This is a genomic window from Rhodococcus sp. 15-725-2-2b (assembly GCF_002259075.1).
In the GTDB taxonomy this organism is placed as follows: domain Bacteria; phylum Actinomycetota; class Actinomycetes; order Mycobacteriales; family Mycobacteriaceae; genus Rhodococcoides.
This window is the reverse complement of sequence record NZ_NPFL01000010.1, coordinates 56,630-284,089: the sequence shown is the minus strand read 5'-3', so window position 1 is coordinate 284,089 and position 227,460 is coordinate 56,630. Positions and strand designations below refer to the sequence as shown.

The window sequence follows — 227,460 nt, the reverse complement described above, 5'->3', positions numbered from 1 at the left end:
ATCGGGAAAGGGACTGCGGAAGCTCATGGCTCTCCTTCGAAAAACTGCGGCAACAATGATCGAACCCTACAGTGAAAGCGGTCACAACGGACGTACGACCCTACCGCCGAGTCAGGTAGTGGAGGGCTAACTTCGCGACGCGTACGGTTTGCCCGCTGCGGCCGGTCCCCGGACGTGGCCCACCAGGCCCGCGACGGCGAAAATGGTCACCACGTAGGGCAGCATCAGCATGAACTCACTGGGTACCGGCGAGCCGATGATGCCCAGTACGTTCTGCAGGTTCGACGCGAATCCGAACAGCAGTGCAGCCAGCGTCGCGCGTACCGGATCCCAGCGCCCGAAGATCACGGCGGCGAGAGCGATGTAGCCGGCACCGGCCGTCATCTCCTTGCCGAACGCTCCGACCGAACCCAGGGTGAAGTACGCACCACCGAGGCCGGCGATGGCACCGGCGAGGCAGACGTTCCAGAATCGGGTGCGGGCGACGTTGATTCCGACGGTGTCGGCAGCTTGCGGGTGTTCACCCACGGCGCGCAGTCGCAGGCCCCACTTGGTGTGGAACAACCCGACGAAAACCAGAGCTACCGCGACGTACATCAGGTACACGATGAGCGTCTGCCGGAACAGCACCGGGCCGAGGATCGGAATCTGCGAGAGCACCGGAATGTCGATGCGCGCGAAGCGCGGTGGTGAGTTGAGTGTCTCGGCGTTCTTGGTGAGCACCACCGAGTACAGGAAGCTGGTCAGTCCGACCACCAGCACGTTGAGCACCACACCCACGATGACCTGGTTCACGAAGTAGCGAATGGAGAACACGGCCAACAGGGACGCGGTCAACGCTCCGGCGATCAGTGCAGCGAGTAGCGCGACGTACGTGGAGCCGGTGATCGACGCGACGACGGCGCTGACGAACGCACCTGCCAGAAGCTGTCCTTCGATGGCGATGTTGATGACGCCGACGCGTTCGGAGATCACGCCGCCCATGGCACCGAAGATCAGCGGGGTACTCAGAGCGACCGCGCCGATGAGCAATCCGGGAACGGGAATGGTCTCACCGTCCGCGGCCCACGCCAGGAACCCGAAGACGAACAGCACGGCGAACACTGCGAGCAGCCACAGCGGTGCCGAGCGGTACTGCGAGGCCAGGAACGCCGCGTATGCGGTGATGACGGCCAGCGCCACGACCACCACGAGACCGGTGCCGAACGACGGCACGCCCACGGCGGGCAACGCGAAGAAGTCGCCCTCCGACGCCAACGCGAATGTGCTTGTGCCCGAACCCTTCTTGACGACGAACAGCACCAGAGCGAGCAGGGTCACGACCCCGAGGATCGTGGGCACCTTCCAGCTGCGACCCAGCACCGCCTCGGCGGGGGCACCGACGGCGTCGGTAGTTGTGGTCACAGTGCACTCACCTTCGCGGTCTCGGCTTTCGCGAGTTTCTCTTCACCTGGTTTGGGCAATCGGAACACCGCTCGCACCAGTGGCGGCGCGGCGATGAACAACACGATCACCGACTGCACGACCAGCACGATGTCGATCGGTACGCCCTCGGCTGCCTGCATGGCGAACCCGCCGGCCTTGAACGCGCCGAACAGGATTCCCGCGAAGAACACGCCCCAGGGTTTCGATCGGCCGAGCAGTGCGACGGTGATGGCGTCGAACCCGATTCCGGCGTCGATGTCGGCGCTGAAGCCGGTGGTGACGGTGCCGAGCACCTGCGCCACTCCGGCCAAGCCGACCAGGGCGCCCGACAGGATCATCGCGTACAGGTAGATCCGATTGACGTTCATGCCCGCGACGCGCGACGCGTGCGGATTCTCGCCGACGGCGCGGAAGCGGAATCCGAGACTGGACCGTTCGAGCAGCCACCACACCGCGACGGTCACGACGATCACCAGCACGAATCCGAGGTGCAGACTGTAGCGGTCGCCGAAGAGCTTGGGGAACACCGCAGTCGACGCGATGGGCGGGGTCTTGGGGTTGTTCGATCCCGGTGCCTGCAGAGCACCGGGGGTACGCAGCAGATACGCGACGAGGTAGAACGCGATGTAGTTGAGCATGATGGTGACGATCACTTCGTGAGCGCCGGTGCGTGCCTTGAGGAATCCGGCGATACCGCCCCACACTGCGCCGCCCAGGACTCCGGCGACGACGGCCACCAGGAGGTGGATCCCGGCCGGCAGGTTCACTCCGAAGCCGACCCAGCCTGCGCACGCCGATGCGATGAGCATCTGGCCGCGGCCACCGATGTTGAACATTCCGACGCGGAAGGCCAGTGCCACACCGAGTCCCGCGACGATCAGCGGAGTGGCGAAGGTCAGCGTCTCGGTCAGCGGACGGATGCCGTTCTCGAATCCCGGACGCCGGAAGTTGTACACCGAGCCCTGGAACAACGACGAGTACGCTCCGGCAACGGAATCCCAGACCGCCTCGAGCATGTCCGAGGGACGGGAGAAGAAGTACCCGGCCGATTCCTGCACGGCCGAGTTGGTGGCGGCGATGAGCACGGCCCCGACGATCAACGCGAGCAACACCGCGAGAACCGAGATGATCGCGCTGCCGGTGAAGATCTGCCGCAACACGACATGCGACTTCGACGGCTCCTGAGATACCGACGGCCGCTCGGCCTCACTCACCGCGTTCACCGCCCATCATCAATCCGAGTGTTTCGCGGGACGTATCCCCGGGGACGATTCCCACGATTGCTCCTCGATACATGACGGCGATGCGGTCGGCCAGTGCGGCAACCTCGTCCAGTTCGCTCGACACCACGATGACCGGGATCCCCGAATCCCGGGTGGCGACAATGCGTTTGTGCACGAATTCGATGGATCCGACGTCGATTCCGCGAGTCGGCTGCGCAGCGACGAACAGTCGCAGATCGCGGCTCAGTTCTCGCGCGAGCACCACCTTCTGCTGGTTGCCACCGGAGAGGCGTCCGACGGCGGTGCCGATTCCCGGTGCGCGAACGTCGAATTCGCTGAGCTTGTCCGATGCGAACTTCTCCAGATAGTCGCGTTGCACCGCGCCGCGTCGCACGAACGGCATGCTGTTTGAGCGATCGAGCATCAGGTTCTCGGCGATGGAGAATTCGCCCACCAGTCCGTCGACGGTGCGGTCCTCGGGGACGAAGCCGACGCCTGCGTCGAGCACGTCCTGCACCGTCGACCCGACGAGCGAGTTGCCGTCGAGGCTGATCTTGCCGGATACGTTGTCCTGCAACCCGAGTAGGGCTTCGACGAATTCGGTCTGACCGTTGCCCTGCACGCCGGCGATCGCGAGGATCTCTCCCGCCGCGACTTCGAGGCTGACGTCGTCGACGGTCTTGTTGCCCTGGGCGTCGAACACGGACAGGTTCTCGATCACCAGTGCCGCGTCCCCGGGCGTGGCCGGGTCCTTCGAGACGGTCAGCTGCACATCGCGTCCCACCATCAGTGCCGCGAGCTCGGTGTTGCTGGCGGTCGGCTTCGCTTCGCCGACGACCTTGCCGAGCCGGATGACGGTGATCTTGTCGGCCACTTCGCGTACTTCGCGCAGCTTGTGGGTGATGAAGACGATCGTGGTGCCCGACGCCGCGAGTTCGCGCATGATCCGCATCAGATCGTCGGTCTCCTGCGGCGTCAGGACGGCTGTCGGCTCGTCGAACACGAGCACCTTGGCCTCACGAGAGAGTGCTTTGACGATCTCGACCCGCTGCTGCACGCCGACGGGAAGGTCGTCGACGAGAGCATCGGGATCGAGGTCGAAGCCGAACCTCGCGGATATCTCCCGCACCAGCTTCCGAGCTGCCACGAGGTCGAGTCGTCCACCGAGCGAGGTGGTTTCGTTGCCGAGCACGATGTTCTCGGCGACGGTGAACACCGGAATCAACATGAAGTGCTGATGCACCATGCCGATTCCGGCGGTCATCGCCTCGCCCGGTCCGGCGAAGTTCTGCTCGACGTCGTCGAGCAGAATCTGGCCCTCCTCGGCGCGATACAGGCCACTGAGCACGTTCATCAACGTGGACTTGCCTGCACCGTTCTCGCCGAGGAGACAGTGGATCTCGCCGGATTCGACGCTCAGATCGATGTGTTCGTTGGCGATCAACGAGCCGAATCGTTTGGTGATACCGCGAAGTTCGAGCTTCATATCCCTTTACGACCGCTTGTTGCTACTTGGGTGCCGACGGCGACTCGACGGTGATGGACCCGTCGATGATGCCGGCCTTGATCGTGTCCAGCTCGCCCTGCAGCGCGGGGTCGACCTTGGACTCGAAGTCGTGGAACGGTGCGATACCGACTCCGTCGTTCTCGAGAGTGCCCACGTACGGGGTGTTGTCGAACGCATCGGCACCGGAGTTGGCGACGACCTCGTCGACGCTGGTCTTGAGTCCCTTGGTCACCGAGGTGAGCAGCAGGTCACCGACCGAGGGGTCGGACTCGAACACGTCGGCGTCGGCACCGATGAGGGCGACCGGGCGCGAGGAGTCGCGAATGGCCTGTGCCGCACTCTGATAGATGGGACCGCCGACCGGGAAGATGACGTCCGCGTTCTGGTCGATCAGACCCTGGGCGGTGTTCTTCGCGACCTCGTTGGCGGTGAATCCGCCGGTGAACGAGCCGTTCTGCGAGGGTACGTCCCAGCCGATGACGCGGACCGCTTCGCCCTTCTGCTCGTTGAAGTAGTTCACGCCGTCTGCGAAGCCGTCCATGAAGATGGTGACGGTCGGCAGCTGGGAGCCACCGAACGTACCGACCACGCCGGTGGTGCTGTAGCTCGCGGCCGCGTAGCCGGCGAGGAATGCGGACTGCGACGCGTCGTAGGTCAGCGGCTTGACGTTCGGCAGATCGATCGTGGAGTCGTCGATGATCGCGAAGTCGATGTCGGAGTTGGCCTCGGCGGCCACCTTGGTGGCGTCGGCCAGATCGAATCCGACGGTGACGATGAGGTTGCAGCCCTGATCGACGAGGTTGTTGATGTTGGGGCCGTAGTCGGTGGGCGATGCGGACTCGACGGTGCGTGGCTCGACGCCGAGTTCTTCGGAGGCTTCGGTCAAGCCCTCGAACCCGAGCTGGTTGAACGACTTGTCGTCGAATCCGCCACTGTCGGAGACCATGCAGGGCAGGAAGTCACTCGATCCGCCTCCGCCCGATCCTTCGTCTTCGGGGGCGGATCCACAGCCTGCGATCAGGGCGATGGCACCGAGCGACGCGACGCCGCCGAGTGCTGCCTTCCGCGTACTCGTGCGGGTAACGAATGACAAGATGTCCTCCAATTTAGGTGTACTTCGTCTGGGTCGGGACGCTACTCGCGCGGGCGAGGGTGCGCAGGATTTCGGTCAGGCATCCCTGTCGGGCTCGGCCTTGTGCGGCTCGGCCTTCGCGGTGGAGACATCGTCGGGCAAGCTGCCGCCTTCACGGAGTATTCGTGCTTCGTCCTCACGCACCATCACTGCCGGCCCCGCTGCCACCACCGAGGGGTTCGGCGGAGTTCCGGGCTTGAACACGTTGAAGAATACGTTGAGTACCACCGCGACGATGCTGGCGGCACTGATTCCGGAGTGGAAGATCGTGACGAACCAGTCCGGGAACTCGTCCCAGAAGTCGCTCGCGACAACAGGTATGAGGCCGAACGCCAAGGTCACCGCCACGATGACGACGTTGGAGTTGTTGTCGTAGTTCACCTTGCCGAGGGTGCGGATACCGCTCGCGGCGACGGTTCCGAACAGCGCGATGCCTGCGCCGCCGAGAACCGGAAGCGGGACGACCCCGACGACGGCTGCGAGAATCGGCGAAAGGCCCAGCAGTGCAAGCACGCCACCGCCCGTCGCCACGACGAAGCGGCTCTTGATGCCGGTCATCGCCACCAGGCCGACGTTCTGCGCGAAGGCCGTGGCCGGGAAGGTGTTGAAGATCGGGGCGACGGCTGAGGAGACCATGTCGGCGCGCAGGCCGTCGCCGACACGCTTGGAGTCGACGTCGGTTCCGACCACTTCGCCGACGGCGAGGATGTCGGCGGTGGTCTCGACCATGATCACCAGGATCACGATGGTCATCGACACGATCGCGCCGATTGCGAAGATCGGGGAGCCGAAGGCGAAGGGTGTCGGGACGGCCACGACGGACGCGTCGGCGACGCCGTCGAAGTCGGTCTTGCCGACGATCAGTGCCGCGATGGTGCCGACGACGAGTCCGAGCAGGATCGACAGCCGCGACAGTCCGGGGATCTTGGTCATCACCAGTACGGCGAGGAGGGTGAACATCGCCAGCCCGATGTTGCCGGGGTCCAGGTAGTTCGGGTTCGGGGCACCGCCCACCAGTTCCTGGCCGGTGATCCAGCGGGCGGCCACCGGCATCAGCGACAGTCCGATGACGGTGATGATGCTGCCGGTCACCAGCGGCGGGAAGAACCGAACGATCTTGGAGAAGAACGGGGCGATCGCCAATCCGATCAGCGCGGCCACGAGAACGGCTCCGAGCACGGTGCGCAGTCCGGTTCGCCCGTCGTCCGCGCCGGCGATGATCGTCAGAACCGTCGAGACCGATGCGAACGAAATGCCCTGTACCAGCGGCAGTTGCGAGCCGAAGAACGGGATGCCGATCGTTTGCAGCACGGTGGCCACGCCACTGACGAACAGCGCGCAGGAGATCAGCAGGGCCTGATCGGCCCCGGAGAGTCCGGCCGCTCCACCGACGATGATCGGGACGGCGATGACGCCGCCGAACATCGAGAGGATGTGTTGCAGACCGTAACCGAACATCTGCAGCACCGGTGGGCGAGCGTCCTCGGGCCTGGTCATGAATGTCAGGCTAGGAACCGGACGTTACGGGCAGCGGCACCCACCCATTTCCGGCGAGTTACGCTTGCTCGGCCTTACCGGCCTCCACCAGATGCTCGAACGCCTTCAGGTTCGCCAACGATTCGCCGCGCGATACCCGCCACGCCCATTCCCGTTTGATGGATTCGGCGAAGCCCAGCTCGAGCAGCACGTTGAAGTCACCGTCGGCGGCCTCGAGGGTCTGGCCGAGAATGCGGTCGAGTTCGTCACCGTTGACGGCGTGCAACGACATTCGGCCGACGAGGTAGATGTCGCCGACCTTGTCGATCGTGTAGTGAACCCCGTACAGGCGACGGTTGCGTCGGAGCAGGTATTTGTAGACGCCCTCGAAGTTCTCGTCGGGTTTGCGGCAGACGAACGCCTCGATCCGCACCCCGTGATGCCCGACGGTCAGCATCGTCGTGGTCTTGAGTTTGCGTTCCCCGGGCAGTTCCACGGTGAACACCTCGCCCCGCCGGGTGTAGTCCAGCTCGCGGTCCTTCAGTGCCCGGTCGATCAGTTCGGCGGTCTCGCTCATGCAGTCACAGCTCCTGATCTGCGTAGTTTCGACAATCCTCGGACGCGTCGCGGAGAGAACTCGCTCGGTCCCTCGCCTCGGTCGAAGTGGAACTTGGCCTTGCGGTAGCTCTCGATGAGTCCGTCGGCGGTGTGCTCCCACGAGAAGTTGCGGGCGTGCTGCGGTGCCGCGGTCGCCATGTCTGCCAAGGCAACTGGATCCGCCAGCATCGACGAGAGCGCATCGGCCCAGTCCTCGGTGCGGTGGCCCTGAACCAGGCGTCCGGTCTCGCCCGATCGCACCGCCACGCCGAGTCCGCCGACGTCCGCGGCCAGGACCGGAGTGCCGCAGGCCTGGGCTTCGATCGCGACAAGGCCGAACGATTCGTTGTAGCTCGGCACGGCGACGATGTCCGCGGCGCGGTAGACCTGGGCCAGGCGCGCCGACGGTTGCGGCGGCATGAACGTCACTCGGGCAGTTATCCCCAGGTTCTCGGCCAGATCGATGAGGGCGTCCGGTCGATCCAGTCCGCTGCCGGACGGGCCGCCGACGATGAGGACGCGCAGCGGTGTCGTCGGATTGCGTTGCAGCACTTCGGCAGCCGCGGCGATCAGCACGTCGGGGGCCTTGAGCGGTTGGATGCGTCCGACGAATGCGACGATCGACTCGTCGGGATTCAATCCGAGCTCGGCGCGCGCCGCACGCTTGTCACCTGGATTGTATTGCGCCAGATCGGCTCCCGGCGCAACGACGTCGATCGAACCCTGCGACGCCCCGTAGATCTCGACGAGAGACTTCGCTTCCTCGGTGGTGTTGGCGATCAGCCGGTCCGCCTCGGCCACCACCTGCTGCTCACCGATCTGACGCGCGGCGGGTTCGGGCGAGTCGCCCTGCGCCAGAGACGCGTTCTTGACGGCGGCGAGAGTGTGCGCGGTGTGTACCAGCGGCACTCCCCAGCGATCGCGCGCGAGCCAGCCGACCTGACCCGAGAGCCAGTAGTGCGAGTGCACCAGATCGTAGTAACCGGGTTCGTGGCGAGCTTCTTCTCGCAGCACCCCGGCTGCGAATGCGCACAGCTGAGTGGGTAGATCGTGCTTGTCCAACCCCTCGAACGGACCGGCGACGATGTTGCGCACCAGCACTCCGGGAGCTGCCTCGACGACGGGCGCGTCGGTCGACGCCGTCGCACGGGTGAAGATCTCGACCTCCACGCCGCGCTTGGCCAGCTCTTTCGCGCTCTGCAGCACGTAGACGTTCATGCCGCCCGCATCGCCCGTTCCCGGCTGCGCCAGCGGGGAGGTATGCAAGGACAACACAGCGACCCTGTTCAGCTGGCGTCCAGTCACTTCTTCAGTGTGCACGCCTCCACATTACGTCTCGATAACTACCCCTTCCGACGACCGGGCAGACTCGGACCATCCACGAACTCGGTCACCTCGGTGAAGAAGCGCTGCGGATCGGCGACGAACGGCCCGTGGTCCACACCCTCCCAGTACGACGCGACCGCCGTGGGAATCAGCTCCGCAGCGTGCCGTCCGGCGGAGACGTCGACGACGGTGTCCTCGGTCCCGTGCAGCACCAACGCCGGGATGTCGAGGCTGCGCAGCAGGTCGTCGTGGCCGACCGCTCGATCGAACAGGGCTGCGCGAACCCGTGGCCTCGTGGACAGCGTCAACCCGAACAACGCCTGCGCCTCCGTGCCCTTGCCTTCTGTCGGCCCGGTCAGCGCGTGCCCGAAACTCCCGAGCGCTTTGATCGCGACGCGGGGCTCCTCGGCCATCGCACCGGGGATCGCAGCGCGCATGGCCGTTCCGACGCGGCCGCCTGCCTCTCCCCTGCCGATGCTGGTGATCGCACCGACGAGCACGATGCCCGCCACCGCGCCCGTGCCGTGTTCGGCGAGGTAGTCGCAGATCACCAGTCCGCCGTACGACCAACCCAGCAGCACCGCGTCGGATGTGATGCCCTCGGCGGCGAGTACCGCGTCGACATCGCCTGCCCATGTCCTGGGATCGTCGTAACCGGCAGGCGGGGCGTCGGAATAGCCGTGTCCGCGCAGATCGACGGCGACGACGCGGTAACGCTCCGCCAGGTCGGCCAGCAGTCCCTCGCCCCAGCAGGCCGAGCTCTGCGCCCACCCGTGCAGCAGGATCAGTGGCCGCGCCGCTGGGTCACCGCTGACGCGGTAGACGATGTTGGCTCCGTCGATGCCGGTGGCCTGGCGAATCGGTCCTGCTGCACGGGTGCTCGTATCGGGCTGGCTCATAGTGGGTCAACCTACGCGGCAGCCTTGCGCATCGAGGCGAGCGGATCGGAGTACAGGGCGCTCAGAGAGACCACGGTTGCGGCGTACTCCTGCACTTTGTCGCCGAAACCGCTCACCCGAATATCCCTGCGCTCCAACGTCGAATGCGTCGCGAAGGCCTCCCCCACGTGCGGAATTCCGGCCGGGTACGCGGTGAACGCCTGGCCTCCGAGTACCACGCGGTCCGGATTGAACATGTCGCGCAGCAGCGCCACCGTCCGCCCCAGAATCTGCGCTCGCTCGACGAGCAACTCCCGCGCGGCCTCGGAGCCTGCATGCGCCGCCTGATACACCGCGCCGATACTCGGGTGAGGCTGCGGTCCGACTATTTTGCGATCGACGGCGGCGGCGACCACGGCTCGATCGCTGACGGAGGCCTCGAGGCATCCCCGATTGCCGCAGCTGCACAGCGCCGACGATCCGGTGGGTAGGTGCGCGATGGAGCCCGGACCACTCGTGGGAGTGTGCACTCGGCCGTCGATGGTCAGCGCCATGCCCGTGGTCTCGCGTGCGTAGAAGTACAGCGACGTCCCGCTGTTGCTCTGCGCCGCAACACTGTCCGACAGACGCGGGGCGAGGAGCAGCTCCGAGGCCGCCATGGCCTCGACGTGCCCGGAGACCGAGATCGGCAGTCCGAGTCCGCCGCCGATGATGCCGGCGACGCGGCCGTTCTCCCATCCCAGCCGCGGATGGTCGACGGTGCCGCTCGCGGTGTCCACGCGTCCACCGATCGCCACCCCGACCCACAGCGGGGTGCGACGGTGCCAGCGTCCGGCGAAGGCACCGGCGCTGCGGGTGACGGAGGCCAGCGCTGCCTCCGAAGAGCCGGCGGGCGTGGGTATTTCGACGGCACCGAGGATGCGTCCCCGCAGATCGCTGACGGTGATGCCGGTGACGACGGCTCCGATGTGGATGCCGATGGTCGAGAACGGTTCGTGGTTGACCTCGAACGGCACCCGCGGGCGTCCGATCGCCCCCGGAGCCGTCAGGTCTGCGCGCTCACGGAGCATCCCGACGGCGAGCAGGGCCGACACCTGACGGTTGACGGTGGCGATGCTCGAACCGGTTGCGCGAGCAGCACGCTCGCGCGAGATGGGACCTTCGACGCAGACCACCCGAAGTACCGACGCGGCGGGACTGTCGGCGATCCGCAGATCGGGTGCGACGAGTTGGACGCGCGATCGAGGCCTCGCGAGAGACCGAAGAGAGGTGGGGCCGGTGTGGTGGTGCAGCGTTGAAACAGACATCCGTTGTGGTCCTCAGCAATGGCAGACCTCCGTCGTGGATGGACAACGACGAAAGAGCGAAGTGATGCAGGTCAAGGAAGGGTGCGGTGGTCGCGAAGAACCACGACACGCGAATCGACTGTCTGCAGCTCGAAACAGGGAGCTAGAGACGGATTCCTTGGCCGGGACAACACAGTTCCCGAGGAAGCGGCAAGCGAGAACCGAGGGATGCGGTCACATAGGTGACCCGCATCGCGGTGGTCTCACTGGCGGACATGAGTCCAAAATTAGCACCCTCGCGTCCGAAGTCCAATCGGGCATCGGAAAGCACGGGGTACGCCGGGCATAGAATTTCACCATGACCTCGTCCGAACACATTTCCCCCGATGCCCGAATCGCCGTCGTCACCGGAGCGAGCTCCGGCATCGGCGCGGCCACCGCCCGCCAACTCGCCGCCGACGGATTCCACGTCGTGATCGGAGCCCGCCGCCTCGACCGGCTGGAGGAGTTGGCGTCGGAGATCGGCGGCACTGCCCTGGAACTCGATGTGACGGACGAGGATTCGGTCGCTGCCTTCACCGCGGTCATTCCCCGCGTCGACGTGTTGATCAACAACGCCGGTGGCGCGAAGGGCTTGGCCCCGGTGATCGACGCCGACCTCGACGACTGGCGCTGGATGTGGGAGACCAACGTGCTCGGTACATTGCGGGTGACGAAGTCGTTGCTGCCCAAGCTGATCGACTCCGGCGACGGCCTGATCGTCACCATCACGTCGGTTGCGGCATTCGAGGCGTACGACAACGGTTCGGGCTACACCTCGGCCAAGCACGCTCAGGCAGTGCTGCATCGGACGTTGCGCGGCGAGCTGCTGGGCAAGCCGGTGCGATTGACCGAGGTCGCGCCGGGTGCCGTGGAAACCGAGTTCTCACTCGTCCGGTTCGACGGCGACGCAGACAAGGCCGACGCGGTCTACCAGGGCATCACACCGCTCGTGGCAAGCGATATCGCCGAGGTGATCGGCTTCGTCGCATCTCGCCCGTCGCACGTCAACCTGGATCAGATCATCATCAAGCCACGTGATCAGGCCGGTCCGGGGCGCTTCTCCCGTAAGTAGCGGCTTCGCCGCAGGTGAGCGGAACTTCGTAGTGGGCTACGAAGTTCCGCTCACCTGCGCGTAGCGCTCACAGCGCCGACATCGACTCCCACGTCGGCCAGTCGATGGCCCAGTCGTACAGGTCGCCGTCTGCTGCCGAGAGGTCGATGCGCGTGCCGGTGACCTCGACGGGATCGCCGTACATCGCCGTCTGGAAGTACTGCTGAGCGTCGGCGTCGGAGAGATTGATGCACCCGTTGGTGACGTTCGAGGCCCCCTGCACTCCGGTTGTCAGCGGATTGGCGTGGATGAACTCACCGTTGTTGGAGATACGCACAGCCCAGCGTTCGCGGACGTTCTCGTAGAACGGCGGGTTGGACATCAGGAAGTCCTCGTGCTTCTCGGTGACGACGTGGATACCGCTGCGGGTGACGTTGCGGTCCTCGTTGCCCTCGCCGTAGCTGACCGGTATGTCCATGATCGTCGCGCCGTCGCGGACCACCTGCATGCGGTGGCTGGTGGCGTCGGCGACGACGACCTGACTGCGTCCGATGCTGAAGTTCAGGGTGACATCGTCGGCTCCGTATGCACCGTCGCCGTAGTTCACGCCGTACAGGTTGGCTACCACCGAGACGGTCGTGCCGGGAGCCCAGTAGTTGGTGGGACGCCAGTGGATGCGCGAGCCGTTGTCGTCCGGAAACCATGCCCACGCGCCGGGAGTCGGCGGGTTGGTGGTCACCGTCAACGCCTTCTCGACGGCGGCCTTGTCGGCGATCGCCGAATCGAACTGCAGGATGATCGGGGCGGCGATGCCGACCTCCTGGCCGTCGCCGATGTTGGTGCTCACCGACGTGCGGCTGTCGGGTTCGACGGTGGTGAAGGCACCGGTGATCTCGACGGCCTTGTCGTCGCTGCCCACGGCCGAGCCGGACCACGTGTACTGCACGCCGTAGCCGAGAGGCTCGGTGATGGCGTACGAGGTCTTGTCGGGCGAGAGCGCGCCCTGGACGACCTTGCCGTCGGGGTTGGTCAACGCGACCTGGGTGAGCGTTCCGTCGGCAACGGAGACCGAGATCGGCGCGACGGGGCTGACGTCGACGGCACCTGCGACCGGGTTCTCGGTCACCCGTGCGACGGGCGCTGCCTCGGTGGTCGGGGCTGCCGTGCCCGAGCCGGCATCGCCCGATCCGACGGTGCAGCCTGCCACGAGTGCCACCAAGGCGACCAGCACGGCGATCAACCACACCGTGCGAGTCCGTTTTGTCTGTTCTACCTGCTCATGCACGTTATCCAACGTACCTGCGTCGGCGAACTACCCCGATTTTTGGGGGCAGTCTCACAGCTGGCAGGAGTGGAGCCCGCGGAATGACTCACAGCTGCAGGAGTGGAGTTCCGCGGAACGACTCAGAGTTTGCGCGTACGCAGTTCGTGCCCCTTGGACGTCAGACAGCGCCCGGAATCGAGGCTCCAGTCCCACCCGTGCAGATTGCAGGTGAGCTTGTTGCCCTCGACGATGCCGAACTTCGTCAGGTCCGCTTTCAGGTGCGGGCAGCGGCGCTGGATCTCGTAGCCGCCCATCGTGATCGTGGCGGTGTCGTCGTGCGCCTCGGCGAACCAGCCGTCGGCGTAGGCGATGCGCTCGTCGGTGAGGCACTTGAAGAACGTGTAGAGGAATTCGTTGTAGCCGCCGACGCGTCGGGCTCGGAAGCGGGTGGACAGGAAGATCGAGTTGACCCAGTCCGGCTCTCGGTCACGTATCGCGGTGCGCACCAGTTCCGGCGGGATGGTGAAGCTGTAGCGGAACTTCTCGTTCGAGATCGGTTCGCGCACAATCCTTTTCGGAAAGTCCAGCACGACGGTTTCGTCGCCCATGGTGATTCCGACGGGATAGCCGATGCCGTCGCAGATCAGGTCCGTCTGCGCCATGATCGGCTCGAACAGGCCCCTCATCGGCTCGAGCAGTGGCTCGCCCTCGGCCGGAGCCCACGCCGCCTTCTCCGCTGCGATGACCGATGCCTGACGCTGGGCATAGGCCTCGATGTACTCGGCCTTACCGGTGGTGAAGATGGCCTCGGCCTCGGCCGTCGGAATCGGGTGCTCGTGGGAGATCAGCTCGGAGCCGTCGAACGTGGCGGCGGTGCCCGGCATCATCAGCAGGCCCTTGTCGTGCCCGTGCAGTCGCATCTGCTCGAGAAACACCATCTGGTCCGGGAACACGTTCGCCGGGTCGCCGTAGACGTCGTTGAGCGAGCGCAGTTCGTCGTCGAGGAAACACGGCGGGCCTGCCGACGGGACGACCCAGGTGGAGCCGACCTGCTCGATGTACTGGCGCGCCCGATCCATCTGCCGTTGACGCTTCTGGATGCCGAAGTTCTTCTTCGCGCGCGAGACCATGTCGTAGACCATCGGGTACCAGATCGCGCCCGAGTACTGCAGCATGTGCACGTCCACGGGACCGAAATTCTCGGTCATCACGTCCAGGTCCACCGGCCTCGCGTCGTTCATGTTGAACGCGACGGTCTTGCCGTCCGAGACGACCAGACCCGAGTCGCCGATCGGCCCGTCGGCGGGCGCACGCAACGCGATGATCATGATGTCCAGATCGCCCTTGGGACCGGAGATCGTGTGCTTGACCGAGTCCGTCGTCTCGTAGAACTTGTGGAAGCCGAGCTTCTCCAGCTCGTGCTTGAGATCGAGCACCGGGTAGTCCGGCAGCAGGACCGTGGCGTCCTTGTTGACGTGCTCGGCCAGGTTCTTCGGGTCGAAATGGTCCTTGTGCAGGTGCGAGACGTAGAGGTAGTCGCAATCACCGAGGGCGTCCCAGTCCAGACCCGAGTTGTCGGGGAACGGGAACCACGACGCGTAGAACGACGGGTTGACCCACGGGTCGCACAGGATGCTTCCGGCGTCGGTCCGAATATGGAATCCCGCATGTCCCACGCTGGTGACCTGCACTGATTTACCTCCCTGGAGCCTTCACTTGCAAAGCTTCATCGTATGCGCCGTTTCGACCGGCCCTAACCCAGTGCGCAGTTGACGAGGTCACACTCGGGCGTGAGCGTGATGCCGAACTTCTCCTGAACCCCGTCGCGGACGTGCGCGGCCAGCGCCATGATGTCCGACGCGGTCGCCCCACCCCTGTTGGTGATCGCCAGCACGTGTTTCGAGGAGAGCGCCGCGGTGCCGCGCCCGAATTCGGTGCCGTACCCGCGTGGGAAGCCCGCGTTCTGGATCAGCCAGGCGGCCGGGATCTTGGTGCCCGCGGGGTCGGGGAAGTTGGGCGCGTGTGCGGCGGCCTCGGGTACCTCGGGCAGGACCGGGTTGAGGAAGAACGATCCGACGCTCCACGTGTCGTGGTCGCCCGCGTCGAGCACCATGCCGCGTTCGCCGCGCAGTGCCAGCACGGCAGCGCGCACGTCCGGCACCGGTACGACGTCGCCGATCTGCACGTCGAGACGCTCCGACAACGCCGCGTAGCGCACCGGAAGCGACTCGGTCGTCTTCTTCAGTGCGAACGTCACGTCCAGAATCACGTAGCGCGAGGATCGCTTGAACACCGACGACCGATGCGTTCCGAAACCGCACTGCTCCGGCGTCCACACCGCCGTCCGATCGGTCTCGCGGTCGTAGACGGTGAGGCTGTGCAGCAGCTCCGACGTCGACGCGCCGTACGCGCCGACGTTCTGGATGGGCGTCGCGCCGGTGGTTCCGGGGATACCCGAGAGCGCTTCCATGCCCGACAGTCCCGCGTCGATCGTCGCCTGCACGACGGCATCCCACTCGACACCCGCATCGACCGTCACCATCTCGCCGTCGATGTCCAGCCGGGACCCGGTCACCCGAACCACCCGGCCGTCGAAGCCGTCGTCGCCGACGACCAGGTTGGATCCGCCGCCGATGACCAGCACATCCGTCCCCGAGCGGTCCGCGTCACGCACCAGCGAGACCAACTCGTCGGCGTTCGTCGCGACGGTGAATTCACGGGCCGGGCCGCCCACCCGGATGGTGGTGAGCTCCGAAATTGCAGTAGGCACGGACTCTCACGCTACCGGTCGCGCACCGGGTCTTCGGTCACCCGGTAACCTGCGGGGATGCCTCGCCCCATTGAGCACAGCTCGACTGTGCCCGCCTCCGCCGACAAGGTCCACGCCGCGCTGACGTCCGAGCAGTACTGGAAGGACCGCATCGAGCAGATCGGCGGACCGGGTGCCAGCCTGAAGAGCGTCACGGTCGGCAACGGAACCATCGACGTCGTCATGACCCAGTCAGTTCCCGAAGAGGAGCTGCCGTCCGCGGTGACCGCCTTCAAGAAGGGCGACCTCATCATCGAACGCACCGAGAGCTGGGGACCGTTCGACGGCACCCACGCCGACGGCACGTTCGGAGCGACCGTCGAAGGCGCACCGGCCCGCATCACCGGCACCACCACGCTCGACGCCGGCGGCGAGACGACCACCATCGCGTTGGCAGGCACCACCGAGGTCAAGGTTCCGATCTTCGGCGGCAAGATCGAAGCGATGATCAGCGAGCAGGTGCTCTCCCTCATCGACAACGAACAGGACTTCACCGGTAACTGGATCGCCGCGAACCCGAACGGCTAACCTGGCGCACTATGGCTCGCCGAATGAACTACTCCGCCCGGTTCACCCACTCGACGCAGCAGGTCTATGCAGCGCTCTCCAGTCGCGATCACTGGGATGCGCGCATCGAGGAGATGCGTAAGTACTCGGAGAACGAGCTGAAGAGCTTCGAGGTGTCCGACGCCGGAATCGACATCGTGATGCACCACGTCATCCCGCGCACCGAACTGCCCGACATCGCGCAGACGGTGATGAAGAAGGACATGATCATCACCCGCAACGTGCACTTCGATGCCTTCGAGGAAGTCACCGCGGGCCACTACGACGCGTCGATTCCGGCCGGACCGGGCTCACTCAAGGGCACCACCTCGCTCTTCCCCACCAACGGCGGATCGACCCTGCGCACCTCCTCCGAGGCCAAGGTCTTCCTGCCGTTCATCGGCGGCAAGCTCGAACAGCTGATGCTCGTCAACCTCATCGACCTGTGGCGCGGTGAGGGCGAAGTGACCGCCGACTGGCTCGAGAAGAACGCCTAGCCCTGAGCCCGGTCCACAGAGGTCGTTCCGCAGGCTCCACTCCCCATCTGGGTCGTTCCACAGGCTCCACTCCTGCCCCCGAAGGTGTCATCACTCGCGGCACCACCGGCATCAATCGGTTGCGTCGTAGCGACCGGTGGCTGATGCACCACCCCGATGTCCGACGCGTTCTGCAGAGCTCGGCGAATCCCCTCGTCGTGGACCTCGGGTACGGGGCGATGCCGAACACGACGCTCGAGCTGGCCGGTCGATTGCGCACCGTCCGGCCCGACCTCCGAGTCACCGGTCTCGAGATCGACCCCGCTCGCGTCGTCCCCGGCAGTGACGGCGTGCAGTTCGCCCGCGGCGGTTTCGAGCTGGCGGGCCTGCGCCCCGACCTGGTGCGGGCGTTCAACGTACTGCGCCAGTATCCCGAGGATGCGGTACCCGCTGCCTGGCAACGCATTCTGTCGAGCCTGGCACCCGGTGGCCTGCTGATGGACGGCACCTGCGACGAGCTGGGTCGACGGTGCGCCTGGGTGTTGCTCGACGCCGAGGGCCCCCGTTCCCTGACGCTGGCATGGGATCCGTTCGACGTCGAGATGCCGTCGGACATCGCGGAGCGGCTTCCGAAGGTGTTGATACATCGCAACATCGAGGGCGAGCTGATCCACGATCTGCTTCGACGGGCCGACAGAGCGTGGTCGGTCTCGGCCCCGCTGGCCCCGTTCGGGCCTCGAATTCGGTGGCGCGCAGCCATGAAAGTGCTTGCCGAACAGGGTCTTCCGATCGCACTCCCGCGCCGACGGATGCGAGACAACGTACTCACGGTCCCGTGGTCGACGGTCGCACCGGCAACGCGAATCGACTAGGTGCAGGCGGACAGTGCCAGTTCGACGCGTTCGGCCACTCGGTCGGTGCTGTTTCCGGCCTCGGAGTACAGCGCCTGCGGGTCGACGCGACCGATCGCCACGGCGTCGCACACCACCTCGTCGAGGGTGATCTGGGAGATGCCGCCTGCGGCGAGGTCGAGCACGGTCCGCACCGGGGTGGTGAGGTTGAACGTGCCTGCCGATTCGACGTCCCGGGGCTCGAGTCGTAGGCGATGCACCGCCAGTCTGGTGTCGGTCAGTCGTAGGTCGCCGAATGCGCAGACGTGCACGAATTGAGGGTGCAGGTGCCCGAATCCGTGTAGCTCCGCCGCGCTCTGGTGCGAGATCACGGCCTCGCCGCCGAACCAGGCACACCACATGGCGAACACTTCGAGTTCGCTGTGTGGCCACTGGCCGAGTCGGAACAGGTTGCGCTCGACGCGAGTCCACGTGTTGGTGGCCAGATTTACGCGCGCCATCGCAGAATCGAAGCCGAGCTCGCCGGCCTGCTCGGCCGTGAAGTAACCGTCCTGGCGAGTGGCCAGCGAGTGCAATTCGTGCACGCTCGGTCCTGTCGTACTCATGACGCAAGCCTACGTCACAATGTGTTACAGGTCACAAAGTTTCGATCGAGAACGCAGGTTCGGCGAGTTTCACAGAGCTTGCTCAGAATCATCGGGAAGACTGCCAGGAATGTCATCCACAGCCAGGCGCAGCACCGCACCGCTGATCGCAGTCTCCGTCGTCGTCGTCCTCCTCGTCGCCGTCATCGGTGGCGAGTTGTTCGTCCGTCAGCAGATCAAATCCTGCCTCGCCGGCCAGCTCGAGTCCGAGCTCGGCAGCCAGGTCGAGGTCGGTCTCGGCCTGAAGCCGGTCCTGCTGTCACTGGTGGACAAGAAGGTCTCCTCGGTCACCGTCGACAGCGACGACGCGCGCTTCGGTCCCGCCGAGGGCATGGTCGTGCACGCCGAGGCACGTGACCTGAACCTGACGCAGACCGCCGACTCCGGCGGCACCATCGGCAGCTCCAGTGCCGACATCTCGTGGTCGACCGACGGCATCACCCGCACCCTGCAGAGCCAGGGCATCGGCGCGATCGTCTCGGGCGTCACCTCGGACGCGTCGGCGGGCACCCTCGACTTCGCCGTCGGAGCACTGGCGAATCTGACCGTCAAGCCGCAGGTTGCAGACGGCAGGGTCGACTTCCAGACCGTCGACGCATCGATTCTGGGTCTCGGCATCCCCACCGATCTGGTCGACTCCGTCGTCGGTGTGCTGACCGACAGTCTGCAGGCCTACCCGCTGGACATGGCTCCGACGTCGCTGACCGTCACCGACAGCGGCATCGAGCTCACCCTCGAAGGCGGGCAGTACACGATTCCGGTGACTCAGCAGGATCAGAATCAGCCGACACCCGAGGGTTGCTCGCTGGTCGCGTAACCCACGTGAGCGGTAATTCGTAGCAGGCTACGAATTACCGTGCACGTGCGACGCAGTCGCTCTAGCTCAGACCGTCGAGCACCGCGCGCGTTCCCGAAAGACCCAATCGTGTTGCGCCCGCGTCGATCATGGCCAGGGCGGCCTCCGTGGTGCGGATGCCGCCACTGGCTTTGACGCCCAGTCGTCCGCCGACGGTCTCCGCCATCAAGCGCACCGCTTCGACGCTCGCGCCGCCTGCGGGGTGGAATCCGGTGGATGTCTTGACGAAGTCGGCACCGGCTTTCTCGGCGGCGCGGCACACCTCGACGATCGCGTCGTCGGACAGTGCGGCCGATTCGATGATGACCTTCAGGACCGCAGTTCCGGCGATCCCCTCGCGGACGGTGACGATGTCGGCCAGTACCGCGTTGTAGTCCCCCGCGATGGCCGCGCCGACGTCGATCACCATGTCGACCTCGTCGGCGCCTTGCTGCACCGCGAGCCTGGCCTCGGAACCCTTGATCAGCGAGTGATGCTTGCCCGACGGGAATCCGGCGACGACGGCAGTGAGCATTCCCTCGGCCCGAATCGGCAGCATCGACGGCGATACGCACACCGCGAGCACTCCGAGTTCGCGGCCTTCCTCGATAAGAGCGGCCACGTCGGCCGTCGTGGCTTCGGGCTTGAGCAGCGTGTGGTCGACCATTCCGGCGAGGGCGGAGCGGGTGAGTGTCATGCGGTCCAGCTTTTCACAGCACGCCCTTTCGTAGCCCTGTCGGTCTACGATTTTGGTTCATGACCGCAGCCTCGCTCGCCGCCACCTTCAACGCCACCAGCAGGGAGTTCGACGCGGTGACGCCACAGGTCTGGGGGCCGGCCGGGCAGTCGCTCGCCTTCGCGCTCGAGTTGGCGACCGGGGACACCGTTCTGGACGTGTGCTCCGGCACCGGGGCATCGGCGATTCCCGCGGCGGCCGCCGTCGGCCCGGACGGCCTCGTGCACGCCGTCGATCTCGCCGACGACCTGCTCGAGGTCGGGCGGGTGAAAGCCACCGAAAGGGCCCTGCGCAACATCGACTTCGTGCTCGCCGACGCCACCGAATGGGAGCCGCCGTCGACGGTTCCCGATGCCGGATACGACGCGTTGGCCTGTTCGTACGGCATCTTCTTTCTGCCCGATCCCGAGGGGGACTTCGCTCGTCTGGTGTCGTTGGTTCGTCCGGGCGGTCGCGTCGGGGTGACGGTGTGGCGCAAGGGTGCGTTCGAGGCGTTCGCGGGCACGTTCTTCGAGGTGATCGGTGCGCATTCGCCGCCGAGCGAACACGACGGGCCACTCGCGCAGGACGGTTACGACAAGCACCCGATCCGGCGGATGGAGACGGCGGATCTTCTGTCGGCATGGCTCGCCGCGGCCGGCACCACCGATGTCGAGGTCGTGGAGCTGTCCAATCACGTTCCCGCGACGGAGTCGTTCGTGTGGGATCTCGTGCTGGGCAGTGCGATGCGGGGAGCGCTGACACCGTTCGACGATGCGACCCGGACGCAGATCCGTGCCGAGTTCTCGGAGCTGCTCACCGAGCGCGGAATCGATTCGATCGATCTGGGGACACTGGTGGCAACCGGGGTGCGGACGCCCTGAGACAATCGGCGGTATGAGTTCTTCCGTATCCGAGGATCGCCGTTACGTTCTGTCGCTCGGTTGCCCCGACAAGACGGGCATCGTCGCCCGCATCTCGACCTTCCTCGCCGAGGTCGGTGGATGGATCGTCGAGGCCGCCTATCACGCCGATCCCGACACCGGTTGGTTCTTCACCCGGCAGGCGGTGCGCGCGTCGTCGGTGGACATGAGCATCGAGGAGCTGAGGACGCGCTTCGCCGTGGTGGCTGCCGAGCTCGGCCCGGAAACCGAATGGACACTTCACGATTCGGGTGAGCCCAAGCGCGTGGTCCTACTGGTCAGCAAGGAGGCGCACTGCTTGCACGACCTCCTCGGGCGCGCTGCGGGCGGCGAACTGCCCGCTCAGATCTCCGCGGTGATCGGCAACCACAAGTCGCTCGAACCGATCGCCGCAGCGCACGGCACCCCGTTCCATCACGTCGAGTTCGCCAAGGATCCGGCCGAGCGCGGGCCCGCCTTCGAGGAGGTGCGGTCGCTGGTCGATTCCTACGACCCGCACGCGGTTGTGCTGGCACGCTTCATGCAGGTTCTGCCCGAGTCGCTGTGCGCGCACTGGGCGGGCCGAGCGATCAACATCCACCACAGCTTCCTGCCGTCGTTCGTCGGCGCGCGTCCGTACCACCAGGCGTTCGCGCGGGGCGTGAAGCTGATCGGCGCGACATGCCACTACGTGACGGCCGAGCTCGACGCGGGTCCGATCATCGAGCAGGACGTCATCCGCGTCGACCATTCCGACGAGGTGGCCGACATGGTGCGTCAGGGCCGCGACATCGAGAAGCTGGTGCTCTCCCGTGGCCTGCGGTGGCACCTGGAGGATCGTGTCCTGGTGCACGGCCGCAAGACCGTGGTGTTCAGCTAGATCACAAGTTCCGGAGCCGAACCACTTCGGTGTTGAATTCGTCGATTGCCTCGACGGAGCTCATGTGTCCGATGCCGGGGATCACGATCAGTCTGCTCAGGTGGTCGTGATCGTCGAGGGCGCGGGCGAGTTTGCGGGCGTGCACGGGTGGGGTCAGTCGGTCGGCCGATCCGACGAGCACGCTGGTGGGAACGGACATGTTCTCGAGCGCTTCGTGGATGTCGAGGTCGCTGAGCGCGGCACCCCAGATGCCGCGGGTGCGCGGGGCGCATTCGAGCACGATCTTCTCGCAGAACGCCACCTCGGCCGGTGTCGCTCCTGGTGCCATGGAGATGTACTTGATGGCCTGGCGGGTCACCGGCGACGGCCGCAGCGGAAGCGCCGAGCTGAGCACGGCTTTGCCCACGGGGGTCGGGAGGCGCGGGAAGCGCTGCGGCAGTGGGATGACGGTGGTTTCGCGGACGAGTGAGTCGGTCGCGGTGCTGGCGAGCAGGACGGCACTGACCAGGCGATCGACCTGTTCGGGATAGTTTCCGGCCCAGGCCATGATCGACATGCCGCCCATGCTGTGACCCACCAGCACAGCTTTGTTGTCCTCGTCGACGGTGGCGGTGAGGACCGCAGCGAGGTCGTCGGCCAGCACGTCGGGGCTCAGTGGTCGCGTTCCCACGTCGCTGCGGCCGTGGCCGCGCTGGTCGTACGCGATGACGCGGTAGCGGCCGGCGAGGGCGTTGATCTGCGGGTACCAGTAGTCGGCCGAGCAGGTCCAGCCGTGGCTGAAGACGATCGGCGCGGCATCGGAGTCACCGTAGCTACGGACGTGCAGGTGGGCACCGTCGTCGGTGACCACCTCGGTGATGTGCGGTTCGAAGGTGGGGTACTGCAGCAGCTCGTCGGGCTGGACGTCGGTCGTCTTGGTGAACGAGTGCAGGCGCCGCCGCCGAACGACGAACGTACCGATGCCTGCCGCGACGGCCGCACTGCCGACTCCGAACAGCGCGCGTTCGATTACCTTGCGTGAAACCACTGATTCCCCTCCACCTGTATCCCCCGAGCGGGTGCGGTAGAGGCTACGCCCAGAACCGAACGGGCGTCGACGCGGCTGGTTACCAGCGAGGTCCGCGCTGAATGCTGTCGATCTTGGGCCGTACGTCGACGAGGTACACGCACACGGCGACGACGCCGATGATGCCCAGGAATCCGATCACTCCGGAGACGAGGATGAGGAGCAGGCCGACGAACAGGATGGCCAGCCACGCGTTCTTGGTGAGCTTGTCCACGGCAGGAAAGGCGTCGGCGCGCTGACGCAATGCGTGGAAGATCGCGAATCCTGCTCCTACCACTCCGAGGATCTGAAGAAAGGTCAGGATGTAGTAGCTGAAGCTGCCGGCGATGCTCACGCGGCCAGTGTACGAGAAACGACCCCCGCGCCGCTCGGCGCAGGGGTCGTTTTCTTTACGAGTGCTTTAGCGAGTGGTCTTCTTCGCCGGAGCCTTCTTGGCCGGAGCCGGGGTGGACTTCTTGGCTGCCGGTGCCGGTGCGGTCTTCTTGGCCGGTGCCGGAGTCTTTTTGATCGGCGAGTTGGCGTTGCTGCGGGTCTTGGCCTCGACCGTGCCCGCCGCGCCGCTCACCTTGTCGGACGCCTTGATGGCCTTGTCCTTGGCCTCGTCGCCTGCTTCGTCGATGTTCTCGGCGAGCTCGTCGGCGGCGTCGGAGATCTCCTCGGCACCCTCGCGGACCTTGTCCGATGCGAGACCGGCCAGAGCAGCGGCACGCTCACCCACTGCGCGGGTCTGCGAGGCGACGGTTCCGAGGGCCTGCTCGGTGAGGTCGACGACGTCGTTGGCAGCGGCGTTGGCGCGTTCGAGGCGTTCTTCGACGGCGGGCGTGCGGCGGATGCGCTCGACGGTCTCTTCGCCGCGCTCGGCGAGCGAGGTGTAGAGGTCGGATGCCACCTTCAGGTATGCCTCGGCAACCTTGCGCAGCTCTTCGGGGGTGAAGCGCTCGCGCAGCTCGGCGATCTCGTCGGGGAGCTCTGCGGGCAGGTTCGCCAGCCGCTCGCGCAGGCTCTCGACGCCCTCGGTGACATCTTCGGAGATGTCGGCGATGCGGGCGTTGACCTCGCTGGTGCGGCTCTCGGCGCGCGAGCGCACCTGAGCGACGACGTCGGCCACGGCCTGGACGACGGCGTCGCCTGCACCGACGGCTGCGAAGATCGGGGTCTTGACGTTCTCGAAGTTCTTGGAATCAGACATCGGGTGTCTCCTGTTCGTCGGGTTCGGGCTCCTGCGTCGACTCGTTCTCACGACAGAACGAGTCGTAGATCTCGATCAGCACTTGCTTCTGCCGTTCGGTGATGTGCTCATCGCCGAGCAGAGCTTCGCGCACCGGACCGTGGGGACGCGCTTCCAAGATCCCGGCCCGGACGTACAGCACCTCGGAGGAGACGCGCAGACCCTTGGCTATCTGCGCTAGCACTTCTGCGGACGGGTTGCGCAGTCCGCGTTCGATCTGGCTCAGGTAGGGGTTGCTCACTCCGGCCCGGCTGGCGAGTTGCCGCATGGATACCTGCGCGGCTTCCCGTTGGGACCGGATGTAGCTGCCGATGTCCTGGGCCGCAGTGGTGACCACTGCAGCGACCAGATCCCCCGCCTCGGCGACGACCTGCGTCGCCTCGGTCGCTTTGGCGACCAGATCCCCCTCGTTCTCGGCCATATCGGCCTCCTGTTTCGGTGTCCTACTGGACGGTACCGAAGGGTGCTAACTATTGCAAGCACTCTGCTAGCACTAGTGCCCGAAGATCAGATCCGAGATCGTGTAGATGGCGAGACCGGCGATGGAACCGACGACGGTTCCGTTGATGCGAATGAACTGGAGATCGCGTCCGACCTGCAGTTCGATCTTCTTGCTCGCCTCCTCGGCATCCCACCGCGCGACGGTGTCCCCGATGATCGTGGTGATCTCGTCCGCGTAGTTCGCGGCGATGTAACTCGCCCCACCGAGGAGCCAGCCGTCGACCTTGCCGCGCAATTCCTCGTCGTCGCGCAAGCGCACCCCGAGGTTGGCGGTGTTCTCCTTGATCTTGGTGCGCAGCGTGCTCGTCGGATCGTCCACCGACTCGGTGATCAGCCGCTTGGCCACCTTCCACGTCGCCGCGGCGAGGCCGGTGATCTCCTCACGCCCCATGATCTGCGCCTTGAGCTTCTCGGCCTTCTCGATGGTGACCGGGTCGTGCTGCAGGTCGTTGGCGTAATCGACGAGGAACTTGTTGGCGGCCAGGCGTACGTCGTGTTCGGGGTTGGAGCGAATCTTCCAGGTGAACTCGACGAGCTCCTTGTAGACCTTCTCGCCCAACAGCGTGTCGACGAACTTCGGCGACCAGTTCGGGGAGTCCCGCGCGACGACGCGATCGATCATCTCCTGGCTGCCGAGCGCCCACTGGTGAGCGCGCTCGGCGAGCATGTCGATCAACGGCAGCTGGCGATTCTCGCGGAGCAGTTCGTCGAGGATGCGGCCGATCGGCGGTCCCCACTGCGGGTCGGCGAGTCGACGCACGATGGTGCTGTCGATGACGGCGGTGATGTCCTCGTCGTTGAGGACGTCGACGACGCCGTGCAACACGGTCGCCGCCTCGGCCGCGACCCGTTCGGCGTTGTCCGGCTGAGCGAGCCAGGTCCCCAACCGCAGGGGAACCTGCGCGGACGCGACCTTCTCCGACACGACCTCGGGCGCGAGGAAGTTGCTGCCGACGAACGAACTCAGGCTCGCACCCAGCTGGTCCTTCTTCTTCTTGATCAAGGCCGTGTGCGGAATCGGGATGCCGAGCGGGTGCTTGAACAGGGCCGTCACCGCGAACCAGTCCGCGAGTGCGCCCACCATTCCCGCTTCCGATGCCGCGCGCACGTAGCCCACCCAGGCACCTGCGCCCGTCGACTCCTGCCAGCGGCAGAAGATGTAGACGATCGATGCGAAGACGAGAAAGCCCGTCGCGACCGTCTTCATCTTGCGGAGGTCGCGGCGTTTGGTGTCGTCGTCGAAGTTCATCAGCTGCACAACCGACATTGTGCCCAGAAATACCTCGGACCAACCGGACGCACCCTGCGACGGTGTCCGAGCAGGCGCATAGGGTGGTGGTCGTGGCAAGAAATACGACGGAGGCAAAGCTGGACGAGTCCGAGCCGAGCGAGGACAAGCCCAAGGCCGAGAAGCCGGACGGCCGCAAACGTCGGTGGCGTGAGCACAAGATCGCGCGACGCGAGGAGCTGGTCGACGGCACGCTGGCTGCGATCCGGTTGCGGGGCCGCGAGATCGGAATGGACGAGATCGCGTCGGAGATCGGTATCTCCAAGACGGTGCTCTACCGCTACTTCACCGACAAGAACGACCTGACGAGCGCGACCATGTCGCGGTACGTCGAGACGACCCTCGCACCTCGCATCTACGCGGCCATCTCGCACGAGCTCGACGAGTACGAACTCACCCGCGTCGTCGTGACCGCCTATGTCGAGACGGTGGCCACCGATCCCGAGGTGTACCTGTACGTCATGGCGAACAACGCCGGCAACAATCGCGACGTCGTCGCCGAGTCCGAGCGCATGATCGCCGAGTTGCTCTCCACCGTGTTGGGTGAGCGCCTAAGGCAACGCGAGATGGACTCGGGCGGTTCGGTTCCGTGGGCCTTCGCGATCGTCGGCGCGGTTCAGTTGGCCACGCACTGGTGGATCTCCAACAAGTCCATGTCCGCGGACGATCTGATCGACTATCTCTGCATGATGATGTGGGGCGGCATCCACGGAGTCGCCATGGCCGACGGCTCCCCCGCGAAGTTCAAGTCGCAGCCGCACCCTCTCGTCGTCGAACCAGGCACGCCCTAGCGCTCGTCGTACCCGTCGTCGTCGAGCGGGACCTCGGCTCGTTGATCCAGCACGTCCCGGACGTCGGCCTCGACGGGCAGATCACTCGTACTCGGCTCGCCGGACTCGTCGACGATCGGCAGACTCTGCTCGACCCGATCCTCGGTGGGCGTTTCGATGGGTGATTCGCTCATGTCTCCATTCGTACCATCACTTGTCAGTTTGAGATCCGGTCCGGTCGGACATTCGAACAGGTATGACTACCGATACATTGACCGGACGCCGCATCGCCATTCTCGCTACAGACGGCGTCGAGCAGGTCGAACTGGTTCAGCCTCGTGAAGCCGTCGAAAATGCCGGAGCCACAGTCACATTGGTGGCACTCGACCATGGTGACATCCAAGCGATGGAGAGCGACGTCAATGCCGCCGACACCTTCACGGTCGACCGCGTCGTCGCCGATGTCTCCGCGGACGACTTCGATGCGCTGATCCTGCCCGGCGGCACCACCAACCCCGACCAACTTCGCGTCGACGCGGACGCGGTGGCGTTCGTGCGCGCATTCGTACAAGCCCGCAAACCGGTCGGCGTCATCTGCCACGGTGCCTGGACTCTCGTCGAGGCGGACGTCGTGAAGGGCCGGACGTTGACGTCCTACCCGAGTATCCGAACCGACATTCGCAACGCGGGAGGAACCGTCGTCGACGAGGAAGTGGTCGTCGACGGCAACCTGGTGTCGAGCCGCAATCCGGACGACCTGCCGGCCTTCTGCGCGAAGATCGTGCAGCATTTCAGCGCTTGATAGGTTAGCGTGCCCTATGCACATTTCTCGTTCGTTGGCTCTGCCTGCGGCAGCCCTCGCCCTCGCCCTCACTCTGACCGCATGCAGCTCCGACAACGGCGACACCACCGACCCCTCGGAGGCCGGTGGTGTCGTCGTCACCGACATGTTCGGCGACGTCGAGGTCCCGGCGAATCCGCAGCGAGTGGTTGCACTCGGCTGGTCGGACGCCGAGACCGCACTGGCGCTCGGCGTCCAACCCGTCGGAGCGAGTGACTGGCTCGGAGTCGGCGGAAACGGCCTCGGCCCGTGGGTCGACGAAACCTACGACACCGACCCCACGATCGTCGGCACCTTCGACGTCGACATGGAGTCGATCGCGGCGCTGGCACCGGATCTGATCCTGTGGACTCGCAGCACCAACGACAAAGCCGTCTACGACGACCTGTCCGAGATCGCCCCGACTGTCGCCGCGCCGCCGGGAACCGACGTCGCCTACGGCACCACGTGGGACGGCCAGACCGAGATCGTTGCCCAAGCGCTCGGAAAGGTCGACGAGGGCAAGAAGCTCGTCGACGACACCCAGGCACTGGTCGACGACACCATCGCCGCCAACCCCGAATTCGCCGGCAAGACCGTCGCCGTCGGCACGCTCTACAGCGGACAGGTCGGTGCCTACGTCCGCGGCGACACCCGCGTCGACTTCCTCGAGTCGTTGGGCATGGAGAACACCCCGGCCGTCCAGAACCTCGCGCAGCCGGGAGCATTCAGCATCGAACTGTCCGAGGAGAACATCTCCGCGCTCGATGCCGACCTCACCGTCATGTTCCCCATCGGCACCGGACCCGAGGTGATCACCGACAACCCGTCGATCCAGGGCCTGCCGTCGGCACGCGACGGACGCCTCGTGGTGCTCGGAGATCAGAACCTCTCCAACGCATTCTCGGCAGCCTCGGTCGCAGGCACCCGATACGCACTGGAGAACGCAGTGCCGCTCTTCGCGGCACCACTGAAGGGCTAGATCACACCCTCCCCGGCGGGCTTGTCACACTCTCCCCGGGGGCTTGTCACACTCTCCCTGGAGGGAAGCCACCCGCGGCGATCGGTCCCCAGGTGTCGATCACGATGCGTATCAACGACTTTCCCTGCTTCACCATCGCCGCGCGGTACTCGTCCCAGTCCGAGTGCTCGCCGGCGATGCTGCGGAAGTACTCCACCAGAGGCTCGACCGCGTCGGGAAGATCGATGATTTCGGCGGTACCGTCGACCTGGACGTAGTCGCCGTTCCAATCGTCACTGTGCACCAACACCGTGACGGCGGAGTTGCGGCGAATGTTGTGCACCTTCGCGCGCTCGGGGTACGTGGCGATGACGATGCGGCCTTCCGAGTCGACCCCGGCCGAAACCGGGGAGACCTGCAGGCCGTCGTCGCGCTTGCGGGTGATCAGGGTGTGGTGGTGCCGCGGGGAGACGAATTCGAGCAATTCCTCACGCGACACGGTCTCGGCTTTTGCGATGGTAGGGGCCATGATTCCCATGGTAGAGAAGTAGTGTCATCGGTCATGGCCGACAACTCGAAATTGTGGACGCTCTCTCCCGTCGAGGTGCTGCGCGCCGGTGCGTCACCCCGGGTCGAGGACATCGATTTCACCGCAACTCCGGGATTCGACGGCAAGAAGGCACACGGCAACGACGTCCTCGAACAGCGGGGTGAAGTGCTGGCCGCGCTGCAGGAGAAGCTCTACGCCCATGGGCGCGCGGGTGGAACCAGGTCGGTTCTGCTGGTACTCCAGGGCATGGACACCGCAGGCAAGGGCGGAATGGTCAAGCACGTCATCGGCATGGTCGATCCGCAGGGCGTGGACCTGGCGTCGTTCGGGGTGCCGACTCAGGAAGAGAAACAACACCACTACCTGTGGCGAATCCGCAAAGCACTTCCGCGGGCCGGCCGCATCGGGGTGTTCGATCGCTCCCACTACGAGGACGTCCTCGTCGTCGCGGTCCACGACCTGGTGCCACGGCAGGTGTGGGAGAAGCGATTCGACGAGATCAACGCCTTCGAAAAGGAGTTGACCGAACAGGGAACCGTCGTGGTGAAGGTCGCGTTGTTCGTCTCGGCAGACGAGCAGAAGAAGCGGTTGCAGGAGCGGCTCGATCGGCCCGACAAGCATTGGAAGTACAACCCGGGCGACGTCACCGAGCGTGGCTTCCTACCGCAGTACCGGGCGGCGTATCAGCGGGTGCTGGATCGGACCGACGTCGATCATGCACCGTGGTACGTCGTCCCGGCCGATCGGAAATGGTACAGCCGCCTGGCTGTCACGGAGATCCTGATCGACACGTTGGAGAAACTCGATCTCGATTGGCCCGCAGCCGATTTCGACGTCGAACACGAGAAGAAGCGTCTCGCCGAGAGCTGAACGAGAAGGGCCCACGACACTGCGTCGCGGGCCCTTCTCTCATGCTGGGTACAGCTGGGTGAAGATTTACAGCGTGGCTGCGTCGATCACGAAGCGGTAGCGCACGTCGGACTTGACGACGCGGTCGTATGCCTCGTTGATCTTCTCGGCCGGGATGACCTCGATCTCGGCACCGATGTGGTGCTCGGCGCAGAAGTCGAGCATTTCCTGGGTCTCGGCGATGCCACCGACCATCGAACCGGCGAAGGAGCGACGGTTGGCCAGCAGGTTGAACGCGGGCACCTCGAGGGGCTTCTCGGGAACACCGAGCTCGACGAGGGTGCCGTTGCGGGCGAGCAGTCCGAGGTACTTGCCCATCGGCAGGTTCGCGGAGACCGTGTTGAGGATCAGGTCGAACTTGCCCTGCAGATCCTTGAGGGCGGTGGTGTCCTTGGTGGCGTAGTACTCGTCGGCACCGTAGGCCTTGCCGTCGGCTTCCTTGGCGTCGGTCTGGCTCAGCACGGTGACGTGTGCTCCGAGTGCGTGCGCGATCTTGACGCCGATGTGGCCGAGGCCGCCCATGCCGATGATGGCGACCTTCTTGCCCGGTCCTGCGCCCCAGTGCTTGAGCGGCGAGTACAGGGTGATGCCTGCGCACAGCAGAGGTGCGGCGACGTCGAGCTCGACGCCCTCCGGGATTCCGAGAACGAACTTCTCCGTCACGACGATCTGGGTGGAGTAGCCGCCGTGGGTGAACTCGCCCTCGTAGGTCTTCGAGTTGTACGTCTGGACGACGCCCTTGGTGCAGTACTGCTCGTCGCCGTCCTTGCACGCCTCGCACTCGCCACAGGAGTCCACGAAGCAGCCGACGCCGACGCGGTCGCCCACCTTGCGGCTGGTCACCTCGGAGCCGACCTCGGCCACAATGCCTGCGATCTCGTGCCCGGGAACGACGGGGTACGTGGTGCCACCCCACTCGTTACGGGCGGTGTGGATATCGGAGTGACAGATGCCGGCGAACTTGACGTCGATGAGGATGTCGTGCGGTCCGACAGCGCGTCGCTCGATCGTCGCCTTCTCGAGCGGGGCGTCAGGAGCGGTGGCCTGGTAAGCGGTAGCTGAAGTCATAAGTACATTGCTACCTACGCATCGGTGCAAGCGCAAGGCAGCTACCGCCTCGACCAGGCTATTCCTACTCTAAACGAGTCGTTCGCAACAGTAACGTCAGCTGTTCTTGGCGATGTTGCCGCCGAGCCACAGAACGTATGCGCCCAGACCGATCAGTCCGATCTTGCGAGTCTTGGGGTATGCGATCGCGGCACCGACCGCCAGTTCGGTGGCTCCGTTGCGACTGATCCAGGTCCGAGTGTCCTTGGGGAACGGAAGCTTGGTGATTCCCTCGAACGCCTCGGGCACCACGAAGTGGGCGGCGCCGGTGGCCGCCAACCCGATCCCGAATGCCTTGGGAACCACACTGTTCGACTTCGTGGACTTGCTCACTGACATGCTCCTGTGATCGAAGTGACTGCATTCGCAGACCGACAATAGCGGTCCGGTGACCGTCGCGGGGCAACCCGCCCGCGGCGGTGTCTACTTTGCGATTCGGCCGTTCTCGTAGCGGTAGAAACCGGCTCCGGCCTTCTTGCCCATGTGCCCGGATTCGACCATTCGCAGCAGCAGCGGCGGTGCTAGGAAGAGGGGTTCCTCGAACTCCGAGTACATCGAATCTGCAATGGCTTTGACCGTGTCGAGGCCGATCAGATCGGCGAGTGCGAGCGGCCCCATGGGGTGCGCCAGACCCAGCACCGTCGCCTTGTCGACGTCTTCCTTGGTGGCGAACCCGGATTCGACCATGCGAATCGCGGAGAGCAGATACGGCACGAGCAACGCGTTGACGACGAAGCCCGATCGATCTGCCGAGCGCACGACCTGTTTGCCGAGAACATCGCCCGCGAAGCGCTCGGCCCGGTCTGCCACTGCCGGTGACGTCAGGTCGGTGGTAACGAGCTCGACGAGTGGCAGTACCGGGACCGGGTTGAAGAAGTGCAGACCCACGACTCGGCCGGGTGCCGTCGTGGCGGCTCCCAGGCTCACGATGGGAATGGAGGAGGTGTTGGAGGCGATGACGGCATTTGGGTCGGTCACCACCGAGTCGAGTTCGGCGAAGATGTCGGTCTTGATCTTCTCGTCTTCGAGCACTGCTTCGACGACCAGTTGGCGGTCGCCGAAGTCGGCGAGGTCGGCGGTGAATCGCAGCCTGCATGCCGCTTGCTCACGCTCACGTTCGGTGATCTTGCCGCTGCTGACGCCGCGGTCCAGCGATTGCAGAATGCGGCTGCGACCGGCCGTCGCCAGTTCGCGGGTCTGTTCGTGGACCAACACGTCGACGTGCGCACGGGCGCAGACCTCCGCGATTCCTGCACCCATCTGCCCCGCTCCGACGATCCCCACCCTCTCGACCGTCACAGGAGGCTCCTAGTCATTGATGTTGCGGCACAACAGGTTGAAGTGAGATGCGGGTCACTCTTACCGGGTACGCCCAAAACCTTCGTCGTACAGAACAGGCGGCCCGCAACGAATGTTGCGGACCGCCTGACTAGTGCGCTGAAAATCCGGAGAGGCGGAACTGCTTAGTGGAACTGGCCTTCTTCGGTGGAGCCCTTCAGTGCTGCCGTCGAGGTGTTGGGGTCGACGGTGGTGGCGATGCGGTCGAAGTAGCCTGCACCGACCTCACGCTGGTGCTTGATGGCGGTGAAGCCGCGCTCTTCGGCAGCCTTGAACTCGCGCTCCTGCAGGTCGACGAACGCGGTCATGCCTTCGCGGGCGTAGCCGTGTGCCAGGTCGAACATGCCGTAGTTGAGCGAGTGGAAGCCTGCGAGGGTGATGAACTGGAACTTGAAGCCCATGGCACCGAGTTCCTTCTGGAACTTCGCGATGGTCGCGTCGTCCAGGTGCGCCTTCCAGTTGAACGAAGGCGAGCAGTTGTAGGCGAGCAGCTGGTCCGGGAACTCGCTGCGAACCGACTCGGAGAACTTCTTGGCGACCTCGAGATCCGGCACGCCGGTCTCCATCCAGATGAGGTCGGCGTACGGGGCGTAGGCCTTCGCACGGGCGATGCAGGGCTCGATGCCGTTCTTGACGCCGAAGAATCCTTCTGCGGTGCGGGTTCCGTCGAGGAATTCACGGTCACGCTCGTCGACGTCGGAGGTGATCAGCGTGGCTGCCTCGGCGTCGGTGCGGGCGATGATGACCGACGGGACGTCGGCGACGTCGGACGCGAGGCGTGCCGAGGTCAGGGTGCGGATGTGCTGCTGGGTGGGGATGAGCACCTTGCCGCCGAGGTGGCCGCACTTCTTCTCCGATGCGAGCTGGTCCTCCCAGTGCACGCCTGCGGCGCCGGCCACGATCATGGCCTTCTGCAGCTCGTAGGCGTTCAGTGCGCCACCGAAGCCGGCTTCGGCGTCGGCGACGATCGGTGCGACCCAGTTCTTGACGGAGGTATCGCCCTCGATCTTGGCGATCTCGTCGGCGCGCAGGAGTGCGTTGTTGATGCGACGGACGACGGACGGCACCGAGTTGGCCGGGTAGAGGCTCTGGTCCGGGTAGGTGTGGCCCGAGAGGTTGGCGTCGCCTGCGACCTGCCAGCCGGAGAGGTAGATCGCCTGGAGGCCGGCGCGAATCTGCTGCACGGCCTGGTTGCCGGTGAGGGCTCCGAGCGAGTTGATGTAGTCCTCGTTGTTGACGAGATCCCACAGGATCTCGCTGCCGCGGCGAGCGAGGGTCGCTTCTTCGACGACGGTGCCCTGGAGGTCGGAGACCTGCTGTGCGGTGAAGTTACGGGTGACGCCCTTCCAGCGGGGGTTGGTGTCCCAATCCTGCTGGATCTCGGCGGTGGTCTTCGGGGTGCCGGTGGTCGACATCTTCAGCTCCAGTCTCTTCTGCTTCTCGGCCTGCCTCGAGACGAATCTTCACATCGTTGCCAGGCCCTTCTGGTGTACTCCAGAACAATGGCACACCCGAAAACATGCGTCTACCAGTTGTTAGTGCCAATCTTGGCTAGCTTTACGGGCGTCGTTGCTAATGTTGCAAATTTTTGGTCGACACAAACCTCTCCGATCGGACAGCGTGGTTACTCGCCAGTAGCGATGAATCCCCAGTTGATGAACGGAATGAACAAAATTCTTTACCGGACGCTTGTACGGTTTGACGAGGGCGTCTGAATCGAGTCAGAAACCGAGCACTTTGTGATCGACATCACAGTACTCCGATCTCACGATGTGAACATGGCACGGGTTGCTCCCCTCGACACCACTTTCGCGGGGATCCCCCGACCGACGCCACCGAGTGGAGCAGAAGTTGCACTCATCCACAGGCTGGCACCTGTCCACAGGGCTTTCGATTTCCCCAGGTCGAGCATCGAAGACCACCCACGCCATCGCCGACGCTGCACCCATGACAGCCAACTCCACTCCCGCCCAACCCGGTCATTCCGCAGACTCCACTCCCGCCCAACCCGGTCATTCCGCAGACTCCACTCCCGCCCAACCCGGTCATTCCGAAGGCTCCACTCCCGGCCCCTCCACATTCCGACAGCTCGTCTCCTCCGGACTCCATCCCAGCACCGTCTCGCGACGCTTCACCCGCGTTCTGCCGACGGTCCATATGCGCGGGGAGCCGTCGACGATGGATCGGTGTCGGGCCATCGCCCTGTGGCGACCCGATGCCGTACTCAGTCACCGTTCGGCCGCATACCTACGCGGCTGGACGACCGAGCCGTCCACTCTCGATGCAACCGTCCCCCGCTCGGCCCGGTTGCGACCACCGCCATGGCTCCGACTGCACCGTCGCGCACTCGATTCCCGGCTCGTCGACGAGGTCGAGTCACTGCCTTGCACCACTCCTGCGCAGACGATGCTCGATTGCCTGGCGGTACTCCCTCGCGAAGAGGCCGAGTTGCTGATCGACGAGCGTCTGAAGTTCGGACTCGACCCTGCGTCGCTCATCTGCCTACTCGAGCGATTCCCGGGTCGACGCGGCAACGCAGAGTTGGCCCGTCAGGTCCGGTTGGCAGTGACGAGGTTCGCCTCGGAACCGGAGCGGGCCCTCGGCCGGGCATTGCATCGGATCGGCCTGTATCTGGAGATGAATGCGACAGTCGGCTCGTTCGTCTGCGACCTCGTCGACCGTCGCAGCCGAACGATCATCGAGGTGGACGGACGCGAATTCCACAGTGCAGCAGAGGTGTTCAGCAAGGATCGACATAGACAGAACGCCCTGGTACTGGGTGGCTGGTTGGTGCTGCGCTACTCGGCGTTCGATGTGCTTGCCGCGCCGGATGTGGTGGCTGCCGAAATCGCGTCGGTTGTCAGGCGGCGTCGGGAATCGCGGCGATGAGAGCACACAATGCTCCACTCGCCGGTCCGCACGAGGGATTTACCGGATCCACCGCGCCGAGTGGAGCACCCATTGCATCAGGCGCCGCGATGAACCCACAGAGCAGAAAATGCTCCACTCCCGGACCCGCGTATGACATTTTTCGCACGCGGCCCCGGGAGTGGCGCACCGGTTGCCGAGATCAGATGCGAACGCCGGTTCGGTCGTCGCTGTGTGCAATCACCTGCGACGTGATCGGCGTCCGACGCGAGGCCAGCACACCGAGCCCGCCCATCGCGGCGATGACGAGTCCTCCGACGATCGCGAACAGGTCGGCGGCGAGCAATCCGGACGGGAACACCATCAGCGCGGGCGAGACAGCAAGCAGCAACCCGAGGCCGACGTGGGTCCAATGACTCTGTCTCGACGAGGATCCGATGGCCCAGAGTGCAGACGACGCCGCAAGGATGCCGAGCACGAGGATGGCACCGGTGACTTCCTGGTCTCCCTGGACGGGAAGCCAGACGGTCGATGCGACGAGCACGGCTCCGGTGACGAAGACGACGACGTCCCTGACGATTTCCGATGTGCGTTGACGATTGGACATGACCGCTCCTCGTGGTGCGTGGTGAATAGCTCGTACACCGGTATACGCCCTTACTTCGGCTAATGTTCCCGTTGGCTGTCGAATTGTGACCCAGTAGCCGATTGCGAACGGTGTTAACCCGATTCTTCGCAGGCGTAGCCTGGCGATATGTCGAAAACCTTCGTCGGCGTGCGGCTTCGGCAGCTCCGCAGCGAACGCAGCATGAGCCAGGTGTCACTGGCGCAGAAGCTCGGAATCTCCGCCAGTTATCTCAACCAGATCGAGCACGACGTGCGTCCACTGACGGTGCCGGTGTTGCTGCGGATCTCCGAGGTGTTCGGCGTCGACACGTCGTTCTTCTCCTCCGAGGACGACACCAGGCTGGTTGCCGAACTCCGCGAGGTGGCGCTCGATCAGGATATGGGGATCGATGCCGATGCCCACGAGATCGCGCAGATGGTCAGCTCTCACCCGCAGTTGGCGCGGGCGATGGTCAACATGCACCGCCGATACCGCAATACGACGGCTCAGCTGTTGGCCGCTACCGAGGAGCGGTTCTCCGACGGCAGTGGCAGTGGTTCGATCAGCAAGCCGCACGAGGAAGTGCGTGACTACTTCTATCAGCGACAGAACTATCTGCACGAATTGGACACTGCGGCAGAGGCTCTGACCTCGAGAATCCGGTTCCATCGCGCCGACGTCGGTGGCGAGATCGCCAAGCGGCTGCGGACGGTTCACGACGTGCAGATCGTCAATCGCATCGACCTCGGCGAGAACGTGCTGCATCGGTTCGATCCGCAGACGCGAGTGCTGGAGATCTCACCGCATCTGTCCGGCGGGCAGAAGGTGTTCAGGTACGCCGCCGAACTCGCCTATCTCGAATGCGGGGATCTGCTGAAGAAGATGGCCGACGAGGGCAACTTCACCAGTGAGTCGTCGAAGAAGTTGGCGGTGCTCGGTTTCGCGAACTACTTCGCGGCCGCGACGGTGTTGCCGTATCACCAGTTCCACGACGTCGCCGAGGATTTTCGGTACGACATCGAGCGGCTCTCGGCCTTCTTCTCGGTCAGCTACGAGACCATCTGCCATCGCCTGTCCACCTTGCAGAGACCCGAGTTACGGGGTGTTCCGTTCTCGTTCGTGCGCGTCGATCGCGCCGGGAACATGTCGAAGCGCCAGTCCGCCACGGGCTTTCACTTCTCGTCCAGTGGTGGCACGTGCCCGCTGTGGAACGTGTACGAGACCTTCGCCTATCCGGGCAAGATCATGACGCAGATCGCCGAGATGCCCGACGGCCGCAGTTACCTGTGGATCGCACGCACCGTGGAGCGACGTGCCGCGCGATACGGACAGCCCGGCAAGACCTTCGCCATCGGCCTCGGATGCGAACTGCGCCACGCCGGTCGGCTGGTGTACGCCGACGGTCTGGACGTACAGGGCTCGGCGGCGGCGACACCGATCGGAGCGGGCTGCCGGGTGTGCGAGCGTTCCAACTGCCCGCAACGCGCGTTTCCGCCACTGGGTAAGGACCTCGACATCGACGAGCACCGAAGTTCGGTGTCGCCGTATCTCGTTCGCTGAGAAGAAAGGAAGACTGCAATGACACGCATCGGCGTTGTACTGCGACCCGAACTTGCGCCGGAGGATCTCGTCGACGCGGCTCGTGCGGCCGACCGCGCAGGCGTCGACGAGGTGTGGTTGTGGGAGGACTGCTTCTACTCCGGTGGATTGTCGGCTGCTGCACTGGTTCTCGCGAACACCGAACACGTGAGCGTCGGCATCGGGGTGCTACCGACTCCGATGCGGAACGTGGCAGCCACAGCCATGGAGATCGCTACCGTGGCCCGTGTCCATCCGGGGCGGCTCCGCGTGGGGCTCGGACACGGAGTTCAATCGTGGATGGGGCAGATCGGGGCGCGAGTGCAGTCGCCTCTGACGTTGCTGACCGAACAGATGACAGCACTCACCGCACTGTTGGCGGGCGAGAGCGTCAGCGTCCAGGGGCGGTACGTCTCGCTCGACAATGTGCAGCTGAATTGGCCTCCGCTGCAACCGCCGCCGCTGCTCGTCGGTGCGACGGGGCCGAAGACTCTGGCCCTGAGCGGACGCACCGGTGTGGGAACCATCCTCACTAGCGAGACGTCATCGGATCAGGTGCGAGCGGCCATCGAGCACATCGATGGTGGGCCGGACCACGAGATCGTCGTCTACATTGCCGCCGCGACCGATTCCGATGCCGCGCTGAGCAACCTGCAACGCTGGATCGATGCCGGTGCCACCACTGTCGTACTCGAACCCCCTGCGGACCGAACGGATCCGACCACGTTGTTCACCCACGCCGCGGCATTGACGGCACAGGTCAGCTCGCCGTGAATCCCCTGGCACGATCTTTGTCCTCGGTCGTCCACAGTGTGGTCGTCACCTCGGCCCGCACCAATGGAATCACTTCTTCGGCGAACTGTCGTAACGTGTCCTTCTGACGCTCGAAGTCCAGAACGTGGTTGATCGAAACCGATTGCAGATCATGGCCGTACGCGTCGTGGTAGTCGAGTATCTTCGCCGCGACGCGTTCGGACGAGCCCACCAGTGCGGGCCCCCGCGCTACCGCGTCGTCGATGGTCCGAAAGCTCGTCACCTTGCCCTTGGCCGCCGGATCGTGTTTGCGCTTGTCCTGCTGCGCGACGATGCCCTCGTAGATCGGCCGATACTCGGCAACGGCAGCCTCGGTCGTCGTACCGAGGAACAACCCCCCGGAGCCAGAACGCACGTACGCCCTGTCCGGGTCATGACCGTGATTGCGATACTGCTCGCGGTAGCGGTCGATGAGTTCCTTGTAGTTCTCCCTCGACTGCAGTGCGTTGGCTGTCACGATGGGGTCTCCCCACTCGGCCGCCAGATCGACCGCCTCGATCGACGTGGCCGAACCGTGCCAGATTCGAAACGGCCCGTCGAAGGGCCTGGGCAGTGTGGTGGCGTCGGACAACGGATGTCGGTGGCGCCCGGTCCAATCCACGTGCTCCTCACGGATCAGCCTGCGGAGCAGTTCGTAGTTCTCGGTGAGGTACTCGTACTGGCGCGCGATGTCGAGTCCGAACAGTGGGTACTGCAGTACTTCGTTGCCTTTGCCGATGACGACTTCGAGGCGGCCTCGACTCAGTTGATCGACGGTGCCGAGGTCTTCGGCGACGCGAATCGGATCCAACACCGACAGGACGGTGACGCCGGTGGACAACAGAATGCGATGCGTCGCCTGGGCGAGCGCGCCGAGAAGCACCGTGGGAGCGGACGATAGCACGTCTCCCGCGTGCCGTTCTCCGACAGAGAACGAGTCGATGCCCAGTTCTTCTGCAAGAACGGCGAGTTCGATCAACCGGTCGAATCGGTCGGCCGGGTGCACGACTGCACCGGTGACCGGGTGCGGAGGGTTGAAGACGATGTCGAGAACCTGAAAGCGCATAGTTCTACCGGGACTTCCAGCCGAGGGACTCGAACGATTGCCTGAGCGTCACACGCGAACCGATCGCCTCACCGCTGCGCAGGCGCGACAGTACCGACGAGATCCAGGATGACGTACGTCCCTGTGTCACATAGTATTCCGATAATCGTTGCTCGTGGACAGGCACCGCAGCGTCGGCCACCACGGCGTCGTAGTTTTCGTGGTGGAGCACCGAGGAGATGGGCAATCGCGGCTTCACCCCGGCCGTATCCTCGCCCGCTCGGCCCAGCGCCGAGCCCACCACCGGAACCGATTGTTCGGCCAATGCCAGCTCGGCAGCAATCTCGTCGGGTGCGTTGCGCACCGCCCCGACATACACCGTCCCCCATCCCAGCGACTCCGCAGCGACGACGGCGTTCTGCGCGGCCAGCGCTGCATCGATGGCACCGAGAATCGTACTGTCGAAGTAGTCGGCACCGCCGAGTTCGGCGTCGTGCGCTGCGGCGAGCCGTCGGGCCCGCCCGAGATCCGCCACGAACACCAGGAACACCGCAGCCTCGGCGATGAACGCCTGGTTGCCGGCCAGCGCCGCCAGACGCTTCTTGCGCGCCGGGTCTCGTACCGCGATCACGCTCCAGGCCTGCAGGTTCGATGACGTCGGCGCGGATTGGGCTGCGGCGACGATGGTCTCGATCGTCTCGGTGTCGATCGGATCGTCTGTGAACGTCCGCACCGAGTGATGCGACAGCAGAACGTCGATCGTCTCGTTCGTGTACGCCAATGCCTTCAGAGCAGGATCGCGGTAGCGCTGCTGAACCCACGAGGCCGAAAGGGAGGTCACGTGTCCCACGCTCCTCCGAACGACGCCGACGCGCCACAGTTGCGCTCGCCGTGATTCGAAGGCTAGGGCTTTCGGAGCCGATACTGCCGGAGGTAGCGTCCCGCGTCCGCGAACGCGCGTGCTCGACGCGTGAGTGTGGGTGGGGCGGGCTTCTCACCTCGCCACAGGCGGTACAGGGTGCTCATGCTCAGGATGAGTCGTTCCGGTGAGTCCCAGTGTGAGTACTGCCCGAATTCAGGAGATTTCAGCAGGTTGAGGGCGGCTTCGGTTGGACCGAGGCCGGCGTCGAAGCAGCTGCGTCCGGCCTCGGATACCCAGGTCCAATAGTTGTGGAGCGCCCGGATCTCGTCGGTGCCGCACAGAGGTCCGTGGCCGGGAACGTAGACGTCGGCATCGAGATCGAGAAGGTGGTCGAGCGCGTCGATCCAGTTCTGCAGAGGTCCGTGCCAGAGCACCGGGGTGGCGTCGATGAAGAGCAGGTCGCCGGCGAACACGACTCCGACGTCGGAGAGATGGGCGATGAGGTCACCTTCGGTGTGTGCTGGGCCCAGGTACCGCAGGTGGACCGGCCGCCCCGCCACGTCGATGGTCTCGGTGGTGTCGAAGGTGTGGTCGGGCAGTCTCGGCAGACTCGTGGGGAAGGTGGCGTCGCCGCGGACTCGGTCCATGTAGGAGCCCATTGCCCCGACCGGTCCCGGCACCCAACCGATCTTCGCGCCGACAGATGCGAACGCGTCCACCCCTTTCGGCGGTGTTTCCTCTTTCATCGCGTGCAGCGACGCGGTACTGGTGGTGATGCGGGCGGTGGCAGGGACGGTGTCGTTTCCCCACCAGTGATCGCCGTCGGAGTGGGTGTTGAGTACCTCGGTGATCGGTGCGTCGGCGACCAGTTCGGCGGTGTCGGCGACGACTCGCTGCGCCCAGTTCACATCCCAGACGGTGTCGATCAGCATCGACGCCGAACTCGGTGCCACGATCAGTCCGGTGTTGGTCTGTCCCCAGCTGCCGGGCGGCCGCATGAATGCCCAGGTGTCGTCGGCGATCTGTCGATACCCCACCTCTGTGTCTGCCACCGCCACAGGCTAGCCGGTGAGCAGCTCGTTCAGGTGCGAGTCCCGCCATCGTTCCGGGAAGCACCGATTCAACAGTTCGATCATGATGGGGACGGCAGTGGACGCACCGGGCGACGCGCCGAGCACGGCGGCGATCGTACCGTCCTGCGAGGCAACCACTTCGGTGCCGAATTGCAGCCCACCGTCCTTCACAATCTGGGCACGCTGACCGGCACCGGCGATGGACCAGTCCGCAGAATCTGCGCGCGGCAGAAATTCACGCAGCGCAGCGATCTTCTTGCTCCGCGTCGCGGTCAACTCGGAGAGCAGCAATCCGATCAACGGCGTATTGCGGCGGGCCATCGACAGCAACGAACCGATGTTGTCCGTGCCGACCGATCGCGGAAGGTCCATCACGGATCCGTGTTTCAGAAACTTCGGGTTCGCCCCGGCATACGGTCCGAACAGTATGGATCGCCGACCGTCGACGATGCGAGTATCCAGGTGCGGCACCGACATCGGCGGAGCTCCGATGGGCGGAGTCCCGTACACCTTGGCGTCGTGCCGATCGACCAGCTCGGGCCGATCACAACGCAGAAACTGTCCGCTGATCGGCAACAGTCCGTAGCCGCGAGCCTCGGGAATTGCGGCTCGACGCAGTAACTTCAGAGCCCAGCCGCCGGCTCCGACGAACACGAAACGAGCTCGTTCCACCCGCCGGCCGCCGTGCACGTCGAGCTGCCAGGATCCATCTCGATTCTGAACCAATCCGCGCACTTCACGGCCCGTCTCGACGCTCGCACCTGCACCCGACATGGCGTCGAACAGCTGCCGCGTCGCTGCACCGAAGTCGACGTCGGTACCGGTCGCATCTCGCGTCGCCGCCCACTGTCCCGTTCTGCCCTCTGCCACGAGCGGTGCCCATTGCCGAAGCACCGCAGCGTCTTCGGTGTACTCCATGGCCTCGAACAGCGGATGCGCACGCAGCGCACGATGCCGTGCGCGAAGAAACTCGACGTTGTCGGCACCTCGTACGAGCGTCATGTGCGGCACCGGGCGCACGAAGTCGACGTGAGGCAGCGTCGACCAGAAGCGACGGGTTGTCGTGAACTGCTCGGCGATCCTCACGGCTCGCTCGATGTCGACGGACCCGTCGGATCGCAGTGTCGTGTAGTTGGTCTCGCACAGGCCGGCGTGACCGGTTCCTGCGTTGTTCCATCCGTCGGATGCCTCCGCGGCCACGCGAGGCAATCTCTCGAGCACCCGAATCGACCAGCTCGGTTCCAGTCGTTGCAGCAGTGTCCCGAGCGTCGCACTCATGATTCCGCCGCCGACGAGGATGACGTCGTCCACTTTTCGACCCCTTTCTCGTACTAAGTACAAGTCACGCTAGCACCGACTCGTACACCTGTATAGTTCTGCCGATGCCCCGCCTGACCAGGACTGTCGTCGTCGACGCCGCGCTGGACGTCGCATACCGCAACGGACTGGATTCGCTCACCATCCGCAAGATCGCCACCGAACTGGGCGTCTCCCCCATGGCGATCTACTGGCACGTCGAGAACAAGGACGAGCTACTCGACGCCATGGGTGACCGCGTCTGCCAGGACCTCGAGATCACCGTGGATCCCACCGATGCGTGGTGGGACCAATTGCGCACCGTGCACGAGGACTTCATGCGCGCCCTGCGCGCACACCCGGGGGCCGCGACCATCGTGGTCCCGCGAATGCTGTTCTCACCCAACAGCAGAGCCGCGATGGAATTGAGCCTGAAGCTCCTGCGTGAGGCCGGTTTCTCCTTGGCCGATGCCACTCAGCTCGCCCGCCAGGGTGTTCGAGTCGCGATTTCGCTGATCACAGAGCCCTTGTTCACCGGTCTCGATGTCGAGCCGGAGCGGCGGGCACACGTCGAGGACGAGGTGGCGTCCACGATGGCATCCCTCGATCCCCAGGAGTTCCCGAACATTCTCGCTGCCGCCCCGCATCTGGGCGATGCCACGACTCGGGCGGTGTTCGAGAAGCTCGGGCTCGACACCTTCATTGCGGGCGTCCGGGCGCTCGCTCGAGAGACCGACATTCGGTCCTGATCGATGCGGGGGCATTGGACATCTTGTCGGGTGGCGAAGTCTCGTCCGTAGGTGCAGGCTTTGCAGAACCGAAACAGTCGACGCTAGGGGTTCAGTGATGACGGTGCCTGTCCTGCAGAACTACATCGACGGGGCGTTCGTGACGCCGTCGGGCACCGAGATGCTCGATGTGGTGAATCCGGTGGACGAATCGATCGTCGCCCACTCCCCCATCTCCGACGCCGCCGATGTCGATGCCGCGATGTCGGCCGCTGCCAGAGCATTCGAGACCTGGGGCAAGACGACGCCGACCGAACGGCAGAAGGTGCTGTTGAAGCTCGCCGACGCCATCGAAGCGCACAGCGACGAGATCGTCGAGGCGCAGAGCCGCAACACCGGTCAGCCCAAGGCCACCATCGCGGCCGAGGAAGTCACTGTCGGTGCCGATCAGATCCGATTCTTCGCAGGCGCGGCACGGATGCTCGAGGGCAAATCTGCGGGCGAGTACATGGACGGCTTCACCTCGTACGTGCGCCGCGAACCGATCGGCGTCGTCGGGCAGGTGACCCCATGGAACTACCCGTTCATGATGGCGATCTGGAAGATCGGTCCCGCGCTGGCCGCGGGAAACACCATCGTGCTCAAGCCGAGTGACACCACCCCCGAGAGCACGCTGGTGCTCGCGAAGCTCTCGAAGGGCATCGTGCCCGACGGGGTGTTCAACGTCGTGCTCGGGAACGGCGGCACCGGTGCGGCGATCGTGGAACACAAGACTCCCGGCCTGGTCTCGATCACCGGATCCGTTCGCGCCGGCATCGCTGTTGCCGTGGCCGCCGCCAAGCAACTCAAGCGGGCGCACCTCGAACTCGGCGGCAAGGCACCGGCAATCGTGTTCGACGACGTCGACATCGCCAAAGCCGCCGACGGTATCGCCGAGGCCGCGTTCTTCAACGCCGGCCAGGACTGCACCGCTGTCACCCGCGTCCTGGTCCACGAGTCGGCGCACGACGGACTCGTCGATGCCCTTGTCGCCAAGGCGAAGACGCTGAAAGTCGGCCTGCCCGACGACCCCGATACCTTCCTCGGGCCACTGAACAACGTCAACCACTTCGGTCAGGTGAGCGCCAAGGTCGCGGGTATCGGCGAACACGCCACCATCGTCACCGGTGGCAAGCGCATCGGCGATACGGGCTTCTTCTTCGAGCCGACCATCATCACCGGCGTGCAGCAGTCCGATCCCATCGTGCAGGAGGAGACCTTCGGCCCGGTGCTCACGGTGCAGAAATTCGGCGACGAGGCGGAGGCGATCGCGCTGGCCAACGACGTCGACTTCGGTCTCGCATCGAGCGTCTGGACTTCCGATCACGCACGCACACTGCGCATCTCGGCAGCTCTGGACTTCGGAGCCGTATGGGTCAACTGCCACATCCCGTTGGTGGCCGAAATGCCGCACGGAGGATTCAAGTACTCCGGCTACGGCAAGGATCTCTCGGCCTACGGGGTCGAGGACTACACCCGCATCAAGCACGTCATGAGCTCGACGGAGACCATCGCATGACCTTTCACCCCCTCGATCCCCTGTCCAGCGACGAATTCGCCACCGTAGCCGAGGTTCTCGGTCGCGACCACGGAGTCGGCGACGGCTGGCGCTACGCCTCGATCGAGATGATCGAACCGGCCAAGTCCGAGATCGCCGCATTCGACGCGGACGGTACCGTGCCTGCGCGTCGAGCAGTCTCGGTGGTGTTGAACCGCAACGAGAACACGACGTTCAAGGCCGTGGTGTCACTCGACGATCGCACCACCGAATCGTGGACGCACATTCCGGATGTGCAGCCCAACTTCACCGTCGACGAGTGGGAGGAGGCCGACGCGGCCCTGCGTGCCCACCCCGATGTGATTGCCGCCCTTGCCGATCTCGGTATCACCGATCTGGATCTGGTGTTCATGGACACCTGGACCTACGGCGAGGCAGTGACGCCAGAGAAGTACAAGGGTCGACGCCTGGGCTGGTCCGACACGTGGGTCAAGGCCGCGGAGGGTGCCAATCCCTATGCCGGGCCGGTCGGCGGTTTCCACTGCGTCATCGACGTGAACACGATGGAACTGCTCGAGATCGAGGACACGTATCGCGTCGAGCGACCGGAGATCATGGGTGAGTACGTCCCTCGCCACATCCCGGAGCGAATCAGGAACGCGAGCACCCGCCCACCCTTGAAGCCCCTCGAGATCACTCAGACCGACGGGCCGTCGTTCGAGCTCGACGGCAACAAGCTGACTTGGCAGAACTGGTCGCTTCGCGTGGGGTTCAACTATCGCGAGGGCATGACGCTGCATGCCGTCAGCTACAACGACAACGGGAACGTGCGGTCCGTTGCCAATCGAATGTCGTTCGCGGAGATGGTCGTTCCGTATCGCGATCACACCGAGGACCACTACCGACGCACCGCGTTCGACATCGGCGAATGGGGCCTGGGCTTCATGACCACCTCGCTCGAGCTCGGCTGCGATTGCCTCGGCGAGATCCGGTACCTCGATGCAGTGCTGCACAACAGCAAGGGTGAGCCGTACACGATCACCAACGCGATCTGCATTCACGAGGAAGACAACGCCGTGCTGTGGAAGCACGTCGATCACGACGCCGGAGCCGAGGTGCGACGGATGCGTCGGCTCACGGTCAGCTTCCATGCAACGGTTGCCAACTACGAGTACCTCGTCTACTGGCGGTTCTATCAGGACGGCAACATCGAGTGCGAGGTCCGCGCGACGGGCATCATGGTCGTCACCCACTTCGACGAGGGCGGCACCCATCCGTCCGGAACGCTGGTCGACAACCGCACGTACGCGCCCTACCACCAGCACTTCCTGGTCGCCCGGCTGGATCTGGACATCGACGGCACCGAGAACACCGTGTATTCCAGTGAAACCCAACGTGTTCCGATGGGACCGGACAACCCTTACGGTCTCGCGCTGACTCAGGTCAACACTCCGCTGACCACCGAGTCCGAAGGCAAGCAGGATTACGACTGGAACACCCAGAAGGCGTGGAAGGTCGTCAACGACAACGTCACCAACGGCCTCGGCACCCGGCCCGCCTACAAGTTGGTTCCGGGAGCGGCCATCCCGTCGATGTTCGATCCCGCATCGCCGATCTTCCAGCGTGCCCAGGTGATCGGCCACACCGTCTGGGTCACCCCCAACTCACCCGACGAGCGTTGGCCCAGTGGCGAGTTCGTGAACCAGAGCGGCATCGACCACGGGCTACCGGAGTGGACCGAGAAGGATCGCAGCATCGAGAACACCGACGTCGTCGTCTGGTACACCTTCGGCATCCACCACATCACGCGGCCGGAGGACTGGCCGGTGATGCCCGCGGACACGGTCTCGTTCTGGCTCAAGCCCTTCGGGTTCTTCGATCGAAATCCATCGCTCGACGTCACACCGTCGGAACCGAAGTCGTGCCACACCGATCCCGGTAGCACCTGCCATTAGCTCGCCCAACCTCAGGGAAGGTCCGCCCATGCGTCTGATCGTGGGGTACCAGGCAACACCGAGTGGAGCAGACGGAATCGCTCTGGGGGCAACGCTCGCGCGTTCGCTGCAGGCATCGCTGGACATCTGCCTGGTGTTGCCCCAGGAGCGGCCGGTGCCGTCCAAGGCGCCGGTCGAGGCCGCGTACGACGACATACTGATCGATCGGGCCACCGGCTGGCTCGACGAGGCACTGACCCTGGTACCCGAGGACGTACAGGCACGCGCGCACCTGTTGTTCGACGAGTCCTTCGCACAGGGCCTGCTCGACTGTGTGGACGAGTGTGACGCCTACATGATCGTCGTCGGTGCGGCCGGTGACGGTCTGCTCGGACGCCACTCGATCGGCACCGTCACCAGCGATCTTCTGCATGTGTCGCATGTGCCGCTCGCGCTGGCTCCGCGGGGGTATCGGCACTCGCCGCCGCAGCGCATCCGGGAGATCACCTGTGCCATCGGAAATCGGCCGGGGGCAGCCGAACTCGTGCGGGCAGCCACCGACCTGTCCGTCACCGCAGAGTTGCCGCTGCGGCTGCTCTCCCTCGTGTCCGCAGAAGAGCAATCGGCACGGGGTCCGGACGGTCTCGCCAAGGCCGAGGAGGTGCTGCGGACCGTGCAAGCGGAACTGCCCGCAGGATCGGACGTGCAGTTGACGGTGGCGGAGGGCTCCGGCATCGAGAAGGCCGCTTCTTCGCTCGACTGGCACGACGGCGACGTGTTGATGGTGGGGTCGTCTCGACTCGCCCAGCCTCACCGCCTGTTCCTGGGATCAGTTGCCGCCAAGATGCTTCGGGTCGTTCCCGTTCCGATGATCGTTGTTCCGAGAGAGGCCGACGATGAATGAGCACAAGGTAGTCGACGTCGAGTCCAAGGGCCTGTCCGCCGGCCAGCTCGGGTTGCTCGCCAGTGTGGTGCTGGGCATCTCGACCATCGCACCCGCGTACGCACTCACTGCGTCGCTCGGGCCGACGGTCACCGAAGTCGGAGTACATCTGCCCGCGATCTTCATCGTCGGCTTCATCCCGATGTTGCTGGTGGCCTTGGGCTACCGAGAGCTCAACGCGGCGGAGCCCGACAGCGGCACGTCGTTCACGTGGGCGTCGAAGGCCTTCGGCCCGTACGTCGGCTGGATGGGTGGCTGGGGCCTGATCGCCGCAACCATCATCGTGCTCTCGAACCTGGCCGGAGTGGCCGTCGACTTCTTCTATCTCTTTCTCGCCCAGGTCACCAGCAACGACTCCTTGGCCGACCTGACCGGCAACAAGCTCGTCAACATCGTCACGTGCCTGGTGTTCATGGCGTTGGCGGCGTGGCTCTGCTATCGCGGCATGCAGGAGACCAAGCGCGTGCAGTACACGATGCTCGGCTTCCAGCTGCTGGTGATGGCGTGGTTCATCGTTGCCGCATTCGTCAAGGTCGGTGCCGGCGATGGGGCCGAGGACATCTCGTTCAGCCTGGACTGGTTCGACCCGTTCGGCATCCCGAGCTTCTCTGCCTTCACCGCCGGACTGTCGCTGTCGATATTCATGTACTGGGGTTGGGACGTCTGCCTGACGGTCAACGAGGAAACCTCGGGCAGCGCAAAGATTCCCGGGCGTGCAGCGCTGGTCACGGTGTTCTTCATCATCGTGCTGTATTTGCTCACCGCAGTGGCAACCCTGCTCTTCGCAGGCACCGGTGACACCGGAAACGGACTGCAGAATCCCGACACCACCGACAACGTGTTCGCCGCCCTCGCCGGGCCGGTGATGGGCCCCTTCGCGATCCTGCTGTCCCTGGCCGTGTTGAGCAGCTCCGCCAGTTCACTGCAGGCCACCTTCATCTCACCGGCGCGTACTCTGCTCGCGATGGGTCACTACCAGGCCCTACCGAAGCGGTTCGCCTCCATCACACCGCGATTCAGCACTCCGGGCTTCGCGACGCTCGTGGCAGGCGGGGCGTCCGCCGGCTTCTACGCCGTGATGCGGGTGGTGAGCGACAACGTTCTCACCGACACCATTGCCGCTCTGGGACTGATGATCTGCTTCTACTACGGCATCACGGCATTCGCCTGTGTCTGGTACTTCCGCGAGGAGCTGTTCACCAGCACCCGCAACTTCTTCTTCAAGTTCCTGGCCCCGCTACTCGGTGGCGTCGGGATGGCCGTGGTGTTCGTGCAGACCTCGGTCGACGCCTGGGACCCCGAATTCGGCAGCGGCTCATCGCTTTTCGGCATCGGGATGGTGTTCCTCATCGGCGTGGGCATCATCATTCTCGGCATCGTCGTCATGGCAGTGGTGGCACTGCGCAAGCCGGAGTTCTTCAAGGGCAACATTCTCCGCCGCGACACTCCGTCACTGATCGTCGAGGACTGACGACCCACCCGGACTTCGTCGGCGCCCGGGGCCACGATGTCGCTTCCGGCGATCAGCCGTCGAGCATGTTCGCGGGCGCCGGATCGAATCCGGCCAACAGCGCGCGGAGTCCGTACTCGAAGGCCTCGTCGGAGCGGGAGGACTTGGAGGACGCGGTGTCGAGGGCTGCGCGCAGTGCGTGACCGACTTCGACACTCGGTCGCCACGGGGCCTCCGGTGCCGCCAGGTCGAGTGCCGAGCCGAGGACGAAGCTGTCGAGAACAGTGATGATGTTCAGCACGTCGGCGGGTCCGAATTCCGCCGCTGTGAGGGCATCTGCCAGCGCGTTGTACATGCCGAAGGCGTGAGCACTGTTGACGGCATGCTCGGTGAGCAACGGGATCAGACGTGGATAGCGGGCGTAGCTGTCGCGGTACGCGCGGGCGATCTGCGCGACGGTCTCACGCCAATCGAGCCCGTGTCCGGGTAGCGCGACCTCGGACATCGCGCGTTCGCGCAACAACTCTACTATCTCTTCGCGCCCCGACACATGGTTGTACAGCGACGACGGGCTGACGCCGAGTTTCTTGGCGAGGAGCGGGATGGTGAAGCCACCGGTATCGGCCACCAGCGCGAGGGCTGCAGTGGTGATTCGTTCGGTGTCCAACAGTGACACGGACGGTCTCCCCACGGTGCGCACCCTTCTTCCTCTTGCGGTTCCGATCGCAGTCGACAATACTTAACGAATCACATTCGTTTTATCGGAGGTCCCATGCTGACGATCACCGCACTCACCGCGCCCGAGGCCCTGACCCGCACCACACCGACCGATCGGGCACCGCTCCGTGTCGGGTTGGTTCAGCATCGCTGGAACCCCGATGCCGCGGCGTTGAAAGCCGAATTGCTCGAGGCCATCTCCGCCGCCGCGAACCTCGGGGCTAAGGTCGTCTTCCTGCCCGAGATCACCCTGCTGCGCTACCCTGCCGACACCCGCGCCGGAGCCGACCCGGGCAAAGAAGCCGAGGATCTGCTGACCGGGCCCACGTTCACACTCGCTGCCGAGGCCGCAGCCGCGAACGGCATCGTGGTCCATGCTTCGCTGTACGAGAAGTCCGAAGCAGCGGACGGATTGGGCTTCAATTCCGCCATCATGGTCTCCCCGACGGGCGAACTGCTGGCGCGAACCAGAAAGCTGCACATCCCCATCTCGGCCGGGTACTACGAGGACACCTACTTCCGGGCCGGCCCGGCCGAGGACCCGTATCCCGTGTACTCCCCGGCGGAACTCGGCGGTGCCAGAGTGGGCCTGCCCACCTGCTGGGACGAGTGGTTCCCCGAGGTCGCGCGCAGTTACGCACTCGGCGGCGCGGAGATTCTCGCGTATCCGACGGCCATCGGGTCCGAGCCCTCGTTCCCGGCCTTCGACACCCAACCGCTGTGGCAACACGTCATCGTCGGCCACGGCATCTCGAACGGCCTGTTCATGGTGGTACCCAACCGCTGCGGCGACGAAGGCGAGATCACCTTCTACGGTTCGTCGTTCATCTCCGATCCCTACGGCCGCATCCTGGTTCAGGCACCCCGCGACGAATCGGCCGTCCTCGTCGCGGATCTCGACCTCGATCAGCGTCGAGAATGGTTGGAGCTGTTCCCCTTCCTCCTCACACGCAGACCCGACACGTACGGCCGCCTCACCGAGCCGGTGAACGCCGACGCACCGTACGGTGACGGACACGCCGCGACGCCGGTGATCAAATGAACACCGCCGCAACGACGTTCACGATGCCGTCGGAGACCGCGCCGCAGGACAAGGTGTGGATGGCGTTCCCCTGCGAGGGATACTCACTCGGCGACGATCCGGAGGCCAAGCACGAGGCCCGCTCGACGTGGGCTGCCGTCGCCCACGCTGTTGCCGAATTCGAGCCGGTGACCGTCGTCGTCGATCCGGCCGAACGCGCGGTCGCATCGACGTACCTCTCGCGTGACATCGACATCGTCGAAGCACCGTTGAACGACGCCTGGATGCGCGATATCGGTCCGACATTCGTTCATGCACAGGACGGTTCGGTGGCCGCCGTCGACTGGGTCTTCAACGGCTGGGGTTCACAGGACTGGGCGCAGTGGGACAAGGACAGCCGTATCGGCGAGTTCGTGGCGAATCAGGCTGCAGTACAGCGAATCACGTCGCCGATGGTCAACGAGGGCGGCGGCATCGCGGTCGACGGCGTTGGCACGGTGCTGGTGACCGAAACCGTGCAACTCGATCCGGGCCGCAACCCCGGACTGTCGAAAGCCGACGTCGAAGCGGAACTCGCACGAACCATCGGTGCGCGGCACGTCATCTGGCTGCCGCGCGGACTGACGCGCGATTCCATGCGTTTCGGTACTCGCGGGCATGTCGACATCGTCGCGGCCGTCCCGTCGCCGGGAACGGTGCTGGTGCATCGGCAACACGATCGGGCTCACCCCGACTACGAGGTCAGTTCACTGATCGTCGACGCTTTGCGTGCCACCCACGACGGCTCGGGTGAGGATTGGAACATCGTGGAGGTGCCGGCTCCGCGGACACTGCGTGATGCCGACGGCTTCGTCGACTACAGCTACATCAATCATCTGGTGGTCAACGGCGGCGTGATCGCCTGCAGTTACGACGACCCGTCCGACGCCGACGCGGCAGCGATCCTGCGCGAGGCGTACCCGGGCCGGGACGTGGTGACCGTGGACGCGAGGCCACTGTTCGAGCGAGGCGGTGGGATCCACTGCATCACCCAGCACCAGCCTTCGGCGAGGAATCTCGGCTGACAGTCGGGTCCTACGAGCTGCGACGAACTTCGAGCTGCTCGCCGACGGTGACGGTGTGCGCTTCGGTCACGCAATCCAGGCGTCCGTCGAGACGCAGGGAGACGTTGTATTCACCCTGCTTGAGGTTGAACGTGGTGATGGTGATGCCGGTGGCGTTCTCGCCCACGATCACGCGCTGGCTCAGCGACAGCATCCCGTTGTGAAGAACTTCGCACATCTGACCCGGCAGAACGTTCTCGACGTGAACGGTGATGGCCTTCGGTCCGCCGACAACCTCGATGGTGGGCTCCGGCGTGCTCGATCCGACGAGTCTGAGGTAACTCTTGTCTCTGCGCACGGCCTCGACTTCCCTGTTTGTGTACTCCACCCTGAGGTGAACGCCCGACGTGGTCTCAACGGTAGTTCGTGGCGCGGTTGAAGACGGATTGGTTTCACACGCCGTCATCGGCCTCGCCCCGAGCCTCTCTTTACATCGAGGGCCGAACCGTCCGCGTTACGAACCCGCCTCCGACCAGCCCACCCACAGCCGCGCACATCCAGGGAATCTCGATGTCACCGGTCAGAACATACCCCCCGGACCGCGGATCTGCGAGCGGACTGATCGAACCGATATCTTTACGTATCTTTGCACCCTGTAATCCGCGTACGCGCCGTCCGGCTAGTGAGGTCTGTCCGTTTCCTCGAAGCCGAGCAGTTCGGCCTTCTCGGCGGCGAGCTCGGCGTTGTGCTTCCGACGCTGGTGCCCTTTGACACCGAGCGCAGCGGCCGTTGCTCCCAGAGCCGCTCCGGCGGCCACGCCGATCCAGGTCGACACACCGACGTCACCGCCCTGAACGAGCAATCGCACCAGCACACCACCGAAGCCCAAGAGATACAGAACGCCGACGATCGCCATCCGCGGCCGCCGAAGCTTCTGCACCGTGTACATGTCGACCCCCCGAGCCCGGGCATACCCGATGACCACGAAGGCGACAGTGAGGAGCGCGACGATGATCCCGATCGCAATCCACGCCCCGGTGACTCCCGCCGCGTAGGGCAGGATCGCCGCGGCGACGAGTCCGATCCACAGCAGCGATTGGAATCCGACGGCCGAGGCCTCGTTCCAGGCGTCGCGTTGGAGTTCGTCGGTGTAGAACTCGTCGTCGAGGTCGCCGACGAATCGAGCTGCTCTGACGAATGCGCTCATGATTCTTCCTCTCCTTCGTCTCCGAACAGTGTCTCCACTGTCGTATCGAGTGCGCGGGCCAATCGAAGCGCCAGGTAGACGCTCGGCGCATAGTCGCCGCCTTCGACGGAGACGATGCTCTGACGGCTCACGCCGCAGATGCTGCCGAGTTCGGCTTGGGTGATGCGTGCCTGTTTGCGATGTGCGCGAACGTTGTTCGTTCCGGACATACGTGAAAGTCAACTCTGCTTGTCATTTTTTGTCAAGCCTACTTGTCATTTGAAGGCATTTACGTCTGCGTAACGCGGGAAACAGACTCGTCACCGCAGAAAATACCAACGCAATACGCGGCCTTTACTGTTCGCAATCGCGAATACAACTCCGTATACAAAACTTCCGAAAGGGCCGTAGATGCCTGCTGTCTCGAAGCGCATGTCCGTCAAGCGCGTCATGGTCGTTCCCGCAGCGCTGGCTGCATTGAGCCTGGTCGCCACCGCATGCGGGAGCAAGGCCAGCGACACCACCTCTGCCGACGGCGGCGGCGGTTCTGCCACCTCGTGTGTCGACACCTCCGGTGACACCATCAAGGTCGGCTCGCTCAACTCCCTGTCCGGCACCATGGCGATCAGCGAAGTGACTGTTCGCGATTCGATCGCACTGGCCGTCGAACAGATCAACGCGGCCGGCGGAGTCAACGGCAAGCAGATCGAGATCGTCGCCGAGGACGGCGCATCCGAGCCGACGGTGTTCGCCGAGAAGGCCGAGAAGCTGATCAGCAGCGACTGTGTCGCAGCGGTATTCGGCGGCTGGACCTCGTCGAGCCGTAAGGCCATGCTGCCCGTGTTCGAGGACAACGACGCTCTCCTCTACTACCCGGTGCAGTACGAGGGACTCGAGGCGTCGAAGAACATCTTCTACACCGGTGCCACCACCAACCAGCAGATCATTCCGGCGCTGGACTACCTGAAGGAGAAGGGCGTCAAGTCCCTCTACCTGGTGGGCAGCGACTACGTCTTCCCGCAGACCGCCAACCGCGAGATCAAGGCATACGCAGCCGCGAACGGTATCGAGATCAAGGGCGAGGACTACACCCCGCTCGGTTCGACGGATTTCTCCACCATCGTCAACAAGGTTCGCTCGGCCGACGCGGACGCGGTGTTCAACACTCTCAACGGTGATTCCAACGTCGCGTTCTTCCGCGAGTACACCAACGCCGGCCTCAAAGCTGCTGACATGCCGGTCATCTCGGTCTCCATCGCCGAGGAGGAGGTCGCCGGCATCGGTGCGGCCAACATCGAGGGCCAGCTGACCGCCTGGAACTACTACCAGACGGTCGACAGCCCCGAGAACACCAAGTTCGTCGCCGACTACAAGGCGAAGTACGGTGCCGACAAGCCGACCTCGGACCCCATGGAAGCCGCGTACACCTCGGTCTACCTGTGGAAGAACACCGTCGAGAAGGCCGATTCCTTTGCCGTGGCCGACATTCAGGCTGCGGCCGACGGCGTCAGCTTCGCCGCTCCCGAGGGCGAGGTCGTCATCGACGGGGACAACCACCACATCTCCAAGACCGCCCGCATCGGTGAGATCCGCCCCGACGGACTGATCTACACGGTGTGGGAATCCCCCGAAGCGATCGCACCCGACCCGTTCCTGGAGACCTACGACTGGGCCGCCGACCTCAACTGACCACCACCCATGTGAGTGGAACTTCGTAGCCTGCTACGAAGTTCCACTCACATGCTCCGAAGGAGCTCCCCTATGGACGTCGTGATCGGACAGTTGTTCACCGGCCTGTCGATCGGATCCATTCTTCTCCTCGCCGCCCTCGGGCTCTCACTGACATTCGGTCAGATGGGCGTCATCAACATGGCGCACGGCGAGTTCATCATGGCCGGCTCGTACACGGCCTACGTGGTGCAGCAGATCGTCTCCACCGGCGGCGCATCACTGTTCATCTCTCTGATCGTCGGCTTCCTCGTCGGCGGTGCAATGGGAGTCTTGTTGGAGGTCACGCTGATTCAGCGCATGTACCACCGACCACTCGACACCCTGCTCGTCACGTTCGGCGTCGGGCTCATCCTGCAGCAGCTCGCTCGCGACATCTTCGGAGCACCCGCGGTCAACGTCGTCTCCCCGGGATGGCTCAGCGGCGGCGTCGACATTTTCGGTGCCGTGGTTCCCAAGACCAGAATCTTCATCCTCGTGCTCGCGATCGTCGCCGTTCTCGCACTGTCGGTGGCACTGAAGAAGACCGCAATGGGTCGACGCATCCGTGCGGTGGTGCAGAACCGTGATCTCGCGGAGACCTCGGGTATCTCGAGCCGTAGGACGGATATCTCGACGTTCTTCCTCGGTTCCGGTCTCGCCGGTGTCGCGGGCGTCGCGCTCACCCTGATCGGTTCCACCAGTTCCACTGTGGGACAGAGCTATCTGATCGACGCCTTCCTGGTGGTAGTGGTCGGCGGACTCGGCCAGATCAAGGGTGCGGTCATCGCGGCCTTCGCCCTCGGGATTCTCAACTCGTTCATCGAGTACAGCACCACGGCCTCGATCGCCAAGGTCATCGTGTTCGTGCTCATCGTGATCTTCCTGCAGGCCCGCCCGCAAGGTTTGTTCGCCGTCAAGACAAGGAGCCTGGTATGAGCGAGTTCATCGCCAAGCGCGGTGCCCTACTGGGATTCGCGCTCGCCGCGATCCTGCTGTTCGCCGTCGCTCCGGCCGTTCTCAGCGACTTCCGGCTGAACCTGCTGGGCAAGTTCATCTGTTACGCGATCGTGGCCGTCGGTATCGGATTGGCCTGGGGCCGAGGCGGAATGCTCACTCTCGGTCAGGGTGTCTTCTTCGGCATCGGGGCCTACATCATGGCCATGCATCTGAAGATCTCGGACGCCGATCTCCGCGGCGACGACGTACCGGACTTCATGTCGATCGCAGGCATCCGTGAACTGCCGTCGTACTGGGTGCCGTTCACCTCACCGATCACCACGATCCTGGGCATTCTGTTCCTGCCGGCCCTGGTGGCACTGGTACTCGGTCTCGGCGTGTTCAAGCGTCGGGTCAAGGGCGCGTACTTCGCGATCCTCAGCCAGGCACTCGCCGCCGCGTTCGCGATTCTGCTCATCGGTCAGCAGACCACGGGCGGCTCCAACGGCCTCAACAGGTTCCGCACGTTCTTCGGGTTCAATCTCAACGACCCCGCGAACAAGCAGATGCTGTTCTTCATCGCCGCAGGCGTACTGCTCGTGGTCGTCGCCATCACCCGCCAGCTCATGTACTCGCGCTACGGCGAACTGCTGGTCGCGGTGCGGGATCAGGAGGAGCGCGTGCGGTTCCTCGGATACGACCCCGCCAACGTCAAGATCGTGGCCTACGTGGCCGCGGCGTTCTTCGCGGGTCTCGCAGGCGCACTGTTCGTTCCGATCGTCGGCATCATCTCCCCCAACGACGTCGGCATCGTCCCGTCCATCGCGTTCCTCATCGGTGTGGCGATCGGCGGTCGCACCACCCTGCTCGGCCCGGTCCTCGGCGCGCTCGGCGTCGCCTGGGCTCAGACCACACTGTCCGAGCAGTTCCCGTCCGGCTGGACGTACGCGCAGGGTCTGCTGTTCGTGGTGGTCGTCGGGTTCTTCCCCGCCGGTATCGCGGGACTGTTCGCGCTGCGCAAACGAAAGCAGGAATCCGAACCGGTTCCCGAACCGAGCGAAGAGCCAGAGAAGGAACTGACGCGATGATTCATGTCGAAGGTCCGCAACCCACGTTCGGCGGCAACGCCGGCATGTCGAGTCAGTATCTCGAAGTACGAGATCTGACAGTCAGTTTCGACGGTTTCAAAGCCAACACCAACGTCGACCTGACGCTGATGCAGGGCGATCTGCGCTTCCTCATCGGGCCCAACGGTGCAGGCAAGACCACCCTGATCGACGCCATCACCGGCCTCGTCCCGGCCACCGGCTCGGTCACCAAGTCCGGGGTCGAACTGCTCGGCAAGAAGGTGCATCAGATCGCCCGCCTCGGCATCGGCCGAACCTTCCAGACCGCCAGCATCTTCGAGAATCTGACGGTATTGCAGAACCTGGATATCGCCGCCGGATCCGGTCGGTCCGTGCTGACGATGCTGCGTCGTCGAGGATCGGTACTCCCCCAGATCGAGGAGGCCCTCGAGACCACCGGCCTGACGGCCGAGCGCGACAAGCCCGCGGGAATTCTCGCGCACGGGCAGAAGCAGTGGCTCGAGATCGGAATGCTGTTGGTGCAGAACGCAGACGTGCTCCTGCTCGACGAGCCGGTCGCAGGCATGAGCCACGAGGAGCGCGAGGAAACCGGCCAACTGCTGCAGCGCATCGGTGGTGAGCGGACCGTCGTCGTCGTCGAGCACGACATGGACTTCATGCGTATGTTCGCCACCTCGGTGACGGTGTTGGCTGCCGGACGCGTTCTGGCCGAGGGCACGGTGGCCGAGGTACAGGCAGATCCGAAAGTCCAAGAGGTCTATCTCGGCACCGCAGCGGCGGGCGAGGAACTCGACCAGATCGCAGAGGAAGGAGCCGACCATGCTTGAACTGGTCGATGTGCGTACCGGCTACGGACGCAGCGAAGTGATTCACGGTGCGTCGCTGACGGTTCCGGCCGACGGTGTCGCCGCGGTCATGGGACACAACGGCGCAGGCAAGACCACTCTGCTGCGGGCTGCGGTGGGGTTGCTCAAGGTCGACTCCGGCAAGGTCATGTTCGACGGCGAGGACGTGAGCGCGTTGCGCCCCAGCGCCCGCGTCGCCCGCGGACTCGCGTATGTGCCGCAAGGTCAGCAGTCGTTCGGCCAGTTGACGACGGCCGAGAATCTTCAGGTCGTCGCCGACGGTCGCAAGCGTGGCAAGGCACTCGTCGACGAGGCACTCGATCTGTTTCCGGCGTTGAAGGAGTTGCTCGGTCGCAGAGCGGGATTGCTCTCGGGTGGTCAGCGCCAACAGCTCGCGATCGCACGGGCACTGATCACCGAACCGCGGATGTTGATTCTGGACGAGCCGACCGAGGGCATTCAGCCGTCGGTCGTCGCCGAGATCGAACGCACCGTCATCGAACTCACTCGGCGCGGAGGATTGGGAGTGTTGTTGGTGGAGCAGCACATCGGCTTCGCCCTCGAGTCGGCGCAGAACTACTACATCCTCGAGGCCGGCCGCATCACGTCCACCGGCGTGGGCGGGAGCGAGTCCGAGGCGGACGTCCGCGCAGCCATGGCGATCTGACCGGACCCATCGTGCCGCGCAAGGACCTTCGCGAGAAGGTCTATTCGTCACTGCGCCGGGATCTGATCTCCGGTGCCATCAGCTCCACCGAACGGCTCGGCGAGGAGCGTCTCGCCGAGCTGTACGGTGTCTCACGCACACCGGTGCGCGAGGCGCTGGCGCGGCTGCAGGCCGACGGCCTCGTCACCCGCGACGAGGCCGGCCTGCACGCCTATCGCCCCCGGATCGGCGATCTCCCCGATCTCTACGAGCTCCGGTCGACTCTCGAAGCCCGGGGCATCACCCGATCGATGTCGCACCCGGTCGATCGGTCGTCGTTGTCGCACCTGTTGGACACCTGGATCGGTTTGCGGGCCGACCCACCCGACACCACCGACGATCTGGTCTCGCTCGACGAGAACTTCCACGTCACCTTGTTGGCTGCCTCGGGCAACCCTGCTCTGACCGAGGCACTGTGCACCGTGAATGCCAAGGTGCGTCCGGTTCGGATACTCGGCGGACTCACCGCCGCAGCCGTCGTCTCGGCGATCGATCAACACATCGACATCGTCGAACGTGTCCTCGCCGGGACCTTGGACTCGGCACTGGAACTGCTACTGGCACATATCGATTCCTCACGCGACCTGGTGGTCGAGCGGGCCGAGCAAGCTGCGGCGCTGGCGGGTGCAGTCCGGATGTGACTCGGATCAATTCTCCGAGAGAATCCGATCGATGTCGTCGAGCACGGTCTGTCCGCCCTTGGGTCCGACGCCGGTGATCCAGTACGACAGGTCCACCGCGTGTGGATTCGGCAGTACGGCCGCGTTGGCGGTGATCGACTCCGGTATCGCTGCGGGGTCCGACGGGTCCGAGGCGGTGACGACGATCAGATCCGCGGCCGCCTGAGCTGCCAGCTCGGGCGAGAGGTCAACCGAGATCTCGTCGGCCCATTCCGGCCTCGGCGGGGTGGTGAAGCCTGCGCACTCGAGCGTGCTCCCAGCGAACGACGTCGGCCCGTAGAGGGTCAGTTCGCCCGCGCGGGGGCGGATCAACTGTGCCGTTTTCCCAGCGGTGTCGTGTTTCTCGGCGATCTCGGCACACCGATCGTCGTACGCGGTGAGCAGTTGCTCCGCAGTGTCCTCCTTGCCGAGAGTGCGTCCGACGAACCGGACGTTGTCGCGCCACGGATCGGATTGGGAGGCCATGAACACCGTCGGCGCGATGGCGGCGAGTTGGTCGTGGTACTCGGCGTGCCGAGTCTCCGTGCCCAGGATGAGATCCGGTTGCAGAGCCGCGATGTCCTCGATGGTCGGTTCGGCAACGGTGCCGACGGTGGCGATGTTCGCGGCTTCGGTACCGAGGTACGACGGCACGCCGCTCGCCTCGCTGAGCACCGCGGTCCCGACGGGTACGACGCCCAGGGCGACGGTGGTGTCGAGTTCGACCGGCTCGAGCGTGACGATGCGCAGCGGGTTCTCGGGAACCTCGACCGTTCCCCGGACGGTCTCGACCGAGCGCGTCGCGCCGCCGTCGGCGTCGGAGCCGGCCTCGGTGGACGAACACGCCGTCGCAGCCGCACCGAGGGCGACGGCCAGAGCGAGGGTCACGATGCGGTTGTGAGACTTGGTCAAAGGTCCTCCATGGCTGCATTGTCTGGAATCACAAAGAGGCTAGCCTATCCTTTGTCGACCCGGTGACGCCCGGCCGTCCAGTGGGTACGGTGTGGCTGTGACCACTCCACGCATTCCGTCCGGTACCGCCAGAACTCTCGGGCCCGTCAACTGGGTCATCTGCAAGGTGATCGCCAAAGGTGCGGGGGTGCCCAATCCTCATCTGTTCACCACCCTCGGGCGCACCGGCGGACTGTTCCGAGCCTGGCTGTTCTACAGCGGGCACCTGATGCCGGGCGGCAAGATCTCCCGCAAGGAAACCGAGATGGTGATCCTGCGCGTGGCTCACCTACGAGAGTCCGCCTACGAGATGGATCATCACATCCGGCTCGGCAAGCGCGCGGGTATCGACCGCGATCTGCTCGAGCTGATCAAGACCGGACCCAACGCACCAGGCCTGTCGACGCGGTATCGGACCATCCTGACCGCGGTCGACGAACTCATCGCCACCAAGATTCTCTCCGACGCGACCTGGAACGAACTCGCCACCCTGTTCGACGAGCGCAGGCTCATCGAATTCGTCCTGCTGGTCACCCAATACGACGGGCTGGCAACCACTCTCGCGACCCTGCGCGTCGAACGCGACTACACCGAACGGTAGAAGGTGTCCGCCGACCGCCCGATCCCCACCTCGCGTACCGCACGGGGTGCCGCGCTGGGACGCGCAGCGGCCGGCCAGGCGGTCCGCACCGCGGGAGCCCGCATGTCGATGGTCGGACGGTCCGAGGCGGTGCGCGATCGGATCTCGGAGAAAGCCTCGATGCAGGCAGCCGATCAGCTGGTGACTGTGCTCGGCAGCATGAAGGGCGCAGCGATGAAGCTGGGCCAGATGTTCTCGGTACTCGATCCCGCCCTGGTCCCCGAGCACCATCGACAACGGTTCCAGGACAAGCTCGCCGCACTTCGCGACCGAGCCCCGGAAGTCGACTTCGACGCGATGCGCGCCGTCGTCGAAACGGATCTGGGCGACTCCGTCGCCAACCTCTTCGCCGAGTTCGACCGAGATCCGATAGCAGCCGCCTCGATCGGCCAGGTCTACCGCGCTCGCCTGCACGACGGCCGAGTCGTCGCCGTCAAGGTCCAGTACCCAGGAGTCGACGACGCGGTCCGCGCCGACATGAAGAACCTCGCACTGTTTCTAAGGTTCTGGCGCAACGCTCTTCCCGCGGTGGCCGCACCCGAGCTCGTCGAGGAATTGCGTCTGAATTTCGAACGCGAACTCGACTACCTGGAAGAGGCGCGCACCCAATCGATCCTGGCCGATCGATTCCGCAACCACCCGTTTCTCGCTGTGCCCGACGCGATCGAGGGCATGTGTACCCGCCGAGTTCTCGTCACCGAGTTCTTCGACGGCATCGCGTTCGATCGAATTCGGTCACTACCCGCCGCCGAACGCGATCGCATCGGCGAGATCGTCTACCGCTTCTACATCGGTTCGCTGTATCGGTACGACGAATTCTGCGGTGACCCGCATCCGGGAAACATGTTGCTCGGCAACGATGGTCGCGTCGGGTTCATCGACTTCGGCCTCTTCAACCGCATGCGACGAGAGCACGTCGAGTTCGAGCTCGACTGCCTGAGGATGGCGTCGGAAGAACGCGGCGAGGACCTGCTCGCCGCGATGATCGCCCGGGGTATCGTCGACGCCACCGCCGGCGTCACCGCGGACGAATGTCTGGAGTACGTCTTCGCGGCGTCGGAATGGAATCTCGTCGATCGGGTCATGACGGTGACACCGTCGTTGGCGTCGAGTGGGCTGATGCTCGCGATCGACCCACGCGGTGGACAATTCACCGGAATGAAGCGGCAGAACCTTCCTGCCGAGCACCTGTTCTCCCGTCGAGCCGATTTCATGACGTTCGGCGTTCTGGGGCAGCTCGAGGCGACGGCCAACTGGCACGGAATCGCTCGCGAATGGATCTACGGCGACGCCCCGGTCACCGAACTCGGTGTTGCCGAGTTGCGGTGGCGGGGCGAGCAGAACCGCTGACGCTGCGCCGCTACTTCGTCACCCCGGCGCGCTTGTTTCCCGCCGACCGGCCGAGCCGACCGAGCGGGGCCAGGATGTCCTGATAGCGCGGACCCACGAGTCTCGGAATCAGATCGAAAGCGCGGGCGTCGGGGCCGATCAGAACGCGCGGCTTGTTCTTCTCCACTCCCGCGAGGATCACCTTGGCCGCCCTCGTCGGTGTGGTCAGCGCGATCTGTTGGAATCGACGCGAGGCTTCGTCGGGTGTGCCGAGGTCGTCCATTCCGCGGGCGTTGGCCACGATGTTGGTCTTGATGCCGCCCGGATGCACGCACGTCACTCCGACAGGGTGTCGAGCGATCTTCATTTCCTGACGCAATGCTTCGGTGAATCCCCGAACAGCGAATTTCGCGGAATTGTAGGCACTCTGACCTGGAATGCCCATCAGGCCGAACACGCTGGAGACGTTGACGAGGTGACCCTCACCCGACTCGATCAGGGCAGGCAGAAAAGCCTTGGTACCGTTGGCAACTCCCCAGAAGTCGATGTTCATGACCCACTCGAAATCGTCCCAGGTCATGTCGACCACATCGGCACCCAACGCGACGCCGGCATTGTTGGCGACGAAATTGACGCGTCCGAATTCGCTCAGCACTGCATCCGCGTGCGTGTGGACGGCGGACCGGTCCGACACGTCCAGCTCGTACGTCACCGTGCGGGCTCCGACCTTCTCGCACAGAACGAGGGTTTCGCCGAGTCCTTCGCCGTCGATATCGGACAGCGCAAGCTGCGCTCCACGCTCCGCCAGATCGAGCGCGAGGGCGCGACCGATCCCCGAACCGGCACCGGACACGACGGCGACCTTGTTCTCGAAATTCTTCATATACGCGCTTCTTCCACATTCTCGCTGTCGGTTCCTGCTCCGGTCGGGAGCAGGAATTCGTACTGTGCCGGATCGAATTTCTTTGTGCGAAGCCAGTACTGCCAGGTGAATCCGGGCCACACCGTCCGGTTGGCACCGTGCGAATCGAGGTACCAACTGGTGCAGCCGCCCGTGCTCCATACGCCCTTGTTCAGCTTCGCCTGGATCTCGGCGTTGAAGCGGTCCTGTGTCTGCTGCCGAACCGTCACCGCGTCGGCGGCACTGGACCGGACGAAGTCCATCACCGAGAGGGCGTACCGGATCTGTTGTTCGATCATGAACACCACGGAGTTGTGCCCGAGCCCGGTGTTGGGACCGAGCAGGAAGAATGCGTTGGGGTATCCCGCGGCCACGATTCCCAGATGAGTCTCGATTCCGTGTTCTTGCCAGTGCTGCAACAGCTTCCGGCCACCGATACCGGCCACGTTCAGACCGTCGAACCCGTCGGTGACATGAAAACCGGTGGCGTAGATGATGACGTCCACCTCGCGTTCGGTCCCGTCTGCGGCGACGATCGACCGTTCGCGTACCTCTGCGATCGAGTCGGTGATCACGTCCGTGTCGGGCCGAGTCAATGCCCGGTAATACGTGTTGGATCCGAGCAATCGCTTGCACCCGATGCGATAGTTCGGGGTCAATTTCTTGCGCAGCTCCGGATCCGATACCTCTCGCTCGATGAACCTGCGTGCAGCTGCCTCGACCGGACGCAGGAGATTGGAATGCCCGTTGAGGCCTATCGCGAGAGACTCCGCAGACCAGTAGATCGAATTTCGGAACACCTTGCGCGCCAGCGCCGATCGACGAAAGAGTCGTCGGAGACCGGTCGGGATGTCGAAATTCCGCCTCGGGAGTACCCACGCGGGAGATCGTTGATACAGGTGCAGTTCGCCGACGGTCTCTGCGATCTGCGGGACGAACTGCACTGCGCTCGCACCGGTTCCGATGACTGCCACTTTCCTGCCGGTCAGATCCACCTCGTGATCCCACCGCGCCGAGTGAAAGGCCGTGCCCGTGAACGACTCGATGCCCGGCAGCTCCGGAGTGTTGGGAACGTGCAGCGCTCCGATGCCGGAGACGATGAACTGAGCGACGTATTCGTCACCGTTCGTCGTCGTGATGTGCCATCGGTGCTCGTTCTCGTCCCAGAAGCCACCGTCGCACTCGACACCGAACCGAATGTTGTCGTCCAGGCGATACTTGACCGAGAGCTGTTGTAGATAGCTCAGGATCTCCGGTTGGGCAGACCACATCTGCGACCATTCGGGGTTGGGCTCGAACGAGTACGAATACATGTGCGAGGGGACGTCGCACGCGCAACCCGGATAGGTGTTGTCTCGCCAGGTGCCCCCGACGGACTGTGCCTTCTCCAGAACGAGGAAGTCGTCGCGACCGCGGGTGCGGAGCGAGATCGCCATCCCCAACCCGGAGAAGCCACTGCCGATGACCAGAACCCCGGTGTGATGGACCGTCATCGCCGATCCTCCGAGGGCACGACGCCGGTCATCTTCCACAACACAGCGGTGATCGTCCCCTCGAGCAACCCGGCCGAATCGAGAAAGGCGACGGTGTTCGATGCGTCCCGACGCCTGATCGCCGCCCGTCGACGCCGCGAGGCGATCATGCCCCGGACCGGGGACATGCCGACGGATCGATACACCTGGGGCGAGACGCCGAGACGAAGGATCACGTTGGCGAGAACAGCAAGCAGCAATCGGTTGAACGCGCGAGAGAGTCTGTTCGACTTCTCCAGCGCGGCAGCCACTTCCGATCGGGCGAATGCGAAGCGATCGGCGCTTTCGAGTCGATGGATCTTCACCGCCTGCCGAACATGGGGTTCGATTCCTGGTTCTGTCACCGCACCCTGCATCGATCGGGAGAAGGTCTCCTCGACCAGCAGGGTCGACGCATGGGACGCCGCACCGAGGGGCAGGAAACTCAGCAGTTTGACTGCCGTCGTCGTCCCCTTGGGAAGCCTGTACGGCGGGACTTCCGAGGCGCGAACGAGCCGTCCGAAGGTGATCGTGGTCCGCGAGCTACCTGCGACCTCTGCGAGTGCATTGCGGGACGCCGGGCTGTTGAGCCCCTCCTCCGCCGCCCGCCGGAGCTGATTGCCGGTCAGCATCGCGGACAGATAGGACACGGTGCTCCACCTGCTCACTGCCTCGTGCAAGGCGAGCGTGCGCCGGTCCTGCTCGGTCAACTTGGCCCACGAACGAGTTCCGTGCAACGTGATCGATTCACGGGGAAGCGCAAATTCGTCCGGCTGCCAGGGAGATTCCCAATCGATGTCGACGTGCGGATCGTATTCGACCGCCGACGAACGCGGGCTCATGCCAGATCGTCCGGCATCGCCCGGGTCATCTTCCACAGACGACGGGTCACGACACCGTCGCACATACCGGCGTCGGCGAAGAAGCGGATCATGGGTTCGGAGAAGAACTGCATGTTGGTCTTGTAGGTGGGACTCGCCATGGCCGTGACGATTCCGCGGATCGGGTTGATGCCGATCGATCGGTACACCTTCGGGTTGATGAGGGCCAGGTACGTGAAGTTGGCGATCGACGCGAGGATCACGCGATGGATGGCACGGTTCACGCGATTCGTCGCGGCCATCGCGCGCACCATTTCCTCGCGCGCGTAGGTGATGTGGCGCGACTCCTCGATGACGTGGATTCGCATCATCTGGCGCAGGTGCGGCTGCATCTCGGGGTCGTACTGCGCCTCGCGCTGCGCCCGGTCGAGAACCTCCTCGATGAGCAACACTCCGCCGTAGGTGGCGGGTCCGAGCGGCAGAAACTGACCGATCTTCCCGAGGAACACTGCGGGCTTGGGCATCAGGTACGGGGTGAGCCCGGTCTTTTCGATCAGCTTTCCGAACATGATGGAGTGTCGAGATTCCTCGCCGATCTCGGCTATCGAATACATCGAGTGATCGGAGAAGGTGCCTCTGCCGAACACCCGGAGCAAGTTCGCGCTGAGCATGCCTTCGGCGTAGATGCCGAAGGACAGAATGCTGACGATCTCGTGGCGGCCCAGTTCGCGACGCTGTTCTTCGGTCAGTTTGTCCCACAACTTGGTTCGGTACAGCGAGATTCGGTGCTCGGGCATCCAGCGCATACCGTCGACCATCGGAGCATCCCAATCGATGTCGGCCTCGCCGTCGTAGAACTTGTTCGCAGTCGACTTCAGCAGTCTTCGCGCCGTTTTGTCTCTCGGTCCGACTGTCTTCGCACGCGAGGTCGACTGGTCCTCGGTCATCAGCCGACCCGGAGACGATCCGGCATCCCCGCCACCGACTCGCTCATCGACAATTGCACGCTTCACAACCGATCCCCCTTGTGATCGACGGCCCCCCGGCCCTTCCGACTACCCCGAACTCGCGGTAGCCAGTACCGGCGGTAGTAGGTACTGTGTCGAGTGTGGTTCAACTCACCGGACGTGTCAACCCCGAGGATGGGCGGCACTCGACCCCGTGCAAGAAGATCGATGCTCGCACCGAACGCTGGCGCGAACACCGCCTCGAGGTGCGACGGAAGTTCGTCGCGGCGGCACTGGTCGCGATCGACGTGCACGGCCCGAGCGTCAGCATGGGCGATATCGCGAAAGCGGCCGGTACCGCCAAACCCAAGCTCTATCGACACTTCGCCGACCGGTCCGATCTGTACTCGGCCATCGTCGAGCACGTGCAACAGATGCTGTGGGATCGGATAGTCGGCACGGTCAACCTGTTCGAGGATTCGGTGACCGACCTCATCGATCGCAGCGCCGCCGGATACGCGGCAGTCGTGTCGGAACATCCCAACCTGTTCCGATTTCTCGTCCACGGCCACTTCCTGGCCCGCACGAGTGGCCGGCAGACCACGACCGAGTCCGCAACGGACCCAGCGCTGGCCTCTGCGCGTGCCGCATCCGACACGGTTGCTCAGATGCTCGCCGGTGCCATTCACGGACCAGCAGTGGACAATTCGACGGTCGAGATGGTTTCCTATTCTGCATTCGGCGCGGTGGCCACCGCCACGGACTGGTGGCTCGGCAGTTCGGACGACCACGAGCTCGTCATACCGATAGAAGCTTTCACCGCCCATCTGGCAGCCATCGTGCGGGGGATCGTCGAATCCTCGTGTGCGCTCGTCGGCGTCCGCATCGAATCCGATCAACCCATGCATGTCGCGTTCGTACGCGAGGAGGGAAGAGGAAACCCGTGAGTGATCTCTCCGGCAAGCCCGACTACCGCGGTCCTGCCACATTGACGTTCGACGATCCGGCGGCCGAATTCGACGTCCGGATCGATCTGCGCGGGCACTCCCAACCCATCGACGGCATCTTCCGTTGGTACGGACGCGTCCGGCCACACGAAGGACTCCAGGAATTCATGGAGGCCGCGGCCAGTAGCCGCAAGGGCCTGCTGAGCACCGACAGCGGTACCGCACCCGTCACGGTGGGCGACGTGGACTTCTGGGGTCGATACCGGCTGCAGGGCAAAGGAAATCCGCCCTACCCGCTCGAACCCGAGAAAGACTGTGACGACACACCGGCCGCAAGCACACCATCGGCCGAGGACCGAGCGCTCGCGAGAGCGGCGGCACTGCTCGAACCCGAATTCCGCGCGAGCGCGGACACGACCGAGGGCTACGTGGAACTGCTCGGCGGTACGCCTGCGCCGTCACCGACCACCGCGAGCAAGGCGATGAACAACAGCCTGGTTGCCTCGATCTACGAAAAGCTCTGGCGTCCCGCCGGTATCGCCATGATGGGGGTCGGTGGCCTGTCCATGTCCGCCGAACGCGCCAAGGCCGCCTCGGACCTGCGACTGACCGGCGACATGAAGGTGCTGGACGTGGCATCGGGACCGGGAAACTTCACCAGGAACCTGTCGGAGCACCTGAGCGGAGACGGCATCGCCATCGGATTCGACATCTCGGAGCAGATGATTCGCCGGGCCGTTCGAGACAACCGCGGGCCCCACGCCGCGTACATGCGCGGTGATGCTCAGTCACTGCCGTTCGCCGACAACACTTTCGACGCCGTGTGCTGCTTCGCCGCCCTGTACCTGATCCCGAACCCGCTGACCGTGGTCGACGAATTGGTCCGTGTGCTCCGGCCGGGTGGTCGAATCGCGATCATGACGAGCTACGGCCGTGAGACCGCTCCGGTGCGGTCGGTGGTGGGTGCAGCGTCGGGGCGTATCGGGGTCCGCATGTTCGAGAAGGAGCAGTTCACGTCGATCTTCGAGGCATGTGGGATGACCGAAATCGAACAGGAGGTGCGCGGGCTCGCCCAGTTCGTCAGCGCCACGAACGCTTCCTGACCCCGGGTCAGGTCTTGGGGCCGTAGTCGCTGACGATCCACTGACCGTCCTGCTCGGTGACCGTCACGAGCAGGAGGTTGGGCACCTTGCCGGGGTCCGGTTGCTGCACGTTCTGCGTGGTCTGCTGCGCGAACACCGCCACTTTGTACTCGCCTCCGGACTCGGAATCGATTGCGGCAGAGAGTACCTCGCCGTTGGCGACCACCTGGGACTCGTTCATGATGGCAGTGAGGGCCTCACGAACTCCGCTGTAGCGATCCTGCAGGGACTGCGATGCGCCCTGGTCGACGCCGTCGAAGAACGCGTCGAGGTTGCGGTAGTCGTAGGTCAGCGACCGCGCCGTGTAGTCGGTGGCGGTGTTCAACGCCATCTGTCGATCCTGATCGTGCGCACGCTCGTCGGCCAGATCGCCTGCTGCGGAATGCCACAGCACTCCGAACACCGCCGCGAGCGCGATGCCCGGTACCGCGGCAGCGACCACGGACCACCGAATGCGGCGCCGTCGGGGGGTCTCGGCGGACACCGGTGTCTCCTCGGTCCGGGATTCTTCTACTTCGACCATGAGGGGGTCACTCCAATCAGTTCGGAATTTCTACGGAAAGCCTCGCCGGCCCGCCGGGAGGGAAGACGGTCTGCATCACGTCGACGATCGAGCCTGCGTCGATCCGCATCGGCTTGATCGGTGCGGTGTACGGCTTGAGCAGTGTCGCTATCAGTGCGAGGTCGGGCGACAGCGGTGTGAGGTACTGATCGATCTTCGGCCCGATCTTGCCCAGCGGATCGTCCCAGACGTCCGCGCCGACGTACGAGTAGTCGTTGAAGCCCTCGAGCAGGTTTGCCACACCCGAACCCGTCGCGCCGACCCACGGTGCCGCGTCGGTCATCACCGGACCGTATCCGTAGGCGAGGCGCCCACCTTGTTGCGCATTGTCGTACAGGCGACGAATCTCTCCGCTCTTGTCCCGCAACGTCGCTGCGAGGAATCGGAATGCCTCCACGAGACGATCGATATCCGCACCACGGCCTTCGACGGCTGCCGACGCGGTATCGGTCAAACCCCTCAAGGCATTCGTATCGAGTTGCGAGGCGAGCGAATCACCCAGGCTGAGGGCCTCGCTGACGGTGACCGACGGGCGTACGTGATCGCTGCCGAGGACATCTCCGTCCGTGAGATACGGCCCTCCGACGCTTCGAGGCCGAAGGTCGAGGAACTGCTCGCCTGCTGCGGACAGGTTTGCCACCACGACCTCGGAGTCGGCCGGGATCCGGTTCGCGGCGTCGAGCGCGAGTGTGACGTCGAGGCCGCCCGGCACCACCGCGATGGACTCGACCCGGCCCACCTTGATGCCTCTCGAGGTGACCTGCGAGGTATCCATCAGCCCGCCGGAGGATTCCATGTGCACCACGACACGATCGATCGTTCTGGTCGGGTTCACGTCGAGCACGCCAACGACCAGGTACCCGATGCTCGCAACGGTCATGGCCGTCAGTGCCACGAGGGAGACGAGTGTGCCCCGCTTCATCGGACGATACCGATGCCGCGCAGGATCCCGATCATGTCGTCGGCCAATGCGCCGGCCCCCTGATCGGTCGACACCGACCGCACCGCAATGTTCGGAGTGGACTCGAAGTACGGGATGAGGCGCTCGCGCAAGAGGGTGTTCGCTTTCTCCATGTTCATGGGCACCGTGGTGTCTGCGTTCGAGATCGTGATCAATGCAGGCGCGATGATGTCGATGGCACCTCTGAGTTCCGGATACGGGCCGGCGAGAACGTCACCGACGTTCTGCGACATGTATCCCAGCATGAAGATCATGTGTACGACGCTGAACAGGACCTCGGACAACCCGTCCGATCGTCTCGGGCCCAGCTCGAGAACACGCTCGACGCCGTCACGTTGCGTCACAACGGTATTCGACACACTCTCCGCCGCCGCGAGTATCCGATCGATCTCGCCGGTGTTGTCGCCGATGTCGGTCAGCGCAGCCCGAGCGGCGGAATTGATCTTGTCGACCTGGGCCGGGTCCGGAGGAATGGCCGCATTGACGTTGTTCACCGCCTCCTGCAGTTCCAGATAGTGACCGCCGGTCACGATGTTCGACAATCCTCGCAGCACGTCCTCGACGTTGTCTGCCGGTACCGTCCGCTCCACGGGAATGACGTCACCGTCGCGAAGATAAGGCCCGCTCGAACTCGAACTCGAACCCGCACTCGCGTTCGCGTCGGACGGCGGTTGCAGCGAGATGTAGATCTCGCCCAGGATCGACGACTGTCGAAGCTCGGCGACGGTATCGGTCGGCAGCTGAACATCGGCCGACAGATCGACGGTCGCGACAGCGGTCGAACCGACGAGGTCTACTCGGTCGAGAACGCCCGCATCGACACCCTCGACGATGACCTTGGCCTTCTCGGGAAGGTTGAGCACACTGGCGAATTCGATCTTCAGCGAGTATTTCTCACCGGACACGTAGCTGCCGGGAATCGGTAGTTCGGCCGGGTCGACGCTGCACGCCGACAGCAGAGCGACACAGCACAGCCCGATCACCGCGCGCCTCATCGCCATCCCGCCGAACCGAGTACCAGCTGCACCAATCCCACGTCGATGACATCGCCTCGTTGCTGATCGGCCGAACACGTCGGGCGGTACTTGTTGAGCAGAGCGCAGACCTCGTTCGGCGAGTTGGTGTCGATCTCGAACTGTGGCGGGTGGTAGATCAGGCGCCCGCTCTTGGAATCGTTGTCGTACATCGTCATCAGGTTCTGCCCCACGGTCGGCACCTGCTCGAGAATGTCCTTGATATCGCCCACTCGCCCGAGCAGGACGTCGACCACAGGGGCCGCCTGGTCGAGAAATGCGTAGACCTTGTCGTCGTACTTCGCGACGTTGCGCGCGAGTGGCGGCATGAATTCGGTGGTCAAAGCGACCGTGGTCCCGAACGACTGGGTGAACTCCGACAGCGTGATCATTCCCCGCTTCAGGTTGTCGAGTAGTTTCGCCACCTCGGGCCAGCTCACCACGAACGTGTCGATGAGGCCGTCGAGATTGTCGATCAGGCGTCGCACGGTGGTGTCTCGGTCGGCCGGATCGCCGACCAGCTGGGCCAACTGCTGGAGACTCTCGTTCAGCTGGGCACCGGACCCACGGAGCGAACCGTCGACCGAACGAAGTGTGTCGCCCAGGACTTCGTCGTGCTTGCCGTCGGCGTCGGCCGGGCCCAGCAGATCAGCAGTGAGGCCCGATACGGCATCGAGAGTATCGCTGATTCCCAACGGAGTTCTGGTGCGTTCCAAAGGAATGCACTGCGCGCGATCGAATTCGGCGCCGCCGGTGTACGGCTCGGTGAATTCCACGTGCCGGTCGGTGACGATCGAACTGGACAGTGTCACGGCACCGACTTCCGCAGGCAACACGAGGCTGTCGTCGACATCCATCGTGACCATCACGGAGGCGTCGGTGTTCTCGATGTGCGTCACCGTCCCGACGACGACACCCAACATCATGACCGAATTGCCCTCGTACAACCCGACCGTATCGGTGAACTCGGCGCACACCGACGAGCTGCTCGCCCCGGAATCGATGACGGCGGTCGCCGACGCGACGGAACCGACGAGAGTGATCACCACAGCCGCTGCCACAGCGACCTTCACGATTCTGCGCCTCATCAGCACGCCTTCCCCGGCAGCGGAATGCAGACACCGACACCGACGACCGTGTCCTGCGACTGATCGATCACCGGACCTTGACCGCCCCCGATCAGTGCGGCGAGACCGTCCGTACTCTGCTTCATGGTCGTGATCGCCCCGTCGAAATCACCCAACTGCGCGAAGAGCTTCTGTGTGATCTCCTCGAGCTGGACGATCGACGGCTCGAGCCCCTTCTCGAATGCGACCACAGGCCGATGGAAGAGCTTGAACATCCGCCCGAGCAGGTCGAAGGCATTGACCACTTCTGCGCGCTTGTCTCCGAATCCCTTTGTCAAGGTGCCGAGTTCGTGAACCAGCTCCACGAGCATCACTCGATCGGCTGCCAACGCGCCGACGTACTCGTCCGACACCACGAGCCCACGTTCGAGCTGTTCGGAGCGGGTCGCGATGACGTCGGTGAGCGAGGACAGATTGTCCACGATGGCACGGGTCGACTGCGGCTGCGTACTCACTGCCCGGTCCAGTTCGGCCACGGTCTGTCGCAACGTCGGTCCGTCGATATCGCGGACCAACGGAGTTGCCTGCTGGATCGCGTCCGACAGCTCGTACGGAAGCGCGACCCGCTCCGACGGAATCGGTGCCGAGTCGAGCGCGCCGTCGCCATGAGAGCTGAGCATCACGTAATGACCACCGATCGGCGTGAGCAACTTGACCGTCAGCGTCGATGCGTCGCCCACGAAAACGTCCGATCGAACACTGAATTCGACATCGACGTGATCGCCCGCGAGCTCGACCGAGCGCACGGAGCCGACGGGAATTCCGGCGATCCTGATTTCGTCACCGGGCTTCACCCCTGCGGCCGAGCCGAACTCGGCGGTGTAGGTGCGATCGCCGAACGGAACCGTGTACAGAACGGCCGCGACGAGGAGGAGTACCAAGGAGAAGGCGACACCGACTGCACCCCAGAAGAAATGTGTCTTGTTCTCCGACTGCTCGTCACGAACGCCCCGGCGCAGCACGCGTTTCATCGACACACCACCAAATTCTGTCCGCCGAGCACGATCTGCCCGATCCCCGGGATATCTTGTTGGCCCTGACTACACGTGTAGGTCTTGGCACCCGGCGCGGGAATACTCGCGTTGAGGCCGGTCAACAATGCGGGGGCAAGGGCGAGCATCTCGGTCACCTGTTCCGTCTGCGGAAGCATTCGCCGCAGCGCTCCGTCGACCGGCGCATAACTGTTGTCGTACGCGCTTTCCAGTCCCTCCATCAAACCGACCAACGGTGTGAGCCCGTAGTTCGCCTGATCCAACGAGGCCAAGACCCCGTCCATCTGTGTACTGAGCTTGGACACGAGACCGTGTAGTTGTTCGAGCAGGTCGGCTACGGAGGAGGACTGGCCGCCGATCGAATCCGAGATCTGGCCGAGATTGTCGATGAGCAGGCCGATGATCGACTCCCGTTGAACCGCGAACTGGGTGATGCGGTCTACGTCGCGGAGCACCGGACCCAGGCCGGACCCGTCGCCCTGCACCATGCGCAGAATGTTCTCGGTGAACTGATTGAGCTGTGCGGTGTCGAGCGTGTCGAAGATCGGTTTGAATCCGTTGAACAGCGTGGAAATATCGAACGACGGGATCGTGCGATCCACCGGGATCGTCTCACCCGACGCCAGGGGAGCACCGGTAGCCGCATCCTTCTGGATCAACTCGACGTAACGCTGGCCGAGAAGGTTCTGGTAGCGGACAGCTGCCTGAGTGTTCGCGAAAATCGGTCGCCTGTCCTCGATTTCGAATCCGACGCGCGCAATGCCTCCGTCGAGGTCGACCGAGGAGACCTTGCCGATCTGTACCCCGGACATGCGCACATCGTCGCCCACGTACAGACCCGATACGTCGTCGAACTCCGCGCCGTAGGACGACAGCGGACCACCGACCGGGGTACGGAGTGCAGCCACGATGACCACGGCGCACACCGCGGTCACCGTGAAGAAGACGAGCAACTTGAGCACAGGTCCGGTTACCTTCTTCACCCGTTCGCCTCCTCGTGCGCGGCAACGGCTCCGGCCAGATTGGGCATGGTCCGAACTATCAGGTCGAGCTGGAGTTGCGGCTTGCCGTCGACGATGGGGAATGCGTCGGAAATGCCGTCGATCACCTGCGGGACCCTGTTGTAGCTGGGCGCGAACGTGCCGATCGATGCCGTGATCGGCACCAGCAGATCGAGCACGGTCGACAGAAGCGGAGTCAGGTTCGGATTGTTCTTCTTCAGCAGGTCGCCCACCGGAACCATCAGCTGATCGCTCAGACCGTCGTTGGCCGCGATGGTCCTGGCCCTGTCGGCGGGCGCTTCGACGTACGCACTCTTGTCCACCACTCCCACCACCAGATCGAGAAGAGGTGGAATCAAGTTGGCGATACCGTCACCGAGTTCCGCCCCTCGGTGCAGCTTCCAGGCGAGCGGATCGATCTGATTGTTCGCCATCATTTGCGCAGTATCGAAGTACGGCTTCAGGTTTCGACTCACCTCGACGGACGTGTTCGCGATGAGATCGAGAAGGTTCTGCACTTGTTCGGAGTCGAGTACCTCGGTCAGTTCGGCGACTCGCCGGAACACTCCGGTCACCGTTGCACCGCGCAGTTCGCTCGACACTGCCAGGGTCGAATTCGAGGCGAGTGGATTGCCGGTACCGTCGGAGACCAATTCGATTGCAGTGGAACCGAATACGTTGGACGAGGAGAACTGGGCCTGCATGGTGTCGGTCAGCTCGCCCGCCTGGCTCGGGTCGATCTCCAGTTCCAGCCTCTGATGGCCGAAGCCGACGGTCTCGATGTGGTCCACCGTGCCGATCGACAGGCCCCGGAACTTCACCTCCGAGCCGGGGGTGAGCCCGTCGCCGACCGACGCCGCGTCCAGCGTGAGTTCGAAGGGCGACTCGAAGGTACCCCGCGCGTACGCGGTGAGGCCGCAGGCGAGAACGGCAGCGGCGACAGCAACCGCCAGTCCGCGCATGCGAAGGGTTGCAGGACCGGCCGATCGACCGGTCAGATCATCGAACACTGCCATCTCTACCCCGAAATCCTTATCCCCGAGTCGAATCCCCACAGAACCAAGGTCATGATCATGTCCAGCACCACCACCGCGACGAGGCTGGCTCTGATGGCGCGGCCCGACGCTCGCCCCACACCTTCCGGACCGCCCGAGGCGTAGTACCCCTGGTAGCCGTGGATCAGAATGATCGTCACGACGAACACAGCAGCCTTGAGCAGGGAGAACAGCACGTCGATCGGTTGCAGAAAGGCACTGAAGTAGTGGTCGTAGGTGCCGGACGACTGTCCACCGACGACCCGGACCACGAACGCGCACGACAGGTAGCTCAGGATCAGCGTCAGCAGATAGAGCGGCACGATCGTGACGATTCCCGCGATCACCCGGGTGGTCACCACGAACGGCATCGACTGGATTCCCTGAGCTTCGAGGGCGTCGATCTCCTCGGAGATCCGCATTGCGCCGATCTCGGCCGTCATCCGACATCCTGCTTGCGTCGCGAACCCGATGGCCGCGATCATCGGGGCGAGCTCACGAGTGCTGGCGTACGCGGAGATGAAGCCCGTCAGCGGCTCCATCCCCACCATGCCCAGTGAATTGAACCCTTCGATTCCCACGGATGCACCCACCGCGACACCCAGGACGACGAGAACCGACACCGTTCCGCCACCGACGATCAGTCGTCCACTGCCCCAGGTGATGTCACTGAGGATCAGCAGCATCTGACGTCGGTAGGCACGAACCGTGTGAGGTATCGCCACGAGCACCTTGACGCAGAACGTCAGCTGATGGCCCAGCATCTCGAGTACCTCGAACGGCTTACGTCCGAGGTATCTGGCACCGCGGGTCAGATGAGCGGTGCCGTGCACTGTGTATCGAGAGGGAGTGGCCACGTCAGCCCAATCTCTGCGGCATGAACATGGCGACCAACTGGGTGATCACGACGTTGACCGCGAACGCCGACACCACACCGAGCACCACGGACGCATTGACCGCGTTGGCCACCCCGCGAGGACCGTGCGAGGCGGACAAACCGCGGTGGCACGCAACAACGATGACGATGACCCCGAATATCTCGGTCTTCACCAGGGCGACGACGAGGTCTGCCACCGAGGCGAAGCTCGCGAACGAGCTGATGTAACTGCCGGGCGTGCCACTCTGGAAACCGATGTTGATCGCGTAGCCGGCGGCCAGACCCATGAAGATGATCAGAATGCACAGAAACGGTGCCACCAGGAGGATGGCTGCAAGCCGTGGCGCGACGAGCCTGCGCACCGGGTCGATTCCCATCGTCGACAAAGCATCGATCTCGTCGCGAATGGTGCGCGCCCCCAGATCGGCTGCGACCGCCGACCCAGCGGCACCGCCCAACAACAGAGCCGCGACGATCGGTGCCCCTTGGCGGATCACCCCGAGACCACCTGCAGCACCTGCGATGGACGTCGCGCCGATCTGATCGGTGAGACTGCCGACCTGCACGGAGACGATGACGCCGAACGGAATCGACACCAGTACCGCTGGGACGACCGTGACGGTGACGACGAACCAGGCCTGGTCGACGGTGTCACGCCACGGATGCCGCAACGTGGCGATGTCACGTACGAGGTGAACGAAGGCCAGTACGCCCAGCTCCAACGTCTGGCCGAACGTCCTGAATCCACCGGAAACCCCGTCGCTGACGCGCGCGAGCGTCGATACGGGCGACGACAATTCCCCACCCCCCAAACTCGTGTTCATGGCGACTCCCCCGCGCCGAAAACGAAAAGTACCAGCCGACAGTCGACCAAGTGACGTTTTCCTCACTTACCGACCTATGAGAAATCACAGACTTCGGCCGGGCTGCCTGAGGTTCCGTTGCGACCGAGCGCTCGGGTGCGCGCAGCGTCGCACGGCCGTCGCGCGCCTCCAGTACGGACCGCTCGCCCCGCTTTACTGATACTTTGGATTCTCATCGACGCTGGGAGAAAAGATTGACAAGCGCTCCGGATCGCACCCGCATCGAATTCCCCGACATCTCTTCTCGCACGTGGGAACACCCGTCGGATCGAGCTGCGCTGGTCACCCTGCGCACCCTCAAAGGTTTCGACACCGTTCTGCGCACGCTGTCCGGGCTGCTACGCGAACGGCAGCATCGCCTGATGTACCTCGCCACAGCGGTACGCGTCGACGAGCGCCAGTTCAAGGACCTGAACGACCTGCGCACCGACTGCGTGAACATTCTCGGTGCCGAGGAGACACCCGAGTTGTTCGTCGTGCAGTCACCGATGGTCAACGCGTTCACCATCGGAATGGACCGCCCGTTCATCGTGCTGACCACGGGCATGCTCGACATCATGACCTACGAGGAGCAGCGTTTCGTCGTCGGTCACGAGCTGGGCCACGCACTGTCCGGGCACGCGGTGTATCGCACCGTGCTCGTGCATCTGATGCGGCTCGCCGGCACGGTCGGCTGGGTTCCGGTGGGCGGCTGGGCCCTACGCGCGGTCATCGCAGGATTGATGGAATGGCAGCGAAAGTCCGAACTATCCGGTGACAGAGCAGGTTTGCTGTGCGGACAGGACGTGCACACCGCGATCCGCGTGCAATTGAAGCTGGCCGGCGGCGCACGCATCAGCGAAATCGACGTCGATGCCTTCCTCGCTCAGGCCGCCGAGTACGAGGCCAGCGGAGATCTGCGCGACGGCGTACTCAAGCTGCTCAATCTCGAACTCCTCTCGCACCCGTTCTCGGTGCTCCGCGCCGCAGAGTTGAAGAAGTGGGTCGACGACGGCGAGTACGCGGCCGTACTTCGCGGCGACTACCCACGCAGGTCCACCGACCACGAGGCCAAGGTCTCGGAGGAGTTCCGTAACGCAGCGCGCACGTACAAGAACAACTTCGACACCTCCGAGGACCCGCTGATCAAGACGGTGCGAGACATCGGAAGTGGCTTCACCGGAGCCGTCGACGCCGTCGGCAACGGAATCGGCGACGTGGCGTCGGACATCAAGGGACGCTTCGATCACTGGCGAAAGTCGTAGCGCCGGAGCAGGACCCAAGAACGACGAGGGCGGCGACCACCGAAGTGGTCGCCGCCCTCGTCGTCGTTCGGCTGGGATCAGAAGTTGATCATGTGCCCCGCGAGGCCGTGGATGGCCTCCTGCAGTGCCTCCGACAGCGTCGGGTGCGTGTGCACGTTGCGTGCCAGTTCGTTGACCGTGAGATCCCATTTCTGGGCGAGGGTCAGCTCGGGCAGCAGCTCGGAAACGTCCGGTCCGATGAGGTGACCGCCGAGCAGTTCGCCGTGCTCGGTGTCGGCGATGAGCTTGACGAAGCCGGTGGCGTCGCCCAGTCCGTGTGCCTTGCCGTTGGCGGCGAACGGGAAGTTCGCGACCTTGATGTCGGACCCGCGGGCCTGAGCCTCCTCGCGGGCCTGGTCCTCGGTGAGACCGAAGCTGGCGACCTGCGGCTGGCAGAACGTCGCACGCGGCATCATGCGGTAGTCGTCGATCGGCAATGTCTCTGCGCCGCCGATGGTTTCGGCAGCCACGACGGCCTGGGCCTCGGCCACGTGGGCGAGCTGCAGCTTGGCGGTGACGTCGCCGATGGCGTAGATGTGCGGCACGTTGGTCTGCATCGTGTTCGTGATGCCGATGGCACCGCGATCGGTGAGCTCGACGCCGGTCTTCTCCAGGCCGAATCCTTCGACGCGAGGCGCGAAGCCGACGGACTGCATCACCTTGTCGACGGTGAAGGTCTCGCTCTCACCGGACTTGTTGTGCTTGATCGCGACGGTGACCTTGGAGCCGTCGTCGTCGATGCTCTGCACGCCTGCGCCGGTGATGACCTTGACGCCGAGCTTCTTGTACTGCTTCTCGATTTCCTTCGAGACGTCCTTGTCCTCGTTGGGGAGCGCGCGATCGAGGAACTCGACGATGGTGACGTCGACTCCGTAGTTCTTGAGGACGTAGCCGAACTCCATGCCGATCGCGCCGGCACCGACGATGAGGATCGAACCCGGCAGATCCTTCGTCATGATCTGCTCTTCGTACGTGACGACGTTCTCGCTCAGTTCCGTGCCGGGAAGCAGCTTGGTGGTGCTGCCCGTCGCGATGATCGCGTTGTCGAACGTGATCGTCTCGGTACCACCCTTTGTCAGCTCGACCTCGATGGTGTTGGCATCGGTGAACGTGCCCTTGCCGTCGTACTCGGGGATCTTGTTCTTCTTCATCAGGAAGTGGATGCCCTTGACGCGGCCGTCGGCAACCTTGCGGCTCCGATCGAAGGCTGCGCCGAAGTCGAAGGAGGCTTCACCCGAGATGCCGAACAGCTTGGCCTCTTTGGTGAAGAGGTGCGCCAGCTCGGCGTTACGGAGAAGGGCCTTCGAGGGGATGCAGCCGACATTCAGGCACACACCGCCCCAGTACTTCTTCTCGATGATGGCAGTGCTGAGTCCGAGTTGTGCCGCGCGGATAGCAGCGACGTACCCACCGGGACCGGCTCCGAGGACAACGACGTCATAGTGTGAGGTCACGAGTCCCCAGCGTAGTCGTGCCGTCCGACGCTGTCTCGACCTGGTCTTCGTTACCAGCCGGTAGCCACGCGAGCGCCGACCACCCCGACGGCCCGAGTGCTGCTAGAACTGTGGAATGGCAATCTCGGACGACCCGTACCTCTGGCTCGAAGACGTCACCGGCGACGCTGCGCTCGCGTGGGTGCGCGAGAAGAACGAGGTGACGGTCGAGGCGCTGAGCGGGACGGCGTTCGAGGCCACCGAGGCGAGCATCCGAGAAATTCTCGACACCGACGCGCGCATTCCGTACGCCCGTCGGCGCGGACGATTTCTGTACAACTTCTGGCGCGACGCCGAACACGTCCGCGGCCTGTGGCGTCGAACCACGATGGACGAGTACCGAACCGAGAATCCGGCGTGGGACGTGCTGCTCGATCTCGATGCGCTGGCCGCGAGCGAGGACGAGAACTGGGTGTGGGGTGGCGCTCAGGTGCTGCGCCCCGATCAACGGCTGGCTCTGGTGACGCTCTCTCGCGGCGGCGCCGATGCAACGGTGGTCCGCGAGTTCGATCTGGACTCCCACACCTTCCGCGCCCCGGAGAACGGCGGATTCGCCCTACCCGAGGCAAAGACGGACATCGGGTGGATCGACGCTGACACCGTCTTCGTCGGAACGGATTTCGGACCGGGCTCGCTCACCGAGTCGGGCTATCCGCGCATCACGAAGCGGTGGCATCGCGGTACCTCGGTCGACGAGGCCGAGACCGTGTACGAGGGTGCGGCACAGGACATCTCGATCTCCGCCTGGCACGATCGCACCCCCGGCTTCGAACGCGACTTCGTCCAGCGCGCCACCGACTTCTACAACTCCGAGACCTACGTGCTCGACGGGTCCACGTTGACCCGGATCCCGACGCCCACCGACGCGTCGACCTCGGTGCACGAGAACTGGTTGCTGGTTCGCACGATGACGCCGTGGGCGGTGGGCGACGAAACCTATCCGGCCGGCGCACTTCTCGCTGCGGATTTCGACGAGTTCGTCTCCGGCACGATCGCTCTCACCGTTCTCTTCGCTCCCGATGCGCACACCTCCCTGCACCAGTACGCCTGGACCGAGAATCACCTGCTGCTGGTGACCTTGCAGGACGTACGGACGCAGTTGCACGTCCTCACCCCCGGCGAGAAGGAGTGGGCAACCGGCACGATCGACGGGTTGTCGGATCTGACCTCCACCGAGATCATCGGAACCGACGCCGAGGAGAACGGTGACGAGTTCTTCCTCTCCTCGTCCGGCTATCTCACTCCGGCGACATTGCTGGTGGGCACCGTGGGCGGTGAACTCGAAGTTCTCAAGCAGGCTCCGGCGTTCTTCGACGCCGACGGCCTGACGGTGGAACAGTTCTTCGCACGGTCCGACGACGGTACCGACATCCCCTACTTCGTCGTCCGACGCGCCGATTCCGGTCCCGGACCGACGCTGCTCTACGGTTACGGCGGCTTCGAGATCTCGATGACGCCCGGCTACAGCGGTGCGACCGGACGGGCGTGGCTCGAACGTGGCGGCACCTACGTCGTCGCGAACATCCGCGGCGGCGGAGAGTACGGGCCGTCCTGGCACACCCAGGTCCTGCGCGCCGGACGCCATCTGGTGCACGAGGACTTCGCCGCTGTCGCGCGCGACCTCGTCACCCGCGGCATCACCACCACCGAGCAGTTGGCCGCGCAAGGCGGGAGCAACGGCGGTCTGTTGATGGGCATCATGGTGACGAAGTACCCGGAACTGTTCGGCGCGTTGGTATGTCAGGTCCCGCTGCTGGACATGAAGCGGTACCACCTGTTGCTCGCGGGGGCGTCCTGGGTGGCCGAGTACGGCAACCCCGACGACGCGGACGAGTGGGAGTTCATCTCGCAGTACTCCCCGTACCAGAACGTCGTCGCCGCATCCGAACGTCGGTATCCGCCGATTCTGATCGCCACGTCGACCCGCGACGATCGCGTCCATCCCGGACATGCACGCAAGATGGCGGCTCGATTGGCCGAACTCGGCCACGACGTCAGCTACTACGAGAACATCGAAGGTGGGCACGGCGGGGCGTCGGACAACGCGCAGTTGGCGTTCAAGACCGCGTTGACCTACGAGTTTCTGTGGCGACACCTCGCTCGTAGCTGACGGTCAGGCAGCGAGAGCGTCCTCGAACATCGGCCAGGAATCGTGCAGATCGTTCTGCCAGTAACCCCACGAGTGGGTGCCGCGGTCACGCAACTCGAAGTGGGCCGGGATGTCGAGCTGCTCGAGGGCCGTCTTCAACCTGCGAGTGCAGTCTCCGGTTGCCACCTCGATGGCACCGCCCACGACCATCTGGTTGAGCAACACGAAGCCGGTTCCGTTGGGGTTCGTACCGTCGAGGGTGTCCGATGCTCCCGCCAGCCCGCTGCCGTTCGAGATGTACAGCGCTGTGCCACGCAACTTTTCGGCATTGATCACCGCATCGTTGCGTACCCAGTCCTGATGATCGTCCGGCCCCCACATGTTCGTGACGTTCGCGCCGAGCGCCATGGACACGACCGTCTTGACGTAAGCCCGGCCCAACGCGTCGGTGGTCGACGCGCATCCGCTGTAGGAACCGACGGCACGGTAGAGCCCCTGGTGGTGAGCGGCCAGGTTCAGGACCGAGGTCGCGGCCATCGAGATACCGGCAATTGCGTTGCGGCCGTTGGTATCGAGCAGATCGTCGACGAGCGGTGGGAGTTCGGCGGTCAGGAAGGTTTCCCACTTGTTGCGCCCGAGCCTCGGATCGTCCTGCTGCCAGTCGGTGTAGTAGGAGTAGGCCCCTCCGACCGGGGTCACCACATTGACGTTCTTGTCGGCGAAGAACGACACGACATCGGTCTGGGTGTACCAGTCCATTCCGTCGAGTCCGCCGCCCGCGCCGTTGAGCAGGTACAGCGTGGGGCTCGGAGCCGTCCGATCGGGAGATCGCAGAATCTTCAGTGGGATCGTCCGGTCCATCGCGGCCGAGTGAACGAATGCCGTCATGGCGACGTCGTCGGTCACCTCGGTGCGCACCACGTACGACTCCGTCGGACCGGACGTCTCCTCGGCCGGGGTCGCGGAGGCGAGCGGGTGCGCCACCGCCGCGGCGCAGGCCACCACGCATACGACGACCACTCTGCGTAGCGCCCTCGATCGGAGAAACTGCTCCCCACCACCGATTCGACGAACAGAATCCCCCAGGCCGCTCATAGTCGTGCTCGCTATCGTCGTTCACACAATTGTTGGTTCAAAGACTTTGTACACCAAAACGAACCAGAAGCATGTGCAAACGTACGAAAACCTGTGGATTACCCAGTTCGGATCCGAACCCGTCAGCGATGCATCCACTCCGCCACGAGGTCGGCGACCGCCGTGGGGCTACGGATCCACCCGTTGTGTCCGAGTGGCTCGTCGACGTGCACCGAGGTGACTTCGGCACGGGCAAGCTTGCGTACGAGGTTGTCCATCGAGCCACGGGGTGCGAGGTCGTCGCCTTCGATGGTGACTGCGAGCACCGGAAGCGTCAGACGGCCCATCCGTTCCTCGTAGTCCATGTCCGCTCCCGCCGGTTCGATTGTCCCGGTCCGCGCGAACCGGGACCAGTCGTCGATCAGAACCCTCGACTGACGGCCGAACCCGCCGATACCGATCCGATCTCCCGGCCAGAACCCGGCGATGCTGCTGGTGATCGCCATCGCTGCGGCACCCACGTACAGCGGGACGCCGCGGGTGGTGCCGAATCCGCGGTGGTAGGGCGAACCCGACGCCACCAGGATCAGTCCGCCGAGCCTGCCCCTGATGCGGGCGGCGTACATCGCACCGAGCTGGCCGCCCATGCTGTGGCCGAGCAGGAACGGCGTCGCTTCCGGGAACTGCTCGCGAACCACCTCGAATATCGCCGGGAAGTCGACCGAAACCAGTTCCTGGTAGCCGTAGCGACTCGCCGAACTCGGCTTCGGCACGCTGTCCCCCTGACCCCGGAGATCGCCGATCGCAGCATGGAAACCGCGCGCGACGAGAGCCTCGGCGAACAGCCGGTAGTAGCCACCGGGAATGCCGAGGCCGGGAAGAACGACGATCACGGGTGCATCGTCACGGCCCTCACCGGGGAACAGTGACACCGGCACGGTCGAACCGTCGGGCATCTGAATCGGAACCGTCTGCATCGGCTCACCCTATGACGGGTGCAACCATGCATCCCCCCAGGGCTCGTGTTCACCGGATCGCCGGCCAATCATCGAGTGGTGCAGATCTTTTCGGTCGAACGAATGACATCTCCAACGAATGCACGTCGAACGACGAGAGCCGGGCCCGACGATGCGGACCCGGCTCGAAGCCGTGAATCAGGAAGTCATGAGTCAGGAGGGCAGGCCGGGGATTTCGACGGCCGAGCCGCTACCTTCCGAGCTACCGAGAGCGAGCAACTGCAGCAGGATTGCGAGCAACTCCATGAAAACTCCTTCGAGAGAGGGGGATTCGATGCCGAGACAGCATCGCGAACCGTCACGAGTTCATCGGACGTAGAGATCCGTGCAGCCGTTGGGCCGCAGGCCCAACGGCGCGGCGGTCGGTCAGTCCGAGGAGGAGCTGATTCCCGAGAAGAGCTGGAGGAAAATTGCGAGGAGGTCACCGAGTTCAGCGGACATGCGAAATACTCCTTCTTCGAGGGGGTGTGCAGATCGCCTGTGACGGATGTCACGCGATGATCTCTGCAAGAAGATTTGTACCGCAGTCGGTCTCGGTTTGTACACGGAAACAACAGTAAAAGTCGAAAATCTTGGTGCGGTGTCACAAAACGGTGACGGTACCGACCGTGGCCGCCCCCGACGAACGGTCACGGCCACGGTCGACACGGACGAACTACGCCGCGCTACCCGACGTCAGCACGCCGACGATCTGATCGACGATCGCGTCGACGATGCCGTCGTAGACGCCGGTGGCGATGTCGGAGATGAACTGCGCTGCTGAACCCATGAGAACTCCTGTTACTCGTGTGCAAGGACAGCCGTAGGCAATACGACCTCGTTCGTTCCTACCGCACCGACGATGACGGTGCATAGCCCGGTACCAACTCGAGACATCGAAGATCCACTACCGCAACGACTTACCGGATATTGCACCATATTACGCGGCAAAACTACTCGCCGATCACGTCTTTCGCGCGCCCCACGAGCAGAGGGTCTGTTTCACCGACTATTTCGGAATCCTTGTTCGCGTAGTCGAATTTGTTGAGCACGAAGCGCATGGCGTTGATCCGAGCCCGCTTCTTGTCGTTGCTCTTGACGACCGTCCACGGCGCGACATCGGTGTCGGTGGCACGGAAGTTCTCCTCCTTCGCCGCGGTGTAGGCATCCCACTTGTCCAGCGAGGCAAGGTCCATGGGCGAGAGCTTCCATTGCCGCACCGGGTCGACCTGCCGGATGGCGAAGCGGGTGCGCTGCTCGTGCTGCGACACCGAGAACCAGAACTTGGTCAAGCTGATGCCCTCGTCGACGAGCATCTGCTCGAACAGCGGTGCCTGCCGAACGAACTGAGCATGCTGCTCGTCGGTGCAGAACCCCATGACCCGCTCGACGCCCGCCCGGTTGTACCAGGACCTGTCGAACATGACGATCTCCCCGGCCGCGGGCAGATGTGCGATGTAGCGCTGAAAGTACCACTCGGTCGACTCACGAGCCGACGGCTTCTCCAGCGCGACCACGCTGGCACCGCGCGGGTTGAGGTGTTCCATGAATCGCTTGATCGTGCCGCCCTTACCGGCGGCATCTCGGCCCTCGAAGATGATGACGTGCCGTCGCCCGGTCTCCTTGGTCCACATCTGCAGCTTGAGGAGTTCGATCTGCAGAAGACGCTTCTCCAGTTCGTACTCGGCACGCGTCATACGCTCGTCGTACGGGTAGTTCTCGCGCCAGGTGTCGACGACGTGGCCGTCGGGGACGGTCAGCAGTACCGGATCGTCGTCATCGGAGTCGTCGACGGTGAAGCCCGACGTGTCGGCAAGATCCACGGCTGTCGTGATGTCGAGCAGGTCGCTCAGGTTGGTACGCGCAGCCGTCCCGTTGCGGAGATCGTTGTCGGTCATGGGCCGAAAGTTAGTGCTCATCGGTGACCGATCCATGTCGGTTCGGTGAACACCCGATGCATCCGGTTTCACCGCAGGCGCTACCCGGTCCGCAAGGGGGACGAACCGGGTAGTGCCTGCTCGTGAACTCGCCGATCTCGTGCGACCGTATCGGCCGTCACAGCGGTAGGTCCAGGGGTCTGCCCGGAAAAGTCGACGATCTTGTTCGAGCGCCGATTTCGGACCGTTCGTTTGTCGGGGTCTATATGGGTGAAATCCCCGATGCGCCGAAAGGTGTTGCTGATGCAGACTTTTCAGCATGACATTCGAGAGCGGTTCCCCCAGAGAGTTCACCAGGTCGAGTTCGCAGAAGATGATGGGAGGTGTATGCGGCGGAGTTGCCGAATATTTCGGCTGGGACGTCAACATCGTCCGACTCGCGACCGTTGCCGGCGCAGTCCTGACCGGCGGCACCGTCGTGCTGATCTACCTCGCGGCGTTGATGTTGATGCCGCTCCGATGAAGCCCGAACGCGACGAAGCCCCGGACCTCGACAACAGGTCCGGGGCCCCGCGGCCGACTACTCGGCGACGCTGGAGAGTCCTTCGGCGCTTCCGGTGAAGAGCTCGGTGATCGCGTCGGAGATGCCTGCAGCGATGCCGTCGGTGATGATTCCGCCGAGGCCGCCGCCTTCGGTGCCGCCGCCGAGCAGACCGGTGATGAGATCGAGAAGCATGGAGTGAGCACCTTTCGGAGAAACGACGAGGCCTGGTTGAAGATTGGACCGGGCGGCAGAAATATAACGCGCCCGTTCTGTCCGATCCGCCGTTTGCCCGAAAAAGTCCCGCTCCCCGTTTGTTGCCGGAAAAAACTTCCGCGCGGTTGCGCGCGAACTACTCCTGTCCGGTGATCAACCAGCCGCACGGTTCGGCGAGCTCGTCGGCCTCGGCGGGTCCCATCGAACCGGGCGAGTAGCTCTTCACCTCGGGCGGGTTGCTCAGCAACGGGGCGGCGACGTCCCAGACGTGCGCCAGACCGTCCGGCCTGGTGAACAACGACCGGTCTCCACTGAGCACATCGAGGATCAAGCGCGCGTACGGGCTCAGCGGCTCGGCGTCGGGCACCGACTTCAGCGGCAGCGCCAGATGCCCCACCGACAGATCGAAATCCGGGCCCGGTTCCTTGACCGTCATGGCGATGTCGATGCTGCCGTCACCCGAGAGGTCGAACGAGAGCACAGTGCCGTCCTCGGGCAGTCCGGTGAGCGGACTGTCGGCCGGTTTACCGAACACCAACGACACGCGCTGCTGGCTCACGCCCAACATCTTTCCGGTGCGGAGCAGAAACGGGACTCCGCGCCACCGGTCGGTGTCGACCCACAACTTCGCCGCGACGAACGTGTCGACCTTCGAATCGTCGGCGACGCCCTCGACATCGCGGTAGCCGTCGTACTGACCGAGAACCACCTCGCCGGTGTCCAGCGGCCGGAACTGCCCGATCACGGTCTCACGCGCCGATTGCAGATCCTCGGCCTTCAGCGATGCGGGCGGCTCCATCGCGACCTCCGCGGCAACCTGGAACAGATGGGTGACGAGCATGTCCAACACGGCACCGGTGGCGTCGTAGAACTCGGCGCGGTCGTCGATGTCGAGCGTCTCGGGGACGTCGATCTGTACCTGCGCGACGTGTTCGGAGTTCCAGATTCCGCTGATCATGCCGTTCGCGAACCGCAGCACATGGAGGTTCTGCGTCGCCTCCTTGCCGAGGAAGTGATCGATGCGATAGACCTGGTTTTCCTCGACCACCTCGTGCACGGCCTTGTCGAGTTCCTCGAAGTTGCTCTGCGAGGTACCGAAGGGCTTTTCGTAGACCACCCGGGAGCCGTCGGCCAGATCGTGTGCTCCCAAGGCCTTCGTGTAGTCGACGAAGGTGCTCGGCGGCAGAGCGATGTAGTGCACCAGCTGGGCGTCGTCGCCGACGTCCTTCTTCGCGTCGACGACGACCTCGGGCAACTTACCGGGATCGTCGACGGTGAAGCCGTTGCCCGCGAAGCGGATTCGCTCGGAGAACGTCGTCCAATCATCCTCGGCCACATTCTCGGCGAACTCGTCGAGGACGCTGCGTACGTGATCGCGGAACTCGTCGTCGGAGGTGTCCTTGCGGCCGTTGCCGATCAGAACCCATTTCTCCGGGAGCAGGCCTTCGAGATGGAGTTGGTAGAACGACGGCAGGACCATTCGCTTCGCGAGGTCTCCGGTTGCGCCGAAAAGGACGAATACAGTGGGTTGCGAGGACGCCATGACCTCCACTATGCACCGCACAGTTTGGGCGCGCACAGTGCCGACGAGTGAGAGTGCATGATGACCAGATCACGGTTTCACGGTGAGATCTACGGGGTAGGCACAACGTCCGGCGTGCGCATCGTCGTCGGGCATTGGACGCGATCGCCGCTGGGCGAATTCACCGACGTCATGATCCAATTCGCGGACGGCAGACGCCTGCTCGTCGCGCCCGACGAGGACGTTCGGGAATTCGTCACCGCCACATACACCTTCGACGCCACCGAACTCGTACCGGTGACATTCACCGCTCAGCAGGATGGTTGGCGGTCGGTGACAGCGGGTGACCTGTCCGTGAGAATCCGCGTTGCCGGACCCACCGTGCTCGGCCGCGCGCTGAGCCTCGTCCCCGACGTGGTGTCGACAGCACCGTGGTTCTGCGCGATCAGCGATCCCATCGCCCGAGTGATACTGCGCGGAGTCCGCACCCGCGGCAGCGCGGGCGGGGGCCGACGTGAGTACTACGGTGCCAGGCACCAACACCGCGTCACCGACGTGCAGGCCTCGTGGCAGGGCGAGGACCTCGGATCACTGACCCCGGTCACTCCCCCGGTGACCTTCGGATTCGGCAGCACCCCGGCGGCACCGTCGGTCACATCCATCACCACGACGATCGACAGTTAGACCACCACGGCGCCGGACGCCCGCAGATCGTCGAGGGCAGCGGCCGACGACTCCGGCGCAACTCCCGCGACGAGGTCGGTGAGAACACGGACGTCGAGCTTCTCGGCCACAGCGTCTTTCGCCGACGCCAGAACGCAGTAGTCGGTCGCAAGCCCGACGACGTCGATGTCGGTGACCTCGTTGGCGGTGAGTATCTCGGCGAGGGACGTCCCGTCGTCGGTGACACCCTCGAATGCCGAGTACGACGGTTTGCCCTGCCCCTTGTAGACGTGGACGTCCACCGAACCGGTCGCGTAATCGGGGTGATACTCGGCTCCGACGGTGCCCGCGACGCAGTGCACCGGCCACGTGGTGACGAAGTCCGGGGCGGCGTCGGTGGCGAAGTGTCCGCCGTTGTCGCCCTCGGCGTCGTGCCAATCTCGCGAGGAGACCACGAGGTCGTACTCGTCCCCGTGGCGCGCGAGGTACGCGCTGATCCTGCGCGCGACTTCCGCGCCGCCGGTCACCGCAAGCGCGCCGCCTTCGGTGAAGTCGTTCTGCACATCCACTACCAACAGAGCACGAGTCATGGATCCCAGTATCCTCGACGGGTGCGCGTGTCGTCTCTGGTGACCTACCCCGTCAAAGGATGTGCCGGTGCCGTGCTCGATGCGGCCCAGGTGAGTGCCACCGGCCTCGAACACGATCGATCGTTCATGATCGTCGATGCGGACGGCGCATTCCGCAGTCAACGCACCGACCCCGTGCTCGCGGTCGTCCGCTGTTCGGTGGGCGACGGAACGTTGACGCTCGAGCACGACACGTCCGGATCGGTGACCGTGTCGGTGGACCGCGATTCCGAGGCGCGAGACATCACGATGTTCCGCAGCCCGATGCGCGGGATCGATCAGGGCGACGACGTCGCCGACTGGCTCACCGACGTCATCGGAGAACCCTCACGCCTCGTCGCCGCACCGCGCGACCTCGACCGCGTCACCGACGGAATCCGGCCAGGATCAGCACAATTCGCCGACAGCTCTGCGGTGCACATCATCTCGACCGCCACCTTGGCCGGGCTCAATTCACGCCTCGACGTCCCGCTGCCGATGGATCGCTTCCGGCCCAACATCGTCGTCGACGGCTGGGACTCCCCGCACCGGGAAGACGAGGTGCGGGACGTGACCATCGGCGGGGCGCGATTGGCCTACACCAAACTCGCCATCCGCTGCGCCGTCACCACGGTCGAGCAGTCCACCGGTGTGCGCACCGGTCCGGAACCGCTGCGCACGCTCGGCGACTACCGCCGCGGTCGGCAGAAGGGCGTCGCTTTCGGGTCGAAGTTCTCGGTGGTGCAGGACGGCACGGTGACCGTCGGGGACGAGCTACACGTCGCGAGTTGGGGCGAGTCGGAGCTGTAGCTCGGCTGTGGTGTGCTGAGTGTCCCCTTTTCGGTTCCGTGGGCGGGTTTCCGCTCACGCGAAGGAATTGTGGACAACCACGTCACTCGCTCCGGTGGCAATCAGCGCCGCCAACTGGATCCGCGCCTGCCCCGCCCGCAGTTCGCGGGAGAACACCGCACCCGCATCGAGGAGATCGTGGCCACCCCCACCGCCGCCGTACGTCGGCGAGGTCTCGCCGAACGGAACCCGCGTCGTGACCACCACGTGCACCCCGGCGGCCACTGCCTCCTTCACCGCATGGACGACGCGGGCGTTGGTGTTGCCCGAACCCGTCGCCTCGAGCACGATGCCCGACGCCCCGGCCTCGCGGCACGTGTCGATCTGCAGTCCGTCGGCCCCGGGATAGAGGGCGACGATGTCGACGCGAATCCCGGCAATGGGCTTCCACTGCAGGGGTTTCGGCCGAGGCAGCGCCGCCGACCGAAAGGCATCGAGTTCGGTGGTGTGCTTCTTGATCGCGCCGCGCGCCGGCAGCAAACGACCGCCGAACGCGATCAGAACACCGGGCTCGGACTGCGCGGCCGCCACCGCCGCGGCGATGTTGCTCGGGCCGTCCGGATCGGGATGATCGGCCGTGCGCTGTGCACCGGTGAAGACCACCGGACGTTCGTCGTCGTGGAACAGATCGACGTAGAGCGCCGACTCCTCCATGGTGTCGGTGCCGTGCAACACCACCACTCCGGCGCATCCGTCCTCGGCCAGCGCGTCCGCGACCGCAGTGCGAATGGTGTCGAGATCGGCGAAGTCCAACGCCGAGCTGTCCTTCGACATCACCTCGTGCACCCGAACACCGTCGACATCGACCCCGATGCCGGCGACCGGACGAGAGACACCGTGCTCGTCGCGACTGCTGGCAATCGTGCCGCCTGTGGTCAACAAGGCGACATGCTCGGCGCTCTCCGGTCGTTCCTGCAGGCTCCACTCCTCAGTCACTGCGCGCCGCCATCTCTCGAATTCGCTTGCGGCACAGAAACCATCCTCCGACGAGCATCGGCGCGATGAGCAGGATCGACGCCACCGTCCAGGTACCGACCGGTTTGTCGAAGGCCATCAGCACGAGTACACACGCCAGGAAGCCTAGCGTTGCGTATCCGGTGTACGGGGCACCGAAGAGCTTGAACGCAGGTCGGGTGACCGCACCGGTTCTCGACAGCGACCAGAACTTCAACTGACACGCCACGATGACGGCCCAGGCGCTGATGATGCCCAGAGCGGCAAGGTTCAGCACGATCTCGAATGCCTGCGCCGGAACCACGGCGTTGAGCACGACGCCGAGCAGCGTCACCACCGACGTCAGTGCGATGCCGCCGTACGGCACACCCGACTTGTTCATCCGCGCGGCGAACGAGGGGGCCGAGCCGGCGACCGCCATCGAATGCAGGATGCGTCCGGTCGAGTACAGCCCGGCATTGAGGGAGGACAACGCTGCGGTGAGGACGACGAGGTTCATGATCGCGTCCGCGCCTTCGACGTCTATCGCTCCGAAGAACGTCACGAACGGACTCTCACCGGCTCGATAGGCGGTGTACGGCAACAGCAGTGACAGCAGCAGCACCGAGCCGACGTAGAACACGACGATACGGATGATGACGGTGTTGATCGCCTTCGGTATCACCTTCTCGGGATTCTGCGTCTCACCGGCCGCCGTGCCGACCAGCTCGATCGAGGCGTAGGCGAACACCACTCCCTGGATCACCACGATGGCAGGCAGCAGTCCGTTGGGAATCAGCCCGCCGTTGTCGGTGAGCACGCTCAGACCCGGCTCTTGTCCGTCGATGGGAGTGCCGAAGATGACGTAATAGGTGCCGATGGCCAAGAAAGTCACCAGTGCGACGACTTTGATGAGCGCGAACCAGAACTCCAGCTCTCCGAACACCTTGACCGACACCAGGTTCAGCCCGAGCACGAGCACCAGGCCTGCGAGCGCGAAGACCCATTGATCGACGTTGCCGAGTGGAGCCCAGTATTTCTTGAAGAAGTTCATGTAGAGCGCCACGGCCGTCACGTCGACCACCGCTGTCATCGCCCAGTTCATCCAGTACAGCCAGCCGGCCGCGAAAGCGACTTTCTCGCCGAAGAATTCGCGCGAATACGAGACGAAGGATCCCGACGACGGGCGGTGCATCACCAGCTCACCCAGTGCGCGCAGAATCAGGAATGCGAAGAATCCGCACAGCGCGTACACCAGAACCAGGGCAGGTCCGGCGTCGCGCAGTCGCCCGCCCGCGCCCATGAACAGTCCGGTGCCGATCGCGCCGCCGATGGCGATCATCTGGATCTGGCGAGGGGCCAGCTCTTTTCGGTAGCCCAGGTCTTCTTCACTGAAGGCCTTGGCGGTGTCGACACTCCGGTTCTCTGTACTCATCGCGTTACCTCGTCGACGTCTCGGGAGCAACGGAATGCTCGGTGGGAGCCACCCGCAGATTCGCGAGGTGCTCGGGGCTCAGGAGTCGGTCCAGCTCGTCCCGGGCCAACAGACCCTTCTCGAGTACGAGGTCGACCACGTTTCGACCACTGACCAACGCCTCCTGGGCAATAGCAGTCGATTCCACGTATCCGAGATACGGGCTCAGCGCGGTGATCAGGCCGATGGAGTTCTCCACGCGCTCACGCAGCAGGTCGACGTTGGCGGTGATGCCGTCGACACACCGATGCGCGACGGTTCGGCATGCGGCGCTCAGGTGCGCCATACCGTCGGACAGGGACTTGACGATGATCGGCTCGAATGCGTTGAGCTGCAACTGTCCCGCCTCTGCCGCCATGGTGATGGTGACGTCGTGACCGATCACCTCGTAGGCAACCTGATTGAGTACCTCGGGGATGACGGGGTTGACCTTGCCGGGCATGATCGACGAACCCGCCTGCATCGGAGGCAGATTGATCTCGTTGAAGCCCGCGCGTGGCCCGGAGGACAACAGCCGGAGGTCGTTGCAGATCTTCGACAGCTTCACCGCGACCCGCTTGAGAACGCCGGACAGGTGCACGAACTGACCGACGTCCTGCGTTGCCTCGATCAGATCCGTCGCGGTCACCAGAGGCAGGCCGGTGATGGTCCGCAGATGTGCGACGGCCGATTCGGTGTAGCCGGCGGGAGCGTTCAGTCCGGTGCCGATGGCGGTGGCTCCGAGGTTGATCTCGTGCACCAGCAGTGCCGCTTCCTCGAGTCGCGAGCAGTCCTCGTCGATCATGACCGCGTAGGTACCGAACTCCTGGCCGAGGGTCATCGGCACTGCATCCTGCAGCTGCGTGCGGCCCATCTTGACGACGGTGGCGAACTCGGTTGCCTTGCGGCCGAACGAGTCTCGCAACACCTTCATCGAGGCGATCAGCTCGTGGACGGCGAAGACGGTCGCGATGTTGACCGACGTCGGGTACACGTCGTTGGTGGACTGCGACGCGTTCACGTGCTCGTTGGGGTGCAGCATGCTGTAGTCGCCGTGCGGGTGCCCGAGAATTTCCAGGGCGCGGTTGGCGATGACCTCGTTGGCGTTCATGTTGGTCGAGGTGCCCGCGCCACCCTGGATGACGTCGACGACGAACTCCTCGTGCCACTGACCGTCGAGAATTTCCTGACACGCCGTACGGATCGCTTCCCCGCGGGTGGCGTCGAGAATTCCGAGATCCTGATTGGCCGACGCGGCGGCCCACTTCACTGCCGCGAGACCGCGAACGAGGTGCGCATTGGTGGAGATCGGACGCCCGGTGATGGGGAAGTTCTCGAGGGCGCGCAGGGTGTGGATTCCCCAATACACGCTGTTCGGGATTTCGCGTTCCCCGAGAAGATCCTTCTCGATGCGGGTATCGGCCACGGTGCGCTCCTAGGTGAGGGTGTCCAGCTGTCCGGCTGTCTGACAGGTAGAGTGTGGCGCAGAACACCTCATCGGTCAACCCCACGCTAGGATCACGTCATGAACCTGTCGGACAGCTGGGCAGTCAGTGCGCCCACGAATGCCCGGATGAGCGCGGCCGAGGCGGTGTTCGCAGACCTGCGCGCGGCCATCGCGTCGGGCGAGCTCCCCGTCGGCCAGAAGTTGCCGTCCGAGGCGGCCCTTGCCGCTCGGCACAGCGTCAGCCGCTCCGTCATCCGCGAGGCACTGCGCTCCTGCCATGCCCTCGGCCTCACCGAGACCAAGACCGGTCTCGGCACGTTCGTGATTCGCGACCGCGTCGGCAACGACCTCGACATCGGCAACTACGCGGCCCGCGAACTCATGGAGGCCCGCCCGCACGTGGAGATTCCCGCCGCCGGCTGGGCCGCAGAGCGACGCACCGACGAAGAGTTGGCGGTGCTCGCCGGCCTGGCGGACGAAATGCGTTCGGAGGACGACCACGAGGCCTGGGTTCTGCTGGACGCGCAGTTCCACACCGCGATCGCGCGGGCGAGCAAGAATCGCGTGTTCGAGGCGATCATCGTCGACATCCGGGATGCCCTGACGCGGCAATCGGAGACCCTCAACCTCGTCGCACATCGGCAGCAACAGTCCAACGTCGAACACGACGCCATCGTCGACGGCATCCGATCGGGCGAGTACGACGCCGCAGCCCGCGCCATGACCGCGCATCTCGATGCAGTCCGGGGTGCCGTGGAGTCGCTCGCCGATCGGGCCGATCGGTAGTACTACTAGGCTGCTTGCCGTGACGAAGGTATTGAACTCTCTCCCGGTCGGCGAACGAATCGGCATTGCATTCTCCGGCGGTCTCGACACCTCGGTGGCTGTCGCGTGGATGCGCGAGCACGGGGCGATCCCCTACGCGTACACGGCCGACATCGGCCAGTACGACGAGCCGGACCTGTCCGATGTGCCCGAGCGCGGCCTGGCCTACGGGGCCGAGCAGGCGCGGCTCATCGACTGCCGTGAGCCGCTCGTCGAGGAGGGTTTGGCGGCACTGACCTGCGGCGCGTTCCACATTCGCTCGTCACTGCAGACGTACTTCAACACCACCCCGCTCGGCCGCGCAGTCACCGGAACCATGCTGGTGCGCGCGATGGCCGAGGACGGCGTCTCGATCTGGGGCGACGGATCGACGTACAAGGGCAACGACATCGAGCGGTTCTACCGTTACGGCCTGCTCGCCAACCCGCAGCTGCGGATCTACAAGCCCTGGCTCGACGAGGCGTTCGTCGCCGAGCTCGGCGGTCGGCACGAGATGTCGCAGTGGCTCACCCAGCGCACGCTCCCCTACCGTGACTCGGCAGAGAAGGCCTACTCCACCGACGCCAACATCTGGGGCGCCACCCACGAGGCGAAGAAGCTCGAATACCTCGACACGTCACTCGAGATCGTCAGCCCCATCATGGGCGTTCGGTTCTGGGACCCCGAGGTGGACATCGCGCCCGAGGAGGTCACCGTCGAGTTCGAGCGGGGTCGACCGGTCCGGATCAACGGCAAGAGCTTCGACAGCCCCGTCGACCTCGTCATGGAAGCCAACGCCATCGGTGGACGCCACGGCCTCGGCATGAGCGATCAGATCGAGAACCGCATCATCGAAGCCAAGAGCCGCGGCATCTACGAGGCTCCAGGAATGGCACTGCTGCACATCACCTACGAGCGCCTCGTCAACGCCATCCACAACGAGGACACCGTCGCCTCGTACCACAACGAAGGCCGTCGACTCGGCCGTCTGCTGTACGAGGGACGCTGGTTCGATCCGCAGGCACTGATGCTGCGCGAGGGCCTGCAGCGGTGGGTCGGCAACGTCGTCAGCGGCAGCGTGACACTGCGACTGCGCCGCGGCCAGGACTTCACGATCGTCGACACCCAGGGCAGCAACTTCAGCTACCACCCCGAGAAGCTGTCCATGGAACGCAGCCAGGGCCAGGCGTTCTTCCCCGGCGACCGCATCGGTCAACTCACGATGCGCAACCTCGACATCGCCGATTCACGCAGCAAGCTCGAGCAGTACGCCGCGCAGAACCAGCTCACGGCCTGGGGCGAGCTCATCGGCGAACTGCCCGCAGGCGGTGCCGACGCCATCGCCGCCAGCGGCCCCGACGGTTCCGTGGACTCCTCGGCACTCGACCACGCCGCCATCGAGTCCGGCACCGACTGATTTTTGCCGCCGAACTCGAAGTTATGGACGGATTTCCGCCGATTTCCGTCCACAACTTCGAGTTCGGCTACTCCTCGGGCTCCGTCAAACCCTCGTGCTCGTCGCGCTCCGCCCACTCGAGTAGCTCGTCGATCGCGAACACCGCATCGTCGATGCCCGCGTGCAGGTCCCCCAACTCGGCGAATCTGGCCGGCACCGTGAACATCGTGAACTCGCGCGGATCGACGTCGGCAACCTCGTCCCACGAAATCGGCGTCGACACCGTCGCCTGCTGATTCCCGCGCACCGAATACGCGCTGGCGATGGTGTGATCGCGGGCGTTCTGGTTGTAGTCGACGAACAGTTTCGACGGGTCGCGGTCCTTGCGCCACCACGTCGTCGTCACGTCCTCGGGTGCGCGGCGCTCGACCTCGCGCGCGAAAGCCAGTGCAGCCCTTCGCAAGTCCTTGAAGCCGTAGGCCGGGTCGATCCGAACGTAGATGTGCAGACCGTGCCCACCGGAGGTCTTCGGCCAGCCGACGGCCCCCAGATCTCCCAGCACCTCCTGAACCACCCCGGCCACGCGTCGGACCCGGTCGAAGGAACAGTCGGGCATCGGATCGAGGTCGATGCGCCACTCGTCGGGCATCTCGACGTCGGCGCGGCGGCTGTTCCACGGATGGAACTCCACGGTCGACATCTGCACCGCCCAGGCCACGTGCGCCAGTTCGGTCACGCACAGCTCGTCCGCGGTGCGGTTGTAGCGGGGAAACGTCACCTGCACGGTCTCGAGCCACGGCGGCGCGCCGTTCGGCACCCGCTTCTGGTGCACCTTGTCACCGGCCAGTCCCTTGGGAAAGCGATGCATCATGCACGGGCGCTCCCGAAGCGCCCGCACGATGCCGTCGCCCACGCTCAGGTAGTAGTTCACCAAATCCAGCTTGGTGGCTCCGCTTTCGGGGAAGTACACACGCTCGGGGTTGGAGATGCGGACGATGCGGTCACCGACCGGTAACTCGATCGACGGAGAGCTACTGGCCATGAGGTCGAGGGTAAGCGATCAGGAACGAAGCGTGATGCCGTATCGGTCGCGTTTGCGATAGATGGTCGCTCGACTCATCCCGAGTTCCTCGACCGCGTCGTTCATGGTGATGCCGGGGCGAGAGAGCACGCGGATCATCTCGTCGCGCTCGAACGTCTCGATGCGCGTGAGCCGATGGGTGGTGCGCGAGAGCACCTCCGGCGGTAGATGGTGGACTCCGATGACGTCGGCGCGGACGGCCGCCTTGTGCATCACCGTGGCCAGCTCACCGACGTTGCCCGGCCACGGATGTTCGCGCAGCGCTCGCTCGGCAGCGGGGGTGAGCGTGACCTGGCGGCCGCGTACTCGACCGGCCAGATGGAGGGCGAGCGGGGCGATGTCGTCGGGCCTGTTTCGCAGCGGCGGTACCTCGACCACGGTGCGCAGCAGTCCCGCGAGTGCCGGGGGCACGTCGTCGTAGTTCGACGCCGTGACGGTGACGGGTACGCCGTGGCCGGCGCGGCGGATCAGTTCGGCGAGGGCGTCGGCTGCACGCGCGGGAAGCCTGTCGACATCGCGGATGATCACTGCCGTATCGGGTTTCGGCAGCTCGGGCGTCCAGAGGTCGAGCCAGGCGTCGACGTCGCGGGCTGCCGGTGCTCCGGCGCTGAGGATGCGGCCGCGCGGGCGTGCCACGCGCAGTGCGCGAGCGAGCACGGTGGCCCGGCCCGACCCCGGCTCACCGACCATGAGAATCGAACCATGTTCGGCCAGAGCAGCTTCCGCAGACCCCAGTGCACTACGCCAGCCAGGGGAAAGGTCGTCGAGGATGCCCGATCCCGGCCCGCTGTGAGCGGTCTCGACCCGGAACACCTCACCGCGCGGAGCAGGCCGTGGATGCTGACCCTGTGCCCGCGCGAGCATCATCGCCGAGGTGTTGCCTGCCGCCGACTGCGCAAGGGCCAGAAGCAGATCCGACGACGACTCCGACCAGGTGGTCAGATTGACGCAGCCCTCCACCCTGCCGGTGAGGGGATCGAGGACCGGCGCAGCCGCGCACGTGTAGCCGGCGAGCGAGAGCGAGTAGTGTTCGTCCGCCCTCACCACTGCGGGCACCTGATCCGCCAGCGCCAGCGCCAGGCCGTTGGTACCGGCCTGGTCCTCCGCATACGAGAAGCCGGGCGCCAGATGCACACGGTCGAGCGCGGCCAGCAGATCGCGATCGGCGCTGACTCGGTCCAACACGAGACCGTCGGCGTCGGTGAGCATCATCGACACCGGTTCGTTCGCCAACGTGTCGCGCAACCCGTTGAGCACCTCGCGGCCGCATCGGTAGAACAGGGACTCGTCGTCGTAGGTTCCCGAGAAGACCGGAGCAACCTCGTCGAGCGACACCCCGTACCGCTGGCTTCGGTGCCAGGACGCGAGGAGCCGATGCGAGACGGCAGCGAGCGGCTCCGAGTGGAGTCGGGCTCGCGAGAGACCCCCGGAATCTGCCATGTGATCCAGGTTACATTCGCATGTCGCCATCTGTGCCGGGGCAGCGTCTCGAATTGAGACGCCGAGGCCGCGACGCCGGCTCGATTCGGACCTACCGTCGTTCCCATAACGACGTGACGCACGTCACGTATCGCACCATCCGGGAGGCACACCGCATGTACACCAAGAATGGCGAGAAGTTCTTCATCGTCGACGCTCACATCGCTCTGTGGGACGCGCGGGAGCAGAACCAGCGCAACATCCACGGCAAGCAGTTCATCGACTGCTTCTACGACTACCACCGCAACCTCTCCCCCGAGAGCGAACTGTGGACGTACGACGAGTACCTCTACCAGGGTGGCGAGCGCCTGATGCACGACCTGTTCGAGGTCGGCTACGTCGATCACGCCATCTTCCAGCCCGCCCACCTCGGCGAGTTCTACAACAACGGGTTCGGACAGACCGAGGAGGCGTCGGCGTTGGCCGCCGCGCACCCGGACAAGCTGACCTACAACCACCACTTCGATCCGCGCAACGGCGAACGTGGCCTCGACCAGCTGCGAGCCGACGCCGAGCGCTTCGGACTCAAGGGCGTCAAGCTCTACACCGCCGAGTGGCACGGCGATTCCCGCGGCTACAAGCTCGACGACGACTGGACGCGGCGCTACCTCGAGGTCTGCCGCGAAGTCGGCATCAAGAACATCCACGTGCACAAGGGGCCGACGATTCGTCCGCTCGATCGAGATGCGTTCGACGTAGCGGATGTCGACCACGTGGCCACCGACTTCACCGATCTGAACTTCGTCGTCGAACACTGCGGACTGCCCCGGCTCGAGGACTTCTGCTGGATCGCAACCCAGGAACCCAACGTGTACGCCGGTCTCGCGGTGGCCATTCCGTTCATGCACACACGTCCCAAGTACTTCGGCCAGATCATGGGTGAGCTGCTGTACTGGCTGGGCGAGGACCGCATCTTCTTCTCCTCCGACTACGCACTGTGGACGCCCAAGTGGCTGGTCGAAGGATTCGTCGACTTCCAGATCCACGAGTCCCTCGACGAATACGCTCCCATCACGCTCGAGCAGAAGAAGAAGGTGCTCGGACTCAACGCCGCCAAGCTCTACGACATCGAGGTCCCTGCAGAGCTGCAGCTGCCCGATGCCGACGAGACCGAGACCGGACCGCGTCAGCCCGAGCGCGCCGACCTCGCGGCGGTCTGAGATGACGACTGCCACGACCACCAGGAAGGACGAGGCCTACGCCGCCCTCGGTGTCGTCCTGGATCCCGAATTGGACGAGCCCATCACCGATCTCGGCTTCGTCCGATCCCTGGAGGTCGACGAGAGCACCGTCCACGTTCATCTGCGGTTGCCCACGTCGTTCTGCTCGCCGAACTTCGCGTACCTCATGTCGGGGGATGCGAAGGACGTGCTGACGGCACTGCCGTGGACCGAGCATGTTCTCGTCGAACTGGACGATCACCACGACTCGGACAAGATCAACGCCGGCCTCGCCGCCGACGCAGGATATCGAGGCACCTTCGGCCACGAAGCCGAGGAGGACCTCGAGGAATTACGAGCGACGTTCCGCCGCAAGGCGTATGTGGCGGCGATGGAACGTTCTCTCCAGGGGTGGCTGCGAGCGAATCCCGGTGCGACCGAGAACGACTTGGCCGCAGTGGTTCTCGGAGATCTTGCGGACGATCGCACGTCGACCGCTCTGCTTCGCCGCCGCGAGGCACTCGGGCTGAGAATCGACCCGGCCGCTCCGGCTCTGGTCGACCACACCGGTCGCCCACACACCGGTGATCTGACGATGGTGATGCGGCGCGCCCGCGCCACCCGCGTCTCGATCGACGGCAACGCGCACTTCTGTCGCGGGTTGCTGCAGACTCGCTACCCCGGCGCGGAAGAACAGCAAGTCCCTCGAGAGGAGGGCGCGTTCATCCCCCTCACCTCCCTCACCGTCCAGCACACCACAACACAGGAGCAGTCACGATGAGCACGATGCGCGCCGTCCAGGTGGTCGGGTATCACAAGAATCTGGAGATGACCGAGGTACCGATCCCCGAGGTTCGAGGCCCTCTCGACGTGATCGTGAAGATCGGCGGGGCAGGCGTGTGCCGCACCGATCTGCACATCCTCGAAGGCCAGTGGGCCGAGAAGTCCGGTGTCACACTGCCGTACACGATCGGGCACGAGAACGCCGGATGGGTGCACGCGGTCGGTTCGGCCGTCACCAACGTCCGCGAGGGCGACAAGGTGATCCTGCATCCGTTGGTCACGTGCGGACTGTGCCGGGCATGCCGGTCCGGTGACGACGTGCATTGCGAGAGCAGTGATTTCCCCGGGATCGACACCAACGGCGGGTACGCGGACTATCTGCGTACCAACGCCAGGACAGTGGTGAAGATCGACGAATCGCTCGAACCGTCCGCGGTGGCAGCGCTGGCCGATGCAGGCCTGACGGCGTACCACGCCGCCGCCAAAGCGGCCCGGCGGCTGACTCCACGCGACAAATGCGTCGTCATCGGTGCAGGCGGCCTCGGCCACATCGGTATCCAGGTGCTGGAGGCGCTGTCGCCCGCAGAGCTCATCGTCATCGACCGCAACGCCGATGCCGTCAAGCTCGCCCTGACTCTCGGTGCCGATCACGCGGTGGTCGCCGACGGCAGCCAGATCGACCAGGTCATGGAACTCACGGGCGGATTCGGCGCCGAGGTCGTTCTCGACTTCGTCGGCGAAAATGGCTCCACCGCAGAGGGATTGGCGATGACCAGACGGGCCGGTGACTATCATGTGATCGGCTACGGCGAGAACGTCGACGTGCCGACCATCGACCTGGTGTCGGCGGAGAAGAACATCGTCGGCAACCTCGTCGGGTCCTACAACGACCTGTGCGATCTGATGTCTCTCGCCGCGCGCGGTTCCGTGAACCTGCATACGCAGACCTACGCACTGGACGACTTCCAGAGTGCCATCGACGACCTCGACAACGGACGGGTTCGCGGCCGCGCGATTCTCGTACCCTGAAATCGGGTAGTAACCACCGACACAACCCCAACAACGAGGAGCAACGTTGATCTTCATCACCGCCAAGTTCAAGGTCAAGCCCGAGCACGCCGACAACTGGCCCGAGATTTCGCGCGACTTCACCGAGGCCTGCCAGGCCGAGGAGGGGTGCCTCTGGTACTTCTGGTCACGCACCCTCGACGACCCGACCGAGTACGTCCTGGTGGAGGCCTTCAAGGACCCCGACGCCGGTGCGACACACGTGAACTCGGATCACTTCAAGCAGGCGCAGAAGGATCTCCCGCCGTACCTGCAGGAGACGCCGAAGATCATCAGCCAAGAGGTCGACGGCACCGACTGGAACGAACTGGGCGAACTCGCCGTCGACTAGATCGTTCTAGCTCCGTTCTCGATCCCGGACCACCTGGCCCAGCGTCACGACCGCGTCGGCGAACTGTCCCGGCAGTTCCTGCGGCGGGTTGTGGCCGCAGTCGATCTGCCGAACGTCGATCAGATCGGTGAAGTGCGCCGCGTGGTCCGGGCTGCCGTACAGCGAGGCAACGGTGTCCTCGGTCGGATCGATCACGATCGTGGGCACCGTGATCCTCGGTTGCTCGGTCAGCGATTCCTGCGTCGCTGCATAGGCCGGGTCCCCGGCCTCGATGCCGTAGCGGTGGCGGTAGGAATGCACGGACACGTCCACGAAGTCGGGGTTGTCGAACGAGGGTGCGGTGGCCGCGAACTCGGAATCACCGAACCGCCAGGTCGGCGACCAATCCGTCCACAGTGTCTGTGCGATCTCTGCGCGGTGGGCCGCGAGCCCGGCCCGGCCCCGCTCGGAGTGCAGGTAGTACTGATACCAGTACCGCTTCTCGAGATGCGGCAACACCGGCGTCGACACTGCCGCGGCGATGTCCTGGACCAGGTAGCCGGACACGCTCACCAGGCCCGACACCAACTCCGGCCACATCGCGGCGACGACGCACGCCGCTCGCCCACCCCAGTCGTAGCCGGCGACGATGGGCTCGTTCAGTTCCAGCGCGAGAATCAACTCACGCAGGTCGTGGCCGATCGCGGCCTGCTCTCCGGATCGCAACGTGTCGGCGTCGACGAACCGGGTCGGTCCGAAGCCCCGCAGATACGGCACCACCACGTCGTATCCGGATTCGGCGAGCAGCCTGGCGACGTCGTCGTAACCGCGTGGGTCGTACGGAAACCCGTGTAGCAGCACCACCGAGGGACCGGACGGATCGCCGACGCGGTCGAACTCCACATCCAACACTCCTGCGCGAATCATCATGGGTCCATGCTCGCATTGCGGTGGCGGTATGCGCCGAGGGTCAACTGCTCAGCATGTCCTGCATGCCGGGCGCGAGAACGTCGGACAGGTCGGTCCATGGGACGGTGATCGTGATGAGGCCGATGCCATAGGCCCCCACCTGGTAGTCACCGAAGTGAATGTTCATCCCCTCCGGTGATGCGGTCCAGTTGCCGAAGTCGGCCACCGTCGGCTCGATGCCCGAGCGCTCGAAGTTCTCGCCTGCCCGGGTGGTCGGAAGAATCTTCGCCGCTTGCTCGGACAACCTGGACAGACCGGCATCGAGATCGGTGAACGCGTCACCGAGGGTGATCGGCTGTGCGGTGTCGACGTCGATCGTCACGGTCGAGATCAGCGAATCACCATGGGCGCCGGCAGGCACTGCGATCCAGTCGGTGATCTGTTCGGAACTGATCACGCGCCTACCGACGTAGGTAGAGCTCGGCGTGTAGCCGTCGCCGAGAGCGAAGTCCTGTCCGTTGTGGCCGTCGATCAAGTCCTGCAAGGCCGCCCGCATCGACTCGTTGAACTCCGCCGTCACAGCGGGATCCCCACCACTGAGCTGCGGAATGGCGACATCGTAGGTTGCATGTTCCGTGGATCCGGTGACCCGAGTGCTGCCGACGACGTACGACTCGGCGGCATTCGACGTGGTGGGCGGAGTTGTACTCGTCGGCTCGGCGCGCTCGGTCGTGGCCGGTGCGTCGGAGGTCGTCGGCGCGGACGCGGGCGTGGCGGTTCCCGAAGTGGAACAACCCGCGAGGGCCGCTGTCACGGCAAGGGCGGCAGCCATCGAGCGGAGACGAGTCATGACCGACCCTAACCACTGCGCGTCGACTCACTCAACAGGAAACAACTGCGGAGCACCGACTCCGCAGCTAGCGTCGAACCGTTCGGTTCGTCTCGACCGGCCACGTTTCGGAGGGAGTTCGATGAGAACCAGGAGCATCATCACCAATCTGCGCGTGCCGAACGTGGACGCGGCCAAGTCGTTCTACACCGAGTTTCTCGGTCTGCGTTCGGAGGAGTTCGACATGGGCTGGGTTGCGCGGCTGACGTCGCCCGACCGCCCGGTCAGCGTTCAACTCGTAACCGAAGATGCCAGCGCACCGGAGGATTCGGTGATGTCGGTGCACACCGACGATGTCGACGGCGCGTACACCGAAGCCCAGAAGTTGGGCTACGAGATCGTGTATCCGTTGACGACCGAACCGTGGGGTGTTCGCCGGTTCTTCGTTCGCGCTCCCGACGGCAACGTCATCAACATCGCGTATCACCGGGACTGACTGCTTCGAATCGGGTGCAGCAGACCGCGCCAGGCGCGGCCCATTGCACCCGATTCGAACGCGAAAAAGCCCGACCCCGCAGAGCGGAGTCGGGCTTTTTCAGCGAGGGGCTGGACTCAGAAGTCCATGCCGCCCATGCCACCGGTCGGATCGCCTGCGGGCGCTCCGGCCTTCTCGGGCTTGTCGGCGACGACGGCCTCGGTGGTGAGGAACAGAGCCGCGATGGACGCTGCGTTCTGCAGTGCCGAGCGGGTGACCTTGACCGGGTCGTTGATGCCTGCAGCGAGCAGGTCCTCGTACTCGTTGGTCGCGGCGTTGAGGCCGTGACCGGCGGGCAGGTTGGAGACCTTGTCCGCAACGACGCCGGGCTCGAGGCCTGCGTTGAATGCGATCTGCTTGAGCGGAGCGGACAGCGCGACGCGAACGATGTTCACGCCGGTTGCCTCGTCACCGTCGAGCTTGAGGTTGTCGAGTGCGGGCGCTGCCTGGAGCAGTGCCACGCCGCCACCGGCGACGATGCCTTCTTCGACGGCTGCCTTGGCGTTGCGCACGGCATCTTCGATGCGGTGCTTGCGCTCCTTGAGCTCGACCTCGGTCGCCGCTCCGGCCTTGATGACTGCAACGCCACCGGCCAGCTTGGCCAGGCGCTCCTGCAGCTTCTCGCGGTCGTAGTCGGAATCGGAGTTCTCGATCTCGGCGCGGATCTGGTTGACGCGACCGGCGATGGCGTCGGAATCTCCCGAGCCCTCGACGATGGTGGTCTCGTCCTTGGTGATGACGACCTTGCGTGCCTGACCGAGCAGCTCGAGTCCGGCGGTCTCCAGGGAGAGGCCGACCTCTTCGCTGATGACCTCGCCGCCCGTGAGGATGGCGATGTCGGCGAGCTGAGCCTTGCGGCGGTCACCGAATCCGGGAGCCTTGACGGCCACGGACTTGAAGGTGCCACGGATCTTGTTCACCACGAGGGTGGAGAGAGCTTCGCCCTCGACGTCCTCGGCGATGATGACGAGCGGCTTGCCGGACTGGATGACCTTCTCCAGCAGCGGCAGCAGGTCCTTGACGGTGCTGATCTTGGAGCTGACGAGCAGGATGTACGCGTCTTCGAGGACGGCTTCCTGACGCTCTGCATCGGTGGCGAAGTACGCCGAGATGTAGCCCTTGTCGAAGCGCATGCCCTCGGTGAGCTCGAGCTGCAGGCCGAAGGTGTTGGACTCCTCGACCGTGATGACGCCTTCCTTGCCGACCTTGTCCATGGCCTCGGCGATGAGCTCGCCGATGGACGGGTCGCCTGCGGAGATGCCAGCGGTAGCAGCGATCTGCTCCTTGGTGTCGATCTCCTTGGCGGACGCGAGCAGCGACTCGGTGACGGCTGCAACAGCCTTCTCGATGCCGCGCTTGAGGCCGAGCGGGTTCGCGCCGGCTGCGACGTTGCGCAGGCCTTCACGGACGAGTGCCTGAGCGAGAACGGTAGCGGTGGTGGTGCCGTCGCCTGCGACGTCGTCGGTCTTCTTGGCGACCTCCTTGACGAGCTCGGCACCGATCTTCTCGTAGGGATCTTCGAGCTCGATCTCCTTGGCGATGGAAACACCATCGTTGGTGATCGTGGGAGCTCCCCACTTCTTCTCGAGTACGACGTTGCGACCCTTGGGGCCCAACGTCACCTTTACTGCGTCGGCGAGGGCATTGAGGCCTCGCTCGAGGCCACGGCGTGCCTCTTCGTCGAACGCGATGATCTTGGCCATTGCGAAGTGATCCTCCGGATTGGGGGTGACACATTGCTGGCCGAGCTCGGTGCCCGCGACGGACGACCAGGGGTGTCGTTGATTCCCCGGCCTCACCGTGTCCCGACCTGGCACTCACGTGTCGAGAGTGCCAACTGCATTTCTAGCACTCGACCATGGCGAGTGCAAGGTCGTCCGCCGGGAGCGAACCACCGCCACCCCCGTGCCCGACGCCACCGCGCGGCGGCTGTCGCGAGCAGATGCTCACCTTTGCACGGGCCCTTCACACACTGTTCACATCCGTGGCCATTGTTAACATTCGGCATCTTCCGCACGAACGCCGAACGCTAATATCGTTCTGGGACAGTAGTTTTCACGTCATTTCAATTCGGACATACCCCCACAAAAGCGACAGTAAGGATCGAAACATGTCCGATACGGTCGACACCTCGTACGACAATTCGGCGATGGATCACGAGGAGGAGGGCTACCACAAGGGCCTCAAACCTCGTCAGTTGCAGATGATCGCGATCGGCGGCGCAATCGGCACCGGCCTGTTCCTCGGCGCGGGCGGACGCCTCGCCAGTGCCGGCCCCGGCCTGTTTCTCGCCTACGCCCTGTGCGGAATCTTCGTCTTCTTCATCCTGCGTGCACTCGGCGAGCTGGTCCTGCATCGCCCGTCGTCGGGCAGCTTCGTGTCCTACGCGCGCGAGTTCTTCGGCGAGAAGGCTGCGTTCGTCGCGGGCTGGATGTACTTCCTCAACTGGGCGATGACGGCCATCGTCGACGTCACGGCCATCGCGACGTACATGCACTACTGGGGCAGCTTCGAGGTGATCCCGCAGTGGGTCATCGCACTGATCGCCCTCGTCATCGTCATGTCCATCAATCTCGTCTCGGTCCGCTGGTTCGGTGAGATGGAGTTCTGGGCGGCGATGATCAAGGTCGTCGCGCTGGTGACCTTCCTCATCGTGGGCATCGTGTTCCTCGCCGGCCGCATTCCGGTGGGCACCGAGGTGCCGGGTATCAACCTCATCACCGACAACGGCGGCTTGTTCCCGTCCGGAGCATGGCCACTGGTGATCGTGATCTCGGGTGTCGTGTTCGCCTATGCTGCAGTGGAATTGGTGGGGACGGCTGCGGGTGAAACCGAGAACCCGGAGAAGATCATGCCGCGGGCGATCAACTCGGTCATCGCTCGTATCGCACTGTTCTACGTCGGCTCGCTGGTGTTGCTGGCCGTGCTGATGCCGTACACCGCGTACCAGGCCGGGACGTCGCCGTTCGTGACGTTCTTCTCGAGCATCGGCCTGGGCGGCGCGGGCACCATCATGAACATCGTGGTGCTCACCGCCGCGTTGTCGAGCCTGAACGCCGGGCTGTACTCGACGGGCCGCATTCTGCGCTCGATGGCGATGAACGGCAGCGCGCCGGAGTTCACCAAGAAGATGACCAAGGGCGGCGTACCGTTCGGCGGCATCCTGCTCACCTGCTTCATCACGCTGTTCGGCGTCGCCCTCAACGCGATCGCCCCGGGCGAGGCCTTCGAGATCGTGCTGAATATGTCCGCGCTCGGCATCATCGCCAGCTGGGCGACCATCGTGCTGTGCCAGATACAGCTGTTCCGCTGGTCCAAGAAGGGCATCCTCGAACGGCCCAAGTTCCGGTTGTTCGGTGCGCCGTACACCAGCTACGCAACCCTGGTGTTCCTGTTCGGCGTGCTGGTGCTGATGGCGTTCGACGCCCCGATCGGCAGCTGGACCATCGCCACCCTGGTGGTCATCATTCCCGCACTGATCGGCGGCTGGTTCCTGGTGCGCACCAAGGTGCTCGCCGTCGCCGAGGAACGCCTCGGCTACACCGGTCAGTACCCGGTGGTGGCGAACCGTCCGGTCGATCCGGAGGAGTGAACCCGTGAGCGAAGGCCCCACACCGACTCGGTGTGGGGCCTTCGTCGTGTCGCGGTCAGGAAAACTTGAGCCAGCGCGATCGGCTGAACGGCGATCGGCGCGGCGGCGGCTCCGGAACTCCCGCTTTCACTGCTGCCGCCACCGCATCGCTGAGCTCGGCGCAGGTTCGGAAGCGATCCGCCGGGTCCTTCGCCAGCGCGCGTGCGACCACGGCGTCGAGGCCTCGGGGCAACGAGCGTCGACGCCGTGTCACCGACGGCGGCTCGGCCGTGAGGTGTGCAGCGGTGATGGCCAACGGCGTGGCCAGCGGATACGGCGTCCGGCCAGTTGTCAGCTCGACGAGCGTGGCCCCCAGACCGTAGACGTCGGTCTGCGCACTGAGCACTCCCCCGCGCAGCAGTTCCGGTGCCGCGTACGGGATGGATGCCATCACCGTCCCACCCGCAGCGAGCGGAGTCGCATCCCCCAGTAGGCGTGCAATTCCCCAGTCGGACAACATCACCTGCTCGTAGCCGTCGATTCGCTCGGTGGAGACGAGAATGTTGGCCGGCTTGACGTCCCGATGCACGACGCCCTGCGAGTGGGCGTAGTCGAGTCCCTTGGCCACCTCGGCGACGATGCGCGCCGCCCGGGACACGTCGAGAGCGATCTGTCCGCGGGCGACCAGCCGCGCGGCGCTGTAGCCGTCCACGTAGTGCATCGACATCCACAACTGGTGCTCGAACTCACCGTGCTCGTGCACCGACACGATGTTCGGGTGCACCAGTTGCGCGGCGACGGCCGCTTCCATCCGAAACTTGTTGCGCAACCTCGGCGATCGAGACGCGTCCCGGTCCAGGATCTTGAGGGCCTCGAGCCGATCGTGGCCGCGTCCGAGAACCAGATACACCTCGCTCATGCCCCCGACACCGAGGCGGCGCTGCACCCGAAATCCCGCGAACTCCGAACCCGGCTGCAATCGCATCGTCATGGAATCGCCTGCCGCACAGGGCTACTCGCGCCGCCGTAACCGACGGGTGACACGATCGGACACGTCCGCAGCATCGACAGAACTGTAGTCCGTTCCAGGGCTCGAGGCGACTCGGCAGTTTCGCCACCAGCGCCGATGTCGTTTATGGTAATTACCGGTACTTGACCGAAACAAGAGAAAAAGAACGGCAAACCGATAACGGTCAGCCGATTACGGTGACTCGAGTTGTAAGGAAGTCAAGTAAGTGAAAGCAATAAAAGAAGCATGGGGAGGCCTGCTCAAGCCGGTCTTCGTCCCCGCCTCGGTCATCATCTTCGTCATGATCGCCTTCTCCGTGATCTACGCGAGCACGGCGGCAGACTCGTTCGAAAAGCTCAACGAGGCCATCACCGCGGGCGTCGGCTGGTGGTACATCCTGGCCGCGACCGGCTTCGTACTGTTCTCCCTGTACTGCGGCCTGAGCAAAGTCGGCAACATCCGGCTCGGTCGCGACGACGAGAAGCCCGAGTTCGGCGTCCTGTCCTGGTTCGCCATGCTGTTCAGCGCAGGCATGGGCATCGGCCTGGTGTTCTACGGCGTCGCCGAGCCGCTCTCGCACTACGTGACGCCACCCGAGGCGGGCGGCGTTCCCGGTAGCACCGACCCCGCTGCACGTCAGGCCATGGAGCTCACCCTCTTCCACTGGGGCCTGCACGCCTGGGCCATCTACGTCGTCGTCGGACTCGGCATGGCGTACATGACGTACCGCAAGGGTCGCCCGCTGACCGTCCGCTGGCTGCTGGAACCGCTGCTCGGCCGCAAGCGCATCGAGGGTCCGATCGGCCACGCCATCGACACCGTCGCCATCGTCGGCACACTGTTCGGCGTCGCGACCTCACTCGGGTTCGGTGTCCAGCAGATCTCCGCGGGCCTCGAGTACCTCGGCTGGGTCGAGACCACCAATTGGTTCGTGATCGTGCTCATCGCCGCCATCACCGGTATCGCCACCTTCTCGGTGGTCAGCGGTGTGTCCAAGGGTCTCAAGTGGCTCTCGAACATCAACATGGGACTGGCAGCTGCACTCGCCCTGTTCGTGCTGCTCCTCGGCCCGACACTGTTCCTGATGCAGTCCTGGGTACAGAACCTCGGCGGCTACGTCCAGGCTCTTCCCGAGCTGGCCCTGCGCACCTCGCCGTTCTCCGACGACGGCTGGGCCGGCGGCTGGACCATCTTCTACTGGGGCTGGTGGATGAGCTGGGCACCGTTCGTCGGCATGTTCATCGCGCGTATCTCCCGCGGCCGCACCATCCGTGAATTCGTGTTCGGTGTGCTGCTCGCTCCGACCATCGTCGGCTCGCTGTGGTTCACCATCTTCGGCGACACCGGCATCCTTCGGCAGCGCAACGAGGGCGATCTGCTCGACGCCGAGGGCGCGGTGAACACCGACACCAGCCTGTTCCAGGTGCTCGACGGCCTCCCGATCGCCGCGATCACCAGCGTCATCGCCATCGCGGTCATCGTGTTCTTCTTCGTCACGTCCTCGGACTCGGGATCGTTGGTCATCGACATTCTCTCGACCGGTGGGGAACTGGAAACCCCGAAGATCACCCGGGTCTACTGGGCCGTGCTGCAGGGTGTGGCCGCGGCCGTGCTGCTGCTCGTCGGTGGTTCGAGTTCGCTGACGGCGCTGCAGACGATGTCGATAGCCACGGCCGTGCCCTTCTCGATAGTGCTGGCCCTGGCCTGTGTGTCGATGCTCAAGGCGTTCCGCTACGACGTCGCCACCACACCGCGGTACGTGCGCGTGACCACCACCTCCGACGTCGCAGGAGAGGAGACGACGGTGTCCGCACCTGCCGCACCTCGAAAGCGTGCGACGGCCGGGATCTCCACGACGTTCTCCGGACTGTCGCCGTCGCGGGAGGGGCTGACATCCTCTCGCGCCGACGGAAGCGTCGTACTGGCAGTGCACGAGGTGCCCAACGAACAGCTCGAGGTTCATCCCGAAACCGGGGCGGTCGAGTACTCCGGAGACAATGCTCCGGTCGACCCACTCGGCGGCGAAGTCTTCGACACGCAGGAATTCGCCGACTCGGCCGAGGGCCAGAAGGACAGCAACCACACCGACTGACCGATCGATCCACCTCTGGCCCTCGCGACGCCGTCGCGGGGTCAGAGGTTTTTCGAAGCCCAGTCGGTCAGAGCCTCCAACGACGGCAGCAGCGCCTCTCCGGACGTCGTCAGGCTGTAGCCGACGGAGATGGGTGGCCCGTCGTCGACGGTGCGCGTCACCAGGCCTGCCTTGCCGAGTTCGCCCAGTCGCTCCGACAACACCGAGTCACTGATGCCACCGACCGCGCGGCGAAGGTCCGAGAACCCCATCGGCCCGTTCATCAGCGTCGCGAGAAGAATTCCGTTCCATCTCTTGCCGAGGAAGCCGAAGGCTTTGGTCAGCGCCCCGTCGCAGGCACGAGGGTCGTGAGGCTGCTCGCTGGTGACCATACGTCCACCTTACCGAGGTGCTACAGTCCGCCTTGCTGCTTCTGAATTACTAGTGGCCTCGGATATGAAAGAAGGGCTCATGTTCATCGCAACCGTCGTCGTCTCGGTTCTGCTCGCCGTCGCGCTCACGTTCTCCGCCATCGGAAAACTGACGAAGAATCCCTCCGTCATCCCCATGCTCGAACAGGTAGGCGTCCCCGCCGACAAGATCCCCTGGCTCGCCTACGTCGAAATCCTCGGAGCCGTCGGCCTGCTGGTCGGATTGGCCGCCTGGCCCATCGGCGTCGCAGCCGCGGTCGGCGTCATCCTCTACTTCGTCGGAGCCGTTGCCGCCCACCTTCGCGCCAAGGACAAGGAATTCGCACCCGCCGCCGGACTGGCCGTGTTCGCGATCGTCGCGCTGGTGCTACGGGTGCTCAGCGCCTGACCAGTCGTAATCCATCTGGCTCGCGGTGGCGAGAGCATGATCCGCTCCCGCCCACCGCGCGACCAGGTGCAACGCCAGATCGAGACCGGCGCTGATACCCGCCGAGGTCGCCAGATCGCCGTGGTCGATGTATCGAACGGCCTCGTGGACGACGAGCGCAGGCCATCGAGCGGACAGTTGCTCCAGATCCTCCCAGTGCGTGGTGACCGGGCGTGTGTCGAGCAAATCCGCTGCGGCGAGCACGAACGCACCGGTGCATACCGACGCGACCAACTCCGCACCGGGCCGAGTGCGCTGCAACCACTCCAGCACTCGGCCGTTCGCCTCGAGGGCGTCGACGACACCTCCGGGAACCAGGACGACGTCGTACCCCCGCGGATCGTCGACCGTGGTGTCCACCCCGATCCTCATTCCACCCCTGGCGACGACCGGCCTGTCATCGATCCCCACGAGACTCACCTCGAAAGGTCGTGCACTCCCGGCACGGTCGGCCACTCGATTCGCCACCGAGAACACCTCGAACGGCCCGCACGCGTCGAGTACCTCGACATCGTCGAACAAGACAATTGCAACGCTTCTGCTCATACCCTGACTTTCAGCTGCTCGTGGTCGACACGATGACGGGCACCATCACCGCGGCCATCACCGCAGCGTTCACATCCGAGACGGCCTTGCGCACAGCCGCGCCTGCCCATTCCCCCTCGGCGACCTGCTTCGCCCTCTGTTTCAGCAGCTTCTTGTCCGCATCCACTATCACCTTGTGCGTCAGGTCCACCGCCGAGATCAACGAGATCAGCGCAGCCGTGTGGGGCGACGGCGTCGTCCCGTCGACGAGCGCGCCGCGTAGGGAATCTCTCAACCCCTTCTCGTGCGAGGTGTCACGAGCAGGCCACGTCGTGGTCGGGAACAGCCCCAATACCTTGGCCTTGTTCTCGGCGACGAAACCCTGGGCCACCAACCGAGCAATCAACTCCTTCGACAGATTCTTCTGCGACTTCTCGATCACCTTCTGCGGCTTCATCGGCCGCGACGCCGATGCCACGAGATCGAACACTCGACGCAGCAGGCCATCGGCGGGGGGCGCTCCTGCGACGACCACGTGATCTTTCTTCGTCTGCTCGCCGGGGCCGGTGATGCGCAACGACCCACCCATCGCGAGCTCGACCACCAGGGCACCTGCCAGCACCCGCGGTAACTTCGTGCTGTCGGCCAGCGGCTTGCCCGAGTCGTCGTCGAGCAACAGCAACAGGAGGTCCTCTGCGATCAAGGTCATGACGCGAGGCTACCCAGGATGTACGCGTAGTTGTGAGCCACCAGTTGCTCGAGAATCGCTATGTCCACTTCGGCGAGCTTGTTCACGTACAGGCAACCTGCGCCTCGCTTGTGCTTGCCCAAGCGTTCGAGCAGTGAATCCGATTGCGGGGCGTACGTCGCGCCGTACACCGACAGATTCGCCTTACGTGGGGAGAACCCCACGACGAGACTCTCGCCCCGACGGCCACTGCCCGTCGTGTAACGGTAGGCACCGAAACCCACCATCGTCGGCCCCCACATCACCGCCGGCTGCCCGGTCACCCGACCCATCATCTCGGCCAGGGCGAGACCGTCCGCGCGGCGAACCGGATGTTCGACAGCGGCCAGAAAATCCTCGGCCGGTACATCGGTGGGTCGAGTCAGGTTCTCGTTCAATTGATCAGGGCCTGCCAGTTCGACGGCACCCGCTCACGCGGCCCGGGCACCGTCTGATCGAGCGGATGATGTTGCGGCGGAGCCAGTTCGGGGCCGTCGTACATCTGCTCGTCGGCATAGTTGTAGAACCAGTCCTCGCCGGGCTCGTAACTGCGCACGAACTGGTGCCGGGTGGACTCCGCATGCTTACTGGCGTGCTGCGACGGTGAGGAATCGCAACACCCGATATGGCCGCACTGCGCGCACCGACGCAGATGCACCCACCACCCTTGCGTTTGCGTGCACTCCACACAGCCCGGGCCCGACGGTGGGACCTTCGGGTCGATGCCTTCGATGGTCATGTTGCCTCCTCTGTGGCCGGGTCGACGGGCAGCCGAACGATGAACCGTGTGTCGCCCGGTTCGGACACCACTCGCAGATCACCCTGGTGCTTCTTCACCACGATCCGCCACGAGATGTCCAGACCGAGACCCGTACCTTCGCCGACCGGTTTGGTGGTGAAGAACGGCTCGAAGATCCGCGACCGAATCTCCTGCGGCACACCGGGTCCGGTATCACAGATCTCGATCTGAACCTGATCCTCGTCCAACGATGTCCGCACCGTCAACACCCCCTTCTCTTTCGGGGTCGTTCCTGCAGGCTCCACTCCCGCGCCTGCCATCGCCTGCACGGCATTGTCGATCAGGTTCGTCCACACCTGGTTGAGTTCGGCTGCGTAGACCGGGATGGGCGGAACCGCGGGGTCGTAGTCCTTCACCACCCGAATCTCGTCACCGATCTTGCGGCCCAACATGATCAAAGTGCTGTCGAGCAATTCCCGCACGTCGACGGTCTGGTACGGCGCGCGGTCCATCTGCGAATACTGTTTCGCTGCACCGACGAGCGTGGAGATGCGCGTGGTCGAATCCGCGATCTCGTTCATCAACAGCTCGGTTTCGACGGTGTAGTTGAGCCACCGGATCGCACCCTCCAGCATCGTCGGATCGTCCACCGTCGCAGCAACCTTGTCGAGCCACGGCACATCCAGACCGGCCGAGACGAACGTCGGAGCCAGATCCCAACCGTCGCCGATACCCTTGTCCTCGAACCATTCTCCGAGTTCGTCCTCGCGGTCCGACGCCTCCATCGCGGTCAGCTTCGGAGCCTTGGCCACCAACTCCACGGCCTCGTTCTGCAGTCCGACCAGATGCGCCATGCTGCCGCGATCGAGAGTGCCGCCGGCGATCATCGCCAACTTCTGCCGCATGTGCGCCACCCGATTCCGCAACGCCGACGTAGCCCGCACCGCAGCGGCTGCCGGATTGTTCAGCTCGTGCGTCAACCCGGCAGACAGAGAACCCAACGCCAACAGGCGTTCTCGTTGTTCCACTATCTGCTTGGTGTTCTGATTGCCGAAGAACAGACCCTCGAGCAGGTGCAGCGCCATCGGGAACCATTCCCGCACGATAGACGCGAAGCACTCGGCGTCGAGCACGAAGAACCGCGAGCGCTCGGTCACCCGCATCGAACCCTGGTACGTCTGCGGCACCCGATCACCCAGGTACGCCTGCCACGCACCCGCGTACACCCCCCGCTGGGAGGTCCGGTTGACCACCAGATCCTCCCCGCCCGAGAGCTTCGAGAGCACGACGGCACCGTCCATCAACACGTAGAAACACGTCGCCGGATCGCCCTCCGCATACACCGGCCCGGGTTCGATCGTTTCGATGCGTCCGTCCCGACACAGCTCCGCCAGCTGCGAGTCGGAGAGATGCTCGAACAAGAACAGCGTCCGCAACTCCTCCGGATCACACGCAAGCCCACTCTGGTCACTCCGCGGGCTCCGCTCCTGCGCGCTCACGGGTTCGCCAGATATCTGTGCACCAACATCACGGCCATTGCTCCCTCTCCCACTGCCGACGCGACGCGTTTGGCCGAGTCGGATCGAACGTCACCGGCCGCGAAGACGCCGGGCACACTCGTCTCGAGGTGATGCGGCAGGCGAGTCGGCGTCCACCCGGCAGGTCCACGTCCGTCGGTGACGAGATCCGGCCCGGTGACCACGAATCCATGGTCGTCCCGCACGAGTACCCCGTCGAGCCACTCGGTGCGCGGCGCCGCCCCGATGAACAGGAACAGATACTGCGCGTCGACGGTCGTCGTCTCGTCGGTTGCCCGGTTCCGCAGCGTGATCGACTCGAGGTGACCGTCGCCCGACACGCCCGCGACCTCGGTGCACGGCCGAACGCTGATCTTCGGATTCTCTTCGATCTGTTTGATGAGGTAGTACGACATCGACGCTTCGAGGGAAGACGCCCTGATCAGAATGGTCACCGACTTGGCCCCGCGCGAGAGATACACCGCCGCCTGACCGGCCGAGTTCGCGCCGCCGACGATGTAGACGTCCTGCTCGGCACAGCGCGCTGCCTCGGTCATCGCCGATCCGTAGAACACGCCGCGTCCGGTGAAGTCGTCGATTCCCGGTGCGTCCAGCCTGCGATAGGCGACACCGGTGGACAGGATGATCGTCTGTGCACTGATGCTGCGGCCGTCGGCGAACCGTACGGTGCGCGCGGCACCGTTGGTTTCCAGGCCGACGACGTCCTGGGTGGTGACCACCTCGGCACCGAACTTGAGCGCCTGCCGCCGTGCCCGCTCGGCCAGCTGTGCACCCGACACCCCGTCGGGAAAGCCCAGGTAGTTCTCGATGCGAGAACTCTGACCGGCCTGGCCACCGGTTGCGGTCCGCTCGATCAGGGTCGTCCGCAGACCCTCCGACGCCCCGTAGAGCGCAGCTCCCAGTCCCGCCGGTCCGCCGCCGATGACGACCAGGTCGTAGAACTCCTCGGACGGCGACACCGTCAACCCGAGCCGATTGCCGAGTTCGGCATCGGACGGTTCGATCAGCGCATCGCCCTCGGTGGTGATGACCACCGGCAACCGGCTGTCGTCCACGCCCGCGGCCGCCAGCAGCCGGGCACCCTCGGACTCGTCGGACATGTACCAGCGATACGGCAGCTGATTGCGAGCGAGGAACTCGCGGATCTCCGACGAGCGCGCGGACCAACGGTGGCCGATGATCTTGGTGTCCTCGACGGCCCGATGGTCGTAGGCACACCAGGCCTCGAGTTGGGCGTCGAGCACGGGATAGAGCTTCTCCTCGGGGGGATCCCACGGCTTGAGCAGGTAGTAGTCGAGGTCGATGACGTTGATCGCGTCGATTGCGGCGTCGGTGTCCGCGTACGCGGTCAGAAGGATGCGCCTGGCCGTCGGGAAGATGTCCATGGCCTGCTCGAGAAATTCCATGCCGCTCATCTGCGGCATCCGATAGTCGGCCAACAGTATGGCGACCGGTGTGCCGCGCAGCGCGAGTTCCTTCAGCGCGTCGAGCGCCCCGGAACCGGACTCCGCACGCACGATGCGGTACTGCTCGCCGTATCGGCGGCGCAGGTCGCGGGCGACCGAACGTGAAACCCCTGGATCGTCGTCGACGCTGAGAATGACCGGTTTCATGACCCTCCAGAACTGGTGCTCACCAACGACATGAGCATGCCACCGCGTCGCCCCGAATGGGAGGCAAGCAGTCCTGGAATCAGTGGGGTCAGATTCGGCCGCGCCTGATCAGATCGAGCTCCTGCGGGGTGAGGAGTCGTTCGAGCTTCTCGGCGGGCCAGGTGCGTGGGCTGCCGCTCATCCTGGCGGTCTTCAACAGCGGGAGATCTCTGCTGGTACGACGCATTATCGACTGTAATTTCACGGTGGATCACTCCGAACAATTTCTTCGTTGGTCCCGACACTCCGCTTGCTACATCGATCAGTGTCCGCCCGGTGTTAACGCCTCGGTGGGATCTCGTGCGGCGTTTCGCAGCTCGAGACAGTTTCCTCGGTCCTCACTCGGGGTAAACGAGAGCCCCAATCTACTGATCGGGGAACGATAGTGAACACGTCGGGAAATGTGGCCAGTTCCGTACAGAACAACGGAGCATTCGAGAAAGCGGCGCGAGCCGGCCATTTCGTCAGCGGAGTGCTGCACATTCTGATCGGATACATCGCGGTTCGGTTGGCATTCGGCCAGGCAGGTAATGCAGACCAGTCCGGTGCACTCGCCGAATTGGCCGACAAGCCCGGCGGGAGGATTGCGCTCTGGGTGGCGGTGGTCGCTTTCGTGGCGCTGGCGCTGTGGCGCATCGTCGAAGCGATCGTCGGCAAGAAGTCCGACGCCGACGCAGGCAGTGCGATGGACCGTCTCAAGGCTGCCGCGCTGGCCGTTGTCTACATCGCGTTCGCTTTCTCGACCTACGGCTTCGCTACCGGCTCGGGCAAGTCGAGCGGGCAGCAGAACGCCGGCTGGTCGGCCCGATTGATGGAATCCGGCGGCGGCAAGCTCGTGCTCATTGCTGTCGCGCTGGTCGTCATCGGCGTCGGCGGATACCACGTCTACAAGGGCGTTTCGAAGAACTTCCTCGACGATCTCGAAGGCCACCGGAGCGGGGCCGTCGTCAAACTCGGCATCGCCGGATACGCCGCGAAGGGCACTGCCCTCGTCGGAGCCGGACTCCTCGTCGTGGTGGCCGTTCTGCAGTCCGATCCGTCGAAGGCCACCGGCATCGACGGTGCCCTCAAGACCCTCGGCTCACAGCCCTACGGTCAGGTTCTGCTGATCCTCGCCGGAGTGGGCATCGCGCTCTACGGGCTCTATGCCTTCGTACTGGCTCGCTTCGCTCGCATGTGAGCGGGAGTGGTGCCTGCGGAACGACCCCAGGTGAGCGGGAGTGGAGCCTGCGGAACGACCCCAGGTGAGCGGGAGTGGAGCCTGCGGAACGACCCCAGGTGAGCGGGAGTGGAGCCTGCGGAACGACCCCAGGTGAGCGGTACTTCGTAGTGGGCTACGAATTTCTGCTCACCTACGTGGTCGATTGTGTCCGTTGACACATAGGATGCGCACGATTGAGTGTGACATTCAGTTGCATCTACTCACTATCAGGAGGCCCACGTTGAGCAAGACTCTCGAAGCCACGATCGACATCGCCGCGAGCCCCGAGACCGTATGGTCCATCGTCTCGGACCTGCAGCGCATGGGTGAGTGGAGCCCGCAGTGCAAGAAGATGAAGGTCTTCGGCGGACCGGTCGGCAAGGGCACCAAGACGCTCAACGTCAATCGCAAGGGGATGCTCGTCTGGCCCACGACCTCCAAGGTCGTCACCTTCGAGCCCAACCGTGAACTCGCGTTCCGCGTCGTCGAGAACAAGACGATCTGGTCCTACACCCTCACACCGACTGCGACCGGAACGACCGTGGTCGAGAAGCGGCAGGCACCCAGCGGCACGTCGGCGGTGTCGTCGTTGCTGGTCAAGCGTGTCCTCGGCGGCATCGACGAGTTCGACGTCGAACTCGTCGAGGGTATGAACAGCACCCTGCGCCGCATCAAGGTCGAGAGCGAGAAGCTGGGAAAAAAATAATTCTTCTCAGGAAGGTTTCAGGTTTGTTTCCCTCGGGCATCCGACGTTTCGACAAGCAAACGACACGAACGGAAAGTGGGGGCAACACATGTTGGGTCTCGGATTCATCGGCTGGATCATCATCGGCGGACTCGCAGGGTGGATCGGCAGCAAGATCATGAAGACGGATGCTCAGATGGGCATCATCCTGAACATCGTCGTCGGCGTCATCGGTGGCCTCATCGGCGGATACCTGCTGAAGGTCTTCGGCGTCGATGTCGAAGGTGGCGGACTGATCTTCAGCTTCATCACCTGCATCCTGGGCGCAGTCATCCTGCTGTTCCTGGTCAAGCTCGTGACAGGTCGCAGCCGCGTCTGATCGACTCGCAGCTCCCGACTGCCGGGGCACCTCACGTACGCTGTGAGGGCCTCGGCAGTCGTGCTTTCACGCCTCGATTGCTTCCGGCATCACGACCTGCCGACACCTGTCCGACGAAAAGTTAGAGGAGACCGTGGCACGCCGTCCCGCCCCGATTGGTCAACCGCCCCGCACCGGAGCGGCTCACATCGTCGACCTGGTCCGTGAAACGGTTCCACCGCTCCACCCCGCAGGCCTGCCGTTCGTCGGTGGTCCGCTCGCCGTCGCCGTTCTCGGCCGCCGATCCAAGTGGGTTCGCAACGCCGGCCTCGTCGCCGCCGGAGCCTGCGCCACCTTCTTCCGCCACCCGTCGCGGGTGCCACCGAACCGCCCCGGCGTCGTCGTCGCTCCCGCCGACGGCCTGGTCACCCTCGTCGACACCGCCGTCCCGCCCGCCGAGCTCGATCTGGGCTCGCAGCCGGTTCCGCGCGTGAGCATCTTCCTCTCGGTTCTCGACGTGCACGTCCAGCGCGTTCCCGTCGCCGGTCGAGTGGTGGAGGTCGTGCATCGCCGAGGCCAGTTCAAGTCCGCAGACCTTGCCGAGGCCAGCGAGGTCAACGAGCGCAACAGCATGCACATCAGGACCGACTCCGGTCAGGACGTCGCCGTCGTGCAGATCGCCGGTCTCATTGCTCGACGCATCATCAACAACGCCAAGGTGGGCGACGCCCTGTCGATCGGCGACACGTACGGCCTGATCCGATTCGGTTCCCGCGTCGACACCTACTTCCCCGCGGGCACCACACTGCTGGTCGAACGCGGTCAACGCGCCGTCGGCGCCGAGACGGTCCTCGCCGAGCTTCCACAGTAGAAACCGACATGATCACCAGACGCGCCAAGCCGCCTGCTGCCATTCGTCTGCTCCCATCCGTCGTCACGATTCTCGCGCTGTGCTCGGGCCTGTCCGCGGTCAAGTTCGCCCTCGACGGGCAGCTCGGCACTGCGCTCGCCATGATCGGTGCCGCTGCGATACTCGACGCGTTGGACGGCCGCATCGCTCGACTGCTCGACGCCACCAGCAAGATCGGTGCCGAACTGGACTCGCTGTCCGACGCCATCTCGTTCGGTGTGGCCCCGGCTCTGGTGCTGTACGTGACACTGCTCGAGGGCAGCAGCGGCGGCTGGATCGTCGCACTGGTCTACGCCGTGAGCATCGTGCTCCGTCTCGCGCGCTTCAACACTCTGCTCGACGAGGACGACACGCCTGCCTACGCCCGCGAGTACTTCACCGGAGTTCCTGCTCCCGCCGGAGCGCTCATCGCCATGGCACCGATCGCGGGCTTCGAGCAGTTCGGTGACGGGTGGTGGGCCTCGTTCTACGTCGTCGCCGGGTGGTCGATCCTCACCGCCGGTCTGATCGTCAGCCGAATCCCCACGTTGGCGCTCAAGACGGTCTCGGTGCCGCCGCGGCTCGCCGCGATCCTGCTGGTGCTCGTCGCGCTGCTCGCCGCCGCGCTCATCACCTTCCCGCTGATCCTGCTGATGGGCTTGGTGCTGGCCTACCTGGTGCACATCCCGTTCGCGGTGCGCTCGCAACGCTGGACTGCCGCGCGCCCGTACACCTGGGACGCCAAGCCGGCCGAGCGCCGCGCAGAGCGTCGGGCCATCCGACGCGCACCGGGCAACAATCGTCGGTCGCAGGCTCGTCTGGGACTGCGTCGACCTCGCAGCTAGTGTCTCGCCGCCTACTGCAGGGAGTGGAGCCCGCGGAATGACCCCAGTAGGTTGGGTGTGTGACCGAATCTCGCTCGACGACGCCTGAGCTCGTTCTCACCGCCCGCCTCAACACCTCGGCCGCCGATGCCCGACGCGGCGTCGTGCGCCTGCATCCGGAAGTTCTCGCGGCGCTGGGCCTGAGAGAGTGGGATGCCGTGTCGCTCATCGGTTCTCGTCGCACGGCCGCCGTCGTCGCGGCGGCACCCGACGGATCGCCCCAGGGCACCGCACTTCTGGACGACGTCACGCTCTCCAACACCGGCCTTCGCGAAAATGCTTCTGTCGCAGTCGGACCCGTCACCGTCTACGGAGCCAGAACCGTCACGGTGACAGGCTCCGCGCTCGCCACCGGTTCCATCTCCGACGCCACCCTGCGCCAAGCGTTGCTGGGCAAGGTGCTGACGGTGGGCGACACGGTCTCGCTCCTCCCCCGCGATCTCGGACCCGGCACCTCGACCACATCGGCGACGCAGGCGCTGTCGAGAACGTTCGGGGTTGCGTGGACAACCGAGCTGTTGACGGTCTCGGCCGTCGACCCGTCGGGTGGGCCGGTGAGTGTGCAGCCCAATTCGGCGGTCGGGTGGGGCTCGGGCACCGTCACCGCTGCACAGCCGCAGGCCGCGTCGCGTCCCGCGCCGAAGTCCGCAGCACCGCCGGTGAGCGCAGCGGATCTGGTGGGAGTGAGCGTCCAACAGTCGAAACTCACCGAGTGGCTACGGCTGGCGTTGGACGAGTCGGAGTTGTTGGCGACGCTGGGCGCATCACCGCATCTGGGAGTGTTGATCACCGGACCGGGCGGGGTCGGCAAGGCGACGTTGGCGCGCGCGGTCATCGGAGAACGCGCATGCGTCGTGCTGGACGGACCGTCGATCGGCGCGCTCGAGGCCTCGGCTCGGGTGGATCGGGTCACCGCGGCGGTCGACGAACTCGCCGGCTCCGGGGTTCTGCTGATCACCGACGTCGACGCGTTGCTGCCCTCCGTTCCCGAGCCGGCGTCCACGTTCGTCCTGGATGTACTGCGTCGGGCCGTCGACACTCCCGGTCTTGCCCTGATCGCGACGACGGCTCATCCGGAGGCAACTGATCCCCGGCTGCGTGGTCAGGACCTCTGCGATCGGGAGCTCACCATCACCCTGCCCGACGCGTCGGGCCGCAAGGGATTGTTGGAGCATCTGCTGCGCAAGGTTCCGCAGGGCGACGTCGATCTGACCGAGATAGCTTCACGGACACCGGGTTTCGTGGTCGCCGATCTGGCTGCACTGACGCGGGAGGCGGCACTGCGGGCGGCGGCTCGCGCATCGAACGATTCGGCCGCGGCCTCGTTGACGCAGGACGATCTGGTGGGCGCTCTTCAGGTGATCCGTCCACTCTCGCGATCGGGTAGCGAAGAACTGGCCATCGGCAGTCTCACGCTCGACGACGTCGGCGACATGGTGGAGACCAAGCAGGCACTCACCGAGGCGGTGCTGTGGCCGCTGCGTCACCCGGATTCGTTCGCGCGCTTGGGAATCGAGCCGCCGCGAGGAGTTCTGCTGTATGGCCCGCCCGGCTGCGGCAAGACGTTCCTCGTGCGGGCGCTGGCCAGTTCCGGGCAGCTCAGCGTGCACTCGGTCAAGGGCGCGGAACTGATGGACAAGTGGGTGGGATCCTCGGAAAAGGCTGTGCGAGAACTGTTTCAGCGTGCACGCGATTCCGCTCCCTCGCTGATCTTCCTGGACGAGGTGGACGCGCTCGTCCCCCGACGCGGCCAGAGCTCGGATTCCGGCGTCGGCGACCGAGTGGTCGCGGCGCTGCTGACCGAGCTCGACGGCGTCGAACCGTTGCGCGACGTCGTCGTGCTCGGGGCGACCAACCGACCCGATCTGATCGATCCCGCACTGTTGCGCCCCGGCCGCCTCGAGCGCCTGGTGTTCGTGCCGCCGCCGGATTCCGATGCCCGCGTTGACATCCTGAAGGCATCGGGCAAATCGATCCCGCTCGCCGAGGACGTGGATCTGGAGTCGCTGGCGCGAGATCTCGACGGCTACTCCGCGGCCGACTGCGCGGCCTTGCTGCGTGAGGCCGCGTTGACGGCGATGCGTCGGTCGATGGATGCGGCCGACGTCACCGCCGCCGATGTCGCCGCCGCTCGGGCGACGGTGAAGCCGTCACTCGATCCCGAGCAGGTGGCGCATCTGCGGGCCTACGGGTCGTGAACGGAAACTCGTAGCAGGCTACGAAGTTCTGCTCACCTGCGGCGAAGCCGCTCTCACTTCCAGCGGCCGAGGATCTCCTCTGCCCGCTTGGCCAACTCCATCTGGAAGATCGGTCCGAAGCTGATGCGACCGACACCGAGGGATGCGAAGTGCGACAGATCGCCTTCGGCCGGGTTGGCGATGGCGTTGATGGGCAGCGGAAGTTCCTCGGCGAGACGCTTGTAGTCGGCGTCGTTGTGGAATCCGACGGGGTAGAGCGAATCGGCTCCGGCCGCGGCAGCCAGCTTCAGGCGCGCGATGGCGCGGTCGACGCGGTCGCTCTCGTCGCCGATCGCCTTGACGAACAGGTCGGTGCGGGCGTTGATGACCACGTGTACGTCGGTGGCGTCGGACGCGGCGCGCAGTGCTCCGACGAAGTCGGCGTGTTCCTGCGCTTCGCGCAGGCGTCCGCCTTCGCTGTGCACGGTGTCCTCGATGTTGAGGCCGACGGCTCCGACGGAGATGAGGCCGTCGATCAGTCGCTTGGGGTCCTCGCCGTAGCCGGCTTCGATGTCGACCGACAGCGGCACGTCGACGGCGGCGGAGATCTGCGAGATGCGGGCGAGCAGTTCGTCGAAGGTCATGCCTTCGTTGTCGGGCTTGCCGATGGAGTCGGCGACGGGGTGGCTTCCGACGGTCAGCGCGGTGAAGCCTGCGGACACGGCCAGATTGGCGGACCAGGCGTCCCACACGGTCGGCAGTACGACCGGGTTTCCGGGCTTGTGCAGCTCGAGCAGGGTGGTGGCTTTGTCGGACAGGTTCGTCATCGGGACTCCTCAACGGTGGCCGGTGGAGAACGTTCGTTCTCTCGGTTCCCAACGTACCCGCTTCAGTCGATCAAATCGAGCGCTCTCATCCGGTCGAACACCATCAGTGATCCCGGAGCGACGTCCGGCATCGCTGCGTACTCGTCACGGGTGAAGTACCTGATCTCTGCGATCTCGCTGGTCGGCGTCGGCTCGTCGGCCAGATCGGCGAGGAAACACGTGAGCTCGAGTGGGGTGCCCGCCGGGTGCCCCCATGCCTGACACTCGAACACCCCGAGCAGCCGGGCACCCGTCACCGACGCGTCGAGCTCTTCTCTGATCTCCCGATGGAGGGCTTGCTCGGGTGTCTCGCCGGGGTCGATCTTTCCGCCCGCCATGTAGAACGCGGATTTGCCGGCCGATCGCGTCTGGATCATTCGGCGATTCCGGACGTACGCCAGCCCGGCGGTCCGAATGATCCTCGATCCGCTCACGACAACGCGCTCCCCTCGACCGGAGTCACCGCGACCGTTATGTACCGCTTGGCACGCGTCCGACCACGCAAAGTAAAGTGGACATCGACAACTCACGGCTGCCGTTCGGCAACCGGTTCGTACTTCTCAAAGCCTCACATCGAATTTCACACGGACTTCGCACACCCTACTCATCGCCGCCCTACGACCACCGCTCGGTTTGACCGCCGATGCGACCGAGACGACGGAGTGACTTTTGCTCGCCATTCTTCTTGCGCACGCCGCCGCCGCGCTGCTCGCGCCGCTGCTGGTCCGGTGGTGGGGTCGCAATGCCTTTTTCCCCCTCGCGCTCGTACCTCTGCTCAGCCTGATCTGGGTGTTCGGCAACTGGGGAACCGAACAGAAGCTCGACATCGAATGGGTCCCGGGCCTGTCGATGAACATCGACATGCGATTCGACTCGCTCGCCGCCATCATGTCGCTGCTGGTCCTCGGAATCGGTGCCCTGATTCTGCTCTACTGTGCGCGCTACTTCGAGGACGACGAACCTCGGCTCGGGCTGTTCGCCGCCGAGATGGTCGCGTTCTCGGGTGCGATGTTCGGCCTCATCACCAGCGACAACATGCTGGTGCTCTACATCTTCTGGGAAATCACGACGGTCCTGTCGTTCCTGCTCGTCGGTCACTACGCCGAGCGTGCCTCGAGCAGACGCGCAGCCACTCAGGCGCTGCTCGTCACCACCGCGGGTGGCCTGGCGATGCTGGTGGGCATCATCATCCTCGGCCAGGTCTCCGGTACCTACAACCTCTCCGAGCTGGTCGCGAACGCGCCGGGCGGTTGGTTGCCCGGTGTCGCGATCGTGCTGGTCCTGATCGGTGCACTGAGCAAGTCGGCCATCGTGCCACTGCACTTCTGGCTGCCAGGAGCCATGGCCGCACCGACGCCGGTGAGCGGCTACCTCCATGCCGCCGCGATGGTCAAAGCAGGCATCTACCTGGTGGCGCGCCTGGCCCCTGGGTTCGCCGATTCCGGCCCGTGGCGCGCCACCGTGATCAGCCTCGGACTGCTGTCGATGATCCTGGCCGGTTGGCGAGCTCTGCGGGCATTCGACCTCAAGCTGATCCTCGCGTTCGGAACCGTCAGTCAGCTCGGCTTTCTCATGGTGTTGGTCGGCATCGGTTCGGAGAAGGCGATGCTCGCCGGCCTGACGATGGTGATCGCGCACGCGATGTTCAAAGCGGCGCTGTTCATGGTCGTGGGCATCGTCGATCACACCACCGGCACCCGCGACATCCGCAAGCTCGCCCACCTGGGCAAGAAGGCTCCCTGGCTCGCCGCGATAGCGGCGCTGGCCGCGGCCAGCATGGCCGGACTCCCGCCGATGCTCGGGTTCGTCGGCAAGGAGACTGCGTTGTCGGCCGTGATCAGCACGCCGACGCTCGATCCCATCGTCGCGGCCGTCGTCGTCGCGGGCCTGGTGATCGGCTCGATTCTCACGGTCACCTACAGCATCCGATTCGTCTGGGGCGCATTCGCACGCAAGCAGCTCAAGCGTCCGAGTCCGTCGGTCAGGGCGATGCATGCACCGTCCGCACTGTTCCTGGCTGCACCTGCTTTCCTGGCGGTTCTCGGCGTGATCGCCGGATTCGGATCCTCGATCGTCGACCGCATCGTCAGTCCCTACGCCCGCACCCTCCCGTCGTACGGCCAGGAGCCCTACCACCTGGCCCTCTGGCACGGATTCAACCTTCCGCTCGCGCTGACGGTCGTCGTCGTCACCGGCGGTGTCGGGCTGTTCATCGCCCACCGGGTCGTCAACCGGCTCAAGTTCGAGCATCCCCCGCTCGGCAATGCAGACCGCATCTACGACAACGTGCTCAAGTACATGGATGCCCTGTCCATCCGCCTGACCGGCACCACCCAGCGCGGTTCGCTCCCCCTCACCCAGGGCACGATCCTGCTGACTCTGGTGCTGCTGCCGATGATCGTGTTGCTCGTCGGCCAGGACTCCGGCCTGGACTACACCCTGTGGAACACCCCGTTGCAGCTGGTCATCGGTGTGATCATGATCGCCGGTGGTCTCGGGGCCACGGTGATGCGCAACCGCCTGGCCAGCGTCATCCTCGTCGGTCTGACCGGCTACGGCTGCGGCGTCATCTTCGCCATTCACGGCGCACCGGATCTGGCACTGACCCAGTTCCTTGTCGAGACTCTCACCCTCGTGGTGTTCGTGTTGGTGCTGCGCAAGCTGCCGGCCGAGGTCGACGATCGGGGCTCGGCCGGTTCGCGCGGCCCCCGCGCCGTGCTGGCCGTCGCCGTCGGAGCGACCGTCAGTGTGCTGGGCGCATTCGCGATGAACGCCCGAAACACCGCCCCGGTGTCGCTGCTCCTGCCGGACGCCGCCTACGACCTGGGCGACGGCAAGAACGTCATCAACGTCATCCTCGTGGACATCCGCGCCTGGGACACCCTCGGCGAGATCTGCGTTCTGCTCGTCGCGGCGACGGGCGTGGCCAGCCTGGTCTTCCGCAACCGCCGGTTCGGCAGCGCTCCGCGGGTGTCCGACGCCCCCGCATCGTCCTCGGATGCGAATTTCGCCGCGGAGACGACGTGGTTGCTCGGCGGCGATCTGATCGATCCGCGACATCGCTCGTTGATTCTCGAGGTCACGACGCGATTGATCTTCCCGACGATCATGGTGCTCTCGATCTACTTCTTCTTCTCCGGCCACAACGCCCCCGGCGGCGGTTTCGCCGGTGGCCTCACCGCCGGACTCGCGCTGGTGCTGCGGTACCTGGCGGGTGGGCGCTACGAGCTCGGCGAGGCAGTGCCGATCGACGCCGGCAAGATCCTCGGTCTCGGGTTGATCTTCGCGGCCGGTACCGCGGTGGCGTCGATGTTCCTCGGAGCGCCTGCGTTGTCCTCGGCGACGTTGGAGGTGACGTTGCCGATTCTCGGCGACATCAAGTTGGTCACCGCATTGTTCTTCGACCTCGGTGTGTATCTCATCGTGGTCGGATTGGTACTCGACGTGCTCCGTAGTCTCGGCGCCCGTCTCGACGCACAGGTGGAAATGCAGAGCCAAGGCCGAGTGAGCGCCCCATGACCGCAGATCTCGGAATGCTGATCATCACCGGTGTTCTCGTCGCATCGGGTGTGTATCTACTGCTCGAACGCAGCATCACCAAGATGCTGCTCGGGCTGCTGTTGTTCGGCAACGGCGTCAATCTGCTGTTGCTGACCGTCGGCGGGCCCGCGGGGGCACCCCCCATCGTGGGTCGCGACAACGCCGTCAATCAGGAGATGGCCGATCCCCTGGCCCAGGCGGTGATCCTGACGGCGATCGTCATCACGATGGGTATCGCCGCGTTCGTCCTGGCGCTGGCGTATCGGTCGTTCACTCTCAACACCAAGGACGACGTGGAGAACGACCCCGAGGACACCAAGGTCTCCCGGCGTCGCTCGATGGCCGAGGCCCCCGACCGCGACCGCTCGGACGACCCGGTGACGGGCGAGCCGAGCTTCGGCGGCGACGCGTTCGACTCGAAGGGCAACCCGATTCCGATCGAACAACTCGTCAATCGCGAGGACCTCGAATGCTACGAGGACCTGCACGACGGTGATTTCGACAACGACGACGACGATCCGCAGGTGCGCGGGCTCGACGGAATCGACACAGCCGAGAAGGACGACAGCAGGCCACAGAAGAAGGGAGACGAACAGTGACGATCTCCCCAGGAGTGATCGACGTTCTGACTCCGCTGCCGGTACTGATTCCGATGTTGGCGGCGGCGCTGACTCTGGTGCTGGGTCGACGTCCTCGCGCTCAGCGTTTCATCACCCTCGTCGCGCTGACCGCTGTGGTCGCCATCTCGTCGGTGATGCTCTACCTCGCCGATCGCGACGGCACCAGCGCACTGCAGGTCGGCGGCTGGGACTCCCCGCTCGGCATCTCCCTCGTGGTGGACCGCCTGTCGGCGATGATGCTCGTCGTCTCGTCGATAGTCCTGCTGGCCGTCATGGTCTACTCGATCGGTCAGGGCATCCGCGACGGCAGCGAGAACCAGCCCGTCTCGATCTTCCTGCCGACCTACCTCGCGTTGACCGCAGGTGTCTGCAACGCGTTCCTCGCAGGGGACCTGTTCAATCTGTTCGTCGGCTTCGAGGTGTTGCTCGCGGCGTCGTTCGTGCTGCTGACCCTCGGCGCGAGTGCGGACCGGGTACGCGCGGGCGTGTCGTACGTGATGGTGTCGATGGTGTCCTCGCTGATCTTCCTGATCGGCATCGCGCTGGTGTACGGCGCAACCGGAACGCTGAACCTGGCCCACATCGCGGTACGGATGGACGACATCAACCCAGGAACGAGGACCGCGATCTTCGCCGTCCTGCTGGTCGCGTTCGGCATCAAGGCCGCGGTGTTCCCACTCTCGACGTGGCTGCCCGACTCCTACCCCACCGCCCCGGCACCGGTCACCGCCGTGTTCGCCGGCCTGCTGACGAAAGTCGGTGTGTACGCGATCATTCGCGCCCACACCCTACTGTTCCCCGACGGCTCGCTCGACAACGTACTGATGGTCTGTGGCCTGCTGACGATGCTCGTCGGCATCCTCGGTTCCATCGCACAGAGCGACATCAAACGACTGCTCTCGTTCACCCTCGTCAGTCATATCGGCTACATGATCTTCGGCGTCGCGCTGTCGACGCAATCGGGACTGTCCGGCTCGATCTACTACGTCGCCCACCACATTCTGGTGCAGACGACACTGTTCCTCGTCGTCGGTCTCATCGAGCGTCAGGCCGGCTCGTCGTCTCTTCGACGCCTCGGCGGTCTGGCTGCGGCCAGCCCGGTGCTGGCGATCGTGTTCCTGGTGCCGGCCCTCAATCTCGGTGGCATTCCGCCGTTCTCGGGCTTCATCGGCAAGGTCGCACTGCTGCAGGCCGGTAGCGAGCAGGGCAGCGTGTTGGCCTGGTTGCTCGTCGCGGGCGGAACGGTCACCAGCTTGCTGACGCTGTACGTCGTCGCCCGTGTGTGGACCAAAGCGTTCTGGCGTGCTCGCGCCGACGCCCCCGAGGGCGACCTGGCGGACAACAGCCCGTCCGCGCTGCTCGACGACTCCTCGGACATCGCGTTCGGTGATCGCGAGGACGTGGGCCGGATGCCGGCCTTCATGCTGATCCCGACGATCGGGCTCGTTGCCGTCGGCTTGGCCATGACGGTGTTCGCGGGCCCCATCATCGACATCAGTGATCGCGCCGCGGCCGACCTTCGTGATCGATCGGTGTACATCGATGCGGTGCGCGGAGCGGAATTCGTCGGAGATCAGGCCGCCGAGCAGGCTCGCGGAGACGAGGAAGGCACTCGATGAAGATGAACCGCTCCCTTCTGCTACGCGTGTGGACTCTCGCGTGGTTGACCGCCATCTGGGTTCTGTTGTGGGGCAACGTCTCTGCCGCGAACATCCTCGGTGGCATCGCGGTGGGACTGCTCATCATGGTGCTGCTGCCGTTGCCTCGCGTTCCCGTCGAGGGCCGCATCCACGTGTTCTCACTCGTCAAGCTGGCCGTCGTATTTCTCTACTACGCAATGGAATCGAGCTTCAGCGTGGCCTGGCTGGCCATCCGGCCCAAGGCTCCACCGGTCACCGGGGTGCTGCGCTGCCGTATCGCGATCAAGTCCGATCTGGTGCTCACCCTGTTCGTCGACGCGATGAATCTCGTGCCCGGCACCATGGTGCTCGAAATCGACCGGACCAGACGCCTGCTCTACGTGCACGTGTTGGACATGGGCACCCAGAAGGCCGTCGACGGTTTCTACGCCTACGTACGAAACATGGAGAAGCTCTTCATCGCCGCGTTCGAGCGAGACTCCGACTGGAAGCCGAGCCCGTTGCACTTCCAGGAGTACCAGCAGTACCACGGAGTGCTCGGCGACGATCCGATCCCGGTCGATTCGGACGCGCCTCGGGACGACAAGAAGACCGACGACAAGAGGAAGGGGGACTGGTCGTGACCGTCGTACTGGCGATTGCCGGAGCCCTCCTGATCGGTGCCGCGATTCTCACCGCGTACCGATTGCTCGACGGACCGAGCACGCTCGACCGTCTCGTCGCGATGGACACGATCCTCGCCGTCTCGATGTGCGGTCTCGGCGTGTGGGCCGTGTACAGCCGCGACACCACCCTCGTACCGGCCATCGTCGCGCTGTCACTGGTCAGCTTCGTCGGGTCGGTCAGCATCGCACGATTCAGGGTGAGGGACGAATGAACAACACTGTGAGGGACGAATGAGCACCGTAGCCCAGGTCATTTCTTCCGTCTTCATCCTGTTCGGAGCCCTGCTCGCCTTCACCGCGGCGGTGGGCATCGTGCGCTTTCCCGACACCCTCTCGCGGATGCACGCGGCCACCAAGCCACAGGTGGTCGGGCTGATCATGGTTCTGATCGGGGCCATCATCAGCCTGCGCGGCAACGTAGACATCTGGATGCTGGTGCTGGTGGGCATCTTCACCCTGGTCACCGCTCCGGTCATCGCGCACACGGTCGGCCGCGTCGCCTACCGCGAACAGCGCGGCCGCGACGGACTGCTGATCGTCAACGAGATGGAACCGAACGAATCGGACCAGTAGGCGAGCGGATCAGGATCGGAGGTCGGTGACCAACGATTCGACGACGGCTCGCAGGTCGCCGCCCGATTGCGCGGCCACCGCCCGCTGACGTTGGTACGACGCCCCCCGCCGGGGAATGTCGGCCACTGCTGCCAGTTCGTCGACGCAGTTCAGTCGGACGGCCGTCGGCGTCAGCTTCTCGAGCAGATCGTGCAGATCGTCGGTGACCAGCCGTTCGTTGCTGTCGGAGTCGAGGATGATCTCGGCATCGAGGCCGTACCGCGCGGCCCGCCACTTGTTCTCCTGCACGTGCCACGGCGGTATCGACGGCAGGGTCTCCCCCGCTTCGAGACGTTCGTCGAGATGGACGATGAGGCAGTGTGTCAACGCGACGAGAGCCGCGAGCTCCCGCTTCGTCGACGCCCCGTCGCACACCCGAACCTCGATCGTGCCCCACTTGGGAGCAGGACGGATGTCCCAGTGCATGCCGCCGAGTTGCTCGATGACGCCGGTCTTGAGCTGATCGCGGACGAATCCCTCGAACTGCGACCAGTCCTCGAACTGGAACGGCAGACCGGCCGTCGGCAGCTGCTGGAACATCAACGCCCGATTGCTGGCGTAGCCGGTGTCGTTGCCCGCCCAGATCGGCGAGGACGCCGACAGCGCCAGCAGGTGCGGGTACTGCAGCAGCAGCGAGTTGAGAATGGGAAAGACCTTGTCGGGAGACGACACACCCACGTGCACGTGCACACCCCAGATCAGCATCTGCCGACCCCACCACTGGGTACGAGCGATCAACTCGTCGTAGCTCGGAGAACTGGTGAGCTGCTGGGTGGACCACTCGGCGAACGGATGAGTGCCCGCCGAGAACAGATCGATTCCCAATGGGTCCGCGGCGCGCCGCACCAATTCCAGCGAGCCGCCGAGGTCCTCCATGGCCTCCCCGACGTTCTCGCACACTCCGGTGACGAGTTCGACGGTGTTGCGCAGCAGTTCCTTGGTCACCCGCGGGGTGTCCCCGGCGAGATCGCGGACGCCGTCCATGACCGCCTCGGCAGAGTTGACCAGGTCCCGCGTGTTCTTGTCGACCAGCGCGATCTCCCACTCGACGCCGAGCGTCGGGCGCGGTGAACTCGCGAAGTCGATCCGGGGAGCGTTCAAACTACTGCAGTACCGCGCATGCCGCCCGCGAGCCGGCGTCGCCGGTCATCAGAGTCGTCATGTCCGGCACAGCGGCACCGTCGGGCAGGGTGTATCGCGGCGGGATGTTGGCGAAGTTGTCGGCACCCTCGTGCACGATCACCGAGGTTCCGGCACCGTCCGCACGCAGATCGTCGAGTGTGATCGCGTCGGTGGTGGTGACGAGCATTCCGGTGCCGTCCTCGCCGACCTGGATGGACGTCAGATCACCGCTGGCCGGGTGCTCCGTGCGGCCGTCGACCTGCAGGTGACCACCAGCGGACAGGAACGCGCCCGGATCTCCACCGGTCGGTGCCACGGAGTTCGGCTCGCAGGCGGCGACGGCATGGACGTGGAAGCCGTGGAAGCCGGGGGTCATGCCCTCGACCTCGGCGGTGACGGTGAGCTTGTCGCCCTCGGCCGCGAACGAGACCGTGCCCACCTCGGCACCGCCGGCGTCGCGCAGTGTGCCCTCGATGGTGTCGCCGGAGCCCGACTCGGCCGGGCCGTCACCCGCCACGGCTTCTGCCGACGGATCGGCCTCGCCGGTCCAGACCGGAGGGACGGTTCCGGGGACATCGGACGGAACCTCGCCGTTGCTGCAGGCGGAGAGCCCGAGCGCCGCGATCGCGAGGACCGGGGCCACGTAACGCAACGATCGGGTCGCAGCAGTGCGTCGCTTGAACATGTCCATCGGAAATCGCTCCTCTTTCAGGCAGTTTCGCCGGGCTCGGAAATGATAACGTGCCGACCGATTCAGCCGAATCGGGCACGGAAGTCGATGCTGTGCAACTGGCCGCTGCAGGACTACTGAGTCACGATGACGACGACGCCTGCCGTGGATTCGAGTGAGGTCGGCTTGGGTTCGGCCGGGACTCCGAGCTGCGTGGCGATCGTCTGCGCGGCCTGTTCCTCGCCTGCGGCGGTGCCGTAGTACACCGCGGTCTGAGCGAACTGGGCTTCGCTGAAGTTGCCGGTCTCGGCGACGGTCCATCCCTCGGCGGTCAACGTACTTGCGGTGCCTGCCGCGAGACCGGAGATGTTGGAGTTGTTCAGAACCCGCACCTCGACGTCGGCGGGGGTGCCCGAGGTGGTGGTGGTCGGCGCGCTGCTGGTCGTCGCGTCACCTGCCGGTACCTGAGCCGCCGGAGCCTGTGCGGTGGGTGCTACCGCAGCCGGTGCACTCGTCGTCTCGGCGGCGGGCTCGGCGGCCGAGTTGTCGGAATCGGAACCCGTCAGCGACAACGCGCCGATCGCCGCGAACAGAATCGCGAGCGAGATCAACACCATGGCCAGGGCACGGAGTGGTGGCCCGGTCTGTTCCGGGTTCGGGCTGCTCACGTAGTCGACCCTAGCCGACCGTCGACGGCGACCCAGCACACGGAACTCGAGGACCTGCTCAGACGTCGAACCCGAGTCGACGTGCCGCACGAGCCTTCTGCCGACTCGCACGCAACCGGCGCAGGCGCTTGACCAGCATCGGATCAGCGGCAAGTGCCTCGGGACGATCGACCAACGCGTTCAGGATCTGGTAGTAGCGGGTTGCCGACATGGAGAAGAGTTCCTTGATGGCCTCTTCCTTCGCCCCGGCGTACTTCCACCACTGCCGCTCGAAGGACAGGATGTCGTGCTCTCGTCGACTCAGTCCGTCCGCACCGACCTCGTTCGGATCCTGTGAGCCGTCCGAACTTCCCGGTTGCTGAGACTGGTTCGAGTCACGCGCTGCTGCGCCGTCCATCCCACTCCTCGACTTCTCGACTTCCTCGGGTCTGCAAGATCACCCACCCGGAGAAATCTGCTTCCCTCAGCACTGCCGGCACCCAAAGGAGCACCGACCGAATTACACGGTTGTACTTCGGGGATCATTCAACCACGTTCGACGGCTCGAGCACGGCTCCCGCGAGGTACCGGCGCGTGGCGTGTTCCATGTGCTCGACCACATGCAGCAGGCACTCGGGTCGTTCCGCAGGCTCCACTCCCGCCCACTATCCTTCACAACCATGGCAATTCTTCCCATCCGGATCGTCGGCGATCCGGTGCTGCACACCGCAACCGCACCCGTCACCGAGTCACCCGCCGAGCTGGCCGAGCTGATCGCCGACATGTACGAGACGTTGGCCGCCGCGAACGGCGTCGGTCTCGCCGCGAATCAGGTGGGCGTCGGCAAGCGTCTGTTCATCTACGACTGCCCCGATCAAGGCGAGGACGGCAAGATCTTCCGCCGCCGCGGCGAGGTCGTCAACCCGGTGCTCGAGACGTCGGAGATTCCGGAGACGATGCCCGATCCCGATGACGACGACGAGGGCTGTCTGTCCGTCCCCGGCGAGCAGCACCCCACCGGGCGCGCCGAGTGGGCCAGGGTGACCGGTACGGACGCCAAGGGCGATCCCGTCGACATCGAGGGCCGCGGCTTCTTCGCTCGTATGCTCCAGCACGAGGTGGGTCATCTCGACGGTTTCCTCTACACCGACGTGCTCATCGGACGGCATGCGCGGGCGGCCAAGAAGGCCATCAAGCGCGCCGGGTGGGGCGTGCCCGGACTGAGCTGGACACCCGGCACGGTGGACGACCCGTTCGGCCACGACGACGAGGACGACGACTGACCGTCCCGGTGGGTACGCGGGTGATGCTTCGCTATCGGTTGCCACCCGGCCACACCCACCCGATGACGGACGTGATCGGTGAACTGGTGTCCAGCGACGCCGGCGCGGTCTCGGTGCGCGGCCGGGACGGCACACTGGTTCAAGTTGCCGCCGACCGAGTCGTGGCATTGAAACCCCTGGCGCCCAAGCCGATTCGAACCTCGGAGATCCGTTCGCTCGAAGCCGCCGCTGCCGACGGCTGGCCGGGCGTCGAGCGGGAATGGATCGACGGCTGGCAACTGCGTTTCGGTCACGGGTTCACCGGCCGCGCCAATTCGGCCGTGCCGCTCGAGCCCGGAGCGTCGACGACACCAGAGACGCTGGCGCGCATCACAGCCCGATACGCCGCTCGCGGATTACCGCCGACGCTCGCCCTTCCCGATCGCCTCGGCACTCCCCCGGCGGGTTGGTCGACGTACAACGAAAGCGCCGTCATGGCGGCAGACATCTCCGATCTCGTTCTACGCGAGGGTGACTCGGCGATCACCGTCACCTCGGAACCGTTACGACAGTGGTTGGATCGCTTGTACTACCAGGGCCGCGCGGCTCCCGCGGGCGCAGCGGAGGTGGTCTCGGCGGTTCGGGGCGGAACCCTCGGTTTCGGGATGATCGGCGCGCGCTCGTCGTCGGCAGCCGCGGTCGGTCGCGCCGCGGTGACCACCGCCCCGGACGGTCGCTGCTGGGTGGGACTGACCTCGCTCTGGGTCTCCCCGGATCATCGGCGCAACGGGCTCGGCACCCTGATGTGCGGAGAACTGGTGCGCTGGGGACGCGAGCACGGCGCGACGCACGCGTACCTGCAGGTGGCCGTCGAGAACACCGAGGCCGTTGCCCTGTATCGAGATCTGGGATTCGTGGATCACCATCGCTATCGCTATGCCCGGCAAGCGCCACAATGACACTGGAAGCGACGTCGTGTGGCAGGATCCTGGTTTGGGACGGGGGGCAGGTTGTACGAATCGCAGGACGACCAAGCGTTGCAGAATTTGCTCGCGGCCAAGAAACTGGAACCGTACGTCAGGCACGTACGATTTCCGCACTTCAAGAATCTTGAACCGATGCTGCAAATCGAGTTCACACATCCGTTGACAGCGTTGATCGGCCCGAACGGAACAAATAAGACAAGTATCTTGCGGGCGATCGAGGGTTCCACCGATTACGTCGGCCTTGGCGCAACCATGTTCAACACCGATTTGGATCCCATCGGTAACGAACGCCAACAAGTGGTCCACGGCTACCTCTCGATCGGATACGGGAAGGTCGTCGAAGCGATCAAGGCTCGTATTCAGGCCAAGGGTGCCAAATCGGCGGGTCGCACACTTGATCCCGACTACTTCGAGCCCTCTCGGCCGATAATTTCTGCGGGGATGAGCCCGATGCCGTCGGATGCGGCCTATCCCGAAGGCAGCCCTGACCGAACCCGCACCCGCTGGAAGGCGATCGACAAGAAGGTTCTCTACCTCGATTTTCGCACCGAAATTTCGGCGTTCGACAGATATTTTCATCACGGACCGTCCGAGAACGACAAGTCGAATCAACAACGCAAGGACCGTATTCGCAAGTGGTCCAAGCGACTTGCAGCAGCGTTCGATTCACGACTCGCATCCGATGTCTATTTCGGTACAGAACGGATTTTGTCTGGGCCGTTCGAGGCGACATCAGCTGAACTCACGGCGATCTCGTCGATACTTGGACGTTCCTACAGCAGAATCGACTTCATCGAGCACAACTACTTCAAGCCGACCGGACTGGACAGTCCCGGATGGACCATTCGGATGGTCAGTGGCGAACTTCGTTACTCGGAAGCATTCGCAGGTAGTGGTGAGTTCGCGATCACGATGATGGTCCGTCAGATACTGCAAGCCGCGCCGGCAACTCTCATCCTTCTCGACGAACCGGAGGTCTCGCTTCATCCTCGCGCCCAAAACGCGCTGCTCGATTTCATCCGTCAGCAAATCAAGGAAAAACGTCACCAGGTAGTTCTTGCCACCCACTCACCGGAGATGATTCGTACCCTTCCGGCAACAGCAATAAAAGTACTCGACCTGAATCCTGCTTCTGGAAAGGTGTTCCTTACCTCTCAGTCCACGGAACCTCGCGATGCCTTTATTCGCCTTGGGATCGAGACCGACGACCTCCTCTCGATCTATGTTGAGGATCAACTCGCGAAGAAGCTGGTAGAGCGCGCAATTCGACCGATCGCAGCGGAGGCTAAGCGAAGGTTGAGGATAGTTCCGTTGGGGGGCGCATCCAACATACTTGTTCACTTCGTTCCGATGATGGCCAAGTCTCACCAGAGTCGAAGTCTCGTGTTACTTGACGGTGATCAGAATCGTGGGGCGATTCCGCTGCCGAATACGATCGCCATCTCGGACTACGGCAGCACTCTCCGGGCCCTCTGCGACGGTGACCCCAAGCTCTTGGTGGACGGCGGTGATGATCCGAGGACCCGAACGAGGAAGGTCGAAGCAGAACAAATTCTGCTTCGGTGGATGCACCATCACGTCCGCTACTTGCCAGGATCCGATTGCCCCGAGGTCCTGCTAGCCGAACTCGCGGAACTCGAACCCATCTACTCCAGTAGCGATAATCCAGGCGTTCGGGCCAAGGAAGCAAAGGCGTTCTGGAGGACACGAACGAGCGATATGCTCGATCTAGAAAGCGGCGCGCATCCGCAAGCCCACCAGATCGAGGCGCACCAGGAGCAAGTGCTGGCGACGGTCAGTACCTCCCACCCCGCCTTGAATGAGATACGAGCCGTTGTGACCTCATTCCTCGATCAGCCCAGCTCGGCCAACGCGAACACCGAACCCAAGGAGCGATGATCGTGGTTGCTGTCGTCGACTTCTTCGCGGGGTGCGGCGGTACAAGCCTCGGACTGCGGGATGCCGGCCTAGATATTGCTGCTGCCGTCGACAACGACCCCATTGCGGCGAGAAGCTACTCCGCCAACTTTCCTCAGGCACACATGTTCGAGAAGGACATCCGGGAGCTCACCGTGGCAGAGCTGTCCAAGGCGATACCCGACGGACCACTGCTCTTCGCTGGTTGCGCTCCATGTCAGCCGTTCTCGAAGCAGAACCGAGGCCGGAGCGCACTCGACCCTCGTCGCAACCTGCTGTCGAGTTTTCAGCTCTTCGTCGAACAATTCCTCCCGGACTATGTGCTTGTGGAGAATGTGCCTGGCATCCAGAAGTTGGAGGGCAGCAGGCTCTTTCAGCAATTCGTCGCATCATTGAAACGTCGGTCCTACAAAGTCGACGTCGATGTCGTCAGTGCATTGGACTTCGGGGTCGCCCAGACTCGACGTCGGCTGGTCCTCGTCGCGTCGCGCGTCGGCCAGCCCGAGCTATCGAAGGCGGTTGTCGAGATGGTGCGTCCTCGGACCGTGCGAGACGAGATATGGGATTTACCACGGCTGGCCGCAGGAGAGACAGACCCTCAGGACGTCGACCATGTAGCAATGAGATTGAGTCCGATCAATCTCCGTCGCATTCAGCAGACACCGGAGGGGGGTACGCGAGCTTCCTGGGTTGATGACGAATTGATCCTCGACTGCCACCGCGATCACAACGGGCACACTGACGTATACGGGCGATTGGCATGGGACAAGCCTGCGACGGCGATGACCACTCGGTGCATCAGCTACTCGAACGGCAGATTCGGGCATCCCGACCAGGACCGCGCGATTTCGGTGCGCGAGGCAGCTCTGATTCAGAGCTTCCCAATGGACTTCACGTTTGCGGGAACACTCACGGATCGGGCCCGTCAGATCGGCAATGCAGTACCGCCCCGAATGGCCGAAGCAATCGGTCGCGAGCTTGTCGGGGACGTTCGATAGGGTTCCTCTCCGTGCGCTTGGCTACCTGGAATGTGAACTCCGTCCGCTCTCGTCAGGATCGAATCGTCGATTGGCTGCAACGATCCGATGTCGATGTCCTGGCGATGCAGGAAACCAAGTGCAAGGACGCACAGTTTCCCTACGAGCGGTTCACCGACATCGGGTACGAGGTGGCCCACGTCGGGTTGAGTCAGTGGAACGGCGTCGCGATCGCATCCCGCGTCGGCCTGGACGACGTGCAGGTCGGGTTCGAGGATCAGCCCGGGTTCAGCAAGGATCCCGAGATCGACCCCGCTCAGGAGGCCCGCGCCATCGGTGCCACGTGCGACGGGGTTCGCGTCTGGAGCCTGTACGTGCCGAACGGCCGCGAACTCGCCGATCCGCACTACACCTACAAGCTCGAGTGGCTCGCTGCGCTGAAGGCCGACGCACAGGCGTGGGTGGCAGCGGATCCGCAGGCACAGATCGCACTCGTGGGCGACTGGAACATCGCGCCCACCGACGACGACGTCTGGGATCCGGCTCTTTTCGAGGGCAAGACCCACACCTCGCAGGCCGAGCGCGACGCCTTCACCGCGTTCGGCGACGCCGGCTTCACCGAGGTGACGCGGCAGTTCACCCCCGAGCCCAGGACGTACACGTACTGGGACTACACGCAGTTGCGGTTCCCCAAGAAGCAGGGTCTGCGCATCGATATGGCGTTGACCTCCCCTGCTCTCGCGGCTCGGGTGACCGGTGCGTCGATCGACCGCGAGGAACGCAAGGGCAAGGGGGCCAGCGATCACGCTCCGGTGATCGTGGAGATCGGCTGAACAGCGTCCGCCGACCTGTTCGCCACGGCCCTGGCGGCAACAATCGCCCCGACGGCGATCAGCACTCCGTGCGCGATCCGCACGGCCGGCGGGGTGTAGAACTGCGGGAGAAACAGCACGAAACCTGCAGCGAGCACCACGGCGTAGCGGTTGCGTAGAGCGAATGCCACCAGCCCGACACCGATCAGCACCAGTCCGAGCCCGAACATGACGGACTGCACGAGCGAGTACCGAATCGGGTCGGCCAGATCGATCAGGCCCGGGTTCGCGTTCTGTACGGCATCGACACCCAGCGCATGCAGGGCAAAGGTTTCTGCGCCGTAGTACGGCAGCACCAACCCGACGCCGATCCAGGTGGTCACGACCGCAAGATCGGACCGTCGACCGGCGTAGAGCACGGTCAGTGCGAGCGCGACGAAGCCGAGCATGGCGAAGGTGTGGGCGAGCACCCAATTCGAGGATGCGAACGCGTCGGCTCCCGCGGTGCCTTCCTCGTCCGAGTAGGGGCGCAGTGCGGGATATGCGGCGAACATGACTCCGACGAACAGATACAGAGCTACACGCATCGGTAAAGCCATCCTTTCGAGAGCGGCGCTCTCTACAGGAAGCAGTATTCACTCGATGCGTCAACAAAACAAGAGCACTGCTCTCTATTCGGCGATCAGATCCATGAATTCCTCGTGCTGCGCCAGATAGCGCCGGACGTAGGTGCAGATCGGGACGATGCGCCACTGTCGATCGCGAGCGGTGTTGAGTGAGGCTCGCACCAGCACTCCCGCCCATCCGCGGTCGCCGTATTCCTCTTTGACGACGGTGTGCATGAGTGCGACGACCGGGCCGACGCCGCCGTCGTCACCCTCACCGAAGCGGTACCCGAGAATGCCGACGAGTTCGTCGTCGACGAAGAGATCGAACCTGTAGTGATCGACGTCGTCCTCGATGCGAACGACGGGTCGATCGACCGAGGGAACCGCGTCGGCTCGTCGAGGAAGTATGTGACTCATGTCACTTATGAGATCAGTGTTGTCCATGTGACGCGAGGCGAGTGCCTCGATCGTCGCCGAGTCGTGCCCTGAATGTGACCGGTCCTACCGTGACCGGTCGACAACCCGGGAAAGAAACGTCAGAGCGCGACGAGCATGTCGTTGTACTCCGGGTTGGCCGCGGCGAAGCGCTGCACGTACGTGCAGACGGGCTTGACCTTCCAGCCGTAGGACCGAGCACTGTCGAGCGCGCGGCGCACCAGAATGCCGGCCAGTCCTTGATGACCGAAGTCCTCGGTGACGACCGTGTGCATGAAGGACACGACATGAGTACGCGTCGCGCGCGAGCCGTTTCCTTCGACCTCGTAGAAGCCGACGATCCCGACGAGATCGCCGTTGAGTCGAAGCTCGAACCGGTTCTGGTCTTTGTTGATCGAGACATCAGCGCTAGGAGAACTTGCCAGCATGGGACGCCTCCTTCGCTGTGTGTGGAGTGATGAACGAGTGAAAACGATGTGACGTGCACCACTATTAAACATGCGCACGGTGGGTCTGTCACCTTTTCTACCAACAAACCTTCGGATGCGTAGGTTCGTCCGCCGAACAGGACAACAATGCTGGTACGGATCATAAGTGACCCTGTTCGACGTTGTGATACAACAACATTCAAGGCCAGCCCATATTTTCGCCATCTGCTCGGCAAACCGTGTCGACGGCAGCGACCCCCCGTCTCTCCGCCCGCCGGTACTGTCTTCTCTCGTGAAGTTCCTACCGCTCACGCCCAACGGCGAGACTCCCGTCCGCGCGCTGACCATCGCCGGAACCGACTCCGGCGGCGGAGCCGGAATCCAGGCGGACAGTCGAACGATGGCCTTGCTGGGTGTCCACGCCTGCATCGCCGTCGCTGCGGTCACGGTCCAGAACACCGTCGGCGTGACGGGCTTCCACGAGATTCCGCCGGACGTCGTCGCTGCGCAGGTTCGCTCCGTCGTCTCCGACATCGGGGTCGGCGCAGCGAAGACCGGAATGCTGGCCTCCACCGCGATCATCGAAGCTGTCACGGCCGTGTGCACCGAGGTGGGTATCGGCCGAGATCAGCCGGTTCCCCTGGTCGTCGATCCGGTGTGCGCGTCGATGCACGGTGACCCACTGCTGCACGCGGAAGCCCTCGACGCCATCCGCCACACCCTCTTCCCCATCGCCTCGCTGGTCACCCCCAACCTCGACGAGGTTCGGCTCATCACCGGCATCGACGTGGTCGACGACTCGAGCGCGCACCGCGCCGCGGAGGCCCTGCACGGGTTGGGCGCGCAGTGGGCCCTGGTCAAGGGCGGTCACCTGCGGACGTCGACGCACAGCACCGACCTGCTGTTCGACGGCGACACCTTCCTCGAGTTCACCAGCGAGCGCATCGACACCGGCAACGATCACGGCGGCGGCGATACCCTCGCCGCATCGATCGCGTCGGCGCTGGCACACGGCTATTCCATGCCCGACGCGGTCGCGTTCGGCAAGGAGTGGGTCACCCGCTGTCTGGCTGCGTCCTACGATCTGGGCGCGGGCCACGGACCGGTGTCACCGCTGTGGCGACTGCACGAGTCGGAGGATGCGTAGGTCGTCGGGTGCGCCCTTGATCTTCGGAGCGAAGAAGCTGCGGCGATAGGGCTTGGAGACCACGTGCAAGGCGTCGAGCACCTCAGGCGGGACCGCCTCGAGGGCCGACGCGGAGATCATCACGTTGCCGTTGCCGCCGGTCTGCATCACCCGGGCGGCGACGGTGACGTCGACGCCCAGCCAGTCCGATCCCACCTGACGCGGGCTGCCGGTGTGGATGCCGACGCGCATCGTCGGGGTGTAGCCGTCGACGTCGACGCCCTTCAGTGCCTCTCGGGCCGCGAAGACCGCGTCGACTGCTTTGCCCGCGTCGGCGAACACCGCCATGATGCCGTCGCCCAGCCTCTTGACGACGTGGCCGCCGCGGAATGCGACCTCGGGTTCGACGGCCTTGGAGACCTTGCGCAGCAACGTCAGGGTCGCGGTGTCGCCGGCCCGGAGCGACCAGGACGAGAACCCGACGAGGTCGGTGAACACGATGGTGACATCGTGCTCACCGCGGCCTCGGCCTGCGCGTTCGAGGATCGCCTGCCACAGCTGCAGCGCCCCGAGACCCACTTCGCGAGACGCGCCGGGTTCGTCGTCGAGTCCGTTCGCAGCCAGGAACCTGTCGGCGACGCGGGCGACGGCCAGGGCTCGGCCCGGACCGTCGATCGACAGGGGATCGCCGAACGTGGGGTCACCCGGTAGTGCGCGGCGCACACGCCGAACCGCCCCGACCACCGCGGGCGCTCGGTTGGTGGTGCGGACCCACTCCACGACCGAGGAGACGACTGCGTTCACAGCATCGAGCGTAACCCACGGTTACACATACTTTCCCTCACCCTTCGGCGCGCGCGGCCTCGCGCTCGGCACCCACCGGAACCCCGTTGGGGCCCTCCACCGACTGCGCGTAGACGCCGATGCCGTAGGCCACGGCCGCACCGTTCTTCGCCAGTGCGGCGCGGTCGACGTTCGCCAGGGTGTCCTGGTCGGTGTGGTAGTTCTCGTCGAACGTCTGATCCGCGGTGCCGCCCCACTTCTCGGCCTGCGCTGCGGTCTTGTTCTCGTCCGCTCCGCTGAACACGCCGCCGGCGGGGATGCCGACCTCGATGAACGGGCCGTAGTCCGAGCGACCGTCGAAATCGGTCCCGTCGACGGCTACACCCTCCTCGGCCAGTCGCTCGACGAAAGTGCGCTCGATGGCGTCGGATCCGGCCGGTCCGGCGGGCTCACCCACCTGGTCGGAGTCGTCTCCGTCGTAGGCGAGGTATCCGGCGTTGTGCGAGCCGATCATGTCGAAGTTCAAGTACAGCGCGATGTTTCGCTTGTCCTCGTCGGACAGGCCCTCGACGTACTTGGTGGAACCGACGAGTCCGTTCTCCTCGGCACCCCAGAACGCGAAACGCACCGCGTTGGTGATCTCGGGGGCGCTGCCCATCTGCAGTGCGGTCTCGAGGACTGCCGCCGTTCCGGTTCCGTTGTCGTTGATGCCGGGGCCCTCCGGGACGCTGTCGAGATGGGCACCGGTGACCACGACGTTCTCGGTCGAACCGGTGGTGGTCTGCGCAATGATGTTGCGACTGGTGGTCGTTTCGGTTTCGGTGACGAGTGTCAGCGTCACCTCGGGTGCGGCGAGAACGGCCGCGCCGTCCTCCTGGCTGACACCGCCGGTCGGGATCCGCGCGGTGTCGGCGTCGCCGAGTGTGCCCGAATCGAGCGGCCCCGGTTCGTTGTTGACGATGATCGCGGCGGCCGCTCCCAGTTCTGCTGCGACGGTTTGCTTCACGCCGAACGGGCACACTCCGCGCGGCACCACCGCGACGGCTCCGGCCAGGTCGAGGCCGGTGTAATCGGCTGCCTCGCAGCCGTCCGCACCGGCGGGAGCGCCGACGACGCGTGCGGTGATCCCCTCGGCGGTGGTGGTCGGCGAGTAACTGAGTGCGATCACCGGAATCTCGGTGCCCGCGAGCGACAGGGTTTGGGTCTGCGCCTCGAAGGTCTCGAATTCGAATTCCGGGGTGGTGACCTCGAATCCTGCCGATTCGAGTTGCGAGACAACATAATCGACACTGGCGTCGTAACCGGCGGTGCCGGCGGCGCGGTTTCCGTCGTGGTCGGCGGCGATTGATTCCAACTGTTCGAGGTGCCCCACCAAGGCCTCCTCGGTGACCGCGGCAGACAGGCCGGGCCCGTCGGGTGTCGCGAAAACTCTGGCCGGTTCCTCGTCCGAGGTGGACGAGCAACCGGCCAGAATCAAGACAGTGACAGCGCTACCTGCAAGTAGGGAAATCCGCATAGCGGACACCCTACCGGCGAGTGGCGTCAGGCGTCCCGACGATTGACGACGAACACCGCTGCCCCGAAGATCACCGCGGTGAACGCGACGAAGTAGATCAGTCCGCCGATCGGGCCCCAATGGAAGTCGATTCCGCCGTCGGAGCCGAGGAAGTGATTGGCATTGAGGAACGGTAGGAACGGCTGGATCTTCGCCCCGACGTTCGGAATGAGGCCTACGAGGTTCTCGATCAGCAGCGGCCACAGCAGCAGGATCGCGATCGCACCGGCCGACTGTCGAACGAGAGCGCCGACGCCGATCGCGAGAACGACCTGCAGGAACGCCAGAATGGCGGTGCCGTACAGAACGCGCCACGTACCGTCCACGTCGAATCCGAGCAACACGCCCGCCTGTTCGCCGGCCAGAGCCTTGGCGATGACGAGCCCGAGCACCGCAAGCGCGAACGACAGGACAGCGCCGTATACGCCCACCAACAGCGCCTTCGCGCCCAGAACCGATCCCCTGTTGGTCACCGCCTGGAACGTGGTGCGGATGATTCCGAACCGGTATTCGCTGGTCACGGTCAACGCGGCCAGGATCATCAGCACCATGGCACCGAACGTGCCGACTCCGACTCCGACGACATCGGCGGCGGTCGTGGGCGGAATACCCTCGGGCGCGTCGAGGCTCAGGGCCGACTTCGCAGCCCAACCCAGAATGGCCGCGAACCCGAGACCGAGCACCACGATGATCGCGCTGCACCACCACGGCGACTTGGTCGAGGTGAACTTGATTCTCTCTGCTGCCAAGACGCCCATCAGAGTGCACCGCCCATCGCTTGCTGAGTGTGGGGAGTGTCGGCTCCCGCGCCGTGATACTGCACTGTGTCTCCGGTGAGTTTCATGAATGCTTCCTCGAGCGAGCCTCGCTGGGAGGCCAACTCGTGCAATGTGATTCCGGCTCGGCCGGCGATGTCGCCGATCGCGTCGGTGGTCGAGTTCAGCACCACGAGCGAGGGCTGAAGTTCGTCGGTCCTGTCCGGCTCGCGCACGGTCAGACCGGCCGTGGTCAGCGCCTGGCGCAGACCGTCGAGCTGCGGGCTGCGGACGCGCACCGACGCCTCGGAGGCGTGGTCGATGAATTCCTGCACCGACGAATCGGAGATCAGCTTGCCACGTCCGATGACGATGAGATGTTCGGCCGTCTGCGCCATCTCCGAGAGCAGGTGGCTCGAGACCAGGACCGTGCGGCCCTCGGCTGCCAAGCGCTGCATGAACTTTCGGATCCAGACGATGCCCTCGGGATCGAGTCCGTTGACCGGCTCGTCGAACAGCAACACCTTGGGGTCACCGAGCAACGCGCCGGCGAGTCCGAGCCGCTGCGACATGCCGAGCGAGAACCCGCCCGCATTCTTCTTCGCGACCTCCGACAGTCCCACCAGACGCAGCACCTCGTCGACACGCGACTTGGGGATGCCGTTGGAGGCCGCCATCCACTCGAGATGTGCACGCGCCGAACGGTTCGGGTGCACCCACTTGGCGTCGAGCAGAGCGCCGACGGTACGCAGTGGCTGCTTGAGCTGGCTGTAGTTCTTGCCCTCGATGGTCGCCGTTCCCTTGGTGGGGCGGTCGAGGCCGAGGATCATCCGCATGGTCGTCGACTTGCCTGCGCCGTTGGGGCCCAGGAAGCCGGTCACGATGCCGGGTCTGATGGTGAAGGTGAGGTTGTCGACCGCCGTCACCGCGCCGTATTGCTTGGTCAGTCCTGTCACTTCGATCATGGGTACAACTGTCCCCCATCGACAGCGTCCGCACATCGACCCACAGTCGCCGATTGCATCATCCTTTCGGATGACACACACCCTGAGACAGTCGGTCACACGGGCGCGGAGTCACAGGGGCCGCGGAGTCACGGGGGTCACACACCCACAGCCGCAAACGCGCGCGCATTCGTCAGGCGCGCGCGCAATCGCCCACGTATCCGCCACTAATTCGCGCGCCTTCCGCAAACGCGCGCGCGTTTGCCGGGAAAGCAACACCACAACAGGAGCTACGCCGACGACACAGCAGCCGCTTGGGCGAGCCGGAGCCACACACCCGCCGCCGGCAAATGTGCGCGCATTCGTCAGGCGCGCGCGCAATCGCCCACCTATCCGCCACAATTCCGCGCGCCTTCCGCAAACGCGCGCGCGTTTGCCGAAAAAGCAACACCACAACAAGAGCTACCCCGACGACACAGCGGTCACATGGGCGAGCTGGCCTGCGCCCAGAATCGTTTCGGAATGCGGCCGGCATGTCGGGCCTGGTATCCCGCCGCCACCGCGTTCCGCATCGCCGACGCCATCAGCGCCGGGTCCTTCGCCCGGGTCACCGCGGTCGCGAGCAGCACCGCGTCGCAGCCGAGTTCCATCGCAAGGGTGGCGTCGCTGGCGGTGCCGATGCCCGCGTCGAGGATCACCGGAACCGATGCGGCGTCGACGATCATCTCGATGTTGTGGGGGTTTGCGATGCCGAGGCCGGTGCCGATGGGTGAGCCGAGCGGCATGACGGCAACGCAGCCGATGTCCTCGAGCCGCCTGGCCAGTACCGGGTCGTCGGTGGTGTACGGGAGCACTTGGAAGCCGTCGTCCACGAGTTGTTCTGCGGCCGTGACCAATTCGATGGCGTCGGGCAGCAGGGTTCGCTCGTCGGCGATCACTTCGAGTTTCACCCAGTCGGTCTCGAGCGCCTCACGGCCCAGTTGCGCGGTGAGCACTGCTTCGGCCGCGCCGCGGCAGCCTGCGGTGTTGGGCAGCGGGGCGATGTTCAACCGGCGCAGCAGATCCAGCACTCCCGTCCCACCGGCGGCGTCGACGCGGCGCATCGCAACGGTGGTCAGTTCGGTTCCCGATGCGACGAGGGCTTCCTCGAGTACCGCGAGATTGGCCGCTCCCCCGGTGCCGGTGATGAGCCGGGAGGCGAAAGTGCGATCGGCGATGGTGAGTGCGCTATCCACCCTGTACCGCCGTGAGAACGTCGATGGTCCAACCCTTTTCGACGCTGGTGCTGTCCCAGCGGCTCTTGGGCAGCACGGCGCCGTCGACGGCGACGGCGATGCCCTTCTCGGGCATGCCCAGGAATTCGAGCAGCCGACGCATGGTCATGTCCTCGGTGAGCAGGTGGTCTTCACCGTTGACGGTGATACCGATCGCGACCTGTGTCATGGTGTCCTCTCGATCTGCGGAAATCTCTGGGGGTCGGCTGCTTTCGCCTCGGGTAGCGTCTCGCCGGACACCAGTGCGGCGACGGCGTCGGCGGTGATGGGGGCGAGCAGGATGCCGTTGCGTCCGTGTCCGGTGGCGGCGATCAACCGGGGAGACAGCCTGCCGATCAGCGGTAACCCGTCCGGGCTCATCGGCCGCAGGCCGGCAGCGGTTTCGTACAGTTCGTACTCGCCGATGCTCGGCATGAGTCGTTCGGCGTCGGCGATGAGGTCTCGCACCCCGGCGACGGTGACCTGGGTGTCTTGGCCGGATTCGTATTGGGTTGCGCCGACGACCAATCCGTCGCCGCGCGGTACCAGGTAGATCGCGCGGCCGTGCACGGTTCCGCGGACGGTGCGCGATGGCGGCGGTGCGGCGCTCGGCCGTCGTCGCAGTCGCAGGATCTCGCCTTTGACCGGCCGGACGGGGAGCGTGGGCCACAGTGCGGCCGACTGTGCCCCGGCGGCCAGGACCACCTGATCGGCGTCGGGCACGGTCTCCACCGGGGTGGTCACCAATTCGACTCCCGCGTCCCGGCAACCCTGCTCGAGCGCGGCGATCAGCGCCCGATTGTCCACCGACAACTCGGTCGGAGCCAGCAGGCCCAGTCGGATGTTCTGCGCCAGTGCAGGTTCGAGCTCACGCAGCTGTGCTCGGCCGAGAATCTCGAGTTCGTGTCCCTGTTCGCCCACCCATTCGGCGATGGTTCGTAGGTCGGCGGCATCGGCCGAGTCGAGGGCAACCGTCACCGATCCGGTTGCGGAGAACACCGATGGTCCGGGGAGGCGTCGGGCGAAGTCCGGCCATCTCGCCAGCGACGCAGCGCCCAGGTGCAGCAGTTCGTGTTCGCCGGGCCAGCCCTCGGACAGCGGTGCCAGCATGCCGCCTGCGACCCAGGATGCGCCCTTGCCGAGCGCGGGATCGTGCACCACCACTCGGTGACCGTCCTGGCTCAGGCGCAGCGCCGTCGACAACCCGATGACGCCTCCGCCGATAACGACGATGTGCACGCGATTCACGTCCTCACTCCCTGCGCCCGCATGATCGGGTTCAGGTATTGACGGTAAGGGCGGCGAACCCACTCTCAGCCCCACGATCCTCGGGACTCCCGCGATTTCTCGGCCACTCCGTCGTCGGTGGCGGCCTCCATGAGAATACAGTTCGCTTTGTGCATCCATCTCAGACCGCCCGCAACCAGACTCCCCGTGAGCGTCTTGCGTCCGCTCGCCTGTACCTGTGTACCGATGCCAGGCGCGACAAGGGCGACCTCGCGCAGTTCGCCGAGGCCGCGTTGTCCGGTGGCGTCGACATCATCCAGCTGCGTGACAAGAATTCCGCAGGCGAGCGCGAGTTCGGGCCCCTCGAGGCCAAGGACGAGCTTGCGGCGCTGGCGATTCTGCTCGCTGCGACCAAGCGGCACGGTGCGCTGTTGGCAGTCAACGACCGTGCGGATCTGGCGTTGGCCTCGGGCGCGGATGTGCTGCACCTCGGTCAGGGTGATCTGCCGGTGCACTACGCGCGGCAGATCCTGGGGCCGGATGTGGTGATCGGCCGCTCGACGCAGAACCGGGCCCAGTCCTCGCTCGCCGCGATCGAGGACGGCGTCGACTACTTCGCCGTCGGGCCGGTGTGGCCGACGCCCACCAAGCCCAACCGCAAGGCTGCGGGGCTCGAGACTCTGCGGGCGACGGCGGACGCGCTGCCGGAACGGCCGTGGTTCGCCATCGGCGGCGTCGACGCGACCAATGTCGATCAGGTTCGGGCCGCCGGTGCCGATCGCATCGTCGTGGTCCGCGCGATCACCGAGGCGCGGGATCCACAGGCCGCAGCCCGCGACTTGGTCCGAGCACTGCAGGCCTAGAGCCAACCCAGTACTGCGGACGGCGTCAGGACCTGCACCGATTCCGGCAGCCGGTCGCGTAGTCCGCGGTCGGCGGTGACGAGCGCGGTCAGGTCTCCGTCGATGTGTGCCTGCTCGGCCAAGGTGTCGTCGCCACTGCCGTCGGCGAGAATCGTGCGGGTGCGGGGGTCGTCCACCACGGCGTCCCTGGCCAGGCCTTCGAGCACGGCGTCGATGCGGGTGAGCCAGCCGTACTGACCGCTGGGCAGTTCGACGGTGCGAGGCAGCGTCTCGGCGAGCGAGGTCAGCAGTGCGCTCGTCGACCCGGTGCGGTCCTTCCACCATCCGTTCGGCCGGGACCCCAGCACGTTGGCGGTGTCGAGCAGCACCCTCAGCGGCACGGTACGCAGCGACGGCCAGCTCGACGCGAAGCCCGGGTGCAAGGGGAGTTCGTCGACGACCGACTCCGGCACCCAGCGCAGCTCGGTGCTCTCCCCGTTGGGCACGGTGGTCAACGGATGATCGGTGTCGGCGACGACGGTGGTGTACGACCAGCCGCTCTCGACACTCGCGGTGACGCGCTCGCTGCGAACACTGACCTGTTCGGCCGTGATACCGGCTTCTTCGTGGGCCTCGCGCACCGCCGCGTGCGCCGTGCTCTCGTGGGAATCGCGGGCTCCGCCGGGCAGTGCCCACGTTCCGCCCTGGTGACTCCACAGGGCACGGTGCTGCAGCAACACCATCGGCTCGCCTGCGTCGGACGGTGCGCGCAGCAACAGGCCGGCGGCACCGTGCCTCCCCCAGTGCCGAGTGCCGTTCTCGCCGATCACCCAGCCGTCGCCGTCACCACGCATGCTCACCACCCTAGGTGAATCACCTGCCTGTAGTGGCTGCAGTACCGTCCGCCTACTTATATGCTCGGGTGCGTGATCGCGGCCGGTATTACCCCCTCCGCTGCCGTCCCCCCGACAACGGCCACACACGTCGGTGTCGCTGCAGGCAAGCCACCGGTTCGCTACACGATGCGCTCGACGCCCGCGCGGTTGGTCGCGATGGGAATCGCGCTGGTGGTGCTCGCGCTGACGGTCGGAAATCTCGCGTCCACGGCCGTGACCGATCGGGTCGACACCCTGGGCACCCTGTTGGTGCGCACCGAGCCCTTCGCGAACTCGGCACAGAATCTGTACGGGGCTCTGTCGGTGGCCGACGCGGCCGCGGCCACCGCGTTCATCGCCGGTGGTCTCGAACCGCCCGAGGTACGCGAGCGCTACTCGCAGGCGCTCGGCGAGGCATCGTCCGAGCTGATCGCGGCCTCGGCCGGGGTGACCGAGAACGACGCGGCCACGAGCGCGGTGCTCACCCAGATCGCGGCCGGGTTGCCGGTGTACAGCGGTCTGGTCGAGACTGCGCGAGCCAACAACCGCAGCGGAAATCCGGTGGGCGCGGCGTATCTCGGCGAGGCGTCGACCATGATGCAGTCGAGTTTGCTGCCGCTGGCCGAGAAGTTGTACACCGAACAGGCGTCGCGAGTCTCGGCCGATCAGGAACGATTCACCAGTCCTCCCCTGTTCGCGATCGGCTCGCTGGTGTTCCTGTTGCTGTTGACCGGCCTGGCTCAGTGGTATCTGTCGCGGACCACCCGCCGAACGTTGAACGCCGGATTCCTCACTGCCACAGTTGCTGTCGCCGGACTGCTCGGCTGGATGCTGGTGGTGGGACTGATTTCCTCGATTGCCACCGATCGTGCGATCGACCGTGGAGTGTCCCCGTTGAAGTCCTACACGACGGGTTTCATTCTGGCGCAACAGGCCAGAGCGGACGAGACACTCGACCTCGCTCGTCGCGGCGGCGGCCAGGATTACGGAGAATCGTTCGACGCCAACGTCTCTCGGCTCACCGAGATGTTCCAGGGCGACACCACGGTGATCGATGCACTGAACACGTGGTCGGTCTCGCACTCGAGGATCGACTCCGCCCTCGAGGTCGGCGATTTCAACGGCGCGGTCTCCATCGCCACCGGATCGGGCGAGTCCGATTCGGCGGCCGCGTTCACCGCGCTCGACAGCGTTCTGGTCGACGGAATCGAGAATGCGCGAAGCGAACTGCGGTCCAACATCGACCGATCGGTGTGGGTGCTGTCCGGACTGTCGAACGGTGCCTACGTGCTCACCGTCTTCGCGTCGATCGCCTTCGGTGTCGGCCTCTTCCCGAGGCTGCGTGAGTACCTGTGAAACGTATACTCGCCGTTGGCATTCTGGTCACCTCCCTGGTGGTCGGCTGCGCCACGCCGGAAAACGCACCGCCGCAAGCGGAGACGACGTTCACCGAACCGCCGCTACCGGACGGCGCGTCCGTCGCCGCCCGCCCCACCGAAAGTCCCGCCGACGACGAGTGCGCGCGCCCCACTGCCAGCCTGCGCCCGCTGCAGGCAGGCACCGATGCTCCGCCGCCGCCACAACCGACCGTCGACGCATTGCGCGCCAAGGGCCGGTTGGTCGTCGGGTTGGACACGGGCAGCAATCTTTTCAGCTTCCGTGATCCGATGACCGGCCAGCTGGTCGGGTTCGATGTCGACATCGCGCGGGAAGTCTCACGAGATCTGTTCGGCGATCCGAATCGATTGGACTTTCGCATCCTCACCTCTGCGCAGCGGCTCGAAGCTCTGCAGGATTCTTCGGTGGACATGGTGGTCAAGACCATGACCATCACGTGTGCTCGCCGCAAGGATGTCCAGTTCTCCACCGTGTACTTCCAAGCGCAGCACCGTGTTCTGGTGGTGCAGGGATCGGGCATCCGCGGTGTCGAGGATCTGGCGGGCAAGAGAGTGTGCGCAGTGGAGGGCACCACCTCGCTGCGACGCGTTCAACGCGTCCAACCCGCCGCGACGGTGGTGACGGTGCCGATGTGGTCGGATTGCCTTGTGGTGCTGCAGCAACGGCAGGTCGACGCCATCAGCACCGACGACGCGATCCTCGCCGGTCTCGCCGCTCAGGATCCCTACCTCGAGATCGTCGGTGACAGCCTGAGCCCGGAGCCGTACGGGGTGGGGATCAACAAGAACAACGAGGATCTGGTGCGCTTCGTCAACGGGACGTTGGCGCGCATCCGCTCCGACGGCACCTGGAATCGCATCTACGATCGTTGGCTGACGGTGCTCGGTCCCTCCCCCGGTCCGCCCAGCGCGACGTACAGCGATTAGGGGCCTGGACATGGACGACGAACAGCAGCCCACGGCCCCGGCGGAGCGAACGCAGGCGGTCTCGCGCACCGACGACAGCGAGCGCACCCGGGCGGTGTCGAGAACGCAAGCAGTGTCGGGAACGGACGGCGTCGAGCGTACTCAGGCCGTCTCGCGGTCGACGGTCGGCGATCCGACCCCGACGGCGTCACAGTCCGCTTCCACCCGCTCCAAGACGGGTCGATCGAGATCCGGTCGATCGCGCAGCACCGGCATTCGGCGACGGCTCGGCGGCGGTCTGGTGGACGTGCCTCGCGTCGAACCGATCGATCCCGCCACTGCAGTGATGTCGGATCCGACGGTGCCGCAGCACAAACGGTTCTGTTGGAAGTGCAATGCCAAGGTCGGTCGCAGCGAACCGGGTGAGCCCGACGTGGCGATGGGTATCTGCCCGCACTGCGGCGCCACGTTCGACTTCACCCCACTGCTCGAGCCGGGCGATCGCGTGGTCGGCCAGTACGACGTGCAGGGCTGCATCGCACACGGTGGACTCGGCTGGATCTACCTCGCCATCGACCGCAATGTCAGTGACCGCTGGGTGGTCCTCAAGGGACTGCTGCATTTCGGGGACGAAGAGGCGCACGCGGTCGCGGTCGCGGAGCGACAGTTCCTCGCCGAGGTCGCCCACCCCGGCGTGGTGAAGATCTACAACTTCGTCGAGCAACCCCGCAGCGACGGCTCGACCGTCGGCTTCATCGTGATGGAATACGTCGGCGGCCGTTCGCTGCGCGACATCCTCACCGCCTGCGGTGACGGTGCCCGTCTGCCCGTCGAGCAAGCGTTGGCCTACGTACTCGAAGTGCTTCCGGCACTGGGCTATCTGCATTCGATCGGGCTGGTCTACAACGACCTCAAACCGGAGAACATCATGGTCTCCGACGACCAGATCAAACTCATCGACCTCGGCGCGGTCGCGGGCATCGAGGACTACGGCTACCTGTACGGCACGGTGGGCTATCAGGCACCGGAGATCGTGAAGACGGGACCGACGGTGGCGTCGGACATCTTCACCGTCGGCCGCACACTCGCGGTGTTGACGCTGGACATGCCGTCGAAGAACGGCAAGTACCTGGACGGACTTCCCTCGGCCGAGGAATCCGAAGTGCTACAGCAGTTTCCGTCGTTGCATCGACTGCTGCTGCGCGCGACGCACGAGGACCCCACTCGGCGGTTCCGATCCGCGGACGAGTTGGCCGGGCAGGCCACCGGCGTGCTGCGTGAGATTCTGGCCATCAGGACAGGTGTCGAGCGGCCCGGACTGTCGACGGTGTTCAGCCCGCCCCGTACGACCTTCGGCACCGAGCAGTCGGTGGGACGCACCGACACCTACGTGGACGGTACGGTACGCCACGAACGAATGACGGCCGCCGAAGTGGTTGCTGCGCTTCCGGTTCCACTGGTGGACCCCAACGATCCGAGCGCGCCGTTGCTGGCGGCGGCCGTACACGTCGAACCGCGACAGACCCTGGACTCGCTGCAGCACGCCAAACGCAACGGCATCGAACGCGTCACCGCCGGAGCCGAATCGGGCCGCTCCGCAGGTTCGTCGAGTCCGGTGGAACTGAGCCTCGAGATCACGCTCGCCGAGGTCAAGGCCCACCTGGATCTCGGGAACGTCGTCGATGCAACCGACATCCTGGCGAAGGTGCAGTCGACCGACCACACTGCCGACCCCTGGCGGGTGCAGTGGTACGCGGGCCTGATCGCGCTGCTGCATCACGAATACGATTCTGCGTTCACCCATTTCGACAACGTGCTCGGTGCGATGCCCGGCGAACTCGCGCCCAAGCTCGCTCTCGGAGCCACGTCGGAACTGCTCGGGCATGTGGCCGCGGGTGACAAGGAGGAAGCCGAGAAGTGGCGGGCCCGCGCCGAGGGCCTGTACCGAGCGGTGTGGCGAACCAATCGTGGCATCGTCAGCTCGGCGTTCGGCCTGGCGAGGCAGTTGCAGCGCCGCGGCGATCAGACCGGTGCCATCGCCGCGCTCGATCAGGTGCCGATCAGCTCGCGGCACTACTCCATGGCCCGCATGACCAGCGTGTTGACGTTGCTGATGGATCGCTCGCGAGCCGAGCTGTCCGAGGCCGATTTCCGTTCTGCAGCACGTCGAGTGGCGCTGCTACCCAAAGCCGAGAGCCGGGCGTTGCAGATGCGGACGCTGGTGCTGGCGATGGCCCTGGACTGGATCGTCTCCGGCCACGCCGCCACAGCCGAGCGAGAACCCATTCTCAGCGTCCCGTTCACCGAGGACGGGTTGCGGCGCGGCACCGAGAAGGGCCTTCGCGCACTGGCCCGCAACGCCACCGATCGCGCCCACCGCTTCTCGCTGGTGGATCTGGCGAACGCGATCAGACCACGGTCGCTCTTCTGACTGCAGCGCTGTTCTAGCTGCCTCCTCGGACGAGGTCGTCCGCCGCACGAGCGATCGCCAGCTCCTCGTCGGTCGGCACCACCAACACCGTGACGGCAGACGCGTCGGTCGAGATCACCCGAGCCTGCTTGCTGCGCAGGGCATTACGCTCGGCGTCGATCTCGATGCCGAAGCCCTCGAGATTCGCCAGGGCATCCGCACGCACCGCTGCGGCGTTCTCACCGACACCGGCGGTGAACGTGATGGCGTCGAGTTTGCCCAAGCCGATCATGTACGCGCCAATGTACTTGCGGAGACGATGAATGTAGACCTCGTACGCCAGACGTGCCGAGGCGTCCCCGTCGTCGATGCGCTGCTGCAGTTGCCTGAAGTCGTTGACCCCGGACAGTCCGATCAGGCCGGAGCGACGGTTGAGCAGGTCGTCGATGTCGTCGACGCTCATGCCTGCACTGCGCCGCAGGTGCATGATCACACCGGGGTCGATATCCCCACTGCGGGTACCCATCACGAGCCCTTCGAGTGGAGTCAGTCCCATCGAGGTGTCGACCGCCTTGCCCCCTGCGACGGCCGAGGCCGAGGCACCGTTGCCCAGATGCAGCACGATCTGGTCGATGTCGGCGAGGTCGCGACCGAGGAACTGCGCCACCTGCTCGGACACGTACCGATGCGAGGTGCCGTGGAAGCCGTAGCGCCGAATGTCGTGCTCGGCAGCGACGGTTGCATCGATGGCGTAGGTCGCGGCGGCGTCGGGCAGGGAATGAAAGAAGGCCGTGTCGAACACGGCCACGTGCGGCACGTTCGGCAGTTGCTTCCTGGCGACCTCGATGCCCAGCACGTTCGGCGGATTGTGCAGCGGTGCAAGGTTGCTCAGATCGGAGATCTGTTGCACGACGGAGTCGTCGATGATCGTCGGACGGTAGAAGACCGTCCCGCCGTGGACCACACGGTGCCCGACGGCAGTGACCGATTCCAGTTCGACGCCTGCGTCGGCGAGCATCTCGAAGGCCAGGGCCAGACCGGCACCGTGATCGTCGATGCGCTGGACTCGCTCGACTGTCTCGCCCCGGTGGTCGAGTTCGACGCGTCCGTCGGACTCACCGATGCGCTCGACGAGCCCGCTGGCCACGGACTCCCCCGAGCCGGGGTCGACCAGTTGGAACTTGACCGAGGACGAACCGGAGTTGACGACGAGGATGCTCACTTGCCCTCCCCATCGGCCGCGGCGATGCCCTGTGCCTGAATCGCGGTGATGGCGACGGTGTTGACGATGTCCTCGACCAGCGCGCCGCGCGAGAGATCGTTGACGGGCTTGCGCAGGCCCTGTAGAACGGGTCCGACGGCGACCGCACCGGCACTGCGCTGGACGGCCTTGTAGGTGTTGTTGCCGGTGTTGAGGTCCGGGAAGATGAACACCGTCGCACGGCCTGCAACGTCGGAGTCGGGCAGCTTCGACGCGGCGACGGACGGTTCGATCGCCGCGTCGTACTGAATCGGACCCTCCACGAGCAGTTCCGGATTGCGTTCGCGCACAAGTGCTGTGGCTTGCCGTACCTTGTCGACATCGGCTCCGGAACCGGACTCGCCGGTGGAGTACGACAGCATCGCCACCCGCGGCTCGATACCGAACTGGGCTGCTGTCTGCGCGGAGGACACGGCGATGTCGGCGAGTTGCTCGGCCGTCGGGTCGGGTACGACGGCGCAGTCGCCGTAGGCGAGAACACGATCGGACAGGCACATCAGGAAGATCGACGACACGGTCGACACGCCCTCGGTCGTCTTGATGATCTCGAACGACGGCTTGATGGTGTGCGCGGTGGTGTGCGCGGCACCGGAGACCATGCCGTCGGCAATTCCCTTGTGCACCATCATCGTTCCGAAGTACGAGATGTCGGCCATGATCTCGCGGGCACGGTCGATCGTCATGCCCTTGTGTTTGCGCAGCTCGGTGTACTCGGCGGCGAAATCCTCGGCGTAGTCGCAGTTCTTGGGGTCGAGAACCGTAGCGCTGTCCAGATCGACGCCCAGTTCCGATGCGCGTCGTCGAATGGGGCCCTCCTCGCCGAGGATCGTCAGGTCCGCGACCTGACGCTGCAGCAGACGTCCGGCAGCCCGGAGGATGCGATCGTCACCGCCCTCCGGAAGCACGATGTGCTTGCGGTCGGCGCGGGCTCGGTGGATCAGCTGGTACTCGAACATCTGCGGGGTCGTGATGGTGGGGATGGCGATGTCGAGCCGCCCCAGAAGGGTTTTCGCGTCGACCCGTTGTTCCATCAGTCCGAGCGCGGTGTCCACCTTGCGCTGCGATCCCACCGCCACGCGGCCGCGCGTCTGCGCTGCAGCGGAGGCGGTGTCGAAGGTGCCGAGCTCGGTGGTCAGAATCGGCAACCGGGGGCCGAGCCCTGCCACCAGACGAGCGATCGCCGGATGGGGTTCGATGCCGCCGTTCATGATGATGCCGGCCAGCGACGGAAAACCCTCCGCCTCATGGGCATTGACGAGGGCGAGCAGCACGTCGGACCGGTCCGCCGGCGCGATGACGACGACGCCCTCGGTGAGGCGTTCGAGGATGTGTTCGGCCGTCATCCCACCGACCATGACCCGCAACGCTTCTCGCTGCAGCAGCGACGAGTCACCGGAGTACAGGGAACCGTCCACCGCCTCGAGCAGCTCCGCCATCGTCGGCGCGACGAGCAGTGGGATCTCCGGTAGCGACCACGCAGGCACGCCGACCGACGCCAAGGCGTCGGTCACCGCATCGAGATCGTCCGGCGCGCAACGGTTGGCCACGATCGCAGCCAGGTGGGCATGATGCTGACGCAGCTCGCCCTGGCACAGAGTGGCCAACTGCGCGATCTCGTCGGGCGTGCGACCGGACCCGCGCAGCGCAAGCAGCACGGGGGCGCCGAGATTGACGGCGATGCGGGCATTGAAACCGAGCTCACTCGGGCTGCCGACGTCGGTGTAGTCGCTGCCCACGATCACCACGGCGTCGCACTGAGCGGCCACCTCGTGGTACCGATTGACGATCTCGCTGAGCGCTGCATCCGCATCGGCGTGCACCTGCTCGTACGTGACACCGAGCGACTGCTCGTACGTCAGATCTGCGGTGGTGTGCTCGACGAGCAACTCGAGGATGTAATCCGGCTCGTCGGTGGAGCGGGCGATGGGACGAAACACCCCGACCCTGGCCGCGGACGCGGCGAGCATCTGCAGCACACCGAGCGCGATGGTCGACTTCCCGGTGTCCCCTTCCGGTGACGCGATGTAGATGCTCGAGGGATACATGTCCGACGCGTCGGTGCCGCTGGGCTCAGCCATGCCCGCCAGCCTAGTAGGGGTCGTTCCGCGGGCTCCACTCCTGCCCAGTGGTTGTGCTGTTGACACCGGGCGCGGTCGGGTTGTCCCATGAACCATGGCCGAATCACCGTTCCCGGATGTGCGCTGGGGCAGCGAAACCTCGTTCATCCGCAAGCCCGCCGTGAAGTTCGCGTCGACGAAGCCCGGTTCGTGGGTCATCAGGAACCTCGCAGGCGTCGACCGGTGGTTGCTGACCAAGTCCGACGGCCGCTTCACCGTCCTCGGCCCCATCGCGGCACCGGTGGTGTTGCTGACCACCACCGGCCGCAAATCCGGCAAACCCAGGACCAGCCCGCTGCTGTACTACCGGGAGGCCGACAAGATCTACGTCGTCGGATCGAATTTCGGTCAGCAGCACCACCCGGCGTGGACGTCGAACCTGCTCGCCGACCCGAAGGCCGTCGTGGCCATCGGCGGCAAGAAGATTCCGGTGACGGCCACCCGCATCACCGGCGACGAGAAGGCACGCATCTACCGCCAGTTCGACGCGATGGTCGAGGTGTACGGCGAATACGAAACCAGGACCGACCGCGACATGCGATTGTTCGCACTCACGGCCGATCGCTGATCTCGTCGGGAGTCAGCCGAGCTTGCGCAGGCGCGGCGCGAGGTCCTTCTCGAACAGTTCGAGGAACCGCTTCTGATCGTGGCCCGGTGCGTGGAACACCAGGTGGTTCAGGCCTGCGTCGGTGTACTGCTTGACCTTCTCCACTGCCTCGTCCGGGTCCGATGCCACGATCCAGCGCTTGGCGACCTGTTCGATCGGCAGCTCGTCGGCGGCCTTCTCCATCTCGATCGGATCGTCGATCGAGTGCTTCTGCTCCGGCGTCAGTGACAGCGGTGCCCAGAAGCGGCAATTCTCCAGCGCCAGTTCGGGATCGGTGTCGTAGCTGATCTTGATCTCGATCATCCTGTCGATCTCACCGGCGTCGCGCTCGGCCTTGCCCGCGCCCTCTTCCACCGCGGGAAGCAGTTTGTCGGTGTAGAGCTCCATGCCCTTGCCCGAGGTGCAGATGAATCCGTCGCCCGCACGTCCTGCATACCGCGCGACGACGGGTCCGCCTGCGGCGATGTAGACCGGGATGCCGCCCTCGGGGACGTCGTAGATCGACGCGCCCTTGGTCGTGTAGTACTCGCCCTCGAAGTCGACCCGGTCGCCGAGCCACAGCTCACGCATCAACCGCACCGACTCACGCAGGCGCGCGAATCGTTCCTTGAACTCCGGCCATTCGCCGGTGAACCCGGTGGCGATCTCGTTCAGCGCCTCACCGGTACCCACACCGAGCATGATGCGTCCGGGATACAGGCAGCCCATGGTCGCGAACGCCTGCGCGATGACCGACGGGTTGTAGCGGAACGTCGGCGTCAGCACCGAGGTGCCGAGCTGGATCGTGTTGGTGCGTTCACCGACGGCCGTCATCCATGCCAGCGAGAACGGCGCATGGCCACCCTCGTGACGCCACGGCTGGAAGTGGTCACTGACCGTCGCCGAATCCATACCGTGCTGCTCGGCCAGCACACCGAGCTCGACCAACTCCCGCGGTCCGAACTGCTCCGCCGATGCCTTGTAACCGAGTTTGAGACCCTGCGCCACGCCGAACTCCTGTCGTTGGTCGTCCTAGTTCTTCGATTGTGCACCCGCGGTGGTCGGCTGAGTACTACTGGATCCCCAGAACCGTGACCACTGCAGCCAGCAAAGCCACCGCACCGATACCGATCGCGAAGATCCACAGGTCTCGAGACTCCGGCATCGGTGCACCGTTCTCCAGAGCATGTCGAACGCGCAGCCACCGCCGTAGGCCGATGATCGGTGCCGCTGCGGCGAGGCCGATGAGAATCAGACCGAGGGTCGTCCGAACCCATCCCGTACTGAAATCGGGAACCAGGTGAACGATCGCGATTCCGCCGGCCAGGAGCCCGAGCGACGTCCTCAGCCAGGCGAGAAAGGTGCGCTCACTGGCGAGCGTGAACCGCTCGTCGGGGCGCGTCACTGCCGTGCGGTCATGCGCTCGCGAATCAGATGGGCAACCGATTCAGGATCGTCGGGGGTGAAGACCGGCGAGATGCGGCGGATGGTGAGCACCACTGCAGTGTCCTTCTTGGGACGCATCACGTCCAGCGGAAGCCACTGGTCGATCCAGGACGCACCCCACAGCCGCCACCGCCCGTTCCAGTTGCCGAGAACAGCGGTATCGACCGCGCGAATCCTGCCGTAGGGCACGAACTTCTTCGTGGCGAAGGGGAAGTAGTAGTACCTCAGGGTGACGCCTGCCTCGTCGAGACGGACCAATCCGTCGTCGTAGATCACATCCCGATTTGTTCGCACAGGTAACGGTATGCCTTCGGGCTCAGAGCGCGCAACAGCGAATTTCGGAACCTATCCCGAGTTCGACGCGGGCGTACGGACCAACGTCAGCTGCGAGGTTCGACGCAACTCGAATCCGATGGCGAGGTAGAGCTCGATGGCGCGGCCGTTCGCGTCCGACGCATGCAGGAACGGCTCCTCACCGCGGCCGCGAATACCGTGACCGACGGCGCGAACCAGATCCGTCGCCAGACCCTGTCCGCGGAAGGCCGGGTCGGTGCACACCGCGCTGATCTCCGTCCACCCCGGAGGGTGCATGCGCTCGCCCGCCATCGCGATCAGCGCGCCATCGCGTCGAACACCGAGGTACATGCCGAGTTCGATGGTGCGGGGCAGGAACGGTCCCGGCTCGGTGCGGCCGACCAGATCGAGCATCTCCGGGACGTCCGCAGCCGTCAGCTCGACCGCCTCGGCGAAGGGCCGCGTCTCGAGATGCGTGCCGACCAGCTGCACCAAACCGAATGTCTCCACATGCGACCACCCCTCGGGCAGTGCGCGTTCCGGACCGTTCAGCCCTACGACGGTGCGTGGCCCGAACAGAGCGGCGATGTCGTCCCAGTCCTGGGACTCGAGCACGTCGGGGTGCACCAGGAACGGAGACACCTCGGGATCGGCCCGCACGATCCGTCCGCGGCTGACGGCGAACCGCGAGAGCGAGCCCTCGAGGGAACAACGAACGGGGTCGTCGAGAGGATGAGCAGACACGACAGACAGCGTCGCACGAACCGAAACACGGCTTTGCGTGCCGTCGGACTCGACACCAATACTTATACCGGTATCGTTGTTCGGCATACGTCGAAAGGCACCACATGATCGAGATCCTCCCTCCCAGCAAGATCCCCCTCGCGCGCGAATCCGGCGCCCTGGTCGCCGGAATACTTCGGACCGTCCGCGAACGCGCCACAGTCGGCACCAATTTGCTCGAGATCGATCAGTGGACCAAGGAGATCATCGAGGGAGCCGGGGCGACGTCCTGCTACGTCGACTACGCGCCGTCGTTCGGGAGCGGGCCCTTCGGTCACTACATCTGCACTTCCGTCAACGACGCTGTGCTGCACGGTCTCCCGCACGATTACTCTCTTGCCGACGGCGATCTGCTCACCCTCGATCTGGCCGTGATACTCGGCGGTGTGGCGGCGGACTCGGCCATCAGTTTCGTCGTGGGCGAGGCCCGAGGAGAAGACACCGCGATGATCGAGGCCACCGAACGAGCATTGGCCGCAGGCATCGACGCAGCTCGCCCCGGCAACAAGATCGGCGACATCTCCCATGCCATCGGCACGGTCCTCGGTGCCGCCGGCTATCCGATCAACATGCAGTTCGGCGGCCACGGCATCGGCTCGACGATGCATCAGGACCCGCACGTGTCCAACTCCGGACGGCCGGGCCGTGGCTACGGCCTTCGACCGGGTCTGATGCTGGCACTGGAGCCGTGGATCATGGAGAACACAGACGAGCTGGTCACCGACCCCGATGGGTGGACCTTGAGAAGCTCGACGGGATGCCGCACCGCGCACAGCGAGCACACCGTGATCATCACCGACGACGGTGCCGAGATCATGACCCTGCCCAAGCTCTGACCCTCGATCGACTCACCACCGTTTCTCGAAGGTGTTGGAGAACGGGAGCACGTCGTAGGGCGCGAACACCGGGATACGGGTGTAACCGCTTTTCTCGTACAGCCTGACTGCGTCGGGCTGACGGTCTCCGGTTTGCAGGATCAGCCGCGGCAGTCCCTGCTCACGAGCCGCGTTCTCCGAGGCGACCAGCAGTGCCGTCGAGACGCCTGTTCCACGGTGGTCCACGTGGACGAACATTCGTTTGAGCTCGAGGTCGAGCCCGTTCCACCGCAGTGCCGCATGGCCGACCGCCTGCTCGACCCCCTCGGCATCGCGGCGGTAGACGACGAACGTGCGGTGCACCGTGCCCTCGTCGACGGCATTGGCCTGGGTCTTCGCCATCAGGGCAGCGCGATCTGCGTAGCGAGGACCCACCTCGGCGGCCATCTCGGCCCGGAGAGCGTCGGCGTCGGGATGATCCCAGTCGACGGAACGGGTGATGAGGTCGGTGCGAGGGTGGAGTGCGTCGGTCACGCCTGATCGCAACACGCGCGAGATCCTCCGGTCAACCGTTGCAATCACGGTGAGCGCATCCCTGACGAAACCTCACCCCATCGATCATTCTGTGACTGTGAACGAGAACTGTCGCTGCCCACGCTGACCATCCGACCCAGTTCTGCAGCGCACGTTCGTCACAGGAGACAACCAGCCATGAGCACCGAAGCCACAGTCGTCCTCCGCATTTCGGACTCGGGCACGTCGTCCTTGCAGGGATTGACCCGCCCACAACTGCACGCACTCGCCGATGCCCTTCGTGGCGCAGCGAAAAGCTATGCCCCGCATGCGAAGATCCTCACCCGATTCGACGTGCGGGTCAACGAACTCAACGCTCCTCTGGTGATCGACCTGCCGGCTCGCGACGTGATCGTCGGCGGCAAGAGTGTGCGCCTCAGCCACACCGAGTTCGAGATCTTCGCGTATCTCGCACAACGCCCGCGCGTTGTCGTGAATCGGTCGGAGCTCAGCGGTTCCGACGGCGGTCGCAGCGTCGACGTACACCTGTCGAGGGTGCGAACCAAACTCGGACACTTCGGCCGACTGATCACCACCGTCCGCGGGGCCGGCTACCGGTTCGACCCGGAGCCGGGCATCCGCGTCATCACCGACCCGACCGTACTGCGGAGCGCGTGACCGTTACTGCGACAGTGCGACGGACCTGCGACGACGATTTCGGCGAACGACAACGAAGACCAGCAGAGCCACGAGGACCACGGCGATGATCGCGCCCAATGCCGTCGCGCCGCGGAAGCCCGGTGCGCTGGTGTCGAGAGTGCGTTCGCCGGCATGAGCGGCATTGCTGGTTCCGAGAACGATGGTGAGTGTCAACAGGTTCGGGATGGCGGTGACGACAGCCAGGATCACCGATCCGATGGCCAGCTGCTTGCCCGCTCGACCCTTGCGGACCGACCATGCGCTCCAGAAGAACACCAGCGGCGCGAAGGTGCAGACGATGCCGAACAACAGGCCCCACAGAATGCCCTTGGTGAACGTGCGGTCGGCCAGTTCCTCGACCCGCAGACTCCACCAGCGCGGTAGGAAAGCCGCGAGGATGAAATACGCGATCAGCAGAAGCACGATGCCCGCTCCGACGAGGATGGCGCGTCGTTTCCAGTTGGCCGAACTGGTCGACGGTGCGGGCGTGGTCGGATCTGCAGTCATGTCGCAATCGTAGATCGTGCGGAGCGTTACCCCACGCGAGTCGAGACCCGATCGTTAGCTGGACCTCCCGCGAACGAACGACGTTAGACTCCTCGGCCATGGTCGCCGACTTCCTGCGCGAATGGCTCATCGACTCGGATCCGGCGCTGCGTTGGCAGGTCGAGCGCGACATCGTGAACGAATCCCCCGCGATATGGGAGGCAACGCGCGCACGAGTGCCGACCGAAGGATTCGGTGCACGGCTATTGGCGCTGCAGGACGCGGACGGCCAATGGGCGGGTGGTGCTTACTTCCCTGCCGGCTTCGACGGTTCGGCCGAACAGGGGCAACCCTGGACCGCAACCACCTGGTCGCTGAACTCGCTGCGTGAATGGGGTGTCGACCCAGCCGTTCTGCGATCGCGTCGCACTGCAGAACTGCTCGCGGAGAACAGCCGGTGGGAGTACGAGAACCTGCCGTACTGGGGCGGCGAGGTGGACTGCTGCATCAATGCGTGGACCCTCGCCAACGGGCTGTGGCTCGGTGCCGACGTCGAGGGCATCGTCGAATGGTTTCTCGCGCACCAACTGCAGGACGGTGGATGGAACTGCGAGTGGGTCGACGGCTCCACCCGGTCGTCGTTCCACTCGACGCTGAACTCGCTGAAAGGATTGCTGGCGTACGACGCGGCCACCGGTGCCACGATGGAGACGCGGGCCGCACGACGCACCGGTGAAGAATATCTGCTGACGCGAAAGCTGTTGTACACGTTGTCCACCGGCGAGGCGGTCGGACCCTGGGTGAGTCGCTTCGTCCACCCGTTCCGCTGGATGTACAGCGCTCTCAACGCACTCGATTATTTTCGGCACGCGTCTGTGCTCGACGGAACGCCGCCGGATCGCCGTCTGGAGGAGGCAATCGGAGTCGTCCGGGCCGCCCGACAGAGCGACGGAACGTGGTTGCAGGGTCGAACCCTGTCCGGTCGGGTCTGGTTCGAGACCGACGTGCCGGAGGGCGAACGCTCGAAGTGGCTGACCCTGATCGGAACCCGCGTACTGACATGGTGGGATTCATACGACCGCTGAGGGTGCGGGCCAACCCCCGTCCGTATTCAGCCGCGAATACCGAAGTCGACGGCAGCGTGGGTGCAGGCAGGTTGTGATCCCAGACGATCGATGATGGCCGTCAGTCGTCTTCTGAGCCAGGTCATGAACGCGACGCTAGGCTCGCCGCCCGAATAGCGCACCCGTTGCAATCACGCTGACTCGAAGGCCTGGCGCTACCGATCCTGTTCCGTCGACCTCCAAGAAGATCCGGTCTCCCGTTCGAACGCTGGTCGCACGTCGACCGTGTCGTACACGATCGACAGTGTTGTGATCCGGCCGTCGTCGTCGAGTTCGGCGACATCGACGACGTCGAACGGGGCAGCCACCCCGGAGGGTAGCCGCCAGTCGAAATGGAACCAGAACGTGACGAGCCGCGTTCCTGCCGAGGTGCGCCCCTCTGACACGCCCTTCGACGTCAGCTCCGCGCTGTCGGTATCGATGAACAAAGCGCGATAGAAGTCGGGTGCGGGAGTCGGACCGTACAACGGCGAATGCACAACGGCACCTGGCGCGAACAGACTCACGATCGCATCGAGGTCGGCGCGATGGAGGGCGTCGAGGTAGCTCTTCACCAGGTCGTCCGTGGCCGAGTTCATGCGCCAACGCTAACCGATCGCAGAACGTCCGCGGCGGCCCGCCACAGAGCGGATCGCACAGCTCCCGCGTCAGGGAATCAGGACGAACTTTCCGCGGGGGTGCGTCGACTGCAGTTCGGCGTGCGCCCTCGCGGCGTCGGAGAGCGGGAAGGTCTTGGCGACCGTCACTTCGATGACTCCCGCGGCGGCCTGCTTCAACAGGGCGGGCGATGCGAGGCGTCGACGCTCCATGCTTGCCGGCCCACCGACGGTCGAGAACCCGTCCGCTTCAGCACGGCCGAAGGCGGCCGTCGTCACCAAACGTGCTCGGTCCGTGAGCACTTCGAGAGAGACATCGATGGCCTCGTCGGTACCCACGGCATCGACGGCTGCATCGATACCGTTCGGGGCAGCCGCACGAACACGATCGAGCAAGCCATCACCGTATTCGACGGGCTCGGCCCCGAATGCTCGCAGTGCGTCGTGATTCTGTGCGCGTGCGGTTCCGATGACGGTGGCACCGCGCTCTTTCGCGAGCTGGGCCACGACGGATCCGACGCCGCCTGCGGCCCCGTGCACGAGGACCGTGTCACCGTCTTTCACGGCGACGGATTCGAGTGCGTCGTAGGCCGTTCCGGCTACGGCCAGCACTCCGGCAGCAACGTTCCAGTCCAATGCGGCCGGCTTCGGAAAGACGAACCGTGCGGGAACCAGAATCCTCTCGGCGTAGGTACCGTTTCGGCCCGACACGATCACGGCGTCGCCGACGGCGATGGGTCCGACCGGCCCCTCGACGTCTCCGCCGACCGCAACGACGATGCCCGACGCCTCACTGCCCAACGCGATCGGGAGCTTGGATTCGTCGGTGCCGAACGCGCCGCTGTAGCTCTTGTAGTCGAAGGGATTGACGCCGATCGCCTTGAGCTCGACCAGGACCTCACCGTCGGACGGTTCGGGAACCTCTCGTTCGACGATCTCGATGACGTCCGGCCCACCGTAGGACGCTGCCACTGCTGCTCGTGTCATGGAACCTCCAACGGTCGATGCGGTGAGTATGTTCCGATCACACCCGTAGTCGCGGCAGTCCCCACTCCTTACCGAGCAGCTCGTACGAACGCAACCGATCCACGTGATCGTAGGTCACCGAGGTGAGCACCAGTTCGTCCGCGCCCGTCACCTCCTGCAACGCCTCCATCCTGTCCGTCACGGTGGCTGCGGATCCGACGAACTGGGTCTCCACCCGATCGGCGACGAGCCGATACTGCTCGTCGGTCAACGGCCTGGCACCGTCGGGATTCGGATACTCGGCGGCACCGTGTCCACTGCGAATGCTGTACACCCACTGCGGAAACGACGCTGCCAGCCCACGTGCCTGCTCGTCCGATTCCGCGACGACCACATCGGCCGACACCGCCACGTACGGCTCGGACAGACCTGCCGAGGGCACGAAGGATCGGCGATACTCGTCGATCGCGTCGAGCGTCGTGCCCGGGCTGAAGTGATAGCTGGCCGCGAAGGGCAGACCACGCGCACCTGCCTCACGCGCGGTCGGCCCCGCGCTGCTGCCGAATAGCCACACCGACAAGCCCGCACCCGCACCCGGCCTCGCCGTCAACGGCACACCGTCCCGTTCGTAAGTCCCGGCGAGCAGCGCGGCCAGATCGTCGAGCTGACCGACGAAATCCGGTGCCTGCGCCTCGGGCTGTTGCAGCGCCGCCAGGGACGCCGAGAGCAGTGGGGTCCTACGTGGTGCAGCCTCCGCCGGTGCGGGAGGAAAGAGCCCACTGGGATCGGGCGACGACACACGCTCGGGCATTCCCCGCCCATCGCCTGCGACCGCCTCGGCTCGTCGCTGACCCGACCGACCGACCCCCAGATCGATCCTTCCCGAATACAACGCGTCGACGGTCCCGAACGATTCGACGACAGCTGCGGCCGTGGTGAATCCGAGTTGAACGGCCGCCGATCCGACGCGAATCCTGTTGGTGGCAGCAGCAATCAGGCCGATCAGCACCGCGGGCGACGAACTCGCGACCCCGACAAAATGGTGCTCGGCCACCCAATAGCGCTCGTAGCCCCACTCCTCGGTCTGGCGTGCAAGGTCGACCGTGTTTCGCAGCGCTTGCTGGACGGTGGACCCCTCGCTGATCGGGGACAGATCGAGAACGGACAATGGAACTCGGGTCATCTCGGGTTCTTCTCCCCTGCCTCGACGGCGATGGTCAGCCTGTTCTCGGTAGGCGCAACCGGGCACGTCGCGTAGTCGGTGAACGCACACGGAAGGTTCGATGCCCGGTTGAAATCGAGAACGACGGTGCCGTCCACCGGAGCGGGCACTGCCAGGATCCGTGCAGCCGGATAGGTGGTCACCCCGCTCGTGGCGTCGGTGAACAGGACCTTCAGACCATTGCCGTTGCCACCGAAGGCAATCAGCTGCGCAGCGGCACCGGCCAACTCGAAGTCGAGAGTGCCCACGGCCGAGTGGTGATGTTCGAGTCCTTCCACCACGGCTCCGGTCGTGACGGTCACCGGAGAGTCGTACGGGGTGAACGTCCCGGTGGCAACGAACTCCTCGTCGGGCTCGTAGGCCGGGATGCCGTCGTAGGACTGCAGGGTCTGCGCTTTCGGATCGTGCACCCGCAGCGCGACCGAACCGGTCCGACGGATCACCTCGATACGCCGATCTCCGTCCTGCACCAGGATGCCCGGTGCGCCCTCCACCGGATTCAGCGCGGTCACGCCATCGAACCCCTCGACGGTCACCGAATCGGCGTCGGCCCTCCACCGGCCGGGAAGATCCGCGACGGTCTCGAATTCATCGGTGAGCCAATACAACCCGGTCAACGACACCCAACCGAGGGGATCACCGTAGGACGCCTCTCGCTCGGCATGCCATTGCTTCCAGTCCTGCTCGAAATCGCTCATGATGCTCGCACTCCTTCTCGCTGTTCGTACGGGTGCCGCAGACCGAGGTGCTCGCGCAAGGTGGTGCCGGTGTATTCGGTGCGGAAGCTGCCGCGGTCCTGTAATTCCGGAATCACTCTGTCGACGAATTCGTCGAGGCCGGCAGGGGTGATGTGCGGGACGAGAATGAAGCCGTCGCTCGCGTTGTTCTGCACGTAACTGTCGATCTCCTCGGCCACGTGCGCGGGGGTTCCGACGAACTGCTGCCGTGTCGTCATCGCGATGATCAGTTCACGAATACTCAGGTTGTCTGCTTCGGCTCGCTCGCGATACTGCTGGGCGATGGTTCTGGGGTCGCCGTGTCTCGCACGGCCACGGGTGATCGACACATCGCCGCTGGGTTCGATGTCGGGCAGTGGCCCGTCGGGATCGTATGCGGACAGGTCCTGTCCCCACACCTGTTCGAGGAACGCGATGGCCGTCCTGCCGCTGACCTGCTGATGCCGGATGTGATCCGCCTTCTCGGCGGCGTCCTGCGCAGAATCTCCGAGCACGAACGTCGCCGCGGGCAGCACCTTCAGGTCGTCGTGATCGCGGCCGTACTTGGCGAGCCGACCCTTGACGTCGGAGTAGAACTTCTGTCCGTCCTCGAGAGTGCCGTGGATGGTGAAGATCGCGTCGGCCTTGGCGGCACCGAATTCTCGACCTTCGTCGGAATCGCCCGCCTGCAACAGAACCGGATGTCCCTGCGGACTGCGCGGCAGCGTGAAGCGGCCCTCCACATCGAACTGGGGTCCGGAATGCCGGACCGTTCCGATCTCCGATTCGCGGCCGAAGACTCCACGCTCGCGATCGACGACGAACGCGTCGGACTGCCATGAGTCCCAGAACTTTCGCGCGACGTCGATGATCTCGTTGGCACGCACGTAGCGGTCGGCACGATCGAGGTAGCCGCCCCGCCGAAAATTCTCGCCCGTGAACGCGTCCGAGGACGTCACCATGTTCCATGCCGCTCTACCGTCGGACAGGTGATCCAGCGACGAGAACTGTTTGGCGAGCTCGAACGGCTCGTTGAAGGTCGTGTTGATCGTCCCGGCAAGTCCGAGCCTGCTCGTCACCGACGCAAGCGCGTTGAGGACGGTGAGCGTATCGGGTCGCCCTACTACATCGAGGTCGTGAATCTTGTTACGGTGCTCACGCAGTCGCAGCCCTTCGGCGAGGAAGAAGAAGTCGAACAGGCCGCGTTCGGCCGATTCGGCGAGGTGTACGAACGAATCGAACTCGATCTGGCTCTTCGACTCCGGATCGGCCCAGACGGTGGTGTTGTTGACGCCCGGGAAATGGGCACCCAGATGAATCTGCTTCTTCGTCACAGGCTCTTCCCTTCGAGTGCATAGCGATTGGCCGGACGTCTCAGGCCGAGACGCTCGCGCAAGGTCGATCCGCTGCGGGTGTCCGTGGCCGGAAGTGCTGCCACTCCGGACGGCAGCGCGAGCGGTACCAGCGTGACTCCGTCCAGGCCGGCCGCCTCGACGGATCCGAGGAGCAGGTGCAAGCCCGCCAGGTCGCCGATATGCGACACGGACTCGGCGACTCTGACGTGCCCCGCCCAGTTGTCGAGCTGAGCGAGTTCTTCAGCGGCAGAATCGGATACCAGGGTCTCCACATCCAACAGAACGAACACGTCGGCCGGGTCACGGCCTTCCGCAACGACGGCCCGTCGAATACGGGCGGCAACAGTGGCCGCATTCTCGACTGTGTCGGCGGCGATGCGGACGATATCGGCGCGCGCCGCGGCCACCGACACGGACTCCGTGGAGTCCACGCGGATCACGACGAGCGGCTGCCCCTGCGGAGACCTCGGAGTGATGGACGGGCCCTTGACCGAGAAGTTCTCACCCTCGAAGTCGATGTAGTGCAGCTTGTCTCGGTCGATGAACCGCCCCGACTCGACGTCGCGAATCTCGGCGTCGTCCTCCCAGCTGTCCCAGAGCCTGGTGACGACCTCGACTGCCTCATCCGCCTCACGCCACAGACTACTGCTGTCCTGCTCCGCTTTTCGGCCGAACAGCGCTGCCTGCTCGGCTCCCGGACTGACCTCGACCTGCCACCCGGCCCGGCCGTGGGATGCGAAATCCAGGCTCGCGATCTGCTTCGAGATGTGAAACGGCTCGGTGTGCGTGACGGTGATCGTGGGCACCAACCCGATGTTCTCGGTGAGGGCGGCTGCCCGTGCCGCGACGGCTGCGGCCTCGAGCGTCCGACTGGCGAACGAATCGCCCAGGAAGGCGACATCGACACCTGCTCGATCTGCAGCCTGGAGCTGGTCGATCCAGAATCCTGCTGTGAACACTTCTTCGGCGCGGGAGTCGGGGCGACGCCAGGCCTGCGAATGTGCGCCGGTGCCTTTCAGCTCGATCGCGGTCAAAAACAGCGTGTCAGACACTGGTGCTCGCTTTCTCGTGCGCGCTTCCGGGGATGGCCCCGAGTAGCTCGCGGGTGTAGTCCTGCTGTGGATTGTCGAACAGTGCTGCGGTGTCGCCGTATTCCACGATGACTCCGGATTGCATCACGGCCACGGTGTCGCTGATCTGACGCACCACGGCCAGATCGTGGGAGATGAAGAGGTAGCTCAGACCCAGCTCGGACTGCAGGTCGCCCAGCAGCGTCAGAATCTGCGCCTGCACCGATACGTCGAGGGCCGAGACCGGCTCGTCGAGCACCACCAGTTCCGGCGCGAGGGCCAACGCGCGGGCGATGGCGACGCGCTGACGCTGCCCACCGGAGAGCTCGGCCGGCCGCCGGGCCAGGTAATCGCTGGCGAGTGCCACCTGATCGAGCAGCGTCCTGGCACGCTCGGAACGCTCACGCGAGGTACCGACCCTGAACGCGTCCAACGGTTCTCGCACGATCTCCCCGACGCGCAACTTCGGGTTCAGTGAGGCGTACGGGTTCTGATAGACGATCTGTACACGCCGCCGCAGTTCACGCTTGGCCTTGCCACGCAGACCCGTGATGTCCCTGCCGTCGAACGTGACCGACCCCGACGACGCGGTCTCGAGACCGATCGCGATGCGCGCCAACGTGGATTTGCCGGAACCGGATTCGCCGACGAGCGAGACCGTCCGCCCCCGTTCGACGGTCAATGCGGCTCCTTTGACCGCATCGAGGTGGACGCCGCGGCCGATGGTGAAGCGTTTCGAGACGTCGCCGACCGTCAGGATCGGCTCGCCGACCGTGGGGCGCGCGGGTCGTACGGCGGTGTTCAACGAGGGCGCTGCAGCCAACAGCTGACGTGTGTACGCGTGGGTCGGGTTCGCCAGTACCTTTGCAGTGGGGCCGGATTCGACGATCCGTCCTGCGCTCATGACGATGAGGCGGTCGGCTCTGTCCGCAGCCACGCCCAAGTCGTGGGTGATCAGCAGGACCGCGGCACCGGTCTCGGCGATCCTGGTGTCGAGATGGTCCAGGATGCGACGCTGCACGGTGACGTCGAGGGCGCTGGTCGGCTCGTCGGCGATCACCAGTTCCGGGCGGCACGCGAGAGCGATCCCGATCAGTACGCGCTGACGCTGCCCACCGGACAGGTCCTGCGGATACTGCCGCGCCCGCACCTCGGGGTTGTCCAGCCCGGCTTCGGTGAGGATCCGAATCGCCTCGATCTTCGCGGAGCGGCGATCGGCCAGACCGTGCACCCGCAGCACCTCGGCAACCTGGTCGCCGACGCGAACAACCGGGTTCAGCGAGGTGGTCGGGTCCTGCGGGACGAGCCCGATGTGGCGGCCGCGCAACCGGTTCAGCGTCTTGTCCGACGCCGTATCGAGCCTTTGCCCGTCGAACGTCACCGATCCGCCCACGATGCGTCCGGAACCCGAGAGCAGGCCGATGAGCGCGTGCGCAGTCGTCGACTTTCCGGAGCCCGATTCACCGACCACGGCCACCACTTCACCGCGGTCGACAGTGAACCCGATGCCGGAGACGGCGGTCGTCTCACCGTAGTTCACGTGCAGATTCTCTACTTCGAGAATGGGGCTCATCGCGATCGCCTCTCGAGTGCATGCCCGAGGCGGTGCGCGGACACGACGACAGCCACGATCACCAATCCCGGCAATGTGGTCATCCACCATGCGGTGGCCAGGAAGTTGCGGCCCTCGGAAATCAGCGATCCCCACTCCGGGGTGGGCGGAGCAGCACCGAAACCGAGGAAGCTGAGCGCCGACACCGCGAGAACCGCCATACCGAATTCGACTGCAGCGAGAGCGATCACAGCGCCGTACGAGTTTCTGAGGATGTGCCTGCGGAAGACATCGAACCACCGCACACCCGAGGCGTACGCCGCTTCGACGTACAGCGATCTGCGCACCCGCAGTACCTCCGAGCGCATCACTCGGGCGAAGTTGGCGATCAGCGTGACTCCGACGGCGATAGCGACGTTCACGGTGCCGAAGCCCAGTGCGGTCACCAGCGCCAACGAGAGCAACAACGTCGGAATCGACAGCAGGACATCGACGATTCGCATCAGCACCGCGTCCACGATTCCGCCGACGGCGCCCGAGACCAGACCGATGATCGAGCCGACCACCAGTGCGATACCGACCGCCAACAGCGTTGCCGTCAGCGACAGTCCGGAACCGTGGACCACTCGGGTGAAGACGTCACGGCCGATGTTGTCGGTGCCGAACCAGTGCGACGCGCTGGGTGCCTGGAGCTTGTCGGCCGGCGTGCCGACCAGCGGGTCGCCGCTGGCGAACACGGACGGGAACAGCGCGAACCCGAGAGCCAACAACAGCACGATCACGGAGGCACCGAGCCAGATGTGTTTCAAGACATCTCGCGGACCTAGCCGCCGCGTGCGTGCCGGTGCGTCTTCGCCTGCCTCGGGACTTGTCGAATGGACGGCAGGTTCACGAATCAGGATGTCAGACATGAGCTTTCTCCGGTTCTACACTGGCCTGCGCGGGCCGGTATTCGCGCACGATGCGCGGATCGATCAGCGGATAGAGCAGGTCGACTGCGAGATTGACCAGGACGAAGACCAGCGACGTGAGAACGACGATGCCCTGCACCACCGGAATGTCCTGCGCCAGCACCGACGTCTGGGTCAGACGTCCCACTCCTGCACGCGAGAAGACCGTCTCGACCACTACCGATCCGGCCAGCAGGGTGCCGACCAGGACCCCGGCAATCGTGAAGGCGGGGATCGAGGACAGTCGCAGAACGTGTCGAGTTTGCACCCGCAGGCGTGAGACCCCCTTGGCACGAGCCACATCCACGAACGGCTGCTTCCACGTGGTGGCCATGCTGGTGGCCAGGACCTGGGCGATGACAGCGCCGGTCGGTAGAGCGAGCGTCACGGCAGGTAGCACCAACGACGCTGCGCCTGCGTCACCGAACGCCGGGAACCAGCGAAGTCGGAACGAGAACAGTTGCAGCAGCAGTAGTCCCACCCAGAACGTCGGCACCGCCACCCCGAGCGGTGGGAGGGCGAGCAGCAAATTCTTCAGCCAGCCGATACGGGTGTACGTGGCGGCGTAGGCCACCGCGGATCCGAACACGACGGCCAACACCAGCGCTGTCCCCGCCAGACCGAGTGTGCTCGGTACCGCGTCGAGGATGGCCGTCGTCACCGGTTGGCCGGTGGCGATCGACAATCCGAAATCACCTTGCACGGCCCCGACCAGTGAATGCCAATACTGCACCAGCACCGGCTGATCCAGGCCGTAACGAGCCTGCAACTCGGCGATGGCCGCAGCGTCCGCCGGGGTGCCCGATCCGGCCGAGTCGACGGCAAGACTGACCGGGTCCGAGGGAAGGAGGAAGAGGACGATGAACGAGATGGTGAAGGCAGCCCACAGCACCGCAAGTGCCTGCAGTACTCGCTGCCCGATGTAGCGGATCACGGCGCTACTGCCCGCTCAGCCAGGTGTCGAAGAACTGCAGGCGGGCCGAGGCCTCGAACTTCAGATCCTGCACCGCCGAAGCCGCGCCGACGGCCTGCGAGAGCTCGATCGTGGGGATCCACAATCCGTTGTCGAGGATCTGTTCCTGCGCGGTTGCGAGAATCTCGTTGCGCGCTGCAACGTCCGTGGCCGAGAGCTGCTCCGTCAACGATGCATCCAGATCCGGAATCGGGCCGCGCGCATTGAGGTTGCGGCCGTCGACTGCGAACGAAGTGCGCAGAATGTCGCCGTCGGCGCGGGTGCTGTTGTAGTACGTGGAGTCGTAGTCCTTGGTGCCTTGCCGCGCCGTCGCCTCCGACGTGGACACCATCTCGAGCTGTAGGTCGACGCCGACCGCGCGCAACTGCTGCTGGGTCAGCTCCAGGACCGCCTGGTTGCCGGCGAACACGGCCGAGTACATGACCTCGAAACTCAGCTTCTGTCCGTCTTTTTCGCGTATTCCGTCAGCACCGGGAACCCAGCCCGCGGCGTCGAGGAGCGACTTCGACTTCTCGGGATCGTAAGTGACATCTGCGAGTTCGACGTAGCCCGGGGTAGCGCTGGCCAATGTGCTTGTGGCCGTTCGGAAGTCCGGTCCGAGGACCGTGTCGACGAGTTCCTGACGATTGATCGCCGGCACCAGAGCCGTCCGAACGGCGGGGTCCTGCAGCGCACCGCGAGTGACGTTGGGCTGAATGCCGAACGGAACGCCGGGGTTGGATGTCGTGAGGATCCGGCCACCGACCGCCTCGATCTGCGGCGCGTCCTGCGGCAGCGCGTCACTGACCGCGTCGAGCTGGTCGGAGGACAAACTGCCGGTACGTACACCCGACTCCGGCACGATGGTGAATTCGATGCGGTCCAGGTACGCCTCGCCCTCGTGGCCGAATACCGCAGAGCCCCAGTTGTATCCGGTTCGCTTGGCCAAGGTGACGGAGCGGTCCTGCTGGTAGTCCGCGTAGGTGAACGGTCCAGATCCGATGTTGGTACCCAAGCACCGCGACTCGGCCGACTGCGCCGACGTCGCAGTGGACTGGATTCCCAGCTGAGGTGTCGAACTCGCCTGGAGGAACTGCGCATTGGGTGCCGAGAACTCGATGCGAACCGTGAGCGGATCGACGACCATGGCACCCTGATAGCCGGTCAGGTAGCTGGCGGCCAGCGGCGCCTTGGCGGCACCGAGGGTTCCGGTGATGGCATCGAAATTGTCCTTGACGGCGGTGGCGTCGAGCGGGGTGCCGTCGCTGAACGTCACTCCGTCTTTCAGCTGGAAGGTGAACGACCTCGCGTCGGAACTCACTTCCCAGCTCTCGGCCAACCACGGTTCGATCTCGCCGGTCTCCGGATCTTGATCGGTGAGTGAGTCGACCACCTGTCGGGTGACATAGATCGTCTGATTGGTGCCGGACTGCGCGGGGTCGGAGCAGGTCGGGGCCCCGGACAGGCCGTAGCGCAGCGTGCCGCCCGGCTGGGCGGGGCCGGCATCGGCATTCGAGGTGGTGGCGCTACCAGCGCACCCGGCGAGCAGTGTGGCGGTGGCGGCGATTACTCCGGCCACCAAAAGAACAGGGCGAGTGGACACGTGGGTGTCTCCGGTATCTGGTCGATCGCACACGAACTCCCGCGTCCGAGCCACGTGTGCCCAGGAAGGAGGTCGTGCAGAAGGTGAGGTGTGGTGTCGAAAAGTACGGTGCCGAAATGTCAGCTAAGACAGGTCGAACCGTTCAGACGGCACAGATCCACATGGAGACGGCGGCAACCGTCGACGAAACCTGAGGCGACTCGGGTGTTCACGTAAATTCCTCCATCGGTCCCGGCGGTAGCACCCTCACCCGACAAGCGGGGGGTTGCTGCGACGTCATAGAGCCAGGTCTCTCGGTCGCTCTGGATGGTCCTACGTTCCCGATACTACGAGAGGGTCGGCGCAGTTGCCAACCGGGGTAGGAATTGCGCACGAGGTGGGACTCGGAATGGGCGGCGGCCGGAATCACCCCAACAGTCAGACGGCAACGGTCAATTCAGCGCCTTCGCTGCCGATAGGTTCCGAATCGATGTGTTGCTCTGACCTCTTCGATTCGTGATCGCACACGCGTCGCACCCAATAGCCGATTGTTTCGTCGGCCGCGGCGAACCGATCCAATACATCCACACACAGCCAAGTTGCGACCGAGAAATCCTGCTCCGCAGCATCCAGCCCGATCAGCGTCAACTCGTCGGCCACAGCAAGTAGCGCGTAGTCGACTTCGGAACCTGTGCGTTCGAGCCACGCCAACGCACGCCGCAGCAGCATCCAGTCGGATGCGAACACACGCTCGGTAGCCGATTGTCTGCACAGTTCCGCCGTCGCAGTGAGGGTCTCGACGACCGGTATGGACACTGCGCCGTCCAATTCGGCGAGCAGCCCTCTATCGGAGTCGATCAAGTCGGCCATATACCGCCAACTAGTGGGGAGGTCGACGTCCTCGGACCACAATTCCGTCGTGCCGAATTGGAGTCGGGTGACCAATTCTCTCGGCGAACTGCACGAAGCGAAAAAGCGAAACGCGTCGTTCATCTCGATCATCCCCATTGGGTCACACGAAGCTGACGGACACCGGCTCGACACACGAGTGGCGGAGTTACTGACACGCAGCACGATCGTCACCGAAACCAGCGCCGCTGCTGTGGTCGTTACGTCGGCCTTGACCGTTATTGAACGCCCTGACCAGCGCTGGCGCGACTCGGCGTTACGCAGAATCGACAACGTCACACTATCGATCCATCTGTTATGCGCCACATACCGATTCCAGGTTGGCGATTCTGCTCGGTCCGACCGTCTCGCAGCGTGCCCATGCGGAGAACGTGTGTTCGAAAGTGTGTCGGTGGGTCGCGATAGATTCTGTGCATGCTTTCGGGGGACGGCGGATCAGGGGTGGACGGCATCGAGACGGTGCCGCCCGCCCCCGAGGTGTCCGATCCCGACTTGTCTGTGTTGGTCGACCGGGTCGAGTCCGCGATCGCGGAATTAGCGGAACAGTCGTCGGTAGCGTGGTCGAACGCGGACCGGCGCGCGGTGATCCAACGAATGGAAACGGCGACCAGATCCCTGACGGCGCACTCGTACACCTGGCTCAACGAACTCATCTCTCAGCACGGCCTCGATGTATACCCGGGATCGGTGCCGTCGTCGGTGGCGTGGATGCTGCGGATCACCCCACGAGCAGCAGGAGCACGGGTCCGTCTGGCTGCCGAGTTGGGTGACCGAACCGCCTTCTCCGGGGAAGTCCTGCCGCCGTTGCTGCCGCACACTGCTGCTGCGTTGCGGGCGGGGTTGCTCGATGCCAAGCATGTGCAGATGATCCGCGAGTTCTTCCGCCATCTGCCCCGGGATGTCGATCCGCAGACGCGCGAGCTCGCCGACGAGCAACTGGCGGGCTACGCCTCGACCAGGCGACCCGACGATTTCGCACCGTTGTTGGCGCACCTGGATTCGATCCTCAATCCCGACGGCGACCACGACGAAGACGAGGACGAAGACGAAGACGGGAAGCCACCGAAACCACCGAAACGCAGGGATGCGTTCTTCTACCTCGGTGAGCAGGGTGCCGACGGAATGTCCGAAGGAAAATTCTGCGTCGACCCCGAACTACGCGCCTACCTCGAAGCCTTGTTCTCCAAAGCCGCGAAACCCGGAGTGAACAACCCCGCAGACCCGACATCGGTCGTGCACGACGAGACCGGCGGCAAGGACAGCACGAGCCCCGGGGCTGCGAGCGACGGTGCGCGTCCCGATCCTGCAGCAGCCGAACCGGATTCGGCCACATCCGGTGGTGTCTTCGATACCGACACCCCACCGCTACCGGAGCCGGACGACCGTTCGACGAGCGATCAGGGACTGTGGAGCGATGCGGGACTGTGGAACGACGGTTCATTCGACGGCGACGATCCCTGCGACGGTGACGGCCGGTGCGGTGACGGCCTCGACTGTGGTTGCGGCACAGGGCACGACGACACCACAAAACCAGAGGACACTGCTGAGCCCGACGACACAGTCGATGCCGATACCGACGGCGACGAAGCGCTGGGTAAGGCTGCAGCACGCGACGCTGCCGCCGCGCGGGATATCCGCACCCAACGCCAACGCCAACACGACGCCCTCAAGCTCGCGCTCCGTCAGACACTCGCCTCCGGCACCCTCGGCACCCACCGAGGCCTACCCGTCACCGCCATCGTCACCATGACCCTCAAAGACCTCGAAGCCGGCTGCGGCTACGCCATGACCGCCACCGGATCACGGGTGTCGATCCGCGACGCGATCCGCATGGCCTCGCACGCCCACCACTACCTGACGATCTTCGACGACCACGGCCGAGCCCTCTACCTCGGCCGCTCCAAACGCATCGCCTCCGCCGACCAACGCATCGTGCTCATCGCCCGCGACCGCGGCTGCAGCTTCCCCTCCTGCACCCGCCCGGCGACCTGGTGCCAAGCCCACCACGTCACCGACTGGAACACCGGCGGCTACACCGACATCGACTCCCTCACCTTCGGCTGCGACATGCACCACGCACTCGTCGGCACCGGCCCCGGCAAGTGGGCCACCACCAAAACCGGAGCAGGACACCGGTACCCGGGCCGCACCCTGTGGCACCCACCCGCCGGAATGGACCCCAAACGCCGAGGCCTGATCAACCACGCCCACCACCCAGAAGAGGTCCTCTACCCACCCGACAACCACGGCGACCCCGGCGACGAAGAACCACGACAACCCGCCTGACGGTCCGAACCAGTCTCAGGGCACAGCACTGCCTCGAGGACACCGCTCAGCTGTGTGCACAACCTGCTACCGACAACACAGTCCACACACGGGGTGCTTCGCGGTTGCGTCCGATACGGATGAGGTCTTCGATGAGAGCAACGACCATTGGAGGGTACGAGCACATGGCGTACGACGAACTTCTTGCAGATCGCGTCCGCGACATCCTCACTGACCAGGAAAGTCTGCGCGAGCACAAGATGTTCGGCGGTCTGGCTTTCCTGGTACGAGACAAGATGGTGGTGTGTGTCGGCACAGGCAGCCGTGCGCTGCTGGTTCGTGTCGACGGTGTGCGCGAACCCGAGTATCTCCAGCGGGAGGGAGCACACCACGCCGTGATGGGTCGAGACCGGTCGATGGGCGAAGGATGGATCACCGTCGACGCCGACGCGCTGGCAAACGACACAGCACTGGAATTCTGGGTTGCCGCAGCGCTCGCGTACAACGCGAGCCGAGCCGGCTGATCACTGCAACGGGCTCATTCGAGACTCTTCTCGAAGGGATGTGATCCGACAGTCCTGGACGGCAGGCTCCGGTCGTACAGTGGGGTGTATCCGGCTGACAAGTACAGCGCCACAGCCTCGGGCTGGTTCCACCCGGTCGTCAGATACACGCGACGATATCCGCGCTCACGTGCGCTGCGTTCCAGCTCGGCAACGACACGCTTGCCGAATCCCCTGCCGCGGTGCGCTTTCGAGGTCCAGATACGCTTGAGCTCAGCGGTATCCGAGTCGTACTGCCGGTACGCACCTCCCGCCACAGGAACGCCGTCGGACAATGCTATGACCAGCACACCGCCCGGCGGGGCGAATTCCTGCGCGGGATACGACTTCAATTCTTGGTACTGAACGCCGGGACTACGGCCGTACCTGGACGCGTACTCGTTCGCCAGCTCCTGCAGCAGAGGCGCCGCGAGTGGATCGTTCTGATCGACTTCGACGAAGGTAAGCCGCCCTGGACCGGCATCGCCAGTGAGGGTGTTCAGGTCGAACGTTGCGCTCATGTGCTTCCTGTCTCGTCTATCCGTCGACCAGATCTGCGACCAGTTCCCCGACCGCAGGGGCGAACTTGAATCCGTGGCCCGAGAATCCCGCAGCGACAACGGTGTTGCCTGTGCGTCCGATGGCGAAGTTGGAATCGGGCGTACTGGTGTACAGACACGTCAGCGGGTCGGCCGTATCGGCGTTCACTCCCGGGAGCCAGTTGCGTGCGTACGCGATCAGGCGATCGACTCCCGCTGGTTCGGGCACGAAGTCGCGGGTGTTCGGATCGACGACCGGTCCCGTGGCGTGTTCGCCGATCTTGATGCCGTCGAGTGAGGACAAGCCGTAGATGCCGGCCGTATCCAGAAGTGCACCGGGATGATGAATGAAGCTCGGCCACTCCACGTCCGGGCACAACGGTACGAAATGTGCCGGCTGTTCCTGGGTGGTGACCAAAGGCGGAATCACTCCCTGCGGCACGAACTCGGATGTCCACGCTCCTGTAGCGAGGACGACCACGTCGGCCACGTAGGTGCGAGTGTCCGTCACCACGTCGGAGCCGGAGAGCTCGCGCACCGGCGTCTCGTATTCGACGATCGCACCGCGCGATCGAGCTGCTGCCGTCGCTGCGGTGACGCTGCGATCGGCGTGCAATCGCCCGGCCTCGGCATGGAACAGCACAGTGGTGTCGAATCGAAGTCCGGTCCACCGCCGCTGCGCAGCAACCGGTTCGAGAACCTCGAACTCGAGCCCGGCTCGCTTCAGTGCGTCGATCCTCGGATTCACCGTCGCCGGATCTCCATGATCCACAGCCCCTGTGATGTCCAACAAGTCGGTGTCGGTAGCGGTTTCGAGATCTCGCCAGAGCGTGTGCGCCCGAGCGGCCAGTGATACGTAGTGGTCGTCGGCGTAGGCATGCCGAAAGATCCGCGAACTGCCGTGCGAGGCACCGTTCTTGTGTCCCGGACCGAATTGCTCGAGCACGGTGACGTCGTGCCCGCGTTCGGCGATCTGCCACGCCGACGACGCTCCGACGATGCCGCCGCCGACGACCACTACTTTCACCGTGTACCTACGCTGCGGGCTTGCGAGGCAGCCCGGGCGGATTGATGACGGACTCGGACACGGCCTCGGACTGGAGGCCCCACCGATCGATGACCCGCTGGTAGCTGCCGTCGTCGATGGCATGTTGCAGTGCCTCGTGGATGGCCTCGATGAGACCGTTGTCCTTCTTGGTCAGGACCGCGATCTCGCCCTGCAACGCATCGCCGGCCCCGGAGAACGTCCCGACGACCTTCGATTCCCCACTGGTTGCCGCGTGGTAGACGGCAGAGGGGTTGGGGCCGAGATAGCCGTCGATTCGCTTCGATCCCAGCGCCAGGTAGTAATCGGACGTGTTCTGGTAGTAGGCGAGTTCCGCCGGCGCGAGACCTTCGGCCACGTTGGCCTCGTTCCAGTCCACCAGCAGCTGCTCCTGGTTGGTGCCGGAGCCGACGCCGATCTTCTTGCCTGCGATGTCCTGACGCTTCTCGACCTTCCAGTCGGCGTCCTTCTGGGTCTCGAAGGCGAGGTTGTCGAGACGGTACGTGGCGAAGTCGTACTTGTCCTTGCGCTCCTCGGTGACCGTGACGTTGGAAATGAACACGTCGTTCTCACCGGAGTCGATCTTGACGAAGTTCTGCGACCAGTCGGCAACCTGCAGATCGACGTCCAGCCCGAGAATGTCGCCGACGAGGTAGGAGAAGTCGACCTCGGATCCGACGATGGTGGTGTCGTCGGTGGCGTAGAAGCGCAGCGGCGGCGCAGTTCCGCCCGAGCCGGTGACGATCAGGGTTCCTCGGTCCCGAATGGCCTGTGGCACTTTCGCTGCGATCTCGTCGACCTTGTCGACCCGGACTCGTTCGGTCTGCTCGGGCGAGAGGTCGAAGCTTTGTCCCTGCTCGGTGACGACCTGCGACTCGGCCGCGGGTTCGCTGCAGGCGGTCGCAGTGAGCGCCACGATGGCCAATGCTGCGGCCACGACCGTCAGCCTGCGTGATGGTTTCGACATGGGTGTTGTCCGTCTTTCGCTGAAGTGAGGTGGTTTACAGAACGTGGGAGAGGAAAGCTTTGGTCCGCTCGTGCTGCGGCGAATCGAGAAGTGTTGCAGGAGGTCCTTGTTCGACGATCACACCGGAATCCATGAACACGACGGTGTCGGCGATCTCGCGGGCGAAGCCCACCTCGTGCGTGACGATCACCAGAGTGGCACCGTCGCGGGCGAGTCCACGGATGACTTCGAGCACCTCGCCCACGAGCTCCGGATCGAGTGCCGAGGTGGGCTCGTCGAACAGAATCACTTTGGGGCGTAGCGCCAGTGCCCTCGCAATGGCCACTCGCTGCTGCTGGCCACCGGAGAGCCGACGAGGGTAGTCGTGCGCTTTTGCGGCGACACCGACCCGCTCGAGCAATGCCAGTGCCTCGGGCTCGACGTCCGCACGCTTACGCTTCTGCGCCGAGATCGGTGCCTCGATGACATTCTCGAGCACCGTCAGGTGCGGGAAGAGGTTGAAGTTCTGGAATACGAAACCGATCTGCGAACGCTGGCGCAGGATGTCGCGATTGCTGAGCTCGTGCAGCTTCGAACCTTTGCGCCGGTATCCCACCAGGTCTCCGTCGACGCGAACGGTGCCCTGGTCGACCTTCTCGAGGTGGTTGAGGGCACGGAGCAGCGTGGACTTACCGGATCCGGACGGGCCGATGATCACGGTGACCTCACCGGGGCGAACGGTCAGGTCCACGCCCTTCAGAACTTCGAGGGCACCGTAGGACTTGTGCACCCCGCGCACTTCGACGGCGTACTTCGTTTCCGATCTGGACGTGCCGGCATCGAGCGTGGTCATCGTGTTGCTCCTCGCGGGGCCAGGGTGATCTCGGCCAGTTTCTTCCGTAGCTTCTGAATCGGCGTGAGCTCGATGGTGCGGACGGCCCCCTTGGCGTAGTGCCGTTCCACGTAGTACTGCACCACCGACAGAATCGAGGTGAGAATGATGTACCAGACGGTGGCCACCATCAGCAGCGGTACGACTCGGCCGCTTCGGCCGTAGATGACCTGAACCTGATAGAACAGCTCGGCGATGGCCATGACGGAGACGATCGAGGTGCCTTTGAACAGGCTGATCACCTCGTTGGCGGCGTTGGGGAGAATGCCTCGCATCGCCTGTGGGAGGACGATCTTGAAGAACTCTCGGCGCTTCGGAATACCCAGTGCTGCAGATGCTTCCAGCTGCCCCTGGTCCACCGAGATAATTCCGCCGCGGACGATCTCGGCGGAGTATGCAGCCTGATGCAGGGCCAGTCCGATGATCGCAGCTGTCGAGCCACTGATGACGTTGTTGACGTCGAACTCGAAGAAGCTGGGACCGAACGGAATCCCCAGCGACAGGGTCTGATACAGGTACGCAATGTTGAACCAGAACAACAGCTGCACGATCAGTGGAATGGATCGAAACGCCCAGATGTAGAACCACGAGATCACTTGCAGGACGGGATTGTTCGACAGCCTTGCCACCGCTAGGGCGATGCCGAGGGCGAAGCCGATCAGGGTCCCCCAGAACGTGAGCTGGATGGTGAGCCACAGAGCCGAGAGCACCGATTTCGCCGTGCAGTACTGAGCGAAAGTGCCCCAGTCCCATCCCGCATTGGTGGCCAACCCGTGCAGGAACTGAGCGACCACGACCAGGGTGGCGACGCTGATGACCCAACGCCACGGATGCCACTTCCTGGCGACGACGAGTTGCTCGTCCGGCAGTTCTGCGGTGTCGCTCGAACCGGTGGATGTCGGCGAGATCTGAAGTTGCGTCACCGGAGCCGCCGGTGCGGATGGGCAGCGATCATCGCTGTGGTGCCTTTCGAAAGGGTGGACTGTGAGTACGCGAATCGGTCAGGCGGGCGTACGCATACAGGTGTTCATCAGCAGTTCCTCCATCGGTCCTGGCGGTAGCACCCACACGCCCGAGGGCGGGGTTGCTGCGACGTCGTAGAGCCAAGGTCTCTCGGTCGCTCTGGATGGTGACAGGAATGTATAGAACGTCAGATTGAAAAGTCAAGTGCGCGTAGTCTTTCGGGTTGAAATCACGATGATTTCAACCCTTGCCACGTTTCCGAACTGCCTGGTGTCAGCTGAAGGCGCCCCGGTATCGGGCAGCCGGATGCGACACGGGCAGTCTGTCCCGGCCGGTGAGTTTGGCTCGGACGGTGCCCCGGCCGTACTCCCGTTGCGCCAGCCCGCGTTGCCGAAGAACCGGCATCAGATGATCGATGAATTCCAGGTAGCTGCCCGGGATCGTCGAGTTGATGACGTTGATCCCGTCGACGCCGGCGTCGCGCCACTGTTCGAGACGATCGGCGATGGACTCCGGCGTTCCCACCACCCGCCCGCTCCGAGTCCGCATGTGCGCCAGATCCCGAACGGTGGGTTCTCGATCGGTGATCGCTTCGCGTAGCCACGCCAACGTGCTCTGCGAGCCTTCTCCCTGCACCTGACCGATCGGGGTGTCCAGATCGTAGGAGCCCAGATCTATGCCGATCCCACCCGCAGCGTGCGCGATCATCGCCTCGTCGTCGACGTATTCGTCCAACTCCGCTTCTCTGCGTCGAGCTTCGCTCTCGGTACTACCGATGACGAACGACAGACCCTGGAAGAATTCGAGGTCTCCGGGGGACCTCCCTGCCTCGACGACCAGACGGCGCGTGTCGGCGATGAGCGAGCGCGCGGCCTCGGGTGTGGGAGAGGCGATGAACTGGGCCTCGGCGTTGCGCGCAGCGAAGCGTCGGCCCGTCGGCGACGATCCGGCCTGGAACAACAGTGGTGTCCGCTGCGGAGACGGAGTCACGAGATGCGGGCCCTCGACGCTGTAGCGCGCACCGACATGGTCGATCTTGTGCACCTTCGAGAAATCACCGTGTCGACCGGATGCTTTGTCCTGCAACAGAGCTCCGTCGTCCCACGACCCCTCCCACAGCTTGTACACGACGTCGACGTACTCGTCCGCCCAGGCGTATCGATCCTCGTGCAGAGCCAGGTCTCCGTAGCCGAAGTTGCGCCAGGCGTTGGGTGACAGGCTCGTCACGATGTTCCAGGCGATACGGCCGTTCGACGCGTGATCGAGCGTGGACATCTTCCGCGCGAAGTTGAACGGATGCTCCTGCAGAATCGACGAGGTCAAGGCGATCCCGAGATGCTCTGTCGCGTAAGCGATCGCCGACGCGATCACGGTGGGATCGTTGCTGGGAATCTGCAAACCGGACTCGACGAACTTCTCCCACGAACCTCGATGGTCGTCGTACAGCCCCACGACATCGGCAAAGAACACGAAATCGAACTTGCCTCGCTCGAGTTGTTTCGCCAACGACACCCAATGCTCCAACGAGGAGAAATCGGACTGCTCCGCTTCCGGCTTGCGCCACGCACCGTGCACGATATGAGAGGTGGTGTTCATGACGAATGCGGAGAACCTGAGCGGCCGAGTCATATCTGCACCTAGCCACGAATTCGCACCACCCGGCGAAGCTGCAACACTCCGCAGCCGTCGGCAACGCACCGACCGCAGCCCCTCGAATCAGCCTGATTTCAATCATTGCGTCGCACCATCGACCCGGCGAGCCTTTTCGGTAGCGAATCGTTCTGTGCGGGCCGGGTCTCGCGCAGCGTCGACGAAAGGAATGGGTCGCCACGATGCCGAACAGCTCTGCCACGTCGAAGAACACCGCAATCGCCATGATCGAACGCAGAATCTCCTCCACCACCGAATCCTGGGATTGGCAGGTCGACGCACTGTGCCGAGGACAGGACTCGGAGATCTTCTTCTCCCCGTCCGGCGAAGGCCGCTCGGCTCGCCGCGCACGGGAGGACCGCGCGAAGCAGGTGTGCGCGGGCTGCGGGGTCATCGACGAGTGCCGACGATTCGCACTGGCCGCCAACGAACCGTTCGGAGTCTGGGGCGGAACGACAGCCCGGGAGCGACAACAGCACCGAGCCAACTCCCGGCGTGCCGAGGAACTGCAGGCGAGTTAGTACCGTAGTCACGCCTGCAGTGCGACCGCCGTAGTTCACAATGGATGGGTGAGCGAAACCGAGAAGCCTCAGCAGTGGACGTACCTGATGGACATGGACGGCGTGCTCGTCCACGAGGATCACCTGATCCCCGGTGCCGACACGTTCCTCGCCGAGCTGCAGGCCAACGAGATCCCGTTCATCGTGCTGACCAACAATTCGATTCGCACCCCCCGTGACCTGCGCGCGCGTCTCGCATTCACCGGTCTGGACATTCCGGAGAAGTCGATCTGGACCTCCGCCCTCGCCACCGCGACATTCCTGGGCAATCAGCGGCCCGGTGGTAGCGCCTACGTCGTCGGCGAGTCGGGTCTGACCACCGCCCTGCACGACATCGGCTACACCCTCACCGACTCCAGCCCCGATTACGTGGTGCTCGGCGAGACCCGGACGTACTCGTTCGAGGCCATCACCACCGCCATTCGTCTCGTCGAGAGGGGTTCGCGCTTCATCGCAACCAACCCCGATGCCACCGGCCCGTCCCGCGAGGGGTCACTGCCCGCCACCGGTTCGGTGGCCGCGCTGATCACCAAGGCCACCGGTAAGGAGCCGTACTACGTCGGCAAGCCCAACGCGTTGATGATGCGGTCGGCCCTGCGCGCGATCGGCGGACATTCCGAGAACACGCTGATGATCGGCGACCGGATGGACACCGACGTGCTCTCGGGCCTGGAAGCCGGACTGCAGACCATCCTGGTCCTCACCGGGATCTCGACGGTCCAGTCCGTCGAGCAGTACCCGTACCGGCCGACCAAAGTTCTCGATTCCGTCGCAGACCTGGTAGGCCGCACGCAGAACCCGTTCTGATGACTCTCGAATTCGTTCTGTCCCGCCATGATCACCACGTCGTCGGGCTGGGTGTCCGGCACACGTTTCCCGATATCGCCGACGCAGTCGCTGCGGTGCGGGACGGCCGAAATGTCGTCGGCGCAATCCCTTTCGACATGTCCGACGCCACCGCCCTGATCGAGCCGGAGCAGTTCTACCGCCTCGACGGACCCTGGTCGACGGTCGATGCTCAACCGCCGTTGCCCGAGGTGACCGTCGCACGACAGATTCCCGATCCCGACGTGCACGTGCAGCGAGTGCGGGATGTCGTCGAGCAGCTGAAAGCCGGTGTGGCCGAGAAGATCGTCCTCGCGCGGGCCATCGAGGTGACCGCGGATTCCCCGATCGACGCTGCCTCGGTGCTCAGCGCTCTGGTCTCACGCGATCCGATGGGCAACGGCTTCCTGGCGGACCTGTCCCCCGCCACGCATCGGGGTAGGCACATCGTCGGCGCGAGCCCGGAACTGTTGGTTCGCAAGCGCGGCAACATCGTCACCTGCCATCCGTTCGCCGGCACGGCCGCACGATCGACCGACCCCGACGAGGAAGCGCGCATCTCCGCGGCGTTGGCGGCCAGTGCGAAGGATCAGGCCGAACATCGCTTCGTCGTCGACGAGATCCGGGCTGCGTTGACGCCGTTCTGCGAGACGCTGGAGGTGCCCGAGTCGCCACAGCTCAGCAGTACTCCGCAGCTGTGGCACCTGTCGACGCCGATCGTCGGCACCTTGGCCGACCCCGAGACCTCGGCGCTCGACCTCGCGCTGGCACTGCACCCCACCGCTGCAGTCGCCGGTGTCCCCCGCGCGGCAGCGATGGCGGCGATCGCAGACGTCGAAGGCTCCCGCGGCTTCTACGCCGGAGCGGTCGGCTGGACCGACGGCAGCGGCGACGGCGAGTGGATGGTGACGATCCGCTGTATCGAGCTCTCGGCAGACGGACTTTCGGGAACGGCCACGGCAGGTGGGGGCATCGTCGCCGATTCCGACCCCGACGCCGAGCTGGACGAGACCACGGCCAAGTTCCGCACCGTTCTCAGCGTGTTCGAGCACTGACGTCCACCGGTACACCGCTACCGATCGATCGTGGTGTCGAGATCCTGGTGTCGAGATCGTGGTGTCGAGATCGTGGTGTTGAGATCGTGGTGTTGAGATCGTGGTGTTGAGATCACGGTGAATCGAACTGTGTACATCCACGATCGACAGTGGTCAGCTTGTTGAATTACGCACTGCGCCGGTGTGATTCGGGCAGTCTTCGACCAGCGAAAGGTATCGACATGTCGGTGGACACTCTTGCCGAGAATACGACAGCTCTGCGTGCGATCAAGATCGGCGGCAACCTCGGTGCCCGCATCGAGGGTGTGCGACTCGGCGGCGATCTCGATGCCGACACTGTCGAGTTCGTTCGTCGGGCTCTGCTCGAGCACAAGGTCATCTTCTTCGGCGGCCAGCACCATCTCGACGACGAAAGCCAGTATGCGTTCGCCGAATTGCTCGGGTCGCCGACCACCCCGCACCCGACGGTGACCTCCCGTGGCACCAGGACACTGGCCATCGACTCCGAATACGGCAAGGCCAACAGCTGGCATTCGGATGTGACCTTCGTCGACCGCATCCCGAAGGCCTCGATCCTGCGTGCGGTCAGCCTCCCGGAATACGGCGGGAACACCACCTGGGCCTCACAGACCGCCGCCTACGCTCAGCTGCCGGATTCACTGAAGGCGTTGGTGGACAACCTCTGGGCCACGCACTCGAACAACTACGACTACTCGGCGACTGCTGCAGAGAAGATCAGGAACGACAAGACCGAGGAGTACCGAAAGGAGTTCCAGTCCACATACTTCGAGACCGAACACCCAGTCGTCCGCGTACACCCCGAGACCGGCGAGAAGACTCTGCTACTCGGTCACTTCGTGAAGAACTTCATCGGATTGTCGACCAAGGAGTCGCAGACGCTGTTCGATCTCCTACAGAATCGAGTGACCAAGCTGGAGAACACTGTTCGCTGGACCTGGAGCCTCGGCGACGTGGCCATCTGGGACAACCGTGCCACCCAGCACTACGCCGTCGCCGACTGGGACGATCAGTACCGCCGCCTCGAACGCATCACCTTGGCCGGCGACGTGCCGGTACACCCGAACGGTGAGAGAAGCCGAGTGGTTGCAGGCGATGCCGCGCACTACTCCCTCATCGACAAACCGGTACCGGTGACACTCTGACCCAGCTACTTCAGCGCCTGATCCAGATCCCCGATCAGATCCTCGGTGTCCTCCAGACCGATCGAGATGCGTACGACGCCGTCGGTGATGCCCACTGCTGCACGGCCTTCCGGCCCCATCGCGCGGTGCGTGGTGGTCGCCGGATGCGTGATCAGCGTCTTCGAGTCGCCGAGGTTGTTGGAGATGTCGACGATGCGCAAGGCGTCGAGCACCTCGAAAGCACGCTTCTTGCCCTCGCCCTCGGGAGCGTCGAGCTCGAACGTCACGACGGTACCGCCGCCCGACATCTGCGACTTCGCCAGCTCGTACTGCGGATGCGACTGCAGGAAAGGATATTTGACCCATCTGACCGCCGGATGGCCTTCGAGGAACTCGGCGATCTGCAGCGCCGATTTCACCGAATGCCGCACCCGCACCGGCATCGTCTCCAAGCCCTTGAGCAATGTCCAGGCGTTGAACGGGCTCAGCGCCGGGCCGGTGTGCCGCATCAGAGTCTGCACCGGTCCTTCGATGTACTCCTTCGAGCCGAGGATGGCACCGCCGAGAACCCGCCCCTGGCCGTCGATGTGCTTGGTACCCGAGTACACGACCACGTCGGCACCGAGTTCGAGGCTGCGCTGCAGCAGCGGCGTTGCGAACACATTGTCCAGCACCACCGTTGCGCCGGCCGCATGAGCCAGCTCGGAGACGCGCCTGACATCGACCAACGACTGCATCGGATTGGACGGGGTCTCGAAGAACACCGCCGTGGTCGGCACCGACAGCGCCTGCTCCCACTGCTCGAGGTCTTCGCCGTCGACAAAGACGGTCTCTACTCCCCACCGCGGCAGAATCTCGTTGCACACCACGAAGCACGATCCGAAAAGACTACGCGCAGCGACCAATCGGTCACCGGCCTTCAGCAATGCACCCAACGCGGTGAACACCGCGGACATCCCGCTCGAGGTTCCGAAGCATGCCTCGGCACCCTCGATCAGCCGCAACCGTTCCTCGAACATCTTGACCGTCGGGTTGCCGTAGCGCGAGTACACGAAATGATCGATTTCACCGGTGAACGCCTGCTCGGCCGCACCGGCACTCTCGTACACGAAACCCGAAGAGAGATAGAGGGCTTCGGCGTTCTCGTCGAAGCCGGATCGCATCAGGCCGCCGCGCACTCCCAGCGTTCCCTGACCCACGCCCTCGGGCAAGGGCTTGTCGAATCCGCCGCCTTTGGGAAGGTTCGTCACGACTGCCTCCAAGGCAACCCGACCGCACGCCAACCCGTGGCTCCGCGGTGGCCGTCGGCGTCGGTGGCGCCTTCGAAGCCGTCGAGCACGTTGTAGGACGGACCGATGCCCGCTGCCGTCGCGGCCTCGGCGGCTCCGATGGATCGCTGACCGGAGCGGCACAGGAACACCACCGGTCGATCGCCGTCCACGCCTGCGGCTTTGAGATCGTCGACGAAGTTGGCGTTCCGGGCACCGTCGGGGAAGCTGACCCACTCGATCAGGTGCGTCGGGCGGTCGATGCCTGAGGTGTCCGGAACTCCGACGTACTGCCACTCGGCGCGCGTACGAACGTCCACGAGCACGGCCTCGGGGTTGTTCTGCAACAACTCCCAGGCAGCTTCCGGGGTTATGTCACCTGCGTAGGTCACTGGATCAGCCTTCCGTCACTTGCCGTTACGTCACACATACCGAGATCAGACATTGCACACCAGCCACTTGTCGTCGACGCGGAGGAACTTCCACACGTCGTCGGTCTGCGCTCCGGATTTCTCTTCCTTCAGCGGGACCGTGACCATTCCGCGGTCGCCGTTGACCTGATAGTCGGAGGGCACCCCGTCGATCGACGTCTCGCCGTTCCGCTCGACCTCGCCTGCTCGATCGGTTCGGTACTGCGCATCGTCGCCCGGAACGAGGCGCTCGACCTGATCGAAGCAGGTGTTCTGGCGCAGCAAGTCTGCGTCGCCGGTGTTCTGTGCCTCGAGGAATCCGTCGACGGCGTCGGTGAGCAACTGGGCCTGCGTCACGTTGTCCTCGGCAGGTGCGAACTTCGAGGCCGCGAAGATGCCGACGAGCAACACCACGACGACGCCGACGGCGAGGATGAACGGCCACGCGTTGGGCGGACGCTGCTCGCCGGAGTCGGCAGCCGCCTTGGACGCGTTGTTGCGCGCTTCCTCACGACTGTCGACCCACTGCTGCCTACGTTCACTCCACGACGCCATGCGGCCAATCTTCCTCGATCCGACGGGCCGGGCACTAGCGGGGTCCGACGGGAATGTCTCCTCGCAACGTGATGCGGTGCATCTTGCGGTGCTCGGTGCCGTAGTCGCGATTGGCGTAGTGCGAGGTGCTGCGGTTGTCCCACAGCACCAGATCGCCCAACCGCCAGCGGTGCCGCACGATGTGTTCGGGCTTGGTCAGGTGCGCGTACAGCAGGTCCAGGATTCCGCGACTCTCGGCCTCCGACACCCCCACGATGTGGGAGGTGAAACCTGGATTGACGAACAGCCCCTTGCGGCCGGTTTCCGGATGCACCCGCACGACCGGATGTTCGACGGGGACCAGCGCGGTGACCTCCTTGCCGTCCCACACGTTGCCTTTTCCGCCGCGCTTCTGCGCGAGGTAGTAGCCGAACTCGCGGTTGCCGTCGTGCATTGCCGTGAGGCCGTCGATCATTCGGCGGACCGGTGCGGACAGCGATTCGTAGGCGAGCTGACTGTCGGCCCAGTTGGTGTCGCCACCGTGCGGCGGTAGGACGACGGGACGCAGGATCGAGCCCATCGGCGGGCGTTCCATGAACGTGACGTCGGTGTGCCAGACGTCGGCGAATCCGTTGTCCTGGCTGTCGAGGGCGTAGACCTCGGGGGCGACGTGACCGCTGTCGTGCACCGGATGACCTGCGGTGAGGTCACCGAGCCTGCGGCCGAATTCGATGTGGCCCGCGTCGTCGAGCGTCTGCCCACGCAGCACGAGAACCTTGTGTTCGACGAGGGCTCGTCGCACGGCGTGTATCTGCGGATCGGACGCCGACGCGACGTCGAGGCCGATGACCTCGGCACCGAAGCTCGGGCCGAGCTTGTCGAGAGTGAGAGTTGCGGTCTGTTCCAGAGTGGTCATGTGTCCTCGAATCCGTGCACGGTCGAGCGCTGATCTTCGGCAACGCTGCCGTCGAGAGAGGGGTCCCGTCCTGGGAGGAGGGGAAGGGGCGTCGGGTCTTGTCACCGACAACACATGTTGGTGCAGGTACGACAGAAGTCGACGGTGAACCGTCGGACCAGGTATGTCGTGTGCACAGAGCAATTCCTACCGGAAACCGGGAAATCCGGCAAGTTGCCCACTGCCCCAGCTCAGGTAGTCCTTAATTTATGCTGGGGTGTCCGCACTTCCCTCGAAGAAGGTAGCTCGCTGCACATGACCGATCAGACTCGTCCACTCCGCGTCGCCATCGTCGGTGCCGGACCGGCAGGCATCTACGCCGCCGACGCGCTCATGAAGTCCGACCACAATGTCAGCGGACCGGGCGTCAGCATCGACCTCTTCGAGCGCATGCCTGCGCCGTTCGGGCTGATCCGCTACGGCGTGGCCCCCGATCATCCGCGCATCAAGGGCATCATCACCGCCCTGCACAAGGTGCTCGACAAGCCGCAGGTTCGCCTCCTCGGCAACATCGACTACGGCACCGACATCACGTTGGACGACCTGCGCCGCTTCTACGACGCCGTCATCTTCTCCACCGGTGCCAACGCGGACCGCGCCCTCAACATCCCCGGCATCGACCTCGAGGGCAGCTACGGCGCCGCCGACTTCGTCTCCTGGTACGACGGCCACCCGGACGTGCCGCGCACCTGGCCGCTCGAGGCCGAGAAGGTCGCCGTCCTGGGTGTCGGAAACGTCGCTCTCGACGTCGCGCGCGTGCTCGCCAAGACCGGTGACGAACTGCTCCCCACCGAGATCCCCGCCAACGTCTACGAGGGCCTCAAGGCCAACAAGGCCGTCGAGGTGCACGTCTTCGGCCGCCGCGGACCGGCTCAGGCCAAGTTCACCCCGCTCGAGCTGCGCGAGCTCGACCATTCCCCCAACATCGAGGTCATCGTCTCTCCCGAGGACATCGACTACGACGAGGGCTCCGAGCAGGCCCGCCGCAGCTCCAAGCAGATCGACATGGTCGCCAACACCCTGCAGGACTGGGCCATCCGCGACGTCGGCAGCCGCCCGCACAAGCTGTTCCTGCACTTCTTCGAGTCTCCCCACGAGGTACTCGGCGAGGACGGCAAGGTCGTCGGTCTACGCACCGAGCGCACCGAGCTCGACGGCACCGGCAACGTCAAGGGCACCGGCAAGTACAACGACTGGGACGTTCAGGCCGTCTACCGCGCCGTCGGCTACCTCAGCCAGAACATCAGCCAGCTCCCGTTCGACGAGCAGGCAGGCACCATCCCCAACGAGGCCGGACGCGTCGTCGAGTCCCCGTCGTCCACCACGCCCGTTCCGGCCACGTACGTCACCGGCTGGATCAAGCGCGGACCCGTCGGCCTCATCGGCCACACCAAGGGCGACGCCAACGAGACCGTCGCGAACCTGCTCGAGGATGCGCCGAACTTCGCCGGCGCAGTCGAACCGGATCTCGATGCCGTCACCTCGTTCCTCGAAGGCAAGCAGGTCCCCTTCACCACGTGGGACGGCTGGTACCGCCTCGACGCGCACGAGCGCTCACTCGGCGAGCCCGAGGGCCGCGAGCGCGTGAAGGTCGTCGAGCGTGAGGACATGCTGAAGGCATCCGAGCCCGACAAGGCCTGAGTGCCTGCGGCAGTGGTGTGGTTGTGTGCCCCAGGGAGCGCACAACCGCACCACTGCGCGAAGCGCACTACACGCGAACTGCCAACAACTTGCCCTCGGTCTCGATCTTGCGTTGATGCTCGTTGAAATCCGGTGCAGCGCAGACGAACAGCGTGCGGCCGTCGGATCCGCCGAGTCCGCAGGCGAAGACTCCGAGATCGAAATCGAGTTGCTCGAGAACCTCCCCTCCCTGCGCAACGTGCAGCACTCGTTGCCCCAGTGCGTCGGCGATCCACATCGTGCCGTCGGTGTCGATGCAGCATCCGTCGGCGGCCACTTTCACCTCCCCGATGGCCGTGGCCATGTCCGTCGACGACGGCAGTTCGCCGAACTTCGCCCAATCACGGCGCTCCCCCAGTGACCCGTCCTCGGCGATGTCGAAGGCACTGACCCGATTGCCGACCGTCTCGTCCACCAGCAGTTCGCCCGACGCGGTGAACGCCATTCCGTTGGGGAAGTACAGATCCGACGCCACGACGTGCGCGGAACCGTCCGGGTCGACGCGAATCAGGTCGGCCGTCTCGACGGGCGCGAAGTTCATCAGATCGAAGCCGAAGTTGCCGATGTACGCACGCCCCTGGGCGTCGACGAGCATGTCGTTGAGGTTCGCCCGAACATACGTCGACAGATCGGCGTGCACGGTCAGCGAACCGTCGTGCTCACGCAGTAGCAACTTGTAGTCGCGCATCGACACGATCAGCAGCCGCCCGTCGGGCAACCATCCCAGGCCCGACGGCTGATTGGGCACCTCGGCTTCGACTCGTACGTCGGAGCCGTCCTCGAGGGCGGACACGACGCGATGGGAGTAGAAGTCCGACACCCAGATCCTCCCCTCGTGCCATCTCGGACATTCGAAGTAGGTGTATCCGTCGAGAACGACTGTGGTCTCCGGTTTCATGTTTCGAATTCAAACACCGCGGACGGTGGCCGCGACGCCGAATGCGCGAGCTGGCATGCTGGGGCCCGTGTTCGACGCCCACCTACACATCATCGACCCCGCGTTTCCGCTCATCGAGAACCACGGTTTCCTGCCCGATCCGTACACCGTCTCGAACTACCTCTACGACGTCGACGGCCTCGGTATCACCGGTGGCGCAGTGGTCTCGGGATCGTTCCAGGGCACCGACCAGACCTACCTGCTCGCGGCGTTGAAGACCCTGGGGCGTGGCTGGGTGGGCGTCACTCAGATCGATCCGGAGTGCTCCGACGAGGACATCGTCGCGCTGGACGACGCGGGTGTCCGCGGAATGCGGTTCAACCTCAAACGCGGCGAGACGGACGTCCAGATGCTCACCACCCAGGCGCGGCGCGTGCACGAACTGGTGGGATGGCACGCCGAGCTGTACGTCGATGCGTCCCTGCTGCTCTCCCTCGAACCCATCCTCGCGAAGCTACCGGCCGTGAGCATCGACCATCTCGGCCTGTCGACGCAGGGACTGCCGTATCTGCTCGATCTCGTCGACCGCGGAGTACGTGTCAAGGCAACGGGATTCGGCCGGGTGGACCTCGACATCATCGACACTCTGCAGAAGATTCATCGCGTGAATCCGGCAGCGTTGATGTTCGGCACCGATCTGCCGGGCACCCGTGCCCCGCGTCCGTTCTCGGAGACCGACATCGACATCATTTCTCACGCTGTCGGCGGCGATCTCCCGGCGGTGCTCGACGGCAATGCCCGGGCCTGGTATCGGGTCTCTTGAATCAGCAGAGCCCTTAGACGAGTAGCGCTCCGCCGAGCCACACCGCAGAGGCGAGCAAGGCACCGAACAGCTCCACCAGGATGGACAGCCCGGCCGCTTTGGTGGCGTGCACGGTCGATCTCCATGCCTCGGAATGGTTTCGATGCCTGGGTACCTCGGCCACGTAGACGCCGGCGATGAAGCCGACGAACAGTCCGACGACGGGGATGACGAAGAATCCGACGATGCCGAGCAGTCCGCCGATCATCAGCGATCGCATCGGCACTCCGGCCTCCCGCATGCGCCGGCCCGGCCAGGTGTACTTCACGACGCCGCTCAGAACCAACAACACCGTCGCGATCGCGAACACCGTCCAGGCGGCGGCTCCGCCGGTGACCCACGCCCACACGGCGACGGCCGCGAAGATCAAGATGGTGCCCGGCAGAATCGGGACGACGATACCGACGAGACCGACCAGAATCACCAGGCCGACCAGGACCTCACCGAGCACGCTCATGGGCTCAGTGTGCCCTGTGTCGACTCAGACGACAGGACGAACCTTGCCTGCTGCCTCGCGGGCCCTGCTCCGTGCCGTCTCGATGTCCGAGGCCGTCGACACCGCGACGCCCATCCGGCGTCGGACGAAGCTCGTCGGCTTGCCGAACAGGCGAAGATCGGTCTCGGGGACGGCCAGCGCATCGGCGACGCCCTCGAAGTGAATGCCGTCCGCGTCGACACCGCCGTAGATCACCGCCGACGCACCCGGCGACAGCAGCGTCGTGTCGATCGGCAGACCCAGAACGGCGCGGGCATGCAGCTCGAACTCCGAGAACCGTTGCGTACGAAGCGTCACCAGGCCCGTATCGTGCGGCCGCGGACTGACCTCCGAGAAGTACACGTTGTCGCCCTGCACGAACAACTCGACACCGAACAACCCACGCCCACCGAGCGCCGTCGTGATGCGCTCGGCGACGTCGCGCGCACCGGCCAGGGCCGCGTCGGACATCGGTTGTGGTTGCCAGGATTCGATGTAGTCGCCGGACTCCTGCAGGTGCCCGATCGGCTCGCAGAACGAAGTTCCGTCGCTCGCTCGAACGGTGAGAAGTGTTATCTCGTAATCGAAATCGACGAATCCCTCGACGATGACACGGCCGAGGTCGACGCGACCGCCCTTCAGGGCGTAGTCCCACGCCGCTTCGACGTCGTCCTCGCTGCGCACGACGGACTGCCCCTTGCCCGACGAGGACATGACGGGCTTGAGAACGGCAGGAAAGCCGATGGTGGACAACGCTTCTCGTACGTCTTCCAGCGAATCGGCGAACGCGTACGGTGACGTCGGCAGCCCGAGCTCCTCGGCGGCGAGACGCCTGATGCCCTCACGGTTCATGGTCAACTGCGTCGCGCGCGCCGTCGGGATCACCACACTCCTGCCCCGCGCTTCGACCTCGGCCAGGGCATCGGTCGCGATGGCCTCGATCTCCGGCACCACGAAATCCGGCTGCTGCGAATCGATCAGCGCCAGTAGTTCTTCCGGGTTGCTCATGTCGATCGTGAACGCGTGATGAGCCACCTGATGGCCAGGGGCGTTGTCGTAGCGATCGACGGCGATCACCTCGACGCCGAGGCGCTGGAACGCGATGATCACCTCTTTGCCCAGCTCACCCGAGCCGAGCAGCATCACCCGGGTGGCCCCGGGAGTGAGCGGTGTACCGATACGGACGGGATCTGCGGCAGTCACAGCCCTATTATCCACACCCCGATCGGTTGGACGACCTAGTACAAGTTAGTCTCCATTCACATTCGCAGGTGACGAGTCGGAACGAGGCAAACAACGTGTCGAACACTGGTGGACCACTCGCAGGGCTTCGCGTGGTCGAACTCGCGGGCATCGGGCCCGGCCCGCACGCCGCACTGCTGCTGGCCGACCTCGGCGCAGACGTCGTACGCGTCCAGCGTGCCGGGCAGATCTCTGCCCACGACCACCAGCTGCGCAGCCGCACCATCGTCGAGGCCAACCTCAAGGATCCGGCCGACATCGAGAAGGTGCTCGGTCTCGTCGAACGGGCCGACGTGCTGATCGAGGGCTTCCGACCCGGCGTCACCGAACGCCTCGGCCTCGGACCCGACGACGCCCTCGCCCGCAACCCGCGCCTGGTCTACGGCCGCATGACCGGCTGGGGCCAGCAAGGCCCGTGGGCGCAGACCGCAGGCCACGACATCAACTACATCTCCGTCACCGGCGTGCTGAACGCAATCGGTCGCGAGGGCGAGCGCCCCGTGCCGCCGCTCAACATGGTCGGCGACTTCGGCGGGGGCTCGATGTTCCTCGTCTTCGGCATCATGGCGGCGCTCTACGAGCGCCAGAACTCCGGACAGGGCCAGGTGGTCGACGCGGCCATGGTCGACGGCACCGCCGCACTCTCGCACATGATCTGGGCCTGGCGTGGCGTCGGAGCCTGGAGCGACGATCGTGGCACGAACCTGCTCGATACCGGCGCACCGTTCTACGACACCTACGAGACCTCGGACGGCCGGTACATGGCAGTCGGCTCGCTCGAGCCGCAGTTCTACGCCCAGCTGCTCACCGGCCTCGGCCTCGCCGATGCGGACCTCCCGCCGCAGATGGACAAGTCGCGCTGGCCCGAGCTGCGCGAGAGATTCACCTCGACGTTCCTGTCCAAGACCCGCGACGAATGGGCCGCGATCTTCGACGGCACCGACGCCTGCGTATCGCCGGTCCTCACCTTCGCCGAGGCCCCGAACCATCCGCACATGAAGGACCGCGACTCCCTCATCGACATCGGCGGCGTCACCCAGCACCGCCCGGCACCGCGCTTCTCCCGCACCGAAAACGGAGTCCCGACGCCACCGCCCGCCGAAGCAACCGACATCGCGTCGGTTTGGGTCTGATCTGCTTGCGCCGAACTCGAAGTTGTGGACGCTTTTCGGCTGATTTCCGTCCATAACTTCGAGTTCGCGGTCAGAACATGGCCGGTCAGAACACCAGGGCCGGCTGCTCCGATTCGGCGCTGGGAGCGAGGGCACGATAAGCAGCAGCCGTGGCCATCACCGCGGCCCGAAGCTCCTGTGGCTCACGGGTGTACGGCAACCTGAGGTAGCGCTCGAATGCACCCTCGACGCCGAATCGTGGGCCTGCCGCGAGTATCGCGCCGAATGCGGGCGCGGTGGCGGCGAGCGCACTCGACACCGGTGCAGGCAGCTGCAACCACAGCGACATGCCGCCCTCGGAGCGGCGGTAACGCCAGTCCGGAAGATGTTCGGCCAGAGCCTCTTCCAGTACGTCCCGACGCTCGCGCAAGTGCGATCGACGGAGCTCGAGCGCGGGTTCGGCGTCCTGCAACAGGAACGAGGACGCCAATTGATCCATGATCGAGGTGCCGAGGTCGTGCGCTGCCCGCGAGCCCGCGAGCTGTGAGACGAGCGACGGATGCGCTCTGATCCATCCGATGCGCAGTCCGCCCCAGAACGACTTGGACGCCGAACCGATCGTGACGATGTCGGACCCCGAGACCCGCCCGAACGACGCGACCGGCGGCGGCGGCGGGGCGTCGAGCCACAGGTCCACCATGGTTTCGTCGACGATGAGCGTCATACGGGTGTCGCGGGTGATGCGGGCGAGTTCGGCCCGCCCCTCGGCACCCAACACCTGCCCGGTTGGATTGTGGAAGTCCGGAATCAGGTACGCGACCTTGGCTGCTGTTTGCCTTGCTGCACTGCGTATCCCGTCGAGATCCCAGTCGCCGTCGGCCGGACGTACCGGCACCGGTACGGGACGCGCACCCACTCGCCTGATGGCTTCGAGGGCGTTGGGATAGGTCGGGTGATCGATCAGCACCCGATCGCCGGGCGAGGTCAAGGTACCCAGCAGGAGCCGAACTGCTTGCTGCGCACCGGAAGTGACCATGATCTGGTCGGCCGTCGTCGGCAGGCCACGCTCGACGAAGCGTTGCGCGATGGCCTCCCGCAGCACCGCCAGACCGATGGGCTCCATGCCGTGCGTCGGAAGATAGGTCGGAAGTGCTTGCAGCGCAGACTCGTACGCCGCGGTCATGGTGCCGTCCGCTGCTGCCATCGCTGCGTGAGACATGTCCACGACCGGACCCGAAGGCGATGTCGACTGAATCAACATTCCGTTGGGGGTGGGCGCAGCGGGCAGAGCGACGGTACTGCGTGATCCTTGCTTACTGATCAGGTAGCCCTCGTCTCGCAGCACCGAGTACGAGGACGTGATGGTGGTACGACTGAGATCGAGAGCCGCGGACAGATCACGCTCACTGGGCAGACCGACGCCGAGCGGAATGCGACCGTCGTGAATCAGCAGTCGAACGCCATCGGCCAATGCGCGATACGTCGGACGCGACGCCTTGCGCCTCCCGGATCCGTCCGAGGACGCGTCGCCGCGCCAGCTGCCGAGATCGCGGGCCAGTGACGTTGCATTGAGGACTCTCGAAGCCATGCACTCCAGTATTCGCTCACTGGCCTCCGACATTCAAGTCCATTGCGTATTCCACTGGACTGCCACACGAGGGCAGGTGGATACTGGACCGATGCCGAGCAGCACGCTCTTCGACACCTCCATCGGCCGTTGCGGAATCGCCTGGACCGACGACGGCGTGCTCGCCGTCGCCCTGCCCGAGCCGTTGGACGAGGCGATGCTGGACTATCTGAACCGCTTCGGCGCAGCAACAGGGCCTGTCGACACATTGGCGGCCGACGCGATCGCGCGAATCGTCGCCCTGCTCGATGGACGGACAGTCGACATGAGCCCGATTCCGCTGGTCCTCGACATCTCGGAGTTCGACGCCTCGGTCTACACCGTCTGCAGCAGCATTCCCCGGGGCGCGACACTCACCTACGGCGACATTGCCCGCCGACTCGGCCACCCAGGCGCCGCCCAGGCCGTAGGCGGCGCGTTGGGACGAAACCCCGTGCCGATCATCGTCCCGTGCCATCGGGTACTCGGCGCAGGCACGGAAGTCGGCGGCTTCTCGGCACCGGGTGGCGCGAACACCAAACAGAAAATACTCGGCATCGAAGGAGTCCCAGGATTCGACGAGCCAACATTGTTCTGAGCTGCTTCATCGACGAACAAAACCGCGAGACCGAAGAATACGATCGAAACGGGGAGCAGGAAAGGATTCAGGCAGAAATACCGAGTGCGTCGATGGGAGCGTCCACCGCCGACATCAATTCAGCTTCCGGGCCCGGAGTCACATCGGATTCCTCGTGCCGACCACCGATGGTGAATGCACCCACCTCCGGCAACCACCCGATAGCTCCGCGTTGAAAGAGGTTGTAGCGACCGGATCCGGTGGGTGTCGGACGCTCGTTACTGATCGGATAGCCAAGTGCGCCATAGGGTCCCCCGTGACCGAGGTACCAGTCGAGGATCGGACCGTGCACTTCGTGCGCGCCACCCTCGGGAAGCGCGAAGACGGTAGCGTGCGTGAATTCGAGCATTCCCCCACCCTCGGGGCCGAGCATGAATTCACCGGCCTGAGCGCCGATCCATGGATGTTCGTATGCGAAGCGATCGAATTGGTAGCTGAAAACTTCCAATCCGTTGTAATTCTCAGTCATCGCTCGACCTTCCGTCGATTTACCTGGGCGCAATTATCCACGCAGGCGAGCAGATGTGCAGTTCGATTCCGACATATATGTGACGGCACTAATTCAAGAGCGCGAGAATTTCCGCCGGAATTTGTTCCGTCGCCGTCGGATCGATCACCGTTCGCGACCACGAACCGCCGGTGCTGTCGAGACGAACGAGACGATCGGGACCGAGCAGCCACAGCTGATCCCCGGCCGACCAATTCACGCCGTAGCCGAATGCCTCACTGGACGTGGCGGGAGCGCTGTACTGGACTGCTCCGGCTGCGTCGACGATCTGCAGAGTCGGAGCGCCGTCGATGTCGACCACCCGGGCCGTCGATGCACCCGACGGCGAGGTCACCGGGGCGGACAGCGCCGCAGGTGCCGGCGGGGTCGTCGTTGTTGTTGTGGTGGTCGGCGGTGGGGCCACCGCCGCGGGTCCCCCGTCAGTGGTCGACGGGACAGTCGTGGACGGCGGGACAGTCGTGGACGGCGGAACCTCGACCGACGGCGTAGTCGTTCCGGGTACTGCGGTTGACTCCGGTGCCAGAGTGGTGGGGGTGGATGTCGTGGAGGACGGAGTAGTTGCCTCGGGAGCGATCGCCTGCGGGGCGCTGCGGGCTGCGGCAGCGGCAGCGGTGCCTCCGCACCGCGCACTTGCAGCCAATCCGAGAAGTAGGCCGTTGCTCATGGTCAAGTTCACGGTCGGGCTCGGCTGCGAGAACCTCGTACCCGATTTGGTTCGGATGGATGCGGTGTACACGCCGTCGAGTACAGGGGCCAGTGGCAGCGGCAGCAATTCCAGGAGGGCTCCGTTTTCCACTGCTTGAGTGATGACTACCCCGGTAGCAGCGGTCCCGGCTACCGCGAACTCACGGTCGTTCTCGCCTGCCTTCTTCAAGGTCAACTGGTACGTGTACTGCGACCCGCGTGATGGAAAACTGAGATTCACGAATCGAATCGCACCGACAAGACCCCGCTCGGCATTCGTACAAGTCAGCGACAGCGGCGCGGGGATCGGCAATGCTGTGGTGATGGTGCCGCTGAGGGCCGTTGCCGTGTCTTGCCCCGCAGCAAGGGTTGTCGGAGTGTTCGACGCAGTGATGCCCACTGCCGAGATGGCCGCCAGTGCGAGCACCACACCGAGGGTGGACGTCCCGCGTCCCTGGGCGCTGTGCCGTCCGCTGGGCGGTTCCTGCGGTCGATCGTCGTCGTCCGGCTGCGCAGAGGACTCCACAGGGGACCTACGAAATCCGAACGCGGTCATGAGAAGTACGCCGACGGCGATGCCACCGATGAACACTGCGACCGGGCCGCTGAGCCAGGTGACCGCGTAGCCGAGTTTCCCGACGCTGAAGAACACACGATCGGCCTCGGACACGACGTAGCTCTCGGCATCGGGCTCGGGGTTCGCGTCACCCTGAAGGAACAGTTGCACACTGTCGGTTCCGACTGCGCCGATCTCGACCACGCGGTGGGTGATTCCTGCTCCCGACGCGCTAGTGACCTTGACGACGTCGCCGACCTCTATGTCTGCGGCAGGGGTCGACTTGCTCAGTGCCAGCGCCCCGGTGTCGATGGCCGGGGCCATGGAGCCGGACCGAAAGACCAACGGGGTGATACCGAAGAACACGGCCGCGAGCGCGAACAGCACACAGACGAGCCCGGAGACAGCGCCGACGGTCAGTGCGATCTCGCGAAGCAGACGCCGGCCGGATGGCGCTCCGGTAGCCGAGGCTGCGTGGGTATCGGACATGATCTACGACGACGTCGCGGTGATGGTGTACGTGATGGTTCCGGTAGCAACGGGATTGGGCGGAGCCGTACCGGTCGGCATGGTCACGCTGATACACAGCTGATCACTGCCGTTGACGGGAAGCGAACGATTCAAGGCAGGGAATTGCTTCGAGGTTCCGAGGCCGGAGACCGTGCTGACGGCGGCACCTGTGCATGCACCCCCCGATGGAAGTCCGCTGTGCACCGAGGAATTGAGCACATTGCCCAGCGCAGTGTTACTGGCCAGCACGGAGATGGTGTAGGTGTTGGCGACGGATCCGGTCGCATTGCTCACCAACAGCCCGGCTGCGACGGTATCCCCGGGGAAGATCGCGGGATTGGCCAGAGTCGTCGAGAACGCGATCGGATTGTTGTCCACCGCGGGGTCACCGACTTTGATATCGAGCCTGCCGGTCGTGAAGGTGCCTGACGTCGCAGTCGCCGTATCCGACCATGCAGCAAGGGTTCCCACCGCGCCGAGGCCGAGCACGATGCCGATCGACATGAAGGCCCGAGCTCGCGCACTGATGAGCGCGACACCGAAACGACGGAGAACCGTCTTCGGACCGACTGAGTCCTTGTGACGCGACATCAGGGCTGCGCCCCTTCCATATCCGTCCGCGCACCCGACGATTCCGGGCACTCGGCTCTGTTGCTGTTGTCCCACTGCACAACGAGATCGACTGCAGCAGAGGAGGACCAGGTGTCGTTTTTAGCTGCTTCGGCCATCGTGATCGTGGAGTCGATTCGCTTCTTCTGGCCGGCCTCGAGGTCGATCCACGCACACGATTCGGCCGACTCGCCGCCGCCGATCGACGCGCTCAGAGCTCGAAGGAACGCCGGGTTGTCACTGCCGAAGGTCAGCCAGAGACGCCCGTCTCGGTCGGTGTCGTTGAACACGTGGAACTGCGATGTACGCACGTCGCCGGGAACCCATCGAATGTCGCTGTCGTACAACGGGCTCGGAAAGTCGGTACTCCAGCGCTCGCCGTCATCGCTGTACTTGACCGTCTGCGCCGCTTGCGACGGACCGGCACCCATCAACAGAACGACCGCGATGCCGGCGAACGCTGCGGTGCAGGCGGCAAGACCGGGGTGCTTCATCGCGCCTGCTCTTTTCGGCTCCGGTAGCGATCGACACCGGCCCCGACGAACATCACCAGCGCATAGCCGAACAGACCGATCACGATGACCGCGACCGTGATCTTGCGCTGCTCACCGTTCAGCCAGTTGTTGACGTAGCCCATGTACGGCACCGAGTACCAGACCTTTCCGCGAATCTGCCCGATCTGCACCGGGTTCTCGTCGTCGGATCCGTTGTTGTCCCCGCGAGTGACATAGGTGGTGATACCTCGTCCGCTCTGCCGGGTCGCCACGATGCGGTGAGTCACCACTTCGGGCTCGCCCGAACGGATTTGGTAGGTGATCGGTGTGCCTACCTCGAGTTCGGCTGCGTCGGCGGGCTTGACCACCACCAGGCTTCCCGGTGGGTACGTCGGCTTCATCGAGCTGGTGAGAATCGTGTACGGCGTCGAACCGGTGACTTTCGGAATGACGACGGTCACCCCGAGGACGAACAACATCGCCGCCAGAAGCGTGTACGACGCGATCCGGCTCACCCACCACCAGAGACCGGTCCGGTTCTCCTCGGATACGTCCGTGACGGTTTCGATCACGTCCGTGTCGTCGTCGGCACTCATGTCTGGTCCGCCCGGAACGAGAACGTCACCGTCGACGACGCGCTCTGCGGCGGAGTGGCACCGACGGCGAGCCGAAAGCACCACACTTCGCGGGCGCCTGCGGCCAACAGTCTGGCCGCCGGTGGCACCGGAGCTTGCGCACCACTGGCGTTTCCGTTGTACAGCAGTGTCGTCGGTCCCGTCGGTGTACCTGTCGCCGGGCAATTCGTCTCGGCCGCAACAGTTGTCGCAGTCAGAACAAGGGGGACTATTCCGGTCGACGTGGTTCCTTGCAGTCGAAAGTTGAACGGTACGTTGCCGGAGTTCCGAATCGACAACGGTGCCTGCGAGAAACCGTTCGGTCCGAGACCGGTCGAACCGAGCGCAGCGAGAACGTAGTCGTTCACTTCTGCTCCGTTCGGGCCGACCTTGATGTCCAAGGTGCCGGAGTTGATGGTCCCGCCTTCGACGACCTCGTCGTCACGCCACAGCGCGCCCGTCGTCTGTGCTGATCCGAAGACCACCACCGCGACGGACGCGGCTGCGAGCGCCCAATAACGACCGTGCTTGTTCGTCACTGCAACAGATCAGGGACGGACCTGGTCGAGCGTCAGGGTGAAGTCGTTGAGGTCGACGCTCTCGTTCTGTGCGATGAGATCCGCAGTCGCTTCATCGAACGTAATGGTCACCTCGACGGAGATGGTCTGAGGCGATGTGGTCAGCGGTAGGTCCACGGCCGAACCGTTCGGAAGGGACGTTCCACCGTTGACCGACACCTCGGTGTCGAGAGCGGCAGCAAGGTCGGCGTCGCCGGCAACATTGGTGAAGTCCGCGGTGATCGAAGCGCGAAGATTGTCTCCTGCCCAATTGACGGTGTACTGGGTCGAGTACTCGAGAACGTCGCCCGGCACGATGAGGAAGCCGGACGGGTCGGCTCCGAGAGTCACGTTCGGAGTGACCGAGGTTTCGGTCCAGTTCGCGGTGCCGGCAACCGGAGCGAAATTGAGCTCACCGGAGTTGATCTCACCTCCGGTGACCGTTTCGGTGTCCTGCCAGAGCGCATAGGATCCCAAACCGCCGAGCAGCAGTACCGCTGCCGCCCCCGCGGCTATGGCACCCTTGGTTGCCTTGTTCATTCGTTGTCGCTTTCTTCGGTGGCCCTTGTTCGCTAGGCCGAGGGGAGGTGACCCGGTTGCGGGTCGGTCGGCCGGAATGTGGGCCTCCGCAACTTGTGCGATGTCCATTGTTTCGGCACGACCGTCTCACCCGTTACCCAAGTGAAGGTAAAAGTCCGAGGGAATGTTCGGCCGCCTGTTTCATACTTTTGGTTTACATAACTACATGGTGTGTAAAGCTACCCGAATTACGAAAACTGCTGCCCTGCAGCGGATTTCCCAGCAAGACCGCTCGAATACAGCGAACACAGTACTTTTTCGCGCTGTTTTCCTACTGAAGGCGCTGTTTCCTTGCATTGGTGAGAGCGACTCCCGACGGCATGTCCGGGCACGAAAAAGCCCCGAGGCCGTGGGGCCTCGGGGCTTGGAGTTTCGCGTGGCCTGATTACCGCAGAATGTCCCGCCGAACGATGGTTTCGTCGCGGCCCGGTCCGACTCCGATGCACGACATGTACGCGCCCGAGAGCTCCTCGAGACGCAGGACGTAGTTCTGCGCGTTGATCGGCAGTTCCTCGAACGTACGGGCACCGGAGATGTCTTCCCACCAACCGGGCATCTCTTCGTAGATCGGCTTCGCATGATGGAAACCGGTCTGCGTCATCGGCATCTCGTCGTGGCGGACGCCGTCGACGTCGTACGCGACACAGATGGGCACCGTGTCCAGACTCGAGAGCACGTCGAGCTTGGTCAGGAAGTAGTCGGTGATGCCGTTGACGCGGGTGGCGTACCGCGCGATGACGGCGTCGAACCAGCCCGTGCGTCGTGCCCGCCCGGTGGTGACGCCAACCTCGCCGCCCTGCTTGGCCAGGTATTCACCGTGATTGTCGAACAGCTCCGTCGGGAACGGGCCCGAGCCGACACGCGTCGTGTAGGCCTTCAGGATGCCGAGGACGGTCCCGATCTTGTTGGGGCCGATGCCGGAACCGACCGATGCGCCGCCCGCCGTCGGGTTGGAGGACGTGACGTACGGGTACGTGCCGTGATCGACGTCGAGCAGAGTGCCCTGCGATCCCTCGAGCAGAATCGTCTCGCCGCGCTCGAGAGCCAGGTTCAGCTGCAGCCTGGTGTCGGTGATGCGGTGCTTGAAGCCCTCGGCCTGCTCGAGCACCTCGTCGACGACCTGCTGCGAGTCCAGCGCCCGCCGGTTGTAGATCTTCGAGAGCACCTGGTTCTTGAATTCCAGTGCAGCCTCGACCTTTTGGGTCAGGATCTTCTCATCGAGCACATCGGCTGCCCGGACGCCGACGCGAGCGAGCTTGTCCTGGTAGCACGGCCCGATGCCGCGGCCGGTGGTTCCGATCTTCTTGGCTCCGAGGAAGCGTTCGGTCACCTTGTCGATGGCCACGTGGTACGGCATGATCAGGTGCGCATCGGCGCTGAGCAGCAGGTTCGTGGTGTCGACGTCACGCTTTTCCAGGCCGTCGAGTTCGGTGAGCAGCACACCCGGGTCGACGACGACGCCGTTGCCGATGACGTTCTTCACGCCGGCTGTGAGGATTCCCGACGGGATCAGGTGCAGCGCGAACTTGTCGCCGTTCGGGAGAACCACGGTGTGGCCGGCGTTGTTGCCGCCCTGGTAGCGAACGACCCACTGGAGTCGTTCGCCGAAAAGGTCGGTGGCTTTGCCTTTGCCCTCGTCGCCCCACTGGGCGCCGATCAGGACTATCGCCGGCATGTGCTCTCCTACGTTGCTTTCGTGCGAGGACGTGCTGCAGATATTGCTCGATCGAACGCAGCCGTCACCAATTGCCGCAGGCGCGACAGTGGCCGGGGGAACAGTCTAGCCGAGGCGGTGAGCTGGCCCGCATGCCGCTACGGTGGAGCCGAAACGAGGGCACTATGGTCGTTCGAGGGTTCACCGATGATCTAGGAGCGCCGTGACACCGTTCGTTCTGCACTGCGGAAACCCGCCGTTGCCGATCACGCTGACCGACGTCCCATTGCGCAACGCCGATGCCGTGCCTACCGACGACGACTGCAACGCACTGTTCGCCGACATCGAATCGGCCCCCGCACCGCGCATCATCGTGTTGGGCGACGACGCCTCGCTGGCCGCCGTCCTGACCAGGTTGATGCGGACCGAACGCCTCCACATCGAGGTCGCGTTCGTGCCCGATACCGCGACCAACGCCGCCCACATCTACAAGCTCGGCACCGGATCGCGCGCCGCCAAGGTGGCACTGACCGGCACGGCGTCGAGCACGCCCCTCATCCGCGACGACGCGGGCAAGGCGGTTGTCGGGCGGGCTCTGCTCGGCGGCGGTGGCGGCGCGGACCTCGAAGGCGAGGCGTACGTCGACGACACGCGGTTGTTCTCCGGAGTCGTTCCCGGCGTCGAGGTGGCACCGACCCCGGAGCTACCGGGCCTTCGTGCGCGGGTGATCAGCCGTCGACGACTGCTGCCGCGCCGCTGGGTGAGCGGACGCGCGATGCAGCTCGGCTCCCCCGCCGCAGACCTGATGCGCGACGGCATCGCCGGCGACAGAACAGTCAAGCGGTCGACGTTCTACCGTCACCACGAAGAGTGGTTGCTGGTCCGATGACCGTTCCGGTGCGCCGCAGTCCCGTTCTGCCGAGCCCGGTGTTCGTGGCCGTTCTCGCCGTCGCAGGAGTGGGCGGCGCGCTGGCGTGGACAGCGGAGGACGTCACCTCTCTCACCGCCCGACTCGGGGTGTTCGTGCTGGTGCTCGCCGGGTGGATCGCCTCGGTGTGCCTGCACGAATTCGGGCACGCGTACACCGCATTTCGGGCCGGCGACCGCGAAGTCGAACTCCGCGGCTATCTGACGCTCAACCCGCTCGAGTACACCCACCCGTTGCTTTCGATCGTGCTGCCGGTGCTGTTCATCGCGATCGGCGGAATCGGGCTTCCGGGCGGTGCCGTGTACCTGCGAACCGACCGATTCTCGGCGTCGACTCAGCGGCGCATCGCTCTCGCCGGACCGTTCGCCAACGCCGTTGTCGCCGTGGTCCTTCTGATCGTCATTCGGATGTTCGGCACCGACGGCACCCATCAGGCCTTCTGGTACGGGCTCAGCTTCCTGGCGTTCCTGCAGATCATGGCCACGATCCTGAACCTGATTCCGGTGCCGGGACTCGACGGATACGCCGCACTCGAACCCTCGCTCTCGCCCGCCACTCGTGCCTCGCTGAACCAGTTCAAGGGTTACGGAATCCTCTTTCTCGTCGCGTTGCTGTTCGTGCCCGCGGTCAATTCCGCCTTCTTCGGGGCGATCTACACCCTGTTCGGGCTGTCCGGTGTTCCCGAGTTCTTCGCAGGCAACGGAAACTACCTGATGCGATTCTGGCTGTGACCCGAGCGCCGGGAAGGACTGCACGACACCGACCGTGACCGACGGGATTTCCGTCGCTTTCGAGAAGTTGTGTGCAGCAATTCCCGTTTCGGTCGGTGGCGGGTCGCATAATTCCCCCATGACGACGTGGAACGACTTCTCGACAGCCGCCCCGAACCTGGCCTCGGCAGTGCGGGCCAGGTTCACCGCCCACAAACACCACGTACTCGCCACACTTCGGGCGGACGGCTCACCGCGCGTGAGCGGAACCGAGGTCGAGTTCGCCGACAGCGGTGTGCTGCGCCTCGGTTCGATGCTGGGGGCAGTCAAAGCACGAGATCTGCAGCGCGACGGACGGTTCGCGCTGCACAGCAATCCGGGTCACCATTCGATGGAGGGCGGGGACGCGAAGATCGGCGGCCGTGCCGTCGAGATCACCGATCCTGCTGTGCTGCAACCGATATTCGACGCCACACCGGGTGAACTGGTGCCGTACCACGTGTTCGACCTCGACATCACCGAGGTCGTCCTGACGTCACTGGTGAACGATCACATGCAGATCGACGTGTGGCGTCCCGGCTCCGAGGTGCACACCGTCACCAGGTGAGCTCTTCCTTGCAGGTCCTGCCGTGCGCGGTGGGTTCGACCTGGACCGTGGCGTGGTCGAGACCGTAGGCGGACAGCAACGACCGGGCGCGATCGAGCACCATCGACGACGACCCCTCGCACTCGAGATGCACTGTTGCCACGTCCATTCCGGTCGTCAGCGTCCACACGTGCAGGTCGTGAACCCCCGTCACGCCCGGTAGCGCGCTCAGGTCGCCGGTCAATGCGTCGACGTCGACGTGCCCCGGACTGGCCTGGGTGAGAATGCGCAGTGCCGAGCCGGCGAGCTTGATCGCGCGCGGGATCACCCACAGGGAGATCAGGACACCGACGACGATGTCTGCCCAGGTCCACCCGAACACGACCATCAGCACGCCGGCGACGAGCACCCCGACGCTGCCGACCGCATCGGCCAGGACCTCCATGTACGCACCGCGGACGGCCAGGGAATCCTTGGCGTCGCCGCGAATGAGCAGCATGACGACGATATTGGCCGCGAGACCGGCTGTCGCAGTGAGAATCAACGGAACACCGGGGATTTCGGGAGCGTCGCCGATGCGCGAGATCGCCTCGTACATGATGAACGCCGCAACACCGAGCAGCAGAACGGCATTGGCGATGGCGGTCAACACTTCCGCCCGATGCCAGCCGAAAGTCCTTGCCGCTGCAGCACTTCCCTTGCGGGCGAGCACGAGTGCGATCAAGCCCATCGTCATGCCGAGCACATCGGTGAGCATGTGGCCCGCATCGGCGAGCAGGCCGAGCGAGCCGATCGCCACGGCGACGGTCGCCTCGACGACGAGAAACACCACCAGGATCGCGAGGGCGACGATCATCTTGCGAACGCGGGACCTGGGTGGCCCCGCACCCGCAGGCGTGTGTCCGCCCACGCCGTGGCTGTGCCCGTGACCCGCGCCCATGACTCCCCCTCGTGACTGCATCGACTTCCGGGAGTCACCATATGCGTACATACGCATATATGCAATGGTGTCCTCGGGTCACAACTCCGGAGGGACGTGCGGGTGCTTCACCGTCGGCGGAAGCGTCGCCAACGCAGAGATACGCTTGAGCCCGGCAACCTGCAGCAGGTCGACGATGATCGACCGCAACTGCGCCAGGACCACCGTTGCCGACAGACCGGCGTTCGAGATCAACTCCGGTTTCGCACCGGCCGCCACCGACCGCAACACTCGTGCCGCCTCTGCCGCATCCGGCTTCTGACCCGGATCGGCAAGGATCATCTGCCGCAGGACCTCCACCGCGTGCGCCAATTTCTCCACTTCGTCGACGACGCGCGGATCGAGGATCTCGTCGTCGCGCACCAGCGTCAGCGACCGTCGCGCGAGCACCCGAATGTTGCGGACGGCGTTGTCGATGGGATCGGCCGTCGCCGCCAGCGACGCCAGACGGTTGCGGTGATTCCAGTACATCGGCGAGATTCGCGCGATCTCCCGGCCGCCCTTGAGATCGGTTCGCAGAGCATCGATACCCGACTGCGTCGCACGCGCCTTACGTAGCGCCTCCTCGATAGGCTTGGGATCGTTCGCCACCAAGCCGTCGGCCACCTTCTGCAACACACTCGCAGCCGTGGCCAACACACTCGCCGCATCCTTGCGGGCCCGCCACACCGGGTGCGTCGGGATCAACGCCACGATCGCGATGCCCACCAGACCACCGACCAACGCGTCGACCATGCGGTTGGGGCCACCCATGTTGCCGGGCGGGATGAGCGTCGCCACCAGCACCGCGGACGATCCGGCCTGCATCGCGATGATCGGCCCGCCGTCGAGGAACACCGCTGCCGACATCGCCAGCACCACGACCAGAGCGATCTGCCACGGCCCGCTACCGATCAGCGAGATGAGCAGATCTCCGATGCCGATGCCCACCGTCACTCCGACGACGAGCTCGGCCGATCGGCGCAGGCGAGCACCGAGCGAGACGCCGAGCGAGACTACAGCGGCGATGGGTGCGAAGAACGGGCTCTCGTGACCGACGATGTCCGTCGCCACGAACCACGCCACTCCCGCAGCCAACGCGCACTGAATGATCGGTAGCAGCGACAACTTCAGCCGAGCACTGCCCGACTTCAGCCGGGTTCGACCCCGCGCCCGGCTGGCGCGAGCCCGATCAGCCCAGGCCGAGCGCTTCTGCTGCCTTGGGGTCACAGTCTTCGAGGAGGTCGAGGCAGCGGGCGTACTCGTCGTGCTCGTTGATGTCGCGGGCCGCTTTGGCGAGGACTGCGACGCATCGGAGGAATCCTCGGTTGGGCTCATGGCTGTACGGGACCGGCCCGAATCCCTTCCATCCATTACGACGCAACTGGTCAAGACCTCGGTGGTAGCCGGTACGAGCGTAGGCGTACGCCGTGATGGTGGCTCCCGACTCGAGCGCCGCCTCGGCCAGGTAGGCCCACGCGATGGACGCCGTCGGATGCGCCGCCGCGACGGTCTCGGGTGCCTCGTGGTTCAGCAGCGCGGATTCGGCCTCGTCGTCGCCGGGCAACAGTGTGGGTTGGGGTCCGAGCAGATCACCGAAAGAAGTCATGGCGCTCATTGTGCCCCTACGTCACCGAATCGTGTCCGAACACCCCCGGTGGCGCTCGCGCCGAGCGCCCGACACGGTCGATAGGCTGCCAGCTGACGAAATCGAGAACTCGTGAGTTCTCGCAGGATTCGGTGAACGAGGGAGAACGCATGCCGGACGAGAAGAAGAAGGCGCCCTCCGAGGCCGACGCAGCCACCGAGAAGATCGATCTCCGCAGGAAGAAGCAGGTCGACGAGCCGGCCGACGCAGCCACCGAGAAGATCGCCACTGCTCCGGCCGAGGAACCGGCCGCAGCGGAATCGAAGCCCGTCGCAAAGCCGACCGCGGCCCCGCGTCGTATCCCGCCCCGAAACCCGTCCGAGAATCGGACCAAAGATGTTGCGGCAGAGAAAAAATCACCCGCCGCCGTGCCACAACCAGTCGGGCCGAGAAGGATCGAACCGCAGAAACCGGGGTCGAAGCAGGTCGGTCCCCAGCGCATCGGACCCGACCCGACGGAACCCGGCACACCGAGTCACAAGAAGTGGTGGGCGGCGCTGGTGGCCGCAGTTGTCGTGATCGGGGCAGTGGCCGCCGGTGCATACCTGCTGATCGACCGCCCGAGCGTCGACGACTCCCCGGAGGCCCGGATCAGGACGACCGTCGAGTCGTTCACCAGAGCCTTGGCCGTCGGCGACCTCGCCACATTGCGCAGCACCTCGTGCGGTGACCTGGCGACGTTCTACCGAGACATCCCCGACGCGGAATTCGCCGACGTCCATCGCGTCTCGCTCGAGCAGGGCAACATCCCCACCGTCGACAGCATCGACGCCATCCAGGTCGGTGACGACGACACCGCGATCGCTCAGGTGATCGCGCACACCGACGCGAACCCGAACGATCGCTCCCCGCGCACCTTCGACCTGCGCCTCGACGGCGACCAGTGGAAGGTGTGCAACTGACCGACGTGAGCGGCGGAGCCTGCGGGTCGTTCCGCAGGCTCCACTCCTACCTCGTAGCCTGCTACGAAGTTCCGCTCACGGGGATCAGCCGGCGCTGACGCTGCGACCGGCGGACTTGAGGTCGTTGCAGGCCTCGACGACACGGGCCGCCATACCGGCCTCGGCCTTCTTGAGGTAGCTGCGCGGGTCGTAGGCCTTCTTGTTGCCGACCTCGCCGTCGACCTTGAGCACACCGTCGTAGTTGGAGAAGAAGTGTCCGGCGATCGGACGGCTGAACGCGTACTGGGTGTCGGTGTCGACGTTCATCTTCACCACGCCGTACTCGAGCGCCTCTTCGATCTCGCTCTTCGCCGAACCCGATCCACCGTGGAAGACGAAATCGAAGGGCTTGGATCCCGAGGCCAGACCGAGCTTCTCCGACGCGACCCGCTGACCGTCTGCCAGCACCGACGGCTTGAGCTTGACGTTGCCCGGCTTGTACACGCCGTGCACGTTGCCGAAGGTCGCCGCCAGCAGGTAGCGCGAGCCCGCGTCGCCTGCGCCCAGGGCCTCGACCGTCTTGAGGAAGTCCTCGTTCGAGGTGTAGAGCTTGTCGTTGATCTCGGCCTCGACGCCGTCTTCCTCGCCGCCGACGACACCGATCTCGACCTCGAGAATGATGTTCGCAGCCGCAGCGCGGGCCAGCAGATCCTTGGCGATCTCGAGGTTCTCGTCGATCGGGATGGCCGAACCGTCCCACATGTGCGACTGGAACAGCGGGTTCTTGCCTGCGTCGACGCGCTCCTGCGAGATCGCGATCAGCGGACGAACGTACGTGTCCAGCTTGTCCTTGGGGCAGTGGTCGGTGTGCAGAGCGATGGTGACGTCGTACTTGGCCGCGATCACATGCGCGAACTCGGCGAGCGCCACGGCACCGACGACCATGTCCTTGATACCGAGCCCGGAGCCGAACTCGGCTCCGCCGGTCGAGAACTGGATGATGCCGTCGCTACCCGCGTCGGCGAATCCCTTGATGGCGGCGTTGATGGACTCGGAACCCACACAGTTGATTGCCGGAAAGGCGAACTTGTGTTCCTTCGCCCGGCCCAGCATCTCGGCGTAGACCTCGGGAGTTGCGATAGGCACGGCGTCATTCCTCCATAGAAAAGTTCGGTTGTGTCCAGTGCAGTATGGCAACCTCCCGGCCCGGTGTCGTGCGTACCCGCGTCACCCCGGTCATTCCGCAGGCTCCACTCCCGCGCCCCTCCGGTCATTCCGCAGACTCCACTACCGCGCCCCTCCGGTCATTCCGCAGGCTCCACTCCCGCTGACGTCGGCCGGGAGCGACGGCCCGTCAACGGTGCCGAACAAGCCATCACGTTCACAGCAGAGCGACACCATCTGTTCAGGACTTACCAGTTTCGGCCGGTAGTGTGGGCGCGGTGAGTCTCCTAGCTGCCTCGGAAACGATGACGACGAACCTGGCCCTGTTGCCGGGCTTTCTCGACCCGGTGAACCTGCTCAACTCCTTCGGGCACTGGGTGTTGATCGGGCTGCTGCTGGTGGTCTTCATCGAGTCCGGGCTGCTGTTTCCGCTGCTCCCAGGTGATTCCCTCCTCTTCACGGCCGGGTTGATCGCCGCGTCGAAGTCCACCGAGATCGAGCCGTTCGCGTCCATCTGGACCCTCGTCGTTCTGATCCCGATCGCGGCCATCCTCGGCGACCAGGTCGGCTATCTCATCGGCACCAAGGGTGGCGCGGCCCTGTTCAAGAGCAACGATTCGCGATTCTTCAAGAAGAAGTACATCGACGAGTCGCACCTGTTCTTCGAGAAGCACGGCCCGATCACCATCATCCTGGCGCGCTTCGTACCGATCGTGCGTACGTTCGCACCGGTCGTCGCCGGTGCGTCGCACATGAAGTACTCGCTGTTCCTCACCTACAACGTCGTCGGCGGCGTCCTCTGGGGCGCGGGCGTGACGGTGCTGGGGTACCTGCTCGGGCAGATCGCGTTCATCCGCGAGCACGTCGACATCATCTTCCTGATCATCGTCGCCGTTTCCGTCCTCCCCATCGTCGCCGAGGTCGGCAAGCGCATGATCAAGGCCCGCAAGACCCCGCTCGGGGAGGCGGCCGACGTGATCGAGGCCGACGCCCCGGACACCAAGTCCTGATCGAGATCTTCCGAAAGTGATCGAGTCCATGTCGTCGATTACCACTGCGCTGTCGACCGAGTCCGTCCAGGCCGCCGGCAGTTTCGGTCCGTTGGAGACAGCGGGCCCACTCGTCGTGTGGATCGTCGTGATGACCTTCGTGTTCATCGAATGCGCAGTGATCATCGGGTTGTTCCTGCCCGGAGACTCGATGTTGATCACGGCAGGAATCGTGATGGCGACCCACGCGTCGGGCACCGGTCACATCTGGGCGCTGTCGCTCGGTGCGATGGTCGCCGCCATCGCAGGCAACCAGGTGGGCTATTCGATCGGCCACCGGACCGGCTCGACTCTGGTGGCCCGCAAGAACGGCAAGTATCTCAATACCAAGAACCTGCACAAGGTCAATCTTCTGCTCGAGAAGCACGGTTTCTGGGCGGTGCTGGTCGCGCGGTGGATCCCCTGGGTCCGCACCCTGTGCCCGCTGGTCGCAGGTGCTGCGAAGATGGATCACCGCAAGTACACGATCGCCAGCACTCTCGGTGCCATCATCTGGGCTCCGGTGCTGCTGCTGATCGGGTTCTACTTCGGGTCGTTCATCGAGGGCATCCCCTGGCTGATGCCCGCCGTCCTCATCGGCATGGTGGTGCTGCTCGTCGTCGGAACCGGTCTCGGTATCTGGCAGTACCGCAAGGAAATGGCACGGCCCGAAGAGACCATCGAGGTCGAAGAGGTCGTCGAATAGGGTCTGCGTCGGTCCGCTCCGACGAGGTGTTCTAGAAACCCGCAGCCGAGACTCGGTAGGCCGCTTCCATCAGCATCCAGCCGCCGAGCTGCACCGAGAAATCCCGTTCGGGCACATCGGACGGTCGGACCGTGCCCTCGGCGAAGGTGGCGATGTGCAGGCCTTGCCCCGGGAAGCGGGCTTCGCGGGTCCAGTCGGCTCCGAACAGTGGGTTGTCTTCCACTTCGAGACGGTTCTCCCACGCCGACTCGGCCGAGTTCAGCACGATCGCCGCTGCGAGTTCGCGTGCCCGGTCGTCGGCGTCCGAGTCTCCGGGTAGCGCCACCGCGACCATTGCCAGGTAGCGCGCGAGGATCGGGTTGAACAGGCCGCCGTCTCCCCCACCGCCGCCGGTGACGACGAGGTTGCGGGTCAGGTGGTTGTCGACGGCGTCGACCAGGGCATGGACTCGCTCGGCGTGCCGGGGTTCTCCGAGTCGGACAGCGAGTTCGGTCTCGAGGCCCAACGTGACGCCCTGGCAGTAGCTGTACACGGCGCGTTCCATCTCGCCGGTCTTTCCGGCGTCGACGAGTGCACGAGTGGAATGCATTCCGTCCAGAACGAGCCCCGTACGCGGGTCCTTGAGGGTGCGGTCCATCCAATCGGCCATCTCCTGGGCACGCCACAGCCGACCGGTGCGGGCCAGCAGGATCGCGGCCGGGCCGTTGGCGGGTGCGTTGTAGAAGTCCGACTTCTTGCGCCACGGAATGCCGCCGCCCTCGGCCGGAGCCCAGGCGTCGAACAATTCCATCTCGATCTGCTGGATGCCACCGCGATTGCCGACGAAATGCTGCCGCTGCGCGCGTTCGAGTGCCAACCCGAGCCACGCCATGTCGTCGTAGTAGTTGTTGGTCCACCCGCTGACGTTGCGGGTTCGGTGCGCTCGGGTGATCTTGTTCAATCGCCGACGGCGCTTGGCGGTGAGATCGCGATCGGCGGCGTCGACCGCGCAATCGAGCAGGTGGGCCTGCCACCAGTAGTGCCAACGCAGGAACATCCGTTCCGAACGCGCCGGTGGCCAGGCGACGACTCCCAACGTCGTGCCCGGCAGCCCCCACAGCCGACGCATGTGCCGCGCGACGACGGCCCCCTCCGCAGCGTCCGCACGCTGCGACCACAACTCCTGCATAGCCGCAATCCTGCCACTACCGTTGCCGATTCGTTACATCCCGCCCCGGAAACCCCCTCGGACAGCGCTGCGACTCACCACGCTGCATCGAGATCCGCGTGCAGCCGAATCCACGAGTGCATGGCAATCCCGGCGGCAACACCTGCATTGATGCTGCGCGTGGAACCGAATTGCGCGATCGATACCGTCATCGAAGCCGATTCGCGGGCACTGTCGGTGACACCCGGTCCCTCCTGACCGAAGAGCAGCAGACAGTGACGCGGCAACTCCGCGGTCTCGATCGGTACCGACCCAGGGGTGTTGTCGACGGCCACGACCACAAGGCCCTGCTCGGCTGCGAACGCCATCAGCGCCTCCACCGAGTCGTGGTGATGGATGTGCTGGTAGCGGTCGGTGACCATGGCACCGCGACGGTTCCACCGACGACGTCCGACGATGTGGACCGCCTGCGCGGCGAAGGCGTTCGCGGTGCGCACCACCGTCCCGATGTTCGCGTCGTTGGTGAAGTTCTCGATGGCGACGTGCAGCGAATGCCGTCGGGTGTCGATGTCGGCGACGATCGCTTCGCGTCGCCAGTAGCGGTAAGCGTCGACCACGTTGCGGCGATCTCCGCCCGCGAGCAGGTCCGGGTCCAATCGCGGATCGTCGGGTGGCGGTTCGGTGTGCGTGTCGAACCACGGTCCGACGCCGTTCGGGTTCTCACCCCACTCGGTGGGGCCGGCATCGTCCGACGACGATTCGTTGCCGATCGTGTTCTCGCTCAATAGACTTCGTTGCTGTCCGGTGCGATGCGGAAGCCGTGTCCGGTCGCATCGTCGACGCACGAGATGCCGTTCTCGGCGGACGTGCAGGTGAATCCGTTCTCGGAGATGCTCGCTCCGACCGCCAGCGGTGGGTCGATCGTTTCCCCACCCGAGGTATAGACCACGCCGCCGGAGCACATGAACGCCGCCGGGCCGTCGTTGGTGACTCGAATACCGTTGCCCCAGTTGATCATGCAGTCCTCGGGCCGCGGCGGCACCGGGGTGGTGGTGCCCTGACACCCGGCCTCGACACGACTGGAGAGCGGCACGATCCCGCACTGGAACAGACCGTCGGGGGAACTGAAGTAGTACGCACCGCCGATGGCGGCGTACGTCGTCTGCGGTTCCGCGGTGGGCGGCGGCTCCACCGGAGGCGGGGGCGGCGGCAGTGGCACTTCCGTGGTCGTCACGGGCGCAGGAGTGGTGGTGGTCTGCGTCGTCGTCGGCACCGGAGTCGTGGTCGACGCAGGCGGTGGAGGCTGGGCAGCGGACTCACTGCTGCAGCCGGCGAGAACGAGCGCCGTACAGGCTCCGATTCCCACCAACCAGGCTCGTGCCCAACCCATTTGCCGTGCTCTGCTCGATCGCTGCCCGCTCGCACCCCACGTAATCGGCATGAAGAAACCCCGACCCACCTTTCGACATCGACTGCTCGAAAGACCGACGATACCGGCGCAGTGCCGGCATCGTCCGGCGAGGAGTTCTAGGTGTGGCTCAGACGCCGGTTGACCTCGCGAGTGAGCCATGCGGGCGAGAAGCGCGAGCCGAGCGAGAGTGCCTTGGACGGCAGGCCGACCGGGAAATGCACCTTGTGCAACCGACGCTTCACCGGACGAGTCGCGTCGAAGATCGCGTCGGACACGTCCTTGACGGTGAGCTTGATACCCAACGAGCTCGTGGTGCCCGTCGACACGCCCTGCGTCATCGCCGTTTGGACGAACAGCGGCCACATGGCCTTGACCGAGATGTCGTACTTGCTCCACTCGAGATCCAACGCCTCGGTGACGCCGCGCACCGCGAACTTGGTCGCGCCGTAGGTCACCAACTCGGGCTGACCGTAGATGGCCGACGCGGAACACAGGTTGACGACCTGCGCGCCTGCGGTGTCCTTGAGGTACGGGAATGCCGCGAGGGTGCCATAGATGACCCCGTTGAAGTTGATGTCGATCTGACGACGATGCACCGACAGCGGCATGTCCTCGAAGGCACCCGCGGCGAGAATTCCGGCGTTGTTGATCAGAATGTCGAGTCGACCGTCACCCTCGGTGACGAACTCCTTCAGCCGGGTTTCCCACTGGTCGGAGTTGGTTACATCCAAGATGCCGGTGACGACGCGGCCGCTGAGCGAGGCAGCTTCCTTGCCGAGCGATGCCAAGCCGGTCTCGTCGATGTCGTATGCACCGACGAGGTAGCCGTTGGCCGCGAACTTGAGAGCCGTCGCGCGGCCGATACCGGCAGCTGCGCCTGAGATGAAGACAGTTGGTCGAGTCACATCGATCACCGTACATGTAACCCTACTTACCGGTAACCCCCTATCGTCGAATATCGAACAGTCGCCTCCGGCGACCCAGGAGCACCGAAGTGAACAACGCGAGAATCGTGCGAGCAGTCGTCGTAGTGACGATCGGATACGCCATCGTGCTGGCGATCTGGATCGGCTGGCTGATGAAGCGAACCCCGCCCGGGACGCTTCCGTACCAGCTGGCGGCCCTGGTCGCCGGATTCGGCGCGGCCCTCGGCCTGGCCATGATGCTCGCGGGACGACCGACGCGTGAGCAGAAGGAACTGATCGAACACGGCGTCGAAGGATGGGCGACGGTCGATGCGATCCGTCGCATCGACGAGAACACCGCCGAGTTGGACCTCGAATTCACCGTGCCCGGCTCGAGCAGCTACTTCGGCAAGATCGTCTACGACGTCCCCCGCTCGGACACCTCGCGGTTCGAGCCGGGCACCGTCATCGCCGTTCGCGTCGACCCCGCCCACCGCGAGCGAGTGCTGCTGCTACCCCGAAGCGAGGGCTTCGACGAGTAGGACCTGCGCCGCGACGTAGGTCGACAGGACTATGGCCTCCGCGGTCCGCCGCTGACGATCCTCGGTCAGGAACAGTCGGCGGAAGACGATCAGTGCGTCGGATGCAGTGAACAAGGCACCGCCGATCATCAGCCGTCGATCGCCGCCGCGGGAGACAGAACGAGCAGACAGGGTCGACGTGGTCGCGAGCACCGCACCGTACGCGATCAGGGTCGACGCCACCGCGGGCTGTCGCCTGGCCAGTAGCGTCGCCGCGGCCGCCCATCCGGCGTACCGCGGAACGGCGTCGATCAGTGCCGGACGCGCACCCTTGCGGTACAGCAGATACGTATAACTGCCCTGCATCACGGCGAACGCACGCGCACCCCATTCCAGAGCGGAGTCGTCGTCCGGGTCGATCAGTAGAACGTCGCCGATCGTTGCGGCCGCGAGACCAGCCGTGAGCACCCGATCTCGGCCCGGATCGAGGCCGCTCGCCAGGGCCGGGACTATCAGAGGCTTGGCCATGCGCTGCAACGGTATCGACCCCGTCCAGGCACCGACCACGGTCACCGCACCTGCTATCAGCGCGGCCGCACGAGCCCGCCGAACCCGACCGACAACCATCGCAGACCTCCACCCGAACATCTCGTCACAGTGAGCATCACATGTGACGCTGACCCCTATCGCTTGATACTCGCAGGTTGCGTCGCCATCGTGGAAAGGTCGGTCGGATCATTTCGAGGCAGTGGGGACCAGCATGCGCCGCAAACTCACCGGGCAGGACAGTTCGGGCCGCTCCGCGTTCGCAGGCCACCCCAACCCGTTGCTCCGCGACTGTGACGTTCGCCAGGCTCGCATCAAGCACTGGGTGACCGCACTGCTGATCCTCATGGTTCCGGTGTCGCTGTGGATCGGTGCCGCCGCCCACACCGATCAGCAACAGCGACTCGAGGACCAGAAGACCTCGATTCACCAGGTCACCGCGACCACCACCGCCGCCGCTGAATCCGCACCCGTCGCATCGACCGAATTCGGCGCGTCCGGCGCAGCGGCGACCGCCGTCGACTCACGGTGGGTCTACCGAGGCGTCGAGCACACCGGACGCGTCAGCGTGGACACCGGATCACCCGTCGGTACCACCACGCAGATCTGGGTCGACGACAGCGGCAACCCGAGCATGCGGCCACTGACCTCGTCGGACGTCGTGGCCGCGTCGATCTTCAACACCATCGGTAGCTGGGTGCTCGTGGCATCGATTCTCATCGGCTTCCATCACCTGATGCGCTTTCGCTACGACGGTCATCGGGACGCCGAGTGGGACCGCGACATCGCCGCTCTCCTCCGCCAGTACTGACGCGACCCCCGGTGCCCTTCCGCAGGTCACCTGTGCCGTTGCATTAGATAGTTAGTGTATGTAACAATAAATCGGTGAGTCACTCCGACGCGGACATCCGGGACCTTCTGTCGCAATTGGTCACCAGCTCGTCACGTTTCGTCCGATTGGCCGCACGGTTCGGCAGCGACGAATGGCCGAGAGCGTGGATGCGGGCACTGTCGTTGCTCGAGGAATATCAGCCCCTGCGCATCAGCACGTTCGCCGAGCTGGACCGCTGCTCCCAACCGTCGGCGACGGCCTTGCTCGCCAAGCTGAGCAAGAGCGGCCTCGTCACCCGAACCGCCGATCCCGACGATTCCCGTGCCGTCCTCATCGAGATGACCGACGACGGCCACCGATGGCTCGCCGCGAGTCGACGCCACATCGTCGACGGACTGGTGCCGTACCTGTCCGACCGCGACCCGGAACAGATCCAGAAACTGACCGACGGACTGAGCGAGCTTCGCAGCATCCTCGAGCCCGTCGATCGCGGAATGAGAGGAACCTCTTCGTGACCACCAGCACCTCCCCCGACAGCCTGCTGAAGCAACCGCGAGCGGTGTGGGCCGTCGCGTTCGCCAGCGTCATCGCCTTCATGGGCATCGGCCTCGTCGATCCCATCCTCAAGCCCATCGGTGAACAACTCGATGCCTCGCCGTCTCAGGTGTCGTTGCTGTTCACCAGCTACATGCTCGTGACCGGATTCGCGATGCTGATCACCGGGGTCGTGTCGAGCCGCTTCGGACCCAAGCGCACCCTGCTGGCCGGACTGGCGATCATCGTCGTCTTCGCGGCTCTCGCGGGCACGTCCGGATCGGTCGGCGAGATCATCGGTTTCCGCGCAGGCTGGGGACTGGGCAATGCCCTGTTCATCGCGACGGCGCTCTCGACCATCGTCGGTGCCGCATCGGGAGGTGTCGCTCGCGCGATCATCCTCTACGAGGCCGCTCTGGGTATCGGTATCGCCACCGGACCCCTCGTCGGTGGCGTTCTCGGCGGGTTCAGCTGGCGCGGACCGTTCTTCGGCGTTGCCGCACTGATGGCCGTCGCGTTCATCCTGCTCATCGTCATGCTGCCGGACACCCCGAAGCCCGCGCACACCACCTCGATCCTCGACCCGTTCCGCGCGCTTCGTCACCGCGGCCTGCTCACCGTCGGCATCACCGCGCTGCTCTACAACTACGGATTCTTCACCCTCCTCGCCTACACCCCGTTCCCGTTGGACATGGGCACGTACTCCATCGGCTTCATCTTCTTCGGCTGGGGCCTGTGCCTGGCGATCGCATCGGTGTTCGTGGCACCGAAACTGCAGCGGGCCTTCGGAACGCTGCACATGATGATGCTCGCGTTGCTGCTGTTCGCCCTCGACCTGGCCGCCATGGCGATGTTCACCGAGAACAAGATCGTCCTCATCGTGGGAACCGTCGTGGCCGGGCTGTTCCTCGGCGTCAACAACACGCTGATCACCGAGACCGTGATGATCTCGGCACCGGTCGAGCGCTCGACCGCGTCGGCGGCCTACAGCTTTGTTCGCTTCACCGGCGGGGCCGCGGCTCCTTACCTGGCCGGCAAATTGGGCGAGTCGAACATGCACGTCCCGTTCTGGGTGGGTGCCGCCTGCACCGCCCTCGCCATCGTGGTCCTGGCGACCGGCCGGAAGGTGCTCGCTCATGTCGACGACCACGAACCCGCACCTCACAGCATCGACGAGGCCCGGGCCGTGACGGTCGGCGACTGAAATACCTTCACCTGAACAGGTTTTCGCGGCGGTCGAGATCTTCGGATCTCGACCGCCGTTCGCTTTCGCGATTCTCACTCGTCACATGAGTCCCATCAGTAACACTTTCATAACCAATTCTCAGGTAAAGGCTTGAACGGTTCCCGAGACCGGCCGGTTGGTTTACGGTCACGTCAACACGGTTGTTCGTGTGACTCACCAACTACACCCGTTCCGCGTGGGAGGGCGGGTGCGCGCAGCACTCTGCTGCCACTGACCGAAGGGCCACAATCTCCATGTCGCAGAAGTCGATCGCCAGGTCCAAGAAGGCGCGCCTCGCCGCTGCCGGGGCCGCCATGGCACTGTCCCTCTCCATCGCTGCACCGGGAATCGCCAGTGCGCAGGATCAGACACCCGAAAGCTCCGCAGTCGAGCAGCCGGCCACCGAGGGCGGCACCGAATCCGGAGCTCCCACCACCGAGGAGGGCGCAGCGGTCGAAGGATCCGCCACCGTCGACGCGCAGATCGAAGCACCTGCTCCGGCCGTCACCCCGGAAGACGCCGCAGCCGCAGCGGCCGCAGCCGTCCCGGCCCCCGAGCTACCGTCGACCATCCGCCCGCTGCCCCAGGTCACCGGCGGCGTCGTCTTCAACGACGACGGCACCGCGACGGTCAACCTCGACGTCATCCCGCAGCTGTCCGACGCGGAGAGGCAGGCGATCGCCGACGCCGAAGCGGCCAGCAAGCTTGCCGCCGAAGCATCTGCCGCCGCTCAGGTGCGCCTCGAGACCGCCAAGGCCGCCGACACCGCCGCGAGTAACGACGCCACCAAGGCCGAGGTCGCTGCAGCCGAGGCCGACGTCAAGGCCAAGGCTGCCGTCACGGCCGCCGCATCGGCCAAGGTCCAAAGCGAGGCCGCGAGTGCTGCGGTCACCGCAGCCAAGAAGGACGCTGCCGAGCTCGAGACCGCGGCCGGCGAGGCCAAGGCGGCAGCGGACCAGGCCGCAGCCGACGCGAAGACGGCGGAGGATCTGGCTGTCGAGCTCGAAGCCGCAGCGGTATCGGGCGACCCCGAAGCCACCGCCGCAGCTGCGGCCGCCCGCGCCGACGCGAACGCGAAGGCCGAGCTCGCCGCCAGCGCCAAGGTCGAGGCCGATGCGTCGACCAAGGCCGTCGAGGACTCCCTCCAGGCACTGCAGGACTCGTTCAAGAACTTCAACCTCGCCAAGGTCGCTGCCGCCACCAGGGCCGCAGCTGCCACCGCGGCCAAGTCGCTGGCCTTGCACATCGAGGCTCAGACCGCAGCTGCGGTGGCCGCGATGGCCGAGCAGAACGCCAAGAACCTCGAAGCCGCAGCCGAGGCTGCCGCAGGCGAGGAGACCGAATCGCAGAAGGCTGCAGCCGACGCCCGAACAGCAGCCGATGCGGCCAAGGCCGACGCCGACGCCAAGGCAGAGGCAGCAACCGCAGCCCAGGCCGCACTCGACGCCGCCCCGTCGGACGCCGACATCGCGGCACTGCAGAAGACGGCCGACGACGCCGCGCAGGCAGTTCTGGACGCCGACGCCGCGGTTGTCGCCGCCGATGCAGATCTGGCAGCCAAGACCGAGGCAGCCGCGGCAGCCAAGGCCAAGGCGACGGAGGCCGCGGACGCACTGGCAGCCGTACAGGCCGACGTCGATGCCGCCAAGGCCGATGCCGACGCGAAGGCCAAGGCCGAGGCCGATCTGAAGGCCGCAGCAGCCGAACTGGCTGCCAGCGGACCGAAATTCGAGTGGACGATCAACCTCGGAAATGTTGTCCGCGAGGACGTTCCGGTCACCGAGATCGACGAGAACACCGTCGTCGTCGACGAGACCGGAGTGTCACTGGTCGGTGTCAGGAACGAGGACGGATCGTTCACCGTCGCGGACTACTTCACCACCGACGAGAACGGTGTCGTCAGCGTTGCCGGCGATCTGCCGCCGGTCGATCTCGCTCTCGGCGATTCCTCCGACGAGGCATCGGGCGGGTCGGACAGCTCGTCCAACACCCCGGTGATCCTGGCCGGAGTCGGCGTGGTCGTGGTCGCGGCAGCAGGCGGAGCGTTCTACCTGCGTCGCCGCAGCTCCACCGATGCCACCTCGTAGAACCCGCTGGCTGTGGACGGCGATCCTGACCCTCGCTCTACTCGTATCAGGTTGTGCGAGTGACGAAGTCGGGATCGCCGCACCCGATCGCTCGCCGGTGCAGTCACAGATCTCGGTGGCTGCACCGGCGAGCGACGTCGCTCCCGCTCAGCCGGACCACATCGAACTCCGATCCTCGGACGGCACGACCTACCTGAGCAGCCCGATCCATCCCGACCCGCTCTACCGCGGCGGCGACAGTGGCCAGGTGCTGAACCCGGTCGACGAACTGCCCGCGTGGTGGGCCGAGAGCGGAATGCCGGGAACCTCGACCGAACAAACGGTAGTGGTTGCCGGACATAACTACTCGAAGCGTGACGCCCCGTTCAAGGCGTTGCGGGTAGTGACCCCGGGCGACACCGTCGTGTTGCGCACCCCGAGCGGCACCTTGCAGTACGCGGTCGAATCGGTCGGCCCTCTACCGAAGGGATCTCTGCTCGCGGACAACGAACTCCGACGCTCGGTACCGGGACGATTGATCCTCGCAAACTGCGACGTCCAGGGCGGCGAACCCACCGACGACAACTTCGTCGTCGTCGCGCAACTCGTTCGCTGACAAGCTCTTTCGGAGCCAGGGGTTACAGGCCGAGGTCCGCCAGGCCGAGGAGGGATCGATATTCGAGCCCCTCTGCGGCGATGACCTCGTCCGCCCCGGTCGCCCGATCGACCACCGTGGCCACGCCGACGACCGTCGCTCCCGCGTCCCGCAGAGCCTGCACGGCAGTGAGCGGAGAATTTCCGGTGGTCGTCGTATCCTCCACCACCAGAACACGTTTGCCGACGATGTCCGGACCCTCGATCCGACGTTGCATGCCGTGCGCCTTCGCGGCCTTGCGCACCACGAACGCATCGATCGGACGCCCCTGCGCATGCATGATCGACATCGCCACCGGATCTGCACCCATCGTCAGACCGCCGACCGACACGAAATCCCAGTCGGCAACCAGATCACGCATCAACGAACCGATCAGCGCGCCTGCCCGATGATGCAGAGTCGCGCGACGAAGATCGACGTAGTAGTCGGCTTCCTTGCCCGACGACAACGTGACCTTCCCGTGCACGACGGCAAGCTCTTTCACCAAATCGGCCAGTTCCTGCCGGTCCGAATTCGCGGCACTGTCGGCCATGTTCGGATTCCTCTCGTCGCACCACGGATCTTCGATAGGTCGGTACGAACTTACCCACCGACCCGCGCAGGCGCTCCCGCCGGCTCCGCTGATCGTTCTGCCACTAGGCAGCGATCTCGGCCGACTGCTGCTCGTCGAGCAGTTCCTTGGTCTCCACGAACGGTTCCGGTGCGGTCAACGAACGAGCCCTGGCGACGAGCGAGGACGGGAACGTGCCGATCGCCTGCGACAACCGATACGCGTTGTCGTTGTACACCCGCACCGCGCCTGCGATACGGCGCTCGGTGACGTTCAGTTCACCGGCCGGGCCTTGAAACGACCAATTGCCCAACGCGTTCCGGCGCGCATCGGCATCGGCGAGCACGGCGTGAAACGCGGCGGACAGGGCGTTCTCGGCGGCGGCCTGCGCCTGCAGACCCAGGCTGCGATCGCGCACGGCCTTGGACCACGAACGTGCACCGCCGAGCTGACGCAGCAGATCGGCGGACAGCCCGGTGGCCTCCGCGGCGGCGAGGAACGGGCCCAACTGCTCGTGACGCCGATCGAGCTCGACATCGACCAGCCGCAGACTCTGCTCCGTCTGATCGCTGTATCGACCGAGTCGACGCACCGCGACCACCACGTAACCGACCACGACAATGAGGACCAGGACTGCCACGACAACACCCGAAGAAACCGTCACGAGGTACGAATTTAGCCGCGTAAGCGCGTCTGCGCCCGTAAACACGCCCGAACTTCGATCACGGCTGATTGCGTCGGCGGTCCGAGTCGAACGGAATCGGACGCGAGACGGGCGGACGTGGCACCGGACGCGACGGATTCGCCCTAC

At 64.8% G+C, this 227,460-nt stretch carries 237 protein-coding genes and 2 riboswitches (2 of these 239 only partly in view); of the genes, 94 read left to right on the top strand and 143 right to left on the bottom strand.

Annotation, left to right across the window (positions count from 1 at the left end):
- From CH306_RS13515 to CH306_RS13470, 10 genes are all read right to left on the bottom strand, one after another.
- A protein-coding gene (locus CH306_RS13515; protein ID WP_032393865.1) for an AMP-binding protein crosses the window boundary here: on the bottom strand, positions 1-27 show its 5' portion. 1,563 nt of this gene lie to the left of the window's left edge; only the first 27 of its 1,590 coding nucleotides appear in the window; the start codon lies at positions 25-27; its stop codon lies off the left edge, out of view.
- Between the two features lie 99 nt (positions 28-126).
- Positions 127-1,404: an ABC transporter permease gene (locus CH306_RS13510; RefSeq protein ID WP_179272841.1), complete on the bottom strand. Its 1,278-nt coding sequence runs from the start codon at positions 1,402-1,404 to the stop codon at positions 127-129.
- Positions 1,401-2,639: an ABC transporter permease gene (locus tag CH306_RS13505; RefSeq protein ID WP_045200973.1), complete on the bottom strand. Its 1,239-nt coding sequence runs from the start codon at positions 2,637-2,639 to the stop codon at positions 1,401-1,403. Before CH306_RS13505 ends, CH306_RS13510 begins: the two co-directional genes overlap by 4 nt.
- A complete protein-coding gene (locus CH306_RS13500) occupies positions 2,632-4,134 on the bottom strand; it encodes an ABC transporter ATP-binding protein (protein ID WP_094646850.1) in 1,503 nt (500 codons plus the stop codon). The genes CH306_RS13505 and CH306_RS13500 overlap by 8 nt, the downstream gene beginning before the upstream one ends.
- Positions 4,135-4,156: 22 nt before the next feature.
- A complete protein-coding gene (locus tag CH306_RS13495; RefSeq protein ID WP_230596611.1) occupies positions 4,157-5,248 on the bottom strand; it encodes a BMP family lipoprotein in 1,092 nt (363 codons plus the stop codon).
- A gap of 75 nt (positions 5,249-5,323) precedes the next feature.
- The gene (locus CH306_RS13490; RefSeq protein WP_032393862.1) at positions 5,324-6,784 is read right to left on the bottom strand and encodes a nucleobase:cation symporter-2 family protein; all 1,461 of its coding nucleotides are present in this window, start codon (positions 6,782-6,784) and stop codon (positions 5,324-5,326) included.
- A 58-nt stretch (positions 6,785-6,842) separates the two neighbouring features.
- On the bottom strand, positions 6,843-7,340 hold the full coding sequence (locus CH306_RS13485) for a YbjN domain-containing protein (RefSeq protein ID WP_032393861.1): 498 nt from the start codon (positions 7,338-7,340) through the stop codon (positions 6,843-6,845).
- Positions 7,337-8,665, bottom strand: coding sequence for a D-inositol-3-phosphate glycosyltransferase (gene mshA / locus CH306_RS13480; RefSeq protein WP_032393860.1), 1,329 nt, complete (start codon positions 8,663-8,665; stop codon positions 7,337-7,339). The genes CH306_RS13485 and mshA overlap by 4 nt, the downstream gene beginning before the upstream one ends.
- Positions 8,666-8,703: 38 nt before the next feature.
- On the bottom strand, positions 8,704-9,585 hold the full coding sequence (locus CH306_RS13475; RefSeq protein WP_045198878.1) for an alpha/beta fold hydrolase: 882 nt from the start codon (positions 9,583-9,585) through the stop codon (positions 8,704-8,706).
- Positions 9,586-9,596: 11 nt separating this feature from the next.
- Positions 9,597-10,871, bottom strand: a complete 1,275-nt coding sequence (locus CH306_RS13470) for an ROK family protein (RefSeq protein ID WP_094646849.1) — start codon at positions 10,869-10,871, stop codon at positions 9,597-9,599.
- A gap of 337 nt (positions 10,872-11,208) precedes the next feature.
- Between CH306_RS13470 and CH306_RS13465 the strand changes: the two genes are divergently transcribed.
- Entirely contained in the window at positions 11,209-11,964 is a 756-nt protein-coding gene (locus CH306_RS13465; RefSeq protein ID WP_094632686.1) for an SDR family NAD(P)-dependent oxidoreductase, read from the top strand.
- A gap of 67 nt (positions 11,965-12,031) precedes the next feature.
- On the opposite strand, the gene CH306_RS13460 is transcribed toward CH306_RS13465, so the two are convergent.
- The 3 genes from CH306_RS13460 to CH306_RS13450 form a co-directional block, all read right to left on the bottom strand.
- Complete coding sequence (locus tag CH306_RS13460; RefSeq protein ID WP_179272842.1) at positions 12,032-13,228, bottom strand: L,D-transpeptidase; 1,197 nt, start codon at positions 13,226-13,228, stop codon at positions 12,032-12,034.
- A 119-nt stretch (positions 13,229-13,347) separates the two neighbouring features.
- Positions 13,348-14,898 (bottom strand): MBL fold metallo-hydrolase, encoded by a 1,551-nt coding sequence (locus CH306_RS13455; protein ID WP_032393856.1) that lies wholly within the window; start codon positions 14,896-14,898, stop codon positions 13,348-13,350.
- Between the two features lie 62 nt (positions 14,899-14,960).
- On the bottom strand, positions 14,961-15,977 hold the full coding sequence (locus CH306_RS13450) for a UDP-N-acetylmuramate dehydrogenase (RefSeq protein WP_094646847.1): 1,017 nt from the start codon (positions 15,975-15,977) through the stop codon (positions 14,961-14,963).
- Positions 15,978-16,034: 57 nt separating this feature from the next.
- On the opposite strand from CH306_RS13450, the gene CH306_RS13445 reads away from it, so the two are divergent.
- The 3 genes from CH306_RS13445 (at position 16,035) to CH306_RS13435 (ending at position 17,910) form a co-directional block, all read left to right on the top strand.
- Positions 16,035-16,544 carry a DUF2505 domain-containing protein gene (locus tag CH306_RS13445; protein ID WP_094629748.1) on the top strand — a complete coding sequence of 170 codons (510 nt, stop codon included), beginning with the start codon at positions 16,035-16,037 and terminating at the stop codon, positions 16,542-16,544.
- Positions 16,545-16,555: 11 nt separating this feature from the next.
- Positions 16,556-17,059 (top strand): DUF2505 domain-containing protein, encoded by a 504-nt coding sequence (locus CH306_RS13440; RefSeq protein ID WP_032393853.1) that lies wholly within the window; start codon positions 16,556-16,558, stop codon positions 17,057-17,059.
- A 143-nt stretch (positions 17,060-17,202) separates the two neighbouring features.
- Complete coding sequence (locus CH306_RS13435) at positions 17,203-17,910, top strand: class I SAM-dependent methyltransferase (protein ID WP_256981152.1); 708 nt, start codon at positions 17,203-17,205, stop codon at positions 17,908-17,910.
- Here the strand turns inward: CH306_RS13435 and CH306_RS13430 are convergent.
- Entirely contained in the window at positions 17,907-18,494 is a 588-nt protein-coding gene (locus tag CH306_RS13430; RefSeq protein ID WP_032393851.1) for a type IV toxin-antitoxin system AbiEi family antitoxin domain-containing protein, read from the bottom strand. The genes CH306_RS13435 and CH306_RS13430 overlap by 4 nt on opposite strands.
- A 109-nt stretch (positions 18,495-18,603) precedes the next feature.
- On the opposite strand from CH306_RS13430, the gene CH306_RS13425 reads away from it, so the two are divergent.
- A complete protein-coding gene (locus tag CH306_RS13425) occupies positions 18,604-19,350 on the top strand; it encodes an LmeA family phospholipid-binding protein (RefSeq protein ID WP_179272843.1) in 747 nt (248 codons plus the stop codon).
- Positions 19,351-19,411: 61 nt separating this feature from the next.
- Here the strand turns inward: CH306_RS13425 and deoC are convergent, their stop codons facing one another.
- A complete protein-coding gene (gene deoC, locus CH306_RS13420; RefSeq protein ID WP_373453491.1) occupies positions 19,412-20,065 on the bottom strand; it encodes a deoxyribose-phosphate aldolase in 654 nt (217 codons plus the stop codon).
- A 59-nt stretch (positions 20,066-20,124) separates the two neighbouring features.
- Between deoC and CH306_RS13415 the strand changes: the two genes are divergently transcribed.
- Together CH306_RS13415 and purU are read left to right on the top strand one after the other, a co-directional pair.
- The gene (locus tag CH306_RS13415; protein WP_094646844.1) at positions 20,125-20,967 is read left to right on the top strand and encodes a class I SAM-dependent methyltransferase; all 843 of its coding nucleotides are present in this window, start codon (positions 20,125-20,127) and stop codon (positions 20,965-20,967) included.
- A 13-nt stretch (positions 20,968-20,980) separates the two neighbouring features.
- Positions 20,981-21,865 (top strand): formyltetrahydrofolate deformylase, encoded by an 885-nt coding sequence (gene purU, locus CH306_RS13410; protein WP_032393848.1) that lies wholly within the window; start codon positions 20,981-20,983, stop codon positions 21,863-21,865.
- Between the two features lies 1 nt (position 21,866).
- On the opposite strand, the gene CH306_RS13405 is transcribed toward purU, so the two are convergent.
- The 5 genes from CH306_RS13405 to CH306_RS13385 form a co-directional block, all read right to left on the bottom strand.
- Positions 21,867-22,892, bottom strand: coding sequence for an alpha/beta fold hydrolase (locus CH306_RS13405; protein WP_032393847.1), 1,026 nt, complete (start codon positions 22,890-22,892; stop codon positions 21,867-21,869).
- Between the two features lie 79 nt (positions 22,893-22,971).
- Positions 22,972-23,259: a DUF2516 family protein gene (locus CH306_RS13400; protein ID WP_371828356.1), complete on the bottom strand. Its 288-nt coding sequence runs from the start codon at positions 23,257-23,259 to the stop codon at positions 22,972-22,974.
- A 72-nt stretch (positions 23,260-23,331) separates the two neighbouring features.
- A complete protein-coding gene (locus tag CH306_RS13395; protein ID WP_045198860.1) occupies positions 23,332-24,120 on the bottom strand; it encodes a heparin-binding hemagglutinin in 789 nt (262 codons plus the stop codon).
- Complete coding sequence (locus tag CH306_RS13390) at positions 24,113-24,580, bottom strand: helix-turn-helix domain-containing protein (protein WP_045198858.1); 468 nt, start codon at positions 24,578-24,580, stop codon at positions 24,113-24,115. The genes CH306_RS13395 and CH306_RS13390 overlap by 8 nt, the downstream gene beginning before the upstream one ends.
- 72 nt (positions 24,581-24,652) lie before the next feature.
- Positions 24,653-25,927 (bottom strand): DUF445 domain-containing protein, encoded by a 1,275-nt coding sequence (locus CH306_RS13385; RefSeq protein WP_032393845.1) that lies wholly within the window; start codon positions 25,925-25,927, stop codon positions 24,653-24,655.
- Positions 25,928-26,001: 74 nt separating this feature from the next.
- Here CH306_RS13385 and CH306_RS13380 point away from each other — a divergent pair, with 74 nt between their 5' ends.
- The gene (locus CH306_RS13380) at positions 26,002-26,739 is read left to right on the top strand and encodes a TetR/AcrR family transcriptional regulator (protein ID WP_045200971.1); all 738 of its coding nucleotides are present in this window, start codon (positions 26,002-26,004) and stop codon (positions 26,737-26,739) included.
- Here the strand turns inward: CH306_RS13380 and CH306_RS29060 are convergent.
- Positions 26,736-26,912 carry a hypothetical protein gene (locus tag CH306_RS29060; protein ID WP_155290782.1) on the bottom strand — a complete coding sequence of 59 codons (177 nt, stop codon included), beginning with the start codon at positions 26,910-26,912 and terminating at the stop codon, positions 26,736-26,738. The genes CH306_RS13380 and CH306_RS29060 overlap by 4 nt on opposite strands.
- 62 nt (positions 26,913-26,974) lie before the next feature.
- Between CH306_RS29060 and CH306_RS13375 the strand changes: the two genes are divergently transcribed.
- Together CH306_RS13375 and CH306_RS13370 are read left to right on the top strand one after the other, a co-directional pair.
- Positions 26,975-27,520: a type 1 glutamine amidotransferase domain-containing protein gene (locus CH306_RS13375; RefSeq protein WP_094646843.1), complete on the top strand. Its 546-nt coding sequence runs from the start codon at positions 26,975-26,977 to the stop codon at positions 27,518-27,520.
- A gap of 16 nt (positions 27,521-27,536) precedes the next feature.
- A complete protein-coding gene (locus tag CH306_RS13370) occupies positions 27,537-28,520 on the top strand; it encodes an iron-siderophore ABC transporter substrate-binding protein (RefSeq protein WP_094646842.1) in 984 nt (327 codons plus the stop codon).
- 46 nt (positions 28,521-28,566) lie between these two features.
- Here CH306_RS13370 and CH306_RS13365 read toward each other — a convergent pair whose 3' ends face one another.
- Positions 28,567-29,028, bottom strand: coding sequence for a PPOX class F420-dependent oxidoreductase (locus CH306_RS13365; protein ID WP_032394153.1), 462 nt, complete (start codon positions 29,026-29,028; stop codon positions 28,567-28,569).
- Between the two features lie 33 nt (positions 29,029-29,061).
- Here CH306_RS13365 and CH306_RS13360 point away from each other — a divergent pair, with 33 nt between their 5' ends.
- Complete coding sequence (locus tag CH306_RS13360; RefSeq protein WP_094629754.1) at positions 29,062-29,919, top strand: polyphosphate kinase 2 family protein; 858 nt, start codon at positions 29,062-29,064, stop codon at positions 29,917-29,919.
- A gap of 66 nt (positions 29,920-29,985) precedes the next feature.
- Here the strand turns inward: CH306_RS13360 and CH306_RS13355 are convergent, their stop codons facing one another.
- The 4 genes from CH306_RS13355 to aceA form a co-directional block, all read right to left on the bottom strand.
- A complete protein-coding gene (locus CH306_RS13355; RefSeq protein ID WP_032393841.1) occupies positions 29,986-31,026 on the bottom strand; it encodes an NAD(P)-dependent alcohol dehydrogenase in 1,041 nt (346 codons plus the stop codon).
- Positions 31,027-31,122: 96 nt separating this feature from the next.
- Positions 31,123-31,404, bottom strand: a complete 282-nt coding sequence (locus CH306_RS13350; RefSeq protein ID WP_371828351.1) for a hypothetical protein — start codon at positions 31,402-31,404, stop codon at positions 31,123-31,125.
- 84 nt (positions 31,405-31,488) lie between these two features.
- On the bottom strand, positions 31,489-32,364 hold the full coding sequence (locus tag CH306_RS13345; protein ID WP_032393839.1) for a 3-hydroxybutyryl-CoA dehydrogenase: 876 nt from the start codon (positions 32,362-32,364) through the stop codon (positions 31,489-31,491).
- Between the two features lie 164 nt (positions 32,365-32,528).
- Positions 32,529-33,818, bottom strand: a complete 1,290-nt coding sequence (aceA, locus tag CH306_RS13340) for an isocitrate lyase (RefSeq protein WP_027498404.1) — start codon at positions 33,816-33,818, stop codon at positions 32,529-32,531.
- 532 nt (positions 33,819-34,350) lie between these two features.
- Here aceA and CH306_RS13335 point away from each other — a divergent pair.
- Positions 34,351-35,292, top strand: coding sequence for a DUF559 domain-containing protein (locus CH306_RS13335; RefSeq protein WP_094646841.1), 942 nt, complete (start codon positions 34,351-34,353; stop codon positions 35,290-35,292).
- Positions 35,293-35,473: 181 nt separating this feature from the next.
- Here CH306_RS13335 and CH306_RS13330 read toward each other — a convergent pair whose 3' ends face one another.
- Positions 35,474-35,878, bottom strand: a complete 405-nt coding sequence (locus tag CH306_RS13330; RefSeq protein WP_032393838.1) for an SPW repeat domain-containing protein — start codon at positions 35,876-35,878, stop codon at positions 35,474-35,476.
- A 147-nt stretch (positions 35,879-36,025) separates the two neighbouring features.
- Between CH306_RS13330 and ramB the strand changes: the two genes are divergently transcribed.
- Together ramB and CH306_RS13320 are read left to right on the top strand one after the other, a co-directional pair.
- The gene (gene ramB / locus CH306_RS13325; RefSeq protein WP_032393837.1) at positions 36,026-37,438 is read left to right on the top strand and encodes an acetate metabolism transcriptional regulator RamB; all 1,413 of its coding nucleotides are present in this window, start codon (positions 36,026-36,028) and stop codon (positions 37,436-37,438) included.
- 18 nt (positions 37,439-37,456) lie between these two features.
- Complete coding sequence (locus CH306_RS13320) at positions 37,457-38,230, top strand: LLM class flavin-dependent oxidoreductase (protein ID WP_094646840.1); 774 nt, start codon at positions 37,457-37,459, stop codon at positions 38,228-38,230.
- Here CH306_RS13320 and CH306_RS13315 read toward each other — a convergent pair.
- The 4 genes from CH306_RS13315 to mqo all read right to left on the bottom strand — a co-directional run bounded on the left by CH306_RS13315 (position 38,217) and on the right by mqo (position 42,539).
- On the bottom strand, positions 38,217-39,314 hold the full coding sequence (locus CH306_RS13315) for an LLM class flavin-dependent oxidoreductase (RefSeq protein WP_094646839.1): 1,098 nt from the start codon (positions 39,312-39,314) through the stop codon (positions 38,217-38,219). The genes CH306_RS13320 and CH306_RS13315 overlap by 14 nt on opposite strands.
- A 4-nt stretch (positions 39,315-39,318) precedes the next feature.
- On the bottom strand, positions 39,319-40,134 hold the full coding sequence (locus CH306_RS13310; protein ID WP_094646838.1) for an NADPH-dependent oxidoreductase: 816 nt from the start codon (positions 40,132-40,134) through the stop codon (positions 39,319-39,321).
- 62 nt (positions 40,135-40,196) lie between these two features.
- A complete protein-coding gene (locus CH306_RS13305) occupies positions 40,197-41,207 on the bottom strand; it encodes an MBL fold metallo-hydrolase (protein WP_256981151.1) in 1,011 nt (336 codons plus the stop codon).
- A 9-nt stretch (positions 41,208-41,216) separates the two neighbouring features.
- The gene (gene mqo, locus CH306_RS13300; protein WP_218829675.1) at positions 41,217-42,539 is read right to left on the bottom strand and encodes a malate dehydrogenase (quinone); all 1,323 of its coding nucleotides are present in this window, start codon (positions 42,537-42,539) and stop codon (positions 41,217-41,219) included.
- A 71-nt stretch (positions 42,540-42,610) separates the two neighbouring features.
- On the opposite strand from mqo, the gene CH306_RS13295 reads away from it, so the two are divergent.
- The 5 genes from CH306_RS13295 (at position 42,611) to CH306_RS13275 (ending at position 49,137) form a co-directional block, all read left to right on the top strand.
- Positions 42,611-43,273 carry a TetR family transcriptional regulator gene (locus tag CH306_RS13295; RefSeq protein ID WP_094646837.1) on the top strand — a complete coding sequence of 221 codons (663 nt, stop codon included), beginning with the start codon at positions 42,611-42,613 and terminating at the stop codon, positions 43,271-43,273.
- A 97-nt stretch (positions 43,274-43,370) separates the two neighbouring features.
- The gene (locus CH306_RS13290) at positions 43,371-44,810 is read left to right on the top strand and encodes a gamma-aminobutyraldehyde dehydrogenase (protein WP_094646836.1); all 1,440 of its coding nucleotides are present in this window, start codon (positions 43,371-43,373) and stop codon (positions 44,808-44,810) included.
- Complete coding sequence (locus tag CH306_RS13285) at positions 44,807-46,744, top strand: primary-amine oxidase (RefSeq protein ID WP_094646835.1); 1,938 nt, start codon at positions 44,807-44,809, stop codon at positions 46,742-46,744. The genes CH306_RS13290 and CH306_RS13285 overlap by 4 nt, the downstream gene beginning before the upstream one ends.
- 28 nt (positions 46,745-46,772) lie before the next feature.
- Positions 46,773-47,627 (top strand): universal stress protein, encoded by an 855-nt coding sequence (locus tag CH306_RS13280; RefSeq protein WP_094646834.1) that lies wholly within the window; start codon positions 46,773-46,775, stop codon positions 47,625-47,627.
- Entirely contained in the window at positions 47,620-49,137 is a 1,518-nt protein-coding gene (locus tag CH306_RS13275; protein ID WP_094646833.1) for an APC family permease, read from the top strand. The genes CH306_RS13280 and CH306_RS13275 overlap by 8 nt, the downstream gene beginning before the upstream one ends.
- 52 nt (positions 49,138-49,189) lie before the next feature.
- Here CH306_RS13275 and CH306_RS13270 read toward each other — a convergent pair whose 3' ends face one another.
- Positions 49,190-49,807, bottom strand: coding sequence for a TetR/AcrR family transcriptional regulator (locus tag CH306_RS13270; protein WP_045200964.1), 618 nt, complete (start codon positions 49,805-49,807; stop codon positions 49,190-49,192).
- Between the two features lie 81 nt (positions 49,808-49,888).
- On the opposite strand from CH306_RS13270, the gene CH306_RS13265 reads away from it, so the two are divergent.
- Positions 49,889-50,875: a nitrilase-related carbon-nitrogen hydrolase gene (locus CH306_RS13265; RefSeq protein WP_094629764.1), complete on the top strand. Its 987-nt coding sequence runs from the start codon at positions 49,889-49,891 to the stop codon at positions 50,873-50,875.
- Complete coding sequence (locus tag CH306_RS13260; protein WP_176459456.1) at positions 50,872-51,918, top strand: agmatine deiminase family protein; 1,047 nt, start codon at positions 50,872-50,874, stop codon at positions 51,916-51,918. The genes CH306_RS13265 and CH306_RS13260 overlap by 4 nt, the downstream gene beginning before the upstream one ends.
- Positions 51,919-51,928: 10 nt before the next feature.
- On the opposite strand, the gene CH306_RS13255 is transcribed toward CH306_RS13260, so the two are convergent.
- The 3 genes from CH306_RS13255 to CH306_RS13245 form a co-directional block, all read right to left on the bottom strand.
- The gene (locus tag CH306_RS13255) at positions 51,929-52,255 is read right to left on the bottom strand and encodes a hypothetical protein (RefSeq protein ID WP_045200962.1); all 327 of its coding nucleotides are present in this window, start codon (positions 52,253-52,255) and stop codon (positions 51,929-51,931) included.
- Between the two features lie 321 nt (positions 52,256-52,576).
- On the bottom strand, positions 52,577-53,104 hold the full coding sequence (locus CH306_RS13250; protein ID WP_094646832.1) for a hypothetical protein: 528 nt from the start codon (positions 53,102-53,104) through the stop codon (positions 52,577-52,579).
- Positions 53,101-53,313: a helix-turn-helix transcriptional regulator gene (locus CH306_RS13245; RefSeq protein WP_032393826.1), complete on the bottom strand. Its 213-nt coding sequence runs from the start codon at positions 53,311-53,313 to the stop codon at positions 53,101-53,103. Before CH306_RS13245 ends, CH306_RS13250 begins: the two co-directional genes overlap by 4 nt.
- Positions 53,314-53,494: 181 nt before the next feature.
- Here CH306_RS13245 and urtA point away from each other — a divergent pair, with 181 nt between their 5' ends.
- The 6 genes from urtA to CH306_RS13215 all read left to right on the top strand — a co-directional run bounded on the left by urtA (position 53,495) and on the right by CH306_RS13215 (position 59,009).
- Positions 53,495-54,772 carry an urea ABC transporter substrate-binding protein gene (urtA, locus tag CH306_RS13240; protein ID WP_094646831.1) on the top strand — a complete coding sequence of 426 codons (1,278 nt, stop codon included), beginning with the start codon at positions 53,495-53,497 and terminating at the stop codon, positions 54,770-54,772.
- Between the two features lie 72 nt (positions 54,773-54,844).
- A complete protein-coding gene (gene urtB / locus CH306_RS13235; RefSeq protein ID WP_032393824.1) occupies positions 54,845-55,729 on the top strand; it encodes an urea ABC transporter permease subunit UrtB in 885 nt (294 codons plus the stop codon).
- Positions 55,726-56,817, top strand: a complete 1,092-nt coding sequence (gene urtC / locus CH306_RS13230) for an urea ABC transporter permease subunit UrtC (RefSeq protein ID WP_032393823.1) — start codon at positions 55,726-55,728, stop codon at positions 56,815-56,817. The genes urtB and urtC overlap by 4 nt, the downstream gene beginning before the upstream one ends.
- Complete coding sequence (urtD, locus tag CH306_RS13225; protein ID WP_032393822.1) at positions 56,814-57,644, top strand: urea ABC transporter ATP-binding protein UrtD; 831 nt, start codon at positions 56,814-56,816, stop codon at positions 57,642-57,644. Before urtC ends, urtD begins: the two co-directional genes overlap by 4 nt.
- Positions 57,637-58,329 carry an urea ABC transporter ATP-binding subunit UrtE gene (gene urtE, locus CH306_RS13220; protein WP_045198830.1) on the top strand — a complete coding sequence of 231 codons (693 nt, stop codon included), beginning with the start codon at positions 57,637-57,639 and terminating at the stop codon, positions 58,327-58,329. The genes urtD and urtE overlap by 8 nt, the downstream gene beginning before the upstream one ends.
- Before the next feature lie 11 nt (positions 58,330-58,340).
- Positions 58,341-59,009 (top strand): GntR family transcriptional regulator, encoded by a 669-nt coding sequence (locus tag CH306_RS13215; protein WP_094629769.1) that lies wholly within the window; start codon positions 58,341-58,343, stop codon positions 59,007-59,009.
- Between the two features lie 6 nt (positions 59,010-59,015).
- On the opposite strand, the gene CH306_RS13210 is transcribed toward CH306_RS13215, so the two are convergent.
- Entirely contained in the window at positions 59,016-59,918 is a 903-nt protein-coding gene (locus CH306_RS13210; RefSeq protein ID WP_373453971.1) for an ABC transporter substrate-binding protein, read from the bottom strand.
- A 112-nt stretch (positions 59,919-60,030) separates the two neighbouring features.
- On the opposite strand from CH306_RS13210, the gene CH306_RS13205 reads away from it, so the two are divergent.
- On the top strand, positions 60,031-60,579 hold the full coding sequence (locus CH306_RS13205) for a carboxymuconolactone decarboxylase family protein (protein WP_094646829.1): 549 nt from the start codon (positions 60,031-60,033) through the stop codon (positions 60,577-60,579).
- 3 nt (positions 60,580-60,582) lie between these two features.
- Positions 60,583-61,968 (top strand): ABC1 kinase family protein, encoded by a 1,386-nt coding sequence (locus tag CH306_RS13200; protein WP_094646828.1) that lies wholly within the window; start codon positions 60,583-60,585, stop codon positions 61,966-61,968.
- Positions 61,969-61,978: 10 nt separating this feature from the next.
- Here the strand turns inward: CH306_RS13200 and CH306_RS13195 are convergent, their stop codons facing one another.
- The 4 genes from CH306_RS13195 to CH306_RS13180 are packed head-to-tail and all read right to left on the bottom strand — an operon-like array spanning position 61,979 to position 66,127.
- Positions 61,979-62,830, bottom strand: coding sequence for an SDR family NAD(P)-dependent oxidoreductase (locus tag CH306_RS13195; protein WP_045198820.1), 852 nt, complete (start codon positions 62,828-62,830; stop codon positions 61,979-61,981).
- Entirely contained in the window at positions 62,827-64,341 is a 1,515-nt protein-coding gene (locus tag CH306_RS13190) for a flavin-containing monooxygenase (RefSeq protein ID WP_094646887.1), read from the bottom strand. The genes CH306_RS13195 and CH306_RS13190 overlap by 4 nt, the downstream gene beginning before the upstream one ends.
- Positions 64,338-65,201, bottom strand: coding sequence for a diiron oxygenase (locus CH306_RS13185; protein ID WP_094646827.1), 864 nt, complete (start codon positions 65,199-65,201; stop codon positions 64,338-64,340). The genes CH306_RS13190 and CH306_RS13185 overlap by 4 nt, the downstream gene beginning before the upstream one ends.
- Positions 65,198-66,127, bottom strand: a complete 930-nt coding sequence (locus CH306_RS13180; protein WP_094646886.1) for an AurF N-oxygenase family protein — start codon at positions 66,125-66,127, stop codon at positions 65,198-65,200. The genes CH306_RS13185 and CH306_RS13180 overlap by 4 nt, the downstream gene beginning before the upstream one ends.
- A 161-nt stretch (positions 66,128-66,288) precedes the next feature.
- Between CH306_RS13180 and CH306_RS13175 the strand changes: the two genes are divergently transcribed.
- Both CH306_RS13175 and CH306_RS13170 read left to right on the top strand, forming a co-directional pair.
- A complete protein-coding gene (locus tag CH306_RS13175; protein ID WP_256980457.1) occupies positions 66,289-67,074 on the top strand; it encodes a TetR/AcrR family transcriptional regulator in 786 nt (261 codons plus the stop codon).
- Positions 67,071-68,177 carry a DUF4873 domain-containing protein gene (locus tag CH306_RS13170; RefSeq protein WP_179272844.1) on the top strand — a complete coding sequence of 369 codons (1,107 nt, stop codon included), beginning with the start codon at positions 67,071-67,073 and terminating at the stop codon, positions 68,175-68,177. Before CH306_RS13175 ends, CH306_RS13170 begins: the two co-directional genes overlap by 4 nt.
- Before the next feature lie 7 nt (positions 68,178-68,184).
- On the opposite strand, the gene CH306_RS13165 is transcribed toward CH306_RS13170, so the two are convergent.
- The 9 genes from CH306_RS13165 to CH306_RS13125 form a co-directional block, all read right to left on the bottom strand.
- Positions 68,185-68,700, bottom strand: a complete 516-nt coding sequence (locus tag CH306_RS13165) for a hypothetical protein (protein ID WP_141214787.1) — start codon at positions 68,698-68,700, stop codon at positions 68,185-68,187.
- A gap of 55 nt (positions 68,701-68,755) precedes the next feature.
- Positions 68,756-69,700 (bottom strand): MlaD family protein, encoded by a 945-nt coding sequence (locus CH306_RS13160; RefSeq protein WP_094646825.1) that lies wholly within the window; start codon positions 69,698-69,700, stop codon positions 68,756-68,758.
- Positions 69,697-70,740 (bottom strand): MlaD family protein, encoded by a 1,044-nt coding sequence (locus CH306_RS13155; RefSeq protein ID WP_094646824.1) that lies wholly within the window; start codon positions 70,738-70,740, stop codon positions 69,697-69,699. The genes CH306_RS13160 and CH306_RS13155 overlap by 4 nt, the downstream gene beginning before the upstream one ends.
- A complete protein-coding gene (locus CH306_RS13150; RefSeq protein ID WP_141214788.1) occupies positions 70,731-71,840 on the bottom strand; it encodes an MCE family protein in 1,110 nt (369 codons plus the stop codon). Before CH306_RS13150 ends, CH306_RS13155 begins: the two co-directional genes overlap by 10 nt.
- Positions 71,840-72,850, bottom strand: a complete 1,011-nt coding sequence (locus tag CH306_RS13145; RefSeq protein WP_045200954.1) for an MlaD family protein — start codon at positions 72,848-72,850, stop codon at positions 71,840-71,842. The genes CH306_RS13150 and CH306_RS13145 overlap by 1 nt, the downstream gene beginning before the upstream one ends.
- A complete protein-coding gene (locus tag CH306_RS13140) occupies positions 72,847-73,854 on the bottom strand; it encodes an MlaD family protein (RefSeq protein ID WP_094646823.1) in 1,008 nt (335 codons plus the stop codon). Before CH306_RS13140 ends, CH306_RS13145 begins: the two co-directional genes overlap by 4 nt.
- Positions 73,851-74,888: an MlaD family protein gene (locus CH306_RS13135; RefSeq protein WP_032393812.1), complete on the bottom strand. Its 1,038-nt coding sequence runs from the start codon at positions 74,886-74,888 to the stop codon at positions 73,851-73,853. The genes CH306_RS13140 and CH306_RS13135 overlap by 4 nt, the downstream gene beginning before the upstream one ends.
- A gap of 2 nt (positions 74,889-74,890) precedes the next feature.
- Positions 74,891-75,670 (bottom strand): ABC transporter permease, encoded by a 780-nt coding sequence (locus CH306_RS13130; protein ID WP_094629802.1) that lies wholly within the window; start codon positions 75,668-75,670, stop codon positions 74,891-74,893.
- A gap of 94 nt (positions 75,671-75,764) precedes the next feature.
- On the bottom strand, positions 75,765-76,607 hold the full coding sequence (locus CH306_RS13125) for an MlaE family ABC transporter permease (RefSeq protein ID WP_094629779.1): 843 nt from the start codon (positions 76,605-76,607) through the stop codon (positions 75,765-75,767).
- Positions 76,608-76,840: 233 nt separating this feature from the next.
- Between CH306_RS13125 and CH306_RS13120 the strand changes: the two genes are divergently transcribed.
- Complete coding sequence (locus tag CH306_RS13120) at positions 76,841-77,890, top strand: M48 family metallopeptidase (RefSeq protein WP_094646822.1); 1,050 nt, start codon at positions 76,841-76,843, stop codon at positions 77,888-77,890.
- 77 nt (positions 77,891-77,967) lie between these two features.
- Here CH306_RS13120 and lpdA read toward each other — a convergent pair whose 3' ends face one another.
- Positions 77,968-79,383 carry a dihydrolipoyl dehydrogenase gene (lpdA, locus tag CH306_RS13115; RefSeq protein WP_032393809.1) on the bottom strand — a complete coding sequence of 472 codons (1,416 nt, stop codon included), beginning with the start codon at positions 79,381-79,383 and terminating at the stop codon, positions 77,968-77,970.
- A 115-nt stretch (positions 79,384-79,498) separates the two neighbouring features.
- Here lpdA and CH306_RS13110 point away from each other — a divergent pair, with 115 nt between their 5' ends.
- Entirely contained in the window at positions 79,499-81,532 is a 2,034-nt protein-coding gene (locus CH306_RS13110) for a prolyl oligopeptidase family serine peptidase (RefSeq protein ID WP_094646821.1), read from the top strand.
- Between the two features lie 3 nt (positions 81,533-81,535).
- On the opposite strand, the gene CH306_RS13105 is transcribed toward CH306_RS13110, so the two are convergent.
- The 3 genes from CH306_RS13105 to ppk2 form a co-directional block, all read right to left on the bottom strand.
- On the bottom strand, positions 81,536-82,606 hold the full coding sequence (locus CH306_RS13105) for an alpha/beta hydrolase (RefSeq protein WP_256981149.1): 1,071 nt from the start codon (positions 82,604-82,606) through the stop codon (positions 81,536-81,538).
- Positions 82,607-82,728: 122 nt separating this feature from the next.
- Complete coding sequence (locus tag CH306_RS13100) at positions 82,729-83,562, bottom strand: alpha/beta hydrolase family protein (protein ID WP_032393806.1); 834 nt, start codon at positions 83,560-83,562, stop codon at positions 82,729-82,731.
- Between the two features lie 971 nt (positions 83,563-84,533).
- Positions 84,534-85,478, bottom strand: a complete 945-nt coding sequence (ppk2, locus tag CH306_RS13095; RefSeq protein WP_032393805.1) for a polyphosphate kinase 2 — start codon at positions 85,476-85,478, stop codon at positions 84,534-84,536.
- 298 nt (positions 85,479-85,776) lie between these two features.
- Here ppk2 and CH306_RS13090 point away from each other — a divergent pair, with 298 nt between their 5' ends.
- Positions 85,777-85,980, top strand: a complete 204-nt coding sequence (locus tag CH306_RS13090) for a PspC domain-containing protein (protein WP_032393804.1) — start codon at positions 85,777-85,779, stop codon at positions 85,978-85,980.
- Positions 85,981-86,037: 57 nt separating this feature from the next.
- On the opposite strand, the gene CH306_RS29055 is transcribed toward CH306_RS13090, so the two are convergent.
- A complete protein-coding gene (locus tag CH306_RS29055) occupies positions 86,038-86,193 on the bottom strand; it encodes a hypothetical protein (protein ID WP_155290781.1) in 156 nt (51 codons plus the stop codon).
- Positions 86,194-86,350: 157 nt separating this feature from the next.
- Positions 86,351-87,757: a glucose-6-phosphate dehydrogenase gene (locus CH306_RS13085; protein ID WP_094646884.1), complete on the bottom strand. Its 1,407-nt coding sequence runs from the start codon at positions 87,755-87,757 to the stop codon at positions 86,351-86,353.
- Between the two features lie 60 nt (positions 87,758-87,817).
- Here CH306_RS13085 and CH306_RS13080 point away from each other — a divergent pair, with 60 nt between their 5' ends.
- The gene (locus CH306_RS13080) at positions 87,818-88,420 is read left to right on the top strand and encodes a hypothetical protein (RefSeq protein WP_032394139.1); all 603 of its coding nucleotides are present in this window, start codon (positions 87,818-87,820) and stop codon (positions 88,418-88,420) included.
- Here the strand turns inward: CH306_RS13080 and CH306_RS13075 are convergent.
- A complete protein-coding gene (locus tag CH306_RS13075; protein ID WP_045198798.1) occupies positions 88,417-88,989 on the bottom strand; it encodes an isochorismatase family protein in 573 nt (190 codons plus the stop codon). The two genes, CH306_RS13080 and CH306_RS13075, sit on opposite strands and share 4 nt — an antisense overlap.
- Before the next feature lie 21 nt (positions 88,990-89,010).
- On the opposite strand from CH306_RS13075, the gene CH306_RS13070 reads away from it, so the two are divergent.
- The gene (locus CH306_RS13070) at positions 89,011-89,817 is read left to right on the top strand and encodes an MOSC domain-containing protein (protein WP_094646819.1); all 807 of its coding nucleotides are present in this window, start codon (positions 89,011-89,013) and stop codon (positions 89,815-89,817) included.
- A 54-nt stretch (positions 89,818-89,871) separates the two neighbouring features.
- Here the strand turns inward: CH306_RS13070 and CH306_RS13065 are convergent, their stop codons facing one another.
- The 3 genes from CH306_RS13065 to aspA are packed head-to-tail and all read right to left on the bottom strand — an operon-like array spanning position 89,872 to position 93,668.
- On the bottom strand, positions 89,872-90,792 hold the full coding sequence (locus CH306_RS13065; protein WP_230596608.1) for an asparaginase: 921 nt from the start codon (positions 90,790-90,792) through the stop codon (positions 89,872-89,874).
- Complete coding sequence (locus tag CH306_RS13060; RefSeq protein WP_094646818.1) at positions 90,785-92,224, bottom strand: amino acid permease; 1,440 nt, start codon at positions 92,222-92,224, stop codon at positions 90,785-90,787. Before CH306_RS13060 ends, CH306_RS13065 begins: the two co-directional genes overlap by 8 nt.
- Positions 92,225-92,228: 4 nt before the next feature.
- A complete protein-coding gene (gene aspA / locus CH306_RS13055; protein ID WP_032393800.1) occupies positions 92,229-93,668 on the bottom strand; it encodes an aspartate ammonia-lyase in 1,440 nt (479 codons plus the stop codon).
- 99 nt (positions 93,669-93,767) lie between these two features.
- On the opposite strand from aspA, the gene CH306_RS13050 reads away from it, so the two are divergent.
- Positions 93,768-94,475 (top strand): FadR/GntR family transcriptional regulator, encoded by a 708-nt coding sequence (locus CH306_RS13050; RefSeq protein WP_045198792.1) that lies wholly within the window; start codon positions 93,768-93,770, stop codon positions 94,473-94,475.
- A 19-nt stretch (positions 94,476-94,494) separates the two neighbouring features.
- Positions 94,495-95,910: an argininosuccinate synthase gene (gene argG, locus CH306_RS13045; protein WP_045198790.1), complete on the top strand. Its 1,416-nt coding sequence runs from the start codon at positions 94,495-94,497 to the stop codon at positions 95,908-95,910.
- A 67-nt stretch (positions 95,911-95,977) separates the two neighbouring features.
- Here the strand turns inward: argG and ligD are convergent, their stop codons facing one another.
- Both ligD and CH306_RS13035 read right to left on the bottom strand, forming a co-directional pair.
- Positions 95,978-96,931, bottom strand: a complete 954-nt coding sequence (gene ligD / locus CH306_RS13040; RefSeq protein WP_045198788.1) for a non-homologous end-joining DNA ligase — start codon at positions 96,929-96,931, stop codon at positions 95,978-95,980.
- Between the two features lie 18 nt (positions 96,932-96,949).
- Positions 96,950-98,410: a GAF domain-containing protein gene (locus CH306_RS13035; RefSeq protein ID WP_094646883.1), complete on the bottom strand. Its 1,461-nt coding sequence runs from the start codon at positions 98,408-98,410 to the stop codon at positions 96,950-96,952.
- A gap of 155 nt (positions 98,411-98,565) precedes the next feature.
- On the opposite strand from CH306_RS13035, the gene CH306_RS13030 reads away from it, so the two are divergent.
- Genes CH306_RS13030 through CH306_RS13015 form a run of 4 tightly spaced genes read left to right on the top strand, consistent with a single transcriptional unit; the run spans position 98,566 to position 101,791 of the window.
- On the top strand, positions 98,566-99,609 hold the full coding sequence (locus CH306_RS13030; RefSeq protein ID WP_032394136.1) for an amidohydrolase family protein: 1,044 nt from the start codon (positions 98,566-98,568) through the stop codon (positions 99,607-99,609).
- 1 nt (position 99,610) lies between these two features.
- Positions 99,611-100,390, top strand: coding sequence for an iron-sulfur cluster assembly protein (locus CH306_RS13025; protein WP_045198786.1), 780 nt, complete (start codon positions 99,611-99,613; stop codon positions 100,388-100,390).
- 5 nt (positions 100,391-100,395) lie between these two features.
- Complete coding sequence (locus CH306_RS13020; protein ID WP_094646882.1) at positions 100,396-101,421, top strand: NAD(P)-dependent alcohol dehydrogenase; 1,026 nt, start codon at positions 100,396-100,398, stop codon at positions 101,419-101,421.
- A 46-nt stretch (positions 101,422-101,467) separates the two neighbouring features.
- A complete protein-coding gene (locus tag CH306_RS13015; protein ID WP_027498443.1) occupies positions 101,468-101,791 on the top strand; it encodes a putative quinol monooxygenase in 324 nt (107 codons plus the stop codon).
- Between the two features lie 6 nt (positions 101,792-101,797).
- Here CH306_RS13015 and CH306_RS13010 read toward each other — a convergent pair whose 3' ends face one another.
- Positions 101,798-102,700, bottom strand: a complete 903-nt coding sequence (locus CH306_RS13010) for an alpha/beta fold hydrolase (protein WP_094646817.1) — start codon at positions 102,698-102,700, stop codon at positions 101,798-101,800.
- Between the two features lie 40 nt (positions 102,701-102,740).
- Positions 102,741-103,529: an RsiV family protein gene (locus tag CH306_RS13005; protein ID WP_094646816.1), complete on the bottom strand. Its 789-nt coding sequence runs from the start codon at positions 103,527-103,529 to the stop codon at positions 102,741-102,743.
- Positions 103,530-103,650: 121 nt separating this feature from the next.
- Between CH306_RS13005 and CH306_RS13000 the strand changes: the two genes are divergently transcribed.
- Entirely contained in the window at positions 103,651-104,004 is a 354-nt protein-coding gene (locus tag CH306_RS13000; RefSeq protein ID WP_032393793.1) for a VOC family protein, read from the top strand.
- Positions 104,005-104,120: 116 nt separating this feature from the next.
- On the opposite strand, the gene groL is transcribed toward CH306_RS13000, so the two are convergent.
- The gene (groL, locus tag CH306_RS12995) at positions 104,121-105,746 is read right to left on the bottom strand and encodes a chaperonin GroEL (protein WP_008713461.1); all 1,626 of its coding nucleotides are present in this window, start codon (positions 105,744-105,746) and stop codon (positions 104,121-104,123) included.
- Between the two features lie 407 nt (positions 105,747-106,153).
- Between groL and CH306_RS12990 the strand changes: the two genes are divergently transcribed.
- On the top strand, positions 106,154-107,635 hold the full coding sequence (locus tag CH306_RS12990) for an amino acid permease (RefSeq protein WP_032393792.1): 1,482 nt from the start codon (positions 106,154-106,156) through the stop codon (positions 107,633-107,635).
- 55 nt (positions 107,636-107,690) lie between these two features.
- Here the strand turns inward: CH306_RS12990 and CH306_RS12985 are convergent, their stop codons facing one another.
- Positions 107,691-108,605: a serine/threonine-protein kinase gene (locus CH306_RS12985; protein WP_045198773.1), complete on the bottom strand. Its 915-nt coding sequence runs from the start codon at positions 108,603-108,605 to the stop codon at positions 107,691-107,693.
- 244 nt (positions 108,606-108,849) lie between these two features.
- On the opposite strand from CH306_RS12985, the gene CH306_RS12980 reads away from it, so the two are divergent.
- Positions 108,850-110,715, top strand: coding sequence for a BCCT family transporter (locus CH306_RS12980; RefSeq protein ID WP_179272845.1), 1,866 nt, complete (start codon positions 108,850-108,852; stop codon positions 110,713-110,715).
- A gap of 41 nt (positions 110,716-110,756) precedes the next feature.
- On the opposite strand, the gene CH306_RS12975 is transcribed toward CH306_RS12980, so the two are convergent.
- The gene (locus tag CH306_RS12975) at positions 110,757-111,086 is read right to left on the bottom strand and encodes a winged helix-turn-helix transcriptional regulator (RefSeq protein ID WP_032393789.1); all 330 of its coding nucleotides are present in this window, start codon (positions 111,084-111,086) and stop codon (positions 110,757-110,759) included.
- Between the two features lie 79 nt (positions 111,087-111,165).
- On the opposite strand from CH306_RS12975, the gene CH306_RS12970 reads away from it, so the two are divergent.
- On the top strand, positions 111,166-111,513 hold the full coding sequence (locus CH306_RS12970) for a DoxX family protein (RefSeq protein WP_094646815.1): 348 nt from the start codon (positions 111,166-111,168) through the stop codon (positions 111,511-111,513).
- On the opposite strand, the gene CH306_RS12965 is transcribed toward CH306_RS12970, so the two are convergent.
- From CH306_RS12965 to CH306_RS29050, 7 genes are all read right to left on the bottom strand, one after another.
- On the bottom strand, positions 111,493-112,098 hold the full coding sequence (locus CH306_RS12965; protein WP_094646814.1) for a DJ-1/PfpI family protein: 606 nt from the start codon (positions 112,096-112,098) through the stop codon (positions 111,493-111,495). The two genes, CH306_RS12970 and CH306_RS12965, sit on opposite strands and share 21 nt — an antisense overlap.
- A 10-nt stretch (positions 112,099-112,108) precedes the next feature.
- Positions 112,109-112,786 carry a GOLPH3/VPS74 family protein gene (locus CH306_RS12960; RefSeq protein WP_032393786.1) on the bottom strand — a complete coding sequence of 226 codons (678 nt, stop codon included), beginning with the start codon at positions 112,784-112,786 and terminating at the stop codon, positions 112,109-112,111.
- On the bottom strand, positions 112,783-113,202 hold the full coding sequence (locus CH306_RS12955) for a DUF1801 domain-containing protein (protein WP_094646813.1): 420 nt from the start codon (positions 113,200-113,202) through the stop codon (positions 112,783-112,785). The genes CH306_RS12960 and CH306_RS12955 overlap by 4 nt, the downstream gene beginning before the upstream one ends.
- Positions 113,199-113,543, bottom strand: a complete 345-nt coding sequence (locus CH306_RS12950) for a UBP-type zinc finger domain-containing protein (RefSeq protein WP_045198761.1) — start codon at positions 113,541-113,543, stop codon at positions 113,199-113,201. The genes CH306_RS12955 and CH306_RS12950 overlap by 4 nt, the downstream gene beginning before the upstream one ends.
- Positions 113,540-115,042, bottom strand: coding sequence for an ATP-binding protein (locus tag CH306_RS12945; RefSeq protein WP_094630895.1), 1,503 nt, complete (start codon positions 115,040-115,042; stop codon positions 113,540-113,542). Before CH306_RS12945 ends, CH306_RS12950 begins: the two co-directional genes overlap by 4 nt.
- Positions 115,039-116,694: an FAD-dependent oxidoreductase gene (locus CH306_RS12940; RefSeq protein WP_032393782.1), complete on the bottom strand. Its 1,656-nt coding sequence runs from the start codon at positions 116,692-116,694 to the stop codon at positions 115,039-115,041. Before CH306_RS12940 ends, CH306_RS12945 begins: the two co-directional genes overlap by 4 nt.
- Positions 116,695-116,782: 88 nt before the next feature.
- Positions 116,783-116,920 (bottom strand): hypothetical protein, encoded by a 138-nt coding sequence (locus CH306_RS29050; RefSeq protein WP_176460599.1) that lies wholly within the window; start codon positions 116,918-116,920, stop codon positions 116,783-116,785.
- A 198-nt stretch (positions 116,921-117,118) separates the two neighbouring features.
- On the opposite strand from CH306_RS29050, the gene CH306_RS12935 reads away from it, so the two are divergent.
- The 6 genes from CH306_RS12935 to CH306_RS12910 all read left to right on the top strand — a co-directional run bounded on the left by CH306_RS12935 (position 117,119) and on the right by CH306_RS12910 (position 122,948).
- Positions 117,119-117,913: a DUF1206 domain-containing protein gene (locus CH306_RS12935; RefSeq protein WP_052049233.1), complete on the top strand. Its 795-nt coding sequence runs from the start codon at positions 117,119-117,121 to the stop codon at positions 117,911-117,913.
- Positions 117,914-118,175: 262 nt separating this feature from the next.
- The gene (locus CH306_RS12930) at positions 118,176-118,640 is read left to right on the top strand and encodes an SRPBCC family protein (protein ID WP_094646880.1); all 465 of its coding nucleotides are present in this window, start codon (positions 118,176-118,178) and stop codon (positions 118,638-118,640) included.
- A gap of 88 nt (positions 118,641-118,728) precedes the next feature.
- A complete protein-coding gene (locus CH306_RS12925; RefSeq protein ID WP_045198755.1) occupies positions 118,729-118,998 on the top strand; it encodes a GlsB/YeaQ/YmgE family stress response membrane protein in 270 nt (89 codons plus the stop codon).
- A gap of 133 nt (positions 118,999-119,131) precedes the next feature.
- A complete protein-coding gene (locus tag CH306_RS12920; protein WP_094630900.1) occupies positions 119,132-119,848 on the top strand; it encodes a phosphatidylserine decarboxylase in 717 nt (238 codons plus the stop codon).
- Positions 119,849-119,856: 8 nt separating this feature from the next.
- The gene (locus CH306_RS12915; protein ID WP_032394133.1) at positions 119,857-120,711 is read left to right on the top strand and encodes a CDP-alcohol phosphatidyltransferase family protein; all 855 of its coding nucleotides are present in this window, start codon (positions 119,857-119,859) and stop codon (positions 120,709-120,711) included.
- A 59-nt stretch (positions 120,712-120,770) separates the two neighbouring features.
- Positions 120,771-122,948: an AAA family ATPase gene (locus CH306_RS12910; protein WP_094646812.1), complete on the top strand. Its 2,178-nt coding sequence runs from the start codon at positions 120,771-120,773 to the stop codon at positions 122,946-122,948.
- Positions 122,949-123,001: 53 nt separating this feature from the next.
- Here the strand turns inward: CH306_RS12910 and CH306_RS12905 are convergent, their stop codons facing one another.
- Together CH306_RS12905 and CH306_RS12900 are read right to left on the bottom strand one after the other, a co-directional pair.
- Entirely contained in the window at positions 123,002-123,754 is a 753-nt protein-coding gene (locus CH306_RS12905; RefSeq protein WP_094646811.1) for an isocitrate lyase/PEP mutase family protein, read from the bottom strand.
- Between the two features lie 62 nt (positions 123,755-123,816).
- Positions 123,817-124,227: an NUDIX hydrolase gene (locus CH306_RS12900; RefSeq protein WP_329955499.1), complete on the bottom strand. Its 411-nt coding sequence runs from the start codon at positions 124,225-124,227 to the stop codon at positions 123,817-123,819.
- A gap of 235 nt (positions 124,228-124,462) precedes the next feature.
- Here CH306_RS12900 and CH306_RS12895 point away from each other — a divergent pair, with 235 nt between their 5' ends.
- The 6 genes from CH306_RS12895 to mnhG are packed head-to-tail and all read left to right on the top strand — an operon-like array spanning position 124,463 to position 130,831.
- Positions 124,463-127,312, top strand: coding sequence for a Na+/H+ antiporter subunit A (locus tag CH306_RS12895; protein WP_032393776.1), 2,850 nt, complete (start codon positions 124,463-124,465; stop codon positions 127,310-127,312).
- The gene (locus CH306_RS12890; RefSeq protein WP_094646810.1) at positions 127,309-127,932 is read left to right on the top strand and encodes a Na(+)/H(+) antiporter subunit C; all 624 of its coding nucleotides are present in this window, start codon (positions 127,309-127,311) and stop codon (positions 127,930-127,932) included. Before CH306_RS12895 ends, CH306_RS12890 begins: the two co-directional genes overlap by 4 nt.
- The gene (locus CH306_RS12885) at positions 127,929-129,572 is read left to right on the top strand and encodes a Na+/H+ antiporter subunit D (protein ID WP_032393774.1); all 1,644 of its coding nucleotides are present in this window, start codon (positions 127,929-127,931) and stop codon (positions 129,570-129,572) included. The genes CH306_RS12890 and CH306_RS12885 overlap by 4 nt, the downstream gene beginning before the upstream one ends.
- Positions 129,573-129,574: 2 nt before the next feature.
- Positions 129,575-130,216 (top strand): Na+/H+ antiporter subunit E, encoded by a 642-nt coding sequence (locus tag CH306_RS12880; RefSeq protein WP_373453493.1) that lies wholly within the window; start codon positions 129,575-129,577, stop codon positions 130,214-130,216.
- Complete coding sequence (locus tag CH306_RS12875; RefSeq protein ID WP_032393772.1) at positions 130,213-130,470, top strand: monovalent cation/H+ antiporter complex subunit F; 258 nt, start codon at positions 130,213-130,215, stop codon at positions 130,468-130,470. Before CH306_RS12880 ends, CH306_RS12875 begins: the two co-directional genes overlap by 4 nt.
- Positions 130,471-130,489: 19 nt before the next feature.
- Positions 130,490-130,831 (top strand): monovalent cation/H(+) antiporter subunit G, encoded by a 342-nt coding sequence (gene mnhG, locus CH306_RS12870; protein WP_032393771.1) that lies wholly within the window; start codon positions 130,490-130,492, stop codon positions 130,829-130,831.
- Positions 130,832-130,840: 9 nt separating this feature from the next.
- Here the strand turns inward: mnhG and CH306_RS12865 are convergent, their stop codons facing one another.
- From CH306_RS12865 to CH306_RS12850, 4 genes are all read right to left on the bottom strand, one after another.
- The gene (locus CH306_RS12865; protein ID WP_230596607.1) at positions 130,841-131,971 is read right to left on the bottom strand and encodes a glutamate--cysteine ligase; all 1,131 of its coding nucleotides are present in this window, start codon (positions 131,969-131,971) and stop codon (positions 130,841-130,843) included.
- Position 131,972: 1 nt separating this feature from the next.
- A complete protein-coding gene (sodC, locus tag CH306_RS12860; protein WP_045198742.1) occupies positions 131,973-132,683 on the bottom strand; it encodes a superoxide dismutase[Cu-Zn] in 711 nt (236 codons plus the stop codon).
- A gap of 113 nt (positions 132,684-132,796) precedes the next feature.
- A complete protein-coding gene (locus CH306_RS12855; RefSeq protein ID WP_230596606.1) occupies positions 132,797-133,330 on the bottom strand; it encodes a LytR C-terminal domain-containing protein in 534 nt (177 codons plus the stop codon).
- 58 nt (positions 133,331-133,388) lie between these two features.
- Complete coding sequence (locus CH306_RS12850; RefSeq protein ID WP_032393769.1) at positions 133,389-133,727, bottom strand: DUF3263 domain-containing protein; 339 nt, start codon at positions 133,725-133,727, stop codon at positions 133,389-133,391.
- A gap of 262 nt (positions 133,728-133,989) precedes the next feature.
- On the opposite strand from CH306_RS12850, the gene CH306_RS12845 reads away from it, so the two are divergent.
- From CH306_RS12845 to CH306_RS12825, 5 genes are read left to right on the top strand one after another with little or no spacing between them, the layout of a single operon-like run.
- The gene (locus tag CH306_RS12845; RefSeq protein ID WP_032393768.1) at positions 133,990-134,592 is read left to right on the top strand and encodes a peptide deformylase; all 603 of its coding nucleotides are present in this window, start codon (positions 133,990-133,992) and stop codon (positions 134,590-134,592) included.
- Entirely contained in the window at positions 134,589-135,530 is a 942-nt protein-coding gene (locus CH306_RS12840) for an N-acetylglutamate synthase, CG3035 family (protein ID WP_441347019.1), read from the top strand. The genes CH306_RS12845 and CH306_RS12840 overlap by 4 nt, the downstream gene beginning before the upstream one ends.
- 51 nt (positions 135,531-135,581) lie before the next feature.
- The gene (locus tag CH306_RS12835) at positions 135,582-137,456 is read left to right on the top strand and encodes an ATP-dependent nuclease (protein WP_094646808.1); all 1,875 of its coding nucleotides are present in this window, start codon (positions 135,582-135,584) and stop codon (positions 137,454-137,456) included.
- Positions 137,457-137,458: 2 nt separating this feature from the next.
- Positions 137,459-138,472, top strand: coding sequence for a DNA cytosine methyltransferase (locus CH306_RS12830; protein WP_256981147.1), 1,014 nt, complete (start codon positions 137,459-137,461; stop codon positions 138,470-138,472).
- An 11-nt stretch (positions 138,473-138,483) separates the two neighbouring features.
- On the top strand, positions 138,484-139,284 hold the full coding sequence (locus CH306_RS12825; protein WP_094646806.1) for an exodeoxyribonuclease III: 801 nt from the start codon (positions 138,484-138,486) through the stop codon (positions 139,282-139,284).
- Here the strand turns inward: CH306_RS12825 and CH306_RS12820 are convergent.
- The 3 genes from CH306_RS12820 to CH306_RS12810 form a co-directional block, all read right to left on the bottom strand.
- Positions 139,254-139,850 (bottom strand): hypothetical protein, encoded by a 597-nt coding sequence (locus CH306_RS12820; protein ID WP_094646805.1) that lies wholly within the window; start codon positions 139,848-139,850, stop codon positions 139,254-139,256. The two genes, CH306_RS12825 and CH306_RS12820, sit on opposite strands and share 31 nt — an antisense overlap.
- Before the next feature lie 84 nt (positions 139,851-139,934).
- On the bottom strand, positions 139,935-140,288 hold the full coding sequence (locus tag CH306_RS12815) for a GNAT family N-acetyltransferase (RefSeq protein WP_094646879.1): 354 nt from the start codon (positions 140,286-140,288) through the stop codon (positions 139,935-139,937).
- Positions 140,289-140,407: 119 nt separating this feature from the next.
- Positions 140,408-140,734: a GNAT family N-acetyltransferase gene (locus CH306_RS12810; RefSeq protein WP_032393766.1), complete on the bottom strand. Its 327-nt coding sequence runs from the start codon at positions 140,732-140,734 to the stop codon at positions 140,408-140,410.
- 292 nt (positions 140,735-141,026) lie between these two features.
- Between CH306_RS12810 and thiD the strand changes: the two genes are divergently transcribed.
- On the top strand, positions 141,027-141,881 hold the full coding sequence (thiD, locus tag CH306_RS12805) for a bifunctional hydroxymethylpyrimidine kinase/phosphomethylpyrimidine kinase (protein WP_094646804.1): 855 nt from the start codon (positions 141,027-141,029) through the stop codon (positions 141,879-141,881).
- Here the strand turns inward: thiD and CH306_RS12800 are convergent.
- The 7 genes from CH306_RS12800 to thiO all read right to left on the bottom strand — a co-directional run bounded on the left by CH306_RS12800 (position 141,843) and on the right by thiO (position 148,389).
- Entirely contained in the window at positions 141,843-142,664 is an 822-nt protein-coding gene (locus CH306_RS12800) for an adenylate/guanylate cyclase domain-containing protein (protein ID WP_094630915.1), read from the bottom strand. The genes thiD and CH306_RS12800 overlap by 39 nt on opposite strands.
- A 37-nt stretch (positions 142,665-142,701) precedes the next feature.
- Positions 142,702-144,159, bottom strand: a complete 1,458-nt coding sequence (locus CH306_RS12795; RefSeq protein WP_094646803.1) for a M28 family peptidase — start codon at positions 144,157-144,159, stop codon at positions 142,702-142,704.
- A gap of 26 nt (positions 144,160-144,185) precedes the next feature.
- Positions 144,186-144,956 carry an ABC transporter permease gene (locus CH306_RS12790; RefSeq protein WP_045198732.1) on the bottom strand — a complete coding sequence of 257 codons (771 nt, stop codon included), beginning with the start codon at positions 144,954-144,956 and terminating at the stop codon, positions 144,186-144,188.
- On the bottom strand, positions 144,956-145,918 hold the full coding sequence (locus tag CH306_RS12785; protein ID WP_094630917.1) for an ABC transporter ATP-binding protein: 963 nt from the start codon (positions 145,916-145,918) through the stop codon (positions 144,956-144,958). The genes CH306_RS12790 and CH306_RS12785 overlap by 1 nt, the downstream gene beginning before the upstream one ends.
- Before the next feature lie 461 nt (positions 145,919-146,379).
- Positions 146,380-147,132 (bottom strand): thiazole synthase, encoded by a 753-nt coding sequence (locus CH306_RS12780; RefSeq protein WP_094646802.1) that lies wholly within the window; start codon positions 147,130-147,132, stop codon positions 146,380-146,382.
- Positions 147,125-147,340, bottom strand: a complete 216-nt coding sequence (gene thiS, locus CH306_RS12775) for a sulfur carrier protein ThiS (protein ID WP_094613924.1) — start codon at positions 147,338-147,340, stop codon at positions 147,125-147,127. The genes CH306_RS12780 and thiS overlap by 8 nt, the downstream gene beginning before the upstream one ends.
- A complete protein-coding gene (gene thiO, locus CH306_RS12770) occupies positions 147,337-148,389 on the bottom strand; it encodes a glycine oxidase ThiO (protein WP_082074071.1) in 1,053 nt (350 codons plus the stop codon). Before thiO ends, thiS begins: the two co-directional genes overlap by 4 nt.
- A 158-nt stretch (positions 148,390-148,547) precedes the next feature.
- On the opposite strand from thiO, the gene thiE reads away from it, so the two are divergent.
- The gene (thiE, locus tag CH306_RS12765) at positions 148,548-149,240 is read left to right on the top strand and encodes a thiamine phosphate synthase (RefSeq protein ID WP_032393757.1); all 693 of its coding nucleotides are present in this window, start codon (positions 148,548-148,550) and stop codon (positions 149,238-149,240) included.
- Here the strand turns inward: thiE and CH306_RS12760 are convergent.
- Positions 149,237-150,073 carry an NUDIX hydrolase gene (locus CH306_RS12760; protein WP_094646878.1) on the bottom strand — a complete coding sequence of 279 codons (837 nt, stop codon included), beginning with the start codon at positions 150,071-150,073 and terminating at the stop codon, positions 149,237-149,239. The genes thiE and CH306_RS12760 overlap by 4 nt on opposite strands.
- Before the next feature lie 72 nt (positions 150,074-150,145).
- On the opposite strand from CH306_RS12760, the gene CH306_RS12755 reads away from it, so the two are divergent.
- Genes CH306_RS12755 through CH306_RS12745 form a run of 3 tightly spaced genes read left to right on the top strand, consistent with a single transcriptional unit; the run spans position 150,146 to position 154,828 of the window.
- Positions 150,146-151,450: a hypothetical protein gene (locus tag CH306_RS12755; RefSeq protein WP_256981146.1), complete on the top strand. Its 1,305-nt coding sequence runs from the start codon at positions 150,146-150,148 to the stop codon at positions 151,448-151,450.
- Positions 151,447-152,418: a glutamate ABC transporter substrate-binding protein gene (locus CH306_RS12750; protein ID WP_094646800.1), complete on the top strand. Its 972-nt coding sequence runs from the start codon at positions 151,447-151,449 to the stop codon at positions 152,416-152,418. Before CH306_RS12755 ends, CH306_RS12750 begins: the two co-directional genes overlap by 4 nt.
- Positions 152,419-152,428: 10 nt before the next feature.
- Positions 152,429-154,828 carry a serine/threonine-protein kinase gene (locus tag CH306_RS12745; protein WP_094646799.1) on the top strand — a complete coding sequence of 800 codons (2,400 nt, stop codon included), beginning with the start codon at positions 152,429-152,431 and terminating at the stop codon, positions 154,826-154,828.
- 13 nt (positions 154,829-154,841) lie between these two features.
- On the opposite strand, the gene CH306_RS12740 is transcribed toward CH306_RS12745, so the two are convergent.
- The gene (locus CH306_RS12740; protein WP_094646798.1) at positions 154,842-156,029 is read right to left on the bottom strand and encodes an acetate kinase; all 1,188 of its coding nucleotides are present in this window, start codon (positions 156,027-156,029) and stop codon (positions 154,842-154,844) included.
- Positions 156,026-158,146: a phosphate acetyltransferase gene (gene pta, locus CH306_RS12735; RefSeq protein WP_179272846.1), complete on the bottom strand. Its 2,121-nt coding sequence runs from the start codon at positions 158,144-158,146 to the stop codon at positions 156,026-156,028. The genes CH306_RS12740 and pta overlap by 4 nt, the downstream gene beginning before the upstream one ends.
- 94 nt (positions 158,147-158,240) lie before the next feature.
- On the opposite strand from pta, the gene CH306_RS12730 reads away from it, so the two are divergent.
- Positions 158,241-158,753, top strand: a complete 513-nt coding sequence (locus CH306_RS12730) for a nitroreductase/quinone reductase family protein (RefSeq protein WP_032393754.1) — start codon at positions 158,241-158,243, stop codon at positions 158,751-158,753.
- A 12-nt stretch (positions 158,754-158,765) separates the two neighbouring features.
- On the opposite strand, the gene fgd is transcribed toward CH306_RS12730, so the two are convergent.
- The 4 genes from fgd to CH306_RS12710 all read right to left on the bottom strand — a co-directional run bounded on the left by fgd (position 158,766) and on the right by CH306_RS12710 (position 161,255).
- Positions 158,766-159,779 carry a glucose-6-phosphate dehydrogenase (coenzyme-F420) gene (gene fgd, locus CH306_RS12725; protein WP_032380238.1) on the bottom strand — a complete coding sequence of 338 codons (1,014 nt, stop codon included), beginning with the start codon at positions 159,777-159,779 and terminating at the stop codon, positions 158,766-158,768.
- Between the two features lie 64 nt (positions 159,780-159,843).
- Positions 159,844-160,176 carry a YidH family protein gene (locus CH306_RS12720; RefSeq protein ID WP_032393753.1) on the bottom strand — a complete coding sequence of 111 codons (333 nt, stop codon included), beginning with the start codon at positions 160,174-160,176 and terminating at the stop codon, positions 159,844-159,846.
- Positions 160,173-160,493, bottom strand: a complete 321-nt coding sequence (locus tag CH306_RS12715; protein ID WP_082073910.1) for a hypothetical protein — start codon at positions 160,491-160,493, stop codon at positions 160,173-160,175. The genes CH306_RS12720 and CH306_RS12715 overlap by 4 nt, the downstream gene beginning before the upstream one ends.
- 69 nt (positions 160,494-160,562) lie before the next feature.
- On the bottom strand, positions 160,563-161,255 hold the full coding sequence (locus CH306_RS12710; protein ID WP_094646876.1) for a GNAT family N-acetyltransferase: 693 nt from the start codon (positions 161,253-161,255) through the stop codon (positions 160,563-160,565).
- A 104-nt stretch (positions 161,256-161,359) separates the two neighbouring features.
- Here CH306_RS12710 and map point away from each other — a divergent pair, with 104 nt between their 5' ends.
- Positions 161,360-162,130 carry a type I methionyl aminopeptidase gene (map, locus tag CH306_RS12705; protein WP_032393751.1) on the top strand — a complete coding sequence of 257 codons (771 nt, stop codon included), beginning with the start codon at positions 161,360-161,362 and terminating at the stop codon, positions 162,128-162,130.
- A gap of 12 nt (positions 162,131-162,142) precedes the next feature.
- Here map and CH306_RS12700 read toward each other — a convergent pair whose 3' ends face one another.
- Complete coding sequence (locus CH306_RS12700; protein ID WP_082074070.1) at positions 162,143-162,556, bottom strand: GNAT family N-acetyltransferase; 414 nt, start codon at positions 162,554-162,556, stop codon at positions 162,143-162,145.
- A gap of 264 nt (positions 162,557-162,820) precedes the next feature.
- Between CH306_RS12700 and CH306_RS12695 the strand changes: the two genes are divergently transcribed.
- A complete protein-coding gene (locus tag CH306_RS12695; protein ID WP_032393750.1) occupies positions 162,821-163,300 on the top strand; it encodes a winged helix-turn-helix domain-containing protein in 480 nt (159 codons plus the stop codon).
- Between the two features lie 3 nt (positions 163,301-163,303).
- On the opposite strand, the gene CH306_RS12690 is transcribed toward CH306_RS12695, so the two are convergent.
- On the bottom strand, positions 163,304-163,828 hold the full coding sequence (locus CH306_RS12690) for a hypothetical protein (protein ID WP_032393749.1): 525 nt from the start codon (positions 163,826-163,828) through the stop codon (positions 163,304-163,306).
- A 98-nt stretch (positions 163,829-163,926) separates the two neighbouring features.
- Between CH306_RS12690 and CH306_RS12685 the strand changes: the two genes are divergently transcribed.
- Positions 163,927-164,892, top strand: a complete 966-nt coding sequence (locus CH306_RS12685; protein ID WP_094646797.1) for a squalene cyclase — start codon at positions 163,927-163,929, stop codon at positions 164,890-164,892.
- Between the two features lie 194 nt (positions 164,893-165,086).
- Here CH306_RS12685 and CH306_RS12680 read toward each other — a convergent pair whose 3' ends face one another.
- From CH306_RS12680 to CH306_RS12630, 11 genes are all read right to left on the bottom strand, one after another.
- On the bottom strand, positions 165,087-165,509 hold the full coding sequence (locus CH306_RS12680; protein WP_032393747.1) for a nuclear transport factor 2 family protein: 423 nt from the start codon (positions 165,507-165,509) through the stop codon (positions 165,087-165,089).
- Positions 165,510-165,578: 69 nt separating this feature from the next.
- Positions 165,579-166,514: an NADP-dependent oxidoreductase gene (locus CH306_RS12675; protein ID WP_032393746.1), complete on the bottom strand. Its 936-nt coding sequence runs from the start codon at positions 166,512-166,514 to the stop codon at positions 165,579-165,581.
- 37 nt (positions 166,515-166,551) lie between these two features.
- Positions 166,552-167,676, bottom strand: a complete 1,125-nt coding sequence (locus tag CH306_RS12670) for an LLM class flavin-dependent oxidoreductase (RefSeq protein WP_094646796.1) — start codon at positions 167,674-167,676, stop codon at positions 166,552-166,554.
- Positions 167,673-168,413, bottom strand: a complete 741-nt coding sequence (locus tag CH306_RS12665; RefSeq protein ID WP_094630938.1) for a DUF1684 domain-containing protein — start codon at positions 168,411-168,413, stop codon at positions 167,673-167,675. The genes CH306_RS12670 and CH306_RS12665 overlap by 4 nt, the downstream gene beginning before the upstream one ends.
- The gene (locus CH306_RS12660; protein WP_094646795.1) at positions 168,410-169,765 is read right to left on the bottom strand and encodes an NtaA/DmoA family FMN-dependent monooxygenase; all 1,356 of its coding nucleotides are present in this window, start codon (positions 169,763-169,765) and stop codon (positions 168,410-168,412) included. Before CH306_RS12660 ends, CH306_RS12665 begins: the two co-directional genes overlap by 4 nt.
- Positions 169,762-170,838 (bottom strand): LLM class flavin-dependent oxidoreductase, encoded by a 1,077-nt coding sequence (locus tag CH306_RS12655; RefSeq protein WP_094646794.1) that lies wholly within the window; start codon positions 170,836-170,838, stop codon positions 169,762-169,764. Before CH306_RS12655 ends, CH306_RS12660 begins: the two co-directional genes overlap by 4 nt.
- Complete coding sequence (locus tag CH306_RS12650) at positions 170,831-172,429, bottom strand: dipeptide ABC transporter ATP-binding protein (protein ID WP_094646793.1); 1,599 nt, start codon at positions 172,427-172,429, stop codon at positions 170,831-170,833. The genes CH306_RS12655 and CH306_RS12650 overlap by 8 nt, the downstream gene beginning before the upstream one ends.
- Positions 172,426-173,319, bottom strand: a complete 894-nt coding sequence (locus CH306_RS12645) for an ABC transporter permease (RefSeq protein WP_094646792.1) — start codon at positions 173,317-173,319, stop codon at positions 172,426-172,428. The genes CH306_RS12650 and CH306_RS12645 overlap by 4 nt, the downstream gene beginning before the upstream one ends.
- Positions 173,312-174,292, bottom strand: a complete 981-nt coding sequence (locus CH306_RS12640) for an ABC transporter permease (RefSeq protein WP_094646791.1) — start codon at positions 174,290-174,292, stop codon at positions 173,312-173,314. The genes CH306_RS12645 and CH306_RS12640 overlap by 8 nt, the downstream gene beginning before the upstream one ends.
- A gap of 4 nt (positions 174,293-174,296) precedes the next feature.
- Positions 174,297-175,913, bottom strand: a complete 1,617-nt coding sequence (locus CH306_RS12635) for an ABC transporter substrate-binding protein (RefSeq protein WP_094646790.1) — start codon at positions 175,911-175,913, stop codon at positions 174,297-174,299.
- 219 nt (positions 175,914-176,132) lie between these two features.
- A riboswitch (SAM riboswitch) is annotated at positions 176,133-176,226 on the bottom strand.
- A 104-nt stretch (positions 176,227-176,330) separates the two neighbouring features.
- Positions 176,331-176,762 carry a hypothetical protein gene (locus CH306_RS12630; protein ID WP_143545379.1) on the bottom strand — a complete coding sequence of 144 codons (432 nt, stop codon included), beginning with the start codon at positions 176,760-176,762 and terminating at the stop codon, positions 176,331-176,333.
- Between the two features lie 453 nt (positions 176,763-177,215).
- On the opposite strand from CH306_RS12630, the gene CH306_RS12625 reads away from it, so the two are divergent.
- Together CH306_RS12625 and CH306_RS12620 are read left to right on the top strand one after the other, a co-directional pair.
- A complete protein-coding gene (locus CH306_RS12625; RefSeq protein WP_094646788.1) occupies positions 177,216-179,087 on the top strand; it encodes an HNH endonuclease signature motif containing protein in 1,872 nt (623 codons plus the stop codon).
- Positions 179,088-179,218: 131 nt separating this feature from the next.
- Positions 179,219-179,590 (top strand): TfoX/Sxy family protein, encoded by a 372-nt coding sequence (locus tag CH306_RS12620; protein WP_256981145.1) that lies wholly within the window; start codon positions 179,219-179,221, stop codon positions 179,588-179,590.
- 14 nt (positions 179,591-179,604) lie between these two features.
- On the opposite strand, the gene CH306_RS12615 is transcribed toward CH306_RS12620, so the two are convergent.
- The 6 genes from CH306_RS12615 to CH306_RS12590 all read right to left on the bottom strand — a co-directional run bounded on the left by CH306_RS12615 (position 179,605) and on the right by CH306_RS12590 (position 185,622).
- Positions 179,605-180,129: a GNAT family N-acetyltransferase gene (locus CH306_RS12615; protein WP_094646786.1), complete on the bottom strand. Its 525-nt coding sequence runs from the start codon at positions 180,127-180,129 to the stop codon at positions 179,605-179,607.
- A gap of 16 nt (positions 180,130-180,145) precedes the next feature.
- On the bottom strand, positions 180,146-181,174 hold the full coding sequence (locus CH306_RS12610; RefSeq protein ID WP_094646785.1) for an FAD-dependent oxidoreductase: 1,029 nt from the start codon (positions 181,172-181,174) through the stop codon (positions 180,146-180,148).
- Positions 181,175-181,181: 7 nt separating this feature from the next.
- Entirely contained in the window at positions 181,182-182,159 is a 978-nt protein-coding gene (locus CH306_RS12605; protein WP_094646784.1) for an ABC transporter substrate-binding protein, read from the bottom strand.
- 34 nt (positions 182,160-182,193) lie between these two features.
- Positions 182,194-182,991, bottom strand: coding sequence for an amino acid ABC transporter ATP-binding protein (locus CH306_RS12600; RefSeq protein WP_094646783.1), 798 nt, complete (start codon positions 182,989-182,991; stop codon positions 182,194-182,196).
- Positions 182,988-183,938 carry an amino acid ABC transporter permease gene (locus CH306_RS12595; protein ID WP_094646875.1) on the bottom strand — a complete coding sequence of 317 codons (951 nt, stop codon included), beginning with the start codon at positions 183,936-183,938 and terminating at the stop codon, positions 182,988-182,990. The genes CH306_RS12600 and CH306_RS12595 overlap by 4 nt, the downstream gene beginning before the upstream one ends.
- A 131-nt stretch (positions 183,939-184,069) precedes the next feature.
- A riboswitch (SAM riboswitch) is annotated at positions 184,070-184,163 on the bottom strand.
- Between the two features lie 103 nt (positions 184,164-184,266).
- Entirely contained in the window at positions 184,267-185,622 is a 1,356-nt protein-coding gene (locus CH306_RS12590) for an LLM class flavin-dependent oxidoreductase (protein ID WP_094646782.1), read from the bottom strand.
- Between the two features lie 203 nt (positions 185,623-185,825).
- Between CH306_RS12590 and CH306_RS12585 the strand changes: the two genes are divergently transcribed.
- The 4 genes from CH306_RS12585 to CH306_RS12570 all read left to right on the top strand — a co-directional run bounded on the left by CH306_RS12585 (position 185,826) and on the right by CH306_RS12570 (position 189,246).
- Positions 185,826-186,164: a WhiB family transcriptional regulator gene (locus tag CH306_RS12585; RefSeq protein ID WP_373453506.1), complete on the top strand. Its 339-nt coding sequence runs from the start codon at positions 185,826-185,828 to the stop codon at positions 186,162-186,164.
- A gap of 87 nt (positions 186,165-186,251) precedes the next feature.
- Positions 186,252-187,010 (top strand): HAD-IIA family hydrolase, encoded by a 759-nt coding sequence (locus tag CH306_RS12580; protein ID WP_094631006.1) that lies wholly within the window; start codon positions 186,252-186,254, stop codon positions 187,008-187,010.
- A complete protein-coding gene (locus CH306_RS12575) occupies positions 187,010-188,083 on the top strand; it encodes an isochorismate synthase (RefSeq protein ID WP_094646781.1) in 1,074 nt (357 codons plus the stop codon). Before CH306_RS12580 ends, CH306_RS12575 begins: the two co-directional genes overlap by 1 nt.
- Positions 188,084-188,304: 221 nt before the next feature.
- The gene (locus tag CH306_RS12570) at positions 188,305-189,246 is read left to right on the top strand and encodes a TauD/TfdA dioxygenase family protein (protein WP_052049994.1); all 942 of its coding nucleotides are present in this window, start codon (positions 188,305-188,307) and stop codon (positions 189,244-189,246) included.
- Between the two features lie 5 nt (positions 189,247-189,251).
- Here the strand turns inward: CH306_RS12570 and CH306_RS12565 are convergent, their stop codons facing one another.
- Genes CH306_RS12565 through CH306_RS12550 form a run of 4 tightly spaced genes read right to left on the bottom strand, consistent with a single transcriptional unit; the run spans position 189,252 to position 192,353 of the window.
- The gene (locus tag CH306_RS12565; RefSeq protein WP_032397133.1) at positions 189,252-190,475 is read right to left on the bottom strand and encodes an O-succinylhomoserine sulfhydrylase; all 1,224 of its coding nucleotides are present in this window, start codon (positions 190,473-190,475) and stop codon (positions 189,252-189,254) included.
- Positions 190,472-190,885 (bottom strand): rhodanese-like domain-containing protein, encoded by a 414-nt coding sequence (locus tag CH306_RS12560; protein WP_032397134.1) that lies wholly within the window; start codon positions 190,883-190,885, stop codon positions 190,472-190,474. The genes CH306_RS12565 and CH306_RS12560 overlap by 4 nt, the downstream gene beginning before the upstream one ends.
- 45 nt (positions 190,886-190,930) lie before the next feature.
- Positions 190,931-191,458 carry an Rv0361 family membrane protein gene (locus tag CH306_RS12555; protein WP_032397135.1) on the bottom strand — a complete coding sequence of 176 codons (528 nt, stop codon included), beginning with the start codon at positions 191,456-191,458 and terminating at the stop codon, positions 190,931-190,933.
- A gap of 34 nt (positions 191,459-191,492) precedes the next feature.
- Positions 191,493-192,353, bottom strand: coding sequence for a TauD/TfdA dioxygenase family protein (locus CH306_RS12550; protein ID WP_094630958.1), 861 nt, complete (start codon positions 192,351-192,353; stop codon positions 191,493-191,495).
- A 294-nt stretch (positions 192,354-192,647) separates the two neighbouring features.
- On the opposite strand from CH306_RS12550, the gene CH306_RS12545 reads away from it, so the two are divergent.
- Positions 192,648-194,033 (top strand): FAD-dependent oxidoreductase, encoded by a 1,386-nt coding sequence (locus CH306_RS12545; protein WP_094646780.1) that lies wholly within the window; start codon positions 192,648-192,650, stop codon positions 194,031-194,033.
- Positions 194,034-194,100: 67 nt separating this feature from the next.
- Here CH306_RS12545 and CH306_RS12540 read toward each other — a convergent pair whose 3' ends face one another.
- On the bottom strand, positions 194,101-194,970 hold the full coding sequence (locus CH306_RS12540) for an SMP-30/gluconolactonase/LRE family protein (RefSeq protein WP_032397138.1): 870 nt from the start codon (positions 194,968-194,970) through the stop codon (positions 194,101-194,103).
- 55 nt (positions 194,971-195,025) lie between these two features.
- Between CH306_RS12540 and CH306_RS12535 the strand changes: the two genes are divergently transcribed.
- Positions 195,026-195,772: an amidohydrolase family protein gene (locus tag CH306_RS12535; RefSeq protein ID WP_032397393.1), complete on the top strand. Its 747-nt coding sequence runs from the start codon at positions 195,026-195,028 to the stop codon at positions 195,770-195,772.
- Between the two features lie 13 nt (positions 195,773-195,785).
- On the opposite strand, the gene CH306_RS12530 is transcribed toward CH306_RS12535, so the two are convergent.
- Complete coding sequence (locus CH306_RS12530) at positions 195,786-196,268, bottom strand: DUF456 domain-containing protein (protein ID WP_094646779.1); 483 nt, start codon at positions 196,266-196,268, stop codon at positions 195,786-195,788.
- 24 nt (positions 196,269-196,292) lie between these two features.
- Positions 196,293-197,489, bottom strand: coding sequence for a formate-dependent phosphoribosylglycinamide formyltransferase (purT, locus tag CH306_RS12525; protein ID WP_094646778.1), 1,197 nt, complete (start codon positions 197,487-197,489; stop codon positions 196,293-196,295).
- Between the two features lie 95 nt (positions 197,490-197,584).
- Between purT and CH306_RS12520 the strand changes: the two genes are divergently transcribed.
- The gene (locus CH306_RS12520; protein ID WP_094646874.1) at positions 197,585-198,661 is read left to right on the top strand and encodes a CaiB/BaiF CoA transferase family protein; all 1,077 of its coding nucleotides are present in this window, start codon (positions 197,585-197,587) and stop codon (positions 198,659-198,661) included.
- Between the two features lie 85 nt (positions 198,662-198,746).
- Here CH306_RS12520 and yczR read toward each other — a convergent pair whose 3' ends face one another.
- A complete protein-coding gene (gene yczR / locus CH306_RS12515; RefSeq protein WP_094630961.1) occupies positions 198,747-200,228 on the bottom strand; it encodes a MocR-like transcription factor YczR in 1,482 nt (493 codons plus the stop codon).
- Positions 200,229-200,319: 91 nt separating this feature from the next.
- Here yczR and CH306_RS12510 point away from each other — a divergent pair, with 91 nt between their 5' ends.
- Positions 200,320-200,844 (top strand): methylated-DNA--[protein]-cysteine S-methyltransferase, encoded by a 525-nt coding sequence (locus tag CH306_RS12510; RefSeq protein WP_094646777.1) that lies wholly within the window; start codon positions 200,320-200,322, stop codon positions 200,842-200,844.
- 67 nt (positions 200,845-200,911) lie between these two features.
- On the opposite strand, the gene CH306_RS12505 is transcribed toward CH306_RS12510, so the two are convergent.
- From CH306_RS12505 to CH306_RS12470, 8 genes are all read right to left on the bottom strand, one after another.
- Complete coding sequence (locus CH306_RS12505) at positions 200,912-201,352, bottom strand: LGFP repeat-containing protein (RefSeq protein ID WP_094630963.1); 441 nt, start codon at positions 201,350-201,352, stop codon at positions 200,912-200,914.
- Positions 201,353-201,440: 88 nt separating this feature from the next.
- Positions 201,441-203,120 carry a signal peptidase I gene (locus CH306_RS12500; RefSeq protein ID WP_094646776.1) on the bottom strand — a complete coding sequence of 560 codons (1,680 nt, stop codon included), beginning with the start codon at positions 203,118-203,120 and terminating at the stop codon, positions 201,441-201,443.
- Positions 203,121-203,123: 3 nt separating this feature from the next.
- The gene (locus CH306_RS12495) at positions 203,124-203,732 is read right to left on the bottom strand and encodes a SipW-dependent-type signal peptide-containing protein (protein WP_094646775.1); all 609 of its coding nucleotides are present in this window, start codon (positions 203,730-203,732) and stop codon (positions 203,124-203,126) included.
- Positions 203,732-204,244 (bottom strand): hypothetical protein, encoded by a 513-nt coding sequence (locus CH306_RS12490; RefSeq protein WP_094630966.1) that lies wholly within the window; start codon positions 204,242-204,244, stop codon positions 203,732-203,734. Before CH306_RS12490 ends, CH306_RS12495 begins: the two co-directional genes overlap by 1 nt.
- Positions 204,241-204,840 (bottom strand): signal peptidase I, encoded by a 600-nt coding sequence (locus CH306_RS12485; protein WP_094630967.1) that lies wholly within the window; start codon positions 204,838-204,840, stop codon positions 204,241-204,243. Before CH306_RS12485 ends, CH306_RS12490 begins: the two co-directional genes overlap by 4 nt.
- Positions 204,837-205,397: a hypothetical protein gene (locus tag CH306_RS12480; RefSeq protein WP_094630968.1), complete on the bottom strand. Its 561-nt coding sequence runs from the start codon at positions 205,395-205,397 to the stop codon at positions 204,837-204,839. Before CH306_RS12480 ends, CH306_RS12485 begins: the two co-directional genes overlap by 4 nt.
- 9 nt (positions 205,398-205,406) lie before the next feature.
- The gene (locus CH306_RS12475; protein ID WP_094630969.1) at positions 205,407-205,955 is read right to left on the bottom strand and encodes an alternate-type signal peptide domain-containing protein; all 549 of its coding nucleotides are present in this window, start codon (positions 205,953-205,955) and stop codon (positions 205,407-205,409) included.
- A 424-nt stretch (positions 205,956-206,379) separates the two neighbouring features.
- The gene (locus tag CH306_RS12470; RefSeq protein ID WP_032397149.1) at positions 206,380-207,669 is read right to left on the bottom strand and encodes an adenylosuccinate synthase; all 1,290 of its coding nucleotides are present in this window, start codon (positions 207,667-207,669) and stop codon (positions 206,380-206,382) included.
- Positions 207,670-207,871: 202 nt separating this feature from the next.
- On the opposite strand from CH306_RS12470, the gene CH306_RS12465 reads away from it, so the two are divergent.
- The 3 genes from CH306_RS12465 to CH306_RS12455 all read left to right on the top strand — a co-directional run bounded on the left by CH306_RS12465 (position 207,872) and on the right by CH306_RS12455 (position 209,893).
- Positions 207,872-208,537: a hypothetical protein gene (locus CH306_RS12465; protein WP_032397150.1), complete on the top strand. Its 666-nt coding sequence runs from the start codon at positions 207,872-207,874 to the stop codon at positions 208,535-208,537.
- Positions 208,534-209,307 carry a site-2 protease family protein gene (locus CH306_RS12460; protein WP_094646774.1) on the top strand — a complete coding sequence of 258 codons (774 nt, stop codon included), beginning with the start codon at positions 208,534-208,536 and terminating at the stop codon, positions 209,305-209,307. Before CH306_RS12465 ends, CH306_RS12460 begins: the two co-directional genes overlap by 4 nt.
- Before the next feature lie 118 nt (positions 209,308-209,425).
- Positions 209,426-209,893: a pyridoxamine 5'-phosphate oxidase family protein gene (locus tag CH306_RS12455; protein ID WP_179272848.1), complete on the top strand. Its 468-nt coding sequence runs from the start codon at positions 209,426-209,428 to the stop codon at positions 209,891-209,893.
- Here CH306_RS12455 and CH306_RS12450 read toward each other — a convergent pair.
- From CH306_RS12450 to CH306_RS12440, 3 genes are all read right to left on the bottom strand, one after another.
- On the bottom strand, positions 209,883-210,812 hold the full coding sequence (locus tag CH306_RS12450; RefSeq protein ID WP_032397152.1) for a cation diffusion facilitator family transporter: 930 nt from the start codon (positions 210,810-210,812) through the stop codon (positions 209,883-209,885). The genes CH306_RS12455 and CH306_RS12450 overlap by 11 nt on opposite strands.
- Before the next feature lie 78 nt (positions 210,813-210,890).
- Positions 210,891-211,958: an FUSC family protein gene (locus CH306_RS12445; protein ID WP_094614127.1), complete on the bottom strand. Its 1,068-nt coding sequence runs from the start codon at positions 211,956-211,958 to the stop codon at positions 210,891-210,893.
- 64 nt (positions 211,959-212,022) lie between these two features.
- Complete coding sequence (locus CH306_RS12440; RefSeq protein ID WP_032397398.1) at positions 212,023-212,439, bottom strand: DUF3151 domain-containing protein; 417 nt, start codon at positions 212,437-212,439, stop codon at positions 212,023-212,025.
- Between the two features lie 149 nt (positions 212,440-212,588).
- Here CH306_RS12440 and CH306_RS12435 point away from each other — a divergent pair, with 149 nt between their 5' ends.
- Entirely contained in the window at positions 212,589-213,380 is a 792-nt protein-coding gene (locus tag CH306_RS12435; RefSeq protein ID WP_143545380.1) for an Rv0361 family membrane protein, read from the top strand.
- A gap of 84 nt (positions 213,381-213,464) precedes the next feature.
- Here CH306_RS12435 and fbaA read toward each other — a convergent pair whose 3' ends face one another.
- Complete coding sequence (fbaA, locus tag CH306_RS12430; RefSeq protein ID WP_094630972.1) at positions 213,465-214,505, bottom strand: class II fructose-bisphosphate aldolase; 1,041 nt, start codon at positions 214,503-214,505, stop codon at positions 213,465-213,467.
- Positions 214,506-214,828: 323 nt separating this feature from the next.
- On the opposite strand from fbaA, the gene CH306_RS12425 reads away from it, so the two are divergent.
- On the top strand, positions 214,829-215,533 hold the full coding sequence (locus CH306_RS12425; protein WP_045198665.1) for a VTT domain-containing protein: 705 nt from the start codon (positions 214,829-214,831) through the stop codon (positions 215,531-215,533).
- 28 nt (positions 215,534-215,561) lie between these two features.
- Positions 215,562-216,257, top strand: a complete 696-nt coding sequence (locus CH306_RS12420) for a DedA family protein (protein WP_045200918.1) — start codon at positions 215,562-215,564, stop codon at positions 216,255-216,257.
- 31 nt (positions 216,258-216,288) lie between these two features.
- Here CH306_RS12420 and CH306_RS12415 read toward each other — a convergent pair whose 3' ends face one another.
- The 4 genes from CH306_RS12415 to CH306_RS12400 all read right to left on the bottom strand — a co-directional run bounded on the left by CH306_RS12415 (position 216,289) and on the right by CH306_RS12400 (position 219,720).
- Positions 216,289-217,425: a glycoside hydrolase family 76 protein gene (locus CH306_RS12415; RefSeq protein ID WP_094646772.1), complete on the bottom strand. Its 1,137-nt coding sequence runs from the start codon at positions 217,423-217,425 to the stop codon at positions 216,289-216,291.
- A gap of 74 nt (positions 217,426-217,499) precedes the next feature.
- Positions 217,500-218,189 carry a TrmH family RNA methyltransferase gene (locus CH306_RS12410; protein WP_179272849.1) on the bottom strand — a complete coding sequence of 230 codons (690 nt, stop codon included), beginning with the start codon at positions 218,187-218,189 and terminating at the stop codon, positions 217,500-217,502.
- Complete coding sequence (locus CH306_RS12405; RefSeq protein WP_176459350.1) at positions 218,186-218,794, bottom strand: DUF6636 domain-containing protein; 609 nt, start codon at positions 218,792-218,794, stop codon at positions 218,186-218,188. Before CH306_RS12405 ends, CH306_RS12410 begins: the two co-directional genes overlap by 4 nt.
- Positions 218,795-218,931: 137 nt before the next feature.
- On the bottom strand, positions 218,932-219,720 hold the full coding sequence (locus tag CH306_RS12400; RefSeq protein WP_045200914.1) for an SDR family oxidoreductase: 789 nt from the start codon (positions 219,718-219,720) through the stop codon (positions 218,932-218,934).
- An 89-nt stretch (positions 219,721-219,809) separates the two neighbouring features.
- Between CH306_RS12400 and CH306_RS12395 the strand changes: the two genes are divergently transcribed.
- Positions 219,810-220,262, top strand: a complete 453-nt coding sequence (locus CH306_RS12395; protein ID WP_032397157.1) for a hypothetical protein — start codon at positions 219,810-219,812, stop codon at positions 220,260-220,262.
- Here the strand turns inward: CH306_RS12395 and CH306_RS12390 are convergent.
- Positions 220,233-220,868 (bottom strand): lysoplasmalogenase family protein, encoded by a 636-nt coding sequence (locus CH306_RS12390; protein ID WP_045198660.1) that lies wholly within the window; start codon positions 220,866-220,868, stop codon positions 220,233-220,235. The genes CH306_RS12395 and CH306_RS12390 overlap by 30 nt on opposite strands.
- Before the next feature lie 133 nt (positions 220,869-221,001).
- Here CH306_RS12390 and CH306_RS12385 point away from each other — a divergent pair, with 133 nt between their 5' ends.
- From CH306_RS12385 to CH306_RS12365, 5 genes are all read left to right on the top strand, one after another.
- A complete protein-coding gene (locus CH306_RS12385; protein WP_045198656.1) occupies positions 221,002-221,598 on the top strand; it encodes an Rv1733c family protein in 597 nt (198 codons plus the stop codon).
- A 74-nt stretch (positions 221,599-221,672) separates the two neighbouring features.
- Positions 221,673-222,134, top strand: coding sequence for a MarR family winged helix-turn-helix transcriptional regulator (locus CH306_RS12380; RefSeq protein ID WP_032397159.1), 462 nt, complete (start codon positions 221,673-221,675; stop codon positions 222,132-222,134).
- Complete coding sequence (locus CH306_RS12375) at positions 222,131-223,357, top strand: MFS transporter (protein ID WP_094646771.1); 1,227 nt, start codon at positions 222,131-222,133, stop codon at positions 223,355-223,357. Before CH306_RS12380 ends, CH306_RS12375 begins: the two co-directional genes overlap by 4 nt.
- Before the next feature lie 275 nt (positions 223,358-223,632).
- Complete coding sequence (locus tag CH306_RS12370) at positions 223,633-225,465, top strand: hypothetical protein (RefSeq protein WP_094646770.1); 1,833 nt, start codon at positions 223,633-223,635, stop codon at positions 225,463-225,465.
- Positions 225,452-226,060 carry a class F sortase gene (locus CH306_RS12365; protein WP_094646769.1) on the top strand — a complete coding sequence of 203 codons (609 nt, stop codon included), beginning with the start codon at positions 225,452-225,454 and terminating at the stop codon, positions 226,058-226,060. The genes CH306_RS12370 and CH306_RS12365 overlap by 14 nt, the downstream gene beginning before the upstream one ends.
- Before the next feature lie 22 nt (positions 226,061-226,082).
- On the opposite strand, the gene pyrE is transcribed toward CH306_RS12365, so the two are convergent.
- From pyrE to CH306_RS12350, 3 genes are all read right to left on the bottom strand, one after another.
- On the bottom strand, positions 226,083-226,631 hold the full coding sequence (gene pyrE, locus CH306_RS12360) for an orotate phosphoribosyltransferase (RefSeq protein WP_032397163.1): 549 nt from the start codon (positions 226,629-226,631) through the stop codon (positions 226,083-226,085).
- 103 nt (positions 226,632-226,734) lie between these two features.
- A complete protein-coding gene (locus tag CH306_RS12355; RefSeq protein WP_032397164.1) occupies positions 226,735-227,313 on the bottom strand; it encodes a LemA family protein in 579 nt (192 codons plus the stop codon).
- A gap of 58 nt (positions 227,314-227,371) precedes the next feature.
- On the bottom strand, positions 227,372-227,460 hold the 3' end of the coding sequence (locus CH306_RS12350; RefSeq protein WP_094646768.1) for a hypothetical protein. Its footprint extends 982 nt past the window's final position; 89 of the gene's 1,071 nt are visible here — the last part of the coding sequence; the start codon falls outside the window, past its right edge; it ends in the stop codon at positions 227,372-227,374.

Bases quoted from the DNA above. Each gene is read 5' to 3' on its own strand.
- CH306_RS13075 (WP_045198798.1), bottom strand. From the start codon at position 88,989: ATGACTCGTGCTCTGTTGGTAGTGGATGTGCAGAACGACTTCACCGAA.
- CH306_RS13080 (WP_032394139.1), top strand. From the start codon at position 87,818: ATGACCAGATCACGGTTTCACGGTGAGATCTACGGGGTAGGCACAACG.
- CH306_RS13005 (WP_094646816.1), bottom strand. From the start codon at position 103,529: ATGACTCGTCTCCGCTCGATGGCTGCCGCCCTTGCCGTGACAGCGGCC.
- CH306_RS13485 (WP_032393861.1), bottom strand. From the start codon at position 7,340: ATGAGCGAGACCGCCGAACTGATCGACCGGGCACTGAAGGACCGCGAG.
- CH306_RS12950 (WP_045198761.1), bottom strand. From the start codon at position 113,543: ATGACCATCGAAGGCATCGACCCGAAGGTCCCACCGTCGGGCCCGGGC.
- CH306_RS13315 (WP_094646839.1), bottom strand. From the start codon at position 39,314: ATGCGCTTTCAGGTTCTCGACATCGTCTTCAACCCTCCGCACCCGGTC.
- CH306_RS12645 (WP_094646792.1), bottom strand. From the start codon at position 173,319: ATGTCTGACATCCTGATTCGTGAACCTGCCGTCCATTCGACAAGTCCC.
- sodC (WP_045198742.1), bottom strand. From the start codon at position 132,683: ATGGACATGTTCAAGCGACGCACTGCTGCGACCCGATCGTTGCGTTAC.
- CH306_RS12820 (WP_094646805.1), bottom strand. From the start codon at position 139,850: ATGCGTGTAGCTCTGTATCTGTTCGTCGGAGTCATGTTCGCCGCATAT.
- CH306_RS12680 (WP_032393747.1), bottom strand. From the start codon at position 165,509: ATGAACTCGGCCACGGACGACCTGGTGAAGAGCTACCTCGACGCCCTC.
- CH306_RS13320 (WP_094646840.1), top strand. From the start codon at position 37,457: ATGACACGCATCGGCGTTGTACTGCGACCCGAACTTGCGCCGGAGGAT.
- CH306_RS12580 (WP_094631006.1), top strand. From the start codon at position 186,252: ATGGACATGGACGGCGTGCTCGTCCACGAGGATCACCTGATCCCCGGT.
- CH306_RS12990 (WP_032393792.1), top strand. From the start codon at position 106,154: ATGTCCGATACGGTCGACACCTCGTACGACAATTCGGCGATGGATCAC.
- CH306_RS13355 (WP_032393841.1), bottom strand. From the start codon at position 31,026: ATGACTTCAGCTACCGCTTACCAGGCCACCGCTCCTGACGCCCCGCTC.
- CH306_RS12690 (WP_032393749.1), bottom strand. From the start codon at position 163,828: ATGACTGCAGATCCGACCACGCCCGCACCGTCGACCAGTTCGGCCAAC.
- CH306_RS12620 (WP_256981145.1), top strand. From the start codon at position 179,219: ATGAGAGCAACGACCATTGGAGGGTACGAGCACATGGCGTACGACGAA.
- CH306_RS13475 (WP_045198878.1), bottom strand. From the start codon at position 9,585: ATGAGCCAGCCCGATACGAGCACCCGTGCAGCAGGACCGATTCGCCAG.
- urtC (WP_032393823.1), top strand. From the start codon at position 55,726: ATGAGCGAGTTCATCGCCAAGCGCGGTGCCCTACTGGGATTCGCGCTC.
- CH306_RS13190 (WP_094646887.1), bottom strand. From the start codon at position 64,341: ATGACGGTCCATCACACCGGGGTTCTGGTCATCGGCAGTGGCTTCTCC.
- CH306_RS29055 (WP_155290781.1), bottom strand. From the start codon at position 86,193: ATGCTTCTCGATCTCATCACCGGTCTGCTCGGCGGCGGCACCGAAGGC.
- CH306_RS12500 (WP_094646776.1), bottom strand. From the start codon at position 203,120: ATGTCCGATACCCACGCAGCCTCGGCTACCGGAGCGCCATCCGGCCGG.
- CH306_RS12915 (WP_032394133.1), top strand. From the start codon at position 119,857: ATGATCACCAGACGCGCCAAGCCGCCTGCTGCCATTCGTCTGCTCCCA.
- CH306_RS13440 (WP_032393853.1), top strand. From the start codon at position 16,556: ATGGCTCGCCGAATGAACTACTCCGCCCGGTTCACCCACTCGACGCAG.
- yczR (WP_094630961.1), bottom strand. From the start codon at position 200,228: ATGGCTTCGAGAGTCCTCAATGCAACGTCACTGGCCCGCGATCTCGGC.
- CH306_RS12440 (WP_032397398.1), bottom strand. From the start codon at position 212,439: ATGACTTCTTTCGGTGATCTGCTCGGACCCCAACCCACACTGTTGCCC.
- purU (WP_032393848.1), top strand. From the start codon at position 20,981: ATGAGTTCTTCCGTATCCGAGGATCGCCGTTACGTTCTGTCGCTCGGT.
- CH306_RS13465 (WP_094632686.1), top strand. From the start codon at position 11,209: ATGACCTCGTCCGAACACATTTCCCCCGATGCCCGAATCGCCGTCGTC.
- CH306_RS13020 (WP_094646882.1), top strand. From the start codon at position 100,396: ATGCGCGCCGTCCAGGTGGTCGGGTATCACAAGAATCTGGAGATGACC.
- CH306_RS12510 (WP_094646777.1), top strand. From the start codon at position 200,320: ATGCCGAGCAGCACGCTCTTCGACACCTCCATCGGCCGTTGCGGAATC.
- CH306_RS12600 (WP_094646783.1), bottom strand. From the start codon at position 182,991: ATGACCACGCTCGATGCCGGCACGTCCAGATCGGAAACGAAGTACGCC.
- CH306_RS12420 (WP_045200918.1), top strand. From the start codon at position 215,562: ATGTCGTCGATTACCACTGCGCTGTCGACCGAGTCCGTCCAGGCCGCC.
- CH306_RS13025 (WP_045198786.1), top strand. From the start codon at position 99,611: ATGACGACTGCCACGACCACCAGGAAGGACGAGGCCTACGCCGCCCTC.
- CH306_RS12455 (WP_179272848.1), top strand. From the start codon at position 209,426: ATGACGACGTGGAACGACTTCTCGACAGCCGCCCCGAACCTGGCCTCG.
- CH306_RS13050 (WP_045198792.1), top strand. From the start codon at position 93,768: ATGAACCTGTCGGACAGCTGGGCAGTCAGTGCGCCCACGAATGCCCGG.
- CH306_RS12590 (WP_094646782.1), bottom strand. From the start codon at position 185,622: ATGACTCGGCCGCTCAGGTTCTCCGCATTCGTCATGAACACCACCTCT.
- CH306_RS13100 (WP_032393806.1), bottom strand. From the start codon at position 83,562: ATGCAGACGGTTCCGATTCAGATGCCCGACGGTTCGACCGTGCCGGTG.
- CH306_RS12505 (WP_094630963.1), bottom strand. From the start codon at position 201,352: ATGACTGAGAATTACAACGGATTGGAAGTTTTCAGCTACCAATTCGAT.
- pta (WP_179272846.1), bottom strand. From the start codon at position 158,146: ATGGCTGAGCCCAGCGGCACCGACGCGTCGGACATGTATCCCTCGAGC.
- CH306_RS12605 (WP_094646784.1), bottom strand. From the start codon at position 182,159: ATGTCGAAACCATCACGCAGGCTGACGGTCGTGGCCGCAGCATTGGCC.
- CH306_RS12890 (WP_094646810.1), top strand. From the start codon at position 127,309: ATGACCGCAGATCTCGGAATGCTGATCATCACCGGTGTTCTCGTCGCA.
- CH306_RS13125 (WP_094629779.1), bottom strand. From the start codon at position 76,607: ATGAACACGAGTTTGGGGGGTGGGGAATTGTCGTCGCCCGTATCGACG.
- ramB (WP_032393837.1), top strand. From the start codon at position 36,026: ATGTCGAAAACCTTCGTCGGCGTGCGGCTTCGGCAGCTCCGCAGCGAA.
- CH306_RS13135 (WP_032393812.1), bottom strand. From the start codon at position 74,888: ATGGCAGTGTTCGATGATCTGACCGGTCGATCGGCCGGTCCTGCAACC.
- CH306_RS12665 (WP_094630938.1), bottom strand. From the start codon at position 168,413: ATGAGCGATTTCGAGCAGGACTGGAAGCAATGGCATGCCGAGCGAGAG.
- CH306_RS12485 (WP_094630967.1), bottom strand. From the start codon at position 204,840: ATGAGTGCCGACGACGACACGGACGTGATCGAAACCGTCACGGACGTA.
- CH306_RS12405 (WP_176459350.1), bottom strand. From the start codon at position 218,794: ATGGGTTGGGCACGAGCCTGGTTGGTGGGAATCGGAGCCTGTACGGCG.
- CH306_RS12965 (WP_094646814.1), bottom strand. From the start codon at position 112,098: ATGAGCAGAAGCGTTGCAATTGTCTTGTTCGACGATGTCGAGGTACTC.
- CH306_RS12790 (WP_045198732.1), bottom strand. From the start codon at position 144,956: ATGGGCGTCTTGGCAGCAGAGAGAATCAAGTTCACCTCGACCAAGTCG.
- CH306_RS12795 (WP_094646803.1), bottom strand. From the start codon at position 144,159: ATGCGGATTTCCCTACTTGCAGGTAGCGCTGTCACTGTCTTGATTCTG.
- urtE (WP_045198830.1), top strand. From the start codon at position 57,637: ATGCTTGAACTGGTCGATGTGCGTACCGGCTACGGACGCAGCGAAGTG.
- CH306_RS29050 (WP_176460599.1), bottom strand. From the start codon at position 116,920: ATGCGTCGTACCAGCAGAGATCTCCCGCTGTTGAAGACCGCCAGGATG.
- CH306_RS12460 (WP_094646774.1), top strand. From the start codon at position 208,534: ATGACCGTTCCGGTGCGCCGCAGTCCCGTTCTGCCGAGCCCGGTGTTC.
- CH306_RS13085 (WP_094646884.1), bottom strand. From the start codon at position 87,757: ATGGCGTCCTCGCAACCCACTGTATTCGTCCTTTTCGGCGCAACCGGA.
- CH306_RS12470 (WP_032397149.1), bottom strand. From the start codon at position 207,669: ATGCCGGCGATAGTCCTGATCGGCGCCCAGTGGGGCGACGAGGGCAAA.
- map (WP_032393751.1), top strand. From the start codon at position 161,360: ATGATCGAGATCCTCCCTCCCAGCAAGATCCCCCTCGCGCGCGAATCC.
- CH306_RS13275 (WP_094646833.1), top strand. From the start codon at position 47,620: ATGAATGAGCACAAGGTAGTCGACGTCGAGTCCAAGGGCCTGTCCGCC.
- CH306_RS13195 (WP_045198820.1), bottom strand. From the start codon at position 62,830: ATGAAGAATTTCGAGAACAAGGTCGCCGTCGTGTCCGGTGCCGGTTCG.
- CH306_RS13290 (WP_094646836.1), top strand. From the start codon at position 43,371: ATGACGGTGCCTGTCCTGCAGAACTACATCGACGGGGCGTTCGTGACG.
- CH306_RS13180 (WP_094646886.1), bottom strand. From the start codon at position 66,127: ATGACCGAGGACCAGTCGACCTCGCGTGCGAAGACAGTCGGACCGAGA.
- CH306_RS12385 (WP_045198656.1), top strand. From the start codon at position 221,002: ATGCGCCGCAAACTCACCGGGCAGGACAGTTCGGGCCGCTCCGCGTTC.
- CH306_RS13035 (WP_094646883.1), bottom strand. From the start codon at position 98,410: ATGGCAGATTCCGGGGGTCTCTCGCGAGCCCGACTCCACTCGGAGCCG.
- urtA (WP_094646831.1), top strand. From the start codon at position 53,495: ATGCCTGCTGTCTCGAAGCGCATGTCCGTCAAGCGCGTCATGGTCGTT.
- CH306_RS13445 (WP_094629748.1), top strand. From the start codon at position 16,035: ATGCCTCGCCCCATTGAGCACAGCTCGACTGTGCCCGCCTCCGCCGAC.
- CH306_RS13105 (WP_256981149.1), bottom strand. From the start codon at position 82,606: ATGAGCGGCCTGGGGGATTCTGTTCGTCGAATCGGTGGTGGGGAGCAG.
- CH306_RS13145 (WP_045200954.1), bottom strand. From the start codon at position 72,850: ATGAAACGCGTGCTGCGCCGGGGCGTTCGTGACGAGCAGTCGGAGAAC.
- CH306_RS13280 (WP_094646834.1), top strand. From the start codon at position 46,773: ATGCGTCTGATCGTGGGGTACCAGGCAACACCGAGTGGAGCAGACGGA.
- CH306_RS12695 (WP_032393750.1), top strand. From the start codon at position 162,821: ATGAGCACCGAAGCCACAGTCGTCCTCCGCATTTCGGACTCGGGCACG.
- CH306_RS12845 (WP_032393768.1), top strand. From the start codon at position 133,990: ATGGCAATTCTTCCCATCCGGATCGTCGGCGATCCGGTGCTGCACACC.
- mnhG (WP_032393771.1), top strand. From the start codon at position 130,490: ATGAGCACCGTAGCCCAGGTCATTTCTTCCGTCTTCATCCTGTTCGGA.
- aceA (WP_027498404.1), bottom strand. From the start codon at position 33,818: ATGTCGACCACCGGCACCCCGAAGACCACCGCCGAGATCCAGCAGGAT.
- CH306_RS12880 (WP_373453493.1), top strand. From the start codon at position 129,575: ATGAACCGCTCCCTTCTGCTACGCGTGTGGACTCTCGCGTGGTTGACC.
- CH306_RS12530 (WP_094646779.1), bottom strand. From the start codon at position 196,268: ATGAGCGTGCTCGGTGAGGTCCTGGTCGGCCTGGTGATTCTGGTCGGT.
- CH306_RS13010 (WP_094646817.1), bottom strand. From the start codon at position 102,700: ATGATGATTCGCGCAGGAGTGTTGGATGTGGAGTTCGACCGCGTCGGC.
- CH306_RS12925 (WP_045198755.1), top strand. From the start codon at position 118,729: ATGTTGGGTCTCGGATTCATCGGCTGGATCATCATCGGCGGACTCGCA.
- CH306_RS13160 (WP_094646825.1), bottom strand. From the start codon at position 69,700: ATGAAGCGGGGCACACTCGTCTCCCTCGTGGCACTGACGGCCATGACC.
- CH306_RS13395 (WP_045198860.1), bottom strand. From the start codon at position 24,120: ATGTCTGATTCCAAGAACTTCGAGAACGTCAAGACCCCGATCTTCGCA.
- CH306_RS12555 (WP_032397135.1), bottom strand. From the start codon at position 191,458: ATGGCGTCGTGGAGTGAACGTAGGCAGCAGTGGGTCGACAGTCGTGAG.
- CH306_RS13365 (WP_032394153.1), bottom strand. From the start codon at position 29,028: ATGGCCCCTACCATCGCAAAAGCCGAGACCGTGTCGCGTGAGGAATTG.
- CH306_RS12570 (WP_052049994.1), top strand. From the start codon at position 188,305: ATGTCGGTGGACACTCTTGCCGAGAATACGACAGCTCTGCGTGCGATC.
- CH306_RS13030 (WP_032394136.1), top strand. From the start codon at position 98,566: ATGTACACCAAGAATGGCGAGAAGTTCTTCATCGTCGACGCTCACATC.
- CH306_RS13435 (WP_256981152.1), top strand. From the start codon at position 17,203: ATGCACCACCCCGATGTCCGACGCGTTCTGCAGAGCTCGGCGAATCCC.
- CH306_RS12535 (WP_032397393.1), top strand. From the start codon at position 195,026: ATGCTGGGGCCCGTGTTCGACGCCCACCTACACATCATCGACCCCGCG.
- CH306_RS12495 (WP_094646775.1), bottom strand. From the start codon at position 203,732: ATGTCGCGTCACAAGGACTCAGTCGGTCCGAAGACGGTTCTCCGTCGT.
- CH306_RS13415 (WP_094646844.1), top strand. From the start codon at position 20,125: ATGACCGCAGCCTCGCTCGCCGCCACCTTCAACGCCACCAGCAGGGAG.
- CH306_RS12970 (WP_094646815.1), top strand. From the start codon at position 111,166: ATGTTCATCGCAACCGTCGTCGTCTCGGTTCTGCTCGCCGTCGCGCTC.
- urtB (WP_032393824.1), top strand. From the start codon at position 54,845: ATGGACGTCGTGATCGGACAGTTGTTCACCGGCCTGTCGATCGGATCC.
- CH306_RS12685 (WP_094646797.1), top strand. From the start codon at position 163,927: ATGGTCGCCGACTTCCTGCGCGAATGGCTCATCGACTCGGATCCGGCG.
- CH306_RS13060 (WP_094646818.1), bottom strand. From the start codon at position 92,224: ATGAGTACAGAGAACCGGAGTGTCGACACCGCCAAGGCCTTCAGTGAA.
- CH306_RS12585 (WP_373453506.1), top strand. From the start codon at position 185,826: ATGCCGAACAGCTCTGCCACGTCGAAGAACACCGCAATCGCCATGATC.
- CH306_RS13375 (WP_094646843.1), top strand. From the start codon at position 26,975: ATGACTACCGATACATTGACCGGACGCCGCATCGCCATTCTCGCTACA.
- CH306_RS13360 (WP_094629754.1), top strand. From the start codon at position 29,062: ATGGCCGACAACTCGAAATTGTGGACGCTCTCTCCCGTCGAGGTGCTG.
- urtD (WP_032393822.1), top strand. From the start codon at position 56,814: ATGATTCATGTCGAAGGTCCGCAACCCACGTTCGGCGGCAACGCCGGC.
- CH306_RS13385 (WP_032393845.1), bottom strand. From the start codon at position 25,927: ATGTCGGTTGTGCAGCTGATGAACTTCGACGACGACACCAAACGCCGC.
- CH306_RS12415 (WP_094646772.1), bottom strand. From the start codon at position 217,425: ATGCAGGAGTTGTGGTCGCAGCGTGCGGACGCTGCGGAGGGGGCCGTC.
- CH306_RS12975 (WP_032393789.1), bottom strand. From the start codon at position 111,086: ATGGTCACCAGCGAGCAGCCTCACGACCCTCGTGCCTGCGACGGGGCG.
- CH306_RS12960 (WP_032393786.1), bottom strand. From the start codon at position 112,786: ATGACCTTGATCGCAGAGGACCTCCTGTTGCTGTTGCTCGACGACGAC.
- CH306_RS12450 (WP_032397152.1), bottom strand. From the start codon at position 210,812: ATGGGCGCGGGTCACGGGCACAGCCACGGCGTGGGCGGACACACGCCT.
- CH306_RS12365 (WP_094646769.1), top strand. From the start codon at position 225,452: ATGCCACCTCGTAGAACCCGCTGGCTGTGGACGGCGATCCTGACCCTC.
- CH306_RS13130 (WP_094629802.1), bottom strand. From the start codon at position 75,670: ATGCTGGGCCATCAGCTGACGTTCTGCGTCAAGGTGCTCGTGGCGATA.
- CH306_RS12815 (WP_094646879.1), bottom strand. From the start codon at position 140,288: ATGAGTCACATACTTCCTCGACGAGCCGACGCGGTTCCCTCGGTCGAT.
- CH306_RS13490 (WP_032393862.1), bottom strand. From the start codon at position 6,784: ATGACCAGGCCCGAGGACGCTCGCCCACCGGTGCTGCAGATGTTCGGT.
- CH306_RS12540 (WP_032397138.1), bottom strand. From the start codon at position 194,970: ATGAAACCGGAGACCACAGTCGTTCTCGACGGATACACCTACTTCGAA.
- CH306_RS13430 (WP_032393851.1), bottom strand. From the start codon at position 18,494: ATGAGTACGACAGGACCGAGCGTGCACGAATTGCACTCGCTGGCCACT.
- CH306_RS13390 (WP_045198858.1), bottom strand. From the start codon at position 24,580: ATGGCCGAGAACGAGGGGGATCTGGTCGCCAAAGCGACCGAGGCGACG.
- CH306_RS12625 (WP_094646788.1), top strand. From the start codon at position 177,216: ATGCTTTCGGGGGACGGCGGATCAGGGGTGGACGGCATCGAGACGGTG.
- CH306_RS12940 (WP_032393782.1), bottom strand. From the start codon at position 116,694: ATGAAACCGGTCATTCTCAGCGTCGACGACGATCCAGGGGTTTCACGT.
- pyrE (WP_032397163.1), bottom strand. From the start codon at position 226,631: ATGGCCGACAGTGCCGCGAATTCGGACCGGCAGGAACTGGCCGATTTG.
- CH306_RS13330 (WP_032393838.1), bottom strand. From the start codon at position 35,878: ATGTCCAATCGTCAACGCACATCGGAAATCGTCAGGGACGTCGTCGTC.
- CH306_RS12550 (WP_094630958.1), bottom strand. From the start codon at position 192,353: ATGACCACTCTGGAACAGACCGCAACTCTCACTCTCGACAAGCTCGGC.
- CH306_RS13500 (WP_094646850.1), bottom strand. From the start codon at position 4,134: ATGAAGCTCGAACTTCGCGGTATCACCAAACGATTCGGCTCGTTGATC.
- CH306_RS12650 (WP_094646793.1), bottom strand. From the start codon at position 172,429: ATGAGCCCCATTCTCGAAGTAGAGAATCTGCACGTGAACTACGGTGAG.
- CH306_RS12370 (WP_094646770.1), top strand. From the start codon at position 223,633: ATGTCGCAGAAGTCGATCGCCAGGTCCAAGAAGGCGCGCCTCGCCGCT.
- CH306_RS12700 (WP_082074070.1), bottom strand. From the start codon at position 162,556: ATGGCCGCCGAGGTGGGTCCTCGCTACGCAGATCGCGCTGCCCTGATG.
- CH306_RS13470 (WP_094646849.1), bottom strand. From the start codon at position 10,871: ATGTCTGTTTCAACGCTGCACCACCACACCGGCCCCACCTCTCTTCGG.
- CH306_RS12630 (WP_143545379.1), bottom strand. From the start codon at position 176,762: ATGGCCGACTTGATCGACTCCGATAGAGGGCTGCTCGCCGAATTGGAC.
- thiS (WP_094613924.1), bottom strand. From the start codon at position 147,340: ATGACACAGGTCGCGATCGGTATCACCGTCAACGGTGAAGACCACCTG.
- CH306_RS13155 (WP_094646824.1), bottom strand. From the start codon at position 70,740: ATGGCGATGAGGCGCGCGGTGATCGGGCTGTGCTGTGTCGCTCTGCTG.
- CH306_RS12745 (WP_094646799.1), top strand. From the start codon at position 152,429: ATGGACGACGAACAGCAGCCCACGGCCCCGGCGGAGCGAACGCAGGCG.
- CH306_RS12675 (WP_032393746.1), bottom strand. From the start codon at position 166,514: ATGACACGAGCAGCAGTGGCAGCGTCCTACGGTGGGCCGGACGTCATC.
- CH306_RS12810 (WP_032393766.1), bottom strand. From the start codon at position 140,734: ATGCTGGCAAGTTCTCCTAGCGCTGATGTCTCGATCAACAAAGACCAG.
- CH306_RS29060 (WP_155290782.1), bottom strand. From the start codon at position 26,912: ATGAGCGAATCACCCATCGAAACGCCCACCGAGGATCGGGTCGAGCAG.
- CH306_RS12785 (WP_094630917.1), bottom strand. From the start codon at position 145,918: ATGATCGAAGTGACAGGACTGACCAAGCAATACGGCGCGGTGACGGCG.
- CH306_RS13185 (WP_094646827.1), bottom strand. From the start codon at position 65,201: ATGAGCCCGCGTTCGTCGGCGGTCGAATACGATCCGCACGTCGACATC.
- CH306_RS12850 (WP_032393769.1), bottom strand. From the start codon at position 133,727: ATGGACGGCGCAGCAGCGCGTGACTCGAACCAGTCTCAGCAACCGGGA.
- CH306_RS13295 (WP_094646837.1), top strand. From the start codon at position 42,611: ATGCCCCGCCTGACCAGGACTGTCGTCGTCGACGCCGCGCTGGACGTC.
- CH306_RS13370 (WP_094646842.1), top strand. From the start codon at position 27,537: ATGCACATTTCTCGTTCGTTGGCTCTGCCTGCGGCAGCCCTCGCCCTC.
- deoC (WP_373453491.1), bottom strand. From the start codon at position 20,065: ATGACACTCACCCGCTCCGCCCTCGCCGGAATGGTCGACCACACGCTG.
- CH306_RS12615 (WP_094646786.1), bottom strand. From the start codon at position 180,129: ATGAGCGCAACGTTCGACCTGAACACCCTCACTGGCGATGCCGGTCCA.
- CH306_RS13000 (WP_032393793.1), top strand. From the start codon at position 103,651: ATGAGAACCAGGAGCATCATCACCAATCTGCGCGTGCCGAACGTGGAC.
- groL (WP_008713461.1), bottom strand. From the start codon at position 105,746: ATGGCCAAGATCATCGCGTTCGACGAAGAGGCACGCCGTGGCCTCGAG.
- CH306_RS12425 (WP_045198665.1), top strand. From the start codon at position 214,829: ATGACGACGAACCTGGCCCTGTTGCCGGGCTTTCTCGACCCGGTGAAC.
- CH306_RS13285 (WP_094646835.1), top strand. From the start codon at position 44,807: ATGACCTTTCACCCCCTCGATCCCCTGTCCAGCGACGAATTCGCCACC.
- CH306_RS12545 (WP_094646780.1), top strand. From the start codon at position 192,648: ATGACCGATCAGACTCGTCCACTCCGCGTCGCCATCGTCGGTGCCGGA.
- CH306_RS13110 (WP_094646821.1), top strand. From the start codon at position 79,499: ATGGCAATCTCGGACGACCCGTACCTCTGGCTCGAAGACGTCACCGGC.
- CH306_RS12985 (WP_045198773.1), bottom strand. From the start codon at position 108,605: ATGACGATGCGATTGCAGCCGGGTTCGGAGTTCGCGGGATTTCGGGTG.
- CH306_RS12475 (WP_094630969.1), bottom strand. From the start codon at position 205,955: ATGAACAAGGCAACCAAGGGTGCCATAGCCGCGGGGGCGGCAGCGGTA.
- CH306_RS12730 (WP_032393754.1), top strand. From the start codon at position 158,241: ATGGCCGAATCACCGTTCCCGGATGTGCGCTGGGGCAGCGAAACCTCG.
- CH306_RS12435 (WP_143545380.1), top strand. From the start codon at position 212,589: ATGCCGGACGAGAAGAAGAAGGCGCCCTCCGAGGCCGACGCAGCCACC.
- CH306_RS13350 (WP_371828351.1), bottom strand. From the start codon at position 31,404: ATGTCAGTGAGCAAGTCCACGAAGTCGAACAGTGTGGTTCCCAAGGCA.
- CH306_RS12760 (WP_094646878.1), bottom strand. From the start codon at position 150,073: ATGCGTGGTGACGGCGACGGCTGGGTGATCGGCGAGAACGGCACTCGG.
- CH306_RS12670 (WP_094646796.1), bottom strand. From the start codon at position 167,676: ATGACCCGAGTTCCATTGTCCGTTCTCGATCTGTCCCCGATCAGCGAG.
- CH306_RS12575 (WP_094646781.1), top strand. From the start codon at position 187,010: ATGACTCTCGAATTCGTTCTGTCCCGCCATGATCACCACGTCGTCGGG.
- CH306_RS13335 (WP_094646841.1), top strand. From the start codon at position 34,351: ATGACAGCCAACTCCACTCCCGCCCAACCCGGTCATTCCGCAGACTCC.
- CH306_RS13265 (WP_094629764.1), top strand. From the start codon at position 49,889: ATGCTGACGATCACCGCACTCACCGCGCCCGAGGCCCTGACCCGCACC.
- CH306_RS13245 (WP_032393826.1), bottom strand. From the start codon at position 53,313: ATGTCCGGAACGAACAACGTTCGCGCACATCGCAAACAGGCACGCATC.
- ligD (WP_045198788.1), bottom strand. From the start codon at position 96,931: ATGGCCAGTAGCTCTCCGTCGATCGAGTTACCGGTCGGTGACCGCATC.
- CH306_RS12905 (WP_094646811.1), bottom strand. From the start codon at position 123,754: ATGACGAACCTGTCCGACAAAGCCACCACCCTGCTCGAGCTGCACAAG.
- CH306_RS12490 (WP_094630966.1), bottom strand. From the start codon at position 204,244: ATGAAGCACCCCGGTCTTGCCGCCTGCACCGCAGCGTTCGCCGGCATC.
- CH306_RS13260 (WP_176459456.1), top strand. From the start codon at position 50,872: ATGAACACCGCCGCAACGACGTTCACGATGCCGTCGGAGACCGCGCCG.
- CH306_RS12390 (WP_045198660.1), bottom strand. From the start codon at position 220,868: ATGGTTGTCGGTCGGGTTCGGCGGGCTCGTGCGGCCGCGCTGATAGCA.
- CH306_RS13250 (WP_094646832.1), bottom strand. From the start codon at position 53,104: ATGAGCGCATTCGTCAGAGCAGCTCGATTCGTCGGCGACCTCGACGAC.
- CH306_RS13090 (WP_032393804.1), top strand. From the start codon at position 85,777: ATGACATTCGAGAGCGGTTCCCCCAGAGAGTTCACCAGGTCGAGTTCG.
- CH306_RS13425 (WP_179272843.1), top strand. From the start codon at position 18,604: ATGTCATCCACAGCCAGGCGCAGCACCGCACCGCTGATCGCAGTCTCC.
- CH306_RS13150 (WP_141214788.1), bottom strand. From the start codon at position 71,840: ATGAGGCGCAGAATCGTGAAGGTCGCTGTGGCAGCGGCTGTGGTGATC.
- ppk2 (WP_032393805.1), bottom strand. From the start codon at position 85,478: ATGACCGACAACGATCTCCGCAACGGGACGGCTGCGCGTACCAACCTG.